The 230,009-nt window shown below is 70.5% G+C and carries 200 protein-coding genes and 1 pseudogene (1 of these 201 running past the window's edge); 88 read left to right on the top strand and 113 right to left on the bottom strand.

The features are described from left to right. Positions 1–213: the 3' portion of a copper chaperone PCu(A)C gene (locus tag AB0I43_RS24800; RefSeq protein WP_356974383.1), read on the top strand. 324 nt of this gene lie to the left of the window's left edge; only the last 213 of its 537 coding nucleotides appear in the window; its start codon lies beyond the left edge, outside the window; it ends in the stop codon at positions 211–213. Continuing rightward, a complete protein-coding gene (locus AB0I43_RS24795) occupies positions 206–1,411 on the top strand; it encodes a Dyp-type peroxidase (protein WP_356974384.1) in 1,206 nt (401 codons plus the stop codon). The genes AB0I43_RS24800 and AB0I43_RS24795 overlap by 8 nt, the downstream gene beginning before the upstream one ends. A 39-nt stretch (positions 1,412–1,450) precedes the next feature. On the opposite strand, the gene AB0I43_RS24790 is transcribed toward AB0I43_RS24795, so the two are convergent. From AB0I43_RS24790 to AB0I43_RS24780, 3 genes are all read right to left on the bottom strand, one after another. Next, entirely contained in the window at positions 1,451–1,801 is a 351-nt protein-coding gene (locus AB0I43_RS24790) for a hypothetical protein (protein ID WP_356974385.1), read from the bottom strand. A 32-nt stretch (positions 1,802–1,833) separates the two neighbouring features. Further along, entirely contained in the window at positions 1,834–2,547 is a 714-nt protein-coding gene (locus AB0I43_RS24785) for an HdeD family acid-resistance protein (protein WP_357432673.1), read from the bottom strand. A 76-nt stretch (positions 2,548–2,623) separates the two neighbouring features. Then, a complete protein-coding gene (locus AB0I43_RS24780; protein WP_356974387.1) occupies positions 2,624–3,037 on the bottom strand; it encodes a VOC family protein in 414 nt (137 codons plus the stop codon). Between the two features lie 181 nt (positions 3,038–3,218). On the opposite strand from AB0I43_RS24780, the gene AB0I43_RS24775 reads away from it, so the two are divergent. After that, positions 3,219–4,199 (top strand): glycosyltransferase family 9 protein, encoded by a 981-nt coding sequence (locus AB0I43_RS24775; RefSeq protein ID WP_356974388.1) that lies wholly within the window; start codon positions 3,219–3,221, stop codon positions 4,197–4,199. Here the strand turns inward: AB0I43_RS24775 and AB0I43_RS24770 are convergent. Then, a complete protein-coding gene (locus AB0I43_RS24770) occupies positions 4,196–4,513 on the bottom strand; it encodes a metalloregulator ArsR/SmtB family transcription factor (RefSeq protein ID WP_356974389.1) in 318 nt (105 codons plus the stop codon). The two genes, AB0I43_RS24775 and AB0I43_RS24770, sit on opposite strands and share 4 nt — an antisense overlap. Before the next feature lie 267 nt (positions 4,514–4,780). Between AB0I43_RS24770 and AB0I43_RS24765 the strand changes: the two genes are divergently transcribed. Continuing rightward, positions 4,781–5,401 (top strand): M23 family metallopeptidase, encoded by a 621-nt coding sequence (locus AB0I43_RS24765; RefSeq protein ID WP_356974390.1) that lies wholly within the window; start codon positions 4,781–4,783, stop codon positions 5,399–5,401. Positions 5,402–5,480: 79 nt separating this feature from the next. On the opposite strand, the gene AB0I43_RS24760 is transcribed toward AB0I43_RS24765, so the two are convergent. The 3 genes from AB0I43_RS24760 to AB0I43_RS24750 are packed head-to-tail and all read right to left on the bottom strand — an operon-like array spanning position 5,481 to position 21,807. After that, positions 5,481–6,845: a wax ester/triacylglycerol synthase domain-containing protein gene (locus tag AB0I43_RS24760; protein WP_356974391.1), complete on the bottom strand. Its 1,365-nt coding sequence runs from the start codon at positions 6,843–6,845 to the stop codon at positions 5,481–5,483. Further along, entirely contained in the window at positions 6,838–7,767 is a 930-nt protein-coding gene (locus AB0I43_RS24755; RefSeq protein WP_357432672.1) for an aldo/keto reductase, read from the bottom strand. The genes AB0I43_RS24760 and AB0I43_RS24755 overlap by 8 nt, the downstream gene beginning before the upstream one ends. A 54-nt stretch (positions 7,768–7,821) precedes the next feature. Beyond that, entirely contained in the window at positions 7,822–21,807 is a 13,986-nt protein-coding gene (locus AB0I43_RS24750; protein ID WP_356974393.1) for an amino acid adenylation domain-containing protein, read from the bottom strand. A gap of 578 nt (positions 21,808–22,385) precedes the next feature. On the opposite strand from AB0I43_RS24750, the gene AB0I43_RS24745 reads away from it, so the two are divergent. After that, positions 22,386–23,444 (top strand): hypothetical protein, encoded by a 1,059-nt coding sequence (locus tag AB0I43_RS24745; protein ID WP_356974394.1) that lies wholly within the window; start codon positions 22,386–22,388, stop codon positions 23,442–23,444. On the opposite strand, the gene AB0I43_RS24740 is transcribed toward AB0I43_RS24745, so the two are convergent. After that, entirely contained in the window at positions 23,416–23,742 is a 327-nt protein-coding gene (locus AB0I43_RS24740; RefSeq protein ID WP_356974395.1) for a hypothetical protein, read from the bottom strand. The two genes, AB0I43_RS24745 and AB0I43_RS24740, sit on opposite strands and share 29 nt — an antisense overlap. A gap of 169 nt (positions 23,743–23,911) precedes the next feature. Between AB0I43_RS24740 and AB0I43_RS24735 the strand changes: the two genes are divergently transcribed. Beyond that, complete coding sequence (locus AB0I43_RS24735) at positions 23,912–24,247, top strand: RNA polymerase-binding protein RbpA (RefSeq protein WP_209892151.1); 336 nt, start codon at positions 23,912–23,914, stop codon at positions 24,245–24,247. A 64-nt stretch (positions 24,248–24,311) separates the two neighbouring features. On the opposite strand, the gene AB0I43_RS24730 is transcribed toward AB0I43_RS24735, so the two are convergent. The 10 genes from AB0I43_RS24730 to AB0I43_RS24685 all read right to left on the bottom strand — a co-directional run bounded on the left by AB0I43_RS24730 (position 24,312) and on the right by AB0I43_RS24685 (position 47,244). After that, complete coding sequence (locus AB0I43_RS24730) at positions 24,312–25,115, bottom strand: ABC transporter permease (protein WP_356974569.1); 804 nt, start codon at positions 25,113–25,115, stop codon at positions 24,312–24,314. Positions 25,116–25,189: 74 nt separating this feature from the next. Beyond that, complete coding sequence (locus tag AB0I43_RS24725) at positions 25,190–26,185, bottom strand: ATP-binding cassette domain-containing protein (RefSeq protein WP_356974396.1); 996 nt, start codon at positions 26,183–26,185, stop codon at positions 25,190–25,192. Then, complete coding sequence (locus AB0I43_RS24720) at positions 26,182–26,397, bottom strand: hypothetical protein (RefSeq protein ID WP_357432671.1); 216 nt, start codon at positions 26,395–26,397, stop codon at positions 26,182–26,184. Before AB0I43_RS24720 ends, AB0I43_RS24725 begins: the two co-directional genes overlap by 4 nt. Next, positions 26,397–40,157, bottom strand: coding sequence for an amino acid adenylation domain-containing protein (locus AB0I43_RS24715; RefSeq protein WP_356974397.1), 13,761 nt, complete (start codon positions 40,155–40,157; stop codon positions 26,397–26,399). The genes AB0I43_RS24720 and AB0I43_RS24715 overlap by 1 nt, the downstream gene beginning before the upstream one ends. Positions 40,158–40,595: 438 nt before the next feature. Next, complete coding sequence (lnt, locus tag AB0I43_RS24710) at positions 40,596–42,266, bottom strand: apolipoprotein N-acyltransferase (RefSeq protein ID WP_356974398.1); 1,671 nt, start codon at positions 42,264–42,266, stop codon at positions 40,596–40,598. 219 nt (positions 42,267–42,485) lie between these two features. Further along, the gene (locus tag AB0I43_RS24705; protein ID WP_356974399.1) at positions 42,486–44,084 is read right to left on the bottom strand and encodes an amidohydrolase; all 1,599 of its coding nucleotides are present in this window, start codon (positions 44,082–44,084) and stop codon (positions 42,486–42,488) included. A 148-nt stretch (positions 44,085–44,232) separates the two neighbouring features. Continuing rightward, the gene (locus AB0I43_RS24700) at positions 44,233–44,727 is read right to left on the bottom strand and encodes a Uma2 family endonuclease (RefSeq protein WP_356974400.1); all 495 of its coding nucleotides are present in this window, start codon (positions 44,725–44,727) and stop codon (positions 44,233–44,235) included. Positions 44,728–44,796: 69 nt separating this feature from the next. Further along, positions 44,797–45,300 (bottom strand): FxsA family protein, encoded by a 504-nt coding sequence (locus AB0I43_RS24695; protein ID WP_356974401.1) that lies wholly within the window; start codon positions 45,298–45,300, stop codon positions 44,797–44,799. 91 nt (positions 45,301–45,391) lie between these two features. Further along, on the bottom strand, positions 45,392–46,048 hold the full coding sequence (locus AB0I43_RS24690; RefSeq protein WP_356974402.1) for a response regulator transcription factor: 657 nt from the start codon (positions 46,046–46,048) through the stop codon (positions 45,392–45,394). Positions 46,049–46,074: 26 nt separating this feature from the next. Next, entirely contained in the window at positions 46,075–47,244 is a 1,170-nt protein-coding gene (locus AB0I43_RS24685) for a histidine kinase (RefSeq protein ID WP_356974403.1), read from the bottom strand. A 122-nt stretch (positions 47,245–47,366) separates the two neighbouring features. Between AB0I43_RS24685 and AB0I43_RS24680 the strand changes: the two genes are divergently transcribed. Next, positions 47,367–48,134, top strand: a complete 768-nt coding sequence (locus AB0I43_RS24680) for a TSUP family transporter (RefSeq protein ID WP_356974404.1) — start codon at positions 47,367–47,369, stop codon at positions 48,132–48,134. 1 nt (position 48,135) lies between these two features. Here AB0I43_RS24680 and AB0I43_RS24675 read toward each other — a convergent pair whose 3' ends face one another. Further along, positions 48,136–48,813, bottom strand: a complete 678-nt coding sequence (locus tag AB0I43_RS24675; protein WP_356974405.1) for a helix-turn-helix domain-containing protein — start codon at positions 48,811–48,813, stop codon at positions 48,136–48,138. Positions 48,814–48,913: 100 nt separating this feature from the next. On the opposite strand from AB0I43_RS24675, the gene AB0I43_RS24670 reads away from it, so the two are divergent. Beyond that, positions 48,914–50,440 (top strand): TldD/PmbA family protein, encoded by a 1,527-nt coding sequence (locus AB0I43_RS24670; protein WP_356974406.1) that lies wholly within the window; start codon positions 48,914–48,916, stop codon positions 50,438–50,440. Positions 50,441–50,448: 8 nt separating this feature from the next. Next, the gene (locus tag AB0I43_RS24665) at positions 50,449–51,849 is read left to right on the top strand and encodes a TldD/PmbA family protein (protein ID WP_356974570.1); all 1,401 of its coding nucleotides are present in this window, start codon (positions 50,449–50,451) and stop codon (positions 51,847–51,849) included. 10 nt (positions 51,850–51,859) lie between these two features. Here the strand turns inward: AB0I43_RS24665 and AB0I43_RS24660 are convergent, their stop codons facing one another. The 3 genes from AB0I43_RS24660 to AB0I43_RS24650 all read right to left on the bottom strand — a co-directional run bounded on the left by AB0I43_RS24660 (position 51,860) and on the right by AB0I43_RS24650 (position 53,509). Continuing rightward, positions 51,860–52,384, bottom strand: a complete 525-nt coding sequence (locus AB0I43_RS24660) for a DUF4333 domain-containing protein (protein WP_357432670.1) — start codon at positions 52,382–52,384, stop codon at positions 51,860–51,862. A 158-nt stretch (positions 52,385–52,542) separates the two neighbouring features. Further along, positions 52,543–52,926 carry a PPOX class F420-dependent oxidoreductase gene (locus AB0I43_RS24655; protein WP_356974408.1) on the bottom strand — a complete coding sequence of 128 codons (384 nt, stop codon included), beginning with the start codon at positions 52,924–52,926 and terminating at the stop codon, positions 52,543–52,545. A 34-nt stretch (positions 52,927–52,960) separates the two neighbouring features. Continuing rightward, a complete protein-coding gene (locus tag AB0I43_RS24650) occupies positions 52,961–53,509 on the bottom strand; it encodes a PadR family transcriptional regulator (RefSeq protein ID WP_356974409.1) in 549 nt (182 codons plus the stop codon). Positions 53,510–53,615: 106 nt separating this feature from the next. Here AB0I43_RS24650 and AB0I43_RS24645 point away from each other — a divergent pair, with 106 nt between their 5' ends. Next, positions 53,616–54,332, top strand: a complete 717-nt coding sequence (locus AB0I43_RS24645) for a glyoxalase (protein WP_356974410.1) — start codon at positions 53,616–53,618, stop codon at positions 54,330–54,332. Between the two features lie 12 nt (positions 54,333–54,344). Here the strand turns inward: AB0I43_RS24645 and AB0I43_RS24640 are convergent, their stop codons facing one another. After that, entirely contained in the window at positions 54,345–54,563 is a 219-nt protein-coding gene (locus AB0I43_RS24640; protein ID WP_356974411.1) for a hypothetical protein, read from the bottom strand. 168 nt (positions 54,564–54,731) lie between these two features. Between AB0I43_RS24640 and AB0I43_RS24635 the strand changes: the two genes are divergently transcribed. Further along, complete coding sequence (locus AB0I43_RS24635; RefSeq protein ID WP_356974412.1) at positions 54,732–56,759, top strand: heavy metal translocating P-type ATPase; 2,028 nt, start codon at positions 54,732–54,734, stop codon at positions 56,757–56,759. Between the two features lies 1 nt (position 56,760). On the opposite strand, the gene AB0I43_RS24630 is transcribed toward AB0I43_RS24635, so the two are convergent. Continuing rightward, positions 56,761–57,303, bottom strand: a complete 543-nt coding sequence (locus AB0I43_RS24630; protein ID WP_356974413.1) for a dihydrofolate reductase family protein — start codon at positions 57,301–57,303, stop codon at positions 56,761–56,763. 313 nt (positions 57,304–57,616) lie between these two features. Here AB0I43_RS24630 and AB0I43_RS24625 point away from each other — a divergent pair, with 313 nt between their 5' ends. Then, positions 57,617–57,880, top strand: a complete 264-nt coding sequence (locus tag AB0I43_RS24625) for a helix-turn-helix transcriptional regulator (protein WP_356974414.1) — start codon at positions 57,617–57,619, stop codon at positions 57,878–57,880. An 88-nt stretch (positions 57,881–57,968) separates the two neighbouring features. Here the strand turns inward: AB0I43_RS24625 and AB0I43_RS24620 are convergent, their stop codons facing one another. The 5 genes from AB0I43_RS24620 to AB0I43_RS24600 all read right to left on the bottom strand — a co-directional run bounded on the left by AB0I43_RS24620 (position 57,969) and on the right by AB0I43_RS24600 (position 64,204). Next, positions 57,969–58,322 (bottom strand): hypothetical protein, encoded by a 354-nt coding sequence (locus AB0I43_RS24620; RefSeq protein WP_356974415.1) that lies wholly within the window; start codon positions 58,320–58,322, stop codon positions 57,969–57,971. Between the two features lie 231 nt (positions 58,323–58,553). Next, positions 58,554–59,189: a hypothetical protein gene (locus AB0I43_RS24615; protein ID WP_356974416.1), complete on the bottom strand. Its 636-nt coding sequence runs from the start codon at positions 59,187–59,189 to the stop codon at positions 58,554–58,556. Between the two features lie 88 nt (positions 59,190–59,277). Beyond that, positions 59,278–62,919, bottom strand: coding sequence for a cobaltochelatase subunit CobN (gene cobN / locus AB0I43_RS24610; protein WP_357432669.1), 3,642 nt, complete (start codon positions 62,917–62,919; stop codon positions 59,278–59,280). Between the two features lie 171 nt (positions 62,920–63,090). Continuing rightward, positions 63,091–63,588, bottom strand: coding sequence for a hypothetical protein (locus tag AB0I43_RS24605; RefSeq protein ID WP_357432668.1), 498 nt, complete (start codon positions 63,586–63,588; stop codon positions 63,091–63,093). A 7-nt stretch (positions 63,589–63,595) separates the two neighbouring features. After that, entirely contained in the window at positions 63,596–64,204 is a 609-nt protein-coding gene (locus tag AB0I43_RS24600) for a helix-turn-helix domain-containing protein (RefSeq protein ID WP_357432667.1), read from the bottom strand. 95 nt (positions 64,205–64,299) lie between these two features. Between AB0I43_RS24600 and AB0I43_RS24595 the strand changes: the two genes are divergently transcribed. From AB0I43_RS24595 to AB0I43_RS24585, 3 genes are all read left to right on the top strand, one after another. After that, positions 64,300–65,862 (top strand): MFS transporter, encoded by a 1,563-nt coding sequence (locus AB0I43_RS24595; protein WP_357432666.1) that lies wholly within the window; start codon positions 64,300–64,302, stop codon positions 65,860–65,862. Positions 65,863–66,119: 257 nt separating this feature from the next. Continuing rightward, positions 66,120–67,241 carry a precorrin-3B synthase gene (gene cobG / locus AB0I43_RS24590; protein ID WP_357432665.1) on the top strand — a complete coding sequence of 374 codons (1,122 nt, stop codon included), beginning with the start codon at positions 66,120–66,122 and terminating at the stop codon, positions 67,239–67,241. A gap of 213 nt (positions 67,242–67,454) precedes the next feature. Beyond that, positions 67,455–68,573: a transcription termination factor Rho, short form gene (locus tag AB0I43_RS24585; protein WP_357432664.1), complete on the top strand. Its 1,119-nt coding sequence runs from the start codon at positions 67,455–67,457 to the stop codon at positions 68,571–68,573. On the opposite strand, the gene ddaH is transcribed toward AB0I43_RS24585, so the two are convergent. Beyond that, on the bottom strand, positions 68,570–69,418 hold the full coding sequence (gene ddaH / locus AB0I43_RS24580; RefSeq protein ID WP_357432663.1) for a dimethylargininase: 849 nt from the start codon (positions 69,416–69,418) through the stop codon (positions 68,570–68,572). The two genes, AB0I43_RS24585 and ddaH, sit on opposite strands and share 4 nt — an antisense overlap. A 137-nt stretch (positions 69,419–69,555) precedes the next feature. Here ddaH and AB0I43_RS24575 point away from each other — a divergent pair, with 137 nt between their 5' ends. The 5 genes from AB0I43_RS24575 to AB0I43_RS24555 all read left to right on the top strand — a co-directional run bounded on the left by AB0I43_RS24575 (position 69,556) and on the right by AB0I43_RS24555 (position 74,106). Next, positions 69,556–69,993, top strand: coding sequence for an Lrp/AsnC family transcriptional regulator (locus tag AB0I43_RS24575; protein WP_356974424.1), 438 nt, complete (start codon positions 69,556–69,558; stop codon positions 69,991–69,993). Positions 69,994–70,024: 31 nt separating this feature from the next. Then, a complete protein-coding gene (locus AB0I43_RS24570; protein ID WP_356974425.1) occupies positions 70,025–70,660 on the top strand; it encodes a precorrin-8X methylmutase in 636 nt (211 codons plus the stop codon). An 8-nt stretch (positions 70,661–70,668) separates the two neighbouring features. Next, entirely contained in the window at positions 70,669–72,504 is a 1,836-nt protein-coding gene (locus AB0I43_RS24565) for a precorrin-2 C(20)-methyltransferase (RefSeq protein ID WP_357432662.1), read from the top strand. A gap of 87 nt (positions 72,505–72,591) precedes the next feature. Next, complete coding sequence (locus AB0I43_RS24560; RefSeq protein WP_357432661.1) at positions 72,592–73,539, top strand: tellurite resistance/C4-dicarboxylate transporter family protein; 948 nt, start codon at positions 72,592–72,594, stop codon at positions 73,537–73,539. A gap of 39 nt (positions 73,540–73,578) precedes the next feature. Next, complete coding sequence (locus tag AB0I43_RS24555) at positions 73,579–74,106, top strand: PadR family transcriptional regulator (protein WP_357432660.1); 528 nt, start codon at positions 73,579–73,581, stop codon at positions 74,104–74,106. On the opposite strand, the gene AB0I43_RS24550 is transcribed toward AB0I43_RS24555, so the two are convergent. From AB0I43_RS24550 to AB0I43_RS24535, 4 genes are all read right to left on the bottom strand, one after another. Next, complete coding sequence (locus AB0I43_RS24550; RefSeq protein ID WP_357432734.1) at positions 74,103–74,843, bottom strand: cobalt-precorrin-6A reductase; 741 nt, start codon at positions 74,841–74,843, stop codon at positions 74,103–74,105. The genes AB0I43_RS24555 and AB0I43_RS24550 overlap by 4 nt on opposite strands. Continuing rightward, a complete protein-coding gene (locus AB0I43_RS24545; protein ID WP_357432659.1) occupies positions 74,840–75,439 on the bottom strand; it encodes a hypothetical protein in 600 nt (199 codons plus the stop codon). Before AB0I43_RS24545 ends, AB0I43_RS24550 begins: the two co-directional genes overlap by 4 nt. Positions 75,440–75,538: 99 nt before the next feature. Further along, complete coding sequence (cbiE, locus tag AB0I43_RS24540) at positions 75,539–76,756, bottom strand: precorrin-6y C5,15-methyltransferase (decarboxylating) subunit CbiE (RefSeq protein WP_357432658.1); 1,218 nt, start codon at positions 76,754–76,756, stop codon at positions 75,539–75,541. Beyond that, the gene (locus tag AB0I43_RS24535; RefSeq protein WP_357432657.1) at positions 76,753–77,508 is read right to left on the bottom strand and encodes an SDR family NAD(P)-dependent oxidoreductase; all 756 of its coding nucleotides are present in this window, start codon (positions 77,506–77,508) and stop codon (positions 76,753–76,755) included. The genes cbiE and AB0I43_RS24535 overlap by 4 nt, the downstream gene beginning before the upstream one ends. Before the next feature lie 59 nt (positions 77,509–77,567). Here AB0I43_RS24535 and AB0I43_RS24530 point away from each other — a divergent pair, with 59 nt between their 5' ends. Then, positions 77,568–77,978 carry a PPOX class F420-dependent oxidoreductase gene (locus AB0I43_RS24530; RefSeq protein WP_357432656.1) on the top strand — a complete coding sequence of 137 codons (411 nt, stop codon included), beginning with the start codon at positions 77,568–77,570 and terminating at the stop codon, positions 77,976–77,978. A 4-nt stretch (positions 77,979–77,982) separates the two neighbouring features. On the opposite strand, the gene AB0I43_RS24525 is transcribed toward AB0I43_RS24530, so the two are convergent. From AB0I43_RS24525 to AB0I43_RS24515, 3 genes are all read right to left on the bottom strand, one after another. After that, positions 77,983–79,206: a VWA-like domain-containing protein gene (locus tag AB0I43_RS24525; RefSeq protein WP_356974433.1), complete on the bottom strand. Its 1,224-nt coding sequence runs from the start codon at positions 79,204–79,206 to the stop codon at positions 77,983–77,985. Further along, complete coding sequence (locus AB0I43_RS24520) at positions 79,203–80,414, bottom strand: MoxR family ATPase (protein ID WP_357432655.1); 1,212 nt, start codon at positions 80,412–80,414, stop codon at positions 79,203–79,205. The genes AB0I43_RS24525 and AB0I43_RS24520 overlap by 4 nt, the downstream gene beginning before the upstream one ends. Positions 80,415–80,574: 160 nt before the next feature. Then, a complete protein-coding gene (locus tag AB0I43_RS24515) occupies positions 80,575–81,789 on the bottom strand; it encodes a hypothetical protein (protein WP_357432654.1) in 1,215 nt (404 codons plus the stop codon). A 445-nt stretch (positions 81,790–82,234) separates the two neighbouring features. On the opposite strand from AB0I43_RS24515, the gene AB0I43_RS24510 reads away from it, so the two are divergent. The 5 genes from AB0I43_RS24510 (at position 82,235) to AB0I43_RS24490 (ending at position 86,379) form a co-directional block, all read left to right on the top strand. Beyond that, positions 82,235–82,840, top strand: coding sequence for a sigma-70 family RNA polymerase sigma factor (locus AB0I43_RS24510; protein WP_357432653.1), 606 nt, complete (start codon positions 82,235–82,237; stop codon positions 82,838–82,840). 103 nt (positions 82,841–82,943) lie between these two features. Then, positions 82,944–83,324: a hemophore-related protein gene (locus tag AB0I43_RS24505; RefSeq protein ID WP_357432652.1), complete on the top strand. Its 381-nt coding sequence runs from the start codon at positions 82,944–82,946 to the stop codon at positions 83,322–83,324. A 251-nt stretch (positions 83,325–83,575) separates the two neighbouring features. Beyond that, positions 83,576–84,583: a Gfo/Idh/MocA family oxidoreductase gene (locus AB0I43_RS24500; protein WP_357432651.1), complete on the top strand. Its 1,008-nt coding sequence runs from the start codon at positions 83,576–83,578 to the stop codon at positions 84,581–84,583. Between the two features lie 78 nt (positions 84,584–84,661). Further along, the gene (locus tag AB0I43_RS24495; protein ID WP_357432650.1) at positions 84,662–85,591 is read left to right on the top strand and encodes a TIGR03564 family F420-dependent LLM class oxidoreductase; all 930 of its coding nucleotides are present in this window, start codon (positions 84,662–84,664) and stop codon (positions 85,589–85,591) included. 56 nt (positions 85,592–85,647) lie between these two features. Next, on the top strand, positions 85,648–86,379 hold the full coding sequence (locus AB0I43_RS24490) for a ZIP family metal transporter (RefSeq protein ID WP_356974440.1): 732 nt from the start codon (positions 85,648–85,650) through the stop codon (positions 86,377–86,379). Positions 86,380–86,416: 37 nt separating this feature from the next. Here the strand turns inward: AB0I43_RS24490 and AB0I43_RS24485 are convergent, their stop codons facing one another. Together AB0I43_RS24485 and AB0I43_RS24480 are read right to left on the bottom strand one after the other, a co-directional pair. Next, positions 86,417–88,066 (bottom strand): methyltransferase, encoded by a 1,650-nt coding sequence (locus tag AB0I43_RS24485; RefSeq protein WP_357432649.1) that lies wholly within the window; start codon positions 88,064–88,066, stop codon positions 86,417–86,419. A 54-nt stretch (positions 88,067–88,120) separates the two neighbouring features. After that, positions 88,121–89,311, bottom strand: a complete 1,191-nt coding sequence (locus AB0I43_RS24480) for a 4-hydroxybenzoate 3-monooxygenase (RefSeq protein WP_357432648.1) — start codon at positions 89,309–89,311, stop codon at positions 88,121–88,123. Between the two features lie 213 nt (positions 89,312–89,524). Between AB0I43_RS24480 and AB0I43_RS24475 the strand changes: the two genes are divergently transcribed. The 3 genes from AB0I43_RS24475 (at position 89,525) to AB0I43_RS24465 (ending at position 91,304) form a co-directional block, all read left to right on the top strand. Then, complete coding sequence (locus AB0I43_RS24475; RefSeq protein ID WP_356974443.1) at positions 89,525–90,109, top strand: hypothetical protein; 585 nt, start codon at positions 89,525–89,527, stop codon at positions 90,107–90,109. Beyond that, on the top strand, positions 90,106–90,417 hold the full coding sequence (locus AB0I43_RS24470) for a transcriptional regulator (protein ID WP_356974444.1): 312 nt from the start codon (positions 90,106–90,108) through the stop codon (positions 90,415–90,417). The genes AB0I43_RS24475 and AB0I43_RS24470 overlap by 4 nt, the downstream gene beginning before the upstream one ends. Positions 90,418–90,806: 389 nt before the next feature. Next, positions 90,807–91,304, top strand: coding sequence for a DUF6764 family protein (locus AB0I43_RS24465; protein ID WP_357432647.1), 498 nt, complete (start codon positions 90,807–90,809; stop codon positions 91,302–91,304). Positions 91,305–91,418: 114 nt separating this feature from the next. Here the strand turns inward: AB0I43_RS24465 and AB0I43_RS24460 are convergent, their stop codons facing one another. Continuing rightward, positions 91,419–92,522, bottom strand: coding sequence for a helix-turn-helix transcriptional regulator (locus tag AB0I43_RS24460; protein ID WP_357432646.1), 1,104 nt, complete (start codon positions 92,520–92,522; stop codon positions 91,419–91,421). A 161-nt stretch (positions 92,523–92,683) separates the two neighbouring features. Between AB0I43_RS24460 and AB0I43_RS24455 the strand changes: the two genes are divergently transcribed. Beyond that, positions 92,684–94,135 (top strand): FAD/NAD(P)-binding protein, encoded by a 1,452-nt coding sequence (locus AB0I43_RS24455; RefSeq protein ID WP_356974447.1) that lies wholly within the window; start codon positions 92,684–92,686, stop codon positions 94,133–94,135. 262 nt (positions 94,136–94,397) lie between these two features. Here AB0I43_RS24455 and AB0I43_RS24450 read toward each other — a convergent pair whose 3' ends face one another. Further along, positions 94,398–95,126, bottom strand: coding sequence for a 3-keto-5-aminohexanoate cleavage protein (locus AB0I43_RS24450; protein ID WP_356974448.1), 729 nt, complete (start codon positions 95,124–95,126; stop codon positions 94,398–94,400). A gap of 236 nt (positions 95,127–95,362) precedes the next feature. Here AB0I43_RS24450 and AB0I43_RS24445 point away from each other — a divergent pair, with 236 nt between their 5' ends. The 5 genes from AB0I43_RS24445 (at position 95,363) to AB0I43_RS24425 (ending at position 100,813) form a co-directional block, all read left to right on the top strand. Then, positions 95,363–96,397 (top strand): alpha/beta hydrolase, encoded by a 1,035-nt coding sequence (locus AB0I43_RS24445; RefSeq protein WP_356974449.1) that lies wholly within the window; start codon positions 95,363–95,365, stop codon positions 96,395–96,397. A gap of 535 nt (positions 96,398–96,932) precedes the next feature. Beyond that, positions 96,933–98,372 carry a basic amino acid/polyamine antiporter gene (locus AB0I43_RS24440; protein ID WP_356974450.1) on the top strand — a complete coding sequence of 480 codons (1,440 nt, stop codon included), beginning with the start codon at positions 96,933–96,935 and terminating at the stop codon, positions 98,370–98,372. A gap of 17 nt (positions 98,373–98,389) precedes the next feature. Beyond that, positions 98,390–99,637, top strand: a complete 1,248-nt coding sequence (locus AB0I43_RS24435; protein ID WP_356974572.1) for an arginine deiminase — start codon at positions 98,390–98,392, stop codon at positions 99,635–99,637. A 249-nt stretch (positions 99,638–99,886) separates the two neighbouring features. Then, positions 99,887–100,141, top strand: coding sequence for a hypothetical protein (locus tag AB0I43_RS24430; protein WP_356974451.1), 255 nt, complete (start codon positions 99,887–99,889; stop codon positions 100,139–100,141). Between the two features lie 93 nt (positions 100,142–100,234). Further along, complete coding sequence (locus AB0I43_RS24425; protein WP_356974452.1) at positions 100,235–100,813, top strand: dienelactone hydrolase family protein; 579 nt, start codon at positions 100,235–100,237, stop codon at positions 100,811–100,813. Here the strand turns inward: AB0I43_RS24425 and AB0I43_RS24420 are convergent. Next, entirely contained in the window at positions 100,810–101,937 is a 1,128-nt protein-coding gene (locus AB0I43_RS24420) for a Xaa-Pro peptidase family protein (RefSeq protein ID WP_356974453.1), read from the bottom strand. The genes AB0I43_RS24425 and AB0I43_RS24420 overlap by 4 nt on opposite strands. Before the next feature lie 121 nt (positions 101,938–102,058). Here AB0I43_RS24420 and AB0I43_RS24415 point away from each other — a divergent pair, with 121 nt between their 5' ends. Continuing rightward, positions 102,059–102,310 carry a hypothetical protein gene (locus AB0I43_RS24415; protein ID WP_194813723.1) on the top strand — a complete coding sequence of 84 codons (252 nt, stop codon included), beginning with the start codon at positions 102,059–102,061 and terminating at the stop codon, positions 102,308–102,310. Between the two features lie 60 nt (positions 102,311–102,370). After that, the gene (locus tag AB0I43_RS24410; RefSeq protein ID WP_356974454.1) at positions 102,371–103,324 is read left to right on the top strand and encodes a 5'-3' exonuclease; all 954 of its coding nucleotides are present in this window, start codon (positions 102,371–102,373) and stop codon (positions 103,322–103,324) included. A gap of 122 nt (positions 103,325–103,446) precedes the next feature. Here AB0I43_RS24410 and AB0I43_RS24405 read toward each other — a convergent pair whose 3' ends face one another. From AB0I43_RS24405 to AB0I43_RS24375, 7 genes are all read right to left on the bottom strand, one after another. Next, positions 103,447–104,154, bottom strand: a complete 708-nt coding sequence (locus AB0I43_RS24405; RefSeq protein WP_356974455.1) for a DUF4333 domain-containing protein — start codon at positions 104,152–104,154, stop codon at positions 103,447–103,449. Positions 104,155–104,304: 150 nt separating this feature from the next. Next, complete coding sequence (locus AB0I43_RS24400; protein WP_356974456.1) at positions 104,305–107,010, bottom strand: RNA helicase; 2,706 nt, start codon at positions 107,008–107,010, stop codon at positions 104,305–104,307. 63 nt (positions 107,011–107,073) lie between these two features. Further along, positions 107,074–108,018 (bottom strand): twin-arginine translocase subunit TatC, encoded by a 945-nt coding sequence (gene tatC / locus AB0I43_RS24395; protein ID WP_356974457.1) that lies wholly within the window; start codon positions 108,016–108,018, stop codon positions 107,074–107,076. A gap of 75 nt (positions 108,019–108,093) precedes the next feature. Then, entirely contained in the window at positions 108,094–108,351 is a 258-nt protein-coding gene (gene tatA, locus AB0I43_RS24390; RefSeq protein WP_356974458.1) for a Sec-independent protein translocase subunit TatA, read from the bottom strand. A 107-nt stretch (positions 108,352–108,458) separates the two neighbouring features. Beyond that, a complete protein-coding gene (locus AB0I43_RS24385; protein ID WP_356974459.1) occupies positions 108,459–109,502 on the bottom strand; it encodes a 2-dehydropantoate 2-reductase in 1,044 nt (347 codons plus the stop codon). Then, the gene (locus AB0I43_RS24380) at positions 109,502–110,476 is read right to left on the bottom strand and encodes a YafY family protein (RefSeq protein ID WP_356974460.1); all 975 of its coding nucleotides are present in this window, start codon (positions 110,474–110,476) and stop codon (positions 109,502–109,504) included. Before AB0I43_RS24380 ends, AB0I43_RS24385 begins: the two co-directional genes overlap by 1 nt. Continuing rightward, on the bottom strand, positions 110,473–111,468 hold the full coding sequence (locus AB0I43_RS24375) for a YafY family protein (protein ID WP_356974461.1): 996 nt from the start codon (positions 111,466–111,468) through the stop codon (positions 110,473–110,475). The genes AB0I43_RS24380 and AB0I43_RS24375 overlap by 4 nt, the downstream gene beginning before the upstream one ends. Positions 111,469–111,535: 67 nt before the next feature. Between AB0I43_RS24375 and AB0I43_RS24370 the strand changes: the two genes are divergently transcribed. Then, positions 111,536–111,832, top strand: a complete 297-nt coding sequence (locus AB0I43_RS24370; protein WP_357432645.1) for an MTH1187 family thiamine-binding protein — start codon at positions 111,536–111,538, stop codon at positions 111,830–111,832. A 63-nt stretch (positions 111,833–111,895) separates the two neighbouring features. Continuing rightward, entirely contained in the window at positions 111,896–112,699 is an 804-nt protein-coding gene (locus tag AB0I43_RS24365; RefSeq protein WP_357432644.1) for a dihydrofolate reductase family protein, read from the top strand. A 35-nt stretch (positions 112,700–112,734) separates the two neighbouring features. Here AB0I43_RS24365 and AB0I43_RS24360 read toward each other — a convergent pair whose 3' ends face one another. The 7 genes from AB0I43_RS24360 to AB0I43_RS24330 all read right to left on the bottom strand — a co-directional run bounded on the left by AB0I43_RS24360 (position 112,735) and on the right by AB0I43_RS24330 (position 118,830). Beyond that, positions 112,735–113,109 (bottom strand): nuclear transport factor 2 family protein, encoded by a 375-nt coding sequence (locus AB0I43_RS24360; RefSeq protein ID WP_356974464.1) that lies wholly within the window; start codon positions 113,107–113,109, stop codon positions 112,735–112,737. A 46-nt stretch (positions 113,110–113,155) separates the two neighbouring features. Then, the gene (gene pafA, locus AB0I43_RS24355; RefSeq protein ID WP_356974465.1) at positions 113,156–114,514 is read right to left on the bottom strand and encodes a Pup--protein ligase; all 1,359 of its coding nucleotides are present in this window, start codon (positions 114,512–114,514) and stop codon (positions 113,156–113,158) included. Between the two features lie 160 nt (positions 114,515–114,674). After that, positions 114,675–115,421 carry a proteasome subunit alpha gene (gene prcA / locus AB0I43_RS24350; protein ID WP_356974466.1) on the bottom strand — a complete coding sequence of 249 codons (747 nt, stop codon included), beginning with the start codon at positions 115,419–115,421 and terminating at the stop codon, positions 114,675–114,677. Next, a complete protein-coding gene (gene prcB / locus AB0I43_RS24345; RefSeq protein WP_356974467.1) occupies positions 115,418–116,266 on the bottom strand; it encodes a proteasome subunit beta in 849 nt (282 codons plus the stop codon). The genes prcA and prcB overlap by 4 nt, the downstream gene beginning before the upstream one ends. A 14-nt stretch (positions 116,267–116,280) precedes the next feature. Continuing rightward, positions 116,281–116,475, bottom strand: a complete 195-nt coding sequence (locus AB0I43_RS24340; RefSeq protein WP_194813738.1) for a ubiquitin-like protein Pup — start codon at positions 116,473–116,475, stop codon at positions 116,281–116,283. A 153-nt stretch (positions 116,476–116,628) separates the two neighbouring features. After that, positions 116,629–118,128: a depupylase/deamidase Dop gene (gene dop, locus AB0I43_RS24335; protein ID WP_356974468.1), complete on the bottom strand. Its 1,500-nt coding sequence runs from the start codon at positions 118,126–118,128 to the stop codon at positions 116,629–116,631. 96 nt (positions 118,129–118,224) lie between these two features. Continuing rightward, positions 118,225–118,830, bottom strand: coding sequence for a hypothetical protein (locus AB0I43_RS24330; RefSeq protein ID WP_356974469.1), 606 nt, complete (start codon positions 118,828–118,830; stop codon positions 118,225–118,227). Between the two features lie 140 nt (positions 118,831–118,970). On the opposite strand from AB0I43_RS24330, the gene AB0I43_RS24325 reads away from it, so the two are divergent. The 3 genes from AB0I43_RS24325 (at position 118,971) to AB0I43_RS24315 (ending at position 121,530) form a co-directional block, all read left to right on the top strand. After that, positions 118,971–120,176 carry a DUF418 domain-containing protein gene (locus AB0I43_RS24325; protein ID WP_356974470.1) on the top strand — a complete coding sequence of 402 codons (1,206 nt, stop codon included), beginning with the start codon at positions 118,971–118,973 and terminating at the stop codon, positions 120,174–120,176. A gap of 135 nt (positions 120,177–120,311) precedes the next feature. Continuing rightward, positions 120,312–120,743, top strand: coding sequence for a hypothetical protein (locus AB0I43_RS24320; RefSeq protein WP_356974471.1), 432 nt, complete (start codon positions 120,312–120,314; stop codon positions 120,741–120,743). Between the two features lie 22 nt (positions 120,744–120,765). Next, positions 120,766–121,530: a phosphotransferase gene (locus AB0I43_RS24315; RefSeq protein ID WP_356974472.1), complete on the top strand. Its 765-nt coding sequence runs from the start codon at positions 120,766–120,768 to the stop codon at positions 121,528–121,530. Between the two features lie 99 nt (positions 121,531–121,629). Here the strand turns inward: AB0I43_RS24315 and glnA are convergent, their stop codons facing one another. Continuing rightward, positions 121,630–123,063, bottom strand: a complete 1,434-nt coding sequence (glnA, locus tag AB0I43_RS24310) for a type I glutamate--ammonia ligase (protein WP_356974573.1) — start codon at positions 123,061–123,063, stop codon at positions 121,630–121,632. 277 nt (positions 123,064–123,340) lie between these two features. On the opposite strand from glnA, the gene AB0I43_RS24305 reads away from it, so the two are divergent. The 5 genes from AB0I43_RS24305 to AB0I43_RS24285 all read left to right on the top strand — a co-directional run bounded on the left by AB0I43_RS24305 (position 123,341) and on the right by AB0I43_RS24285 (position 131,444). Beyond that, positions 123,341–124,903 carry a right-handed parallel beta-helix repeat-containing protein gene (locus tag AB0I43_RS24305; protein ID WP_356974473.1) on the top strand — a complete coding sequence of 521 codons (1,563 nt, stop codon included), beginning with the start codon at positions 123,341–123,343 and terminating at the stop codon, positions 124,901–124,903. A 320-nt stretch (positions 124,904–125,223) separates the two neighbouring features. Then, a complete protein-coding gene (locus tag AB0I43_RS24300) occupies positions 125,224–127,032 on the top strand; it encodes an AMP-dependent synthetase/ligase (protein ID WP_356974474.1) in 1,809 nt (602 codons plus the stop codon). 43 nt (positions 127,033–127,075) lie between these two features. Next, a complete protein-coding gene (locus tag AB0I43_RS24295) occupies positions 127,076–128,293 on the top strand; it encodes a helix-turn-helix domain-containing protein (protein WP_356974475.1) in 1,218 nt (405 codons plus the stop codon). 156 nt (positions 128,294–128,449) lie between these two features. Further along, on the top strand, positions 128,450–130,504 hold the full coding sequence (locus tag AB0I43_RS24290; protein ID WP_356974476.1) for a CocE/NonD family hydrolase: 2,055 nt from the start codon (positions 128,450–128,452) through the stop codon (positions 130,502–130,504). A gap of 166 nt (positions 130,505–130,670) precedes the next feature. Next, positions 130,671–131,444 carry a helix-turn-helix domain-containing protein gene (locus tag AB0I43_RS24285; protein ID WP_356974477.1) on the top strand — a complete coding sequence of 258 codons (774 nt, stop codon included), beginning with the start codon at positions 130,671–130,673 and terminating at the stop codon, positions 131,442–131,444. Here AB0I43_RS24285 and AB0I43_RS24280 read toward each other — a convergent pair. After that, positions 131,441–132,214: a DUF4873 domain-containing protein gene (locus AB0I43_RS24280; protein ID WP_356974478.1), complete on the bottom strand. Its 774-nt coding sequence runs from the start codon at positions 132,212–132,214 to the stop codon at positions 131,441–131,443. The genes AB0I43_RS24285 and AB0I43_RS24280 overlap by 4 nt on opposite strands. Then, the gene (locus tag AB0I43_RS24275) at positions 132,214–133,110 is read right to left on the bottom strand and encodes a diiron oxygenase (RefSeq protein WP_356974479.1); all 897 of its coding nucleotides are present in this window, start codon (positions 133,108–133,110) and stop codon (positions 132,214–132,216) included. The genes AB0I43_RS24280 and AB0I43_RS24275 overlap by 1 nt, the downstream gene beginning before the upstream one ends. Before the next feature lie 97 nt (positions 133,111–133,207). Here AB0I43_RS24275 and AB0I43_RS24270 point away from each other — a divergent pair, with 97 nt between their 5' ends. The 3 genes from AB0I43_RS24270 to yidC all read left to right on the top strand — a co-directional run bounded on the left by AB0I43_RS24270 (position 133,208) and on the right by yidC (position 135,177). After that, a complete protein-coding gene (locus AB0I43_RS24270) occupies positions 133,208–133,912 on the top strand; it encodes a TetR/AcrR family transcriptional regulator (RefSeq protein ID WP_356974480.1) in 705 nt (234 codons plus the stop codon). Positions 133,913–133,922: 10 nt separating this feature from the next. Further along, a complete protein-coding gene (locus AB0I43_RS24265) occupies positions 133,923–134,222 on the top strand; it encodes a DUF6412 domain-containing protein (RefSeq protein ID WP_356974481.1) in 300 nt (99 codons plus the stop codon). An 82-nt stretch (positions 134,223–134,304) separates the two neighbouring features. Further along, complete coding sequence (yidC, locus tag AB0I43_RS24260) at positions 134,305–135,177, top strand: membrane protein insertase YidC (protein ID WP_356974482.1); 873 nt, start codon at positions 134,305–134,307, stop codon at positions 135,175–135,177. A gap of 3 nt (positions 135,178–135,180) precedes the next feature. Here yidC and AB0I43_RS24255 read toward each other — a convergent pair whose 3' ends face one another. Further along, positions 135,181–135,561 carry a nitroreductase family deazaflavin-dependent oxidoreductase gene (locus tag AB0I43_RS24255; protein ID WP_356974483.1) on the bottom strand — a complete coding sequence of 127 codons (381 nt, stop codon included), beginning with the start codon at positions 135,559–135,561 and terminating at the stop codon, positions 135,181–135,183. 51 nt (positions 135,562–135,612) lie between these two features. Between AB0I43_RS24255 and AB0I43_RS24250 the strand changes: the two genes are divergently transcribed. Then, complete coding sequence (locus AB0I43_RS24250) at positions 135,613–136,149, top strand: NUDIX domain-containing protein (RefSeq protein WP_356974484.1); 537 nt, start codon at positions 135,613–135,615, stop codon at positions 136,147–136,149. A gap of 245 nt (positions 136,150–136,394) precedes the next feature. Here AB0I43_RS24250 and AB0I43_RS24245 read toward each other — a convergent pair whose 3' ends face one another. After that, on the bottom strand, positions 136,395–137,075 hold the full coding sequence (locus tag AB0I43_RS24245; protein WP_356974485.1) for a TIGR00266 family protein: 681 nt from the start codon (positions 137,073–137,075) through the stop codon (positions 136,395–136,397). A 21-nt stretch (positions 137,076–137,096) separates the two neighbouring features. Continuing rightward, the gene (locus AB0I43_RS24240; RefSeq protein ID WP_356974486.1) at positions 137,097–137,456 is read right to left on the bottom strand and encodes an arsenate reductase family protein; all 360 of its coding nucleotides are present in this window, start codon (positions 137,454–137,456) and stop codon (positions 137,097–137,099) included. A 68-nt stretch (positions 137,457–137,524) separates the two neighbouring features. On the opposite strand from AB0I43_RS24240, the gene AB0I43_RS24235 reads away from it, so the two are divergent. Continuing rightward, on the top strand, positions 137,525–138,019 hold the full coding sequence (locus tag AB0I43_RS24235) for a nitroreductase/quinone reductase family protein (RefSeq protein WP_356974487.1): 495 nt from the start codon (positions 137,525–137,527) through the stop codon (positions 138,017–138,019). Positions 138,020–138,021: 2 nt separating this feature from the next. On the opposite strand, the gene AB0I43_RS24230 is transcribed toward AB0I43_RS24235, so the two are convergent. The 8 genes from AB0I43_RS24230 to AB0I43_RS24195 are packed head-to-tail and all read right to left on the bottom strand — an operon-like array spanning position 138,022 to position 146,289. Continuing rightward, the gene (locus tag AB0I43_RS24230) at positions 138,022–139,335 is read right to left on the bottom strand and encodes an aspartate aminotransferase family protein (RefSeq protein WP_356974488.1); all 1,314 of its coding nucleotides are present in this window, start codon (positions 139,333–139,335) and stop codon (positions 138,022–138,024) included. After that, complete coding sequence (locus AB0I43_RS24225; RefSeq protein ID WP_356974489.1) at positions 139,332–140,474, bottom strand: ABC transporter substrate-binding protein; 1,143 nt, start codon at positions 140,472–140,474, stop codon at positions 139,332–139,334. Before AB0I43_RS24225 ends, AB0I43_RS24230 begins: the two co-directional genes overlap by 4 nt. Then, complete coding sequence (locus AB0I43_RS24220; protein WP_356974490.1) at positions 140,471–141,241, bottom strand: ABC transporter permease subunit; 771 nt, start codon at positions 141,239–141,241, stop codon at positions 140,471–140,473. The genes AB0I43_RS24225 and AB0I43_RS24220 overlap by 4 nt, the downstream gene beginning before the upstream one ends. Then, complete coding sequence (locus AB0I43_RS24215; protein WP_356974491.1) at positions 141,238–142,098, bottom strand: ABC transporter ATP-binding protein; 861 nt, start codon at positions 142,096–142,098, stop codon at positions 141,238–141,240. Before AB0I43_RS24215 ends, AB0I43_RS24220 begins: the two co-directional genes overlap by 4 nt. After that, positions 142,095–142,985: an ABC transporter permease subunit gene (locus AB0I43_RS24210; RefSeq protein ID WP_356974492.1), complete on the bottom strand. Its 891-nt coding sequence runs from the start codon at positions 142,983–142,985 to the stop codon at positions 142,095–142,097. The genes AB0I43_RS24215 and AB0I43_RS24210 overlap by 4 nt, the downstream gene beginning before the upstream one ends. Then, complete coding sequence (locus AB0I43_RS24205) at positions 142,982–144,019, bottom strand: TIGR03842 family LLM class F420-dependent oxidoreductase (protein ID WP_356974493.1); 1,038 nt, start codon at positions 144,017–144,019, stop codon at positions 142,982–142,984. Before AB0I43_RS24205 ends, AB0I43_RS24210 begins: the two co-directional genes overlap by 4 nt. A gap of 15 nt (positions 144,020–144,034) precedes the next feature. Then, entirely contained in the window at positions 144,035–145,456 is a 1,422-nt protein-coding gene (gene hydA / locus AB0I43_RS24200) for a dihydropyrimidinase (RefSeq protein ID WP_356974494.1), read from the bottom strand. Continuing rightward, on the bottom strand, positions 145,453–146,289 hold the full coding sequence (locus AB0I43_RS24195; protein ID WP_356974495.1) for a nitrilase-related carbon-nitrogen hydrolase: 837 nt from the start codon (positions 146,287–146,289) through the stop codon (positions 145,453–145,455). The genes hydA and AB0I43_RS24195 overlap by 4 nt, the downstream gene beginning before the upstream one ends. A 121-nt stretch (positions 146,290–146,410) precedes the next feature. Here AB0I43_RS24195 and AB0I43_RS24190 point away from each other — a divergent pair, with 121 nt between their 5' ends. Together AB0I43_RS24190 and AB0I43_RS24185 are read left to right on the top strand one after the other, a co-directional pair. Next, on the top strand, positions 146,411–147,856 hold the full coding sequence (locus tag AB0I43_RS24190) for an aminotransferase class I/II-fold pyridoxal phosphate-dependent enzyme (protein WP_356974496.1): 1,446 nt from the start codon (positions 146,411–146,413) through the stop codon (positions 147,854–147,856). Positions 147,857–147,946: 90 nt separating this feature from the next. Beyond that, a complete protein-coding gene (locus AB0I43_RS24185; protein ID WP_356974497.1) occupies positions 147,947–148,585 on the top strand; it encodes an LppP/LprE family lipoprotein in 639 nt (212 codons plus the stop codon). Here the strand turns inward: AB0I43_RS24185 and AB0I43_RS24180 are convergent, their stop codons facing one another. Continuing rightward, a complete protein-coding gene (locus AB0I43_RS24180) occupies positions 148,586–149,470 on the bottom strand; it encodes a bile acid:sodium symporter family protein (protein ID WP_357432643.1) in 885 nt (294 codons plus the stop codon). 141 nt (positions 149,471–149,611) lie between these two features. Between AB0I43_RS24180 and AB0I43_RS24175 the strand changes: the two genes are divergently transcribed. After that, a complete protein-coding gene (locus AB0I43_RS24175; RefSeq protein ID WP_356974499.1) occupies positions 149,612–150,247 on the top strand; it encodes a class I SAM-dependent methyltransferase in 636 nt (211 codons plus the stop codon). Here the strand turns inward: AB0I43_RS24175 and AB0I43_RS24170 are convergent. The 3 genes from AB0I43_RS24170 to AB0I43_RS24160 are packed head-to-tail and all read right to left on the bottom strand — an operon-like array spanning position 150,237 to position 153,244. Then, positions 150,237–151,040, bottom strand: coding sequence for a thioesterase family protein (locus tag AB0I43_RS24170; protein ID WP_356974500.1), 804 nt, complete (start codon positions 151,038–151,040; stop codon positions 150,237–150,239). The genes AB0I43_RS24175 and AB0I43_RS24170 overlap by 11 nt on opposite strands. 54 nt (positions 151,041–151,094) lie before the next feature. Continuing rightward, entirely contained in the window at positions 151,095–152,612 is a 1,518-nt protein-coding gene (locus AB0I43_RS24165) for a glycosyltransferase family 39 protein (RefSeq protein WP_356974501.1), read from the bottom strand. Then, positions 152,609–153,244: a helix-turn-helix domain-containing protein gene (locus AB0I43_RS24160; protein WP_357432642.1), complete on the bottom strand. Its 636-nt coding sequence runs from the start codon at positions 153,242–153,244 to the stop codon at positions 152,609–152,611. Before AB0I43_RS24160 ends, AB0I43_RS24165 begins: the two co-directional genes overlap by 4 nt. Positions 153,245–153,708: 464 nt before the next feature. Between AB0I43_RS24160 and AB0I43_RS24155 the strand changes: the two genes are divergently transcribed. Further along, positions 153,709–154,401: a peptidylprolyl isomerase gene (locus AB0I43_RS24155; protein WP_356974503.1), complete on the top strand. Its 693-nt coding sequence runs from the start codon at positions 153,709–153,711 to the stop codon at positions 154,399–154,401. Positions 154,402–154,453: 52 nt separating this feature from the next. Here the strand turns inward: AB0I43_RS24155 and AB0I43_RS24150 are convergent, their stop codons facing one another. Further along, the gene (locus AB0I43_RS24150; RefSeq protein WP_356974504.1) at positions 154,454–155,074 is read right to left on the bottom strand and encodes a hypothetical protein; all 621 of its coding nucleotides are present in this window, start codon (positions 155,072–155,074) and stop codon (positions 154,454–154,456) included. A 166-nt stretch (positions 155,075–155,240) separates the two neighbouring features. Next, positions 155,241–157,001 (bottom strand): proteasome ATPase, encoded by a 1,761-nt coding sequence (gene arc, locus AB0I43_RS24145; protein ID WP_356974505.1) that lies wholly within the window; start codon positions 156,999–157,001, stop codon positions 155,241–155,243. A 214-nt stretch (positions 157,002–157,215) separates the two neighbouring features. On the opposite strand from arc, the gene AB0I43_RS24140 reads away from it, so the two are divergent. Then, entirely contained in the window at positions 157,216–157,692 is a 477-nt protein-coding gene (locus AB0I43_RS24140) for a hypothetical protein (protein ID WP_356974506.1), read from the top strand. Positions 157,693–157,699: 7 nt separating this feature from the next. Here the strand turns inward: AB0I43_RS24140 and AB0I43_RS24135 are convergent, their stop codons facing one another. Then, positions 157,700–158,533: a tRNA (adenine-N1)-methyltransferase gene (locus AB0I43_RS24135; RefSeq protein ID WP_356974507.1), complete on the bottom strand. Its 834-nt coding sequence runs from the start codon at positions 158,531–158,533 to the stop codon at positions 157,700–157,702. A gap of 55 nt (positions 158,534–158,588) precedes the next feature. On the opposite strand from AB0I43_RS24135, the gene AB0I43_RS24130 reads away from it, so the two are divergent. After that, positions 158,589–159,494: a RecB family exonuclease gene (locus tag AB0I43_RS24130; RefSeq protein WP_356974508.1), complete on the top strand. Its 906-nt coding sequence runs from the start codon at positions 158,589–158,591 to the stop codon at positions 159,492–159,494. 10 nt (positions 159,495–159,504) lie between these two features. Here AB0I43_RS24130 and AB0I43_RS24125 read toward each other — a convergent pair whose 3' ends face one another. The 10 genes from AB0I43_RS24125 to metH form a co-directional block, all read right to left on the bottom strand. Further along, the gene (locus AB0I43_RS24125; RefSeq protein WP_356974509.1) at positions 159,505–160,662 is read right to left on the bottom strand and encodes a putative sulfate exporter family transporter; all 1,158 of its coding nucleotides are present in this window, start codon (positions 160,660–160,662) and stop codon (positions 159,505–159,507) included. After that, positions 160,647–160,799: a hypothetical protein gene (locus AB0I43_RS24120; RefSeq protein ID WP_356974510.1), complete on the bottom strand. Its 153-nt coding sequence runs from the start codon at positions 160,797–160,799 to the stop codon at positions 160,647–160,649. Before AB0I43_RS24120 ends, AB0I43_RS24125 begins: the two co-directional genes overlap by 16 nt. A 96-nt stretch (positions 160,800–160,895) precedes the next feature. Further along, complete coding sequence (hisG, locus tag AB0I43_RS24115; protein ID WP_356974511.1) at positions 160,896–161,747, bottom strand: ATP phosphoribosyltransferase; 852 nt, start codon at positions 161,745–161,747, stop codon at positions 160,896–160,898. 46 nt (positions 161,748–161,793) lie between these two features. After that, positions 161,794–162,057 carry a phosphoribosyl-ATP diphosphatase gene (locus AB0I43_RS24110; protein WP_194813789.1) on the bottom strand — a complete coding sequence of 88 codons (264 nt, stop codon included), beginning with the start codon at positions 162,055–162,057 and terminating at the stop codon, positions 161,794–161,796. Between the two features lie 69 nt (positions 162,058–162,126). Further along, complete coding sequence (locus AB0I43_RS24105; RefSeq protein ID WP_356974512.1) at positions 162,127–163,947, bottom strand: choline/carnitine O-acyltransferase; 1,821 nt, start codon at positions 163,945–163,947, stop codon at positions 162,127–162,129. Continuing rightward, positions 163,944–164,777, bottom strand: coding sequence for a class I SAM-dependent methyltransferase (locus AB0I43_RS24100; RefSeq protein WP_356974513.1), 834 nt, complete (start codon positions 164,775–164,777; stop codon positions 163,944–163,946). The genes AB0I43_RS24105 and AB0I43_RS24100 overlap by 4 nt, the downstream gene beginning before the upstream one ends. A 33-nt stretch (positions 164,778–164,810) precedes the next feature. Further along, positions 164,811–165,674 (bottom strand): arpA protein, encoded by an 864-nt coding sequence (locus tag AB0I43_RS24095; protein WP_356974514.1) that lies wholly within the window; start codon positions 165,672–165,674, stop codon positions 164,811–164,813. A 159-nt stretch (positions 165,675–165,833) separates the two neighbouring features. Then, positions 165,834–166,505: an HAD family phosphatase gene (locus AB0I43_RS24090; RefSeq protein WP_356974574.1), complete on the bottom strand. Its 672-nt coding sequence runs from the start codon at positions 166,503–166,505 to the stop codon at positions 165,834–165,836. 58 nt (positions 166,506–166,563) lie between these two features. Then, positions 166,564–168,159, bottom strand: coding sequence for a serine/threonine-protein kinase (locus AB0I43_RS24085; RefSeq protein WP_357432641.1), 1,596 nt, complete (start codon positions 168,157–168,159; stop codon positions 166,564–166,566). A gap of 262 nt (positions 168,160–168,421) precedes the next feature. Then, entirely contained in the window at positions 168,422–172,018 is a 3,597-nt protein-coding gene (metH, locus tag AB0I43_RS24080) for a methionine synthase (RefSeq protein WP_356974516.1), read from the bottom strand. 153 nt (positions 172,019–172,171) lie between these two features. Here metH and AB0I43_RS24075 point away from each other — a divergent pair, with 153 nt between their 5' ends. Then, positions 172,172–173,056, top strand: a complete 885-nt coding sequence (locus tag AB0I43_RS24075) for a PAC2 family protein (protein ID WP_356974517.1) — start codon at positions 172,172–172,174, stop codon at positions 173,054–173,056. 54 nt (positions 173,057–173,110) lie between these two features. Here the strand turns inward: AB0I43_RS24075 and AB0I43_RS24070 are convergent, their stop codons facing one another. Then, positions 173,111–173,464, bottom strand: a complete 354-nt coding sequence (locus AB0I43_RS24070) for a hypothetical protein (RefSeq protein ID WP_356974518.1) — start codon at positions 173,462–173,464, stop codon at positions 173,111–173,113. A 206-nt stretch (positions 173,465–173,670) separates the two neighbouring features. Between AB0I43_RS24070 and AB0I43_RS24065 the strand changes: the two genes are divergently transcribed. From AB0I43_RS24065 to AB0I43_RS24050, 4 genes are all read left to right on the top strand, one after another. Next, complete coding sequence (locus AB0I43_RS24065) at positions 173,671–174,903, top strand: XRE family transcriptional regulator (protein ID WP_356974519.1); 1,233 nt, start codon at positions 173,671–173,673, stop codon at positions 174,901–174,903. 190 nt (positions 174,904–175,093) lie between these two features. Then, positions 175,094–176,623, top strand: coding sequence for a TIGR02677 family protein (locus tag AB0I43_RS24060; protein WP_356974575.1), 1,530 nt, complete (start codon positions 175,094–175,096; stop codon positions 176,621–176,623). 46 nt (positions 176,624–176,669) lie between these two features. Next, positions 176,670–178,058 (top strand): TIGR02678 family protein, encoded by a 1,389-nt coding sequence (locus tag AB0I43_RS24055; protein ID WP_356974576.1) that lies wholly within the window; start codon positions 176,670–176,672, stop codon positions 178,056–178,058. 2 nt (positions 178,059–178,060) lie between these two features. Further along, positions 178,061–182,275, top strand: a complete 4,215-nt coding sequence (locus tag AB0I43_RS24050) for a TIGR02680 family protein (protein WP_356974520.1) — start codon at positions 178,061–178,063, stop codon at positions 182,273–182,275. 45 nt (positions 182,276–182,320) lie between these two features. Here the strand turns inward: AB0I43_RS24050 and AB0I43_RS24045 are convergent, their stop codons facing one another. From AB0I43_RS24045 to AB0I43_RS24030, 4 genes are all read right to left on the bottom strand, one after another. Beyond that, positions 182,321–182,893: a M15 family metallopeptidase gene (locus AB0I43_RS24045; RefSeq protein WP_356974521.1), complete on the bottom strand. Its 573-nt coding sequence runs from the start codon at positions 182,891–182,893 to the stop codon at positions 182,321–182,323. Positions 182,894–182,998: 105 nt separating this feature from the next. Then, entirely contained in the window at positions 182,999–183,175 is a 177-nt protein-coding gene (locus tag AB0I43_RS24040) for a hypothetical protein (RefSeq protein ID WP_356974522.1), read from the bottom strand. Positions 183,176–183,478: 303 nt separating this feature from the next. Beyond that, positions 183,479–183,865 (bottom strand): hypothetical protein, encoded by a 387-nt coding sequence (locus AB0I43_RS24035; RefSeq protein WP_356974523.1) that lies wholly within the window; start codon positions 183,863–183,865, stop codon positions 183,479–183,481. A 129-nt stretch (positions 183,866–183,994) separates the two neighbouring features. Further along, complete coding sequence (locus AB0I43_RS24030) at positions 183,995–185,671, bottom strand: fumarate hydratase (RefSeq protein ID WP_356974524.1); 1,677 nt, start codon at positions 185,669–185,671, stop codon at positions 183,995–183,997. Between the two features lie 229 nt (positions 185,672–185,900). Here AB0I43_RS24030 and AB0I43_RS24025 point away from each other — a divergent pair, with 229 nt between their 5' ends. Further along, the gene (locus AB0I43_RS24025) at positions 185,901–186,371 is read left to right on the top strand and encodes a MarR family transcriptional regulator (RefSeq protein ID WP_356974525.1); all 471 of its coding nucleotides are present in this window, start codon (positions 185,901–185,903) and stop codon (positions 186,369–186,371) included. Here AB0I43_RS24025 and mftD read toward each other — a convergent pair. Both mftD and mftE read right to left on the bottom strand, forming a co-directional pair. Further along, positions 186,368–187,576: a pre-mycofactocin synthase MftD gene (gene mftD, locus AB0I43_RS24020; RefSeq protein ID WP_356974526.1), complete on the bottom strand. Its 1,209-nt coding sequence runs from the start codon at positions 187,574–187,576 to the stop codon at positions 186,368–186,370. The two genes, AB0I43_RS24025 and mftD, sit on opposite strands and share 4 nt — an antisense overlap. Then, positions 187,573–188,274, bottom strand: a complete 702-nt coding sequence (mftE, locus tag AB0I43_RS24015) for a mycofactocin biosynthesis peptidyl-dipeptidase MftE (protein WP_356974527.1) — start codon at positions 188,272–188,274, stop codon at positions 187,573–187,575. The genes mftD and mftE overlap by 4 nt, the downstream gene beginning before the upstream one ends. 54 nt (positions 188,275–188,328) lie before the next feature. On the opposite strand from mftE, the gene mftR reads away from it, so the two are divergent. The 6 genes from mftR to AB0I43_RS23985 all read left to right on the top strand — a co-directional run bounded on the left by mftR (position 188,329) and on the right by AB0I43_RS23985 (position 193,710). After that, the gene (mftR, locus tag AB0I43_RS24010; protein ID WP_356974528.1) at positions 188,329–188,961 is read left to right on the top strand and encodes a mycofactocin system transcriptional regulator; all 633 of its coding nucleotides are present in this window, start codon (positions 188,329–188,331) and stop codon (positions 188,959–188,961) included. Positions 188,962–189,050: 89 nt separating this feature from the next. After that, positions 189,051–189,947, top strand: a complete 897-nt coding sequence (locus tag AB0I43_RS24005) for an STAS domain-containing protein (RefSeq protein WP_356974577.1) — start codon at positions 189,051–189,053, stop codon at positions 189,945–189,947. Positions 189,948–189,959: 12 nt separating this feature from the next. Continuing rightward, the gene (locus AB0I43_RS24000) at positions 189,960–190,349 is read left to right on the top strand and encodes an STAS domain-containing protein (RefSeq protein WP_109527096.1); all 390 of its coding nucleotides are present in this window, start codon (positions 189,960–189,962) and stop codon (positions 190,347–190,349) included. A 4-nt stretch (positions 190,350–190,353) separates the two neighbouring features. Beyond that, positions 190,354–190,752 carry an anti-sigma regulatory factor gene (locus AB0I43_RS23995; protein ID WP_356974578.1) on the top strand — a complete coding sequence of 133 codons (399 nt, stop codon included), beginning with the start codon at positions 190,354–190,356 and terminating at the stop codon, positions 190,750–190,752. Further along, on the top strand, positions 190,745–191,380 hold the full coding sequence (locus AB0I43_RS23990; RefSeq protein WP_356974529.1) for a SpoIIE family protein phosphatase: 636 nt from the start codon (positions 190,745–190,747) through the stop codon (positions 191,378–191,380). The genes AB0I43_RS23995 and AB0I43_RS23990 overlap by 8 nt, the downstream gene beginning before the upstream one ends. Then, positions 191,377–193,710 (top strand): SpoIIE family protein phosphatase, encoded by a 2,334-nt coding sequence (locus AB0I43_RS23985; protein ID WP_356974530.1) that lies wholly within the window; start codon positions 191,377–191,379, stop codon positions 193,708–193,710. The genes AB0I43_RS23990 and AB0I43_RS23985 overlap by 4 nt, the downstream gene beginning before the upstream one ends. A 5-nt stretch (positions 193,711–193,715) precedes the next feature. Here the strand turns inward: AB0I43_RS23985 and AB0I43_RS23980 are convergent, their stop codons facing one another. After that, complete coding sequence (locus tag AB0I43_RS23980; protein WP_356974531.1) at positions 193,716–194,180, bottom strand: SRPBCC family protein; 465 nt, start codon at positions 194,178–194,180, stop codon at positions 193,716–193,718. A gap of 219 nt (positions 194,181–194,399) precedes the next feature. On the opposite strand from AB0I43_RS23980, the gene AB0I43_RS23975 reads away from it, so the two are divergent. Then, positions 194,400–194,735 carry an STAS domain-containing protein gene (locus tag AB0I43_RS23975; protein ID WP_356974579.1) on the top strand — a complete coding sequence of 112 codons (336 nt, stop codon included), beginning with the start codon at positions 194,400–194,402 and terminating at the stop codon, positions 194,733–194,735. 61 nt (positions 194,736–194,796) lie between these two features. On the opposite strand, the gene AB0I43_RS23970 is transcribed toward AB0I43_RS23975, so the two are convergent. Continuing rightward, the gene (locus tag AB0I43_RS23970) at positions 194,797–195,834 is read right to left on the bottom strand and encodes an LLM class F420-dependent oxidoreductase (protein WP_356974532.1); all 1,038 of its coding nucleotides are present in this window, start codon (positions 195,832–195,834) and stop codon (positions 194,797–194,799) included. A 59-nt stretch (positions 195,835–195,893) separates the two neighbouring features. On the opposite strand from AB0I43_RS23970, the gene AB0I43_RS23965 reads away from it, so the two are divergent. Together AB0I43_RS23965 and AB0I43_RS23960 are read left to right on the top strand one after the other, a co-directional pair. Next, complete coding sequence (locus AB0I43_RS23965) at positions 195,894–196,544, top strand: cyclodeaminase/cyclohydrolase family protein (RefSeq protein WP_356974533.1); 651 nt, start codon at positions 195,894–195,896, stop codon at positions 196,542–196,544. A 310-nt stretch (positions 196,545–196,854) separates the two neighbouring features. After that, a pseudogene (locus tag AB0I43_RS23960) lies at positions 196,855–197,217 on the top strand (L,D-transpeptidase); the annotation flags it as partial. On the opposite strand, the gene AB0I43_RS23955 reads toward AB0I43_RS23960, so the two are convergent. Next, positions 197,218–198,975, bottom strand: a complete 1,758-nt coding sequence (locus tag AB0I43_RS23955; protein ID WP_356974534.1) for an ABC transporter ATP-binding protein — start codon at positions 198,973–198,975, stop codon at positions 197,218–197,220. A gap of 86 nt (positions 198,976–199,061) precedes the next feature. On the opposite strand from AB0I43_RS23955, the gene AB0I43_RS23950 reads away from it, so the two are divergent. Both AB0I43_RS23950 and AB0I43_RS23945 read left to right on the top strand, forming a co-directional pair. Next, the gene (locus tag AB0I43_RS23950; protein ID WP_356974535.1) at positions 199,062–199,535 is read left to right on the top strand and encodes a MarR family transcriptional regulator; all 474 of its coding nucleotides are present in this window, start codon (positions 199,062–199,064) and stop codon (positions 199,533–199,535) included. Positions 199,536–199,659: 124 nt separating this feature from the next. Next, a complete protein-coding gene (locus AB0I43_RS23945; RefSeq protein WP_356974536.1) occupies positions 199,660–200,361 on the top strand; it encodes a hypothetical protein in 702 nt (233 codons plus the stop codon). Here AB0I43_RS23945 and AB0I43_RS23940 read toward each other — a convergent pair. Further along, entirely contained in the window at positions 200,358–201,206 is an 849-nt protein-coding gene (locus tag AB0I43_RS23940; protein ID WP_356974537.1) for a bifunctional 5,10-methylenetetrahydrofolate dehydrogenase/5,10-methenyltetrahydrofolate cyclohydrolase, read from the bottom strand. The two genes, AB0I43_RS23945 and AB0I43_RS23940, sit on opposite strands and share 4 nt — an antisense overlap. A gap of 237 nt (positions 201,207–201,443) precedes the next feature. On the opposite strand from AB0I43_RS23940, the gene AB0I43_RS23935 reads away from it, so the two are divergent. Further along, positions 201,444–202,316 (top strand): YdcF family protein, encoded by an 873-nt coding sequence (locus AB0I43_RS23935; RefSeq protein ID WP_356974538.1) that lies wholly within the window; start codon positions 201,444–201,446, stop codon positions 202,314–202,316. A 243-nt stretch (positions 202,317–202,559) separates the two neighbouring features. Next, entirely contained in the window at positions 202,560–203,360 is an 801-nt protein-coding gene (locus AB0I43_RS23930; RefSeq protein ID WP_356974539.1) for a putative protein N(5)-glutamine methyltransferase, read from the top strand. Here AB0I43_RS23930 and AB0I43_RS23925 read toward each other — a convergent pair. The 4 genes from AB0I43_RS23925 to AB0I43_RS23910 all read right to left on the bottom strand — a co-directional run bounded on the left by AB0I43_RS23925 (position 203,344) and on the right by AB0I43_RS23910 (position 208,054). After that, the gene (locus tag AB0I43_RS23925) at positions 203,344–204,171 is read right to left on the bottom strand and encodes an SDR family NAD(P)-dependent oxidoreductase (protein ID WP_356974540.1); all 828 of its coding nucleotides are present in this window, start codon (positions 204,169–204,171) and stop codon (positions 203,344–203,346) included. The genes AB0I43_RS23930 and AB0I43_RS23925 overlap by 17 nt on opposite strands. 102 nt (positions 204,172–204,273) lie before the next feature. Further along, complete coding sequence (locus AB0I43_RS23920) at positions 204,274–205,767, bottom strand: NAD(P)/FAD-dependent oxidoreductase (RefSeq protein WP_356974541.1); 1,494 nt, start codon at positions 205,765–205,767, stop codon at positions 204,274–204,276. An 83-nt stretch (positions 205,768–205,850) separates the two neighbouring features. Next, positions 205,851–207,404, bottom strand: a complete 1,554-nt coding sequence (locus AB0I43_RS23915) for an FAD-dependent monooxygenase (protein WP_356974542.1) — start codon at positions 207,402–207,404, stop codon at positions 205,851–205,853. Next, positions 207,401–208,054, bottom strand: coding sequence for a TetR family transcriptional regulator (locus AB0I43_RS23910; RefSeq protein ID WP_356974543.1), 654 nt, complete (start codon positions 208,052–208,054; stop codon positions 207,401–207,403). Before AB0I43_RS23910 ends, AB0I43_RS23915 begins: the two co-directional genes overlap by 4 nt. Positions 208,055–208,558: 504 nt before the next feature. Here AB0I43_RS23910 and AB0I43_RS23905 point away from each other — a divergent pair. The 7 genes from AB0I43_RS23905 (at position 208,559) to AB0I43_RS23875 (ending at position 216,936) form a co-directional block, all read left to right on the top strand. Next, positions 208,559–209,608, top strand: coding sequence for a 3-oxoacyl-[acyl-carrier-protein] synthase III C-terminal domain-containing protein (locus AB0I43_RS23905; protein ID WP_356974544.1), 1,050 nt, complete (start codon positions 208,559–208,561; stop codon positions 209,606–209,608). An 8-nt stretch (positions 209,609–209,616) separates the two neighbouring features. Then, positions 209,617–210,507 carry a hypothetical protein gene (locus tag AB0I43_RS23900; protein ID WP_356974545.1) on the top strand — a complete coding sequence of 297 codons (891 nt, stop codon included), beginning with the start codon at positions 209,617–209,619 and terminating at the stop codon, positions 210,505–210,507. Then, complete coding sequence (locus AB0I43_RS23895) at positions 210,504–212,168, top strand: fatty acid CoA ligase family protein (protein WP_356974546.1); 1,665 nt, start codon at positions 210,504–210,506, stop codon at positions 212,166–212,168. The genes AB0I43_RS23900 and AB0I43_RS23895 overlap by 4 nt, the downstream gene beginning before the upstream one ends. Next, a complete protein-coding gene (locus AB0I43_RS23890; protein WP_356974547.1) occupies positions 212,165–212,452 on the top strand; it encodes a hypothetical protein in 288 nt (95 codons plus the stop codon). Before AB0I43_RS23895 ends, AB0I43_RS23890 begins: the two co-directional genes overlap by 4 nt. Beyond that, the gene (locus tag AB0I43_RS23885) at positions 212,449–213,492 is read left to right on the top strand and encodes an NAD-dependent epimerase/dehydratase family protein (protein ID WP_356974548.1); all 1,044 of its coding nucleotides are present in this window, start codon (positions 212,449–212,451) and stop codon (positions 213,490–213,492) included. The genes AB0I43_RS23890 and AB0I43_RS23885 overlap by 4 nt, the downstream gene beginning before the upstream one ends. Beyond that, positions 213,489–214,664 (top strand): peptide synthetase, encoded by a 1,176-nt coding sequence (locus AB0I43_RS23880; RefSeq protein WP_356974549.1) that lies wholly within the window; start codon positions 213,489–213,491, stop codon positions 214,662–214,664. Before AB0I43_RS23885 ends, AB0I43_RS23880 begins: the two co-directional genes overlap by 4 nt. 130 nt (positions 214,665–214,794) lie before the next feature. After that, positions 214,795–216,936 carry an MMPL family transporter gene (locus AB0I43_RS23875; RefSeq protein ID WP_356974550.1) on the top strand — a complete coding sequence of 714 codons (2,142 nt, stop codon included), beginning with the start codon at positions 214,795–214,797 and terminating at the stop codon, positions 216,934–216,936. Between the two features lie 4 nt (positions 216,937–216,940). Here AB0I43_RS23875 and AB0I43_RS23870 read toward each other — a convergent pair whose 3' ends face one another. Together AB0I43_RS23870 and AB0I43_RS23865 are read right to left on the bottom strand one after the other, a co-directional pair. After that, complete coding sequence (locus AB0I43_RS23870; protein WP_356974551.1) at positions 216,941–217,219, bottom strand: YggT family protein; 279 nt, start codon at positions 217,217–217,219, stop codon at positions 216,941–216,943. Between the two features lie 157 nt (positions 217,220–217,376). Continuing rightward, on the bottom strand, positions 217,377–218,306 hold the full coding sequence (locus AB0I43_RS23865; RefSeq protein WP_356974552.1) for a TIGR03621 family F420-dependent LLM class oxidoreductase: 930 nt from the start codon (positions 218,304–218,306) through the stop codon (positions 217,377–217,379). A 177-nt stretch (positions 218,307–218,483) separates the two neighbouring features. Between AB0I43_RS23865 and AB0I43_RS23860 the strand changes: the two genes are divergently transcribed. Further along, positions 218,484–219,326: an oxygenase MpaB family protein gene (locus AB0I43_RS23860; protein WP_356974553.1), complete on the top strand. Its 843-nt coding sequence runs from the start codon at positions 218,484–218,486 to the stop codon at positions 219,324–219,326. Here the strand turns inward: AB0I43_RS23860 and AB0I43_RS23855 are convergent. The 9 genes from AB0I43_RS23855 to AB0I43_RS23815 form a co-directional block, all read right to left on the bottom strand. Next, complete coding sequence (locus AB0I43_RS23855; protein WP_356974554.1) at positions 219,323–220,279, bottom strand: MlaD family protein; 957 nt, start codon at positions 220,277–220,279, stop codon at positions 219,323–219,325. The two genes, AB0I43_RS23860 and AB0I43_RS23855, sit on opposite strands and share 4 nt — an antisense overlap. Beyond that, positions 220,276–221,334, bottom strand: coding sequence for an MlaD family protein (locus AB0I43_RS23850; protein WP_356974555.1), 1,059 nt, complete (start codon positions 221,332–221,334; stop codon positions 220,276–220,278). The genes AB0I43_RS23855 and AB0I43_RS23850 overlap by 4 nt, the downstream gene beginning before the upstream one ends. Further along, on the bottom strand, positions 221,331–222,419 hold the full coding sequence (locus AB0I43_RS23845; protein ID WP_356974556.1) for an MlaD family protein: 1,089 nt from the start codon (positions 222,417–222,419) through the stop codon (positions 221,331–221,333). Before AB0I43_RS23845 ends, AB0I43_RS23850 begins: the two co-directional genes overlap by 4 nt. Position 222,420: 1 nt before the next feature. After that, positions 222,421–223,389 carry an MlaD family protein gene (locus AB0I43_RS23840; RefSeq protein WP_357432640.1) on the bottom strand — a complete coding sequence of 323 codons (969 nt, stop codon included), beginning with the start codon at positions 223,387–223,389 and terminating at the stop codon, positions 222,421–222,423. Then, positions 223,386–224,390 carry an MlaD family protein gene (locus tag AB0I43_RS23835; RefSeq protein WP_356974558.1) on the bottom strand — a complete coding sequence of 335 codons (1,005 nt, stop codon included), beginning with the start codon at positions 224,388–224,390 and terminating at the stop codon, positions 223,386–223,388. Before AB0I43_RS23835 ends, AB0I43_RS23840 begins: the two co-directional genes overlap by 4 nt. Next, positions 224,390–225,433, bottom strand: coding sequence for an MlaD family protein (locus AB0I43_RS23830; protein WP_357432639.1), 1,044 nt, complete (start codon positions 225,431–225,433; stop codon positions 224,390–224,392). The genes AB0I43_RS23835 and AB0I43_RS23830 overlap by 1 nt, the downstream gene beginning before the upstream one ends. Positions 225,434–225,437: 4 nt before the next feature. Continuing rightward, on the bottom strand, positions 225,438–226,301 hold the full coding sequence (locus AB0I43_RS23825) for an ABC transporter permease (protein ID WP_356974560.1): 864 nt from the start codon (positions 226,299–226,301) through the stop codon (positions 225,438–225,440). Beyond that, complete coding sequence (locus tag AB0I43_RS23820) at positions 226,301–227,149, bottom strand: ABC transporter permease (RefSeq protein ID WP_356974561.1); 849 nt, start codon at positions 227,147–227,149, stop codon at positions 226,301–226,303. The genes AB0I43_RS23825 and AB0I43_RS23820 overlap by 1 nt, the downstream gene beginning before the upstream one ends. Before the next feature lie 158 nt (positions 227,150–227,307). Continuing rightward, a complete protein-coding gene (locus AB0I43_RS23815) occupies positions 227,308–227,691 on the bottom strand; it encodes a PLD nuclease N-terminal domain-containing protein (protein WP_356974562.1) in 384 nt (127 codons plus the stop codon). 181 nt (positions 227,692–227,872) lie between these two features. Between AB0I43_RS23815 and AB0I43_RS23810 the strand changes: the two genes are divergently transcribed. The 3 genes from AB0I43_RS23810 to AB0I43_RS23800 form a co-directional block, all read left to right on the top strand. Then, positions 227,873–228,247 carry a VOC family protein gene (locus tag AB0I43_RS23810; RefSeq protein ID WP_356974563.1) on the top strand — a complete coding sequence of 125 codons (375 nt, stop codon included), beginning with the start codon at positions 227,873–227,875 and terminating at the stop codon, positions 228,245–228,247. A gap of 239 nt (positions 228,248–228,486) precedes the next feature. Further along, positions 228,487–228,720, top strand: coding sequence for a hypothetical protein (locus AB0I43_RS23805; RefSeq protein ID WP_356974564.1), 234 nt, complete (start codon positions 228,487–228,489; stop codon positions 228,718–228,720). Positions 228,721–228,859: 139 nt separating this feature from the next. Next, positions 228,860–230,009: (Fe-S)-binding protein (locus AB0I43_RS23800; RefSeq protein ID WP_356974565.1), on the top strand; the 1,150-nt coding region annotated here is incomplete at its 3' end.

The following is a 230,009-nucleotide window of genomic DNA, read 5'->3' as shown; positions in this document are numbered from 1 at the left end:
ACGCTCACCCTGAAGCCGGGCGCCGACCACATCATGTTCATCGGCCTGCACCAGGCGCTGCGCACCGGTTCGGACACCCCGATCACCCTGGTCTTCGGCGACGGCTCGGCCAAGTCGTTCACCGCCCAGGTGCGCGACTTTCCGGGCAACCAGGAGGAGTACGGCACCGAGGGCGAGCACGGCCCGCGGCCGACACCCGCGCCCGGTGCCTGAGCCGCGGACGCGGCCCGGCGGGTTCACCCGGCGACGTCTGCTCGGCGGCGGTGCCGCCGCGGCGGGCGTCGCCGGGCTCAGCGTCGGCGCGGTCGCCCTGAGCCGCACCGACCCGGCCCACGCCGGTCCCGGACCGGCCGCGACGGAACCGTTCTACGGCCGCCATCAGGCCGGGATCGCCACCGCGCCACAGGATCACGTCGCCTTCGTCGGACTCGACCTGCGGCCGGGCAGCACCCGCGCGGACATCACGGGCATCCTGCAGATCTGGTCCGGCGACGCGGCCCGCCTCACCCAGGGCGGCCCCGCGCTCGCCGACACCGAACCGCAGCTGACCCGGCGTCCGGCCCGCCTCACCGTCACCTTCGGCCTCGGGCCCGCGGTCTTCACGATCGCGGGCCTCGGGCACCGGCGGCCGGACTGGCTGCGCCCGCTGCCGCCGTTCCGGATCGACCGGCTCGAATCACGCTGGAGCGACGGCGATCTGGTGCTGCAGGTGTGCGCGGACGAGGCGACCACGGTGGCGCACGCGGTGCGGGTGCTGTGCCGCAGCGTCACCACGCTGACCACGGTGCGCTGGGTGCAGCGCGGTTTCCGCAATGCCGCGCCGGGGCAGACGCCGCGCAACCTGATGGGCCAGATCGACGGCACCGAGAACCTCGCCGCCGCCGATTTCGACCGCCTGGTCTGGGACGACGGGGCGACCCAGCCGTGGTTGGCGGGCGGCACCTCGCTGGTGCTGCGGCGGATCGCGATGAACCTGGAGACCTGGGACGAGATCGACCCGGACGGCCGCGAACTCAGCGTCGGCCGCAGGATCGACAGCGGTGCGCCGCTGACCGGGACGGTGGAGTCCGATCAGCCGGATTTCGCGGCGGTCGACCAGAACGGCATCCCGGTCATCCCGCAGTCGTCGCACATCGCGCGGGCCCGCCACACCCATGACGGGGAACGGTTCCTGCGCCGCGGCTACAACTACGACGACGCGCCCGAGCCGGGCCAGGTCTCCAACTCGGGGCTGCTGTTCGCGGCGTTCCAGCGTGACGTGGACGCGCAGTATCTGCCGGTGCAGCAGCGCCTGGCGGATTTCGACGCCCTCAATGTGTGGACCACGCCGGTGGGGTCGTCGGTGTTCGTGATCCCGCCGGGGATCACGGCACCCGGCGGGTATATCGGACAGTCGCTGTTCGAGTCCTGAGCGAGCGGGCCCCGGCGGTTGCCGGGGCCCGCTTCCGGCTCAGGTCCAGAGCGTCGCGACGAGCACGTTGGCGATCGCGAGACCGCCCGCGGCATGGGTCATCCACGGAATGTCCTTGCCCCGTTTGGCATCCGCGCGGCCCATCTCGGCGAAGGCCGCGACGAGCACGGAGACGACCAGCTTGACGCCGATCTTGGTCATGTTCGGGTCCTTGCCGAGCGAGTCGATCGACTCGGCCAGCCCCACCAGGATCACCCCGGTGATCAGCTGCGCCCGGGCGCCCCACACCATGACCTCATTGACCTTCGGCTGCCCGGCCAGGTAGCCGCCGACCACCGCGGCCATGCCGAGCAGGTGGGTGACGACCACCAGCTTGTAAACGAAATCCATGCGCTCACGCTAGTGGATCGCGCGCCTGTCTACTACATACTGTCGTGGGTTTCCGGCTGCCGATTTTCCAGCGCGTGCCGCCCGGCGGCCGCCGGCTGACCGGAGCGGTAGATGGTGGCGTCGTGGGAGGCGGGGACGCGGTACTGCTGCGGGCGGTAATCCACCGAGCCGACCTGCCAGCGCCGGGCGTCGGTGCGGACCCGGAACGCGGTGATGATCTCCATGATGCCGAGCGCCACCAGCCAGATGCCCGCCACCCAGGCCAGCGTGACCGCCGATTCGAACGGCCAGATGACCAGCACGATGCCGGCGATCGCGGTGAGCGCGCCGAACACGCCCATCCAGCCGCGCCCGGGTAGTCGCGGCTCGGACACCGCCGACATCAGCGAGGTGATGCCGCGGAACAGCCAGCCGATGCCGATCCACAGGCCCAGCAGCCAGACCGCGGCGAACTGGTCCCGGAAGCAGCAGAGCCCGATGATGATCGAGAGCACGCCGCTGATGAAGGCCAGCACCCGCAGCCCGGCGCGCGCCGGCGCGCCGAACGCGGCCAGTAGCTGCAGCACTCCGCTGACCAGGAGGTAGACGCCGAAGATGACGCCGGCGACCACCGCGGTCTGCCCCGGCCACGCCAGAATCAGCACGCCGAGCGCCGCGGACAGGACGCCCATCAGGAGAATGGTTTGCCAGGCCCCGCGGGCGAGCGTCTGCAGAGGCCCCTCAGTCGTACCGTTTCTCGTCGTCATGCCCGCGATGTTAGGCCCACCTCAGCTCGTTCGCTGAGAATTTGCCGGGCAACGCGCCGGGGTGTGGCGCAGACCGCTACGCCGTCGAGGACCCGATATTGACCATCCAGTCGACGCCGAACTTGTCCTTGCACATGCCGAACTCGTCGCCCCACATCTGCTTCTCCAGGGGTACCGAAACCTGCCCGCCCTCGGCGAGTTTGGCCCAGTAGCCGCGCAGCTCGTCGGCGTCGTCGCCGCTGAGGCTGACCGAAATGCTGCTTCCCGGTTGGTATTCCATGCCGGGCGGGGTGTCGGACACCATCAGGGTGAAGCCGGCGGGCGTTTCCAGCTGGCCGTGCATGACCAGCTCGGAGCCCGCGCCCTGCGGATCGCCGAACTCGCCGAAGGTGTTGATCCGGAGTTCGCCGCCGAACACCTCGCGGTAGAACTCGAGCGCGGCTCGGGCGGAATCGCCGAAGCTGATATACGGGTTGAGCTTGGACGCCATCGGAACGCTCCTCTCGCCGTAGGTGCTGTCAGCTGCGACATTACTGCGCCCAGCCGGGTGTGCGATGGATAACGCCTGCCGCCGCCCTGGTTTATCGCCGCGGCGCCCTGGGAAGTCATTTCAGAAGTGGCTCTGCCAAGGGTCGGGTTCGGTGCGTCTATCGGGTGGCTAGGAGAAGAGGGTGGCGGTAGTACTCGTGCTGCAGGCACGCGGACTGGGTGATCTGCTCACCACGGTCCCGGCGCTCCGTGCGCTGCGCCGAGCCAAGCCGCGCGATCACATCGTGCTGGCGGCCCCGCACCGGCTCAAGCCCATCATCGATCTCACCACCGCCGTGGACGCGATCGCGCCCACACCGGAACTCGGCGCGCTGCGCTGGGACGAGCCGCCGCCGCAGCTGGCGGTCAACCTGCACTGGCCCAGCACCGAGAGCATCGTCGAGCTGACCAAGACCGAGCCGGGCCGGATCCTGAGCTACCGCAACTCCGCCTTCCCCGATCTGGAAGGCCCCGTGTGGCAGACCGACATGCATCCGGTGGAGCGCTGGTGCCGATTGCTCGAGTCCGACGGCATGACCGCCGACCGCCGCAATCTCGGCCTGGTGCCGCCCGTCTCGACCACCAGCCATCGCGACTGCGTCGTCGTGCACGTGGGCGCGGGCAAGAAGGCGCGGCGCTGGCCCGCCGACCGGTTCGCGGCCGTGGTCCGGCATCTGCTGGTACTGGGCCGGGAAGTGGTGCTCACCGGCGACGAGTCCGAGCGCGACATCGCGCTGGGCGTGGCCGCGCGGGCCGGGCTGCCGACCAGCCGGGTGCTCGCGGGCGATCAGAGCCTGCTGGAATTCGCCGCGACCGTCGCCGAGGCCGCGCTGGTCGTGTGCGGCGACACCGGCGCCGCTCACCTGGCGACCGCGTTCGGCACCCGCACGGTGCAGCTGTTCGGCCCGACGCCGCCGCGCTGGGGCGGGCCGCCGCCGCATCTGCTGGGCCGGCACGTGGTGCTCTGGGCCGGGCAGGTCGGCGATCCGGATGCCGACACCCCCGACGCGGGGCTGTTGCGCATCGGGGTCACCGAGGTGATCGCCGCCGTGGACAAGCAGCTCAGCCAGCGGCACTGGCCGGGCACCGAACGCCGCCGTCCCCCGTATCGCCGGGTGGGTTAGCCCTGATCCTCGGCGGCGCTCAGCGCCGCGGCGTAGGCGGCCAGGGCGCTGGGCCAGAACTGTTCCAGGTAGTCGCGCGCGTCGGCGAGGCCTCGCGGATCCAGCGAGTAGAGCCGGCGGTTGCCATCGGGGCGCATCATCACCAGCCGGGCATCGCGCAGCACCTTGAGATGCTGCGACACCGCTGAGCTGCTGATTCCCATGGCGGCGGCAAGGTCGCCGACCGCGCGGGGCGCTGCGGGCAGCGCTTCGAAGATGGCCCGCCGGGTGGGGTCCGCGAGCGCCACCAGCGCCCGCACTCCTTTAGTCGGCACTTACGTAGTGTGATCGATTGGCATACTTTTGGCGAATTCGGGGAAAGAGTCTGTTTCCCCAGGTCGTTTCCAACTATCGATACTTTCGTTACCCGTCCGTGATCTTCGAACTGGGCTTTTAGGGTGCTGTGACGGTAGCCACAAGATTACGGAGCCCTGACCGGCCTCCCGTACGTTCAAGTCATGCCCGTAACCGATCCGTTATCTTCGCGGCGGACCGGCGGTACTACGTCTACCCGCCGCCGCACCGCCACGAAAGTGGCCACCGTGTCAGCGGTTGTCACTGCCTCCCTCGCCGTCTTCGCCGGCGCCGACCAGCACATGGCCGCCGAGACCGGCCGGCTCGAAGCCGGCAAGAGCATCGACCTGAACACCGAGCCGAAGCAGGCCGCCCAGGCCGTTGCCTACACCATCCCCGGCCTGCCGCAGCTGCCCCCGATCGAGCTGCCCTGGGAGAACAACAAGCCGGCCACCGAAACCCGGCCGCACACGGTACGACCGGTCGCGGGCGCACTGACCTCCAACTACGGTAGCCGCTGGGGCGCGATGCACAACGGCATCGACTTCGGTGACGCGCTCGGCGCCCCGATCGCCGCCGTCACCGACGGCGTCGTCATCGAGGCGGGCCCCGCCTCCGGCTTCGGCCTGTGGGTGCGGGTGCAGCAGGACGACGGCACGGTCGGCGTCTACGGGCACGTCAACGAGATCCTCGCGCAGGTCGGCCAGCAGGTCCACGCGGGCGACATCATCGCGACCGTCGGCAACCGCGGCCAGTCCACCGGCCCGCACCTGCATTACGAAGTGCACCACCCCGAGCTCGGCCCGATCGACCCGGCGCCGTGGCTGGGCGGGCGCGGCGTCTCCCTCGAGACGCTCGCCGGCGAGTAGACAACCGACACAGACCTCGGGCCGCCCGGGTCCGACAGCCGATGAGGGGCTGTCGCGACCCGGGCGGCCCGAGGCGTTGTCAGCTGGCAGTGAGCGCGTCGGCGACCTCGTGCACCGCGGCCCGCAGCAGATCCGCGTACTCGTCCACCTCGGCGACGAGCGCCGGGTCGGCCACCACGGACAGCGTGAAGGAATCGCCCGCGCCCACGAACGAGTGCGCCAGCCCGATCTCCGGGAACACCGGCGGCAGCATGCCCGCGAAGCGGAACGCGCCGCCGAGCAGCGACCACGCGCCCGCGGGCTCGCAGCGGATGCTGGTGAGAATGGTGTGCCCGAAGGCGGGCGCGGCCGGGTCGGCGGGCGGCAGCGTGCCGAAGCGGGCACGGAACACCCGGCTCGGCAGCAGCTCGATCAGGCCCAGCCGGTTCAGCTCCCGGCGGCTCGACGGCGCGTCCCGGTGCGCCCGCAGCGAGTCCTCCACCGCTCGTGCCCGCGCGGCCAGATCCGGTTCGGCGGGGAACAGATCGACTCCGGCGGCCCCGATGTGGTTGACGCCCAGCACCGGGCTCGGCGGCAGCGCGACGGTCACCAGCGCCGTCAGATCCGCGGGGCACTCCCCCGACCGTTTATCCAGGTAGCGCTCCAGCGCGCGCGAGATCGCGGTCAGGCCGACCGCGGTGACCGTGCTGCCCGGCCGGCGCACGGCCGCCAGCGGCAGCGGGATGGTGCGCACCGCGCGACCGGCGCCGATCCGCGCGTTGAGCACGGTCTTCGTGCGCGGGGTGATGTTGGCGTCGTCCGCGTCGCCGTCGCGGGCGAGGCGACGGTTCTCCGCGCGCACCCCCTGGGTGAAGCGCAGCATCCGGGCCGGCCAGCTCAGCGCTCCGGCCACGGCCGGGACGCCGGTGCGCGGCCGATCCGCGGCCGGGCCCTGGCCCTGGATCATCAGTGCCACCGGATCGGCGGCGAAGAGGGTGTCCGCCAGCGCGGTCATCGCCGGGCCCGCCAGCAGCGCGTGGCTGACCTGCACCAGCACCAGAACGCCGGTCCCCGGCAGGGATTCGATCCCGCTGACGGCGGTGAACACGTGCGCCTGCCAGGCGCGCACCCGCGCGTCCAGCGGCTCGGACAGGATCGCCCCGATCCGCTCCAGGCACCGCGCCCACTCCAGCGGCTCGGTCTCGATGCTCAGATGGCTCTCGATCGGGCTGTCGTCGACCGCCCAGTACGGATGGCCCAGGCCGGCGGGCACCTCGTGGATCCGGCGGCGCAGCGGGGCCAGCAGTTCGGCCCGTTCGGTGAAGTGCCGGGTGATCTCGGCCGCGGTCGGCGCGGCGCCGTCCGCGGCGTCGAACACCCACCACATCGGCCAGTCGGTATTGCGGCCCGAACGGGCGAGGTAGTAATAGGAGGCGTCGTTGGCCGCCAACTGCGTGTCAGCCATTGCGCCCCAGCCCCAGCCGGGACAGCAGGCCGCCGCGCGGGGCCGCGCCCGGGGCGCTCAGCGCCGACAGGGCCGCGAACTCCTCGTCGGTGAGCTCGATGGTGGCCGCAGCGGTGTTCTCCTCGAGATGGGCGACCTTGGAGGTGCCCGGGATCGGCAGCAGCACCGGCGAGCGGCGCAGCAGCCAGGCCAGCGCGAGCTGCGAGGGCGACGCGCCGTCGCGAGTCAGGGCGTCGAGCCGGCCGCCGGGACGGGCGAGCTCGCCGGTGGCCATCGGGAACCACGGGATGAAGGCGATGTCGTTGGCCGCGCAGTAGTCCAGGACGTCCTCGGCGCCGCGGTTGGCCAGGTTGTACTGGTTCTGCACCGAGACGATCTTCGCGATCTTGCTCGCCTGCTTGATCCCGGCGACCGAGACCTCGGAGAGCCCGATGTGGCGGATCTTGCCCTCCTGCTGCAACTTCACCAGTTCGCCGAGCTGGTCGGCGAGCGGCACCTTCGGGTCGATGCGGTGCAGCTGGTACAGGTCGATGCGTTCGAGCCCGAGGTGGCGCAGGCTCAATTCGACCTGCTGGCGCAGGTATTCGGGCCGGCCGACGGTCAGCCAGGCATCGGGGCCGGGCCGGGTCAGCCCGCCCTTGGTCGCGATCACCACGTCGTCGGCGTAGGGGTGCAGCGCCTTGCGGATCAGGGTCTCGCTGACGAACGGGCCGTAGGAGTCGGCGGTGTCGAAGAAGGTGATGCCGAGTTCCACGGCGCGCCGGAGCACCCGCACCGCCTCGTCCGGATCGGCGGGGTCGCCCCAGACGCCGGGGCCGGTGATCTGCATGGCGCCGTAGCCCAGACGGTGGACCGGCAGGTCACCGCCGAGGGCGAAGGTGCCCGAGGCGGCGGCGGGAGTGGAGACGGTGTCGGCGGTCATGGTGTCCTTTCGAAACGATGAGGGAAGCGTAAGCGGCACAACGATTTATCCGTATCAGGAGCGGCGCCGGGCGGCGACCTCCGGGTCCGGGAAGAACCCGGACTCGATGAACGCGCGCACGTAGGCGTCCAGGGCCGCGGCGTCGACCGGCGGGCAGGCCAGCCCGTACCAGGCGAGCTGGGCCTGGGTTCCGGTGTCGGAGACCTGGTAGGCCGTGCCGCCGTAGTTGCCGCTGACCAGCGCGGCGCGCACCAGCGAGTCGTCGCCGGACGCGTCGCGCGCCGCCGCCTCCTCGGCCAGGCGCGCCGCGATCTCCTCGATCGCGGCCACCCGTACCGGAATCCCGTTGCGGCGCAACGCCTCGAAGACCTCGGCGACCGGCACCGGCTCGGTGTTCACCAGGTGGTAGGCGGCCCCGATCGCGGGCTTGGCGGCCAGCGCCACCAGGGCGGCGACCACGTAGTTCACCGGCGCCAGCTGCTGGGCGAAATCGCCGGTGTCCGGGGCGAGCCCGAGGATGGCGGCCGCCCGGATCATGTTCCAGAACGAGTCCTCGGCGCTGTTCACGCCGATCTCCGGATCGCCGGAGATCAGCCCGGGCCGGTAGATGCTGACCGGCACGCCCCGCTCCCCGGCGCGGCGCACCAGATGCTCGGCCACCCACTTGCTGCTGACGTAGCCGTTCGGCGAGACCTCCGACGCGTCCAGCACCGTGTCCTCGCGGGCGACGAAATCCGGTCCGGGTGCGATCGGTACGACCGTGTTGACCGTGGACACGAAATGCACCGGCTTGACCCGGCCGGTGGTGGCCAGCCGCAGCACCTCCCGGGTGCCCGTCACGTTGGCGGCGCGCAGCCGCGCGTACGGCTCGATGTGGTTGACCCGCGCGCCGTTGTGGTAGATCGTGTCGATCCGCTCGGCCAGCCGGTCGTAGTCGGCGGCCGCGAGCCCGAGGCCGGGTGCGGCCAGATCACCGGCGACCGCGACGATCCGGCTCTCGTAGGCCGGGTGCCAGATCTCGTACTTCTGCAACGCCGCGCGAATCCGCCCGTGCGCCTGCTCGTTTCCGTCGGCGCGCACCAGGCACCAGACCGACGCCGGGGTGGTCGCCAGCAGTTCGGCCAGCAGGTGCGCCCCGAGGAAGCCGGTGGCGCCGGTGAGCAGGATGTGCCGGGCCGGGCCCGGGCTCGCGGGTGCGCGCCCGGCCACGTCGATGTCCGGCTCGAGCACCAGATCCGCGGCGATGGCGGCGGATTCGTCGAGCGGGGCCTGCGCCACCGCCGCCGGGTCGCTCAGGCGGGCCGCCAGCGCGCGCACGGTCGGCGCGGTGAACAGCGCCGCCATCGGCACGTCGGCCCCGAGGCGGGCGCTCAGCGCCCGCTGCAGGGTGAAGGCCAGCAGCGAGGTGCCGCCGAGTTCGAAGAAATCGTCCTCGGCGCCGGCCTGCTCCAGGCCGAGCACCTCGGCGAAGGCCGCCGCGACCGCCTGCTCGGCCGGGGTGACCGGTGCGACGAAGTCGCGGGCGCGCAGCACCGGTCGCGGCAGCGCGCCGCGATCGAGCTTGCCGCTGCTGTTCACCGGGAACGCGTCCAGCACCATGACGGCGGCCGGCACCATGTAGCCGGGCAGCAGCTGCGCCAGCGCTTCGCGCAGCTCGTCGGGCTCGGCGGCGCCGACGACGTAGGCCACCAGCTGATCGCCGGTCTCGGTGGCCGAGACCACGACCACCGCCTGGGCGACCGCGGGCTGGGCCAGCAGCGCGGTCTCGATCTCCCCCAGCTCGATCCGGTGACCCCGGATCTTGGCCTGGAAGTCGATGCGGCCCAGGTACTCCAGCACGCCGTCGGTCCGGCGGCGCACCAGGTCGCCGGTGCGGTACATCCGGGCCCCGGGCGGGCCGTACGGGTCGGCGACAAAGCGATCCGAGGTCAGATCGGTGCGCGCCAGGTAGCCGCGCGCCAATTGCGTTCCCGCCAGGTACAACTCGCCCACGACCCCGGCGGGCACCAAATGCAGCCGGGAATCCAGCACATAGGTGCGGGTGTTCCACTGCGCGACGCCGATCGGCACGGTCGCCCGGTCGTCCAGGGTGGCGGGCTGATAGGTGACCGACACCGCGGCCTCGGTCGGACCGTAGAGATTGTGCACCGCGGCGTCGCACAGCACGGCGAAGTCGGCGACGGTGCTCGGCGGCAGCGCCTCACCGATCGCGAAGACCGCACGCAGCGTGGACAACTGGGCGGGCAGCGCGGCGGCGACGAAGACCTGCAGCACCGAGGGCACGAAATCGGTGAGCGTCACCCGGTGGGTCGCGATCAGCTCGGCGATGTAGCCCGGATCGCGCTGACCGCCCGGTGCGGCCAGCACCAGGCGCGCCCCGACCGCCAGCGGCACGAAGAAGCCCCACAGCGAGACGTCGAAGGTGGTCGCCGTCTTCTGTAGGTAGACGTCGTCGCGGCCGATCGCGTACTGGTCGGCCATCCAGGCGATCTGGTTGGCGATCGCGCCGTGCGAGACCATGACGCCCTTCGGCCGTCCCGTCGACCCGGAGGTGAACAGGACGTAGGCGGGATGGTCCGGGTGCAGCGGGGCCCGCGGGTCCGCGGCCGTGAGGGGCGCGCCGGAGTACGGCGTCAGGTCCAGCGTGTCGAGGTCGACGACCCGCACACCGTCCACCGGAACGGTGCTGCCGCCGGTGGACAGCACGAGCACCGGCCGCGCGGTCTCGAGCACGTAGGCGAGCCGCCCGGCCGGGTGACTGCGGTCCAGCGGCAGGTACGCGCCGCCTGCGGCGAGCACCGCGTACATCGCCGCCACCAGCTCCGGCGAGCGCGGAATCCACAGGGCCACCACGGATTCCGGGCCGATGCCCTGGGCGATCAGGTAGCGGGCCAGCCGATTGACCCGGGCGTCGAACTCCGCGTAGGTCCAGCTGGTCCGCTCGTGCACCAGCGCCACGGCGTCCGGTGTCGCGGCCGCCGCCCGGCGGTAGCCGTCCAGCAGCAGGCGGTCCGGCACCGGGTGGGCGGTGTCGGCGGCCTCGGCCAGCAGTGCGCCGCGTTCGGCGGGATCGAGCAGGTCGATTTCGCCGAGCACCGCGGCGGGGTCGGCGGCGAGGGTGACCAGCAGCCGCTCGAAGCGCGCCACCAGCGCTTGGGCGGTGTCACGGTCGAAGATGTCGGTGGCGTAGGTGAGCACGCCGCCGATCCCGGCCGGCGCGCCGGACTCGTCGTAGGTGTCGCCGATCATCCAGTGCAGATCGAACTGGGAGATCTCCAGACCGAAATCCAGGCTCGCCACGGTCAATTCGGGCAGCCGCAGCTCGGCGCGCTCCAGGTTCTGGAACGACAGCGCCACCTGGAACAGCGGGTGGCGGCTGCTCGAGCGCACCGGGTTGAGCGCGTCCACGATCCGCTCGAACGGCACGTCGGCGTGCGCGAACGCCTGGATGTCGTACTCGCGCTGGCGGTCCAGCAGTTCGGTGAAACTCGCGCTCGCGTCGTAGCGGGTGCGGAACACCAGGGTGTTGATGAACTTGCCGATCAGGTCGTCGAGCGCGGCGTCCCCGCGACCGGCGACCGGTGCGCCCACGGCGATGTCGCCGGTGCCGGTGACCCGCGCCAGCAGCACGGCCAGCGCGGTGTGCACGACCATGAACAGGGTCGCGCCCCGGGCGCGCGCCAATTCGGCCAGCGCACGGTGGGTTTCGGCGTCGACGCGCACCTGGACCTGGCCGCCGGCGTGGTCGCGCAGCAGCGGCCGTGGCCGGTCGGCGGGCAGATCGAGCTGATCGGCCAGGCCGGTCAGGGCCGTGCGCCAGAAGGTGATCTGCTGTGCGGCCACCGATTCCGGATCGGATTCGGTGCCGAGCACGGCCCGCTGCCAGAGGCTGTAGTCGGCGTACTGCACCGGCAGCGGCGTCCACCCGGGCGCCGCACCGGCGTGGCGGGCGGCGTAGGCGATCATCAGGTCGCGGGTCAGCGGCGCGATCGAGGAGCCGTCGGCGGCGATGTGGTGCACCACCAGCGCGAGCACGTACTCGTTCGCGCCGAGGTCGAACACCGCGACCTCGATCGGCACCTGATCGGTCAGGTCGAACCGCGTGCGGGCCAGCGCCAGCACGGCCGGCGCCGCCGCGTCCGGTTCGACCGTCTCGACGCGCACCCGCACCCGGGCCCGCTCCGGCGGCAGCACCACCTGCACGGCGGTCTCCGCCCCGGCCTCGACGTAGGGGTACACGGTGCGCAGGATCTCGTGGCGTTCGATCAGGTCGTCCACGGCCGCCTGCAGCGCGGCCAGGTCGACCGCGCCGCTCAGACGCACCGCCATCGGCACGTTGTAGGCCACCGAACCGGCGTCGAGCCGGTTGAGCAGCCACATGCCCTGCTGCCCGAGCGAGAGCGGAATGTGCTCGGGCCGCTCGCCGGCGGTGATCGCGGGACGGCCGGTGCCCGCGGTCTGCTCGGCGAGGCGGGCCGCGAGCGCGGCGACGGTGGCGGCCTCGAACAGCACGCGCACCGGAATGCGCGCGTCGCTCGCGGCGCCGAGCCGGGCGACCAAGCGGGTGGCGATCAACGAGTTGCCGCCCAGTTCGAAGAAGTCGTCGTCGGCGCCGACCGGCGTCGCGGGCGCGAGCAGTTCGGTGAACGCCTCGGCGACCAGCTCCTCCCAGCGGCCCGTGGGCGAACGGAAAGTCTTGGTGCGCAAAACCGGTGCGGGCAGGGCCGCGCGATCGAGCTTGCCGACCGGCGTCAGCGGGATCCGGTCGAGCACCATGACCGTGGCGGGCACCATGTGCGCGGGCAGGGCGCGGGCCGCGTGCGCGAGCAACTCGTCCGGGTCGGCGACCGCGCCCGGGGCGGCGTGCGCGTAGGCGACCAGAATCGTGGCGTCGCCGCCGGTTTCGTGGCCGACGGTGACCGCGAAGTCGACCGTGTCGTGGGCGGCCAGCACCGCGTCGATCTCGCCGAGCTCGATCCGGAAGCCGCGGATCTTGACCTGGAAGTCGTTGCGGCCCAGGTATTCCAGCTCGCCGTCGGCGGTCCGGCGGACCAGGTCGCCGGTCCGGTAGAGCCGGGATCCGCTGGGGTCGAACGGATTCGGCACGAACCGGGCGGCGGTCAGCGCCGGACGCGCGTGATAGCCGCGCGCCAGCTGCGCGCCGCTGATGTAGAGCTCGCCCACCGCGCGGTCGGGCACCAGCGCCAGCCGCTCGTCCAGCACGTATTCGGTGACGGCGCGGATCGGCCCGCCGATGGTGACCGTCTCCCCCGGAACCAGCGGCGCGCTGATGTTGGTCATGATGGTGGTCTCGGTGGGGCCGTAGCCGTTGTAGAACTCCCGGGTGCGCCGGCCCGCGATCGGAATCGCCCAGCGCCGCACCAGTTCCGGCGGGCAGGCCTCGCCGCCTGCGACCACGACGCGCAGCCGGTCCAGCCCGGCGGGATCGACCGAGGCCAGCGCGGCCGGCGTGATGAACGCGTGCGTCACCCGTTCCCGGCGCAGCAGCGCCGCCAGCTCCTCGCCGCCGTACACCGACGGCGCGGCCACCACCATGGTGGCGCCGCCGCCGATCGCCAGCAGCAGTTCCAGCACCGAGGCGTCGAACGACGGCGAGGCGAAATGAAGGGTGCGCGAACTGCTCGCGACCCGGTAGCGCTCACGCTGCTCGGCGCAGAAGCTCGCCAGCCCGGCCTGGGTGACGACCACGCCCTTCGGGGTGCCGGTCGAGCCGGAGGTGTAGATGACGTAGGCCGGATGCGCGGCCCGCAGCGGCCGCACCCGGTCGGCGTCGGTCACCGGGTCGGCGGCGTAGCCGTCCAGGCGGTCGAGCAGGGCGGGCTCGTCGATGCTCAGCCAGGACACCGCCGCGGGCAGCTCGGCGTGCACCGCGGCCACCGTGAGTCCCAGCACCGCACCGGAATCGGTGACCAGGTGACGCACCCGCTCGACCGGATAGTTGGGATCGACCGGGACGAATCCGGCGCCGGTCTTGGCGACCGCCCAGACCGCGAGCACCGATTCCGGTGAGCGCGGAATGCCCACGGCCACCAGGTCTTCCGGGCCGACGCCCTGCTCGATCAGCAGCCGGGCCAGGCGGGTGGAGCGGTCGTCGAGGTCGAGGTAGTCCAGTTCGGCCAGCTGTTCGACGGCGTCGGCGAAGATCACCGCGATGCCGTCGGGGTTCTCGTCCACCGCGCGGGCCAGCAGCTCCGGCAGCAGCGTCGCCGCGGCGGGCGCGGCGGCCGGCGGTGCGGCCGGAGCCGTCAGGGCCCGGGCGCGCTCGGTGGGGTCGAGCAGGTCGATGTCGCCGACGATCGCGCGCGGCTCGGCCGCGACGGCGGTCAGGATCCGGGCCAGTCGCGCGGCCAGGCTCTCGACCGTGGACTGCTCGAACAGATCGGTCGCGTAGGTGAGACCCAGGCCCAGTTCGGCGGGCGCGCCCGCCGCGTCCACGCGCGGATCGATGACTACCTGCAGGTCGAACTTCGCCGCGGCCGGACCGGTGTCCACGGCGGAGACCGTCAGGCCGGGCAGTTCCAGCGTGGGCTGCTCGGTGTTCTGGAACGACAGCAGCACCTGGAACAGCGACGCGTCCGCGCCGGCCGGGGCCAGCTCGGCGACCCGCTCGAACGGCAGGTCGGCGTTGGCGAACGCGGCCAGGTCGGTGTCGCGCACCTGCGCGAGCAGCGCGATGAACTCCGCGCCGCGATCGATGCCGGTGCGCAGGGTTAGCGTGTTGACGAACATGCCGACCAGATCGTCGAGCACGGCCTCGCCGCGCCCGGCGATGGGCGTGCCCACCGCGATGTCCGAGCCGCCGGACAGCCGCGCCAGCAGGACGGCGACCGCCGCGTGCACGACCATGAACAGCGACGCGTTGTGCTCGCGCGCGAGCGCGGCCAGGCCCGCGTGCACCGGGGCGGGCACGTGCACGCCGACGGTGGCCCCGGCCATGGACGGGCGCGCCGGGCGCGGGTGGTCCAGCGTTAGTCGCGCGGCGTCGGCGACGCCGGCCAGCTGACGCCGCCAGTACTCGGCCTGCGCCGCGGCGACCGAGTCCCGATCGTCCTCGGTGCCGATGACGGCGCGCTGCCACACCGCGAAGTCGGCGTACTGCACCGGCAGCGGCGTCCAGCCCGGGGCCGTGCCCGCGGCGCGGGCCAGGTAGGCCGTCGCGAGGTCGCGGGCCAGCGGCGCGAGCGAGACGCCGTCGGCCGAGATGTGATGGGCGACCAGGACGAGCAGGTGCTCGCCGCCGGCGGGGTCGGTGAACAGCCGCACCCGCACCGGCGGGTGGGCGGTCACGTCGAACCCGGCCGACACCAGCTCGGCCACCCGGCCGTGGTCGCCGGGCCCGGCGGTCTCGATCTCGAGCCCGGCGGGCAGCACCTGCGCGACCGGCAGGATCTCCTGGCGCGCCGCACCGTCCGCGCCGTGCGCCGGGAACCGGGTGCGCAGGGCTTCGTGGCGCTCGAGCACGTCGGCCACGGCCCGGCCCAGCGCGGGGACGTCGAGCGCACCGGTCAGCCGGATCGCGAACGGCAGGTTGTAGGCGGCCGAGTCGACGTCGACCTGGTTCAGCACCCACATCCGGTGCTGGGCCAGCGACAGCGGAATCGGGTCCGGCCGGGTCACCGGCACCAGCGCCGGACGATCCCGGCCCGCACCGGAATTCGGCTCGATCCGGGCGGCCAGCTCGGCCACCACCGGCGCGTCGAACAGCGCGCGCACAGGCACCCGGGCGTCCAGGGCCGCGCTCAGCCGGGCCACCACCTGCGTGGCGACCAGCGAGTTCCCGCCGAGGGCGAAGAAGTCGTCGTCCGCGCTCACCCGGTCCCGGCCGAGCACCTCGGCGAACACACCGGCCACGATCTCCTCGATCGGTGTGGCCGGGGCCCGGAACTCCGCGCCCGCGAAGGTGGGTCGCGGCAGCGCGCGGCGATCCAGCTTTCCGGCGCTGTTCAGCGGCAGCTCACCCAGCACGACGAGGGTGGCGGGCACCATATAGGCGGGCAGGACCTGCGCGAGCGCGCCCAGCACCGCCGAAGTGTCGATCGTGGCCCCGGCGGCGGGCACCGCGTAGCCGACCAGGTTGTCGCCGACCTCGGCCGAGTCCACCAGGACGACGGCCTGCGCGATCGACGGCTGCGCCAGCAGGGCGGTCTCGATGTCGCCGAGTTCGATGCGCTGGCCGCGGAACTTCACCTGGAAGTCGGTGCGGCCGACGTATTCCAGCGCGCCGTCGGCCCGCCAGCGGACCAGGTCGCCGGTCCGGTACATCCGCTCGCCGCGGCCGAAGGGGTTGGGCACGAAGCGATCCGTGGTCAGGTCCGGACGCGCCAGGTAGCCGCGGGCCAGCTGGGTGCCGGCCAGGTACAGCTCGCCCTCGACCCCGGCCGGCACCGGGCGCAACCGCGAATCCAGCACGTAGACCTGGGTATTCCAGACCGGGCGGCCGATCGGCACGGTCTCGTCCTCGGTGTCGCCGGCCGGGTAGCGGGTGACGACGATCGCGGCCTCGGTCGGGCCGTACACGTTGTGCACGGCGGCCGCCGAGATCGCGCGCAGCGCGCGCACGGTGCGCGGCGGCAGCGCCTCGCCGCCGGCCAGCACCGTCCGCAGCGAGGGCACCGCGCCCGGCGCGGTGTGCGCGGCCAGCACCGACAGCATCGAGGGCACCAGGTCGGTGGCGGTGACCTGGTGCGCGGCAATGGTTTCGGCGAGGTACTCGGCGTCGCGATGGCCGTCGTGGGTGGCCAGCACCAGCTTGGCGCCCAGTCGCAGCGGCAGGTAGTAGCCGTAGAGCGACATGTCGAAGGTGGCGGGCGTGCGCTGCAGGTACACCTCGTCGGCGTCGAATCCGTACTCGGCAAGGGTCCACGACAGGTGGTTGTCGATCGCGCGGTGCGACACCGCGACACCCTTGGGTCGGCCGGTGGAGCCCGAGGTGAACAGCACGTAGGCGAGGTTGTCCGGGTGCACCGGCCGGACCAGTTCGGCCGGGTGCACGGGCGCGCCGTTCAACTGCGCGGAAGCCGCGGCGTCGAGGTTCAGCACCGGGAGCCCGTCCGGGACCGGCACCGCGTCGGCGGTGGTGGTGAGCACGCACGCCAGGTCCGCGGCGTCGAGCACGTGGCCGATGCGCTCGGCCGGATGATCGGGGTCCAGCGGGACGTAGGCCGCGCCGGCGGTGCCGACCGCGTACATCGCCACCACCAGCTCCGGCGACCGCCGGATCGCCAGGCCGACCCGCTGCTCGGCGCCGATGCCGCGCGAGATCAGCAGGCGCGCCAGCTGATTCACGCGCCGATCGAACTCGCGATAGGTCAGCTCGACGCCCTCCTGCGCCAGCGCGATCCGGTCCGGGTAGGCCCGGGCGGCGCGGCGATAGGCCGACAGCAGCAGCTCCGGCTCGATCGGATGCCGAGTGTCGTTCCAGTCCAGCAGGATTCGGTCTCGCTCCGGCTCGCCGAGCAGGATGCCGAGCCCGTCGACCGGGGCCTCGGGCGCGTCGAGCAGCGCGTCGATCACCCGGATCAGCCGCGCCGCCAGGGTTTCCACCTCGGTCGCGGTCAGACCGTCGCGGTACTTCCAGGTCAGCTCGATCGTCTCGGTCGCGGTCGCGAGCAGGGTCAGCGGGTAGTGCGTCTCGTCGCGCAGGCCGACTCCGGTCACCGACATGCCGTCCACCGAATCGGCGGCGGCGATCGCCTCCCGGTCGATCGGGTACGACTCGAAGACCAGCAGCGTGTCGAATTGCGCGGCGGCAGGGGCGATCCGGGCGATCTCCGGCAGCCCTACCTGATGGTGGTCGAGCAGTTCGGCCTGCTCGCCCTGGAGCGTGCGCAGCAACTGCTCGCCGGTCCGCCCGGCCGCGGCGCGCACCCGCACCGGCACCGTGTTGACGAACAGCCCGACCATCGATTCGACGCCGGCCAGCTCGGCCGGGCGGCCGGAGACGGTGGTGCCGAACACCACGTCCTCGCGCCCGGTGAGCCGGCCCAGCAGCACGCCCAGCGCCGCCTGCAGCACCGTGTTCACGGTGACGCCCAGCGCGGCGGCCCGTTCACCGATCCGGCGGGTGGTCGCGGCGTCGAGTTCGGTGACCAGGCTGCCGGATTCGCCGCCGCGCGCCCGGCGCGCGAGCACCGTCGGCTCCTCGAAGCCGTCCAGGGCCCGCGCCCACGCCCGGCGCGACTCGTCCTGATCGCGGGCGGCCAGCCAGCTCAGGAACGACCGGTAGGACGGGACCCGGCCCAGCACGGCCTGATCGCCGCGAGTCGCGTAGAGCACCAGCAGATCTCGCATCAGCAGCGGCATCGACCAGCCGTCGAGCAGGATGTGGTGGGTGGTGATCACCAGGTGCCACTGGTCGGTGCGGTACAGCGTGAACCGCAGCAGCGGCGCGGCCGCCATGTCGAAGCGGGTCGCGCGCTCGGCCTCGACCGCCGCGCGCAGCGCCGGCAGCCGCTCGGCCTCGGGCAGGTGCCGCAGATCGACCTCCCGCCACGGCGCTTCCACCCGGTCCAGGACCAGTTGCACGGCGTGGCCGCCGGCGTCGGTGACGAACGCGGTGCGCAGGTTCGGGTAGCGGTCGAGCAAGGCCTGCGCGGCGGTGCGCAGACGCTCGGGGTCCACCGTGCCGCCCAGGTCGACGGTGGCCTGGGTGGTGTAGACGTCGACCTCGGCCTCGGTCAGCAGGGCGTGGAAGAGCAGGCCGGATTGCAGCGGGGAGAGCGGCCACACGTCCGACACGGACGGGTACTCGCGTTCCCAGGCTTCCAGATCGGCTTGGCCGACCCGCACCAGCGGCAGGTCCGAGGGCGTCAGGCCGCCCGCGTCGGGCCCGGCCGCGTGCTCGGCGAGCGCGTGCAGGGCGGCGACCCACAGATCCGCGAACTCGCGCACCTGGTCCTCCGACAGCAGCCCGGACGGGAAGGCGAACGAGGCGCCCAGCTCCGGGCCCTGCGGGCCGTCGGTGACGATCGCGTTGATGTCGAGCACGCCGTTGGCGGGCATGTCCGGATCCGGGAGCGAGTCCAGGCGACCCAGGTCCGCGACCGGTGTCCAGCCCGCGTCGGCGAGCTCGGCGGGGATCTCCCCGGTGGACATCCGGCCCAGGTAGTTGAAGCCGATCTGCCCGGCCGCGCCGAGTTCGGCGCCGGTCTGCGGGTTCAGGTAGCGCAGCAGGCCGTAGCCGAGGCCCTTGTCCGGGATGGCGAGCAGCTGCTCCTTCACCGCTTTCACGGTGTCGCCCATGGCCTTTCCGGCCTGGAACGCGGACTCGGCATCGATGCCGGACAGGTCGAGCCGGACCGGGTAGGCGCTGGTGAACCAGCCGAGGGTGCGCGCGAGATCCGCGCCCGGCACCAGTTCCTCCTCGCGACCGTGGCCTTCCAGCTTGATCAGCACCGCGTCGCCGTGCTCGGCGCCGCGCCAGGCGCGCACGGCCAGCGCGAGCGCCGCCAGCAGGCCGTCGTTGACGCCGCCGCGGTAGCGCTGCGGCACCGCGGTCAGCACCGCCTCGGTGACCGCCGCCGGCAGCGTCACCTCGAACCGGCGCACGGTGGCGAGGGTGTCCACCGCCGGATCGAAGGCGCGCGCGCCCAGCAGCGGATCCGGGGTGGCGGTCACCTGCTGCCAGAACGGCAGTTGCGCGAGCCGCGCGGGTTCGCGGGCGGCGTCGGCGAGGGCGTGCGCCCAGCGCCGCATCGAGGTGCCGTTGCCGGGCAGGCGTACCGGCTGCCCGGCCGCCAGCTGCGACCAGGCGACGGCCAGGTCCGGGATGACGATCCGCCAGGACACCCCGTCCACGACGAAGTGGTGCGCGACCACGAGCAGCACGTCGCGGCGACCGGCGCCGGCCGGGAAGGCGAACCGGACGAATTGCAGCATCGCGGCGTTCGCGGGATCGAGCCGGTCCAGCGCGGCAGCGTACTCCGCGTTCGCCCGGCGGGTGAATTCCGCGTCGTCGATCTCGCCGGGCATCTCGACCCGGCGGAGTAACTCCGTGGCGCGGACCGCGCCGGGCGGCAGCGCCTCGAAGATCCAGGAGGCGCCGGAGGGGCGCAGCGTGGTGCGCAGCACGTCGTGGTGGTCGAGCACCGCGCCCAGGGTCGCCACCAGGGTCTCGTCCGCGAGCCCGGCGGGCAGCGCCAGCGCCATGGACTGCGAAAAGCGCTGGTAGGAACCGCCATTGGCGAGCGTCGCGGCCAGCAGCGGGGTCAGGCCGATCTCGCCCACGCCGCCGCCGGGCAGTTCGTCCAGGCGCTGCCGCTCGCCCGCCCCGGCCCGGGTGGCGATCTCGGCCAGTGCCGCGACGGTGCGCTGATCGAAGACGTCGCGGGCGGTGAAGACCACCCCGCGCGCCTTGGCGCGCGCGACCACCTGGATCGACAGGATGGAATCGCCGCCGAGCGCGAAGAACGAATCGTCCAGGCCGACCCGCTCGACGCCGAGCACCGAGGCGAACACCTCGGCGATGATCGACTCGACTTCGCCGACCGGCGCGCGGAATTCGGTCGCGGCCGGCACCGGGTCCGGCAGCGCGGCCCGGTCCAGCTTGCCGACCGGCGTCAGCGGCAGCTCGTCGAGCACCACGATCGCGGCGGGCACCATGTACTCGGGCAGGCGCTCGGTCAGGAAGGCCGTCAGCGCCGCCGTGTCCACCGCCGTGCCGGGGTGCGGCAGCACATAGGAGACCAAGGCTTTCGCGCCCGAGGACAGCGTCTTGCCGAGGGTCGCCGCGTAATCGATGGCGGGATGCGCGCCCAGCGCGTTGTCGATCTCGCCCAGCTCGATCCGGAAACCGCGGATCTTGACCTGGAAGTCGGTGCGGCCCAGGTATTCCAGGGTGCCGTCGGTCTCGATGCGGCGTACCAGGTCACCGGTGCGGTAGAGCCGGGCCGTGGTGTCGGTCTCGAACGGGTTCGCGATGAATCGTTCCGCGGTCAGGCCCGGTCGACCCGAATAGCCCTGGGCCAGCGCCTGTCCCGACAGATACAGCTCGCCCGTCACGCCGGCCGGCACCGGCCGCAGCCGCGCGTCCAGCACGTAGGCGCCCACGCCGGGCAGCGCCGCGCCGATCGTGATCGGGGCGTCCGGGCGCAACTCGCCCAGCGTCGCCCAGATCGTCACCTCGGTCGGGCCGTACACGTTGAGGAACAACCGCCCGTCGTGCGCCCAGCGCCCGACCAGTTCGGCGCCGACCGCCTCGCCGCCGACCGCGAGCACCTCGAGGTCGGTGAGCCCGGCGGGATCGACCGACTCCAGCGCGCCCGGCGTGATGATCACGTGGGTGACCCGCTCGCGGCGCAGCAGCTCGGTCAGCTCGGGGCCGCCGGACGCCTGCGGGGGCGCCACCACCAGGGTCGCGCCCGAGGAGAAGGTCAGCAGCAGTTCGAGCACCGAGGGATCGAAGTTCGGCGAGCACACGTGCAGCACGCGCGCGTGCTCGGAGACCCGGCAGACCTCGCGCGCGGTGGCGACGAGCCCGGCCAGGCCGGCGTGGGTGACCAGCACGCCCTTGGGCTTCCCGGTCGACCCCGAGGTGTAGATCACATAGGCGGGGTGGCGGGCGTCCACCTGACGGACGCGATCGGCGTAGGAGATCGGGTGCGCGGGCCGGGCGGCCACCCGGGCGATGTGACCTGGGTCATCGAGCTCGATCCAGCCGGGCTCGGCGCCGAACATCGGGCGGTGCTCGATCGTCGTCAAGCCGAGCACCGCGCCGGAATCGGCGAGAATGTGCGCGACGCGCTCGGCGGGAAAGCCCGGATCCACCGGAACATAGGCCGCACCGGTTTTCGCGATCGCCCACACGGCGAGAACGGATTCCAGGCTCCGGGTGATGCCGATCGCGACCACGTCGCCGGCGCCGATTCCGCGCTCGATCAACTCGCGCGCCCAGCGCGAGGACGACTCGTCCAGTTCCCGGTAGGTCAGGCGCCGGTCATCGGCGGGATCGCCGGTGGGGTTGAACCGGATGGCGTCGGTGTCGGCGGCCGACTCCACCGCGGTGGTGAGCAGGTTCCCCATGAGCTGACCGACTCGGCGACGACTGCCACTTGCGGACCGACGATTCCTGGCCATTTTCTGGAAAACACCCTCTCACCAATTCCGCACCGAGGCCGAAACCCGCGCGCGAAAAAAAGCATCCGATAATTACCGAAGGAATTGACAACGGGCGCACGCCCGATTATGCAGAACCGTAAACTTCGCGATCGAGACCCACGAATCATGGGCACCGGTTTTCCCGGCGCGGCACAAATCTTTACACGACGGAAACATTGACGAGCACGGCGTGGCGTGACGTGGCGCGCGCGGAACTGACGGCCGCAAGCCGGTTTCGATAGTTGTTCGCTATCGCGGAACCGGCATATGGACCCTTCCGCTCGAAAGCATCTCCAATATGCTCGTCATTAGCGACGACGACCGCACTCCCACCACCACCTCAGAAAACCAGCTCACCGACAGTTACGCAATTCGACTGTCCACTATGCCACGCCGCGCATTAGCGCTCTGCCACCGAGCGGATCCGCTAGCACCCGGGTATGACACGCGAATCGGGCCGCAGCGGGAGGCGCCCGGGCGCCGCCGATTCCTACCTTCGGTGCATGTCCACGATCGAGATCGCTTCGGCGGCACCGGATTCCCCGCTCCCCCGGCACCGCCGTGCCGCACCCGCATCGGCCCGGATCAGCGGCCCGCTGCACCGTCCCCTGCTGGCCATGGTGGTCGCGATGAGCGCACTGGTGGTGCTCTCGATCGGCGGCCTGATCTTCGACGAGCGCATGTTGCTCGGCGAATCCGTCTGGGTGAAACCGCTGAAGTTCGGGTTCGCCTTCGCGCTCTACGGCCTCACGCTGGCCTGGCTGCTCGCCCTGCCGCACAGGGGATCCCGGGCGACCTGGTGGCTGGGCACGGCGTTCGCCGTCACCGGGTTCGCCGATGTCGGGTTCATCGCCGTGCAGGCCGCGCGCGGCACCTACAGCCACTTCAACAACGGCGACCCGGACCCGGTCAACACGATCGGCCAGCAGGTGTTCATGTCGGGCGTTCCGGGCCTGTTCCTGGCCAATCTGGTTATCGTGCTGATCCTTTCGTGGCAGCGGCTGGTGGACCGCCCGACCGCCCGGGCGATCCACGCCGGGCTCGCGCTGGCGGTGCTCGGCATGGCGCAGGCCTACCTGATGGGCTACACCGGCAAGCAACGGGTGCTCGACGCCGACGGCAACCCCGTCGAGCTGATCGCCGGGCACACCGTGCTCGCGGACGGCGTGCGCACCGACGCCGCGCGCGACGGCGCGGGCATGCCGATCACCGGGTGGAGCACGATCGGCGGCGATCTGCGGATCCCGCACTTCGTCGGGCTGCACGGCATCCAGGTGCTGCTGCTGGCCGTGGTCGTGCTGGCCTGGCTCGCGCCGCGCTACCCCTGGCTGCGCGCCGAGCGCACCCGGGCCGCCGTGATCGGGGTGCTGGCGCTGGGCTACACCGGCGTGTTCGCGCTGACCTTCTTCCAGGCGATGCGGGCGCAGTCGCTGGTGCACCCCGACGGCCTCTTCCTGGCCTGCTACACGGCGCTGGCCGCGGGTACCGGGCTGCTGCTGGCCGGGATCTACCTGCGGGCCGCGCGCGGCGGGCTCAGCGCAGCCGCTCGGCGTCGCGGGTGAGATCGACCAGGGTCTTGCTCAGCGCGGCCAGTTCCTCCGGGCCCGCGCCCTCGGCGACCGCCGTGGCCACGTCCTCGGCGGCGCAGCGGGCGGCGAACCAGCGGTCGGCCAGATCCGCGGCCTCCTGGGCGCTGAGCACCACTGAGTCGTCGGGAATGCCGGTTCCCTTGAGACTGTTACGGGCCTCGTAGGCCCGCTGGCGACAGGACTGACGGCAGTACCGGCGACGACGCCCGGCCTCCGAATCGACGATCTCCCGCCCGCACCACAGGCAGGACGACAGCAAGCGGCGCGACATGAGGCAGAACAGTAACGCCTCGGGTGAGGCGTGGGAAAACCACGACACGCCAACGACTACAATGGCCAGGTTCACCGTCGCTGCCAGCCGTGCCGGGAACTATTCGGAACCGGCTGGCCGTTGTACTGATGGTCCAGCGAACACCCGAGCACACAGGGAGAGGCACACCATGGCAGATCGCGTACTCCGGGGCAGTCGGCTCGGAGCGGTGAGCTACGAGACCGATCGCGACCACGACCTGGCTCCGCGTCGGATCGCCCGGTATCGCACCGACAACGGTGAAGAGTTCGACGTGCCGTTCGCCGACGATGCCGAGATCCCGCCGACCTGGCTGTGCCGCAACGGCCAGGAGGGCACCCTCATGGAGGGCACCACCCAGGAGACCAAGAAGGTCAAGCCCCCGCGCACCCACTGGGACATGCTGCTCGAACGCCGCAGCAAGGAAGAGCTCGAGGAACTCCTCAAGGAACGCCTCGAACTCCTCAAGACCCGCCGCCGCGCGTAGGGCCCAGCACACGAAAAAGGCCGCCTCCCCTCGGGGAAGCGGCCTTTCGCGTATCCGGAGTGCCTCAGCGGCTGGCGACCTTGCGGTAGCGGAGCAGGGCCAAGGGGGCGGCGATGGCGAGGATGGCCAGGGAGCAGGCGATGGCGTAGCCGATGGCGTGGTCGGCGGCCCAGCCGGTGGCCGGGATGAAGGTCGGGGGCGCGCTGTTGCCGAAGAGCTCGCGGCAGGCCGCGGAGACGGCGGTGATCGGGTTCCAGGCGGCGATGGTGCGCAGCGGGCCGGGCAGGGTCTCGGCGGAGATGAACGCCGAGGAGATGAAGCTGAGCGGGAACAGCCAGATCAGGCCCGCGCTCTGGGCCACCTCCACGGTCGGCGAGAGCAGACCGGTGAGCGCGCCCACCCAGGACATCGCGAAGGCGAACAGCAGGATCACCGCGAAGGCCAGCGCCGCGTCGGCGATGCCGCCGTGGATCCGCCAGCCCACGATGTAGCCGCAGCCGACCATCACCGACAGGCTCAGCACGTTGACCACCAGGTCGGACAGGGTGCGGCCCATCAGCACCGCCATCCGCGACATGGGCAGCGTGCGCATCCGGTCGATGATGCCCTTGTGCAGATCGCCCGCCAGGCCGACCGTGGTGAACGCCGCGTTGAAAGCGACTGTCTGGGTGAAAATTCCGGCGAGCAGGAACTCCCGGTACTGATCCCCGCCGAGCGAGGCGCCGAAGATGTAGGCGAACAGGAACACGAACATCAGCGGCTGGATGGTCGCGGTGACCAGCAGCGTCGGCACCCGCAGAATCGTCAGCAGATTCCGGTAGGCGACGATCGCGCTGTCCCGGAAGACGCGCAGCGGCGGGTTGGTGATGTCGGGCTTCGCGGCGGGCTTGGGCGCCTCCGCGGCGGCCTCGTCCTTCTCGCGCAGCGCTGTACCGGCGGCGGTCACGACATGATCTCCTCTTCTACCTCATCGGTTTCGTTCGCCGTCTCGGCCTCGGGCTGAGGCATCGTGCCGGTCAGGGACAGGAACACGTCGTCCAGGCTGGGCCGGTGCACGCTCGCGTCGAGCACGCACACCCCGGCGTCGTCGAGCCGGCGCAGCGCCTCGACCATGGTCCGGGTGCCGTCCCCGACGACCACCGACGCCTCCTCGGTGCCGGGTTCGTGAATGGGTTCGCCGACGCCGACCTGGGCGAGCACGGTCAGCGCGGGCTTCATCTCCTGGCCGGGGGCCAGGGTGACGGTGAGCCGGTCACCGCCGATGGAGGTCTTCAGCTCGTCGGCCGAGCCGCGCGCGATGACCCGCCCGCGGTCGATGACGGTGATCCGATCCGCGAGCAGATCGGCCTCCTCCAGGTACTGGGTGGTGAGCAGCACGGTGGTGCCGTCGTCGACGAGATCGCCGATGACGCGCCACATGTCCAGGCGGCCGCGCGGGTCCAGGCCGGTGGTGGGCTCGTCGAGCACCACCACCGCGGGCCGGGCCACCAGCGCGCCCGCCAGGTCGAGCCGGCGCGCCATGCCGCCGGAGTAGGTGCCCGCGCGCCGGTGCGCGGCGTGCTCGAGCCCGAACGAGCTCAGCAGTTCGGTGGCCCGGGCGGCGGCGCCGCGCGGCGACATCCCGTAGAGCCGCGACACCATCCGCAGGTTCTCGTAGCCGGACAGGTTCGCATCGATCGCCGCGTACTGCCCGGACAACCCGATGCGGCGGCGCGCGCCCGCCGGGTCGCGCAGCACGTCGACCCCGGCCACCCGCACCGAGCCGGCGTCGGGCCGCAGCAGGGTGGTGACGATGCGGACGGTGGTGGTCTTGCCCGCCCCGTTGGGGCCGAGCAATCCCATCACCGTCCCCGCGGGGATCCGCAGGTCGATGTCGTCGAGCACCCGAACCTTGCCGTAGCTCTTGACCAGACCGGAGACTTCCACCGCCAGACTCATGACACCCCTCCCGGCAGGCGCGGTGAGCGCCGGCTCTGCAAGACCTTCTTCGCGACCAGCGTGCTGAGTTCGTTCAGCACGAAAAGTCTCGGCTCCGTGCTGTTCTCGCTGCCCGGCGGCGGCATCTGCCGCCCCGGGGCCCGGGTGCTCGTCCCCACGGGGGCGGCGGTCGGCGGAGCCGACGGGGTGGGTAAGAACACGCCCTCACTCACTAGACGGTCTCCTTCTGTTCGGTGCGACGTGACGTGATTTCCAGATGGCGGTGCAGAACCGGTCCGACCGAGGCGAGCGACTCCGGCGTCGTCATCGCCGAGTGCCGGCACGGCAACCGGTGGTCGTGGATCTCGCCGGTGACGAACGGCTCCCACGCCGCGGCGCAGCGCGCGGGATCGGCGCGGTTGATCTCGTCGGCGGCCGCGGTGAAGAACACCAGGTCGCCGTCGAAGAGCCGGGGGCGGAACCCGTGCGCGAGCACGGTGCCGTTGGCGTAGCCCGCGTAGAGCCGCTCCAGATGGTCGACGGTGAGCGCCGCGAACGGGCCCGGCCGCGCGCGCAGCAGTTCGGCCGCGTCGCGCAGGTTCATCGCCGGGTCGAGCGCGGCCGCCGTGTCGCCGAGGGCGTCGCCGCCGAATTCCTCGATGATCTCGGCGACGCTCGGGATCGCGTGTTCCAGCCACTCGTCGGAGAGCTGGTAGCTGTCCATCATCGACAGCAGCGCGACCCGCTCCCCCGCCTCCTGCAACTGGACCGCGATCTCGTGCGCGATCAGTCCGCCCAGCGACCAGCCGAGCAGATGGTACGGCCCACTGGGCTGCACCGACTTGATGTGGGCCACATAGTGTTCCGCGGCCCGCGCGATCGAGTCGAAGCCGTCCGCACCGGACACGTGCGGCGCCTGCAACCCGTACACCGGACGGTCCGGCGACAGGTGCGCGAGCAGCCCGGAGTAGCACCAGGACAGCCCGATCGCCGGGTGCACGCAGAACAGCGGGGCCGCACCGGTGGCCGCGGTGATCGGCCGGATCGGCAGCAGCGGAGCCAGGGCTGCCGCCATGGCCGCGCCCGCGCCGCCCGCCGTCGCCAGCTGGGCCGCGATGGCCGCCGGGGTGGCCGCGCCGAACATCAGCTGCACGGGCATGTCGATGCCCGCGTCGCGCAGCTGGGCCACCACCTTCGTGGCCAGCAGCGAGTTGCCGCCGAGTTCGAAGAACCCGTCGTCGGCGCCGACCGCGTCCGCGCCGAGCACCGCCGCGAAGGCCGCGCACACCGCCGCTTCGACCGGCGTGCCGGGCGCCCGGTAGCCGACGGTCGCGGTGAACACCGGTTCCGGCAGCGCCTTGCGGTCCAGCTTGCCCACGGGGCTCAGCGGCACCTCGTCGATCAGCATGATCGACTGCGGCACCATGTAGTTCGGCACCAGCGCCGACACGTGCCGCAGCAGTTCCGGCACGTCGGTCCCGGAACCGCGCCGCGGCTTGACGTACGAGACGAGCGCGGTCGCCCCCGCGGCGGTGCGGTGCCCGATCGTGGTGGCGAACTCCACGGCCGGGTGCCGGGTCAGCGCGGTGTCGATCTCGCCGAGCTCGATCCGGAAGCCGCGGATCTTGACCTGATGGTCGGTGCGGCCCACGTATTCGATCTCGCGCGGTGCGACCATTCTCGGGTCGGGCGACGCCGCCTGCTGACCGGCGAACCAGCGCACCAGATCGCCGGTGCGGTACATGCGTTCGCCGGGTTTGCCGTACGGGTTCGCGACGAACCGCTGCGCGGTGAGCCCGGGCCGGTTGAGGTAGCCGCGGGCCAGCGCGTGGCCGGCCAGGTGCAGTTCCCCGGTGACGCCGACCGGCGCGGGGTGCAGGCGGCCGTCCAGGATGGTCGCGCCGACGCCGCGGATCGGGCCGCCGATGGTGATCGGCCGGCCCGGCGCCATCGGCGCGGAGATGACCGTGACGATGGTGGTCTCGGTCGGCCCGTACACGTTGTAGAGGTTGCGGTTCGGCGCCCAGCGGGTGACCAGCTCCGGCGGCAGCGCCTCGCCGCCGACCAGCACGTGCGCCAGTTCGGTGACCCCGGCCGGGTCGACCGTGCCGAGCGCGGAGGTGGTGATGAAGGCGTGGGTGATGCCCTCCTCGATGAACACCTCGCGCAGGTCGGCGCCGCCCACCACGCCGGGCGGCGTGATCACCAGGGTCGCCGCGCCGCCGAGCGCGAGCAGCAGGTCGAGCATGGCGGCGTCGAAGCTCGGCGTCGCGAAGTGCAGCACCCGGCTGCCGGGCCGGACGTCGAAGCGCTGCGCGGTCTCGGCGGCGAAGTTGGACAGGCCGCCGTGGGTGACCACCACGCCCTTGGGTGTGCCGGTGGAGCCCGAGGTGTAGATGACGTAGGCCGGATTCTCCACGCGCAGCGCGACTTCGCGCTCGTCCGGGGTGATCGCCGCGTCCGAGGCGGCGAGCACCTCGGCCCGGAAGGCCGGATCGTCGAGGGTGTACCAGCGGGTGCCGGGCCCGGCCTCGCACAGCTGATCGACGTGCTCGCCGAGCGTGATGCCCAGGCGCGCACCGGAATCGGTGAGCATGTGCCCGATGCGCTGCGGTGGGTAGTTCGGGTCGACCGGCACGAACGCCGCACCGGCCTTGGCCACCGCGAGCATCGCGGCCACCGACTCCACCGAGCGCGGGATACCCAGGGCCAGCAGCGTTTCCGGGCCGACGCCGAGATCCATGAGCACGCGCGCCAGCCGGTTGGTCCAGCGGTCGAGCGCGTCGTAGGTGATCTGGGTGTCGGCCGAGCGCAGCGCGATCGCGGTGCGATCCACCGCCGCCGCGGCCGCGAACACCTCCGGGAAGGTCACCGGGCGCGCCGGTTCGGCGCCGCGCACCGGGGCCAGCCCGCTCCATTCGGCCTGGTCCAGGATCTCCAGGTCACCGACCGGGGCGGTCGGATTGGCGGCGACAGCGGCCAGCAGCCGGGCCAGGCGGGCGCCCAGGCGCTGCGCGGTCGAGGCGTCGAACAGATCGCTCGCGTAGTTCACCGACAGCGTGATGCCGTCGGGTTCCTTGGCCGCCGTGTGGGTTTCGGTGAGCGTGAACTGCAGATCGAACTTGGCGATCCCGGCGTCGATGTCCTCGCCCGTGATCACCAGCCCGGGCAGCTCCAGCACCCGCACCGGATGATTGCGCACCGAGAGCATCACCTGGAACAGCGGGTGATGCGCCTGCGAGCGCGCCGGATTGAGCACCTCCACCAGGCGCTCGAACGGCAGGTCACCGTGCGCGAACGCGTCCAGGTCGCCCTCGCGCACCCGCTGCAGCAGCTCGGTGAACCCGGCGCCCGGGTCGACCTCGGTGCGCAGCACCAGCGTGTTGACGAACATGCCGATCATCCGGTCCAGCGCGGGGTGCCCGCGCCCGGCGATCGGGGTGCCGACGGTGATGTCGGCGGTGCCGGTCATCCGGTGCAGCAGCACCGCCAGCGCGGTGTGCAGCACCATGAACATGGTCGCGTTGCCCGCGCCCGCGATGGCCTGCAATTCCCGGTGCGTGAACGCGTCGATCGGGCATTCCACCGAGCCGCCGCGGTAGGACGGCGCCGGCGGCCGCGGCCGGTCGGCGGGCACGCTGAGCAATTCGGGGCTGCCCTGCAGGCGCTCGCGCCAGTAGGCCAGCTGCCGCCCGGCGGCCGACTCCGGATCCTCCTCGGTCCCGAGCAGGTCGCGCAGCCACAGGGTGTAATCCGCGTACTGCACTTCCGGTTCCGGCCAGCCGAATTCCGCGCCCGTGCACGCCGCCTGGTAGGCCAGGGCGACGTCGGCGGCCAGCGGTTCCAGCGACCAGCCGTCCATCGCGATGTGATGCACGACCAGAACCAGCACGTTCTCGGTGGAACCGGCGGGCGGCACGCCGTCCAGGTCGGGCCGCTCGGCGACGGTGATCAGCGCCGCGCGCATCGGCACCTGATCGGCCAGGTCGAAGCCCGGGGCGGCGAAGCTGCGGACCGCGCCCTCGACCTCGTCCGGCGTCACGGTGGCGACGAACAGCGTGACGGCGGCGTCCTCGGCGTCGAGCACCAGCTGCTCGGGGCTGCCGTCGCGCTCGGGGAACACCGTGCGCAGCGTCTCGTGCCGGCGCTGCACCTCGTGCAGGGCGCGCACCAGCGCGTCCACGTCGAGGGTGCCGCTGAGCCGCAGCACCACCGGGATGTTGTACGCGCCGTCCGCGTCGGTTTCGTTGAACCGGTTGAGGAACCAGAGCCGGCGCTGGGCCGCCGAGAGCGGAATCCGCTCCGGTCGCTCCCGGCGCACCAGCGGCGGCGCCTGCGCCGCACCACCCGTGCCCGCGTCGAGCAGGGCGGCCAGCTCGGCCACCGTGGGCGCGGCGAAGACGCTGCGGACCGCGAGCCGGACGTCACTGGCGGCCGCCAGTCGCGCCACCAATTGTGTTGCCAGCAGCGAGTTTCCGCCGATGTCGAAGAAGCTGTCGGCGGCCGAGACGGACTCCGCGCCGAGCAGCTCGCCCATCACCCGGGCCACCAGCTGCTCGGATTCCGTTTCCGGCGCGCGCGCCGCCGGGCCCGCGGTGAATCGCGGTTCGGGCAGCGCGGCGGTGTCCAGCTTGCCGACGGGCGTGAGCGGCAGTTCGTCGAGCACCGTGATCGCCGCCGGAACCATGTGCGCCGGCAGCTGATTGGCCAGATGCGCGCGCACCGTCTCGGTGTCGACGCCGCGGGCGTCGGCGGGCTGGACATAGGAGACGATCCGGTCCATGCCCGCGATCCGGCGCACCTCGGTGTGCGCGTACCGCACGCTCGGATGCCCGGCCAGCGCGTTGGTGATCTCGCCGAGTTCGATGCGGAAGCCGCGCACCTTGACCTGGTGATCGCTGCGGCCCAGGTAGACCAGCTCGCCCGCGGTGTTCCAGCGCACCACGTCGCCGGTGCGGTACATGCGCGTCCCGTGCGGCCCGTGCGGGTCGGCGACGAAGCGCGTCGCGCTCAGCCCGGCGCGATCGAAATAGCCGCGCGCCACGCCGAATCCGCCGACGTACAGATCACCCGGGACGCCGGTCGGCACCGGGCGCATCCGCTCGTCGAGCACCAGCAGGCGGGCGCCGCGCACCGGGCCGCCGATGGTGATCGGCGCTTCCGGGTCGAGCGGACCGGCCACGGTGACGACCACGGTGGTCTCGGTCGGCCCGTAGCCGTTGAACATGCTGCGCCCCGGCGCCCAGCGCGCCACCAGGTTCGGGTCCAGCGCTTCGCCGCCGACGCACATCGCCCGCAGGTCCGGCAGCGCCCACCGGTCGCGATCGATGGTGGCCAGCGCGGCCGGGGTCATGAAGGTGTGGCTGACCCGCTCGCGTTCCATCAGCGCGGCCAGCTCGTCGCCGCCGTAGACCTCGGGCGGGCAGATGATCAGTCCCGCACCGGATCCCCACGCCGACAGCAAGTCGTACAGCGCCGCGTCGAAGCTCGGCGTGGAGAAGTGGAACACCCGCGAGTCCCGGTCGATGCGCATCCGGTCGCGCAGATCGTCGGCGAGATTGGACAGTCCGGAGTGCGTGACCGCCACGCCCTTGGGCTTGCCGGTCGACCCCGAGGTGTAGATCAGGTACGCGAGATCGGAGATCTGCAAACCGCGGGTGCGCTCCCAGTCCTCGATCAGGTCGTCGTCGTGCTCGGCCAGCTCCGCGACCAGGTTCTCGTCGTCGAGCAGCAGCCACTCGGTGCGGCGGCCGCCGTCGTGCGGACTGCCCACCGCGCGCAGCCGGGCGGCGTGCGGCGAGACGGTGATGCCGGTCCAGCAGCCCGAGTCGGCGAGCATGTGCCGGACCCGGTCGGCCGGGTACTTCGGATCGATCGGCACGAACGCCGCGCCCGCCTTGGTGACCGCGAGCATTGCGACCACCGATTCGATCGAGCGGGTCAGGCCGAGCGCGACCCGGTCGCCGGGGCCGACGCCCCGTTCGATGAGGGCGCGCGCCAACCGGCTGGAGACCCGGTCGGTCTCGGCGTAGGTCAGGGTGATCGGCTCGGCGTCCGGATCGGGCCGGGAGCTGAGCGCCAGCCGATCCGGGTGCATGTGGGCGGTGGCGGTGAAGCAGGCCGCGAGCGTGCACGGCGGGTTGGCCGCAGACCCGGTGGCCGGGGTGAGCAGCCGCCGTTCGGCGTCGGTGCGGGTGTCGATGTCGCGGATCAGCACCCGCGGATCGGCGGTCACCGCCGCGAGCACGCGCAGCAGCCGATCGGCCAGCGTCTCGACGGTGCCGGCGTCGAAAAGCTCGGCGGCGTAGACGAATTCGAAGGACTGACCGGCGGGGGCGTCCCACGCGGCGGCGCCGACGCGCAGCTCCAGATCGAACTTGGCCAGCGCGATGTCGAGTTCCTCGGCGCGCAGCGCCAGCCCCGGCAGTTCCAGGGCGGGCAGCGGCCCCTCCTGCACGGTCAGCGCCACCTGGAACAGCGGCGGCCGGCCGGTGGAGCGGGTGTCGCGGGTGAGTTCCTCGACGACGCGCTCGAACGGCAGGTCGGCATGCTCCATCGCGGCCAGCTCGGTGTCCCGGTCAACCCGCAGCAGTCCGGCGAAGGGCAGATCCGGGTCGACGTCGGAGCGCAGCACCAGGGTGTTGACGAACATGCCGACGAGCTCGTCGAGCTTGGCGTCGGTGCGACCCGCGATCGGGGTGCCGATCACGATGTCGCGCCCGCCGGTGACGCCGCGCAGCAGCACGGCCAGCGCGGTGCGCAGCACCATGAACAGGCTGACGCCCTGTTCGTGGGCCAGCTCGGCCAGCGCCCGGCGCATCGGCTCGGGCACGGTGAATTCCACCCGGCCCGCCCGATGGCTGGGCGTCGCGGGGCGGGGCCGGTCGTAGGGCAGCGGCAGTTCCTCCGGAATGCCCGCGAGCGTCTCGCGCCAGAACGCGAGCTGGCGCGCGCCCAGGCTCTCCGGGTCGGACTCCGCGCCCAGCACCGCGCGCTGCCAGAGCCCGAAGTCGGCGTACTGCACCGGCAGTGGCGGCCAGGCCGGCTCGGTGCCCTCGCGGCGGGCCACGTAGGCGGCGGCCAGATCCCGGGTCAGCGGGCCCAGCGACCAGCCGTCGGCGGCGATGTGGTGCAGCGCGATGCCGAGCTGGTGGTGCCCGGAGTCGACGCGCAGCACCGCGATGCGCAGCGGAACCTCGGTGGTGAGATCGAAGCCGCGGTGCGCCATCGCCCGCAGCGCCGCCTGCGCGCCCGCGGCGTCGGTCTCGACCGGGGTGAGATCCGGCAGCGCCCGCTCCGTCGGCAGCACGCACTGCTGCGCGCCTTCGAGATCCTCCGGGAAGACCGTGCGCAGCACCTCGTGCCGCTCCACCAGATCGGTGAGCGCGGACCGCAACGCCGCCACATCCAGATCGCCGTCGATTCGTATGACGAATGCGATGTTGTAGGCACTGGATTCGGGTGAGAATCGATTGAGGAACCACAGTCGCTGCTGCGGCAGCGACAATGGAATGCGTCCCGGACGCGGCGTGTGCACAGCCAGCGCCAGCCGCTGCGTCCGGGGCGCTTTCGTGAGCTGCTCGGCCACCCCGGCCACGGTGGGCGTCTCGAAAATCGACCGCACCGGCAGGTCCACGCCGAATTCCGCGTGCAGCGCGGCGGCCAGGCGGGTGGCCAGCAGCGAATTGCCGCCCACGTCGAAGAAGCTGTCCTCGGCCCCGGCGACGGGGTGCCCGAGCACCTGCCCGAACACCGCCGCGACCCGGAGTTCGGCGTCGCCGGCCGGGGCGCGGGAGGAGCCCACCGCCGCGAACACCGGTTCCGGCAGGGCTTTCCGGTCCAGCTTGCCGGACGGAGTGACCGGCAGCTCGTCCAGCACGACGACCGCGGCGGGCACCATGTAGCCGGGCAGCCGCTGCCGCGCGGTCTCGGCGACCTCGGCCCCGGTCACCTCGGCCTCGGCGGTCACGTAAGCGGCCAGGCGCGGCTGGCCGTGCTCGTCGGTGTGCACGACGGTCAGCGCGAACCGCACGCCCGGGTGCGCGCGCAGCACGTGATCGATCTCGCTGAGCTCGATGCGGAAACCGCGGATCTTGATCTGATCGTCGGCGCGGCCCAGGAAGCGCAGCAGCCCGGCCGGGTCCGCGACCACGAGATCGCCGGTCCGGTACATGCGTTCGCCGCGGCGGCCGTGCGGATTGGCCGGGAAGCGCTGGGCGGTCAGGCCCAGCCGGCCCAGGTAGCCGCGGGCCAGGCCGGGCCCCGACAGGTAGAGCTCACCCGGCGTGCCCGGCGGGACCGGGCGCAACCGGCCGTCCAGCACGAACAGCCGCATGCCGCGCACCGGAAGACCCAGGGGCACCGGCTGATTCGGCTGCATCGCGCCGGACGCGGTGGCCGCGACCGTGGCCTCGGAGGGGCCGTACATATTGTGGATGCGATGCCGCCGCGACCAGGTGTCGACCAGTTCGGCCGAGCACGCCTCACCGCCGACGATCACGGCCTCCAGCTCGCCGAGGTCCTCGTCCGGCACCGTGGCCAGCGCGGCCGGGGTGATGAACGCGTGCGTGATCCGTTCCGTGCGCAGCAGATCCGCGAGCTCGCGGCCGCCGTACAGCCCGGCCGGGGCGACCACGATGGTCGCGCCGGCGGCGAAGCCGAGCAGCAGTTCCAGCACCGAGGCATCGAAGCTGGGCGAGGAGAAGTGCAGGGTCCGTGCGGCATCGGTGACACCGAACAGGTGCATCTGCTCGTGCGCCAGCGAGGCCAGACCGGCGTGGGTGACCACGACGGCCTTGGGCTTGCCGGTGGACCCGGAGGTGTAGATCAGGTACGCCGGATGCGACACCCGCAGCGGGTAGTGCCGCTCGGCGTCGGTGACCGGCCCGGTGCCGTGCCGCGCGGATTCCGCGGCCAGCGCCTCGGATCCGAGCACCAGCCAGTCCACGGTCTGCTTGCGATGCTTACCGCGCGCGGTGGGCCACGCGGGCATGGCGGCCAGGCAGTCCGGCACGGTCAGCCCGAGCATGGCGCCCGAGTCGGCGATCATGTGCCCGATCCGCTCGGCCGGATAGCCCGGATCGATCGGCACGTAGGCGGCGCCGGTCTTCGCGACCGCCCAGACCGCGGCGATGGAATCCAGGCCGCGCGGCAGGGCGACGGCGACGACGACCTCGGGTCCGGCGCCGTGCTCGATCAGCACCCGCGCCAGGCGGTTCGACAGTTCGTCGAGCTCGCCGTAGGTGGTGTCGACACCCGCGTAGCGCACGGCGACCGCGTCGGGCAGCCGCTCGGCGATCTGGGTGAGCATGCGCGCCAGGGTGACCGACGGCTCGGCGGGCGAACCCGCGATCGGCACCAGCTTGGTGGTCTCGCGGCGGTCCAGCAGATCGATGTCGCCGACCGGGACGGCGGGCGCGGCGACCACCGCGTCCAGCACCGCGACGAACCGGCGGGCGAACGCCGCGACCGTGCGCTCGTCGAAAACATCGGTGGCGTAGCCGAATTCGGCGGTGAGCGGACCGTCGGCCGTGTCCTCACGAACCTCGAGCTGCAGGTCGAACTTGGCGATACCGGCGTCCAGCGGCAGGATCTCGGCCTGCACCGGAGCCCCGTCGACGCCGGGCAGCTCGACCCGCAGTTCGGGCGCGCGGTCGTAGGACAGCATGACCTGGAACAGCGGATGCCGCGCGGCCGAGCGGTCCGGGTTGACCACCTCGACGAGCCGCTCGAACGGCACGTCGGCGTTGGCGAACGCGTTCAGGTCGGTCTCGCGGACCAGGTCCAGCATCGCGTCGAAGCCCGCGGCGGAGTCGACCTCGGTGCGCAGCACCAGGGTGTTGACGAACATGCCGACCAGCTCGTCCAGCGCCGGATCGGATCGGCCGGCGATCGGCGTGCCGATCGCGATGTCGCTGCTGCCGCACAGGCGCGCCAGCAGCGTGGCCAGCGCGGCGTGCAGCACCATGAACATGCTGACGCCCCGGGTGGCGGCGAGTTCGTTTGCGGCCCGGCGGGTTTCGGCCGCGATGGTGAACTCCACCCGGCCGCCGCCGGTGCCGCGGCGCAGCGGGCGCGGGCGATCCAGCGGCAGGTCCAGCTGATCGGGCAGGCCGTCGAGCGTGTCGCGCCAGAAGGTGAGCTGCCGGCTCAGCGCGCTGGTCTCGTCGGACTCCTCGCCCAGCAGCTCGCGCTGCCACAGCGCGAAATCGGCGTATTGCACCGGCAGCGGCGACCATTCGGGCGCACTGCCACGGGCCCGCGCCGCCACGGCGGACATCAGGTCCCGCGCGAGCGGCGCCACCGACCAGCCGTCACCGCTGATGTGGTGCAGGACCAGCAGGAACACGTGCGACTGCGGTCCGGTCGACCCCGGGGCATGGCCGGCGGGGTGGGTACGCCACAGCGCCACCCGGATCGGGGCCTGGCTGCGCAGATCGAAGCCGTAGCCGGCGAATTCGGCGGCCAGCGCCGCGACGTCGGCCTCGGCGGCGTCGATCGGGTCCAGCGTCAGCGGGATCTCCGCGGCCGGATGCACCACCTGGCAGGGGCCGTCCTCGGTTTCGGGGAAGGTGCTGCGCAGGCTCTCGTGCCGTTCGATGACGTCGAGCAGTCCGGCGCGCAGCGCGGCCACGTCGAGCGGGCCCGTCACGCGCACCGCCAGCGACATGTTGTAGGCGGCGGCGTGCTCGGCGAAGCGGTTCAGGATCCACAGCCGCTGCTGGGCCAGCGACAGCGGAACGCGCTCGGGGCGTTGCGCGGCAACCAGTTTCGGCGTCGCGGCGGGCGTGTGCGCGGCGAACCGCACGGTGAGCTCCGCGATCGTCGCGGCCTCGAACAGATCGCGGATGGTCAGCCCGGCGTCGAGCGCGGCGTTGATCCGGGCCACGGCGCGCGCGGCGACCAGCGAGTTGCCGCCCAGGTCGAAAAAGTTGTCGGCGGTGCCGATCTCGGACCGGTCCAGGTCGAGCACCTCGGCGAAGATCGCGGCCAGAGTGCGTTCCACCTCGGTGAACGGCTCGGCGCCGACCGCCTGCGGGCGAGCCGCGGGCGCCGGCGCGGGCAGGGCCTTCCGGTCGATCTTGCCGTTGGAGTTGAGCGGTAGTTCGTCGAGCACCACGAGCACGGCCGGCACCATGTAGCCGGGCAGCGTGCCGCGCAGCCCGATCAGCAGGGCGGCGGTGTCGACGGTGTGGCCGGGCGCCGCCACGACATAGCCCACCAGTTCGTCGCCGGCGCGGCCGGGGCGGGCCACGCAGACGGCGCGCGCCACCGCAGGATCGGCCAGCAGCGCGGACTCGATCTCGCCGAGCTCGATCCGCAGGCCGCGGATCTTGACCTGGAAGTCGGTGCGGCCCAGGTAATCCAGCACGCCGACGGATTCGTCGGCGGGCGCCGCGCCGTGGTCCGGATCGACCTGCCAGCGGGCCAGGTCGCCGGTGCGGTACATCCGGGCGCCGGACCGGAACGGATTGGCGACGAAGCGATCGGCGGTCAGGCGCGGCTGACCGAGGTAGCCGCGGGCCAGCTGCACGCCCGCCAGGTACAGCTCCCCCACCACGCCGGGCGGGACCGGGCGCAGGTCGGCGTCCAGCACGTAGGTCTGGGTGTTCCACACCGGGCTGCCGATCGGCACGGTGGCCGGGTCGACCGGGCACGGCCAGTAGGTGACGTCGACCGCGGCCTCGGTGGGCCCGTACAGGTTGTGCAGCCGGGCCTGCGGCAGCGCCGCCCGGAACGCGTGGGCGGCGGCGGCCGGCAGCGCCTCGCCGCTGCAGAAGACCTGGCGCAGCGAGTGGCAGCCGCGCACATCGGTGTCGGTGACGAACACCGAGAGCATGGACGGCACGAAGTGCGCGGTGGTGATCTCCTTCTCGACGATGACCGCGGCCAGGTACACCGGATCGCGATGCCCGTCGGGCGCGGCGACCACCAGGCGCGCACCGATCTGCAAGGGCCAGAAGAACTCCCACACCGACACGTCGAAGGTGGCCGGCGTCTTCTGCAGCACCGCGTCGGTGGCGTCCAGCGGATAGGCGTGCTGCATCCAGCGCAGCCGGTTCACGATCGCGGCGTGCGTGACGCCGACGCCCTTGGGCTTGCCGGTCGACCCCGAGGTGAAGATGACGTAGGCCAGGTGGTCGGCGCGCAGCGGCCGGGGTCGATCCGCGTCGGTGACCGGCGCGCCGTCGTAGCCGGCGAGATCGACGGTGTCGATCGCCAGGGTCGGCACCGCGGCGGGCAGGGTGAGCCCGTCCCGGTCCGCGGTCAGCACGCACACGGGCGCGGCCTGCTTCGCGATCTCCTCGATCCGCTCGGCCGGATGGTCCGGGTCCAGCGGCAGGTATGCCGCGCCCGCCTTGACGATCGCGTACATGCCGACGACCAGTTCGAGGCCGCGGCGCTGGCACAACCCGACCAGGGTGTCCGGGCCCGCCCCGCGCGCGATCAGCAGCCGGGCCAGGCGGTTGGCCCGTTCGTCGAATTCGCCGTAGGTCAGTGTCTCGGCGCCGAATTCGAGCGCGACGCTGTCGGGGCACAGCCCGGCCTGGATCGCGAACAACCCGGCCAGGGTGCCCTGCTGGACCGGCGCCTCGGTGGCGTTCCAGTCGTAGAGCACCAGGTCGCGCTCGGCGGCGGTGATCGCGGGCAGGGTCTCGGTGCGCGTGACCGGGTCGGCCGCGAGGAAGCGGCCCAGGAAGTCCAGGAAGCGGGCGTGGTGGGCGCCGACCTCCGCGCCGGTGTAGAGGCGGGGATTGGCCTCGAAGTCGATGTGGATGCGGCCGCCGTCGCCGTTGTAGAGATTGACCGAGAGGTCCTCCACCGGGCCGGTGGACAGCACGTGCAGCGAGCCCGGCAGGCTACCGAAGCTCAGCTCGTTGTGGAACAGCATGATGTTGACCATCGGGCCGAAGAACCCGCGCGACTCGCGCGAATAGCCGCAGTCGCGGCGGATGTCGTCGTGCCGGTAGCGCTGGTGCCGCAGCGCGCCGGTGATCTGCAGTTCCGCGGCGCGCACCACGTCGGCGACGGTGGTCTCGGGGTCGAAGCGCAGGCGGATCGGCACCACGTTGGACACCACGCCCGCCGAGCGGCGCAGCGCGACGGTGGTGCGCGCGGACACCGGAAGGCTCAGCACCACATCGGGATTGCCGGTGACCGAGCGCACGTAGCAGGCCAGGGCGGCGACGAAGAGGGTGGAGCTGTGCGTGCCGAAGGCCGCGGTGGCGGCCTCCATCGCGGCGTCGGCGGCGGCGTCGAGTTCACCGGCGGCGGTGCGGCGGCCGGCCTCGGGGGCCGAGCCGTTGCCGTTGGCGGCCGACAGGGTGATCGCGCTGCCCGCGCCCGCGAGCTGCTCGGTCCAGTACTCGCGGTCGTTGCGGAAGCGGCTGGAATCGCGGTAGGTCTGCTCGTCGGCGTAGATGGTGGCCAGCGGGGTCGCGCGGGACACCGCCGGCTCGCTCCGATGCTCCAGGGCGGAGTAGATCTCGGCGGTGCGGGTGAGCGCGTTCATGGCGCCGTAGCCGTCGATCACGATGTGGTGGGCGCGCGCGTACCAGATGTAGTCGGCGTCACCGAGGCGCAGAATCACGTTGGTGGTCAACGGATCCCGGTCGAGATCGATGGGTGTGGCGGAGTGCGCGTCCATCCAGCGCAGCGCGGCGGCCTTCGGATCGGCTTCGGCGCGCAGGTCGACGCGGGCCCAGCCGGGACGGCAGGCCATATCGATCAGCTGATGCGGCACGCCGTCGATCTCCTGCAGGCGCACGTGGCCGACTTCGGTTTCGGCGCCGAAGCGTTCGATCGCGTAGAGCAGCCGGCCGACGTCGAGGTCGCCCTTGATCTCGACGTACTGAGCGATGGTGAGCGGCACTTCCGGGCTGATCCGCTGCGCGTAGTACAGGGCCGTCTGCGCGGGCGTGAGCGAAAAGGGTTGTGCCGAGAATTCGCTGGAAGAGCATTGGTCGACGCGTTCGCTGGCCAATGACCTCATCAAATCACTCCGTTCTGCCGGTTCAATACCGCATCGCCGTGGCTACCCCCGGAGGGGCGGTGGTCGGGCGACCGGTGGGCGCAGTTGACGCAACTCCCCGAGCACCACCACGACCCGCGCGCATGCGCCAGCCGTAGGACGTGATCCACGACCTATGATTCGGAGCATCAAGACCATCGGATGGTCGCCGATGTGGATTTGTTTCACATCGACGCGCATTGGTAGTGCGGCTGATCCGACAGCTATTTATTCGCTAATGCGACAGATTCGCTGCGATAACCACTGGAAACACCACCATCAGGCGTGTGGCAGAAGATGCGGTACGCGCCCCGGCAATGCCAGAGCGAACAGCGCGCGGGGGCCGGCGATTGTGCCTTTTCGTCACACCGACCCCGGAAAGTACCGGGTGTTCGGTTGATTCGAGCCCGCCGGCTCGCGTCAGCCGAGCGGCCGGGCGAGCGCGTCGTCCGCGGCGGCGCCGGTGCCGCGGGTCCGTCGCCGGGCCAGCAGCGCCGCCACCACAGCGGCTGCGGTGAGAATAACGGACAGCAGTTCGGGTACGGGGCCGAATCGGGTAGCGAGCGTGGTGCTGTGCCGCAACGGCAGGTCGGCGACGAGGGCCGCGGGCACGAACAGCGGCGTTTGCTGACGCACCGCGCCGTCGGCGGTGATGATCGCACTCACGCCCGAGGTGGCCGCCACGACCAGCGCGCGTCCGTGCTCCACGGCGCGCACCCGGGACATGGCCAGCTGCTGATAGGTCATCTCGCTGTCGCCGAAGGTGGCGTTGTTGGTGGGCACCGTCAGCAGTTGCGCGCCGGCGTCCAGGGAATCGCGGAAGGCGCGATCGAAGGCGACCTCATAGCAGGTGGCCACGCCGATATCGATGCCGTTCGCCCGCACCGCGCCGTCTCCGTTACCCGGCACGAAATAGCCCGCGCGGTCGGCGTATTCGGAGAAGAGCCGGAAGAACGAGCGCATCGGCAGATATTCGCCGAAGGGCTGGATGATCTTCTTGTCGTGCCGGTCCCCCGGGCCTTCGGCGCCGGTCCAGACGATCACCGAGTTGGTGGTGGTGCGATCGGAATTGATCAGCACCGCCCCGACCAGAATCGGAGCCTTGATCAGCGTGGCGGCCCGGGTGATCAGTTCCCGCGCGTCGGCATTACGCAAGGGATCGATATCGGAGGAATTCTCCGGCCAGATCACGACATCCGGCTGTTTCGCGGCCCCCTCCGCGACTGCCCGGGCCAATTCCTCGGTGCGCCGGACGTGGTTGTCCAGCACCGCGCGCCGTTGCTCGTTGAAATTCAAACCGAGCCGCGGCACGCTGCCCTGGATCGCGGCGACCGTGATCATCCGGTCGCCCACATCCGGGCCGGGCAGCGCGGGCCGGAGGATCACTCCGGTGATAGGCATGATAGCCAGAGTTGCTGCCGCAGTGATAATTCCGGCCCGGGCACCCATCCCGACCTGCGGCTTCGTTACGGCGGCGGTCGGTTCCGGCGCACTTGCCGGCGAGCTGTGGCGGCTGCCGCGTAGTCGCTCGACCAGTGCCGCCGCCCCGGTGCCGGTGAGCGCCACCCCGAACCCGATCAGCGGCGCGCCGCCCACCATCGCCAGCGGCAGGAACCAGCCGTCGGCCTGCCCGAAAGCCAGCCGCCCCCAGGGAAACCCGCCGAAGGGAAAACTCGACCGCACCCACTCGGTGGTGACCCACGCCAGCGCGATCCACAGCGGCCAGCCGCGCAGCTTCCCCAGCAGCCGCGCCAGCACCCCGAAAAGCCCCACGTACACCGCACACACGGCCGACAACGCCAGCCACGGCACCGGCCCCACATAGATCCCGGTCCACGGCAGCAACGGCAGAAAGAACCCGAGCCCGGCGAGCACGCCGTACCCGAACCCACCCCGCAACTTCCCCTCCCCCCGCACCACCAACGTCAGCAGCGCGATCCCGAGCGGCGCGAGAAACCAGAACGGGCGCGGCGGAAAACTCCCGAACAGCAGCGCCCCGGCCACCACCGCCCCGACCGACCGGCTCAGCACCGGATACTCGCCGACCACACTCGTCACCCGCCGCAACACCGGCTCGCGCCCCTCACTCATAGTCCCGCCCACTCCCCATCGATAATCGCCACAAACGGTGTCCGCACGGGGTGTGGCCCCTGCCGCGGTTCGAGGATCGTCGTCGCGCAGGCGGATGCGCGCTCGAGCGCACGCTTTCCCGCGGGCGAACTCCGCCGCGCCGAACCGAGGCGCTGGGCCTCGCGGCGGCGTGACCGTGCCTCGGTGACGCGGGAATCACCGGCGGCGGCCCCGGCTGGATCAGGCTTCATAGATGGTGACCCCGCGATGCACGGTGCGCAGGCAGCGGGGCAGGGTGGCGGCCGGGTCCAGTGGGGGCAGGCCCGGGACGCGGGAGCGGGGGTCGGTGGACCAGCGCTGGACGGTGTCGGCGGCCGCGGCGACGACCAGGTCGTCGGCCTCCCAGATCGCGTAGGAGGCGGGTGCGCCGGGGACCAGGGTGCCCGCGAGACCGTCGCGGACGCCGCCCGCGCGCCAGGCCCCGCGAGTGGCGGCGGCGAAGGCGGCGCGCGGGGAGATCCCGTTGCCCGGCGTGCGATGGTGCGCGGCGGCGCGCACGGCGGACCACGGGTCGAGCGGCGTGACCGGCGCGTCGGAGCCGAGGGCGAGGGAAATGCCCGCGGCGGCCATGGCCGCGAACGGGTTCAGGCGGGCGGCGCGCTCGGCGCCGAGGCGGGCGGCGTACATGCCGTCCGGTCCGCCCCAGGCGGCGTCGAAACCCGGTTGCACGCTGGCAATGACGCCCCAGGCGGCGAGCTTCTCGATCTGATCGGCGTCCAGCAGTTCGGCGTGCTCGACGCGATGGCCGCGTGACGCGACCGCCGGACCGCCCAGCGCGTCCACGACGCGCCCGAACCCGGCGACCACCGCGTCCATCGCAGCATCGCCGATGACGTGGAAACCGGCCTGGATTCCGGCCTCGGTGCAGGCCCGGACGTGCGCGGCGACCGCGTCCGCGTCCAGATAGGAACGACCGCTCGTCGGCTCGTCGGCGTAGGGCTCGCGCAGCCACGCGGTATGCGACCCGAGCGAACCGTCCACGAACAGATCACCGGCCAGCCCATGCACGCCGAGCTCCTGCACCAGCGCCTTCGCCTCCTCGGCGGTCCGCACCGGCGCACCCCAGTAGGCCCGTACCTCGACGCCGTGCTCGAACTCCAGCAGCTCCCGCAGATCCGCGCGCCCGGCGATATCGGGCCCACCGCACTCGTGCACCGCCACGATCCCCTGCGCCGCCGCCGCGTCCAGCGCCGCCTTGCGCGCCGAATCACGTTGCGCACGAGTCAATTCCGCGAGCGCCGCGCCGCGCACCAGGTGGTGGGCGTCGGCGCGCACCGGCGCACCGGCGGTGTACCCCACCGCCGAGTTCACCTCGGGCACCGCCTCCAGCAGCGGCGAGGACGCGACGGCCGAATGCCCGTCCACCCGCGCCAGATACACCTTCCGCCCCAGCCCCGCGGCCCCGTCGATCTCGGCCACCGTCGGCGCCCGTCCCTCGGCCCACCCGGTCTCGTCCCACCCGTCCCCGAGGATCACCCCGTCCGGATGCGAGCCCGCGTGCACCCGCAGCAACTCGAGACAGTGCGCGAGCGACTCCGCGCCCGACAGATCGAGCCCCGTCAACCGCAACCCCAGCGCCGTCACATGGACGTGCGGATCGACGAACCCCGGCGCCACGAACGCCCCGTCCAATTCGATGATCTCCGCATCCGGATGCAACGCCCGCCCCGGCTTGTCGGCCCCCAGCCACACCACCATCCCGTCGGTGACCGCCATCGCGGTCGCATCGGGCGCACTGGAACTGTAGATCCGACCACCGATCAGCAACTGGGTACTCACAGTCGACCAGTCTGCCGTATCCCCCGCGCGTCGGAGCGGCCCCTATGCTCCGGGCCGCGCCCGACTACTGCCAGCTATCCCAGATACCGCGGCAAAGGACCGCTGTTGCAGAGCGCGGGCTACCGGAATGGGGTCACCGTACGTAGACCTACAGTTCGATGGTGAAACCGGCAATCCGCACCCTGTCGCCGCGGGTGCCATCCTGGACTTTGGTGTAACCGTCATCGACGGGGTCGCTGAACAGAGACCAGGTTCCGCTCTCGGGGTCGACTACCAGATATTCGGGCACACCGGCGCTCGCATAGATTTTGCGCTTGGTGTCGAAATCCGCCTCTCGGCTCGATTCCGCGACGACCTCCGCGACGAACAGAGCGTTCGCCGCGGCCAGCGCGGCGCCCTCGGGATAGACAGCGAAGTCGGGCGCCGGGGGGTGCTTCCAGCCGGGCAGGGCCATGCGAACGTCCGACTGGCGCTGCACCGACTGATCCTGGGTGCGCACTTGGAAATCCAGATCGCTGATGACCCGCCAGTGAGCCGGGCGCTGCGGCGACATCACGATCTCGTCCCCCTTGACATCGATCCGGTACCCGTCGGGTGCCTGGAGGCCATAGGCCTGATCCAGAAATTCGAAATGCACCACCATGGCGAGCCCACCTCTTTCATAGGCTGTGCGCGATCAACGACCCAGTATGCCAGCTTTTTTCGCGGGTTTTCAGACCACCGGCCCGATGACGCGGTGCGCGCCGCCCTTCCCATCCTCGTAGAACTGCTGCACCACCACACCATCGATGACCTCACCACGATCCACGACGTCCGCACCGTCGATGACGATCCCGCGATAGGGCATCTGGGCACGAAGCTTGTCGACGCGGCGGTCGGCGATGCGCCCGACCAGCGGGCGAACCAGGAAGCGGGTGGGCGGGAGCAGGAAGAGCAGGCCGACGAGCCCGGTGACCAGGCCGGGGACGAACATGAGGAAGCCGCCGGCGGCGACGAGGGTGGCGTCGGCGACCGCGGTGCCGGGGGTGATCTCCCCGCGGCGGGCACGGCGGAACTGCTCGAAGACGCGACGCCCCTGGGACCCGATCAGCAGCATGCCGACGGCCGAGACCGCGATGAGCAGCAGGATCGCGGGCAACAGCCCGAAGAAATGCGCCACGGCGTAGAAGGCGGCGAGCTCGGTGACGGCGTACAGGACGAAGATCAGGGCGGGCATGGGCGATCCTTTCGGTCTACTCGTTCCAACGTCGCGGCGGCCCGGATCGCTCCCGTTCCCGCCTGGGAACCCCCTGAGATTTCCGGCACCCTCAGCCGCCGGGCCGGACCAGCCCGGTTTCGTAGGCCAGCACCACAGCCTGCACCCGGTCGCGCAGCCCCAGTTTCGTCAGCACCCGCCCCACGTGGGTCTTCACGGTCGCCTCGGACAGGAACAGCTGCTCGGCGATCTCGGCGTTGGACCGCCCCGCGGCGATCTGCTCGAGCACCTCGCGCTCCCGCGCGGTGAGCACGTCGAGCACCGCCGGATCGCGCATCCCGCCGGGCTCCTCGGCGATCAAGCGGTCCAGCAGGCGCTTGGTCACTTTGGGCGAGACCACGGCGTCCCCGGCGGCGACGCTGCGGATCGCGGAGATCAGATCCTCGGGCGGGGTGTCCTTGAGCAGGAACCCGCTGGCCCCGGCGCGCAGCGCGCCCAGCGCGTGTTCGTCGAGGTCGAAGGTGGTCATCACCAGCACCCGGCTGTGCCCGCCCTCCACGATCTGCCCGGTGGCGGTGACGCCGTCCACGACCGGCATCCGCACGTCCATCAGCACCACGTCGGGCCGCAGTTCCCGGGCTCGCGATACCGCGGCGGCGCCGTTCTCGGCTTCCCCGATCACCTCGAGGTCGGGCTGGGCGCCGAGCACCATCTTCAGGCCCATGCGCATCAATTCCTGGTCGTCGACGACGAGAACGGTGATCGGCACGTCTTCAATCTATCGGCAGAGCAGAGCTATTCGGTGGGTGCGGGGGTGAGCGGGATGGTGGCGTGCACCCGCCACTTGCCCTCGGGCGTGCGCCCGGTCGTCAAGGTGCCGCCGAGCACGGCGATCCGCTCGCGCATGCCGAGCAGCCCGAGCCCGCCGCCCTGGATCGGGTGCGCGAGCACGGGGGTGCCGCCGGAATCGGTGACGGTCACCGCCACGTCGTCCTCCCGCCGCAGCACCCGCACCCACGCCTTCGGGCTGGCGCCCGCGTGCCGCAGCGTATTGGTCAGCGACTCCTGGACGATCCGGTGCACCCCGAGGCTGACCTCGGGCGCGAGACCGTCCACGTCCCCGGTCAGCTCCAAGTCGACGGCGAGCCCGGTGCCGCGCATCATCTCCACCATGGCCGCCAGCCCGGCGGTGCCGTGCTGCGGAAGTTGATCGGGCGCGTGCTCGGTGCGCAGCAGCGCCACCGTCCGGCGCAGTTCGCGCAGCGCTTCACGGCCAGTACCCGAGATGACGGTCAGGGCCTGCTCGGCGGTGTCGGGGTCGCGGCGCAGCGCGTACTTCGCCCCGTCGGCCTGCACGATCATGACGCTGACCGCGTGCGCGACGACATCGTGCAGTTCGCGCGCGATGCGGGTGCGTTCCCGCGAGACCGCGTCGTGGGTGCGGCGTTCCCGGTCGTAGTCGGCGACCGCGAGTCGCGCCGCGACCTCGGTGTCGTAGGCGTGCCGGGCCCCGTTGAATTCGGCCAGGGTCCAGCACAGCGCGTAGTACATGGCGGCGAACACCAGGGTGGTGACGGCGGGCTGATCCACCAGCGTGATCGAGAGCGTGGTGTCGACCACGAGCGCGGCCGCCAGCAGCATGCCCTCGCGCCGCCCGACGTAGGCGACCAGGGTGTAGAGCATGATGCCCAGCGCCAGCAGGGCCGGGTGCACGGCCAGATCGTCGAGCAGGTAGCTCAGCAGCGAGGTGCCGATCGACAGCGTCACCATGGTCGCGGCCATCGCGCGCGGATAGATCCGGCGCAACGCCACCGGCAACGGCAGCAGCCCGCTGAGCACGAGGTAGACGATCGGGTTCTTGCTGTCCCCGACTCCGGCGACGATGTCGAGCAGCAGCAGTGCGAACGCCAGCATGGAGTCGGCGACGACGGGCTTTCCGCGAAGCCACAGGCTGAACCGGCGCATGGAGATCAGCGTATGCGTGCTTGCACGCAATGCAGCCCCGCAGTAACTGCCCGCCCCGTCCGCCGGCGCGGACTGCCGACCCCCTGACCGATGAATCATGGGATGTCTGGTTGTCTTGCGAGGTGGATCTCGGAGACTGGGCGGCCCTGCTGGTCGCCGCGACCGCAGCGGGCTGGGTGGACGCGGTGGTCGGCGGCGGCGGATTGATCATTCTGCCGACGCTGTTGCTGGTGGCGCCGAACATCGCGCCGCAGACCGCGCTCGGCACCAACAAGATGGCCGCGGTCGCGGGTACCGCGGCCTCGGTGGCGACCTTCGCCCGCAAGGTGCCGATGCAGTGGCGGATGATGGTGCCGGCGGCGGTACTCGCCGCGGTGACGGCCGCCGCCGGCGCGGCGGCGGTGTCGCTGATCGACCGGGAGCTGTTCATCCCGATCGTGCTGGTCGTGCTGGTCGGGGTCGCGCTGTTCGTCACCTTCCGGCCCAGCATCGGCGTCACGCTGGCCACCCATCGCCCGACCCGGCGCAAGGTGATCCTGGTGGTCGCGCTCGCCGCGGGCCTGATCGGCCTCTACGACGGCCTGATCGGTCCCGGCACCGGCACCTTCCTGATCATCACCTTCGCCACGCTGCTCGGCACGGAGTTCGTCCGCGCCGCGGCGATGGCGAAGGTGATCAACTGCGGGTCCAACGTGGGCGCGCTGATCTACTTCGGGCTCACCGGCCACATCCTGGTGGCGCTGGGCGCGGCGATGGCGATCGCCAATATCGCGGGCGCGGTGCTCGGCTCACACATGGCGCTGCGCAACGGCGCGAAGTTCGTGCGCGTCGTCCTGCTGGTGGTGGTCGTGGCGATGGTGGCGCGCCTGGGCTGGCAGCAGTTCGCCTGAGCTATCCGACCGGATGCGGTTCCTTGGCCGCGCGGCTGGAGGCGAGCCAGGGCCGCAGGATCTGCTCGGTGGTCTCGTGGATGCGCTCGTGCAGGCGCTCCCCGTCCTCCGGCCCCGAATTCGGTTGCTGGAACAGCACTGTCAGCGCGCCGGACACCGCACCCACCACCGCGCCGACCAGGGCGGCCGCGCCGACCTCGTCGAGCTCGTCGGGAAAGGCCGCGTGCAGCTGGCGGCCGATCTCGCGCTGGGCGACCATCTGCGCGTGCGCGGCCCGGCCACTCACGGCGGGCACGGTGCGCGAAACCTGGGCCCGGACAGCGGCGATGCGGGCGTTGAGATCGTCGACCAGGTGATCGCCGGGGTTGTCGCCCGCCGCGCGCAGCGCGCGCAGCAGCACCTCGACCGGCCGTTCGCCGGGGCGCCGGGAGCCGATGGCGGCCACCGCGGCCCGGACCCGTTCGTCGGGTTCGGGGAAGAGCAGCTCTTCCTTGGAGGCGAAGTAGTTGAAGAAGGTGCGGGTGCCCACCTCGGCGGCGGCAGCCACATCGGCCACGGTCGTGTCCTCGTAACCTCTATCCTCGAACAACTCGACAGCGGCTTCGAGCAGAGCGCGGCGGGTTCGTTCCCGTTTACGGTCGCGGAGGGCGGATGGTGGCACGCGGGCACAGTACGACATATGTTGCGCTCTATGGTGTAACCACGGGTTTTCCGCGCGCCGCGTGATCTTGAAAGACCGGTCCCGCAGTCGCTCAGCGCAATTCATCCGGGCGTGTAGCGTGGTCGGCGTGAGCCCAGAAGTAGACGCCGAATTTCTTGCGCTACCGCTGTCGACGCTGGCCGATGCGGCGCTGTCCACCGCACGGGTTTCGGGCGCCCAGCACGCCGATCTGCGGGTGCATCGCCTGGTGACACAGTCGATCCGGCTGCGCGACGGCCGCGTCGAGGCGATCACCAACGCCACCGATCTCGGCTTGGCGGTGCGCGTGATCGTCGACGGCACCTGGGGTTTCGCCTCGGCCGCCGCGCTCACCCCCGACAGCGCCGCCGAGGTGGCCCAGCGCGCGGTGACGGTCGCGAAGACGCTGCGCGCGCTCAATCGCGAACGCGTGGAGCTGGCCGCCGAACCGCGCTACGACGACGCGCGGTGGGTCTCGGCCTACGCGATCGATCCGTTCGCCGTCCCCACCGCCGACAAAGTCGCGGTGCTGCAGGACTATTCGGGCCGGCTCGCCGCCGCCGACGGCGTCGACCACGTGTCCGCCTCGGTGCTGCAGGTCAAGGAGCAGACCTTCTACGCCGACACCGCCGGGTCCGCGATCACCCAGCAGCGGGTGCGCCTGCACCCGTCGCTGGAGGCGATCACCGTCGATTCCGCCTCGGGCGTCTTCGAATCCATGCGCACCCTGGCCGCCCCGGCGGGGCGCGGCTGGGAGTACGTCACCGGCGCGGACGGAATCTGGGATTGGGACGGCGAACTCGCGCGGATGCCGGCCTGGCTGGCGGAGAAGGTGAAGGCGCCCAGCGTCACCGCGGGCCCGGCCGATCTGGTCATCGATCCGACCAACCTGTGGCTGACCATCCACGAGTCCATCGGGCACGCCACCGAGTACGACCGCGCCATCGGCTACGAATCCGCCTACGCCGGCACCTCGTTCGCCACGCCCGACCAGCTCGGGACGCTGCGCTACGGCACCCCGATCATGCACGTCACCGGTGACCGCACCGAAACGCACGGCCTGGCCACCGTCGGCTACGACGACGAGGGCGTGGCCGGGCAGCGCTGGGATCTGGTTCGCGACGGCATCCTGGTCGGCTACCAGCTGGACCGCGTGTTCGCCCCGCGCCTGGGCCTGGACCGCTCCAACGGCTGCTCCTACGCCGATTCGGCGCACCACGTGCCGATCCAGCGGATGGCCAACGTCTCGCTGCAACCGGATCCCGAGCGCGACACCAGCACCGCCGAGCTGATCTCCCGGGTCGAGGACGGCATCTACGTCGTCGGCGACAAGTCCTGGTCGATCGATATGCAGCGCTACAACTTCCAGTTCACCGGGCAGCGCTTCTTCCGCATCCGCGACGGCGAGCTGGCCGGGCAGCTGCGCGATGTGGCCTATCAGGCCACCACCACCGATTTCTGGGGGTCGATGGAGGCGGTGGGCGGCCCATCCACCTGGCAGCTGGGCGGCGCGTTCAACTGCGGCAAGGCCCAGCCCGGTCAGGTCGCGGCGGTGAGCCACGGCTGCCCGTCGGTCCTGGTGCGCGGGGTCAACATTCTCAACACGCGAAACGAGGCGGGACAGTGAACGCCACCATGGTATCGGCCGCGCCGGAGGTCGTCGAACAGGCGCTGCGCCTGTCGCGGGCGGACGAGGCGATCGTCGTCGTCACCGACGCGCACGAGGCTTCGCTGCGCTGGGCCGGCAATTCCATGACCACCAACGGATCCTCGGTCTCGCGCGCCTGGGCGGTGGTGTCGATCTTCCGCGACGGGCCGAACAGCGCGCGGGTCGGCAGCATCAGCTCCACCAGCGTGCACGCCGCCGAGGTCGAAGCCGTGGTCCGGGCCAGCGAGGAGGCGGCGCGCACCGCCGAACCCGCGAAAGACGCCATGCCCCTGCTGGATCCGGATGCGCTGAGCCCCGTCGGCCTGGATTGGGATCTGCCCTGGGACGGCGGCCCCGCCACCACCGACATCAGCGTCTTCGAGGGCGTGGCCCGCGATCTGGCCGCGGGCTTCGACGGCGGCGACAAGCTCTACGGGTTCGCCCACCATCAGGCGCACTCCACCTGGCTGGGCACCTCGACCGGGGTCCGCCGGCGCTGGGTCCAGCCGACCGGGTCGATCGAGATCAACGGAAAGCGCGGCGCGGGCGCGGATCTGGCGAGCGCCTGGGTCGGCGCGGGCACCCGCGATTTCACCGATGTCGACGTCCCCGGGCTGCTGAGCGAGTTGTCGCGCCGTCTGGGCTGGTCCGCGCGCCGCGTGGACCTGCCCGCCGGCCGCTACGAAACGCTGCTGCCGCCCTCGGCGGTCGCCGATCTGATGATCTACATGAACTGGAGCATGGAGGGCCGCGGCGCGCACGAGGGGCACACCGCCTTCTCCCGGCCGGGCGGCACCCGGATCGGCGAGCGGCTCACCGATATTCCACTCACGCTGTCCTCGGATCCGCAGGCCGCCGGGCTGGAGTACATTCCGTTCGTCGCGACGTCCGCCTCCTCGGAGGCGGTGTCGGTGTTCGACAACGGGCTCACCGCGGATCGGGTGGACTGGCTGCGCGACGGGGTGATCGAACGGCTGGTGTATCCCCGCGCGACGGCCGCCGAATTCGGCGCCGCCGTCACCGTTCCCGGCGAGAACCTGCTCATGACCGGCGGCGCGGACACCTCGCTCGCGGACATGATCGCCCGGACCGAGCGCGGCCTGCTGCTGACCTGCCTGTGGTACATCCGCGAAGTGGATCCGGCCACGCTGCTGCTGACCGGCCTCACCCGCGACGGGGTCTATCTGGTGGAGAACGGCGAGGTCACCGCCGCGGTGAACAACTTCCGCTTCAACGAGAGCCCGCTGGATCTGCTGCGCCGGGTCAGCGAGGCCGGCCGCACCGAGATCACGCTGCCGCGCGAGTGGAAAGACTGGTTCACCCGAGCGGCCATGCCGCCGTTGCGAATTCCCGACTTCCACATGTCCTCGGTCAGCCAGGCGACCTGACCGGCGGCGCCTAGCGCGGGCGCGACACCTCGTAGGTGCCGTCGGGGTCGGTCACGGTGACGGCGACGGCCTTCTTCACGCCGTCGATGCGCAGGCTGCACTCGTAGCTGCTGCCCACCACCACGGGCAGCTCGGCCGGGCACTTGACGTCCTTGATCGCGCCGAGCCCGTAGGACTCGGTGAGCACCTGGGTTACGCCCTGCTGCACGGCGACCGGGTCGAGGTTGTCCGGCACCACGGGGGTCGGCGTGGCGGCGACGGTGGTGGTCGGCAGCGCGCCGATCGGCGCGAGCTGGACCGGCGCGGAGGCCGCGGCGGGCGTGGGTTTCGCGGCGGGCGTGTCGCTTTCGCGAATATTCACCACGATGAGCCCGGCGATCACGCCGGCCACGGCGATCACGACGGCGGCGATCACGCCGGCGATGACGACGGGGACCCAGCCGTTGGGGTCGGACCCGTACTCGGGGTCGTTGTCGGGTTGGGCGACGGGGTACGGGCGCGAGGCATTCGGCGGCCGTCTGGTCGGTGCGGTCATACAATCCCTCCCTCTACAAGGGGCAGAGTCGAATCAAGTGTTCCGGCTGTGAACCACCCCCGTGCCCGAGGAAGGATAGCCGAGCGCGTGCGGGTACGCCGCGAGTCGAGCCGATTCTTAACACCCGACATGCCGGGTGCGCAACGATCGGCGAGTACTCAAGCGCCGAGGGTGATCTCGAGGCCGATCGTGCCCGACTTCCCGCGGCGCAGGTTGCTGCCGAGAATGACGAGCGGTCCGGTGATGAAGTACTTCTTCTTCAAAAGCTTGCGCACGTGTTCGGTGCCTTCCGCGTCGAGCACCCGGCCGGTGCCCTCGACGATGTCGCCGTGCGGTTTGCCGCTGACATTGCAGGGCTGGACGGTGACCGCCGGATTGCGGCGCAGGCGCTTGACCTTCCAGCTGTCGGTGACCGTCCACACGTAGAGCCGCCCCTCGGAGGCGACGGCCCAGACCGGAGTGCCGACCGGGGTGCCGTCCTTGCGAAAGGTGGTCAGCAATACGTAGTCGGCCTTGCCGACGGCCCCGAGGCTAGTGGTCATGGGGCCAGCGTACTGGTCCCCGGATCCCGTTGCGTCAGTCGGCCGTTCGATATTCCCCGGCCTCGAGGCGCTCGATCAGCCCGCCGGTCCAGCCGGTCAGGTTCGCGAACAGCCCGCTCCAGAGTTCCAGGAGATCGGGGGCGTGCGGCGCCTCGTACCGGCCGGGGAACTCGGGAATCATCGCGATCAGCCCGTCGCGCACCTCGGCGCTGTTGCGTTGCTGCTCACGCAGTTTCGCCAGGACGTGGGCGCGGGGCAGCGCGTCCATGAAGGCGATGGCGGCGCCGAGCTCCTCCATGTCGATGCTGACCAGCGCGAGATCCATCAGGCGGCGGAATTCGGCTTCGCCCGCGGCGGTGACTTCGTAGCGGGTGCGGCCGGGGCCTTCGGCGCTGCTCTCGGTGCCCGCCGTGGCGAGTTTGCCTTCGGCGTGCAGTTGCTTGAGCGCGTGATAGATCGAGCCCGGCTTCACATTGGTCCAGGTCTCGGCGCGCCACGACAGCAGTTCCCGGCGCACGGCGTACCCGTGGGTGGGCTGGTGCCGCCGGACGACGCCGAGCACCAGCAGACGCACCGCGGACATGATCGCCTCCTTCGCTCGCCGCCATACTACTCAAATTTGACTTCCGATTTTCCGGCGGGCTAGCCTCGGTAGTCAAACTTGATTAGTACTGATCAGAGGAGAGAGCATGCCCGACACTCCCGTCCCGGTGCTGTGGAGCGCGCAGGCTGAGGAAACTCTCGATTTCTACAAGACCCTCGGATACACCGTCGTCTCGGCGCAGACCCGGCCCTACGTCTACCTCGCCCTGGAGGCGCACGACTGCCCCCTGCACTTCAGCTCGTGGCCGCCCGGATTGACCAGCCCGTTCGAGGCGGTCGGCTGCCTGGTCATGGTCGACGACGTGGCCGAGCGGCACCGCGATTTCACCGCGCGGCTGCGCGCGCACTACGGCCGGATTCCCGCCAAGGGCTGTCCGCGGATCACCCGCTTCCGGCCGGGCCAGAGCCGGTTCAGCCTCGTCGATCCGCACGGCAACACGCTGCTGTTCATCCAGCGCGACGAGCCGGAGCACGCCGTGGAATACGGCGGCTCGGCCGACTTGCAGAACCTGGCGAAAGTGCTCGACAACGCGCGCGTGCTGCGCGATTTCAAAACCGACGACCAGGCCGCGGCCCGGGTGCTCGAAGTCGGGCTGCGCCGCTTCGCGGTCGAGTCCGAACCGGTCGAGCGCGGTCGCGCCCTGGCCATGCTCGCGGAATTGGCTGTCGCCGCGGCGGATCCGGACCGCGCCGCGCGGTACCGGGCCGAGATCCGCGTACTCGATCTCGGCCCCGCGGATCGCGCGGCGGTCGCCGCGGAACTCCAGGCCGGTGCAGACCTGGAGCGATGGTTGTCCGAGTGATCCCGCCGCGATTCAGGCCAGCGGTGTCCGCAGCCGGTGTCGCCCACCCTCCTCCGGCTGCCCGAAATCCGCGGTGATGTGCGGGATCTCCTCGGTGTTGTCGTTGCTGTCGTCGACCAGTTCGTGCAGGCGCGCGCAGAAGGCATCAATGCTGCCGTAGCGGGCAAGGATTTCGGCTACCAGTTGCTGCATGCCCGACATCGCCGGCCGATTGGGCTCCGCGCCGTCCATTTCGCCTCCCTGACAGATCCACCACCATTGGGTCGAGACGCCGTAGCCACACCTCACGGGATGCCCACCCGGCCAGTATGCCCATCAGCTAACCCGCAGAAACCTCCGACAAGCCGGTAAATTTTCAGTGAGATGGAGAAGGCACACCGACCGGGAGGCTTTCAGCACATGTCCAGCGATCATGCGCACGGCACCGGGACCGTCCAGCACCACGAACACGCCGGCCACGGCGACCATGTCGCGATGTTCCGGCGGCTGTTCTGGGTGATGCTGCTCCTGGCGATACCGGTGGTGCTCGCGGACCCGATGTTCGCCGACCTGGTCGGTTACACCGTGCCGCGCGGGCTGCGCTGGGTGTCACCCGCCCTGGGCACGGTGATGTTCGGCTGGGGCGGCCGCCCGTTCCTCACCGGCGCGGCCTCCGAGATCCGCAGCCGCCGCCCCGGCATGATGCTGCTGATCGCACTGGCGATCACCGTCGCCTTCGCCGCGTCCTGGGGCGCCACGCTGGGGCTGCTCTCCCACGAGCTGGACTACTGGTGGGAGCTGGCGCTGCTCATCGTGATCATGCTGCTGGGCCACTGGATCGAGATGCGCTCGCTCGGCCAGGCCGCGAGCGCGCTGGAATCGCTGGCGGCGCTGCTGCCCGACGACGCCGAACGGCTCGAACCCGACGGCAGCACCGCGACGGTGCACCTGGCCGAGTTGCGCACCGGGGACCTGGTGATGGTGCGCCCCGGCGCGCGCGTCCCCGCCGACGGCACCGTGGAATCCGGCAGCGCCGAGGTCGACGAATCGATGATCACCGGCGAATCGCGCCCGGTGCGCCGGGCCGCCGGGGACCGCGTGGTCGCGGGCACGGTCAGCACGGATTCCGCGCTGCGGGTGCGGATCACCGCGGTCGGTGACGACACCGCGCTGGCCGGTATCCAGCGCCTGGTCGCCGAGGCGCAGAACTCCACCTCCCGTGCCCAGGTGCTGGCCGACCGGGCCGCCGGCTGGCTGTTCTGGTTCGCCGGCGGCGCCGCGGTGCTCACCGCGATCACCTATCTCGTTCTCGGACAGCCCGAATCGGCGGTCACCCGCACCATCACCGTGCTGGTGATCGCGTGCCCGCACGCGCTCGGTCTGGCGATCCCGCTGGTGGTCTCCATCGCGACCGAGCGGGCGGCCGCCGCCGGTGTGCTGATCACCGATCGGCGCGCCCTCGAGACGATGCGCACCGTCGACGCCATCCTGTTCGACAAGACCGGCACGCTCACCCGCGGCGAGCCCGCCGTCGTCGCCACCGCCGCCGTCGCGCCCGGGACGAGCGAGGACGAGGTCCTCGCCCTGGCCGCCGCCGCGGAAGCCGACAGCGAGCACCCGCTCGGCCGGGCCATCGTCGGCACCGCCACCGAGCGTGGCCTGCGCATCCCGGCCGCCACCGATTTCGCCGCGCACAACGGCGTCGGGGTCACCGCCACCGTCGAGGACGCCACCGTGGCGGTCGGCGGGCCCGCGCTGCTCGCTCAGCACGGTCTCGATCCGGCCCCGGCGGCGGCGCGATGGTCGGCTCAGGGTTCGACGGTGCTACACGTGCTGCGCGGTGGCGAACTGGTCGGCGCGCTCGCCCTGGCCGACGAGATCCGCCCCGAATCGGCGCAAGCCATCGCCGCCCTGCACGAGCGCGGCGTGCACGTCGCCATGATCACCGGAGACGCCGAACCCGTGGCTCGGGCGGTGGCCGGCGAGCTCGGCATCGACGAGGTCTTCGCCGGAGTCCTGCCGCCGGACAAGGGCGCGAAAGTCCAAGCCCTACAGGATGATCGGCACACGGTGGCGATGGTCGGCGACGGCGTCAACGACGCGCCCGCCCTGGCCCGCGCCGACGTCGGCATCGCGATCGGCGCGGGCACCGACGTCGCCATCGCCTCCGCCGGAGTCGTCCTCGCCGGCGACGACCCCCGCGCCGTCCTGTCCGTCATCGAACTCTCCCGCGCCACCTACCGCAAAATGATCCAGAACCTGATCTGGGCCGCCGGCTACAACATCGTCGCCGTCCCCCTCGCCGCCGGCGTCCTCTCCCCCTGGGGCATCACCCTCCCCATGGAAGTCGGCGCCCTGCTGATGTCCGCCTCCACCGTCGTCGTCGCCGTCAACGCCCAACTCCTTCGCCGCCTCGACCTCGACCCGGCCCGCATGGTCCGAAGCTGAGTTACTTCACCTGGTAGGTGAGCATGACGAACTGGCCGAATCGGCTGACGTCGTGGAGGTGCAGGCGGGCGGCGGGAATGCGGCGTGGGAGCAGGGGGGAGCCGCTGCCCAGGGTCACCGGGGCGACGGTGGCGGTGATCTCGTCGAGCAGGCCCGCGTCGTAGAACTGGCCGACCAGTTCGCCGCCGCCGAGGATCCAGATGTTCTGCGTCCCAGCGGCTTCGGACATTTCCCGGTGGACCGGTGCGACGTCGCCGGAGACGAAGCGCAGGTTCGCGCCGGGGATGCGCGGGAGGTCGCGGTGGGTGAAGACCCAGCACGGGGTGTCGCCGTACCACTTGGCCCAGGATCCGGGTTCGTCGTTGGCCAGCACCCATTCGTAGGTCGTCGCGCCCATGCACATCGCGCCGACTTGCGCGCCGAACGCCTCGGTGACGCTTTCGGTCTGCCCGTCGTCGTCGACCTCGAACAGCCAGCTCAGCGAGTTGTCCGAGTCGGCGAGGAAGCCATCCAGGCTGGTCGCGGTGTAGTACTGCGTTGTCATGATCTCGATCCTGCCGCAGTATCTTGACACCCCTTGTCAGGTTTTCACGGCGTTTTTCACAGCGGATTCCCAGCGCCGCACGAGGCCACGTCAAGGTTCGCCCGCGAGAGTTCAGGTGTGCGAACTCCCGCGTCGACGAACGACAGCGCCGGCGCGGGTCAGCGATCACGCCAGGTGTGAACCCCTCATCCGCACCCCGGCGAATCGCGGCTACCGGGCGGCCGGACGAGACCTTCTCGTCCGGCGGCTTCGCCGCTTCCGGGGCCTTGGGAGGCCAGTATTTTAATACCGACCGATGCGGTAGCCTGGCCGCATGGTCCGACTCCCGCTCACCCCTGCCCAGATCGAGGCCGGCCGCCGCCTCGGCGGTCTGCTGCGCACGGCCCGCGGCGAGCGCGATCTCACCGAAGTCGCCCGGACCGCAGGCATTTCGCCGGAAACTCTGCGCAAGATCGAAACCGGCCGCCTGCCCTCCCCCGCGTTCGGCACCGTGGTCGCCCTGAGCCTGGCGCTGGAACTGCCGCTCCAGGACCTCGCGGACACCTGGCGCTCAACCGGACTCGCCGAATCCGCCTAGCCCGGCCGGATCGCGGTCGAAGCGGTGCCGCGCCCGGACGCGCCGGGCGTCTTCCGCTGGCGGGCGTCGTTCCAGCGGAACTGAAACCTCAGCTCGCCGTACCGCCGCCGATCGCGAGATAGACGGTCATCAGCACGAACAGGAACCAGCCCGCGCCCTGCCACAGCACCCAGGGTCGGCCGCGCCGCCAGGCGAGGTAGGTGAGGATGAAGGCGCCGAGGCCGCCCAGTAGCAGGATCGCGCCGGGCCCGAAGACGACCGCGACCTTCGCGGGAGTGTCGCAGAGCACGACCTCGGCGTCCGCGCAGCGGTCTCGGGCGGCCGCCCACCAGTAGGTCAGGGCCGCGACCAAAGCGGCCAGGCCGATCACCGCCAGCGCGTAGGTGGCGGCTCGGCGGTAGGCGCCGTCGCCGGACCGGCGCTTGTCGATGTCGTCGACCATGTTCGATCCTCCTCACCGAAGATCGGAGACTGTGCACCTCCATCATGCTCCCGGCCGGCATGCACCCCGCTCGGAGCGGCCGAAAGAACTGCGCGAGGCACCGTCGAACAAAGCAGGGAATTAGATCGACAGCAGCGATCCCCGGTCGGGCAGCCATTCTTTTCGGGAAACAGGGGTGCGGGCCGCCGCGCCGGGGATAACCATTATGGATTTGTCACTGCCGGGCCGGCGTCATTGATTGGCGCCGGCGATACCACCGATGATGCCGCCGATGATGCAACCCGGAATCGCCCCCGCGACGAAGAACAGGAAGCCGATCAGGAAGCCGATGGCGCAACCGATCAGGACACCCGCGACCGTGGTGCCCGCGTCACCGATGTTCTGCAATTGCGGCTGCGCCGGCGCGCCGACCGGGGTCAGCGTCAGCGTGCTCGCGGCGGCATCGACTTCCGGAACCACCTGAACCCGCTGGCCAGCGGCGGTGTGTAGCGTCGTCGGAACCGAGGCCAGCACCGCGCCGTCCGGCGCGATCACACTGAAGCCGTCGGGCCTGAGCTCGAACTTGCCCGAGGCCAGCGTGAGCGTGGCCGCCGAATTATCCGGTGCGACCGCCGCCACGTAGGCGACCCCGCGATCGAAACCGTCGAAGCTCTGTGCCGTGGGCGCGCCGTTGGCCGTGGCCGCGGTGATGCCGGTGGCGGCAGCGGTCAGCGCTGCGGCCGCCACGAATTTTCTGATCTTCATGAGATATCCAATCATCCAGCCGAATCGATTGCTGTTCCCCGAGATACGGACATGGGACTCAATAATCATGCGCCTGTTCGGCATTGGCTGTATGCGGAATGAAGCATCGAAATGCGAATTCAAGATCGAACAATGACCCCAGAATTGGGGTATTGATTTCGCACCGAATGCATTTCAGAAGTTCGCCGGGGCGACGGCGAATGCTTACAGATTACTCGAGTTCCCCTTCGGTCTCCAGGTAAACCTGACGCAAACGATCCAGGGTCTCCTGCTCCGGCGCCGACCACATGCCGCGCTCGGCGGCCTCCAGCAGCCGCTCGGTGATCCCGTGCAGCGCCCACGGGTTCGACTGCTCCATGAACTTGCGGTTGACGTCGTCGAAAACGTAGCTCTCGGTGAGCTTCTCGTACATCCAGTCGGCGACCACGTCGGTGGTCGCGTCGTAGCCGAACAGGTAGTCCACGGTCGCGGCCATCTCGAAGGCGCCCTTGTAGCCGTGCCGGCGCATGGCCTCCAGCCAGCGCGGGTTGACCACCCGCGCCCGGAACACCCGCGAGGTCTCCTCCGAGAGCGTGCGGGTACGCACGGCGTCGGGCCGGGTGCTGTCGCCGATGTAGGCCTCGGGGTTCTTGCCCGTCAGCGCGCGCACGGTCGCGACCATGCCGCCGTGGTACTGGAAGTAGTCGTCGGAGTCGGCGATGTCGTGCTCGCGGGTGTCGGTGTTCTTGGCCGCCACCGCGATCCGCTTGTAGGCGGTGCGCATGTCCTCGGCGGCCGGGGCGCCGTCGAGGTCGCGGCCGTAGGCGAAACCGCCCCACGCCGTGTACACCTGCGCCAGATCGTCGTCGGTGCGCCAGCTCTTGGAGTCGATGAGCTGCAGCAAGCCCGCGCCGTAGGTGCCGGGCTTGGACCCGAAGATCCGGGTGGTGGCGCGGCGCGGATCACCGTGCTCGGCCAGATCCGACTGCGCGTGCGCGCGCACGTAATTCGACTCGGCGGGCTCGTCCAGCTCGGCCACCAGGCGCACGGCGTCGTCCAGCAGGGCCAGCACGTGCGGGAACGCGTCGCGGAAGAATCCGCTGATGCGCACCGTCACGTCCACGCGCGGACGGTCCAGCTCCGCGAGCGGGATCACCTCCAGGGTGGTGACGCGGCGGCTCGCCTCGTCCCACACCGGCCGCACGCCCAGCAGCGCCAGTACCTCGGCGATATCGTCGCCGGAGGTGCGCATCGCGGAGGTGCCCCACACCGAGAGTCCCACCGAGCGCGGGTATTCGCCGTGATCGGCCAGGTAGCGCGCGAGCAGCGAGTCGGCCATCGCCTGGCCGGTCTCCCAGGCCAGCCGCGAGGGCACCGCCTTGGGATCCACCGAGTAGAAGTTGCGACCCGTCGGCAGGACGTTGATCAGGCCGCGCAGCGGCGAACCGCTCGGGCCCGCCGGCACGAAGCCGCCGTCGAGCGCGTGCAGCACGCGCTCGATCTCCACCCCGGTCTCGCGCAGCCGCGGCACCACCTCGGTGGCGGCGAACCGCAGCACCGCGGCCACGGCCGCCAACCGCGCCGAATCCGCTTCGGCCGCAGGCTGCTCGGCGCGGCGGCCGTCCAGGATCGCGGTCTCGAAATCGGCGATCAGCTCATCCACCGCGTCCGCCGACCAGTTCCGCGCCTGCAGCGCGCCCAGCAGTTCGCGGGCCCGCTCCTCGACCACGTCCACCCGGCCGCGCGCCTCGTCACCGGCCTCGCTGAGCCCCAGCGCCTCGCGCAGGCCGGGCACGTTCTGCTCACCGCCCCAGAGCTGGCGCGCGCGCAGCATGGCCAGCACCAGATCCAGTTCGGTCTCCCCCAGTGGCGCCTGGCCGAGGACGTGCAGGCCGTCGCGGATCTGCACGTCCTTGATCTCGCACAGCCAGCCGTCGACGTGCAGCAGCATGTCGTCGAAGACGTCCTCGTCGGGGCGGTCGGTGAGGCCCAGATCGTGGTCCATCTTGGCCGCGCGCATGAGCGTCCAGATCTGCTGGCGGATGGCAGGCAGCTTGGCCGGATCCAGGGTGGAGATGTTGGAGTGCTCGTCGAGCAACTGTTCCAGCCGCGAGATGTCGCCGTAGCTCTCGGCCCGCGCCATCGGCGGGATCAGGTGATCGACCAGGGTGGCGTGCGCGCGGCGCTTGGCCTGGGTGCCCTCGCCGGGATCGTTGACCAGGAACGGATAGATCAGCGGCAGGTCGCCGAGCGCGGCGTCGGTGCCGCAGGAGGCGGACATGCCGAGCGTCTTGCCGGGCAGCCACTCCAGATTGCCGTGCTTGCCCAGGTGCACCATGGCGTCCGCGCCGAAGCCCTCGGGAGCCGAGAGCCAGCGGTAGGCGGCCAGGTAGTGGTGGCTGGGCGGCAGATCGGGGTCGTGGTAGATGGCGACCGGGTTCTCACCGAAGCCGCGGGGCGGCTGCACCATGAGCACCACATTGCCGAAACGCAGTGCGGCGATGACGATCTCGCCCTTCGGATCCCGCGACCGGTCGACATACAGCTCGCCCGGCGGCGGCCCCCACGCCTCGACCACGCCGTCGCGCAGGTCGGCCGGCAGGGTTTCGAACCAGCGCGCGTAGACCTCGGCGCCGATGCGGATCGGGTTGCCCTCCAGCTGTTCCGCGGTCAGCCAATCCGGGTCCTGGCCGCCCGCCGCGATGAGCGCGTGGATCAGCGCGTCGCCGTCCTGCTCCTCGAGCCCGGGGATCTCGCCGGGCGCGCCGAGATCGTAACCGGCCGAACGCATGTCGGTGAGCATCCGGATGGCGCTGGCCGGGGTGTCCAGACCGACGGCGTTGCCGATGCGGGCGTGCTTGGTCGGGTAGGCCGACAGCATCAGCACGACGCGCTTGTCCGCGTTCGGGATGTGCCGCAGCCGGGCGTGGCGGACCGCGATGCCCGCCACCCGCGCGGCGCGCTCGGGATCGGGCATATAGGTGGACAGGCCGTCGGCGTCGAACTCCTTGAAGGAGAACGGGACCGTGATGATGCGGCCGTCGAATTCCGGGACCGCCACCTGGGTGGCGACATCCAGCGGCGAGAGGCCGTCGTCGTTGGCCTCCCACTGGGCGCGGCCGCTGGTCAGGCACAGGCCCTGCAGGATCGGCACGTCCAGTTCGGCGAGCGCGGCCACATCCCATGCCTCGTCGTCACCGCCAGCGGACGCGGTGGCCGGCTTGGTGCCACCCGCGGCGAGCACGGTGACGATCAGGGCGTCGGCGGTGCGGAGGGTGTCCAGGAGTTCGGGTTCGGCGGTGCGCAGCGAGGCGCAGTAGAGCGGAAGCGGTGTCGCGCCGGCGTTCTCGATCGCGCCGCACAGGGCATCGATGTAGCCGGTGTTGCCCGCCAGATGCTGGGCGCGGTAGTACACCACCGCGACCGTCGGGCCCTGGGCCGGCGCGGCCGCGCGTTCCAGCACGCCCCAGCTGGGCAGCTGCACCGGCGGCGCGAAACCGTGCCCGGTGAGCAGCACCGTGTCGGAGAGGAAGTTGTGCAGCTGGCGCAGGTTCTCCGCGCCGCCGGCCGCCAGATAGTTGTGCGCGTCCGCCGCGACGCCGCCGGGCACCGTCGAGCACTCCATCAGTTCCGCGTCGGGCGCGATCTCGCCGCCCAGCGCCACCAGCGGAACCCCGCTGGCGCGTACCGCTTCCAGGCCCTCCTCCCAGGCGCGCTTGCCGCCGAGAATGCGCACGATCACCAGATCGGCGTCGGCGAGCAGCGCGGGCAGGTCGTCGACGAGCAACCGGGCCGGGTTGCCCCACCGGTAGTCGGCGCCGCAGGCGCGGGCACTGAGCAGGTCGGTGTCGGACGTGGACAGCAGCAGAATCACAGGAGACGGCCTTCCTCGGGTTACGCGCCCATCGGTGGGTGGTGCTCGCCGGAGAGGGTCTGGCTGTTTCAGTGGCGCGACCGCACCGGGATTACACCGGTTTCCTCGTCGCCCGCCGAGCACCCAGATGCTACCCAGCGCCCGGCGACCCGCTGCTGCCGGTGCGCCCGCTCAGCGTTCGCCGTCGCGGTGATAAGGCGAGACCATCGCCTCGGCGAACAGGCCGTGCGCACCGGCGACCTGCTCGATCGGGGTCGCGCTGCCGAGATAGAGGTAGTAGTCCCAGCCGAAGTGGGCGAAGAATCGGTCCTCGTCCTCGAGCCGGCACCACAGTTGTTCGCGCAGGACGCCTCTGGCGACCTCCAGCACCGCGGGCATCGGCAGGCGGGCGCCCTCCACGCCCGCTCGCAGGACCGGGTCACGCAGGTCACGGGCTTCGCGATCGGTCACCGTGAGTGCCGCACACCCCGCGGCGGCGGCACAGGCCGCGAGTGTGCTCAGATAGTCGCGCTCCACCCGCAGGTACTCCTCGATGGTGAGCACCCCGGATTCGAAGCGGCGGCCGATATCGGAGGCCGACGTCCACTCGTCGCGGCGGTAGTGCCCGTGGTCGTCGCGGTGGCGCGGATCGTATTTGGTGACCCGGTATTCGAACGGCAGGATCCGCATCCGGCCATCATGCCGGGCGGGCGCCGGTGCGGGCGAACAGGAAATCGTCGACGATGCGGGTGGTGTCGGCGAGGGTGACCCGGCCGATGCCGATCAGTTCGGTGAACACCAGCGGGCCCAGCAACTGCGACATCGCGGCGATCACGTCGAGATCGCCGAGCACCGCGCGGGCCTCGGGCGTCTCGATGACCTGATCGAACGGCGTGCGGTAGCGGTCGATCAGGCGCAGGCGCAGCGCGGTGAGCGCGGGCGCGTCGGCGGGGTCGGTGCGTTCGGCCCCGGTCGCGAGCCAGGCCAGCACGGCGACCTGCAGCGAGGCCTCACGAATGGCGGCGGCCTGCCGTTCCAGCAGTTCGATCAGGCGGTCCCGCAGCGGGCCCGGGGCCGGGGCCTCGATGAGCGGCGGCAGCAGGCGCTCCACGGTCGCCGCGCGCAGTTGCACGATGTTGTCGAAGTGACGGTACAGCGTGGTCTTGGCGACCTTGGACTGCTTGGTCACGGCTTCGACGGTGATCGCTTCCAGCCCACCGGATTTCAGCAGCGCGGTGGCGGCATCGAGCAGCCGGGCACGGGAGCGCAGCCGCCGCGGATCGACATCGCTGTCCTCTGGCCTCATATCCGGAAAGCATTCCTCTCGTCGAGGGCTACCGCCACTCACGACACTTGTGCTACCAATAGTAGCGTAACGATACGGATAGTAGCGGAGTTCTGATGAAAACCACCCGAACCGGGTTGTCGGCCGGGCAGCGCTGGCTGCTCGCTCTGTCGTGCCTGGCGGTCACCCTGGTCATCGCCTCGATGGCGGCTCTGTACACCGCGCTGCCCGGGATCGCGGCCGCCACGGGCGCCAGCCAGCGCCAGCTGACCTGGATCGTCGACGGCTACACCCTCACCCTGGCCTGCCTGGTGCTCCCGGCCGGGGCGCTCGGTGACCGCTTCGGCCGGCGAAAGATGCTGATCGCCGGGCTGATCGTGTTCTCGGTGGCCTCGGCGGTGCCGCTGCTCGTCGACGCGCCGGTCTGGCTGATCGCCGCGCGGGCGGCGGCCGGTGTGGGCGCGGCGCTGGTGATGCCCTCGACGCTGTCGCTGCTCACCGCCGGGTTCCCGGCCGAGCGGCGCGGCGCGGCGGTCGGACTGTGGGCCGGAATCGCCGGTGCGGGAGCGGTTCTCGGCATCATCGGCTCCGGATTGCTGCTCTCCCAATGGTCCTGGGTCTCGATCTTCGTGGCGATGACCGTGTCCGGGCTCGTGCTCAGCGTCGCGGCGTTCACGGTGCCGGAATCGGTGGATCAGGCGCGGCCCGCGCTGGATCCGCTCGGCGCGCTGACCGCCGCGTTCGCGGTGGGCGCGGTGGTGATCGCGACGATCGAAGCGCCCGAACGCGGCTGGCTCGACCCGCTGGTGCTCGGCCTGTTCGCGGCCGGCGCGGTCGCGGCCGTGGCTTTCACGCTGATCGAACTGCGGCTCCCGCAGCCGATGCTGGACGTGCGGCTGTTCGCCGATCGCGGATTCGGCAGCGGCACTGCCTCGATCACCATCCAGTTCCTGATCTCCTTCGGCACCTTTATGGTGCTGGTGCAGTTCCTGCAGTTGATTCTGGGCTACCAGCCGCTGATCTCGGCGCTGGCGATCGCGCCCATGGTGGTGCCGATGGTCGCGCTGTCGATGGTGGCGCCCTGGCTGGCCGACCGGATCGGTTTGCGCTGGACCACTTTGGCCGGGTTGGTCATCCTGGGCGCGGCCATGCTGGTGATGTCGCGGCTCGGCGTCGACGCGAGCTATCTCGACGCGCTGGGCCCGCTGCTGATCATGAGCGCCGGGCTCGGGCTGTGCACCGCGCCCGCGACCACCGCCATCCTTGCGGGCACACCGCCGGAGAAGCACGGCGTCGCCGCCGCGGTCAACGACGCGGCCCGGGAGATCGGCGCGGCCGTCGGCATCGCGATCATGGGCAGCCTGCTCGCGGCCGGCTACAGCGACCGCATCGCCCCCGCCCTGCCCCGCCTCCCCGAGGCCGCCCGTGAGCCCGTCGGCGATTCGCTCGCCGCCGCGCTCCAGGTCGCCGAACGCGCCGGGCCCCAGGCCCAGCCCCTCGCGGATTTCGCCAAGGACGCGTTCATGCACGGCGTCCAGCAGGCCGCGCTGGTCGTCGGCTGCCTGACCCTCGCCGCCGCCGTCCTGGTCGCCGTCTGGGCTCCCGGCCGCCGCAAAACCCAGCTGTCCGCGCCCGCCACGGTCGAGCCGGAACCGGTCGCCGAAACCAGCACGCGCTGACCCGACCCGGAATCCGCCTCGCACTCGGCCTGGCGGGTCGTGACGCTCGAACCGGTCCCGATACCGCGACGATCGAATCGGTTCCGACATCGCCACGCTCACGCCAGCGGTCCCGGGCCATGCTCGCGCCGGCGGGTCCCGGCACCACGATGCGCGGGCCCGGTGACCACGGCACGCGGGCGTGGATCGCGGGCGGTCCGCCTCGGCATGCTCAGGTTGCATGTCACGGCCCTGCGCCGGGCTCGTAGGCTCGTGGGGTGACGCGCGAGGTTCCGGATTCCTGCCCCGGTGTGCTGCGGCTGCATCAGGCGGCCGACGGGCCGCTGGCGCGGATACGGGTGCCCGGCGGGCGGGTGGAGCCCGTGCAGTGGCAGGCGCTCGCCGAAGCCGCTACGGAACTCGGTGACGGCAATATCGAGCTGACCTCGCGCGGGAATCTGCAACTGCGGCAGGTGCGGGACGCCGGGGAACTGACCCGGCGGCTGGAGGCGGCGGGTCTGCTGCCGAGCCACTCGCACGAGCGGGTCCGCAATATCGTGGCCTCGCCGCTGGCCGGCCGGGTCGGCGGCCTACTCGACGTCCATCCACTGGTTCCCTTGCTGGACAACGGATTACAGGGCGTCGCACGGCTGGCCGAGTTGCCCGGGCGGGTGCTGTTCACCCTCGACGACGGGCGTGGCGACATCAGCGGCCTCGGCGGGGACATCGGCGTGCACGCCGTCGGCGCGGACGAGTTCGCGCTGGTCCTGGCCGGCGGCGACAGCGGCATCCGGATCTCGGCCGCCGACGCCGTCGACATCATGCTGGCCGCCGCCCACGGCTTCCTCGACCTGAGCGCGGGTGCGTGGCGGTTGCGCGAGGTGGCGAACGGCGTCGCGGGCGTCATCGATCATCTCGGCCTGTCCCCCAGCGCCGAACCACTGGCATTCGCCGCCGCCCAGGCGCCTCCGATCGGCTGGCTGGCTCAGGACGACGGCCTGGTCAGCCTGGGCGCCGGCGTCCGGCTCGGCTCGCTGCCCGCCCGGCTCGCGGAATTTCTCGCCGCCATCGAGCGTTCCTTGTTCGTGACGCCCTGGCGCAGCCTGGTCATTCCCGATCTGGCCGAGGGCGTCGCCGAACAGGTGGTCCGGGTACTGGCCCCGATGGGCCTGATCTTCGACGCGAATTCCCCGTGGTTGCTGGTCAGCGCATGCGCCGGGCAGCCGGGTTGCGCGAAATCGCTGACCGACGTGCGCGCCGACGTGGCGGCCGCCGTCGAATCCGGCCGCGTCACCGAGCGCGAGCACTGGTCGGGCTGCGCACGGCACTGCGGCCGCCCCCGCGGCCAGGTCACCGACGTCACCGCCACCACGGACGGGTACCGCGTCGACCGGCTCTGACCGGCGCGCTTGCGCGCCACGCCCGCTGCCGCTACCGTAGGGGCAGCTTCATTTGTGGATGCAGGTGTCGAATCCCTCCCACAAGAATCCCTTATCGCCACGGCGATCTCGCGTATCCACCTCGACTAGACGCGGACAGCGAGCGCCATTCCCCAGGCGGAAATTTTTGGCGAGCCGCCGCCCTCAGAAACTCACCCCCGAAGGGGAAACATCATGCAGGACAACACTATCCGGAATATCTCCGGCATCTTCGAAAGCAGAGACAACCACGCGACGGTGCGCGTCGAGGGCTACCTGCCCGGCCCGCACGACGTCCACGTCCCGCCCCGCCTGGTCCGCGAATACGGACTGCGCCGCGGCGACACACTCACCGGCACCGCCGGAAACCCAAGGGAGAGTGCGAAACTCGCGCCCCTGCTCACCGTGGACAGCATCAACGGACTACCGCCCGGCAACGCGAGATCCCGACCGCATTTCGCCGACCAGGTACCCATCTATCCACAGGACCGGCTCCGCCTGGAGACCGAGCCACACGAATTGACCACCCGCGCAACCGATCTGGTGATGCCGATCGGCAAGGGGCAGCGCGCCCTGATCGTCGCGCCGCCCAAGGCTGGCAAAACCTCGGTGCTGCAATCGATCGCGCACGGCATCGCCAAGAACCACCCCGAGTGCGAGCTCATGCTCGTCCTGGTCGGCGAACGCCCCGAGGAGGTGACCGACCTGTCGCGGGCCGTGCCCGCCGAGATCGCCGCCGCGACCTTCGATCAACCCGCCCACGAGCACATCGCGATCGCCGAACTGGCCATCGAACACGCCAAACGGCGCGTGGAGATGGGCCGCGACGTGGTCGTGCTGCTCGACTCGCTGACCCGCCTGGCCCGGGCCTACAACTTGGCCGCCTCCGGCTCCGGCCGCATTCTCTCCGGCGGGGTCGACGCGGCCGCCCTGGCGCCGCCGAAGAAATTCCTCGGCGCCGCACGCAATCTGGAGAACGGCGGCTCGCTCACCATCATCGCCACCACCCTGGTCGAAACCGGTTCGCTCGCCGACACCGTGATCTTCGAGGAGTACAAGGGTACCGGCAACGCCGAGCTGAAACTCGACCGGCAGAGCGCGGCCCGCCGCCTGTTCCCCGCGATCGACATCGACCGGTCCAGCACCCGCAACGAAGAGTTGCTGCTCACCGCCGACGAGCTCACCGCCACCCATTCGCTGCGCAAGACCCTGGCCGGCCGCGAGCCGCAGCAGGCACTCGAACTGCTGCTGACCGGCCTGCGGCAGACCGACACCAATTCCGAATTCCTGGCCGGCATCCGCCGTGCGGGCTAGTCGTGCAACTCCAGCGTGCAGCACTTGACCCCGCCGCCGGCCCGCAGCAGCTCGGACAGATCCAGGCCCACCGGGTTGTATCCGCCGGCGCGCAACATGTTCTGCAGATCGAGCGCGCGATCGCTGACGAAGACGTTGTAGCCGTCGGATACCCCGTTCAGTCCCAGGACGACCGCGTCCGCGTCGGTGGCGACGATCGCCTCGGGGTACAGCGCGCTCAGGATGGCGCGGCTGTCGGCGCTGAAGGCGGCCGGGAAGTAGGCGATATTGTCCTCGTCCAGCGCCATCAGCGCGGTGTCCAGGTGGTAGAAGCGCGGATCCACCAGTTCCAGGGAGACCACCGGCCGCCCGAAGTAGTGCTCGACCTCGCGGTGCGCGGCGACCGAACTGCGGAAGCCGGTGGCGGCCAGGATCCGCCCGCCGACCCGGATGAAATCGCCCTCGCCCTCATTGGTTTCCGCGGCCGCGGCCACTTCGGCGAAACCCCGCTGGGCGAACCACTGATGGAAGGCCGGCCCCTCGGCCGCGCGCTCGGGATGGGTGAACCGCGCCGAGAGCACCCGCCCGCCGTAGGCCAGCCCGCTGTTGGCGGCGAAGACCATGTCCGGCAGGCCCGGTTCGCCGGGCACCAGATCGACCTGGTGCCCGTACTGCTCGTACACCGCGCGCAAGGTCTCCCACTGGGCGATCGCCAGCGCCCGATCGACGGGTTCGGCCGGGTTCATCCACGGATTGATGGCGTAGAAGACGGCGAAATGGTCCGGGCGGCACATGACGAAACGGCGGGTGGTCGGCCGCCGCGCCGGGGTCGAATCGGAGGTGGGCAGGATCGCTACAGAAGTCATCGTGGCTCCCGGAGTCGCGCGGAGTATTCAGGTTGTCACGAAGGTAAATGACCTACCATTGCGCCAGGAACATCAATCCATTGCGCAGATGATCGTGAAAACAGCGATTCGTTGCGCCTGAAGCGCAAGGGTGTGACGTGGACGACCTCGACCGCCGGATCCTCGGGCATCTGCTGAAATCCGCGCGCGCCTCGTTCCAGGAGATCGGCTCCGTGATCGGCCTGTCCGCCCCCGCGGTCAAACGCCGCGTGGACCGGATGGTCGCCAGCGGCCAGATCACCGGATTCACCGCCCTGGTCAACCCGGCCGCCCTGGGCTGGACCACCGAGGCCTACGTCGAGGTCTACTACCGCGACAACATCTCCCCCGCCGAGCTGCGCCGCAGCCTGGAACCGATCCCCCAGGTGGTCGGCGTGTGGACGATCGCGGGCGAGGCCGACGCGCTGGTGCACGTGATGGCCAGGGACATGGCCGAGATCGAATCCACCGTGGAGCACATCCGGGAGAACACCCGGGTCGGGCGCACCCGCAGCGCCATCGTCATGTCGCGCATCCTGGAACGCCCCCGCACCTGACCCGCGCGCGGGCTCCTCATAGGGTGTTCGCATGTCCGACGTGCGTGCCAGCTATCTCACCGACGGGGCCGAGATCTATCGGCGCTCGTTCGCGACGATCCGCGCGGAGGCGCAGCTGAGCCGGTTCCCCGCCGACGTGTCGCAGGTGGTGGTGCGCATGATCCACGGCTGCGGGCAGGTCGATCTCGCCGAGGACATCGCGTTCTCCCCCGGCGTCGTGACCGCCGCGCGGACCGCGCTGCGCGCCGGCGCGCCCATCCTGTGCGACGCGCACATGGTCGCCTCCGGCGTCACCCGCAAGCGGCTACCCGCCGACAACCCGGTGCTGTGCACCCTGACCGACCCGCGGGTGCCGGAACTCGCCGCCGCGCTGGGCAATACCCGCTCGGCGGCCGCGCTGGAACTGTGGCGCGAGCACCTCGACGGCGCGGTCGTGGCGATCGGCAACGCACCGACCGCGCTGTTCCATCTGCTCGATCTGCTGGACGCGGGCGCGCCCCGCCCCGCCGCCATCCTCGGCATCCCGGTGGGTTTCATCGGCGCGGCCGAGTCCAAGGACGCGCTGATCGAGTACGGCGGAGTCGAGTTCCTGACCGTGCGCGGCCGGCGCGGCGGCAGCGCGATCACCGCGTCCGCCCTGAATGCGATTGCGAGCGAACAGGAATGAGCCAGAACATGCCCGGTAAACTCTGGGGCGTCGGTCTCGGCCCCGGCGATCCGGAACTGGTCACGGTCAAGGCGGCCAAGGTGATCGCGGCGGCCGATGTCATCGCGTTCCACAGCGCCCGGCACGGCCGCAGCATCTCGCGCGCCATCGCCGCGCCCTACATGCGCGACGGTCAGCTCGAGGAGCATCTGGTCTATCCGGTGACCACCGAGACCACCGATCATCCCGGCGGCTATCAGGGCGCGATCGACGAGTTCTACGAGGCGGCGGCCGAGCGGCTCGCCGCGCATCTGCGGGCCGGGCGGACCGTGGCTCTGCTCGCGGCCGGTGATCCGCTGTTCTACAGCTCCTACATGCACATGCACCGCCGGCTCGCGGACCGCTTCGACGCCGAGATCATTCCCGGCATCACCTCGGTCAGCGCGGCCTCGGCGGCGCTGGGCACGCCGCTGGTGGAGGGCGAGCAGGTGCTCACCGTGCTGCCCGGCACCATGCCCACCGACGAGCTGACCCGCCGCCTGCGCGACACCGACGCGGCCGCCATCATGAAGCTCGGCCGCACCTATCCCGGTGTGCGCCAGGCGCTCTCGGATTCCGGTCGGCTGGACGACGCGTACTACGTCGAGCGCGCCAGCTCCACCCGGCAGCGCGTGCTCGCCGCGGCCGACGTGAACGACGCGGACGTGCCCTACTTCTCGATCACCCTGGTCCCCGGACCCACCCCGACCACCCCGCTGCCGCGCACCGGATCCCGTGCCGCACGCCACGATTCCACGAGCCCCGCCACTGCGACCGAAGGCGACGACGGCATCGCCTCCACTGCCCCGCAGCCCGATACGAGCGCGGCCCCCCTCGGCGCGGGCCGAGACTTCACCGCAAATTCTGGCGAAGTGACCGATTCTGCTGCCGCACAGCTGGATACGAGCGCGGCCACTCTCGGCACCGGCAGCCGGGGCTTCACCGCAGTGCCCCGCGGAGCGGCCGATCCCAGTGCCGCACAGCCCGATACGAGCGCGGCCACCCTCGGCACCGGCAGCCGAGAACTCGCCGCGACATCCGACGATTCCGCTGCCGCACGGCCCGATTCGACGGCGACAGCCCCGGGCGAGGTGGTCGTGATCGGCCTGGGCCCCGGCTCTCCCGACTGGACCACCCCCGAGGTACGCCAGGCTCTGGCCGAGGCCACCGACCTGGTCGGCTACACCACCTACATCAACCGGGTCCCGGCCCGGCCCGGCCAGCGCCGGCACGCCAGCGACAATCGCGTCGAATCCGAACGGGCCGCCATTGCCCTGGATCTGGCCAAGGGTGGGGCCCGGGTCGCGGTCGTGTCCTCCGGCGATCCGGGCGTGTTCGCCATGGCCGCCGCGGTGCTGGAGGAATCCGCCGATCCGCAGTGGCGCGACGTGCCGGTCCGGGTGCTGCCCGGAATGACCGCCGCCAACGCGGTCGCGAGCCGTATCGGCGCGCCGCTGGGGCACGACTACGCGATGATCTCGCTCTCCGACCGGCTCAAGCCCTGGGAGGTCGTGGCCCAGCGCCTGGCCGCCGTGGCGGCCGCCGACATGGCCATCGCCGTCTACAACCCCGCCTCCTCCCAGCGCACCTGGCAGGTCGCCGCGATGCGCGATCTGCTGCTCGAGCACCGCAAGCCCGACACCCCCGTGGTGCTGGGCCGCGATGTCGGCGGCCCGGCGGAATCGGTCCGGGTGATCACCCTGGCCGAACTCGACCCCGCCGACGTCGACATGCGCACCCTGCTCATCATCGGCGCCTCCACCACCGCCGTCTTCGAGACCGCCGACGGCCCAAGGGTTTACACCTCCCGCCGCTACCAGAGCTGACCGACCGGCAGCGGCACCCGACGACGCGAGCACTTGTTTGCGACGCGGTTGCTTGACCACGGGCCGCGCAGCGGCTGAGATGGCGGGATGACACAGCAGTGGTGGCGCGAGCTACCGCCGGCGGCCGGGTCGTTCGTCATGGCGACCGGGATTCTCTCGGTCGGGCTGCATCTCACCGGCTTCGCGCTCGCCTCCCGGGCCGCGCTGGTGCTCGCGGGCGTGGCCTGGATCGTGCTGGCCGCCGATTTCACCAGGCGATTGCTGTGGCAACGCGCGCGGTGGGAGACCGAGGCGGCGACCGCGCCCGCCCTGACCGGCGTGGCGGCCAGCACGGTGCTCGGCACCCGGTGTGCGCTGGCGGGCTGGCACGGGGTCGCGGTGGCGCTGCTGGTGCTCGCGGTCGCGGCCTGGCCGGTCCTGCTTGCGGACGTGCTGCGGCACTGGCACCGCCGGATGCCCGGGGTGGCGTTCCTGGTGTGCGTGTCCACCGAGGGCATCGCCGTGCTCACCGCCACGCTGGCGCAGGAGGGCGTGGGCGAGTGGCTGATCGTGGCGGCGCTCGGATTCTTCCTACTCGGCATTCCGCTCTACGTCGCGGCGTTCGCGCGTTTCGACCTGACCCAGGTGTGGCGCGGCGCGGGTGATCAGTGGGTAGCCTCGGGTGCGCTCGCGATCTCCGCGCTCGCCGCCTCGAAGCTCGCGGGCTGGCACCACTGGACCGGCGCCGGCCACGACCTCCTGCGCGTGCTGACGCTGGCCTTGCTCGGCCTCTGCCTGATCGACTACGTCATCCTGCTGGCCGCGGAGCTCGTGCGGTTCCGTCCCGGATACGACATCCGGCGCTGGGCCACGGTGTTCCCGCTCGGCATGTCCGCGGTCGCGACGCTGTCGACCGCCGCCGCGCTCTCGATCCGCCCGCTGCACGCCCTCGGTGTGGTGCTGCTCACCGTGGCGGCGGCCATCTGGTTGCTCGTGTGCGCCGAATTGCTCTATACGGGGTGGACCGGGCGCCGGGCGGGCACCGCCATCAAGTAATATTCCACTATGGAACATCCGGGTGAAGGGAGCGCATCGTTGACCGAGACCACGACTCGGCGCAAATCGCTGAATTCCACGGCGGCGTCACTGCTCGGGTTCCTGCACGAGGGCCCGATGTCCGGCTGGGATCTGACCACCCTGGCCCAGGACCGGATCGGTGATTTCTGGACGATAACCCAGAGCCAGGTCTATCGCGAACTCGCCGCCATGGACACCGCCGGGCTGGTCGAGAAGGGCACGGTCGGCGCCCGGGACCGCACGCCCTATCGGATCACCGACGCCGGACGAGAAGTGTTCCAGGAGTGGATCTCCCGCGATCCGGGCGCGGAAACCATCCGCGTGCCCCTGCTGCTCACGCTGTCCTTCGGCGACCATCTCGACGCCGCCCACCGCGACCGGATCATCGCCGCCAACCGGGACATTCACCAGCAGCGCCTCGACGGCTACCTCGCCCAGGAGGGCGAGGAGATGCCCGCGCACCTGCGCGCCACCCTCGCCTTCGGCATCACCTACGAACGCGGCGTCCTGGACTGGTTCGACCGCCTGCCGGGCCTGCTGGATTAGCCGAGTTCGCGCAGCCAATCATGGGCCGCGCGAGCGGAATCCACGACCGGAGCGCCGGCGGGCAGGGCCGGGCGGTCGACGACCACCACCGGGAGCGCGGCGCGGCGCGCGGCCTCCAGTTTGGCTTCGGTGAGCGTGCCGCCGCTGTCCTTGGTGACCAGGACCTCGATCCGCCGCTCGGCGAGCAGCGCGACTTCCTGTTCCAACGCGAAAGGCCCACGGGCCAGCAGCAATTCGTGCCGGGCCGGGACGGCGTCGACGGGCGGGTCGATCGCCCGGATCAGGAACCAGTGGGCGTCCAGGCCGGCGAAGGCGGACACGCCCTGGCGGCCGATGGTCAGGAAGACGCGCTCGCCGAGCCCGGTGAGCGCCGCCGCGGCGGCGGGCAGGTCCGGAACCCGGATCCAGCGGTCGCCGGGCACTTCGGTCCAGCCGGGACGCCGCACGTGCAGCAGCGGCAGGCCGCGCGCATCCGCGGCCAGGGCGGCGTGCTCGCTGATCCGGCCCGCGAACGGATGCGTGGCGTCGACGACGACGTCGATCGCGTTGTCCGCCAGCCAGTCCCGCAGGCCGTCGGCGCCGCCGAACCCGCCGACGCGCACCTCGCCCTCGGGCAGCCGCGGATCGCTGACGCGTCCGGCGAGCGAGGAGACGAGGTCGAATCCGCGCTCGCCGGACGCGAGCCGGGCCAGGTCCCGGGCTTCCCGGGTGCCGCCCAGAATCAGGATCTTGGTCAGGGCTGCCCGCTGAAGTAGGCGATGCCCGCGTTGATCAGGCTCGGGCCGCCGGCGATCAGCAGGCCGATGAGCGCGCCCGGGAATATGCCGATGCCGAAGAAGAGGAACCCGATGATGCCGCCGATGAGCGCGCCCAGGGAGGCCCGCTGCAATTCGGCGAAGAACCACTCCTGCGAGGAGATGGCTTCGGCCTGCAACTTCGGGGCGTCCGCGCTGAGCGCGGCGTTCTTCAGGTCCGGGGTGAGGGTCAGCTTCTGACCGGCCTCGTCGATGGTCGCGGCGATCGGGATCAGCTGCTCGCCGACCTGGGCGGCCAGCGGGATCTGGGTGACGACCGCGCCCTCGGCGTTCTTCACCGTGACGTACTTCTGGTCGGCGTCCAGGCTGAACGCGCCGCCGGTGAGGGTGGACACGATCGACTTGTCGGCGATCTGCACCGCGTAGTTCACGCCCTGGTCCTGGCCCTGCACGGCGGGCGCGCCCTGGTTCTGCACGGCGGGCGCCGGAGCGGTGGGGGCCGCGCCGGCGGTTCCGGCGGCGATGCCGGTGGCAGCGGCGGCGACGATCGCGGTGGCGGCGAATTTCTTGTATCTCATCTATCTCCCCATCAGGAATAAGGACCCGAAGATCGAACTCGGATCTCGCGGCCGACCCTACCGGGGCATTGCGGGGGAATCACCCGCAGAATGGGGATTTCACAACGAAGCAGGCTTGACAACCGACCACTGCGCCACCGGCAGCTGCGGCCGCCAGGCGGTGAATCCGCCGAGCGGCTCGGCCCGGTAAATCTGAAACTTCCGCAGTTCACCGCCGTGCTCGGTGGCCCAATTCAGCAGCAGCGCTTCCGATTCCGCCGTCACCGCATTCGCGACCAGTCGGCCGCCCTGGCGTAGATGTGACCAGCATGTCGCGAGTAAGCCATCCTGGGTCAGGCCGCCGCCGAGAAAGATCGCGTCCGGCGCCGGGGCGTCCGCCAGCTCGGCCGGGGCCTCGCCCCGCACCTGCACCTGCGGTACGCCCAGCGCCACGGCATTGCCGGTGATCTGCGCGCGCCGGGCCGCCAGCCGCTCGAAGGTGACCGCCCGGCAGTCCGGGTGCGTGCGACACCATTCGATCGCGATCGTCCCGGAACCGCCGCCGACGTCCCACAGCGTCTCGCCGGGCGCGGGCGCGAGCGCGGCCAGGGTGAGGGCGCGCACCTCGTGCTTGGTGAGCTGACCGTCGCCGGCGTAGGCACTGTCGGCCAGACCGGGCAGCCGGGTCCGGCGCGGGTGCGCGGGATCGGCGACGGCGTCGATCGCGACGACGTTCAGCGGATCGCCCGGTTCGTGCCGCCACTCCCGCGCGTTTCCGGAGTACACCCGCTCGCCGGGACCGCCGAGTTGCTCCAGCACGGTCAGGCGAGAGGGTCCGAAACCGTTGCGCCCCAGCAGCTCCGCCAACCGCGCCGGGCTGTGCTCGTCGGCGCTGAGCACCAGCAGCCGCCGGCCGTCGCCGAGCTCGGGCAGCACCGTCTCGAGCGGGCGGCCCACGACGCTGACCACCGGTACCCGCGCCAGCGGCCAACCCAGCCGCGCGCAGGCCAGCGACGCCGAGGACGGTTGCGGCAGCACCCGCAGCGCGTCCGGCCCGAACAGGCGCGCCAGCGTCACCCCGATGCCGTAGAACATCGGGTCACCGCTGGCCAGCACCGCGAGCGTGCGCCCGGCGTGCCGTTCGAACAGGTCCGGGAGCGCGGGAACCAGTGGCGACGGCCACAACACCCGCTCCCCCGCCACCTCCGCGGGCAGCAGCGCCAGCTGCCGCGCGGAACCGAAGAGCACCTCGGCGGCACCCAGCGCCGCGCGCGCGGAGGACCCGAGGCCGTCCCAGCCGTCGGCGCCGATCCCGATCACCGTGATCGGCACGGTCATCGCGGCATCCGCCGCCAGATCGACCGCGGCACGAAACGCGTCGCCAGGAACACCAGATTCAGCACGCGCGGCACCGCGACCCGGGCCGATCGCCTGCGCAGCCCGTCGACCACCGCCTCGGCGACCTGCCCCGGAGAACTGGAGAACGGCGCGGGCGTCATCCCCTCGGTCATCCGGCCGATCACGAAGCCGGGGCGCACCAGGAGCAGGTGCACGCCGCTGCCGTGCAGCGCGTCGGCGAGCCCGCTGGCGAACCCGTACAGGCCGGCCTTGGCCGAGCCGTAGACATAGTTGGCCCGCCGCACCCGCACCCCGGCGATCGAACCGAACACCACGATCTGGCCCGATCCCTGCGCCCGCAGCAGCGTCGCGAGCGTGGTCAGCACGCTGACCTGCGCGACGAAATCGGTGTGCACGACCGCCACCGCGTGCGCCGGATCCTGTTCGGCCCGGGCCTGATCGCCGAGAATTCCGAAGGCCAGCACCGCGACCCCGATCCCGCCGTGCTCGGCCGCGACCTTCTCCAGCAGGGCCGCGTGCGCGGCGGTGTCGTCCGCGTCGAACTCGACGCCGTGCACGGCGCTCGCCCCCGCCGCCCGCACGGCCGCGATCTCGTCGGTCAGCTCGGCGCTGCGCCGCGCCGCGAGAATCACCACCCGCCCGGGCGCCAGCCGGCGCGCCACCTCGAGCCCGATCTCACTTCGCCCACCGAGCACCAGCACCGGCCCGTCGGCAACCCCGCGCAATCCCATCCGCCCAGTCTGTCATCCCACCTCTCCGGCCTGAGCGGCGGGAACGCTACGGTTTCGGGATGCCGATCACCGCCGCCGAACTCTCGCCCGCCGCCCTGGAATTCCTCACCGAACGGCACCTCGCCACCCTGACCACGCTGCGCGCCAACGGCACTCCGCACGTGGTGGCCGTGGGCTTCACCTGGGATCCGGACGCCGGGATCGCCCGCGTCATCACCGACACCGCGACCATGAAGGCCCGCAACGTCCGTCGCTCCGGCTACGCGGCGGTGAGCCAGGTGGACGGCCCCCGCTACCTGACCCTGGAGGGTCCGGCCACCGTGCTCGAGGACGCGGGCAGCGTGCGCGAAGCCGAGGAGCGCTATGCCGGCCGCTACCGAATCCCGCGCGAGAACCCGACCCGGGTCGTGATCGCGATCCAGGTCGCGCGGGTGCTGTGCAGCCGCAGCCTGCGCGACACCCCGGCCTGACCCGCTAGCCGATCTCGACCACCCGGGCCCACTCCGGTGGGCCCCCGACGTACTCCGGATCGTGCTCGCGCCAACGGCGTGGCCGGCCGAACAGTCCGACCACGGTGCGGCACGGCGGCTTCCGCGCCGGCCACGGCGTCTGGCCGTCGGTGAGCACCACGAGCACATCCGGGCGCGGATGCGCGCGCACCGCCTTGGCGAAACCCGAGCGCAGGTCGGTGCCGCCGCCACCGATCAGCGGGATGCCCTCGGCCGCGCACAGCGGATGCGCGATCCGGGCGGCGGCGTCGCAGGACAGCACGGTGACCAGATCGCGCCGGCCGCCGACCGCACGGGAGATGGCGGCGACTTCGAGCAGCGCGCTGCCCAATTCGGTGTCGCTGACCGACCCGGAGGTGTCGATGACGACCGTAACGCGGGGCGGGGTGCGGCGCAGGCTGGGCAGCACGACGCCCGGCACCCCGGCCGAGCGGCGCGACGGGCGCCCGTAGGTGTAATCCTCGCCGGCGCCCGGCGCGGACGCGGCCGCGCGCAGGGCTCCGCCCAGCAGGTCGCGCCAGGGCTGCGGCGGATGGAACGCCTCCTCGGCCCAGCGCCGCCAGCCCTTCGGGGCGTTGCCCGGTGCGCCGATGATGCCCTCGGCCACCCGGAACCGGACCGCGTCGCGCTGCTGTTCGGTGAGGCCGTCGGCGCCGTCCGGTCCCAGTTCCCACTCCCGGTCCAGGCCGTCGGCGCCGCTGCCGCAGTCGAGCCAGGCCATGGCGGGAGTGTAGGCGGCGGAACGGAATTCGCGCAGATACTCCTCCATGAGCAGACCTTCGGGCAGGCCGATGTCGCCGGCCAGGATCGCGCTCTCGGGACGCGGGAGATCGTCGTCGAAGATGTCGTCGTTGATCTCGAAGTCGGCGGCGACGTTCATGCGCAGTCGCTCGCCCGGATCGGTCAGATCGTGTTCGCGGGCGAAACGTTCCCCGCGGCCGTGATGGTCGCGCAGCAGGTGCGACACCTCGTGCACCAGCACGCCCGCCAATTCCTCGACCGGCATGCCGTCCACGAACGCGGGCGAGACGTAGCAGCGCCAGTACCGGTCCACGCTCATCGTCGGAACCTGGCGCGATTCGACGAGGTGCAGGGCGAACAGCGCGGTGGCCAGATAGGGCCGGACCCGGACGGCGTACAGGCGCGCGGCATACAGCTTGTCCAGGTCGAGTGGCTGCGGCGCGGTCATCGGCCGGCCCGGACCAGGTCGGCGGCGCGGTCCGCGCGCCGGGACACCGTCACCACACCCGCCAGGCGTTCGATCGCCGCGGGGACCGGCCAGTCGTCCCGGCGCAGCGTGGCCAGCGTGGTCGCCGGGACGACCACCAGATCGGGCGCGCCGGTCTCGATCGCGCGCACCAGCACCGCCCACGCCGCGTCCCAGCGCGACCGGTCCGGGCGGGCGCGGACCGCCGCCACCACACCGTCGAGCACGGCTTGGCGCAGGTCGCCGCGCTCGGGCAGCACCGTCCCCGCCGGGTCGGCGAGCAGTGCCTCGGGGTCCGGCAGCTCCATCCGGCCCAGGCTGGTCAGCAACTCGAAGCCCGGACCGTCGCCCACGGTGCCGCGGATCAGCAGCGACAGCACATCCCGCGAGGAACCGGCGGCGGTCGCGAACGCGATCAACCGCACCGTCATATCCCAGCTGCGCGGCGAGGCCCAGGCGCCGCCGCGCCGGGCTTCGCTGGTCGGCATCTGGTGCACCAGCTTGGGCCGCGCCGCCAGCAGCACGCACACCGCGCGCCGGGCGTAATCCACGGCCGCCGTGAGCTTTCCGGGATCGAGCCGTGGCAGCGTGGCGCGCGGCCAGACCCCGCCGAGCCCGCGCACCACCACCTCGTGATCGTGCACCCAGTGCAGATGCACGAACCGGTTGGCCAGCGGCGGGCTCAACTCCCACCCGTCGGCCGCCGACGAGCGCGGGTTCGCGGCCGCCACGATCCGCACCCCCGGCGGCAGCGTCAGCGACCCGATCCGCCGCTCCAGCACCAGCCGCAGCAGCGCGGCCTGCACCGCGGGCGGCGCGGTGGACAGCTCGTCCAGGAACAGCAGCCCGCGCCCCGCCCGTACCAACCGCACCGCCCACTCCGGCGGCGCCATCGGCACCCCTTGTTCGGCGGGATCGTCGCCGACGATCGGCAGCCCCGAAAAGTCGGACGGCTCATGGACACTCGCGATCACCGTCGTCAACGGGAGATCCAGGGTCGCGGCCAGCTGGGTCAGCGCGGCGGTCTTACCGATCCCCGGCTCACCCCACAGCAGCACCGGCAGGTCCGCGGCGACGGCCAGCATCAGCGCCTCCAGCTGATCGTCGGGGCGGAGCTCGGTGGTGGTCGCGCCGAGCAGGGCCAGCAGATCGGCGGCGATGGCGAGCTGGGGCGTGGAGACAGAAGTCATGGGAATCACCTTGGGGTTCAGAGAGTCTGACGCTGGACAAGCCGCCTGGAGATGGTCTCGGCGCTGTGCCTGGCCGACGTGCAGTGCGGCGGAGGGAGATCTGGGACTACGGGTCGGGATCCGGGCGGGTAGAGCCGACGGGCCGGGGGTCGGACGCGGATCAGGAGGGACTCGCGTTGCGCCGATCCCGCCCGCGGTGCGTGCGGCGGGCGCGGGCGCGGCGGGCTTCGGCGGTGCGCGGAGGCGGGACGAGGGCGGGTTCGTGCGGGCCGGATCGGAAGCGGCCGTAGATGTTTCGCTGTTCGGCCGCGGCTTCGAGTTCGTCGCGGAGGGTGCCGTCGCGGAGGGCGGCGGCCGGGCCGAGCAGGTTGTCGATGATGGCCAGCGCGCCGGCGGTGTCACCGTGGGCGAGTCGCTCACGGACGCCGGTCAGGCAGTCCGGGTGGCGATGCGCCTGATCGATGACCTGCAGGCACGGGACGGGTGTTCCGGTCAGGGCGGCGAGGAGTTCTTCGCGGTGGATTTCGGCGGGGTCGTGGTCCAGGGCGGACAGCACGCCGTCGACGAGACCGAGGCGATGGAGTTCGCCGCGGCAGTCCACCAGCTCCGGACGGCCGACTCCGGTGTTCTTCCAGTCGGATTCGTCTCGCACCGCGTCCGGGGCCAGCGCGGCGGCGACCAGCGGATGGAGTTGCCCGGCCGACAGGACGCCGGTGCGCAGCAGCTCCAGATCGGGCAGCGTCCAGGTCGCGGCATCGGGCAGCATCGGCAGCGCCGAGAGCGCACCGACCGGGTAGCCGGTGACGAGCCGCAGCTCCGAATCGGCCAGTTCCGCGATGACCCGCTGCCGGCCACCGAGGCGCACCAGGAACGTATTATCCTGCCGCCCTTCGTATTCCAGCAGTATGCGCGCTTCGTCGGACCATCGATCGATGGCGCAGCCCGCGGCGGGAACCGCGTCGAGGAAGTCCGGCGCGAACGCGGCCGGGTCGGCCGGATCGGCTCCGGCCCGCGTCCGCAGTTCACCGGTTCTGCGCGCGTCCCAGAGATGGCGGTGCAGGTCCAGCCGGAAGCGACGGTCCGGCCGGGGATGCGGGTGCAATCCGGGGGCGGTGCGCGCCCCGCCCCACAGCGCGAGGCTGACCCGCTGTCCGGAATCCGCCCACGCGGGCGCTGTCCGCACCACCAGATCGATGGAACCGGCCGCGCCCCAGCTTCTTTCAGCCCGGTACCGGGCCAGGGCGATGGTCAGTCCCGGCCGCAACAAGCCGTCGGGGCCGACCCTGGGCAGGTGCCATCGGAGCAGATCCGGAGCCAGATGCAGCAGATCGTCCCGAACCCGGGAGGCGAGTTCCGATCCGTACGCCTGCGCCACGGATCGGAGGTTGATGTCGACGTCGAAACCCGCGGCCGCACAGGCACCTGCCCAATCCCCGGCTCTACGCCGAGTGGTAGCGGTTTCGATCATGGCTGGCGGCACGGCGAATTCGCGAACGCGCGGCCAGAAGGACTGTCGGGATTCGTTCCCCTTCGTCTGCACAGTGAGCATCAGCACTCACCTGAGACGAACGGGACCCCCAATCTACGATCAGAAGTAATCATCGATCCGATCATAGGGTCGAGCACCGGCGAACGGCAACCGCGAACCGCGCCACCTCATCCGAATCCGGGCCGGAACCGGCGCTTCAGTCGCATTCGCGGTGCTTCGGCGCGAGCCCGCGACGACATCGGGCGACATCAGGACCAAACCACGCCGGTACCCCAGCCGAAGCTTCTGAGAGCACGGTTCACAAGCGAAACGACGTCTGGAGTCACCCGCCATGACGGACTTGAAGCACCACACCGTCAGCAGCGACCGAACCACCGGTCAGAGTTCCACCCCACTCGGCGCGCAGCAGCTCGCCGAATTGCTGACCGCGATCGCGGCGGATGATCGCGACGCCTTCACCCGGTTCTATCGCGCCACGCATCCGAGGGTCTTCGGTCTGTCGTTGCGCATCGTGCGGCAGCGAGCGGCCGCGGAGGAGGTCACCCAGGAGGTCTATCTGCAGGTGTGGAAGTCGGCGGGGCAGTACGACGCGCGCCTGGCCAGTCCGCTCGGCTGGCTGCTGATGCTGACCCACCGCCGATCGGTCGATCATGTGCGCGTCGAAGCGCGCGCGAGCACGCGCGATATCGCCTACGGGGTGCGCGATCTGAGCCGCGATCACGATGTGGTCGCCGAGGCGGTCGGGCAGCGCTGCGAGGAGCAAGCGCTCGTCGAGGGCCTGCGGACGCTGACCACCCGGCAGCGGGAAACCCTCGCGCTGGCCTTCTACGGCGGACGCTCCTATGCCGAGGTGGCCGACTATCTCGGACTGCCGCTGCCCACGGTCAAGGACCGGATCCGCAAAGGATTGCAGCGACTGCGGAGTTGTCTGGTCTGAATCCGGGCCAATCCACCGACCGGTCGGCTCCGACATACCTAGTGGCCGGCCCAACGGAGGGCCGGGGGTCACCAGGTGATCCAGCTACTACGGAAGGTCTCGCATGAAGTTGCTCAATACGAGGTACGCGGTCGTCATCGCGAGCACGATCACCAGTTTCGTCGCGGCCGCGGGCCTGCTCGGCGCGGGCGTCGCCACGGCCGACGCGATGGGCGATCTCGAGCCGCTGCTCATCTCGGATTGCTCGTTCACCCAGATCGATGCCGCGCTGCACCAGGTCGCGCCCGAGACGGCGGCCCAGCTCGATTCGGCCCCGGCGCAGAAGGCCGCCCTGCAGTCGGCCTACGACCAGCCGGTCGAGCAGCGTCGGGCCGCGTTCCAGACGCTGATCGAGCAGCAGCAGAAGATGGGCGTCACCGCCACCGCGAACCCGGAGATGGCGCCCAAGATGACCCAGGTCGTCGAAACCTGCCACCAGTACTGACCTCTGGTCCCCTGCCCGCGCAGCCGGGCAGGCGTCACGAACACAGGCAGTTCCTGAACGCACGACCCGGTTCCCGGCGTCGACCGGCCCGGGTGGACCGCAGACTTCCGCGGGCCGTCTGACCCAACGGGCGTGCGCACTGCCCGAACCGCCATCAGGCGCATTCGAGAAACCCCGCCCCGTCGCGCGTAGCCGACCGGGCGGGGTTTCGACTACCGCGAGCGGGTTCGATTGCTGCTAGCTTCGTCGGCATGACCGGCAACACCCCCGTCCGCATCGGCATTCTCGGCGCGGCGAAGATCGCGCCGAACGCGCTCGTCACTCCGGCGCGCGAGAATCCGGATGTCGTCGTCGCGGCGGTGGCGGCCCGCGACAGCGCGCGGGCGCGGGCGTTCGCCGGCAAGCACGGGATCGCCACCGTGCACGAGAGTTACGCGGCATTGCTGGCCGATCCCGAGATCGACGCGGTCTACAACCCGCTGCCCAACGGCTTGCACGGGGAGTGGACCAGGGCGGCGCTCGCGGCGGGCAAGCACGTGCTGTGCGAGAAGCCGTTCACCGCGAACGCCGCCGAAGCGCGCGAAATCGAAGCGCTGGCAGCGGATTCGGATCGGGTGGTGATGGAGGCGTTCCACTACCGCTACCACCCGCTGACCCGGCGGATCGAACAGATCGTGGGCGGGGGCGAGCTGGGCCGATTGCAGCGGGTGGACGTGTCGTTCTGTTTCCCGCTGCCGAAGTTCTCCGATATCCGCTACGACTGGGCGCTGGCCGGCGGGGCCACCATGGACGCCGGCTGCTACGCGGTGCACATGGCGCGCACCTTCACCGGCGAGGAGCCGGAAGTCGTTGCCGCGCAGGCGAAATTGCGGGGCGACCGGATCGATCGCGCGATGCGCGCGCAGCTGCGGTTCCCGGGCGGCGCGACCGGCACCCTGCGATCGTCGATGTGGTCCAGCGACATCCTGCGGATCTCGGCGCACCTCGTCGGCGACCGGGGCTCGATCCGGGTGCTCAATCCGCTGATGCCGCAGTACTTTCACCGGTTCACCGTGCGCGATGCCGAAGGCAGGCACACCGAGCGTTTCCTGCGCCGTTCCACCTACGCCTTCCAGCTCGACGCCTTCGCCGCCGCGGTGCTGCACGGCGAACCGGTGGAGACCGGCCCGGCCGACTCGGTGGCGACCATGACGGTGATCGACGCGATCTACGCCGCCGCCGGTCTGCCCGCGCGCGTCCCCGCCGCCGCGGTGGCATAGCGGGCCCGGCGGCGCCACCTCCAGAATCACCGTGAGCGGAGTGGAACAGCGCCGCCCGGGCGGCTGTTCCCCAAGGGCATGACCCTCGGAGTAGCGCTCGCCCAGACGAATTCCGCCAACTACGTCGACGACTCGGTGCGCCAGGCACGCGCCGCCGCCGGATTCGGTGTGCGATCGGTGTGGTTCGGCCAGCGCATGGACTACGACTCGCCCGCACTGGCGGCCCTCGTCGGCCGGGCGGTGCCCGAACTGGCACAGGTCGGCACCTCGGCGATCCCGGTGCTGGGGCGGCATCCGCTGCTGATCTCCGCGCTCGCCCAAACCGCGCAGGCCGCCACCCACGGCCGCTACCAGCTGGGCTTGGCGCTCGGATCGACGCTGGCCGCAACCGCTTTCGGAGTTCCGTTCGACCGGCCGATCGCCCGGTTGCGCGAATTCCTCACCGCGCTGCGGGAAATCCTGGATACCGGCGGCGCCGATTTCCACGGCGAGTTCTTCACCGCGACCCCACCCCTGCCGACCGCCGTGCCCGGCGCACAGCCGCGGATCCCGCTGCTGGTGGCCGCCATGGGCCCGCAGGCGCTGCGGGTGACCGGTGAACTCGCCGACGGCACCCTGCCCTACCTGGCGGGCCCGAAAACGCTGGAAGAGCAGATCGTTCCGGCGATCACCCGCGCGGCGACCGCCGCCCCGCGGGTGGTGGCCTTCGTCCCGGGCGTGGTGACCTCGGACGTCGAGGCCGCCCGCGCCCGCGCGATCGAACAGCTGGCGTTCTACGAGCAGGTGCCCTCCTATCGCCGGGTCATCGAACTCGAGGGCGCGCGGCGGGCCGGAGAGCTCGCCGTCGTCGGCGACGAGGAGACCGTCGCCGCCGCGATCCGGCGCTACTACGACGCCGGGGCCACCGAGGTCGTGCTCACCTCGACCGACCTCACCGGTCCCGCGGATCAGCAGCGCACCTGGCAACTGCTCGGCGACCTCACCTCCGGGCGTACGCCGGTCCGCTAGCCGCCGCCTTCGGTGTGGCGAACCGGAGCTGACGAAACCGGTGGCATGCTGGGCCGATGGCGATTCTGCTGGCGGTGTTGTCCATGGGTATGACGCTGGTCGGCGGTCTGGTGGCCGTGCGGATCGGCGAACGCAAGCGCCTGGTGCTGGGGCTCGCGGCCGGGGTGATGCTCGGCGTCGTCGCCTTCGATCTGCTGCCCGAGGCGCTCGAGCAGGAACAGCACGAAGTACTCGGGGTGCCGGTGCCGCTGCTGGCCGCGGTAGTCGGCTTCCTGACGGTGCACATCATGGAGCGCGCGGTCGCCATCCACACCGGTTACGAAGACGAATTCGGTTCGCACCACCACGGATTCGAGTCGGTCGGGCTGCTGGCGGCCTCCGGCCTGGTGTTCCACAGCATGCTCGACGGCCTCAGCATCGGGTTCGGCTTCCAGGCGGGCGCGGGGGTCGGTGTGGCGGTGGCCATCGCCGTGATCGCCCACGATTTCGCCGACGGGTTCAACACCTTCACCATCGCCACGCTGTACGGCAATCAGCGTCGGCGCGGCTACCTGCTGCTCGGCCTGGACGCCGTCGCACCGGTCGTGGGCGCGATCATCGGCACGCTGATCCATGTCCCCGCCGAACTCGTGGGCCTCTACCTCGGCTACTTCGCGGGGTTCCTGCTCTATCTCGCGACCGCCGACATCCTGCCCGAGGCACACGCCGGCAAACCGTCCACGGCACCGCTGTTCTGCACGCTGGCGGGTGTCGGCTTCATGTTCGCGATCGCGGCCCTGAGCCACTGAGTTCCGGCGCCGCGCGACGGCGGCGCCGGGCGAGCACTCAGTGTCCGGCGGGAACGACCTGCATCAACGTGAAATCCATCGGCAGCGCGAAGGTTTCCCGCAGCGCGAGACCGCCGGCCGCGAACAGCTCGCCGTAGTGCGCGCGGGTGCGTTCCCGGCCGCCCACATTGCAGAGCATGTGCACGTCCCAGGCGGGAGCCAGCGACGGGGTGTTGCCGTCGGGCAGCAGGCGTTCGACCACGTAGAGCCGGGCGTGGGCGGGCATCGCCGCGGCGCAGGTGGCCAGGATCTGCCGGCAGCGGTCGTCGTCCCAGTCGTGCAGCACCCGGGACAGCAGATAGAGGTCGCCGCCGCCGGGGACCTCGCGCGTGAAGTCGCCGGGGATCAGCTCGCAGCGCTCGAGGCAGTCCGCTCGCTCCAGCGCGGCCCGGGCGGTCACCAGGGTCGAGGCCCGCTCGAACAGGACACCGCGCAGCCGCGGTTCCGCGGTCAGCACGCACGACAGCAAGGCGCCGTTGCCGCCGGCCACGTCCACCACGGTGCGCACGCCGGTGAGATCGATCAGGTCCGCCACCTGGCCGAAGACGCTGGCGCTGGCCGCCATCGCGGCGTCGAAGAGTTCCGCGCTCTCCGGCACGGCGGTGAAGTAGTCGAAATGGTGGCTGCCGAAGTGGTGGTCGAAGCCGGGGCGCCCGGTGCGCACGGCATGCTCGAGATGGGCGAAGGACTGGTAGAACGCGCCACCGTAGAGCAGGGCCAGCGGATGCAGCGACTGCTCGGTCGTCGCGGCCAGCAGCGCACCGCCCTCGGTGAGCGCGAAGCCCTCCCCGCTGGGGCGCACGACGTCCAGATCGGTGAGGTAGCGCAGCAGCCGGTGCAGGCTGTCGCCGTCGGCGCCGGTCGCGGCCGCCAGCTCCGCCACCGGGCAACCCGGCGCGGCCGCCAGCCGGTCCGCGACGCCGAGCGCGGCGGTGACCGCCAGCGCCTGGGTGGCCCACGCGCCGGTGAGCAACCGCAGCAGCCCGGTGCGCGGATCGTGGACGGCGGCCCGGTGCGCGGCCAGCACCTGCGGATGCTCGCCCGCGATGTGCAATTCCAGGCGGCGATAGGGCCGGCCAGGCTCGTCGGTGCGGAAGTACAGCACCGTCAGGTTCTCGTGTCCGTTGTAACCGCCGCCGTCGCTGCGCATTCCGGCCCGCTGGGTGAGCAGCGTGCACAACCCGGCGATCTCGACCTCGTCGTCGGTGCGCACCGCCAGGCCCAGGTGCTGCTCGTGATCGGCCGGCCGCTCGGCCTCGGCGATCGCGGCGAGATCGGAATCCGAGGTCGGCAGGACCACGAACAGTTCGATGTCGCAGTGTTTTCCGTCCGCGCTGGGCACCGCGGCGCGCACGATCCGCACATCCAGCCGGTGCGCGGGGCGGCGATGCCGCAGCGCGAGGCGGCGCCGCACCACCACGCTCGGTGTGGCCGGGCCCGCGACCAGACCGCGTTCCCGCAGCGCTTCGGATAGCTCGGCGAGGTCCGCCGGGAACACCAGGGCCGCCGTGTGGGAGAACTGACAACGCTCGGCGACCGCGTCCCGCTCACCGGCGGTGAGGGTGGGGAGGACGGCGGCCAGCACGCCGGAGGTGTCGTGCGCGCGCACGAACTCCACCGCCGCGTCGATGCGGGCGAGATCGGTCACAGCCAACCGATCCGGAACCGCCATTGAGCGAATCACGCTTGTTCCCTTCTGGATTCAGATGCCGACGTAGTTTTCCGCGAAGTGGTGCCGATGGTGGGCCGAGGTGGTCAGGCTGTGCAGCCGCGCCCGGCGCAGGACACGCTGGTAGGCGGCCTCCGGATCGTCCGGCGCCGGCGGGTGCAGCAGCTCGATCATCCAGTGCGAGAACTCCTGAGCCTGCCGGATCAGGGGCAGGCACTGCTCGGAGTAGGACGCGAGCGCGCTGTCGTCGCCGGTGCGCACGGCCGCGCCGAGCGCCTGGGCCAGAATGCCCGCCTCGGCGATCGCCAGGTTCGCGCCCTTGGCCGCGGACGGGCTGATCGAGGTGGCGGCGTCCCCCGCCAGGAACAGCCGGCCGTACTGGATCGGGTCCAGGATCTCCGAGCGCAGCCGCACCAGGCTGCGCTCGAAGATCGGCCCGCGGGTGGGCGGGCCGTACCGATCGGCGTCCAGCCTGCGGTCGAGCTCGTCCCAGATCCGTTGCGCGTCCCACTCGTCCACGTCGGTGCGCGGATCGCACTGCAGGTAGTAGCGGGTGACGTCCGGGGTGCGCGGCATCTGCCCGGCGAACCCGGCGGCGTGCACGCCGTAGACGACGCTGTCGGTGTTCGACGGCGCGCGGGCCAGCAGGGCGAGCCAGGTGATGCCGTGATCGCGGATCGCGGGCCGGACCGGCAGTGCACCGCGGGCGATGCCGCGCGCGCCGTCGCATCCGGCGACATACCTTGCCGTGCACCGCTGTTCGCGCCCGTTCGCGGCCCGGACGCGCACCCAGGGGCGGGGACCATCCAGGTCGCCGATCGCCGATACCTCGGTGTCGAAACGGATCTGCCCGCCGCGGCGCTCCAGTTCGGCGATCAGGTCGGTGACCAGCAGTTGCTGGGGGTAGACGGTGTGCACGTCGCCGGTGCCGAGTTCGCTGTAGCACAGCTCCAATCGGCCTGCCGCGCTGCGGAATTCGCAGCGGTCGTGGGTCTTGCCCTGTCGCGCCAGGCCGTGGTCCAGCCCGTGCGCCCGCAGCAGTGCGACGCTGCGCGGACTCAGGAACCCGGCCCGTGCCCGCTGCTGCACGTGCGCGCGACTGCGGCGTTCCAGCACCACGCACTCCACGCCCGCGGCGCACAGCAGATTGGCCAGGACCAGGCCCGCGGGACCGGCCCCGAGCACGAGAACCGCACTGTCGGAAATGTTTGCTGGCTCAGGCACCGGCTCAACCTAGAGCACCCGGGACCTACTCGAACGCAACACAAATCGGCGTGTTTTGCTCGCGGTGCGCATTGTCTGGTTTGACCAATTTTCAGTTAGCTGAGAATTGTCTACAGCACTATTCGGACGCTTCGGCGACCGCACCGCGCGCGAATGAGTCAAGGCGGATGGACTTTGCTTGCCGCACCGCACTTTGCGAGGCAAAGTGGAGGTATGAACTCTGCATCACAAAGCTACCCGGATTCCGCGAACGCGCGGAAGCTGCTCGGCGACATGGAAACCTTGGCCCGGCACGGCTGGAAGTTGGCCGCCCCCATGTGGTTACCGCTGTTGTGCGTGGCGGTGACGGTGCTCGCGTCGGTGCCCGCCGCGCTGCTGCTCGACGCGCACAACGGCGCGGGCTGGTACTGGGTCGTCGCCGCGCCGCTGAGCGCGGTGCTGTGCGGGTGGTACTTCGCCCGGCGGCCGGCGCAAGTTCCGGCCGGGCGCGGCGTCGCCGCCCTGCTGACCGGGGTGGCCATGGTGGCCGCCACGACGGTGGCCGGAGGGCTGTACCGGGGCGAATGGGCGATGGTCGCGCCGTGGCTGGCGGTCGCCGCCGGGCTGGGCGCGCTGGCCGTGGCATTGCGCTCGTGGGCGACCGCCGCGGTCGCGCTCAGCACCGTCGCGGTGTCGGTGGCCGTCGCCCTCGCCGAACCCGCCGACGGCTACGCCTGGCTCGCGCTGGTCGTCGGCCTCACGGCCGCGCTGGCCGCGGCGGTGGAACTGGTGCGGGCCGAATCCGGCGTCGCTCGATGACCGAGCCGCACCCGGCCGTGAACCTGGACGACACTGTGCACCAGCGCATCCGGCTCGGCATCCTGGCGCTGCTCAGCTCCGGTGTCGCCCTGGAGTTCGGCAGTCTGCGCGAGCAACTGCACCTCACCGACGGCAACCTCAACCGCCACCTCAAAGTCCTCGAGGACGCCGCCCTCGTCGCCGCCCGGCGCACCACCGGCCGGGGCCGCCCCAAGACCTGGATCACGATCACCGACCCCGGCCGCGTCGCCTTCGGCGCCGAACTGACCGCCCTGCGCGCCATCATCGCCACCGCCGAACACCCCTGAGCCGCCACGCGCCGGAGATATCCCGACCAAACCCTCCCGGCCGCGGAACCGAAACGTTAATGGTGCCGGTCGAGCCAGCGGGCCCGCGCCGGTCCCGGAGCGTCGAGGGCTCGGGGACGCGGGTCCGCCCTGTGTGCCCAGGGCGGACCCGTCCGCGAGCCGGGCGGAGATTCGACCAAACCTGCGCGGTGATCGTCCCGAACGCCTTGTGGCGCTCCTCGCAGCGCTGGAAAAGGGCAACGTCGCCCCTCGGTGCGGTCGCGGCCCGGATTCCGGTCCGGGCAAGTGGCCGCACCAGCCCAAGCTTCGAGTCCGACGGCAGTTCCCGGATCGCCCGGCGTACGCGCGATCCGACGCGGACACGTGGCGATCACTCGTAGGAGAAGATCATGCACACAGTTCCTGTCATTCGCCGGAGTGCGGCCGCGGTGTTCGCGGCCGCCCCGATCACCGCCGCACTGTGGCTGGGCACGCCGCAGGCCGCGGCCGCCGACACCGCCTGCCCGGCGCCCGGCGCCACCACCAGCTCGGTCTCGGCCGCCGGCGCGCAGTGCTCGGCCACCAGTTCGGGCGGCGCGGCCGCGGCGGCCTACGGGCTCGGCGGCGCCGCGAGCGCCAACGCCGGACCGACCAGCCTCTCGCTGGCCATCGCGCAGAACGGCGGCAGCGCCACCTCGAATTCGGCCGCGCTGTCGGCTCCGGCGGCCATCGCGGTCGGTCCGGGCGCCACCGTGAACGTCGCGGGCGTTCGCCCCGGACTGGCCATCGGCATCGCGGGCCCCGGCGCGCAGGTCACGGTGACCGGCACCGGCGTGCCGACCTGTAGCGGCGGTGCCGGCTTCGCCGGTGACCTGCAGACGCTGCAGGGCTGCGTGTCGCTGCGCTGAGCGCTATCGGCGATGGTGGCTGTCCACGGCCACCATCGCCGATTCGCCCGGACTGCTCGACGACCGGCGCGGCGTAGTGCCGCGCGCCCGGAGTTCCGTCTCCGTGAACGACTGCTAGCGCACGACTCGCACGGTGTCGCGAGCGGTGACCGGCTGCTGAAATTCGGTGAACAGGCAGGCCACCAGTTCGCCGCGGCTGGTGACGCCGACTTTGTCGAAGACCGCCTTCACATGGTCGCGGACCGTGTGTGCGGACAGGTGCAGCGTGGCGGCGATCTCGGCGGTCGGCAGCCCGCGAGCGATGAGGTCGACGACCTCGATCTCGCGCGGCGTCAGCTCGTAGGCGGCGGTGAGCAAACCGGCGATCTCCGAGGGTTTGGCGGGTTCGATGATCAGGGCGGTCGAGCTCGCGCCGCCCTCGGCGGCCCGCAGGCACGAGGCGTGGCAGATCAGCCAGCGGCCCGTCCCGGTGCGAATCCGGATCCGGGCGCTGCCGCCGGTGAGCCGAGCGCGCCCCGCGGTGCTGAGAATCCAGACCGGCAGGGGCAGCGCGAGGCCGAGCGCCGTGGTGGTGGACGGGCCGGGCGGCATCTGCGCGAGCAGGGACCGCGCTTCGTCGTTGAGTGACACCAGGTTTCCCGCGTCGTCGAAGAGCAGCATGCCCGGCGCCGCGGTGGTGTCCCGCGGCATGGGCGCGCTCGACGGCCGGGCGAAAGACCGCAGGCGGTGCGCCAGCGGCGCGGACAATGCCGTGACGTGCGCGATGTCGGCGGCGTCGAAGTCCGCGCGCCCGCGCTCCCGGAACAGGCTGAGCTGCCCCCAGGACTGGCCGTCGACGCGGAAGACGGCGCGGAGTTCATCCGCGAAACCGCGGGGCCGCATGAAGGTTCGGTAGAGCGGGCTGCACGCGGGGTCGCCGCCGGTCACGGCGCGCAGCCCCACGACCGGAACCGGGGCCTGCGCGAGATCGCGGAACCGGTTGACGGACTCGCCGAACAGCTCCGCTTCCCAATAGGTCCCGCAGCCGCCCTCGTGCAGGTTCTCCACCCGCACCGGTGCGGTGGTCAGTCCGTTGATCGGGTCGGTAGCGGCCCACACCGCGGCGTCGAAGCTCGAAAGACCGCGCAGGCGCGCGGAAGTCGCCGCGAACAGGGTGTGCGCGTCCGGTGCGCCGGCGATGTCGGTCAGCAGCGCGTCGAGCCTGTGGTGCGTGGTCATGGCGGTGATCCTGCTGGAAATCGCGCACCTCGGCCATCCCTCATCTGAGGGAGAACCTGTGCGGCCACCACCGAATTCCCCGCATTCGAGGGATGGAGCCCGAAGCCCACGCGGATGACGCTGGTGACCGCACCGGACGGGTGCTCGAAAGGAGCTGTGGGATGCGGATCGGAATCATCGGGGCCGGAGCGGCCGGAGTCGGACTGCTCGACGCGCTGGCCGGGTCCGGCGGAAAACCCGGCGCCATCACGATTTTCGACGGCTCGCCCGCCCTCTGGCGCGGCCGCCCCTATCAGCCGGACGGCGAAGCGGTCCGGGTGAACGCGCCGCCGATGATCATGTCGATCCGCGCCGGAGACCTGACCCATTACCAGCGGTGGTTGACGGCACGGCCCGACCTCGCGCGGTACCGGGACGAGGCGCTCGGCCAGATACTGGTGCCGCGTGCCCGATACGGTGAGTACCTCGAGGACACCGCCCGCGCCGCGATCGATGAATTGCGCAGGGCCGGTTGGCAGGTCGATGTCGTCCCGGACCGCGTCACCGGATTCTCGCGGGACGCCCGCGACGCGGTGCTGCACACCGGTGACGGCCGCCGGCTGCCGGTGGATCGGGCGATTCTGGCAGTCGGAAACGGCCGTCCCCGGGACTATTACGGCCTGACCGGCGCACCCGGATACATCAACGAGCCCTATCCCCTGGCCCGAACCCTCGCCGATATCCCGCCGGAAGCCCATGTCGCGGTGATCGGCAGCGGCCTGACAGCCGTCGACATCGCGGTGAGCTCGGCGGCGCGGGGACACACGGGTCCGATCAGCTTCCTCTCCCGCACCGGCGCACTGCCTTTCGTGCAGCAGCGCCCGGTCCAGCTCGCCTTGCGCCACCTCACCGTCGAGACGATCGGCGCCGACGGCGATCTGTCCTTCGCGCGACTGGCCGACCTGATGCGGGCCGAACTCGCCGACCTCGGCGAGGATTTCGACGCGTTCGCCGCCGGGATCACGGCCCCCGAGCCACCGATCGACCGGCTACGCCGCCAGCTCACCGAGGTCGACTCCCCGCTGCGCGGCGCTCGACTGCTCACCATGGCGATCCGGGTGGCCGGTCCGGCCGCCTGGCCGCTGCTCCGGCAAGCCGATCGAACCATGCTGCGCGCGAAGCACTTTCGCACGATCAACGGCCTCAGCTCCCCGATGGTCCCGCACAACGCGACGATCCTGCTGCGCCTGCTGGATTCGGGCCGGCTGCGGCTGCGACCGGGAGTCACCAAGATCGAGGCGCGCGGTGCGGGTGGCTTCACCGTCACCGATGGGACCGACTGGACGGCCGACTTCGTCGTCAACGCCGTCAACCCGCCCGCCTACGCCGTACCGGCCGAAACCGAACCACTGATCAGCGCACTGCTGGCCACCGGCAGCGCCGAAATCCAGCCCGGTGGCGGCCTCTCGACCGACCGCGTCACCCGCGCCCTCCTGGTACGCGGCCGCCCGGATCCGACCTGGCGGGTGCTGGGCAACCTGGCCGCCGACTCGATGTTCATCGCCACCAATCCGCCCGGCCTCGCCGCCGAGGCACAGCGCCTGGCGCACAGCCTGATCTCGACCAGGGCGTGAACGGCGACCGAGCGAATCGCCGCCGCGGGCACCGGTGTGCTCGGCGGCGTCCGCTCACGAGGCCGACTCCCCGGCCGGGACGACGACGATGTCGCGGCCGAGCACCTGCGGTGAGCCCGAACAAGGTCCGGAACGCATCGCTGAAATGACCGGCCGAAGCGAAGCCCGCGGCGACGGCGGCGCGGGTGAGGTCGGCGCCCTCGCCCGGTCGCTCCGCGGAGATCGTCACACTCGGTGCTGCTCGTGCGCTTCCGAAAACCTGTTACGGCTCGCGGTGCCGGTCGAGGATGTCGCGCGCGGCGCGGATCAAGCTTGCGTTGTCCGCGGCGGGCGACCGGTCGGGCAGGTGGAGCACATCCTCGAGACCGATCCGGGTGTCCAGACCCCGCGCGGCGGCCATACCGAGGACTACCCAAGCCGCGTACTCCTCACCGTGCAGGAGAATAGGCAGCCCGCTTCCCACCTCGAGGGTGTCCAGCAGTGCCTTCGCGGTCCGCCCGGCCGTGTGCGGATCGGTGTCGGTGACTTCGGCCAAGACGCGCAGAACCTCGTCGGCCCGCGGCCAGGCGAAGAAGCGCTGGGCGGCGCCGGTGCCGGAGTAGATTCCGGCCTCGATCCCGATTCCCCTGTCCAGCAAGGCTTCCGCGACGGCCGCGGCACCATCCTCGTGCCAGTTCACCGAAGCGTGATCAGGCAGCACGGTCCACGAACGCACGGAGGCGACCCGCTGCTCGACGTCCACGGCGCTCCAGGCGCCGGTGGTCACACCGACGGGGACCTCCGGCACCGCCGCACGCACGGCCGTGACCGCCGCCGCGACGTAACCGGGCTCCATGGTGTCCCGCCCCGCGGCATCCCTGGGGTGCAGATGGATGTCTTCGGCCCCGGCGCGCACCGCCGCCCGGGCAGCCGCCGCCAACTCGGCCGGAGTCACCGGGGCAGCGCGGGATTCGGCGCGAGTCCGAGCACCGTTCAGGCAGACCTGGAGCATGCATCCGAGTCTCACACAGGGTGACGGTGCCGCTGGGCGTGCGCGTCGGACGCCGTTTCGGTGGGATAACGATCGTTCGCACCACCGGGCCCGCGAATGGCGGGTCTAGCGGCGGCTACGCGGCTCATAGCCACGGCTGTCGGCACAGCACCTCGGTGGCGCGGTGGCGAATGCTCAGCAATCATGGCCGAGGACGCATCCACCACCGGTCGATCCTTCCGAAGGGAGCACTACTCGTGACCCAGCTACCCCCTCCCCCGAAGCCCTTTCTCGAGCCCGCCGCCCAGGAACTCGCGGACGCGACCGCCCCGCACCCCAGGATCTACGAGGTCCCCCCGGAACAGGGCCGCGACATCCTGGCCGGGCTGCAGACCGGTGCGGGTGTGGACAAGCCCGAGATCGACGAAGAATGGGTCACCGTCGAAGGCGGGCCGACCGGCTCCACCCGGGCGCGCATAATCCGCCCTGCGGGCCTGACCGGTGCACTGCCGGTCATCTTCTTCATCCACGGCGCGGGCTGGGTCTTCGGTGACGAGAACACCCACGACCGGCTGGTGCGCGAACTCGCGGTCGGCGCCCAGGCCGCGGTCGTCTTCCCCGTCTACGACCGTGCGCCGGAGTCGAAATACCCCAACGCCATCGAACAGAACTGGACGGTGGGCAAGTGGGTCGCCGACCGCGGGGCCGAGCACGACCTCGACGCCTCGCGCATGGCGGTCTGCGGCGACTCGGTCGGCGGCAACATGTCGGCGGTTTTCGCGCTGATGGCCAAGGACCGCGGCGGGATCAACCTCTCGGCGCAGGTACTGCTCTATCCGGTCACCGACGCCGACTTCGACACCCCCTCCTACCTCCAGTTCGCCGACGGCTACTACCTGACCCGCGAAGGCATGCAGTGGTTCTGGGATCAATACACCACCGACGCGAGTCAGCGCACGGAAATCTATGCCGCGCCACTGCGGGCGAGCGTGGAGGAACTGCGCGGCCTGCCGACCACCTTGGTGATCACCGACGAAGCCGACGTGCTGCGCGACGAGGGTGAGGCCTACGCGGCCAAGCTGCGCGAGGCCGGTGTCGAGGTGACCGCGGTCCGGGTGCTGGGCATGGTCCACGACTTCCTGATGCTCGACAGCCTGCGTGACTGCCACGCGACCAAGGTGGCCCGCAATCTGGCGATAGAGGCGCTGGCGGAGGCCCTGCACGGGTCCAACGCCCGCGCCACCATCCCGCACTGGTTCCACACGAACCCGGAACTGCCCGCGAAGGTCTGAGTCGTAAGCCGAACGATCTCCCCGCCTACGACGATCGTATCCCGCCGTCGATGGGCCGGTTTCGGCGCGGGCCGGCCCATCGAGCCGATGCCGGCACCTGGATCGCAATCCGCTCACCCAGCAGCGCGAACACGCTGTTCGCGCGCATCTGCTACAGCAAAACCGGTGACCGCGCCACCGCGACCTGGCTCTTCCGCCGAGCAGCCGACCTCATCGGCAACACGGTCGAACAACGGTATCTACGCGCGAAAGCCGATCACCCCGAATGACTTCTGAACACTGAGGCAATACACGGACTCCGAGCGCAAGTAAGTGGGCTACCACTGTGGATTGCTGCCGGGTCGCCGTATTTCTATGGCTACGGTACGAACGCGCCAGGGCGACCAGCCAACCTCTGATCCTTTAACGATTCATCACCGAATGCGTAATATCTCACCAGTAGCTATCGGATTGCTGAATGATGGGTGAGGCGCCGGCCCGAGTCCGCTCGGGCGCGACCTCGCCGCAGTCGATGCCACCGTAACGGGAGCAACCGATGACGACCACCGAGAGCAAGCCGGTCCGCACGATGCCGCTGCTGACGCTTTCCGCGATGGTCGTCGGTTCCATGGTCGGCGCCGGGGTGTTTTCGCTGCCGCGTAATTTCGGCCAGGCCACCGGCAGTCTCGGAGCGCTGATCGCCTGGGCGATCGCCGGTACCGGCATGCTCATGCTGGCCTTCGTCTTCCAGAACCTGGCGATTCGCAAACCCGATCTCGACGCCGGTGTCTACGCCTACGCCAAGGCCGGATTCGGCGAGTACCCGGGCTTCTTTTCGGCCTTCGGCTACTGGGCCAGCGCGTGCGTGGGCAACGTGTCGTACTGGGTGCTGATCAAATCCACGCTCGGGCAGGTGTTCCCGATTTTCGGCGAGGGCAACAGCGTTCCGGCGGTCCTGCTCTCGACGGTGTTCATCTGGGTCTTCCACTTCCTGGTGCTGCACGGGGTGCAGGAGGCGGCCGCGATCAACCGAATCGTGACGATCGCGAAGATTGTGCCGATCCTGTTCTTCCTGGTGGTGCTGCTGTTCTACTTCGACCCGAGGGTGTTCGCGGACAACTTCTGGGGTGGCGAACAAGGCGCGGATCCGCTGTTCGAGCAGATCCGCGCCACCATGCTGATCACCGTGTTCGTCTTTCTCGGCATCGAGGGCGCCAGCGTCTACTCGCGCTACGCGCGCCGCCGCGAAGACGTCGGCCGCGCGACGGTGCTGGGGTTTCTGTGCGTGCTCGCCGTGTTCGCCTCGGTGACCATGGTCTCCTACGGAATCCTGCCGCGCCGGGAACTGGCCGTGCTGCAACAACCGTCGATGTCGCCGGTGTTCGAGTCCGCGGTGGGCCCATGGGGCGCGTGGTTCATCAGCATCGGGCTGATCGTCTCGGTCCTGGGCGCGTACCTGGCCTGGACGCTGATGGCCGCGGAGGTGCTCTTCGTCGCCGCCCAAGACGACGATATGCCGTCATTCCTCGCCCGGATAAACGCCCGCAAGGTCCCCGTGGTTGCGGTGACGTTGACGACGGCGCTGATTCAGTTGGTCCTGCTGACCACCCTGTTCTCCGACGACGCGTTCACCTTCACGCTGAAACTGTGCAGCGCGCTCTCCCTGGTGCCCTACCTGCTCGCTGCCGGGTACGCGCTGAAACTGGCAGTCACCCGGGAGACCTACACCGAACTGCGCCCGCGCGACCGCAACCGGGAACTGCTGGTGGCCGCGGTCGCGACCGCGTACACCGCCTTCATGCTCGTGGCCGCCGGACTCGAGTTCGTGCTGCTGTCCTTTGTCGTCTACGCCCCGGGCACCGTGCTGTTCCTGATCTCGCGCCGGGAGCGGGGCCGGCGCTATTTTTCCCGCCGGGAGGCGGTGCTCTTCGCCGTTTCCGTTTTCGGCGCCGTCGCCGGAGTCGTGGGCTTGGCCACCGGGTCGATCACTATCTGAGGAAGGCGATCATGACTGTGAACGCACCGTCGGCGTCCTACGGGGTGCACTCCGAGGTGGGCACGTTACGCAAGGTACTGGTCTGCTCGCCGGGCCTGGCGCACGAGCGGCTCACGCCGAGCAATTGCGACGATCTGCTCTTCGACGACGTGCTGTGGGTCCAGAACGCGATCCGCGACCATTTCGACTTCGTCGCCAAGTTGCGTGAACGCGGCGTGGAGGTGGTCGAACTGCACAATCTGCTGAGCGAGACATTCGCGGTGCCGGGTGCGCGCGAATGGCTGCTAGATCGCACCATCGTCGCCGATCAGGTTGGTCTCGGGCTCATCGGCGAAACCCGTTCCTACCTGGACTCGCTCGACCATCGTGCGCTGGCGGTCCAGTACATCGGCGGCCTGGCGACCGTGGACCTGCCGGGTGATCTGAGGACGGGATACCGGGCGCTGGCCCACGGCCAGGCGGGGGTGCGCGAATACCTGCTGCCCCCGCTGCCCAACACCCTCTACACCCGCGACACCACTTGCTGGATCTACGGCGGGGTCACCCTCAACCCGCTGTACTGGCCCGCGCGCCATGACGAAACCTTGCTGATGAAGGCGATCTACACTTTCCACCCTGACTTCACCGGCGCGCGGATCTGGTGGGGCGAACCCGAAAGGGATTGGGGCATGGCGACATTAGAGGGCGGCGACGTGATGCCGATCGGCAACGGCGCGGTCCTGATCGGGATGAGTGAACGTACTTCGCGCCAAGCTATCGACCAGGTGGCGCGGGAGCTGTTCGAAGCCGGGGCCGCCGAGCGCGTCGTGGTGGCGGGTATGCCGAAACTGCGCTCGGCCATGCATCTGGACACCGTCTTCACCTTCGCCGACCACGATCTGGTCACCATCTTCCCCGATATCGTCGATGGCATCCGCCCGTTCTCCCTGCGCCCGGCCGACGGCGATCCCGGCCTCGAGGTCACCGCCGAGTCCAAGCCGTTCCTCGACGTAGTCGCCGACGCCCTCGGGCTCGACACGCTGCGTGTGGTGGAAACCGGAGGCGGGTACTACGCCAACGAACGCCAGCAGTGGGACTCCGGCAACAACCTCGTCGCGGCCGCGCCCGGCGTCGTGTTCGCCTACGACCGCAACACCCACACCAACACCGAATTGCGCCGTCAAGGCGTCGAAGTCGTCACCATTGTCGGTGCCGAACTCGGCCGAGGGCGCGGCGGCGGCCACTGCATGACCTGCCCCCTGCGCCGCGACCCCGTGGACTATTAGCTGCCCGGCTCACCCGTTGCCTCGGACTCCGGCACATCGGCCCCGGCGGGCGGCGACCTCACCATCGCGACCCGGCTCTTCCGCCGAGCAGCCGACCTCACCGGCAGCACGGTCGAACAACGGTATCTACGCGCGAAAGCCGACGACCCCGAGTGACGCTCGGTAAGTCGGTCGCACGAATCTGAAACATAGGCAGTTCAAAAACTGTACAGTGCCAGCAGTCACTTTCACTGCAAGGAGCACCACTTGATGAAATCTCGCCTCGGACACCGAGTTCCGCGAGCCACCCTGGCCGCTGTCGCGATCACCGCGGCCGCGCTGTCCGCAGCGGGGACCGCGAGTGCGGCGCCCGCCTCCGTCGCCCCCATCGCGGGTTCCGGTTCGAGTTCCGGCTCGGACAACGTGGGTGGCACCGGCTCCAGCGCCAGCCAGCTGATCAACGCCGCCTTCTGCACCCTCACCGGCGGCAAATGGATTCCGGTGCTGGATATCTGCGTCAAGTAGCGGGCTCCACGGCCCCCGATCGCCGCACGGCCGGGGGCGGTGGCGTCCCTCGGATGACGAGGCGTACCCCGCGTGCTGGCACGATGGACCACCATGAACATCATGTTGTTCCACTCCGCGTGCGGGCTGCGGCCCGCGGTGCGGGATGCCGCGCAGCGGTTGCGGGCCGCGGGGCACGAGGTGCATGTGCCGGATCTGTACGACGGGCGTGTGGCCGAGAGCGTCGAGGACGGGATGGCGATCCGGGACGAGATCGGGCAGGACGAGTTGCTGCGGCGGGCGGTGGTGGCGGCCGCGCCGTACTCCGAGCAAGGGCTGGTCTACGCCGGGTTCTCGCTGGGCGCGTTCTTCGCGGGCAGCCTCGGGCTGGCGGACGTGAAGGCGCGGGGGCTGCTGCTGGTGCACGGGACTTCCGATGTGCCCGAGGATGTTTCGGTCGACGGGCTGCCCACGCAACTGCACGTGGCCGACCCGGACATGTACGAACCCGACGACTGGCTCAACAGCTGGTACCTAGATATGCAGCGCGCCGGAGCCGACGTCGAGGTGTATCGCTACCGCGGGGCCGGGCATCTCTACACCGACCCCGGGCTGGCGGACTGGGACGCCGAGGCCGCCGAGCGCACCTGGCAGCTGGCGCTCGGCTTCCTCGACGACCTGGAACGGAGTTAGAGGACCGTGAGCCCGTGCGGGCGGTTGTTCATCGACTCGCAACCGTCCGCGGTGACCACCACGATGTCCTCGATGCGAGCGCCCCACTCCCCGCGGAAGTAGATGCCGGGCTCGACGCTGAAGGCCATCCCCTCCTGCAACGGCAACCGGTTGCCCGCCACGATGTAGGGCTCCTCGTGCACCGACAGCCCGATGCCGTGGCCCGTGCGGTGCACGAAAGCCGCACCGAAACCCGCCTCCACCAGCACATCACGCGCCGCCGCGTCCACCGCCTCGGCCGTCACGCCCGGCCGCACCGCCGCCACCGCGGCCGCCTGGGCGCGCTCCAGGGCGGCGAACTTCGCCGCGATCTCCGGGCTCGGATCGCCGAGGCTGTAGGTGCGGGTGGAATCGGAGTAGTAACCGGGCTCGACCGGGCCACCGATATCGATAACCACGATGTCCCCGGGCTCGATCCGCCGGTCGGAGACGTGATGATGCGGATCCGCCCCGTGCGGGCCGCTGCCCACGATGACGAACGCCGCCTCGGTGTGCCCCTCCTCGACGATCGCCGCCGTGATGTCGGCGCCCACCTCGGCCTCGGTGCGACCGGCGACGAGGAACTCCCCCATCCGGGCGTGCACCCGATCGATGGCGGCGCCCGCGCGGCGCAGCGCGTCGATCTCGGCCTCGCCCTTGACCATTCGCAGATCGCGCAGCACCGGCGTCGCCGACACCGGCAGGCCGCTGGTGGAGCGCGCGAGCGGGATCAGATGCAGCGCCGGCATCGCGTCGGCGACCGCGATGCGCGAGCCGGCGTGCAGCGTCGACTGCACCAGTTCGTAGGGGTCGACGCCGTCGACCCAATCCAGCACCCGCAAACCGAGCTCGCCCGCGGCCGATCCGGCCAGCGAGGCCAGCTCCAGCTTCGGGATGACCACGGCCGGGGTGGCCTTGTCGGAGGTGATGATCAGGCAGGTCAGCCGCTCGAAGGACTCCGCGTCCGACCCGATCAGGTACTGGAGATCCGGGCCGGGGGTGATCAGCAGGGCGTCCAGCGACGCCGCCCGCATCAACTCGACCGCCCGTTCCAACCGGTCCCGGTAAACATCCGCCGCGAACCTGGACTTCGTCTGCGAACTCATAGCCTTCGACCGTACTCGCCGCCGCGGGCGGCCACCAGCAAGACGGTCTTCACTGCACCGAAGCGCAGTCGCTACCTCCCAGCGCTCGTCCCGGCGGGGCCCGGAATGTTTCCATGGGTGCATGGAAAGACACTCTGGGGCGAGCGGGCCGCGGGTTCCGATCCACGATGTCCTGCGGGGTCTCGAAATCCATCCGCTGGAGCCGGGCGACACCGCCATCGAGGCGTTCGTGCTGGTCAAGCTCATCGACGCGCAGGGCAACGCCAGCTGGGCGTTCCGCACCACCAATCGGCTCAACCGGGAGGAACTGCTGGGCGCGCTCACCGTGCAGGTGGACATCCTGCGCAAGGAATTGCGGGATCTCTGGGGCTGAACCCGGCGGGCACGCCCGCAAACCGCGAGGCTGTCGGAGCGGGCGGGTAACCTCAGCGCCGTGACTTCTACCGGTGGCCCCCTGTTGCTGCTCGACGGCGCCAGTCTGTGGTTCCGTGCCTTCTACGCGATCCCGGACAAGATCACCGCCCCGGACGGCCGCTCGGTGAACGCCCTGCGCGGATTCACCGACATGGTGGCCTCGCTGGTCACCAAGCACTCCCCCAGCCGGCTGGTGGTCTGCCTCGATCTGAACTGGCGGCCGCAGTTCCGCGTCGATCTGGTGCCCTCCTACAAAGCGCACCGCCTCGACACCGCGCTGGACGCCGAAGTCGGCGCCGAAGAGGTCCCCGACCTGCTGACACCCCAGGTCGAGATGATCCTCGAGGTGCTCGAGGCCGCGGGCATCGCCACCGGCGGGGCCGACGGCCTGGAAGCCGACGACGTGCTCGGCACCCTCGCCACCCGGGAGACCACCGACGAGGTCGTCGTCGTCAGCGGTGACCGCGATCTGCTGCAACTCGTGCGCGACGAAGCCCCGCCGATCCGCGTCCTCTACGCGGGCCGCGGCCTGGCCAAGGCCGAATTGTTCGGTCCCGCCGAGGTTTCCGCGAAATACGGGGTGCCGCTGCGCAACGCGGGCCCCGCCTACGCCGACATGGCCACCCTGCGCGGCGATGCCTCCGACGGCCTGCCGGGCGTCACCGGCATCGGCGACAAATCCGCCGCCACCCTGATCTCCCGCTTCGGCACCCTCGAGGCCCTGGTCGCCGCCGTCGACGATCCGTCCGCCGATCTCGCCGCCGGCATCCGCGCCAAACTCCGTGCCGCCGAAGCCTATTTGAAGGCGGCCGCGCCGGTCGTGCGGGTCGTGCGCGACGCCAAGGTCCACCTGTCGCGGCCCGACGTCCTGCCCGCCGGCCCGGCCGATCCGGACCGCCTGCTGGAGCTGGCCGTCGCCTACAACGCCGAAAGCCCGGTCAAGCGCCTGATCGCCGCGCTCACGCCCCGCTGAAGCGTAGTCGCCGAGCAGATTTCGCCATACAAGCCCAGCGGCCACCGCGCGAAGTCCCCGCGCGAAGTCCCCCAACGCGCCGGTAGCCCGCGCCGGAACGCGGGCTACCCGGTCACGCGCGATCAGCTGGGGCGGCCGACCTCGTAGGTGCCGTCATCCTTGGTGATCTTGACGTTGACCTTCTTGGCCTCACCGCTGACCTTGAGGTTGCATTCGAAGGTCGCGTCGACCTTCACTTCTTGACCGGAGGGGCAGGCGACCTCGGTGACATCGGAGATGCCATAGGAATCGGTGAGGACCTTCTTGACGCCGTCCTGCACGGCGGTCTGGTCCAGTTTGTCCTTGGCGGTGAGTAGCAGTACACCGGTGACGATCACGGCTAGCAACACCACGCCACCGAGCGCCAGGCCGATGATCAGGCCCTTGCCCTTCTTCTTCGGCGCCTGCTGCTGCGGCATCGGCTGACCGGGCTGGCCCCACTGGCCCTGCTGCTGCCCCCACTGCTGCTGGCCCTGCTGGCCCCAATCCTGCTGCGGCTGCTGGCCCCACTGCTGCTGTTGCTGACCGCCGGTGTGCGGCTGCCACTGCTGCTGACCGCCGGTCTGGCCCCACTGCGGCTGCGCCTGGCCCGGGGTCTGGCCCCACTGCTGCTGTTGCGGAGGCGGCGTCTGATCACCCCAGTGCTGGGTGGGCTGCGCCTGACCGGGCTGCTGCTGACCACCCCAGTGCTGGGTCGGGCCGGCTTGGCCGGGATTCTGATCGGCTCCCCAGTGCTGGGTGGGATCGTTGCGCCCCTCCCCGGGATCGTTCGGTCCAAACGGGCCGCTCATCTTGCCTCCACTCGCATCGTTATACCTACGGTAGCCCCCCGCGCGAGGTTCGTCGCCAAGCGACTACTCCACGGTCGGTACGCGAAAGAAATCAAATCACAATCGAATCCACCGTGTCCGACGCCGCGCGCGTTACCAGTTTCGCACCCGTCACGCGGCGTCCACCGCGACCACTCCGCGCCGGATGGCCCGCACCGCCTTGGCCGCGGTGCCCGCCACCTCGACATCGTCGGCGGTGTTGTGGATCTGATCGAGCAGGTCGATCACCTGCCGGCACCAGCGCACGAAATCGCCCGCCGACAGCGCGCTGCCCTGATCGCCGCTGGCCAGCAGCGACTCCGCCAGCCCGTCGCCGCGCGCCCACTTGTAGACGCCGTTGACGAAACCCAGATCGGGTTCCCGGGTGGGCGCGAGCTTGTGCCGCGCCTCGTCGCCGCGCAGCTTGCTCCACTCGGTGACCGTCGCGCCCACCGCGCGCCGGATCGGTTCGGTCGGGCCGGTGGCGCCGAGGAATCCGCCCTCGGCACGCGATTCGTACACCAGCGTCGACACCACCGCGGCCAGCTCGGCCGGGCCGAGGCCGCGCCAGAGCCCCTGCCGCAGGCATTCGGCCACCAGCAGATCGGTTTCGGCGTAGATCCGGGCGAGGCGGCGGCCGTCGGCGGTGACCTCACCCTCCTGCACGAAACCGCGCTCCTGCAGCAGCCCGACGATCCGGTCGAAGGTGCGCGCCAGCGAATTCGTTGTGGCCGCGACCTTTTGCCGCATGGTCTCGGTCTCCCGGGCCACCCGGTTGTAGCGTTCGCCGATCCGGCTCATCTGCTCCCGGTCGGCCCGGGCGTGCGCCGGATGCGCACGCAGGCTGCGGCGCAGCGTGTCCAGTTCGCGGTCGTCGGCGGCGCTGCCGCCACGCTTGTCGCGCCGCCGCCGCGGCGCCTCGATTCCGGTGCTGCGCAACGCCGAAGCCAGATCGCGGCGGGTGCTGGCCGTGCGGTGATCCACCCGGCGCGGCAGGCGCATATGGCCCAGCGCCTCGGCGGGTTGCGGGAAATCGGCGACCGAGACCCGGCCCGCCCATTTGTCCTCGGTGAGCACCAGCGGACGCGGATCACCCGGCGTCGCATCGGGTTCCAGGATCACCGCCAGACCCTGACGACGACCGGACGGGATCGCCACCACGTCACCGCGGCGCAACCGGACCAGCGCGTTCACCGCCGCGCCCCGGCGATCGGAACGCTTCTGCTGCTCCAGCGACCGCTCCCGCTGCTTGATCCGCTCGCGCAGCGAGATGTATTCCAGGAAGCCGCCTTCCTCGCCGCCGAGCTGGCCGCGCAGCTTGCTCAGCTGCCCCTCGTTGCGCTCGATCCCGCGCACCAGCCCGACCACCGAGCGGTCGGCCTGGAACTGCGCGAACGACCGCTCCAGCAGCGCGCGGGCCTCGTCGGCGCCCATGCGATCGATCAGGTTGATCGACATGTTGTAGCCGGGCTTGAACGAGCTGCGCAGCGGATAGGTGCGGGTGGAAGCCAGGCCGGCGACCGTGCTGGTGTCGACCTCGGGCTGCCACAGCACCACCGCGTGACCCTCGATATCGATGCCGCGGCGACCGGCGCGACCGGTGAGCTGGGTGTACTCGCCGGGGGTGAGTTCGGCGTGCGATTCGCCGTTGTACTTGACCAGGCGCTCCAGCACCACGGTGCGGGCGGGCATGTTGATGCCCAGAGCCAGTGTCTCCGTGGCGAAGACGGCCCGGACCAGGCCGCGCACGAACAGCTCCTCGACGGTGTGCCGGAACGCGGGCAGCATCCCGGCGTGGTGCGCGGCCAGGCCCCGGTGCAGCGCCGTGCGCCACTCCCAGTAGCCGAGCACCTCGAGATCGCCCTTGGGCAGATCGCCGGTGTGCTTCTCGATGATCGCGTCGACCTCGTCGATGTCCTCGGGCCGGGACAGATCCAGCCGCGAGCGCAGGCACTGCGCCAGCGCGCCATCGCACCCGGCGCGGCTGAAGATGAAGGTGATCGCGGGCAGCAGGCCCTCTTCGTCGAGCTTGGCCAGCACCTCCGGGCGCGGCAGCGGCCGGAAATCGCGGCGCGGACCGCCACCCCGGTGCCGCGGCGTCCAGCCGTTCATCCGGTCGGCGGACTCGCGCTGGCGGATGTAGCGCACCAGATCCTCGTCCACCAGGACCTTCTGGTCGCTGGAGCTGGAATCGAACAGATCGAACATGCGCCGCCCGACCATCACGTGCTGCCACAGCGGCACCGGGCGGGTCTCGTCCACCACGACGGAGGTGTTGCCGCGCACCGTCTCCATCCACGCGCCGAACTCCTCGGCGTTGCTGACCGTCGCCGACAGGCTGACCAGCCGCACGTCGGCGGGCAGGTGCAGGATCACTTCCTCCCAGACCGCGCCGCGGAACCGGTCGGCCAGGTAGTGCACCTCGTCCATCACCACATACGACAGGCCGCGCAGCGCGTCGGAGGACGCGTAGAGCATGTTGCGCAGCACCTCGGTGGTCATCACGACCACCGGCGCGTCCGGATTGATCGACTGGTCACCGGTGAGCAACCCCACACTGTCGCGGCCGTAGCGCTCGGTGAGATCAGCGAACTTCTGGTTCGACAGCGCCTTGATCGGCGTTGTGTAGAAGCACTTTCCGCCCGAGGCGAGTGCGAGATGCACCGCGAACTCGCCGACGACCGTCTTGCCCGCGCCCGTCGGCGCGCAGACGAGCACGCCGTGCCCCTCCTCCAGGGCGGCGCAGGCCTGACGCTGGAACGGGTCCAGGGCGAAGCTGAGTTCGGCGGAGAACTTGGCCAGCTCGCCCCCCGGCCCGTGCTCGGAAGTGCGGAGCACCGCAGGATCGGGGGTGCGGGGGTGTTCCCCGGAAAACTCCGCTGACCGGTGATCTGTCACATTTCAGAGCGTATCGGAGTAGTCCGACACTGGTCGCGTGGATTTTCCGGCGGGTTCGGAGATCGACTCCGGATTCGCGATCGGCGCGGGCTCATCGATTCCCGCGGTCTGGTCGTCGGCCACGGCCTCGGCGGCCTTGCGGGCGCGGCGGCGATCGTTGATCCGGGCGAACTGCACCGCGAACTCGAACAGCACCGTCAGCGCGAGCGCGAGCGCGAGCATCGAGAACGGGTCCTGCGGCGTCACGATCGCCGCGAAGACGAACAGGCCGAAGATGATCCCGCGCCGCCACGCCTTGAGGCGCGCGTAGGTGAGCACGCCGATCAGGTTGAGTCCGATGATGACCAGCGGCGTCTCGAAGCTGACTCCGAAAATGATCAGCAACTGGATGATGAAGCCGAAATACTGCGAACCGCTCAGCGCGGTGATCTGGACGTTGTCACCGATGGTGAGCAGGAAGTCCAGGGCATGGGCCACAACGACATACGCGAGCACCGCGCCGGTCGCGAACAGCACGCTGCCGGAGGTGACGAAGCCGACCGCGTACCTGCGCTCGTGCGAGTGCAGGCCCGGCGTGATGAACGCCCACAGCTGGTAGAGCCAGATCGGCGCGGCCAGCACGACGCCGGCGGTGAAGCCGACCTTCAACCGGAGCATGAACTGCTCGAACGGGCCGGTCGCGAGCAGGCGGCAGGCGCCGTCGGGCGTCAGCGCGGCGCGGGCCGAATCCGGCAGCGAACAGTAGGGGCCGCGCAGCAGCTCACCGAGGCTCTCCACGCCGAAGAACGAATGCGAGTACCACAGGAATCCGAGGATCGTGGTGAGCATCACGGCCGCGAGCGAGAGCAGCAGCCGGGTCCGCAATTCCTGCAGGTGTTCGACCAACGACATGGTGCCGTCGGGATTTGTCCGGCGCTTGCTGTAGCGGGGATCGAACGGGATGCGCATAGGTGAGGTAGGCCCCTGTGTCTGAACAGCACGGAACCGGGTGAGCGGAACTCACCCGGGGTGAAGCATCCGGCTCTACAGCGACTTCGACTCGGGCTGCGCCTGCGGCTGCGCGGCCGGGGTGGCCGGCTGCGCGGGCGGCAGCTGCTGCGGGGCGGGCTGCTGCGCGGGCGCCGAGGAGTTGCCCTCGTTCTGCATCTGGCTGACTTCACTCTTGAAGATGCGCAGCGAACGGCCCAGACCACGCGCGGCGTCGGGCAACCGCTTCGCGCCGAACAACAGCACTACGACAACGAGAATGATCACCCAGTGGGACACACTGAGACCACCCATGATTTACCTCCGAAGACTGTGGTGCCTCTGATGCTACCGGACCAGGGGCCGCCGATTCGTCCGCCCCACCGGGCGAACACCCCGGTAAATCGGCGTTTGCCAGACGTTCACCGAGGCCCGGAGGCCGCCGCCGCGCTCAGCTGCTCGAGCAGTTCCGCGCCGGTCCAGGTGCGCCGGTCGCCCTGCTCGGCGGCCACGATCAGCTCGATGAGCCGCTGGTTCACCGGCGTCGGCAGGCCGACCATCGCGCCCAGGCCGACGATCTCGCCGCACAGCCAGGAGATCTCGGTCTTGCGGCCGAGCGCCAGATCATCGGCCATCGAGGAGCGCGCCACCGGATCGATGGCCAGCACCTTCGCCGCGACCCGGCCGAACAGACCGTCGGGCACGGTCAGCAGCCGGGTCATCAGCGCCGGCGGCAGCGGGGTGAGCCGGGCGGGCTGGATCCGGGCCCGGCGCATCGCGGCCAGCGCCTCGCGCTGGGCCAGCGCCAGGCAGCGGCGGTAGTCGCGCTCGGCGAGCTCCTCGCGCAGCGGCCGCCCGGACAGCGCGTTGATCGGATTGTTCAGGTTGAGCAGCAGCTTCGCCCACTGCACCGGCAGCAGTTCGGCGTAGCGCCGCCAGCCCAATCCGGAGCGGGCGAACAGCTCGCGGAAATCCGCGAGCGCCGGATCGTCCTGGATCGCGATGTCACCCTCGGTGCCGCGATGGAACCGGCCCGGCGGGTGCCGCACCACGTTGAACATGACCATCCCCGCCAGCACCACGCAGGTCGGCAGGATCTCGCGGATGACGGCGTCGTTGCCGATGCCGTTCTGCAGGCTCAGCACCACCGTGCCCGGCCGGATCTTGCCGGCCAGCCCGCGCACCGCCTCGGCGGTCGCCGCGGATTTCACCGCGACCAGCACCAGATCCGCGGACCCGGCCTCGTCCGGTTCGGTGGCCACCTCGAACCGGTCGCTGCCCACGGTGACCTCGCCGCCGTCCAGGTCGGTGAGCCGCAATCCGTGGGCGGCGATGTCGTCGAGCACCCGCGGCCGGCCCACGAAGGTGACCTCGGCGCCCGCCGCGGCCAGCTTGCCGCCGACGAACCCGCCGATGCTGCCCGCGCCCAGGACCAGCACGCGGTGCGGTAATCGGTCGTGCCCCATCAGGACCCCGCCTCGTCGAAGCCGGCGGCGGCGTAGGCGGCCAGCGCGGCGTTGGATCGTTCCCGCACGGCCGCGACGAGTTCCGGAGGCCCGAGCACGCTCACGCCGGCGCCGAAACCGAGCAGCAGCCGGGCCATCCAGTCCAGGGTGGCGAAGCGCATCGTCGCCTCCAAGCTCCCGTCCGGATGCACCGCCATCCGGTGCATCGGGTACTGGTCGAGTACCCAGCCGTAGTCGGACCGAACGAGCAGGCGCGCCAGCGGAACCGCGGGATCGTCCTGGAAGAGGTCGAGCGCCGCCGCCTCGGCGGTCGCGTGGCTGGGCGGGCGGGCGGGTTCGTCGAGTTCGGTGGCCGCCTCGATCCGATCGAAGCGGAACAGCCGCACGCCCTCGGCCTGCCGGCACCAGCCCTGCAGGTAGCTGTTGTTGTCGACGAGCACGATCCGGATCGGGTCGACGACGCGTTCGGCGACCTCGTCGCGACTGGCCGAGTAGTAGACGATCCGCACGGCGCGCTTGTCGGCCAGGGCCGTGCGCACGGTCGCGACGGCGGGGGCCTCCGCGCGCAGCGCGGGGGCGGGCACGATGCGGCCGCCGGTGATCGCCGCCTCGATCTTGGCGATCGCGGCGTGCGCGGCGGTCGGATCGACCATGCCGGGCATGTCCACGATCGAGCGCAGCGCCACCAGCAGCGCCGTCGCCTCGGTCGAGGTCAGCCGCAGCGGGCGATCGATGCCCGCCGAGAAGGTGACCTCGATGCTCTCCTCGGAGAACGACAGGTCGATCAGATCGCCCGGGCCGTAGCCGGGCAGACCGCACATCCACAGCTGATTCAGATCGCTCATCAGCTGCTTGGTCGTGACGCCGAGATCGGCGGCGGCGTCGGCCGCGCTGATGCCGGGATTGGCGATGAAGTACGGGATCATGTTCAGCAGCCGTGAAAGCCGCACGGACAGACGGGAATTCGTACTCACGAGAGCGCGACCTCCGTGCGGTCGAACACCGAGCGCAGCCGGGCAACCACATCCGCGCGCAGATCCTCGGGCGCGAGCACCAGCGCGTCCGGGCCCAGGCCGGTGATCAGGCGGGCCAGCCAGTCGCGCGACCGGATCGGCACCTGAACCACCATGCCGGCGCGCTCGCCGATGACGCGCTCCTCCAGCACCTGGCCCAGCCGCCGGATCTCCTGACCGCGGCCGTCGGCCACCCACACCGTCGCCGAGCCGCTGACCGGCGCGTTGCCGGTGACGCGGTCGACGATGTCGCGCAGATCCACCTCGTCCGGCTTGCGGACGGTGTTGGGCGGGCCGTACGGCGTCACCTCGTCGCCGATGCGGGACAGCCGGAAGCTGCGGACGTCGTCGCGGTCCCGGTCGTGGCCGACCAGATACCAGCGGCCGTGCCGGGTGACCACGCCCCACGGCTCCACGTCGCGCATCAGGTACGGCGCGTTCACCGCGCCGCGATGCTCGAACCGCACCGCCTGCCCGGCATCGATGGCCGCGAGCAGCTTGCCCAGCACCGGTTCCGAGCCGCGGGTGCGCGCGGGCACGGCGGGCGCGGTCACCGCGACGTCGGCCTCGACGTGGATACCGGCCGCGCGCAGCTTCAGCAGCGCGCCCTCGGCGGCTGCTGCCAGCTCCGGGGACTCCCACATCTGCACCGCGACCGCGACCGCCGCCGCTTCCTCGTCGCTGAGGTCGATATCGGGCAGCTCGTAGGCGTCCCGGTTGATCCGGTACCCCTCGAGGCTCGAATACCGGCCAACCGGTCCGACTTCCAGCGGAATGCCCAGGTCACGCAGTTCGTTCTTGTCGCGCTCGAACATTCGGCTGAACGCCTCGTCGCTCGCGGACTCCTCGTACCCCGCGACGCTGTCCCGGATCCGCTCCGCGGTCAAGAACTGCCGGGTCGACAACAGCGCGATGACCAGATTCATCAGCCGCTCGACCTTGGATATCGCCACCCGGTAGAGCGTAATAGCCCCGGGGCGCGGCACGCGCGGCGGCGCACTGATCCCGCATGATGGAGCCATGATCGTCGCCTTCTCCGTCACCCCGCTCGGCACCGGTGTCGATGTCGGGCACGCCGTCGCCGAAGCCGTCCGGGTCGTCCGCGCCAGCGGGCTGCCGAATCACACCGACGCCATGTTCACCACGCTCGAGGGCGAGTGGGAGGCGGTGATGGCCGTGGTCAAGCAGGCCAGCGAGGCGGTGCTCGCCGTCGCGCCGCGGTGCAGCCTGGTGCTCAAAGCCGATATCCGGCCGGGGGTCACCGACGCGATGACCGCCAAGGTCGCGACGGTCGAGCGCTACCTCGCCGACGGGTAATCGCCCCCGGGCCTGGCGGTTTGCCCCTCCGACGCCGGGTATCCGGTAAGTGGATGGGAGGCGATGATGCAACGGCCTCGAGTGATTACCCACAATGTCGTCTCGGTGGACGGAAGACTGGCGGTCTCGCCGCGCACCCTGCTCATGCTCGACGATCGCTGGCCCGCGAACGGGGACGGCTACCTTGACATCCTGCGCCGGCATCAGCCGCAGGTGCTGCTGGAAGGCAGCGGCTCCCTGGTCACCGACGATCAGCCGCCCGCGCCGCTGCCCGCCACCGAACTGCCCAGCCAGGTCCTGGGCCGCGATTTCCTGCCCGCCGAGGTGCGCGCCAGAGCGAGCGCGGGCTGGTTCGTGGTGCCCGACAGCCGCGGGCGCGTGCGCTGGACCCACAAGGAGTTCCCGGGCCCGGAAATGGCGGGCTGGCATCTGCTGGTGCTGGTGGCCGTGGCCACCCCGCTGCGCTATCTGGCCTATCTGCGGCGCGAGCAGATTCCCTACCTGGTGGTCGGCCGCCGTCACGTCGACCTGACGGCGGCTCTGAAGGTGCTGCGCGCCCGGTTCGCCGTGGACACAGTGGTCGCGACCGGCGGCGCCCGGCTCGGTGGCGCGCTGCTGCGCGCCGGACTGATCGACGAGATCGAAACCGAGGTCGTCCCGATCGCCGTCGGGGGCACCCGCACCCCGATGATGTTCACCGCCCCCGACCTGGAACGCAGCACCCGCCCGACCCGAATGCGCTGCCTCGGAGTCGAATCCAGACCGCACGGCCGCGTCCTGCTGCGTTACGCCGTGGACAACGAACCCGCGCCCACGCCGAAACGCTCCGGCCACCAGTTGGCGGCGGGCGATCATCCTCGGACCTGATCCAGGGCTCGCGGGAATTCGTCGCCGCCGGTAGATCACCCAGGAATTCGGGTCTGCTGGTAGCAGGCCAGGCGCCAGCTCGCGCCGGTCGGTACGTAGGTGCTGGACATGACGCCGCGGAAGGCCGGTTCGTCGCCCTCGCGATAGGCGAGGCCGGTGTAGACCAGGACCTTGCCGGCGCCCAGGTCGACGATCCGGGGGTCCTCGATCTCGAACGCGCGCCACGGCGGTGCGTCGCGCAGCGAGTCGACCACGGCGGCGCGGTCCAGTATCATGCCGTTGGCCAGCACCATCACGGCGTCGTCGGTCATCAGGCCGCCATAGAAATCCGCGCCGGTGCTGTCACACAGCGCGGCCCAGCCGCGGCGCTCGATCTCGAGCAGTTCGTGCAGGATCTCGTTATCGCCCATGTGCTCCACGGTAGGCGCGCCCGCGGGCCCGCCTACCGGGATCGCACTACATGGAGGCGATCAGGCGGTCGACGCGCTCGTCGACCGAGCGGAACGGATCCTTGCACAGCACGGTGCGCTGCGCCTGGTCGTTCAGCTTCAGGTGCACCCAGTCGACGGTGAAGTCGCGGCCGGCCTCCTGCGCGGCGGTGATGAAATCGCCGCGGAGCTTGGCGCGGGTGGTCTGCGGCGGGGTGTCCACCGCGGCGTCCACCGCCTCGTCCTCGGTGATCCGCTTGGCCAGGCCCTTGCGCTGCAGCAGGTCGAAGACGCCGCGGCCGCGCTTGATGTCGTGGTAGGCCAGATCCAGCTGGGCGATCTTCGGGTCGGACAGCTCCATGTTGTAGCGATCCTGGTAGCGCTGGAACAGCTTGCGCTTGATCACCCAGTCGATCTCGGTGTCGACCTTGGCGAAATCCTGGGCCTCGACGGCGTCCAGGGTGCGGCCCCACAGGTCCACGACCTGGTCGATCTGCGGATCCCGGTCCCGGTTGCGCAGGTGCTCGACGGCGCGGGCGTAGTACTCGCGCTGAATGTCGAGGGCACTGGCCTGCCGGCCGCCGGCCAGGCGCACCGGGCGCCGCCCGGTCATGTCGTGGCTGACCTCGCGGATCGCCCGGATCGGGTTGTCGAGCGCGAAATCGCGGAACGAGACACCCGCCTCGATCATCTCCAGCACCAGCGCGGCCGTGCCGACCTTGAGCATGGTGGTGGTTTCGGCCATGTTCGAGTCGCCCACGATGACGTGCAGCCGGCGGTATTTCTCCGCGTCGGCGTGCGGTTCGTCGCGGGTGTTGATGATCGGGCGCGAGCGGGTGGTCGCCGAGGAGACGCCCTCCCAGATGTGCTCCGCGCGCTGGGAGAGGCAGAACGTGGCCGCCTTCGGGGTCTGCAGCACTTTGCCCGCACCGCAGATCAATTGGCGCGTCACCAGGAACGGCAGCAGCACGTCGGAGATGCGGGAGAACTCACCGGCGCGCACGACGAGGAAGTTCTCGTGGCAGCCGTAGGAGTTGCCCGCGGAGTCGGTGTTGTTCTTGAACAGGTAGATGTCGCCGCCGATGCCCTCCTCGGCCAGCCGCTGTTCGGCGTCGATCAGCAGTTCCTCGAGGACGCGCTCACCGGCCCGGTCATGGGTGACCAGCTGATGCAGGCTGTCGCACTCTGCCGTGGCGTACTCCGGATGCGAACCCACATCGAGGTACAACCGAGCCCCGTTGCGCAGGAACACATTCGAGCTCCTGCCCCAGGACACCACCCGGCGGAAAAGGTACCGGGCAACCTCGTCGGGGGACAGCCGACGGTGACCGTGGAAGGTGCATGTCACACCGAACTCGGTCTCGATCCCCATGATTCGTCGCTGCACATACTCGACATTACAGCCATGTCATGTACTTCCGTGGGGCTGCGGACAACACCGGCCATACGGGTTCACAACGATTTGACCGGCGGTACCGGCCGGAAAAGGGCCCGGGCCCGCCCCGACCGCGGCGGTCGGAGCGGGCCCGGGCCCTGGCTTGTCCGGGCTATTCGGCCTCGGGGTCGGCGGCGGCCGCCGGGGCGGTCGTGGCCGGGTTGAGCAGTTTTTCCAGCGCCGATTTCGGGACCCGCCGGAAGGCCCGGCGGGGGCGGGCCTGCTCCAGCGTGGCCACCTCGAGCTGGGCGACACCGATGGTCCGCTTGTCCGGGCCCTCGGGCACCCCGGCCTGCAAGGCCTTGACCGCCACACCGACGGCGGCGGACAGGTCCAGACCGGCCTTGTAGGAGCTCTTCAGCGCGCTGACGATGGGCTCGGTCGTGCCGCCCATCACCACGTACTCGCGCTCGTCGACGATGGAGCCGTCGAAGTTGATCCGGTACAGCACCGACTGGGTCGGCTGCTCCGGATAACCCACCTCCGCGACGCAGATCTCCACCTCGTAAGGCTTGAGCTGGTCGGTGAAGATGGCGCCCAGGGTCTGGGCGTAGGCGTTGGCCAGCGCCCGGCCGGTGACATCGCGCCGGTCGAACTGGTAACCGCGCAGATCGGCCTGCAGGATGCCACTGCGGCGCAAGTTCTCGAACTCGTTGTACTTGCCCACCGCCGCGAAACCCACGCGGTCGTAGAGCTCACTCACCTTGTGCAGCGTCGCCGAGGGGTTCTCCGCGACGAACAGCACACCCTTGTCGTAGACCAGCACGATGACGCTGCGGCCGCGCGCGATGCCCTTGCGCGCGAGCTCGGTCTTGTCGCGCATGATCTGTTCGGCCGAGGCGTAGTAAGGCAGTGTCATGCCGGGGTGCCCCCTTCTTCCGCGGCCTCACGGTCGGCGACGATCGCCCGCGTGATCGCGGCCAATCGCTCCTCCGTCACCTCGTCGGAACCGTTCTCGTCGATCACCACGGCGGACGGGAAGATTCCGCGCACGAGATCCGGTCCGCCGGTGGCGGTGTCGTCGTCGGCCGCGTCGAACAGCGACTCGACGGCGATGCGCAACGCGCGCTCCTCGTCGATCCCCTTGGCGTACAGCTTCTTCAGCGACGACTTGGCGAACATCGAGCCGGAGCCGACCGCCGCGTACCCGAAGCGTTCCTCACTGCGCCCGCCGACCGCGTCATAGGTGACGATCCGGCCCTTGCGGTCCGGGTCGACCGTGTGCTCGTCGTAGCCGACCAGCACCGGCACCACCGCGAGGCCCTGCATGGCGGCGGGGAGATTGTCGCGCACCATCTTCGACAGCTTGTTGGCCTTGCCGTCGAAGGTGAGCGAAACGCCCTCGATCTTCTCGTAGTGCTCCAGCTCGATCGCGAACAATCGCACCATTTCGATGGCCAGGCCCGCGGTACCCGCGATGCCCGCGGCCGAGAAGGAGTCGGTGATGTGCACCTTCTCCATATCGCGGCTGGCCAGCAGGTTTCCCATGGTGGCGCGCCGGTCGCCGGCGATGAGCACGCCGCCGCGGTAGCTGACCGCGACGATGGTGGTGCCGTGCGGGGCGATGTCCGACACGGAGGTGCCACCGGTCATTCCGGTGGCACCTTCGATCGCGGCGAACTTGTTGCCCGGCAACAGTTCCGGTGCGTGCGAACGCAGTTGTTCGATGAACGAGGACAGCGCGGGCCCCGGCTGGAGACGCATCGGGTCACTCGCTGTCACTGGCCGCCCTTCTGCACGTACGCACGGACGAAGTCTTCGGCGTTCTCCTCGAGGACGTCATCGATCTCGTCGAGCAGGTCGTCGGTCTCCTCCGCCAGTTTCTCGCGACGCTCCTGACCCGCGGCGTCTACACCCTCGGGACCCTCGTCCTCGTCGCCGCCCCCGGTGCGCTTGGTCTGCTCTTGTGCCATGGCAGCCGACCTCCTCTGTCCTCAACATGACCGGACCTGAATTATGAGCACGGTCGCGATCATGAGCAATGTGCGTGCTCGTCCTTCAACCCTACCCAGCAACACCGACCAGGTGGCGCATCTGTGTTCAATTCGCTGTCCGGTTGTGTTCGCTTACGTGGTCAACTGTTCCACCAGATCGGCCGCCGAGTTCACCCCGTCCAGCAGTTTGCCTACATGCGCCTTGGTGCCCCGGCGCGGTTCCAGGGTGGGAATCCGCACCAGCGAATCCCCGCCCAGATCAAAGATCACCGAATCCCAACTGGCAGCCGCGATGTCGGCGCCGAAGCGGCGCAGGCACTCGCCGCGGAAGTAGGCGCGAGTGTCGGTCGGCGGGTTGGTCATCGCGTCGAGCACCTGCTGCTCGCTGATCAGCCGCTTCATCGAGCCGCGCGCCACCAGGCGGTTGTAGAGCCCCTTGTCCAGGCGCACGTCGGAGTACTGAAGGTCGATCATGTGCAGCTTGGGCGCCGCCCAGCCCAGGCCCTCCCGCTGGCGGTAGCCCTCGAGCAGGCGCAGCTTGGCGGTCCAGTCCAGCAGGTTCGCCGTCTCCATCGGGTCGCGTTCCAGCAGGTCCAGCACCATGGCCCAGTTTTCCAGGATGTCGCGGGCGCGCGGGTCGTCGACGCCCTCGCGGTCCATGAACTTGGCCACCCGCTCGTGGTAGAGCCGCTGCAGGGCCAGGCCGGTGAGCTCGCGGCCGTCGACCAGGGCCACGGTGGCGCGCAGGGTGGGGTCGTGGCTGATCTGGTGCACGGCGGTGACCGGGCGGGCCAGCTGCAGATCGGAGAGATCCTCGCCGGCCTCGATCAGATCCAGCACCAGGGCGGTGGTGCCGACCTTGAGGTAGGTCGACATCTCGGCCAGGTTGGCGTCGCCGATGATGACGTGCAGGCGGCGGTATTTGTCCGCGTCGGCGTGCGGTTCGTCGCGGGTGTTGATGATGCCGCGCTTGAGCGTGGTCTCCAGGCCGACCTCGACCTCGATGTAGTCGGCGCGCTGGGACAGCTGGAAACCGGCGTGGTCGCCGGACTGGCCGATGCCGACCCGGCCGGAGCCGCAGATCACCTGCCGGGACACGAAGAACGGGGTGAGCCCGACGATGATCTGGTTGAACGGGGTGTCGCGGCTCATCAGGTAGTTCTCGTGGGTGCCGTAGGAGGCGCCCTTGCCGTCGACGTTGTTCTTGTAGAGCTGCAGGCGCGGGGCGCCGGGCACGCTGGAGGCGTGCCGCGCGGCGGCCTCCATGACCCGTTCGCCCGCTTTGTCCCAGATCACCGCGTCCAGCGCGTCGGTGACCTCGGGCGCGGAGTACTCCGGGTGCGCGTGGTCGACATACAGCCGCGCCCCGTTGGTGAGGATCATGTTGGCCGCGCCGACCTCGTCGGCGTCGATCACCGGGGCCGGGCCGTTCATCCGGGACAGGTCGAAACCGCGCGCGTCCCGCAGCGGGGACTCCACCTCGTAATCCCAGCGGGTTCGCTTCGCGCGCGGCACTCCCTCAGCGGCGGCGTAGGCGAGGACCGCTTGCGTGGAGGTGAGAATCGGGTTCGCCGACGGCTCGGTGGGAGTGGAGATGCCGTATTCGACCTCGATACCGATAATGCGCTGCATACCTCGAGCCTAGGCGACGCGCCCCCGCGACCCCGCCGCACCCGGGGTCCGGCGAGCCGGATGTCATTCCGGCGAGCGGTGTTCCGGCCGCCGGTGTCAGTTGTCGAACCAGACGACCAAGCGCACCTTGTCGGCGCCGTGCACCGCGGCCAGCGCGGCCATCACATCCCAGGTCGGCTGCCAGCTGCCGCCTTGGGCGATCACATCACCCCTGGTCAGGCGGACGACACGAAACATGGTGTCGCCGTCGACCCACTCGGTGCCCTCCGGCCAGCTCTCCCCGTAGCCGAACTCGGGCCGATCCGACTTGCCGGCCAGCTCGGCGAACCGGGCGCTCCAGACCGCCTTGCCGGCCTCGGCCCACCGACCGTCGGGCCCACGGCGGAATTCGTGGATGCGGGCATCCGGTTCCTCGGCGGGCACGCTCCAATCGATACGGGCGATTTCCTCCCAGCCGATCCACGTGCCGCTGTGAAAGCCGTCCTCGGCGTAGGCGTCCCGGACCGTCTGCGAAGCGTCCTTGGGCAGACCGCGATGCGCCGCGATCGGGCGAAAGCCCGCGTGGTTGCGGACGCCGAACAGCAGGCCGAAGGCGTCGTAGTCGCGACCGCCCTCGATCAGATCGAAATCCATCGCGGCCTGCCAACTGTCTCGACGCCACCAGACCCGGCATTCGATGTAGCCGTGGATATCGCACCCCATACCCGGCGATTCTCCCCGGCGGGGCGCGCTGCGGGCAAAGGCTTTTCGGCTGTCTCCTCCGGGTGACGGACCGGGATGTCATCCCCGGAGTCGTACTTCCGGAGGACCCTGGGCGGGGCCGTGCGCCCGATAGTCGAAACATGACCGAATCGATTGTCGATCCTCGCCCGGAAGCAGGGCGGCACCGTACCCCGGAGGCGCCCGCGCGGCCCACCCGACTGGTCGCGCTGGATGTGCTGCGCGGCATCGCGATCCTCGGCACGCTCGGCACGAACATCTGGATTCTCACCAACCCGCAGGGGCTCGTCGGCTATATCGGCGACCTCGGGTCGGCGGCGGACAGCGGGTGGATGTGGGCCGAGCGGGCGCTGCAGCAGATCGCCCAGGGCAAGTTCCTGGGGCTGCTCACCATCATGTTCGGCATCGGCCTGGCGATCCAGCAGCGCTCGGCGGCTCGAGGCGGGCGGCGCTGGCCGGGGAAGTATCCGCTGCGGGCCGGGCTGCTGTTCCTGGACGGTGTGCTGAATTTCGTGCTCGTCGCCGAATTCGACGTGCTGATGGGCTACGCCGTCACCGGCCTGGTGGTGGCCTACGTGCTCGCGACGAGTGAACGGGCGCAACGCCGTTGGCTGATCATCGCGGCCGGTGTGCACGTGGCGATGCTGACCCTGATCGCGCTCGCGCTCACCTTCGGGCCGCGCGGGGAATCCGCGCCGCGCCAGGACCTGGACCCGAATCCCTATGCGGACGGCTCGTTCTGGGATCTGGTGCTGTTCCGGCTCGATCACGCCCTGCAGTTCCGGATCGAGGCGGTCTTCGTGTTCGCCATGTCGGTGGCGCTGTTCCTGGCGGGCGCTCGCCTGTTCCGGGCGGGCGTGTTCACGCCGGAGGGCGCGCGGCTGCGCAAGCGGCTGATGCTCGCCGGCGCGATCGCCGCGCCGATCGATCTGGCCGCCGGGATCGCGGTGGGCGGCGACATCGTCGTGTTCACCCGGTACGGGACCGCGCCGTTCGTCGCCTTCGGCGTGCTGGCGCTGGTCGCGGAGTTCTACGTGCGCCGCGACCGGGTCGGCTTCGTGGGCCGGCGGCTCACCGATGTCGGGCGGACCGCGCTCAGCTGCTACATCCTGCAGAACCTGGTGGCCTCGGTGTTCTGCTACGGCTGGGGTTTCGGGCTGGCGGCCCGGGTCTCCCCCGAGGCGTACGTGCCGTTCACGATCGGGATGTACCTGCTGGTGTCGCTGATCATGATCACCGCCGCGCATCTGTGGCTGCGCCGCTTCGACCGCGGGCCGGTGGAATGGTTGTGGCACAGCAGCTATCGCCTGCTGACCCGGGAGCGTTGAGACCGCGCGAGAATCGATCTCGGCGAAAGAACACGAGTAGTCCACTACTCGTGTTCTTTTCGTCCGGCCGGGTGAAGCTGGTGGCGTTCGAAGTATCGAATTACCCGGCGCTGCCCGGATTTACGGAGTCCCTTGATGAAAGCCTCGGTCCGCGAGGTCTGGTTGCCGTTCAACGCGTCGCTGCACGGCCGCTACCCCGGCCCCGGCGACGACATCGATGTCTTCCGCAGGCTCGAGCAGTTGGAGACGTTGCTGCGCGGGCGCATGGTCCGGCACGGCAGCGGCGCACTCGTCATGCCGTTCGCGGCCTTCAACTCCTGGCCCGCCGACGCCCAGCTCGGCCTGCTCAGCATGGGCTGGCACATGGGCGCCGAGTTCCACTTCCCGCGCTTTCAGGACGCCACCTTCGACCGCGATTGGCTGCGCTGCGCGGCCGAGTGCCGCATCAATCCCGAGAGCGGTCCCACCGCCCGGCGCAACGACCGCGATCAGCAGCTGTTCCGCAACGCCCATCGCGTCGAGAGCGAGGGCCTGGATCCCGAAGTGCTGCTCTTCGAGGTCCCCTGAGCGACCGGCTACGGTGGGCCGAATGGAGTTCGCACAGGGCTGGGACAGCATCACCACGCTGGTCGAGGACCGCTGGGTGGAGCGGCGGCCGCGCCGGCCGGAGATCGCGGCGCAACTCCGGCGCGAAACCCGCCTGCTGCCGTGGCTGGCGCCCCGGCTCCCGCTGCCGATTCCGGTGCCCTGGGTGGCCGGTGCGGCGCCGCTGATCGTGCGCCACGCACTCGTGCCCGGCGCGGCGACCGAAGCTCCCACCGGCGAGCACGGTGCGATCGTCGGCGCGTTCCTGCGCGCACTGCACGACAGCCCCGCCGAGGAGGCCGTGCGGCACGGTTTGCCGCCCGCCGAAACGACCCGGCGCGAACGCGCGGAGACGACCGCCCGGTTCCGGGCCGAGGTGCTCCCCCTGCTCCCGCCCGCGCACCGCGACCAGGCCGGCGCCCTCCTCGACACCTGGCAGGACTTTCCAGCCGACACACTCGTGCACGGCGACCTCGGTCCCGAACACCTGCTCACCGCCGACGGCCAGGTCACCGGCGTAATCGATTTCGGCGACGCCCACCTGGGCGACCCGGCCATCGATCTGGCCTGGGTATTGTTCGGCGCCCCAACGGCTTTCGCCGACGCCGCCGCGACGGCCTACGGCGTCGGCACCGAACTCCGCCGCCGCGCCTGGCACTGGCACCAGCTCGGGCCCTGGTACGAGGTCACCTACGGCATCGACATCGCCGACCCGGCCGTCCAGCGCGACGGCCTCGCCGGCGTCGTCGCCCGCCTGGTCCTCGGCTGACCAGCGCCGCGACCACCCCACAGCACCCGCCCCGAAAAACGCTACCGCTGCGCATTGCGAACAGCGCGGCGAGCCCGCGGGTCGGGCCACCGCATCGACTCAGACGTCGAAGTACAGGTCGAACTCGTACGGGTGGGGGCGCACGTTGATCTCGGCGATCTCGGTCTCGCGCTTGAGGCGGATCCACGTTTCGATGAGATCGTCGGTGAAGACGTTGCCCTCGGTGAGGTAGTCGTGGTCGGCTTCGAGCCGGTCGATGACGATGTCGAGGCTGGCGGGGGTGCGGTTGACCTCGGCGGACTCCTCGGGGGTGAGTTCGTAGAGGTCTTTGTCGATGGGGGTGGCGGGCTCGATCTTGTTCTTGATCCCGTCCAGGCCCGCCATCATCATCGCGGCGAACGCGAGGTAGGGATTGCCGGAGGAATCGGGACAGCGGAATTCCAGGCGCTTGGCGAAACGGCTGGTGCCGGTGACCGGAATGCGCACTGCGGCAGACCGATTGCGCTGGCTGTACACCAGATTCACCGGGGCCTCGTAGCCGGGCACCAGGCGCTTGTAGGAATTCACGGTCGGATTGGTGAACGCCAGCAGCGAGGCCGCGTGCCGCAGCAGGCCGCCGATGTAGTGCCGGGCCAGATCCGAGAGCCCGGCATACCCGGCCTCGTCGTAGAACAGCGGTTCGCCGTCCTTCCACAGCGATTGGTGCACGTGCATTCCGGAACCGTTGTCGCCGAACAGCGGCTTCGGCATGAACGTCACCGTCTTGCCGCTGTTCCACGCGGTGTTCTTGATGATGTATTTGTAGAGCTGCAGATCGTCGGCGGCGGCCAGCAGCGTGTTGTACTTGTAATTGATCTCGGCCTGCCCGGCGGTGCCGACCTCGTGGTGCCCCTTCTCCAATTCCAGCCCGGCCGCCTGCAATTTGGTGCACATCTCGTCGCGCAGGTCGACTTCGTGGTCGTAGGGCGCGACCGGGAAATAGCCGCCTTTTGGCCGCACCTTGTAGCCGCGATTCAGCGAGCCGTCCGGGTTGTACTTCTCGCCGGTGTTCCAGGACGCCGACGCCGAATCCACCTCGTAGTAGGCGCGATTCATGCCGGTGCTGTAGCGGACGGCGTCGAAGATATAGAACTCCGCCTCCGGCCCGAAGTAGGCGGTGTCGGCGATAGCGGTGCTGCGCAGGTAGTCCTCGGCTTTGCGGGCGACATTGCGCGGGTCGCGGCTGTAGGCCTCGTGGGTGTGCGGATCGTGCACGAAACAGTTCAGGTTCAGCGTTTTCGCGCTGCGGAACGGGTCCAGGCGCGCGGTGCGCAGATCGGGCAGCAGCAGCATGTCGGACTCGTGGATGGACTGGAACCCGCGCACCGACGAACCGTCGAAGGCCAGGCCGTTGTCCACCAGATCGTCGCCGAACATGACGGCGGGCACCGAGAAATGCTGTTGCACGCCGGGAACATCACAGAAACGGATATCGATGTATTCGACTTCCTCCGCGCGGATGAAGTCCTGAATTCCTTCGGTGGTGTGGGCAATCGACACGGTTCTACTCCTCGCTCGCGCGGATCGTGCACGTCCGCGGATCGGCGAGGCGACCGTCCCAGATTCGACCGGACCGCTGCGTTGCGGATCACGGCAGGTGCTGCTCGCCGATCTCACCATACGACTCCCACCGCACCGCCGGAGCGAGAATCAGCGCCCCGCACAAAGACCGGCGGGCGGGTTCGGCATTCTGCCGATAGCGCGGGCGCGAACGGTGCGGTGAGCTGAACCACACGGCCGCGGTGGCCGTGGCGGATCCGAGAGGCTCGAGATGATTTCGTCTGCGCTGCGTGTCGCGGCGGGCGTGCTGTGCTGCGCGGTCACAGCGGGCGTGCTGCCCGGCGCCGCGGCGGCGGACCCGGTGCACACCTGGTTCGTCGGCGCGGACGCCCCGGCGAACGGAAATGGTTCGGAGGCAGCGCCTTTCGCCAGTCTGGCCGCGGTCTCGGCGGCCGCCGGCCCGGGTGACACCATCATCGTGCTGGCCGCGTCCACACCCCTGGACGGCGGCATCGCCCTGCGGCCGGGACAGAAGCTGCTCGGGCGCGGCGGAACCCTGACGAACTCCACCGCCGCCCACGACGGCGACGCGGTGCGCTTGGCCCCCGGCACCGAGGTCCGCGACCTCGTCGTCGCGGGCGCGCAGCGCGCGGGCATCTACGGCCGCAACGTCGAGTCCGTGGTGCTCAGCGGCAATACCGTGACCGACACCAACCGGGCCTGCCACACAGGCTTCGTGGTGCAGCCGTTCCCGCCGATGCTGGGCGTCCCGTTCGGCATGTCGCTGCCCGCGGCGCCGAACCTGATCGCGCTCACCAACGGCTGGGCGGGCATCATGATCGACTCCGACGCCGGCGCGAGCACCCTCGTGATCGAGCGGAACACGGTGCGCGACACCGCCTGTGGCGATGGCATCGACGTCCGCACCAGCGGCACGGCCCAGGTCACCGCGACGCTGACCGGCAATCTCACCGAGGACATCAACGAGGGCCTGTCCAAGTTCTCGGTGCTGGCGCTGGGCCTGCAGAGCACCGGCGACTCCGCGCTCACGGCCACCCTGCACGGCAACACCCAGCGCCGGATCGCGTTGCCCGCCAACGATCCCAAGAACGCGGTCGCCGACAGCGAGGGCGTGTTCGTCAACGCCGCCGAGCGCGCCCGCATGCGCATCGCCATCGACCGCAACCGCTACGAACAGGGCGGCGGTCATTTCTCCGCCAACGGCATCGAATTCGTCACCAGCAACGGCACACCGGACAGCGAGGTGACGCTGACCGACAGCGAATTCCGGGACGTGCCTGGCGATATCGTGCAGAACCTGAACCTGAGCAACGAGGGCGCGCGCCACATCATGACGATCGACGGGCTGGTCGCCACCGGCTCCAGCTTCCCGGGCGCTGTGCTGAACCCGATCGTGCCCGGCAACCTCGGAACCTGTTTGTTCTCGGCCAGTTTCGGCCGCGCCAACCATACGGCGCTGACCCTGCGCAATGCCCGGCTGAGCGGGTGCAGCGCCGACGGCCTCGGCGTCTACGCCTACTCCCCCGCCGGACCGGATCCCGCGCGGCACCTGATGACCTTCGCCGTCTCCGACACCACGATCGCCGACGCGCAGGTCGCCGATCTGCACATCCGCACCGTCGGCGACCTCACTCTGACCGGGACGATCGAGCGCACCCGGATCGCGGGCGAGATCGCGCTGGGCCGGACCGGCGGCACGCTCGGCCCGGGCTCGATGCTCGACTTCACCAGCGGTAACTGCCTCACCCCGGCCGCCATACGGGCGCTCGAGTCCGCCCCGCTGCCGGTGCGCGTCAGCCCCAACTGCGAGTAGTGCTGGATTTGCGGATACACCCCGATCCGCCCAGCTGCCGGGACGCCTCGGCCCGACTGCGCATAGTGAGGTTTCCGCATGTCCCGGCGCGCGGCGACAGGTCAGCCCAGTATCCGGCGCGACCGGCAGGCACCCCGGCCCGGTCGTGGACGGCGCGGGCCAGCAGCTTGGTCACATGCACAAACCCACGCCGGACAGTCTTCGCGTTTGCCGCTAGCCGAAGCCGGGGTCGGTGCGTTGTCCTTGAAGGACGCTGAGGTCAAGCCGTTGCACGGGGCGATGGTGTGGCCTCTACCACGATGAGTAGACAGGTTCGGGTTTTGGTTTCATCGACAGTCCCGGCGGACAAGGTTCGTCCGGACACGTTGTGCGCCGCCTTCCAGGCGAACGTGGCGCGCTATGGCGACGCGGTCGCCCTGCGCACCATGGGTGGCGCGCAGTCGCTGACCTGGCGGGAGTACGGCGAGCGGGTCCGCGCGATCGCGGCGGGCCTAGCGGGGCTGGGGGTCGGGCCGGGCGACACGGTGGCGCTGATGCTCACCAACCGCCCCGAGTTCCACCTGTGCGACACCGGCGTACTGCACACCGGCGCGACGCCGTTCTCGGTGTACAACACCAACCCGGTGGACCTGCTGGCATACCAGTTCGGCAATGCCGGCAACAAGGTGGTGATCTGCGAAAAGCAGTTCGCGCCACAGATTCTCGCGGCGGTGGCCAAGGCGGCCGAGCAGGGCAACCAGGTGGAGCACGTCGTCTGCGTCGACGAAGCCGTGGACGGCACGCTGTCGCTGGCCGAGGTCACGGCGAACCCGAAGGCGGGCTTCGACTTCGAGGCCACCTGGCGCGCGGTGGACCCCGAGGACCTGCTCACCATCGTCTACACCTCCGGCACCACCGGCCCGCCCAAGGGCGTGGAGCTCACCCACACCAACTTCATCGAGAACGCCCGCGTCATCGAGCAATTCGGCGGCGGCGGCATCGACGACCGGGTGATCTCCTATCTGCCCGACGCGCACGCCGCCAACCGCTGGTTCGCGCACTACCTGACCATGCTCGAGGGCGGCCAGATCACCACCGTGCCCGACTTCAAGCAGGTCGCGGCCGCGCTGAGCGAGGTGCATCCCTCGGTGTTCCTGGGCGTGCCGCGGGTCTGGGTGAAGGTGAAGGGCGCGCTGGAGGAGCGCTTCGCCGCGGAGCAGCCGCTCAAACGCCGCCTGGTGCACTGGGCGATCGGCGTGGGTCGGGCGCGGGCGCGCGCCGCCTCGGCGGCCCGGCCGCTGAGCGCGGCGCAGCGGGCGCAGTACCGGATCGCGGAAAAGCTGGTGCTGCTACCGATTCGGGAGAAGCTCGGCCTGGACAAGGTGCGCGTCGCGGTCACCGGCTCGGTGGCCATTCCGCCCGAGGTGCACGAATTCTTCCTCGGTCTCGGTCTGCCGTTGTGCGAGGGGTACGGCATGACCGAGTGCACGGCGGGCGCCACGCTCAACGGCCCGGACCGGGTCAAGATCGGCACGGTCGGCACGCCGCTGCCCGGCGCGGAGATCAAGCTCGCCGACGACGGCGAGGTCCTGGTGCGCGGCAAGATGGTGATGCGCGGCTACCGCAACGATCCCGTGAAGACCGCCGAGACGGTCGACGCCGAGGGCTGGCTGCACACCGGCGACATCGGCACGATCGATGCCGACGGCTACCTCTCGATCGTGGATCGCAAGAAGGAGCTGATCATCAACGCGGCGGGCAAGAACATGTCGCCGTCCAACATCGAGAACACCATCGCCGCGTCCACGCCGCTGGCCGGCACGGTCGTGGTGATCGGTGAGCAGCGACCGTTCAACACCGCGATGATCTGCCTGGATCCCGATCTGGCGGCCGCCTTCGCGCAGCGCCACGGCATCAGCGCCGGGCCGACGGCGGAGCTGGCGAAGAATCCGCAGGTCCTGGCCGCGATCGAGCAGGGCGTCGCCGAGGCCAACGGCAAGCTCTCCCGGGTCGAGCAGGTGAAGAAATACATCGTGCTGCCCGATGTCTGGGAGAACGGCGGCGACTGCCTGACGGCGACCGGAAAACTCAAGCGAAACCCGATCGCGGCTCGTTATACCGCTACGATCGAGGATCTTTACTCGAAGTAAGTCAGGGGATAGCAATGTCGCTACCGCGCACCCGGAGGCTCGCATGAGCAGTACTGGCGAAGCCCCACGCCTCGATGCCGACCGGGTGCGCGTGGCCCGCACGACGCAGTTGTACGACGATCTGCACCGGCGGGCGGCCTCGATGGTCGACGGCTTCTACTCCGCGCTGCCGCCCTACAACCAGATGCCGCAATCGCTGGTGGAAGCCGAGTTCGCGCGCGGCACCAAGCTCAATGTGGATCTGTTCTTCGAGTGTCTGCGCCGCGACGCCGAACCCACCGAGGACGACACCCGCGAACTGATCGAACTCGCCATGGGCCGGGTGCGCGACGGCACGCCGCTGCCGGAGGTGCTCGAGCGCTACCGGCTGGGCGCGACCTTCCTGTGGGAGCGGCTGCGCGAATCCGCCGGGACCGGCGAGCAGGAGGCCCTGCTCGATGTGTCGCTGGCGCTGCTGAAGTACGTCACCCTGGTCACCACGCGGATCGCCACCGCCGCCACCCAGCGCTCGCACGATCCGCGCTGGGAGTTGCTGGAACGCCGCCGCGGCATCGCCGACGCGCTGCTCACCGGCCAGGATCCGGTCGAGTGGGCCAACGATCCGGTGATCCCGGTGGCGGAGGCGTTCCTGGTCGCGGTGTTCCGGCTGTGCGGCACCAACGGCGGGCCCGCCTCGGCGCTGCGGCATCGGGTGGAGGCGATTCCGGGTGTCTTCCTGCGACTGGACGCCGGCGGCTGGACCGCGCTGATTCCGTTGCAGCCCGGGGACGACGGCGCGCAGACCCTGGCCGGTCTCACCGCGCGGCTGCCCTCCCAGCAGACCGGGCAGGCGCCGCCGTACTGGGTCGGGGTGGGCGCCGCGCGCACCCGGGCCGAGATTCCCGCGATGTTCGCCGAGGCGCGCGTGCTGGCCGAACTGGGCCGCTGCCTGACCCGGCGCGAAATCCTCTGCCGCCGCACCGATCTGCAGTTCGAGTACACCGTGGCGGTCAGCGACGCGGCCCGGCCGGGTCTGGCGTCGGTGCTGGCGCCGCTGGACGCGCAGCCGATGCTGGCCGAGACGCTGGAGGTGTTCGTCGACAGCGGCTTCAATCAGCTGGCCACCGCGCGCCAGCTCAACGTGCACCGCAACACCGTGACCTACCGGTTGTCGCGCGTGCACGAACTGACCGGCTTGGACCCGCACCGCCCCGCCGACGCCATGACACTGTCCGCGGCCCGGCTGGCACGCCGGCTCGAGTCGGCGGCCTTCGCGCCGTAACCGCGCTTTGGTCGAGCGCACAAAACCCGCGCCGCCGGTCTGACGAACTGGCGGTGTCCGGACCCCCGCACTGTGCGGTGTGCTGTAGCTCGACGAGGAGGTCGCCCCGCGCCCAGGCGCGTGCCGGGCCTCGACCATCCAGCTGAGGACCAGGTGTTGAGACTGACGACCCGTGCGCGTGCCCGCTCCGGCCGCGCCCTGACGCTCGCCGCGGCCGCGATCACCGCCCTGGGACTGGTCCTCCAGTCCGTGCCGGCCGGCGCGGTCCCGACCGCGGGCCCGGTGCCGGACGCGCCCGCGAACTTCGGCCTGCCCGCGGACTATCGGCCGAGCCCCGAGAAGTACGGCATCGGCTACGAACTGGGCCATGTCGTCCCGCTCGCCGACGGCACCCAGTTGCAGACCGAGGTGCGCTTTCCGACCGATCCGGCGACCGGGCAGCGCGCGGCCGGGGAGTTCCCGGTGGTCGTCAACTTCACCACCTACGGCGCGGTGTCCAGTGCGCTGGCCGCGGCCGTCACCAGCGTGGTCGACACGCTGGGCATCACCCTGCCCGACCACCTGAAGGACGCGCGCCGGATCATCAACCAGGCCACCAGCGCCCAGGACATGCTGGTGCGCCGCGGCTACATCGAGGTGATCGCCGATGTGCGCGGCACCGGCGGCTCCACCGGCGCCTGGAACCCGGCCTCGCGGCAGGACGGCATCGACGGCGCGCAACTGGTGGACTGGGCGGCGCGCCTGCCCGGGTCCAACGGCAAGGTCGGCATGTACGGGTACTCGTTCCCGGCGCTGTCGGCGCTGCGGACGGCCGAAACCGTCGGTCCCGGTTCGCCGTTGAAGGCGATCGTGCCGATGGCCATGCCCAGCAACATCTTCAACGAGGTGCTCGGCCACGACGGCCTGATGAGCCCGCTGCTGCTCACCGTCATCTCGGTGCTGGTGCCCTATCTGAGCCTGATCGGGCCGTTCCTGACCGCGGCGGTGTCGCCGCAGACCTTCCTGCGGGCGCTGGGCGATCACCTGACCGCGCTGGTGTCCTCCGACAGCACGATCAAGCTGCTGCTGGAGGCGTACGCGGGCGGGCCGCTGGCCTATGACGGATCCTGGTGGCAGGAACGGCGTTTCGAGACCGACCTGCCGAAACTGGTCGAGAACGGCATCGCCATGTATCAGGTGGGCGGCCTGTGGGACCTATACCAGGAGGGCCCGTTCCGCAACTACGCGCAGTTGCAGAACATCGCGGCGGGCCGGGACCAGTTCGCGCCGATGGCGCCGGGCGCGCCGACCGACGGCCGTTTCCAGCTCATGATGGGTCCCTGGTATCACGTGGGCCTGGGCTTCGGGCCCGGCTCCCGGCTGGACACCAACCTGATCACCGTGGCCTGGTTCGACCGGTGGCTCAAGGACATTCCGAACGGCGTCGACGAACTGTCGAACACGCTGCACGTGATCGACCCGAACAATGTGGCGGTCTCCACGGCCCGCTATCCGTTCGAGCAGGCCACGATCCAGCGGCGCTGGTTCGACGGTGACCGGCTGGTCGCCCAGCCGCCGAGCGTGCCCGAGGCCGCGGATCGCCTGGAGTACACCGGCATCGACAACATCTGCAATCGGCAGACGCTGGGCCAGTACGCCGGGGGCCTGTTCGATTTCCTGTTCCGGTTGTTCACCGCCTACAACCCGTGCACCGAGCAGGTGCGCGACCCGGTGGCGGGCCTGCGGTACACGATGGATCCGGTCACCGAGCCGACCATGCTGGCCGGGCCGGGCAGCGTCTCCCTGTTCACCTCCTCGACCAGCACCGACGCCGCGTTCCAGGTGTGGCTCGACGATGTCGCGCCGGACGGGACGGCGGTGAACATCACCGGCGGTTCGCAATTGGCGAGCCAGCGCACGCTCGAGGAGAGCAAGACCTGGCGCGCGCCGGACGGCACCGTCTACGCGCCCGAGCACGTGGTACGCAAGGACGCCGAACGCCTGCTGACACCCGGGGAGGTGGTCGAGTTGCAGATCAAACTCCGGCCCACCTTCTACCGGCTGGCGCCGGGGCACGCGCTGCGGTTGCGGATCACCAGCGGGACGTTCCCGTCCACGATTCCGATCCCGGCGGATCTGCCGCGCTTGATCGGCTCGTCCCAGCAGGTCCATCGGGACGCGGCTGGCCCGTCCAGTCTGGTTCTGCCGCTGGGACCCGCCTCCGCGTTCTGAATGCTCGCGTGATCGCACAGTCCCCGGCGGATTTCCGCCGGGGACTGCTCGTTTACCCGGCGAATTCCCCCTCAGGTCACCGAAACCCGCACCGCGCGCGCATCGTCCCGATAGTCTCAGCCAAGGATCCGAACCTGGATCCCGCGTCACCTGCCGGGAGCGTCCGATGGAGAAGGCTCTGGTCACCAACGGGGTGCCCGCACGGATTGCCACGGCTTTCCTGCGCCCCGGAATTCTCGCCTTCGGCGGCTCGATCGCGCCCTCCGATCTGCACGCCCATCACGCCGTGCAGGTCCTCACGGCGTCCACCCCGCTCACCGTGATGGACGCCAGCGGGACCAGGCACCGCGGCACCCAGGTCATCGTCCCCGCCGACGCCCCCCATCGCATCGACGCCGGCGCCGACCACGGCGCCGCCCTCTACCTCGATCCGGAGACCGTGGCCGGGGCCACCGCGGATCGCCGCGCGCACGACAACGGCTGGGCCACCAGTTCGCCGTCACCGCAGGCCCGGCCGGTCCTGGCCGATCAGGTCGCGGCCGTGCTCGACGGGTTGCGCTGCGATCCCGCCACCGCCGGCGGGGCCCGCCACACCGCGGTCACCGAGGCCTTACGGGTGCTGCCCGGCCTGGTCACCGACCGTTCCATCCGTGGCGCCGATGTCGCGCGCCGGGTGGGCCTGTCCCCCGCCCGGCTCTCCCATCTCTTCGCCGCCCAGGTGGGAATCCCGTTGCGCCCCTACATCCTCTGGCTGCGGCTGCGCGTGGCGATCGTCCGGGTGGACTCCGGCGACGATCTGGCCGCCGCGGCGACCGCCGCCGGATTCGACGACGCGGCCCACCTGACCCGCACCTGCCGGCGCACCTTCGGCCTGTTCCCGGCCGCGCTGAGCCGGGCGACCGGCTGGGATCTCGGCGACGGCGCCTGGCAGCCGAGTTAGAACGGCGGCGGGCCCGTACCCGCGATGCGCAGGTTGCCCCACGGATCGCGTTCCTGGAGCCGGCCGGTGGCCGGTCGGCCGCCGGGCAGCGTCAGCGCGACGGCGGCCCGGCCGGGATCGGGCAACTCGGTGCCGGCGATCCGGCCGTACCAGTGGTAGCGGCCGTCGATCGGATCGGCGTGACCGTTCAGTGTGACGTGGACCGGCAACAGCGCGCCCGGGGCGTCGAGCATGGCCGGGCCCGAATACTCGTGCGCCGGTTCGCGATCGGCGGCGACGGTGAGTTCGTAGTGGCGCGGCTCGGGGCGGCGCAGGGCGCGGCGGCGCCACGCGACCGAGCCCGATTGCGCGGCGCGGCGCAGATATTCGTGCTGGGTGGCCGCGCGCACCTCCATGCGCGTGCTCGAGCTGCGATACAGCAGTCGCACGCAGGCGCCGATATAGCGGGCGCGGTGCCGGGCCGCGCGGCCGGAACCGCTGTGCAGGAACAGATTCGGGAAGCCGTGCGCGGCGACGCCCAGGTAGCTGGCCTGATCTCCCGGTAGCGCGCGGCCGTTCGCGGGTACCGCCGCTCGCGCGCCCTGCCCCAGCACGACCACGCGGGGCCGGTAGCGCCGGCCACCGGGGCCGAGCACCTCCCATCGGTCCTCGGCGGCATCGAAGTCGAGCCGTTCGGCGGTGCGCAGCAGCACGACTTCGGCCGGGCTCGCGGCGCACAGCTCCTCGCCCGCCACGGCGGCGTCGAGGACGACGATCTCGGGGCCGGCCATCAGAGCAGGCCCCGGCGCTGCCAGATCCACTTCCCGACCGGCCCGATCAAACCCTGCTTGTCCAGGAAGGCACCGAGATTGGCGGCGCCGGCGGCCAGCGCCCGATGGGCGTGCGGATTCCCGGTCGCCATCCGGCGGGCCGACCGGCCGTCCAGCCCGGCCCGCTCGTACATGTGCCGATTGGTCAGCAGGTAGACGAACAGCGGCGCGGCGACCGCGACACACACTCTGGTGTAGGCGATCTCGGCCGCCGACAGCTCCGGCACGCGGCGGGCCAGGGCGTCGCGGGCGAAGCCGATGTGGCGCGCCTCCTCGGTGACGTGGATTCGCATGGCCCGCGACACCAGCGGTTGCAGCTGCGGATCGTCGAGCGTGCGGCGTTGCAGCGCGTCGAAGATCTCCTCGCCGACCAGGGCGCCCACCCAGGTCATGGAGCCGCGCAGGAACAGCTGCAGGGAGCTGATCGCCAGTCGCCCAGCCAGATTCGGCCAGTAGGGCCGGGCCTCGATGCGATCGATGAGCTTGCCGAACATCATCATGTGGCGGCACTCGTCACCCATCTCGACCAGGGTGTAGTGCGCGTGCCCACTGGTGGGATCGCCGGCCATGAGTTCGCGCAGCAGCAGGCGATTGAGCAGGTTCTCGAACCAGATGCCCACCGAGAGCACGTTGGCCAGCTCCTGCCGGGACAGTTCGCGCCGCTGCTCCGGCGTCATGGCCTCCCACAGCGCGGTGCCGTAGAGCGACACCAATTCTGGCGGGAGGAAGAGTTTTTCGGGATCCAGGGGCGCGTCCCAGTCCAGGTCCACCACGGGATCGTAGGACTTCTTCACCGACCCGGTGAGCAGGCGTTGCGCGAAGGAATCGGCGGGGACGGTTACGGCGTCGTTGCCCATATCGGCTCCAACCCTCAGGTATGCGAGACAATGTGTCACACTCAGATTAGGTGAGACAGACTGTCTCAGTCAATGCCGGAGCGGGTACCGTAAAACTGTGACCACCAACGGAAAACGGGTCGCCGCCGACGGCCGCAGCACCCGCTGGGACGGGCACAAGGCACGCCGCCGCGCCGAAGTTCTCGACGCCGCGATCGCCGTCATCGACGAGGACGGTGTCGAGGTCTCGGTGGGCCGGATCGCCGAGCGCCTGCAACTGCCCCGCCCGGTCGTCTACCGTCACTTCGACGGCCGCGCCGACCTCGACGAGCAGATCCGCCACCGCATCCTGCGCTCCCTGCTGACCCGGCTGATGCCGACGCTGGACCCGAACGGCACCATCGAGGCCGCCGTCGCCCGCGCCGTCGGGGCCTACGTCGGCTGGGTGGCCGAGCACCCGAATCTGCATCGCTTTCTGAGTCAGGCCGCGCCCCAGAGCGATTCGGCGGTCGCGAACGCGCGCAACCGGATCGGCGGCCGCCTGGCCGAGTTGCTGGCCGCCGGCCTGACCGGGTTCGGACTCGACCCCGCGCCCGCCCGCCCGATGGCCTTCGGCCTCGTCTCACTCGCCGACGGCGTGGTGAGCAGCTGGCGCTCGGAATCCGGCGGGCTGAGCTCCGAGCAGGTCGAGGCCATGCTCACCGAATCCGTTCTCGCGCTGTTCGAGGGCAACGCCCGCCGGCTCGGCCTGCCGGTGGCCCGCGACACCATCGTCGGCGATCTGCTGACCCGTACCGGTACCGCGGCGGCGCGCGCCCGGTAGGCTCGGGCGCATGCTCACGCGGTTGCAGCTCAGGGTGCTGGCGGTCCTCGCCTGCCTGCTGCCCGCGCTCGCGCTGCTCGCGACCCCCGCCCACGATTCCGCCGCCTTCGCGCTGCTCGGCGTCGTCGCCGCCTCCGCGCTGCTCGCGCTGGTGTCGCTGCGCTCCACCCGCCTGCTGCCGCTGCGGCTCGCCCGTTCCGGGCCGCCGTCTTCCGCCCAGCGCCGCCGGCGCGGTTCCTACCTGCGCCAGAGCAATCCGGACACCGCCGGCCGCCCGCGTCCTCGAGCACCCGGTCTGGTCCCCGCCTGACGATCCTCCACGGGGTCGTCGGCCGTGCTGACCATTCCCGTTCTCGTGCGGTTCCCGCACGCCTCGAGTCAGGTGCTCGTTCATGTTCGATTTCGTCTATTACCCCGTTTCGGCTGTGCTCCGGGTGTGGCACAGCGTCTTCGCCGCCGTGCTCGGGCCGGGCAGCGGCCTGGCCTGGGTGCTCGCGGTGGTGTTCCTCGTGGCCTCGCTGCGCGCGCTGCTGGTGCCGGTCTTCCTGAAACAGGCGCGCACGCAGGCGGCGCTGCGGCGGTTGCAGCCGCGGCTGGCGGCGATCCAGAAGAAGTACCCCGACGACAAAGTCCGCCAGTACGAGGAAATGCGGCAGTTGCGCAAGGACAACGGCGTCAACCAGCTGGCGGGCTGCCTGCCGATGCTGGGCCAGGGGCTGGTGTTCTTCGCCCTGTTCCATGTGCTGCGGTCCTTCGATCGCACCGCCCCGGCCGGGCACGTGCCGTTCGGATCGACGCCCGCGCCGATGACCGCGGAGCAGAACGCGAACACCGCCAACTACTTCTTCGACGCCGCCGAGGTGCGATCGTTCCTGGACGCCGAGCTGTTCGGGGCGCCGCTGTCGGACACCCTGGCCGGGCATCCCAGCGTGGCGATGATCGCGGTCGCCGTCACCCTGATGCTGATCGCCGCCGTCGCAACGCATTTCACCGCGCGCGCCTCGATCGCCCGGCAGGACCCGGCCGCGGCGCAGCTGCCGCTGATGAACACGCTGATGCTGTGGGTGTTCCCGGCGGGCGTGCTGCTCGGCGGCGCGCTGCTGCCGGTGGCGATCCTGCTGTACTGGGTGTCGAACAACGCCTGGACGCTCGCGCAGCAGCATCTGGTCTACCGTCGCCTCGACGCCGAATCGGCTACGGCGGCAGCGCAAGTGGTGCGCACGGCGACCGCGCCGAAGCCCGGGGCGAAGCCGCGGCGGCGGTAGGCCCTAGCCCGCCCGGCGGGCGCGCAGGTAGTACTCGGCGTTCAGGCCGAGCAGCGCCTGGCGCACGCCGATCGGCGCCCAGCTCGCGGACGGGTCGTGCACGACGGTCGAATCGGTCAGCTCCAGCGTGCGGCCCTTCCATTCGAGCTGGAAAGCCGGTGCGGCGGTGAGGTTCTTGACCCAGTCGGCGCCGGTGCCGTAGGTCAGGGCGATCCGGTACTCCCCGTCGGCCTCGAACACCCAGACCGGTGTCCGGTACGCGCGACCGGATTTTCGGCCCCTGTGCACGACGGTCCCGAACGGCCCGAAACGGCCGGCCAGGACGCTCGCCGCCGGGTTGGTGACGTGCCGGTTGAATTTCGCGAGTGCGCGGGGAAACACCATCGGCGGTCCTCTCGAGAAGGTGGCCTGCTGACCTCACGCTACTCTCGACCGGTGTCAGCGCAGCCGAACTCGCCCGCCGAAACGATCGCCGTCTACGACCGGCTCGGGCGGGTGACCGGCGCCGCGGACCGGGCCACGGTCTATCGCGAGGGCCTCTGGCACGCCTCGGCCGGGGTCCTGCTGCGTTCCCGCGACGGCGACCGCGTCTACGTGCACCGGCGCACCGACACCAAACTGGTCTTCGCGGGGATGCACGACTGCCTGGCGGGCGGTGTGGTCGGCCCGGGCGAGACCCCCGAGCAGACCGCGGTCCGCGAACTCGCCGAGGAACTCGGCGTCGTCCTGCCCGCGGGCACCGGCCCGCTGCCCATGGCCGCCGCGGCGTGGGACGGGGAGTGGGACGGCGCGCCCATGCGCTGCCATCTGTTCGCCTACGAACTCCGCTACGACGGCCCGCTGCGCCACCAGCCCGAGGAGATCGCCGACGGCTGGTGGTGGACCGATGCCGAACTTCGCGCGCACCTGGGCGACCCGTCCTGGCCGTTCGTCCCCGATACCCGCGTGCTGGTCGACGACCTGCTCGCATGACAACGGCCCGCCGGGAATCCCGGCGGGCCGTCCACGTCGGCTGCGTTGTGTCAGCTCGCGCTTCCGGAGCCCAGCGAGAGCACGGTCTGCAGAATATTGGCGACGACGGCGAGCAACTCCATGAAGACAATCCTTTATCGAGGGGTGGGGCTTGAAGGACACAGCATCCAGGGACTCGGCATCCGCCCGGTGAACTGCGGGTGTCATCTTCGCAATGAAATCCTCACCCCGCAACCGCTGGCAGATCAGCTGGTGGAGGCGATCGAGCCGGCCCAGGCCGCGAAGGCGCCCGGGTTGCGGGTCTGCAGCAGGACGCGCCCGGGGCCGACGAAATCGAAGACGAACCCCTCGCCGGATTTCAGGGACTGGATGGAGCGGCCGGACACCGCGCGCCGGATGGTGAAGTTCATGGCCAGGTCGTAGGCGACGACGTGGCCGGTGTCGATGGTGATCGGCTCGCCGGGCTGCAGGTCGATCACATCGATCGCGCCGAACACACCGACCACGACCTCGCCGTCGCCGTGCGCGCGCAACCCGAACCCGCCCTCACCGCCGAACAGGTTCGCGAAACCGCCCCACTTGCTCTCCACCTGCACGCCATGGGAATTGGCGATCCAGCCACCGCGGCTGATGAAATACGGCCGGTCCCCGGTGATCTGGAGATTCAGCATGTCGCCCGGCAGGGCGGGTGCCACGTCCACCCAGCCGCCCTGCGGCGGCGCGGTGAAGGTGGAGACGAAGAACGACTCCCCGGACAGCACCGAGCGCTTGAGCCCGGCCAGGATGCCGCCCTCGGCTTTGGCCTGCAGCGTGACGCCGGCCGAATGAGCCACCATGGCACCACTTTCCACGCGCATCGGCTCGCCGCCCTCGAGGAAGCACCGCGCGATGGTGGAGGCGGGATTGTGGCGCAGTTGTACCTTCATATCCGCCGACCCTACAGCGATTCAGCCCAGCGTATGGAGTGCTTCGTCGGTCCGCGCCACGACCGCGCCGCCGTCGTCGGTGAGCACGATCGGGCGCTGGATCAGCTTCGGGTGCGCGGCGAGGGCGTCGAGCCAGCGCTCCCGGTCGGCGGGGGTACGGCCCCAGCTCGCCAAGCCCAGCTCCTTGGCGATGTCCTCGCCGGTGCGGGTGATCTCCCACGGCTCGGCGCCGAGCCGGCGCAGCACCTCGCGCAGTTCCGCGACCGTCGGCGGATCGTCGAGGTAGCGGCGCTCGGTGTAGGCGATTCCGGCCGCGGTCAGGTGCGCGGCCGCGTTGCGGCTCTTGGTGCAGCGCGGGTTGTGCCAGATCTCGGTCGTCATGCCCGCCAGCCTAGAGGCGGCACGGCGGCGGACCGGCGGGCCCCGCGCAACCGGAGAATACTGGTGTCATGAGCCTGCGCGAAAACCCCTACGGCACACCGACCACCAGCGGGCCGGAGCCGTTGATGAAGCGGCAGCGGCTGGTCAACACGGTCGTCCGCACCCTGCTGCGCGTACCCGGATTGTCCCGCGTGGTCGGCAAGCGGCTGCTGGTGCTGCACGTGGTCGGCCGCAAGACCGGCCGATCCTTCGACGTGCCCGTCGCCTACACCCGCCACGACGGCACCCTCCTGATCGGCACCGCCCTGCGCCCGTGGGTGCGGAACCTGCGCCCGGGCACGCCGGTGTCCGCCTCGCTGGGCGGCAAGCCGCGCGAGTTCGATCCCCGCGTGCACACCGGCGAGCTGGACGTCATGCGGCTCTACCAGATCATCGCCGCGGACAATCCGACCAACGCCAAGTTCAACGGCATCGGCTTCGCCGCCGACGGCACACCGGCGAAGGCCGACATCTATCAGACCTGGCAGCTGGGCGGCATGGTCATCGAGCTGACGCCGCGCTGAGCTCAGCGCACGTACTCGTCGGCCACCGCCAGCACCCGGTCGACCAGTTCCAGACCGGTGCGCAGGTCCTCGGCCGAGGTGGTCAGCGGCGGCGCGATCTGGAAACGGTTGCCCGCGTTGAACGGCCACAGGCCGAGCTCCTTGGCGGCGGCGGTCACCCGCAGCATCGGCTCGGCGTCCGGGCCGCTCGCGGCGAACGGGATCAGCGGCTCCCGGGTGCCCTGGTCCCGGACCAGCTCCAGCGCCCAGAAGAAGCCGAGCCCGCGCACCTCGCCGACGCTGGGATGCCGGGACGCCAGCTCCTGCAAGCCTTTTCCGAGCACATCCGCGCCGACCGAGCGGACGTGGTCGAGAATGCCGTCGCGTTCGTAGATGCCGATCGAGGCCACCCCCGCCGCGCAGGCCAGGGGATGACCGGCGTAGGTGAGGCCGCCCGGATAGAGCGTGTCGTCGTAGCGCTGGGCGATCCGCTCGGCGATGAGCACGCCGCCCAGCGGCACATAGCCGGAGTTGACGCCCTTGGCGAAGGTGATCAGATCGGGTTCGACCTCCCATGCCTGCACCGCGAACCACTCCCCGACCCGGCCGAAACCGACCATCACCTCGTCGGCGATGTAGACGATCCCGAACTCGTCACACAGTGCGCGGACACCGGTCAGGTAGCCCGGCGGCGGCACCAGGACGCCGTTGGTGCCGACCACGGTCTCCAGGACCAGGCCCGCGATATGACCGGGCCCCTCCAACTCGATCACCTGCCGCAGATGGTGCAGCGCCGCGGCCGTCTCCTCCTCGGGACTGCTTGTGCCCCAGGGTGATCGGTAGGGATAGGGCGCGAAAAACCTGGTCACGTCGACATTGGTCGGTTCCGCGCCCCAGCGGCGCGGCTCGCCGGTCAGGCCGATCGCGGTGCCGGTGCCGCCGTGATAGGAGCGATAGGCGGCCAGCATCTTGGTGCGGCCGGTGAAGCTGCGTGCCAGCCGCACCGCGTGCTCGACCGCCTCCGCGCCGCCGGTGGTGAACAGGATCCGATTCAGTTGTCCCGGTGCGCGTTCGGTGATGAGCCGGGCCAGCTCGCTGCGCGCCTGGTTGCCCACGGTGGGCGAGATGGTGGCCAGCAGCCGCGCCTGCTCGACGATCGCCTCGATCAGGTCCGGATGCTGGTGCCCGATATTGACATTGACCAACTGCGAGGAGAAATCCAGGTATTTCTTCCCGTGCTCGTCCCAGAACCAGGACCCGGACGCGCCGGTGATCAGCGGCGGATTCGGCCCGCCCTGCACGCTCCAGGGATAGAAGACATGGTCGTCAGCGCTCATTTCCCACCTTCGGTCAGGGTCACCTGGACGGGCTGGAAACCCGTTCCGGTGACATCGATTCCGCCGTCCTTCAGTATTCGCAGAGCCTTGGTGACGTAGTCGTTGGTGTAGGCGGTGGCGTCGGGGTCCTCGCGCAGCACCGTCGCGCCTTCGGCGTTGCGGGTCTCCTTGGCGATCCGGACCGTGCGGTCCCAGGCAGCCTGGTCGATCGTGCCGATCCCGGCCGGCGACGGCCAGATCAGCTTGTTCACCTCGTTGATCTGCCACTGCTGATGGCTCGCGCCCAGCGTGCTGCCCGCGGCAACGGTGATGTCGCGGCACTTGTCGACATTGTCGCGGCAGAACGCCCAGCCCTCGAGCGAGGCGGCCAGGAAGCGCACGGTCTGGTCCTGGTACTTCGGGTCGGCGAGCTTGTCGGTGTTGGCCCAGATCGCGTCCTGCAGCATGGCCACGCCCTGGTCGTTCCAGTCGATGGTGGTGAAATCCTCGGCGGTGTAGAGCTTTCCGGTCGCCGGGTTCTTCGTCTCCAGCAGCTGGGCGTACTCGTTGTAGGACATGGCCTGTGCCGCGGCGATGTCCTTGGCGAGGAAGGCGTTCATGTCGAACTGCTGCTGCACGAGTTTCACGTCCCGGGCCGGGTCCAGGCCCGCCTTGGTCATGCCCGCGAAGAGCTCGAACTCGTTGCCGTAACCCCAGTTTCCGACGGTCTTGCCGCGCAGCGCGGCCGGATCGGCGATGTTGTCGGACTTGAACGCCACCTGCTTGGTGCCCGAGCGCTGGAAGATCTGGGCCACCTCGGTGATGCCCGCGCCCGCTTCCCGGGAGGCCAGCGCCTTGGGCACCCAGGCCACCGCGTAGTCGGCCTGCCCCTGCGCCAAGACCGTCTGCGGCACGATATCGGTGCCGCCGTCCAGGATTTCGACCGACAGCCCCTGCTTCTTGTAGAAGCCCTGATCGACCGCGGCCAGGTAGCCCGCGAACTGCCCCTGCTTGAACCATTGCAGCTGCAAGCGGACCTTGGTGAGGCCGTCCGCGGTGGTGCCCGGTTCGCTCTCGGTGGTGCTGCAGCCGGTCAGCGCCGCCGCGGCCAGCACTGCCAGCGCCAGACAGGCGCGCAATCTCCGTGTGGGTCTGGTCATGTCGATCTCCTGAGAACTAACCGGGGTGTGCGGGTGAGCGATTCGAGCAGGACGACGGCCGCCAGGAACAGCAGGCCGACGAGCATCGCGCCGGCCACGTAGGCCCAGGCGCGCGGATAGGCGGTGTTGGCGGCGGCCGAGAGGATGCGCGACCCGAGCCCGTTCTGCAGGCCGCCGAAGTACTCCGCGATGATCGCGGCGATCACCGCGCCGGGCGCGGCGATCCGCAGACCGGTAAACAGGTATGGCAGCGCGGCGGGCACCCGGACCGTGCGGGTGATCTGCCAGCCGCTGGCCGCGTAGGCGGCCATCAGGTCCTGCTGCACCCGCGGCACCTGGCGCAGCCCCTTGGCCGTGCTGACGAACATCGGGAAGAACACCACGATGGTGACGACCAGCCGGCGCGGGGTGTCGGTGGTGGTCGAGTACATCGAATTCAGCAGCGGCGCCAGCGCGACGATCGGCACCGCGGCCGCGGCGGCGGCCATCGGGCTCAGCAGGCCGTCGACCAGGTGGAAGCGCACCGCCGCCAGCGCGGCGACGATGCCCAGCACCGCCCCGGCCAGCAGGCCGATCAGGGCATTGGCGCCGGTGGCGGCCGCGGCGTCGAGGATGCGGCCGAAGTTCTCGGTGAACTGGCCGGCGATGGCGGTGGGCGCGGGCAGCAGGAACGACGGGACGCCCGCCGCGACCGTGAGCAGTTGCCACAGCGCCACCCCGGCGATTCCGAACAGCACCGGCGGCAGCACCGTTTTCCACGAGCTCATCGCCGCTCCCCGGTGTGCCCGCCGTGCAGGGCCGCGCGCACCGCGGCGACCGCCTCGAAGAACGGTGTGCTGGAACGGATATCGTCGGCGGCGCCCTCGGACGCGCGGCCCCAGCCGCCGGTCGCGACGATGTCGGTGATGCGGCCCGGACGCGGCGACATCACCACCACCCGGTCGGAGAGGAACACCGCCTCGGGGATGGAGTGCGTCACGAACACCACCGCCGCGCCGGTCTCGCCCGTGATGCGCAGCAGTTCGCCCTGCATGCGCTCGCGGGTCATCTCGTCCAGCGCGCCGAACGGCTCGTCCATCAGCAGCAGCGCCGGTGCGGGAGCCAGCGCCCGCGCGATCGCGACCCGCTGCTGCATGCCGCCGGACAGTTCCGGCGGGTACCGGGTCGCGAACTCGGTCAGGCCCGCCATCTCCAGCAGTTCGGCACTGCGGCGGCGTCTTTCGGCCTTGGCTACCCGGTGCAGTTCCAGGGGCAGTTCCACGTTCGCCTGCACCGTGCGCCAGTCCAGCAGCCCGGCCTGCTGGAACGCGATGCCGTACTCCTGGTCGAGCCGCGCCTGCCGCGCGGTCTTCCCGTGCACGGTGACGGTGCCGGTGCTGGGCCGCTCCAGATCCGCGATGATGCGCAGCAGCGTGGATTTACCGCAGCCGGAAGGGCCGATCAGGGAGACGAATTCGCCAGCGCCGACGGTCAGGGAAACCTCCGACAGGGCGGTGACCGCACCGGCGGCGAAGATCTTGCCGACGCCCGACAGCTCCACTGCCCGCGGTTCGCGCACGCTGTCGACGGTTTCTATTGCGGTAGTTGCTTCTTCGATATCGATCGAGGGCTGCTCGGCGATCAACGAGTACCTCCTGACGAGCCGGCGGTCCCGGCGGGACGGCTGTAGCGGCGGAGCGCGAACTCCACGAGCGCGACCATGCCGGTGACCGCGAGACCCAGCAGGGCGGCGGCGAGCACCGCCGCGAACAGCCGGGACGCGTCGCCGGTGGCCTGCTGGGAGAAGACGATGATCTGGCGGCCGATGCCGCCCGCCGTGCCGGTGGAGATCTCGGCGACGACCGCGCCGATCACCGCGGCCGCCGCGGCCAGGCGCAGCGCGGGCAGGAAATGCGGGACCGCAGCGGGAAAACGCAGGTGCACCAGGGTGTCCCACCACCCGGCCGAATAACTGTGCAGCAGTTCCACTGCCGCCTTCGACGGCGCCTGCAACCCGCGCAGCATCCCGACCGCCACCGGGAAGAACGCCAGATAGGACGCGATCACCGCGATGCTCATCCAGGGCCGCCACGGCTCCCCCGCGATCACGATCTTGCCGCCCCACCCGGCCACCAGCGGCGCCAGCGCGATCAGCGGAACCGTCTGCGAGACGACGACATAGGGCAGCAGGCCGCGCTCGACGAAGGTGAACCGCTGCATCAGCACCGCCAGCCCGACCCCGACCAGCGTCCCGATCAGCAGCGCGAGCAAGGCCAGGAGAAACGTGAATCCCGCTGTCCGAAGCAAGGTCTCGCCCACGGTCCCCTTGCCGTCCGCCTCGCCCAGCACCCGGAACACCGACCACACATGCGGCATGGCCGCGTCCGTGGTCCGCGGCAGCACGCGCACCCCGCCCAGGCTCACACCCTGCGCCGGAACCAGCGCCTTGACCAGTTCCCAGACCGCGATGACCAGCACCAGCGCGCCGGCCGGATAGCCGGCGCGCACGAGTCTGGCGCGCGCGCCGCTCATCCGGCGGCCTCCGTCGCCGTCACCGGATGCGCCAGGCGCGGCAGCACCGACTCCCCGTAGGCCTCCAGCGTCGCGGTCTTGGCGTCGTGCTGGAGATACACCGCGAACTGGTCCACGCCGAGCTTCTCCAGCTCCCGCAACCGGGCCAGCTGTTCGTCGGGCGTGCCGAGCAGGCAGAAGCGATCCACGATGGCGTCGGGCACGAACTCGGCGTGGGTGTTCCCGGCCCGGCCGTGCTGGTTGTAGTCGTAGCCTTGGCGGTCCGCGATGTAGTCGGTGAGCGCGGCCGGGATCGCCCCGCCGGTGCCGTACCTGGCGACGATGTCGGCGACGTGATTGCCCACCATGCCGCCGAACCAGCGGCACTGCTCCCGGGCATGGGCCAGCCCGGTCTCGGAGCCGTCGGTGACATAGGCGGGCGCGGCGACGCAGATCCGCACCGCCGCCGGATCCCGGCCCGCCCGCTCGGCCGCCGCCCGGACCCGGGCGATGGTCCACGCGGCGATGTCCGGATCCGCCAGCTGCAAGATGAAGCCGTCGGCGACCTTCCCGGTCAGGTCGAGCGCGCGCGGTCCGTAGCCCGCCACCCACACCTCGAGCCGGGACTCCGCCGCCCACGGCAGCCGCACCACGGTGTCCCCGATCCGGGCGCTGCGGCCGTTGCCGAGCTCCCGGATCACCTCGATGGACTCCCGCATCCGTTCCAGCGTGGTCGGCTTGCCGCCGAGCGTCCGCACCGCCGAATCGCCGCGCCCGATCCCGCAGATGGTGCGGTTGCCGAACATCTCGTTCAGCGTCGCGAAGGTGGACGCCGTCACCGTCCAGTCCCGGGTGGCCGGATTGGTCACCATCGGCCCGACCACGACCTTGCGGGTGGCGCTAAGAATCTGGCTGTAGATGACGTAGGGCTCCTGCCACAGCAGGTGCGAATCGAAGGTCCACACGTGCGAGAACCCGTGCGTCTCGGCCAGTCTGGCCAGCTCGACCACCCGCGCGGCCGGGGGCGTGCACTGCAGCACCACACCGATGTCCATCGGCCTGTCTCCGATCTAGATGAGATTCTGCGAGAGATCGCGCTTGACGAAACGGCCGTGCCCCGCGCTGCCCAGGTACTGCCCGCCGTCGACGATCACCCGGCCGCGCGAGAGCACGGTGTCGACGTGGCCGTCGATCTCGAAGCCCTCCCAGGCCGAGTGGTCCATGTTCATGTGGTGGGTCTTGCCGTAGCCGATGCTGGTGTGGCCCGCGGGGTCGTAGATCACGATGTCGGCGTCCGCGCCCGGCGAGATGACGCCCTTGCGCGGGTACATGCCGAACATGCGGGCCGGGGTGGTGCAGCAGACCTCCACCCAGCGCTCCAGCGAGATCCACCCGTTGCGCACCGCCTGGAACATCAGGTCCATGCGGTGCTCGACGCCGCCGATGCCGTTGGGGATCTTGCTGAAATCCCCGCGCCCGAGCTCCTTCTGATCCTTCATGCAGAACGGGCAGTGATCCGTGCCGACCGTACTGACATCGCCGGTCCGGATGTAGCGCCACAGCTCGTCCTGGTGCCCCTCGGCCCGGGACCGCAGCGGGGTGGAGCAGACCCATTTCGCGCCCTCGAAACCCGGTGCGCCCAGCTGCTCTTCGAGCGAGAGATACAGATACTGCGGGCAGGTCTCGCCGAAGACGTTCTGCCCGTTGCCCCGGGCGACGGCGATCTGCTCGAGCGCCTGCTTCGCCGAGACGTGCACCACGTACAGCGGCGCTTTCGTCAACTGCGCCAGCATGATCGCTCGATGGGTGGCCTCCTCCTCCATCTGCCAGGGACGGGAGGTCCCGTGGAAGTAGGGACCGGTCTCCCCGCGCGCCAGCGCCTGCTCCACCAGCACGTCGATGGCGATGCCGTTCTCCGCGTGCATCATCAGCAGCGCGCCCAGCTCACCGGTGGTCTGCATGGCCCGCAGGATCTGGCCGTCGTCGGAATAGAAGACGCCCGGATAGGCCATGAACAGCTTGAAGCTGGTGACCCCCTCGGACACCAATTCGCTCATACCCTTGAGGGATTCGTCGTCGACCGAGCCGATGATCTGATGGAAGCCGTAGTCCACGGCGCAGTTGCCCGCGGCCTTCTGGTGCCAGAGCCCGAGCGTGTCTTGTACGCGCTCACCGGGTTTCTGCACCGCGAAGTCGACGATGGTGGTGGTGCCGCCCCAGGCCGCGGCCCGGGTGCCGGTCTCGAAGGTGTCCGAGGCCTCGGTGCCACCGAAGGGCAGCTGCATGTGCGTGTGCCCGTCCACTCCGCCGGGGATCACGTATTTGCCGGTGGCGTCGATGACCGTCTCCGCGCTGTCGCGCAGGTCGGCGGCCAGCGCGGTCGAACCGGGTTGCAGGACAGCGACAATGGTCTCGCCGTCGATCAGTACGTCGAGCGGTTGGGAACCGGTGGCGGAGACGACCGTCCCGCCGTGCACGAAGGTGGTCATCACGGCTCCAGCAGTGGTCCGTAGGCGTCCGGCCGGCGATCCCGATAGAACGCCCACCGGTCGCGCACCACCTTCAGCAGATCCATGTCCAGATCACGCAGCACCAGCTCCGGATCGCGGTCGGAGGCCACCTCGCCGACGAACTTGCCCTCGGGGTCGACGAAATAGCTGGTGCCGTAGAAGTCGTTGTCGCCGTACTCTTCCACGCCCACGCGGTTGATCGCCCCGATGAAGTATTCGTTGGCCACCGCCGAGGCGGGCTGCTCCAGCTTCCACAGATAGGCCGACAGGCCGCGCGAGGTCGCCGAGGGATTGAACACGATCTCCGCGCCCGCCAGCCCCAGGGCCCGCCAGCCCTCCGGGAAGTGCCGGTCGTAACAGATGTAGACGCCCACCTTGCCGACCGCGGTGTCGAACACCGGCCAGCCCAGATTGCCGGGCCGGAAGTAGAACTTCTCCCAGAAGCCCCGCACCTGCGGGATGTGGTGCTTGCGGTACTTGCCCAGATAGTTGCCGTCGGCGTCGAGCACCGCGGCGGTGTTGTAGAGCACCCCCGGCTGCTCCTGCTCGTAGACCGGCAGCACGATCACCAAGCCCAATTCCGCTGCCAGCGCGGCGAATCGCTCGGTGGTCGGCCCCGGCACCGACTCCGCGTACTCGTAGAACCGCGCATCCTGCTGCTGCGGGAAGTACGGGCCGTAGAACAGCTCCTGGAAGCAGATCACCTTCGCTCCCCGCGCGGCCGCCTGCCGCGCGTAATCCTCGTGCACTTTGATCATCGACTCTTTGTCGCCGGTCCAGTTCGTCTGGACGAGCGCGGCTCGAACGGTTGGCATGATTGTTATCGTGCACCCTGAAGCAGGTCCAATGTGTTACATCTGCGCGGAAACAATGTCGGCGCGGTAAATCTTGGGGCCGGTGCCGGTTGCCGGTCCATGGCTGTCGCAGAATTGAGCCGTGACGATCGAGCGCGCGAGCACCGGCGGCGCACTCCCCGGCGGAGTGCCGCCGGCCTCGGTCATGTCGCCGTCCGAGCTCACCGCCGATCTCGACGACCGCACGCCGGCCGGTATCGCCGCCGGCATCGGCCGCCGAATCCGTTCCGGCGCTTTACCACCCGGCTCCCGGCTACCGACGGTGCGCGAGGTGGCCAGACAGCTGCGGGTCTCCCCCGCCACCGTCAACCAGGCTTGGCGCGCCCTGGCCGCCACCGGCGCGATCATCGCGCGCGGGCGGGCGGGCACCTTCGTCGGCGAACCCGGCGCAACCCTAGGCGCGCGCCCGGCCGGACGCTATCAGCGCCTGCATCCGCCCTCGGACAGCGCCTTTCGCGTCGACCTCTCGCGCGGCACCCCCGATCCGGCGCTGCTGCCCGACCTCGCCGCCGCATTGCGCGAGATCACCGCACACGAGGCCGGGGATCTGGCCGCGGAGTACCTGGGCGAGGCGGTACTGCCCGCGCTGGCGGCGAAGGTGCGCGGCGACTGGCCGTTCCGGGCCGAGCGGCTCGCGGTGTTCGACGGAGCCCTGGACGCCATCGATCGGCTGCTGTCCACCCATGTGCGCTTCGGTGACACCGTCGCCGTCGAGGCTCCCTGCTTCCCGCCGTTTCTCGATCTGCTGGCCCGGCTCGGCGCTCGTCCGGTCCCGGTCGCGCTGGACGAATCCGGGCCGCTGCCGCGCGAACTCGGGCGGGCGGTCACCGAGTACGGCGCCACCGTCTTCCTCCTGCAACCCCGAGCCCAGAACCCGACCGGCGTCTCGCTGTCGGCCGCGCGCGTGCGCGAACTGACCGAAATCCTCGGCGACACCGAGGTTCTCGTCATCGAGGACGATCACAGCGCGGGCATCGCGGCCGCGGCGCTGCGCTCGCTGGGCGCGCGCCTGCCGCAGCGCACCGTGCACGTGCGCTCCTACTCCAAATCCCACGGCGCCGACCTGCGCCTGGCCGTGGCCGGCGGCCCCGCCGACCTGCTCGACCCGGTGATCGAACGCCGCATGCTCGGCGCGGGCTGGACCAGCCGCCTGCTCCAGCGGGTGCTGCTGACCATGCTCGAGGATCCGGCCGCCGCCCGCGCGGTCACCGAGGCCCGCGGCGAATACCGCAGGCGCGCGGGCGAACTCCGCCGCGCGCTGGCCAAGCAGGGCGTCGCCGTGGCACGGCCCGACGGCATCAACCTGTGGCTCCCGGTCGCCGACGAGAACGCCGCCATGATCTCGCTGGCGGCGGCGGGCATCAAGGTCGCGCCGGGCGGGCCGTTCGAGGTCGGCGAGCAACCGGACTCGGATCATCTGCGACTCACCGTCTCCACCTTGACCGAGGTCGACCTGAGGTGGCTGGCCACCGAATTGGCGGCGGCCGCGGCCGCGGCGCCCACCTATCGGCGGGTCCGCAGATCGTGAACCACGAGACCCTGAGGTAACGCCGGTCCCGGCGGCTCCGATTTCCTGAGCAGGGGGTTGCAGGAACCACTTCGGCCGATCGAGGGGCATATGCGCATCACATCGGTTCTCGCCGTTCTCGCCGCGAGTGCGGCGCTGGCCGTGACGGGCTGCGGCAGCGATTCCTCCGAGCCCGACGCCACCCCGACGACGCCGCGGCCACCCGTCACCGCCTCGCGCTCGGACGCCGAGACCCCGCCGCTGCTCACCGCGCCGCCGTCGCCCGCCACCGCGCCCCCGACGCAAGCGCCCGCCACCAGCCCGGCCGATCCCCCGGGCGGCGGCCACGGTTTGTGCTTCGACCTGAACTCCGAACTCGCGCACGCCGGATTCGCGAAGGTGGCCGCCGCCGAACCCAGCACGACCTGGACCATTCCCGGCGCCAGCGAGGATGCCGCCGAGGCCGGCTGCGCGGGGGTGCTGTCCTGGATGACCATGGAGGGCATCGGGATTCACCCCGTCACCCACGTGCTGTTCTTCGCCGACGGCAAGTACCTCGGCACCGCCTCCGCCGAGCCCTACGCCTACACCCAGGTGATCGGCAAGACCCGCAGCACCGTCTCGGTGCAGTACAAGTGGCCGCTGCCCGAGGACGCGCTGTGCTGCCCGACCGGCGGGCCCAGCGTGGTCACCTTCACCCTCGTCGGCGCGACGCTCCAGGCCACGGGACAGTTCCCGCCCGCCGGCTGATCAGACCGCCCGGGCCGGCTCCGCCGCGCGCCGCCGGGCCCGGCGGGCCATTAGGTAGGCGGCCGCGGCCGCCGGAATGTTCATCAGCACCCCGTACACCGCGCCCGGCACCGCCATCGTGTCGTTGACCAGCACCGTCGCCGCGACGGCGATCGCGATGGCGCCGTTGTGGATACCGATCTCCATGGCCGAGGCGACCGCCTGATCCTCGGCCACGTCCAGCGCCTTCGGCACGAAGTACCCGACCCCGAGGCTGAGCACCGCGAACACCAGGCAGACCGCGGCCAGCGGCCCGATGTTCTCGGTCAGCGTCGCGAAATTCTTCGCCACCGCCGCCGTGACCACCAGGGCCAGCACCCCGATGGAGAGCACCTTCACCTTGCCGCGCATCCGCTCGGCGAACGCGGTGCGGCGATGGTGCACGACCATGCCGATCGCCACCGGCACCAGCACGATGGCGAAGACCTGCGCGAACTTGTCCGGCCGCAGGCCGATCGACTCCGCGTCGGGCAGGAACAGGCGGAACGACAAGGCCAGCACCAGCGGCAGGGTGAACACCGCCAGTACCGAGTTCACCGCCGTGAGCGTGATGTTCAACGCCACATTGCCACCGGCGAGGTGGCTGAACAGGTTCGCCGACGGACCGCCCGGCGACGCCGCCAGCAGCATCATCCCCGCGGCCAGCGCGCCCGTCAGCCCGAACAGGAAGATCAGCCCGAGGCACACCGCGGGCAGCACCACCATCTGGCACACCAGCGCCACCACCGCCGCCCTGGGGTAGCGCAGCACGCGCCGGAAATCCTCGGTCGTCAGCGTCAAGCCGAGTCCGAACATGATCAGAGCCAGCGCGATCGGCAGCAGCACCGCGAAAAGCGTTGAACCCATAGCGATCTCCTCTCACCGGACAACCGCTCGAACATAGCGGACCGATCCCCGGCCCCGCCATGGCCCGGCCCGAACCCGAACCGGCGCTTAGCAAGACGGGGCCGACTGCGCTCGTCCGGCGCGCCGTGCAAGATGGTCGGGGTGGGTACGCGGGACAGCTATGACGAGATCGCCGAGGACTACGCCGCACGATTCGGAGCGGAGTTGCGGGACAAACCGTTGGACCGGGCCCTGCTGCGCGTGTTCTCCGACGATGTCGGCGACGAGGCGCTGGTCGCCGACATCGGCTGCGGGCCCGGACATGTCGCCTGGTACCTGCAGCATCTAGGCTGCCGGGTGACCGGCGTGGACCTGGCGCCGCGGATGATCGAGGTGGCCGCCGCCGCGCACGAGGACATCGAGTTCCGGACCGGTGACATGCGCGCGCTCGAGGTCGAGGACGGCGCGTGGGGCGGAATCGTGGCGCTCTACTCCATCATTCATCTCCCGGCCGCGGAACTACCCGCCGCCTTCGGCGAATTCCACCGCACGCTGCGCCCCGGCGGACTGCTGCTGGTGTCCTTCCACGTCGGCGACGAGGTCCTGCACCTGGACGACATGCTCGGGCACCCGGTCGATCTGGACTTCCACTTCTTCGAGCGGCCCCGGATCGAAACCTTGCTCACCGCCGCGGGATTCCTGATCGACGCCGCCGTCGAACGCCGCGCCTATCCGTCCGAGGTCGAGACCACCCGCGCGTATCTGCTCGCGCGCAAACCGGACGGCCTCAGGGCATGAGGCTGCACAGCAGCTGACCGGAGCCGGAGGCCAGCAGCTGCCCGCCGCGGTTCCACACCCGGCTGCGGAACCCGGCCAGACCGGATTCCACGATGTCGCAGGAGGCTTCGGCGAGCAGCCACTCGTCGACGGGTCCGGCGCGATGGAACTGCACCGACAGATCCAGGTTCGGGGCCAGCAGCTGTTCCCGGTGCGCGGCCAGCAACGCCTGGTACGGGATCAGATCGAGCAGGATGAGCTGGCGCGCCGCGTCAGCCGCCGGATCCTGGGAGCCGGGCCGGAACCGGAACCAGCCCCGCCACTCCGGCGGCCCGAGCGGGCGCTCACGCCAATGCTCGTGCCAGACAACCGGCCTGCCCTCGACGCTCTTCCACACCGAGGGCATGGGCACGGTCAGGTCGTCCCAGGAGCGCAACTGCTCCGGTGGCGGCGCGGGCGCCATCGCGGCGGCGTCGTGCCGCACCCCGGCGTCCAGCCCCGCGGCGGCCAGCCACACCAGCGCGGCCAGAATCGGCTTGCCGCCCTGGGTCATCCGCACCTGGATCGCCTCCGCGCGCCGCCCGGATCGCAGGGTTTCGGCGGTCAGGAGCACCGGCCCGAACTCGGCGACGGACAGGAACTGGCAGGTGGCCGACGCCACCCACGGCAGCGTGCCGTGCACCCGGGCGGTCCGCACCGCGAGCGCCGCCAGATAGCCGCCGACCGGGCCCCACGCCTCCCAATCCGGCGAGAGCGTCGCGGTGTAGCGGCCGTCGGCGCCGTCGACGGCGGTGTCGAGTCCGAGATCTCCCACCCGGTCAGGGTAGGTCAGCGGGCCGGACCGCCGCGATTCCCGGCGGGGAATCGCTCAGTTCAGGCGCAGCATGCCCGACCAGGTCTGCGACCACGGCCGCAGCGGCTGCTCGCAACGCCAGATCGTCACGTCGCGGGTGACGCCGGGCAGACCGAGCCGCGCGTCCACCCGGCCCACCGCCGTCACCGTCCCGAACAGCGCGCGCAGCTCCGGCTCCTCGCCGCCGATCCACACCACCGAGGTGGCCGTATCCGGCGGGGTGCCGAAGTAGCCGAACCCGCGGTTGGGGCTGTACACCGCCGGCAGACCGTACCGTTCCCGCTCGACGTCGAGAGCCGAAGCCTGCCAATAGGAATCGGCGATGAGCACCGCGCGGGCACGCTCGGCGGGAGGCAATTGCCGATAGGCGGCGGCCGTCGCGTCCCGCAATTCGGGCCAGCCGAACTTGCCGTAGACGCCGATCGCCAGCCCGGCCTCGGCCTGGCTGTCGACCGGATCGATGCTGTCCTCGGACTGCCAGGGCAGACTCCACAGCACCATCGCTGCCGACAGTGCCACCAGCGGGACGGCGACGATCCGCCGCCAGCGCACGCCGTCGCGCGTCCACCAGACCGCGCCCGCGGCGATCAGCGCCGCATAGCAGCCCGCGGCGTAGTAGGAGCGGCCGTTGGTCGCGACGAAGATCAGCGTCAGCACCAGCGGCACCACACCCAGAAAACGGTAGGGCCGCAACGACTCCGAGCGCAGCAGCGTGCAGATTCCGGCGATCAGCAGCACGCCGCCGAGCAGGCCCGCCGCGGCCACGGCCAGCGGAATCCAGGTGTAGCGGCCGCCGACGGTCTCCTGTTCCTGGGCAACCTGCGCACCCATCCCCAGCTGCGGCCAGTCATGTGCGGCCTGCCACAGCAGCATCGGCACCGAGAGCGCCAGCACGGCCGCGCCGCCGAGCCACAGGGCCTTGCGCCGGAGCAACTCGCGCGGTCCGAAGCAGAGCACGCCGATCGCGACGGCGATCCAGAAGAACGGGATCAGCCATTTCACCTGCATATCCAGCGCCGTCACCAGCGCGGCCCAGAACAGCAGCGCGTCCCGGCGGGTGCGGACCCAGCGGATCAGCAGCCAGCTGATCAGTACCCACAGCGCGGTGTCGATCGTGTTGGTGGCCAGCTGGGTGCCCTGCACCAGCAGGAACGGCGAGGTCGCGTAGGCCGCCGCCGTCAGCACCTGCGCGCCCCGCGAACCGCCGAACTCGCGCGCGATCTGGGCGCTGAGCACGATCGCCGCCAGCGTCACCAGCACCGCCGGAATGCGCTGCGCGACCATCGATCCGGGCGCCAGCAGATCCATCAGGCGCGCGATCGCGGGCACCAGCGGACCCTGATCGGCGTATCCCCATGCCAGCCGCCGCCCGGCCGCGACGAAGTAGAGCTCGTCGCCGAAGAATCCGTAGCGCCCGATCGAGGCGAACAGGGCGACGGCGGCCGCGGCGACGATCGCGCCGACGCCGGCCTTCGCAAACGGGGGCGGCTCGTTCTCGGCCTGCGGCGCACGGGTTTCCAGTACTTCGGTCATGACTGTCCAGCCTTCTGCGTAGCGATGTCGAACACCCGGCAGATGTGCGCCGAGTACGCGGTCGTATCGAAATCCGCCGACCGCGCCGCGCGGGCCGCCGCGCCGTCGATGGCGTCCCGGATCGACTCCGCCATGCGGACCGGGTCGAAATCGGTGCCGAACTCGGCCGCCGCTTGCCCCTGCGCCAGCAGGTCGATCAGCGGTTGGATGATCGCCTGTTCCCCGTCGGAGGTGGCGAAACGTAGATTCCCCGCGCTGTCGCGCAGATTCAGCACGACCTGGTGCAGCGCGGCGATGTAGGTCCGGTTGGCGTCGATGAATTCGAGGTTGGTCGCGATGTAGGTCCGCAATTGCTCGCGCAGGCCGCGCACCGCGCCGATCTTCGGGGCCATGTACTCCCCACCCGAGATGTAGAGCTGGACGACCAGCTGCTCCATCAACTCGTCCTTGCCCGCGAAGTGGTAGGAGATGACGCCCTTGGAGATGCCGGCGTGCTCGGCGATGCGCGCCAGCGAGGCGGCGGCGTACCCGGATTCGGAGATCACCTGCACGGCCGAGGCAATGATCTGGCGGCGGCGGGCCTCCTCGATGAACGACTTGCGCTGTCCATCCGGACTATTTTCTGGCCGCATGGCCAAATTTTAGCACCGCTGGTCAATACCGGCCGGCCCGGAAAACGACAAAGGCCGCGTTCCCGGGCGGGAACGCGGCCTCCGGACGAGCGACGGACTAGCCGGCACTACCGGTGATCAGCTGGGTGATCGTCTTGACCAGCACCTCGACAATGAAATCCGCTGCGGATCCGGACATGATGACTCCTCATCTTCGGTCGGCGCGCCCATGCTCGCCGCGCAATGTGAAGCATGAACGATTCACAACCCGGAATACTGTGAAATCGCGGAAAAAGTCCACTCAGCGAGATGCCGCCGACGATCGGGCGCGCGACCGATTCGAGCGAACCCGTGCGCGATCAGCGCGACGATACCCCCGCCCAGCACGCTTGTCCCGGCAACCGCCGACGCGTTCCACTCAGAGGTGGCATGATGCCGCAGAGCATCGCCCGATGCGTGAACCGAATGAAGGAGACTGGAGAACCTTGAGCAGCGAACAGCAGCACTTCGGCCACCGCACGCACGGGGGGATCCTAGGAGGTGCACGGCTTTTCGCCGCGGGCGCCGCGCTCGCGACACTCGGCCTCGGCGGCGTGGTCACCATGCCGCAGGCCGCCGCGGCGGTGCCGAACTGCACCCCGGACAACGGGCAGCCCGGCAACCAGCAGTGGCCCGCCGAGCCCGGGATGGCCATCGACCCGGGCGCGAGCTACACCGCCACCCTCAACACCAGCTGCGGCGCGCTGACCATCGCCCTCGACGCCGCGAAGGCGCCGCGCACGGTGAACTCGTTCGTGTTCCTGTCCAACGAGAAGTACTTCGACCACACCCGTTGTCACCGCCTGACCACCCAGGGCATCTTCGTGCTGCAGTGCGGCGATCCGACCGGGACGGGCACCGGCGGCCCCGGCTACAAGATCCCCGACGAGAACCTGGCCGGCGCGACCTACCCGGCCGGCACCGTCGCCATGGCCAATGCCGGGCCGAACACCAACGGCAGCCAGTTCTTCCTGGTCACCCAGGACTCCCAGCTGCCGCCGAACTACACCCCGTTCGGCAAGATCACCGGCGGCATGGACAAGCTCACCGCCATCGCCCAGGGCGGCACCAAGGACGGCGCGAGCGACGGCGCGCCGGCCGCGGACATCGTGATCGATTCGGTCGCCGTGCAGAGCTGACCCCGCACACGACAAAGGCCGCGTCCCGTTGGGGGCGCGGCCTTTTCGATTGCTACGCGCCCGCGGGCGGCGGCGCGTAGCCCGGCGGCGGACCGTACCCCGGCGGCGGCGCGGGCTTGAAGTACGGCGCGGACTGCTTCAGCCACAGCAGCACGATCGCGGCCAGCCCGACCAGCCACAGGATCACGCTGAAGATCAGGCCGACGGCGTTCTCGCTCGCGCCGAACACCCCCGAGCCGACCAGACCGAGCAAGGTGAACAGGGTGTTCACGCCGAACAGCACCGACGCGGTGATCCGGGCCCAGTTCTTGCCCGCCCGGGTGGCGAAGGCCATCCAGATCCACAGACCCGCCGAGATCACGTTCACGACGACCGTGACGGCGATCGAGAACACGACCAGGCCGTCGATCTGCGAATCGGTCAGCGCGGCGTCCTGCTCCTGCACGGCATCGCGCACGGCGTCCAGCTGCGTGAAGACCAGCAGGGTGCTCAGCACGGTGAGGACCGCGCCCGCGATCATGGCGTAGAAGGCGTTCTGCACCGTCGAGGGCACCGGCGGTTTCGTACCGCCCCCGGGCCCGTACGGCTGATACGACGCCGGGTACGGCTCCGGCGACCCGGGATAGGGCTGCTGCTGCGAGCCCGGATAGGGCTCCTGCGGCGGGTAAGTCATGTGATCTCCTCCTCGATCTGCACCGGAAACGCTACCCGGAATGTCCGGTTCCAGTGCACGGCCACTCGAATATCGCCCCCACCCGGCCCAGCGCAACCGAATCACCCGCGACAGCGGAAAGGCCGCGCTCCCGAGGGAACGCGGCCTTCCACGACATGCGCCTTGCCTACAGGTACTGACCCGTATTCGACTCGGTATCGATGGCGCGGCTGGCGCTGGCGTTCTTGCCCGTCACCAGCGTGCGGATGTAGACGATCCGCTCACCCTTCTTGCCCGAGATGCGGGCCCAGTCATCGGGATTCGTGGTGTTGGGCAAGTCCTCGTTCTCTGCGAACTCGTCCACGATCGAATCGAACAGATGCTGGATCCGCAGACCCGGGTTGCCGCTGTCCAGGACCGCCTTGATCGCGTACTTCTTGGCCCGGTCCACGATGTTCTGGATCATGGCGCCGGAGTTGAAGTCCTTGAAGTAGAGGACCTCCTTGTCACCGTTGGCGTAGGTGACCTCCAGGAAGCGGTTGTCCTCGCTCTCGGCGTACATCCGTTCCACGACCCGGTCGATCATCGCGTGCAGGCAGGCCGCCTTGTCCCCGCCGAATTCGGCGAGATCGTCGGCGTGCAGCGGCAGGTTGTCGATCAGGTACTTGGAGAAGATGTCCTGCGCGGATTCCGCGTCCGGGCGCTCGATCTTGATCTTCACGTCGAGCCGGCCGGGGCGCAGGATCGCGGGGTCGATCATGTCCTCGCGGTTGGAGGCGCCGATGACGATGACGTTCTCCAGGCCCTCGACGCCGTCGATCTCCGAAAGCAGCTGCGGCACAACGGTCGTCTCCACATCGGAGGAGACACCGGAACCACGGGTGCGGAAGATCGAATCCATCTCGTCGAAGAACACGATCACCGGGGTGCCCTCGGAGGCCTTCTCGCGCGCCCGCTGGAAGATGATCCGGATGTGGCGCTCGGTCTCACCGACGAACTTGTTGAGCAGCTCCGGGCCCTTGATGTTGAGGAAGAAGGACTTGGCCTCCTTGGCATCCTCACCGCGCGCCTCGGCGATCTTCTTGGCCAGCGAATTGGCGACGGCCTTGGCGATCAGCGTCTTACCGCAACCGGGCGGGCCGTAGAGCAGCACGCCCTTGGGCGGGCGCAGCGCGTACTCGCGGAACAGGTCCTTGTGCAGGAACGGCAATTCCACCGCGTCGCGGATCTGCTCGATCTGCCGGCCCAGGCCGCCGATGTCGCCGTAATCGACGTCGGGCACCTCCTCGAGCACGAGATCCTCGACCTCGGCCTTGGGAATGCGCTCGAAGGCGAACCCGGCCTTGGTGTCCACCAGCAGCGAATCGCCCGGGCGCAGTTTGCGAATCGGGCGGTCCGGATCTTCCAGATCGTCGTCCTCGGCCAGCTTGGCCAGCGGGCCCGCCAGCCACACGACGCGCTCCTCGTCGGCGTGGCCGACGACCAGCGCCCGGCGGCCGTCATCGAGAATCTCTCGCAGACTGCCGATTTCGCCGACCGCGTCGTAGACGCCGGCCTCCACGACGGTGAGCGCCTCGTTGAGGCGGACCGTCTGGCCGTACTCCAGCGTGGCGGTGTCGATGTTCGGCGAACAGGTCAACCGCATCTTGCGCCCGGAAGTGAACACGTCGACCGTCTGATCGTCGTACACGCCGATCAGAACGCCGTATCCGCTCGGCGGCTGACCCAGCCGATCGACTTCCTCGCGCAGCGCGACGAGTTGCTGCCGCGCTTCCTTGAGGGTGTCCATCAGCTTCGTGTTGCGAATGGTCAGCGAATCGATGCGGGCTTCCAATTCCCGTGCGCGATCGGGTGAATCGGCGAGTTGCCTCCGGAGTGCAGCTGCTTCGGCGCGTACCGCCTCGAGCTCTCTCCAGGCCGCCGAATCCGAATTCTCGATGGGGCTCATGTGCTGCTCCTCCCAGTCCCGGTCTATCAACGCTACCGGGCGTGAACGGTTCTCGCCTTCCAACACGGTTTCGTCGTGATCACATCTGGGCTGCGATCGACCGCCTTCACTCCATGTTAGCCTGCCCTAACCCGACCCTGGCGAGCGCGCTCGCCGATCGAGCCGAAAGGTTGCTGAGTCAATGCTCCTTCCCGCAAGGAAAATCCGCCTGTGTATGGCTAGCGCCGCAGTAGCCCTTGCCGTTACGGCCGGTGCGACCGCCTGTGGTTCCGACGATAAGTCCGACTCGGCCACCGGCACCAGTACCGCCGCGACAACAAGTGCCGCGGGTCACGGCGATCACTCCGCCGTCGCCTCCCCTTCGGCCGCTGACCTGCAGGCGACGCTGCTCCTGCTGGCCGATCCGGCCAAGCCGACCGCGGACAAGACCGCGGTCGTGGTGGACGGCGCCAAGCGGCAGGCCAACATCGAGACGATGAACCAGGCGCTGGGCGGCTACGGCGCGCTCACCTTCGCGGTCAGCGAGGTGAAGGTCGAGGGCACCAAGGCGACCGCCCAGGTGGTCACCACCTCCCCGCACGGCTCCGCGCCCGCCATGCCCATGACCTGGGAACATGTCGACGGCAAGTGGAAGCTGTCGGATGCCAGCGCCTGCACCCTGCTGGCGTTCGTCGCGCCCTGCGCCCCCTAGACGGGCCTCAGCCCTTCGAGGGGCGCCGCTGCGGCTTCGGGGTCACCGTGCCCTCGGCGAGGCGGCGCGCGCTCACCAGGAACGCGGTGTGGCCCTGCATACGGTGCTCGGGCCGCACCGCGAGGCCGACCACGTGCCAGCCGCGCACCATCGACTCCCAGGACCGCGGCTCGGTCCAGCACTCCTGCTCGCGCAGCGCCTCGACCACCTTGGACAGCTGTGTGACAGTCGCCACATAGACGATCAGCACACCGCCGGGGACCAGCGCCTTGGACACCGCCGGCAGCGCGTCCCAGGGGGCGAGCATGTCCAGCACGACGCGGTCGACGGGCGCGCCGTCGTAGTTCGCGACGTCGGCGACCGTGAGCGACCAGTTAGCCGGACGTTCGCCGAAGAACGTCTCCACGTTCCGGACGGCGTGCTCGGCGTGGTCGTCGCGGATCTCGTAGGAGATCACCTCGCCCTGCGGGCCGACCGCCCGCAACAGCGAACACGTCAGCGCGCCGGAGCCCGCGCCGGCCTCCAGCACCCGCGCGCCGGGGAACATGTCGCCCTCGTGCACGATCTGGGCGGCGTCCTTGGGGTAGATGACGGCCGCGCCGCGCGGCATCGACAGCACGTAATCGACCAGCAGCGGGCGCAGCGCCAGATACGGCGTGCCGTTGGTGGAGGTGACCACGCTGCCCTCGTCGGCGCCGATCAGCTTGTCGTGCTTGATGCCGCCGCGATGGGTGTGGAACTCCTTGCCCTCCTCCAGGACGACCGTGTAGAGCCGACCCTTGGCGTCGGTCAGCTGTACCCGGTCGCCGATGGTGAAAGGCCCGGTCCGTCTGGCCGTCATGTATCTCCGTTCGCCTGCTGTCTTTATGTCGGTGCCGCCGGATAGCCTGCCAGGTATGTCTGCGTCCGCGTGCAAGCCCCCCGCCGATCTCACCCCTGAGGCCGGGCCGGAGCGCGGTGCGGCGCGGCGCCGGCCCGCGCTGTCGCCTTCGCGGGCAATCGATTTCAAACAGTGCCCGCTGAAGTACCGGCTGCGCGCGATCGACCGGATTCCGGAGGCGCCCTCGCGCGGGGCGGTGCGCGGGACGGTGGTGCACGCGGTTCTGGAGGATCTCTACGGTCTGCCCGCCGCCGAGCGCGGGCCGGAGCGGGCGGCCGAGTTGGTCGAGCCCGCTTGGAGCCGGATCCAGCAGGGCCGCCCCGAGGTCGCCGAGCTGGTGTCCGAGTCCGGCCTGGAGCCGTTTCTCGCCGAGGTCCGCGCCCTGATCGATACCTACTATCGCCTCGAGGATCCGCGGCGGTTCGAGCCCGAATCCCGCGAGGCCCTGGTCGAGGTGGAGCTGGGCGACGGCGCGGTGCTGCGCGGCTTCGTCGACCGCATCGATGTCGCCCCGACCGGTGAGCTGCGCGTGGTCGATTACAAGACCGGCCGCGCCCCCGGCCTGGCCCAGGAAACCAAGGCCCTGTTCCAGCTGAAGTTCTACGCGCTCATGGTGTTACGCACCCGCGGCATCCTCCCCGCCCAGCTCCGCCTGATCTACCTGGCCGACGAGCAACTGCTCACCTACGCCCCCGACGCGGAAGAGCTCGCCCGCTTCGAACGCACCGTCTCCGCCCTCTGGGAAGCCATCCTGGAGGCCGGCCGCACCGGCGATTTCCCCCCGACCACCAGCTGGCTCTGCGGCTACTGCGACTACAAACCCCTCTGCCCCGCCTTCGGCGGCACACCCCCGCCCTACCCCGGCTGGCCCACCGGCCAGGAATCCCCGGCGGAAACCCTGGCCGACGCCGTCACCGACTGAACCCGCGCGGTCAGAGGGTGAAGTTGCGGAACAGCAGGAGCGAAAGGCCCAGGCCGGCAAGGAGGTTGACGAGGACGGCGGAGCCGAAGACGGCGATCGGGCGCCAGCCGGCTTCGCGCAGGCCGCGGAAGGAGAACTCCAGGCCGATGGAGACGAAGGCCAGGATCAGGAAGGACGTGCGCAGGTCGTTGACGATGGCGATGTGCGCGGCGCCGGTCTTCTTGTCCACCGATTGCAGGTAGAGGGTGCCGATGATCGAGGCGGCGACGAAACCGAGCACGAATTTCGGGAAGCGCTCGAAGAACTGGCGGGCCGAGGGGCGGGCGGCGCCGGGGCGGCGTTCCACGCGCAGCGTGAAGTAGGCGGTCAGGGCGATCGCCACGATGCCGATCAGCGCGTTCTGCGTGGTCTTGACGATGGTCGCGATCTTGAGCGCATCCTCCCCGGCCAGCGCGCCGGAGGCGGCGACGGCCGCGGTGGTGTCGATATTGCCGCCGATCCACGCGCCCGCGACCGCGTCGGACAGGCCGAGCACCTCGGCCAGCCACGGCAGGACGAAGATCGAGGGCAGCGCGAAGATGATCACCAGCGAGGCCGCGTAGGCGATCTGCTCCCGCTTGGCCTGCACCGCGCCGGCGGCGGCGATCGCGGCGGACACACCGCAGATCGACACCGCCGAGGACAGCAGCGCCCGCAACTTGTCGTCCAGCCCGAGCAGCCCGCCGAACCACCAGGTGAACCCGAACACCACGGTGATCAGCAGCAGCGCCTGCAGGATCGAGGGCCCCGCGGCGGTCACCAGGATCTTCAGGTTGATCGAGGCGCCGAGCAGCACCACACCGGTCTTGATGAAGAACTCGGTGCGGAACCCCGCCGAAAGCCGTTCGCGCAGATTCAGTTTCGTCAGGACGACATTGCCGAGCAGCCCGAGCGCGATCGCGTACACGGGGAACTCGACCGACTTGGCGATCCGCTGGAACGGCGTCCCCTTGGCCCATTCGGGCCCGTGCGCGTCGAGATAGCGGGTCACCAGCCCCAGTACCAGCACCACGGCGAGCCCCGCCGCGATCTCCCCTTTGCCGGGCCGGGGAATCGCCTGCAGCGCAGCCGTTTCGGACCGCACCGGCGTTTCCGGCGCCACCTGCTCGGCCATCACTTCACCAGCCATTCCGGCGAAACCAGTCCGGCCGGGATCGCCCCGGCCAGGACCAGCACGAGGAGAACCAGGCCGACGAGCGCCGCCAGCCAGTCCTCGCTCCAAGTGAAGATACGGCCCGAGTTCTCCTCGGGTGGTGGCTGTGACACGGTGCTGCTCCTTGCGTTCCTCATCGAGAGGACGGAGCCTATGCCGCGGAAAAACCGCGCACACCGGTTGCGCTCACCGTGAATTCATCGGTGGCTCTAGAACGCGCGGCACGACCTGATGTCGAAGGCCAGGATGGCCTTGGCGCCCAGATCGGCGAGCTGGTCCATGACCTCGTTGCCCTGCTTGCGCGGCACCATCGCCCGGATCGCGACCCAGTTCTCGTCGGCCAGCGGGGACACGGTGGGCGATTCCAGGCCGGGCGTGATCTCGACGGCCCGATCCAGCAGCTCCTTGGGGCAGTCGTAATCCAGCATGATGTACTGCTGGCCGAAGACCACGCCTTGGACGCGGGCAATCAGCTGGTTGCGGGCCCGCTCGTTCTGGTCGGAGCCGACCTGCTCGATCAGCACACCCTCGGAATCACACAGCGAGGGGCCGAACGGCACCAGGTTGTGCTGGCGCAGGGTGCGGCCCGAGCCGACCACGTCGGCGATGGCGTCGGCGACACCGAGCTGGATGGAGATCTCCACCGCGCCGTCCAGGCGGATCACCTCGGCCTCGATGCCGTTGGCCTGCAGATCCTTCAGCACCAGGTTCGGGTAGGAGGTCGCGATCCGCTTGTCCTGCAGGTTGGCGACCTGCCAGTCGCGCCCGGCGGGCGCGGCGTAGCGGAAGGTGGACCGGCCGAAGCCGAGCGAGAGCCGTTCCTGCACCGGCGCACCGGAATCCAGCGCCAGATCGCGCCCGGTGATGCCGAGGTCGAGCTCGCCGGAGCCCACGTAGATGGCGATGTCCTTGGGCCGCAGGAAGAAGAACTCCACCTGGTTGGCCGGATCGAGAACGGTCAGATCGCGGGAATCGGTGCGCTTGCGGTACCCGGCCTCGGCCAGGATCGAAGTCGCGGATTCGGAGAGAGCGCCTTTGTTGGGGACTGCGACGCGCAGCATGGGAGGGGTTCCTTTCGGGGAGGGTCAGCGGGAAGAGGTGCGGACATCACAGATGTCGGTACACGTCTTCGAGCTTCAGCCCCCGGCCCACCATCAGCACCTGCACCCAGTAGAGCAGCTGCGAGATCTCCTCGGCGAGCGACTCGTCGCTCTCGTGCTCGGCGGCCAGCCAGACCTCACCGGCCTCCTCGAGCACCTTCTTACCCTGGGCATGCACGCCGGCGTCCAATGCGGCCACGGTGCCGGAGCCCGCGGGGCGGGTGGCGGCACGATCCTGCAGCTCGGCGAACAGGGATTCGAAGTTCTTCACGGCGACGATTCTTTCAGACCCGGATGCGGCCGGGTTGCTCACCCCGGCCGCGTCCGCCGCTGTGCCTTCTCAGGCCGCGTCTGCCGCGCTGAGCAGCGCCGTCAGATCCGCGACCGCCGTGCGCAGGTGCCCGGCGAAGGCGTGCATCTGATCGGCCACCGGTTCCGGTGTCGCGAGGTAGAGGTTCCAGCGGTCCGGCAGCAGCACGTAGGCGATGCCGATGCAGGTCGGGCTGGTGGAACCGAAACCGAAGTACTGGATGTTGACCGAGGGCGCCGAACTGGTGCTCAGGTAGTCGTTGCGCATGATCACCCAGCCGGGGCTGTCGTAGAGCGGGATCGGCTCGGTGACGCCCAGGTCCGCGCCACGGCGGCGCTGGATCCACTGCAGTTCCCACAGGTGCTGTTCGGGCGCGTCGCCCGCCTGGCACTGTTTGGCCCGCTCGACGTGCGCGCGGGCCGCGTGCGCGGCCGCTTGCCGGCGCTGGTCCTGGTCAGCGGCGGGGTTCTGCATCGCGTCGACGAAGGCCACCATCTCCGGGGTCACCACCCGCATCGCCTCGGTGCGGCCGTCGCGCCACTGCCGGGTGGCGATGGATTCGTAGGTGGCGCCGGTGAACCCCTTGCTGCGCCGGTGCGCGAGCTGGTAGCTCAGCTGCGCGAACGCGTCCGGGGAGATGCCCAGCTGCTTGGCGCGGGTAGTGCCGAAGTCTTCGAACGAGACCGTGGTGGTGGCGTTGGCCGCGGCGTACTCGGCGAAGTCGGCGCCGGCGGCCGTGACGGCGGCGCGCAGGGCGTCGTCCAGCACGAATTCGATCGGCTCGGGCGTCGGCGCGCCCTGTTCGCGGGCACCGGAGCGGGCGGTGTGCTCGGTGACCGGGGTCTCGAGCAGGTGATCCACGAAGGACAGGATGGTGGTGCCGTCCAGGCCGCAGTGCTCGACATTGATGCCCGCGCGGCCGTCGGCGAACACGATGAACGACACCGCCTTGTCGAACCAGCGGCTACCGCTGTCGCCGTGCAGGAGCTGATCGCAGGCCGGCAAGGCGTCTTCCGGCGCGAGATCGTCCAGGCACAGGCAGAACAGGGCGGTTTCGATGGTCTCCAGGGCCGCGACATTGGCCGGTTCGGCGCGCAAGGCCGTTCTGTCGGCGGCCCATTCGGCCCGGGCCTTGGTGGTCAGGTGCCCGACGGCGGTGCCCTCGGGTGCGGGGGTCGCGGTGTCCAGCACGGCCCGCAGCGCGTCCGCGAGGTCGGCGGGCGCGTAGGGTTCGCCGCCCGGGCCGACCACGTCCAGGCGGAACGCGTTGCCGCGGCAGAACACGACGATGTGCCGCGCGTCGGACGGTCCCGGCCAGGCGTCGCTGTAGGGCACCCGCACGCTGTCCTGCTCCGCGCCGGGAATCCGGGTCTCGGAGAACAGGTACTTGTGCTGCCACATCGAGAGCTGCTGACCGCGCTGGGTGGCCGGCTCGATCGCCTCCTCGTCCAGCGCGAGCTTGTAGGCGACGGCGGCCGAGACGATCGCGGCCGCCCGGTTCACCTGGGCCGCGTCGGTGGAGGCGGCCAGCGCGGTGTCGTCGCGGAAGAGGAAGAAGAAGTTGGCGTTCAACGCGATCCGGTCGCGGCGGCCGAGGTAACGCGAGGGCCAGAACAGGTCGAGCCAGCTGCCCACGCCGGGGGTGCGATCGTATTCCTCGAGGGCCGCGTGCAGGGTCCGGCCGGGGCCGCCGGGCCGGAGCAGGTCGGCGACCGCGGCTTCGGTGGCGGCGAGTTCCTCGGCGTTCAGCAGCGGCGCGCACCACCGGAGGAATCGATCGCAGCTGTCCTCCAGGGTCGGCAACGGCACCCGGGGCAGTTGGTCGTCGGCGGCGAAGGTTCGATCACTCACTCGGGATTCCTCGTATTCGATGCGGTTTCGGGACGCGACACGTACAGGGTGGCGTAGAGCCGGCCCTGGTCTTCGTAACCGGTGGTGTCGATGCCCTGTGTCGTCAGGGTCTCGAGCACCTGGGTCCGTTCTTCGGGAAAAGCGAAGCGGCGCTGCTCGAACATGCCCGGCAGGCGCACGGTGCGATATCCCAGTGTCGACAGGGTCGCGGCGATCGGGGTGAAATCGAACATGCGGAGCACGAAATGTGCCATCCACGGTCGCCGGTGCGGGCGGGCGGAGGCGATCCGGGCCAGCGTCCTGCCGGTCACGTAGCCGACGCATCCGGTCGAGATCACCAGGTCGGCGGTGGCCAGGGCGCGCTGTTGCCCGGCGGTCGGGTCGGCGGCCTCGAGATCGGCGTGCACCGTCTCGTGCAGCAGGCCCGCCTCGTGGGCGTAGGCCAGCGCGGGCGCGGAGATGTCCATGCCGAGGAAGCGGACGCCGGGTAGTCGATCGTCGACGGTCAGCCGGGCGCGGTCCCGGGCGATCAGCTCCGCGCGCGGGAATTCGGCTGCCTCGCCGTAATATTCGGCCAGGGCGGCCATGTCGCTGCCCAGGCGCAGCACCGCCGCGTTCACGCCGTAGGAGCAGCCGATGTCCAGGACGGTGAGCTCGGTGCCGCCGAGCGCGGCCCGGCATTCCTCGATCTGCCGTTCGAAGTGCGGTCGCGCCAATTCCGGGATGCGATAGTCCAGATCGGCCAGCCGGGTGTAGTACTCGCGCGGATCGGTGCGGTCGTAGATGTGGTCGAAGGAGGCTTTTCCGGTGGTATGCAACGGCACTGGCACTGTCGTTGATTCCTCTCGAGCGGACGCGATCGCTCAGTCGAGCAGTTGGTCACCGCGGACCATGCGCCGCGGATCGGCCAGGTGGTCCGGTAGGACCCGGCCGAACAGTTGGCGGGTGCGCTCCACGGTGCCGATCACGCCGGGGCGGTCGGTATAGGCGAAGATCGCCGAATGCCGTTGTGCGGCACCGGATACCGGTGAGACTCGATGTAGCGAGAACCGGCCTTGGAACAGTTGCAGGTCGCCGGGCCGGAGCTCCAGGCGGCGGATGTGGCGGTCTCCGGAACCGGTGAGCACGTCCCGGACGTCGTCGAGGTTCTCCGCGTGCGGGGAGCGGATCTTCGGGCAGTACTCGAAGACGCCGCCGGCCGCCGCGGGCTGGGTGAGCATGCTGACCGTGAACTCGTTGGTGTCGAAGTGCCAGGGGTGAGACATGCCGGGCGCCACCACGTTCAGGCACAGACCGGCCAGCGGGTCGGCGAATTCGTGCAGTTCGGTCAGGCCGAAGCAGTCGGCGACGAAGCGCTGGAACACCGTGCTGGTGTAGAGCTGATGGATCAGGGCGTCGGCGGGGATCAGGTCGCGGGCCACGAACGCGTTGCCGCGCTCGAGCACGATCCGCCCCGGATGATCGTGCGGCAGTTCGGCGTCCAGCGGAATGTTGTAGGCGTTGACCTGCTCCACCGCGTAGTGCGCCTGCGGCGCGAGCGCCGCGCCCTGGGCCCGCAGCGTCTCGATCAGCTCGGGCCGGATGAATCCGCGCAGCACCGTGCACCCCTGCTCGGCCAGCTCCGCGCGCGCCCGCTGCACCACCGCCGCCCGATCCGAACCCGCCGGATCGGCGAGCGGATAGCGCGCGGTGTCGACGAGTTCTACCAGGCCCCTCGTCACCGTCATGGCGCAATCTTGGCCGACCGGCGGCCGATACGCTCCGGATTAGCCATCCCGTGAGCACCATCACAGTTACCGTAGGAACCGGTTGTCTTGCCGGACAACAACTCTCGAGCGTCGACTGTGTGCTGCGACAAATCCGCCGAACGCGGCGCAGCTCGACGGTCAGGGGACCTGGGCGCGGATGGCGTGGAGGTCGGCGGGGGTGAGGCCGACGAGGGTGTCGCGGAAGACGCGGGACGGGGCCGGGGGGACGGCGATTTCGCAGGGGATGACCAGGACGGCGCAGCCGGCGGCTTCGGCGGCGCGGGCGCCGGTGGGGGAATCCTCGATGGCGACACAGTGTTTCGGGTCGACGCCGAGGAGTTCGGCGGCGCGGCGGTAGATGGCGGGGTCGGGCTTGCCGGCCAGGACCTCGTCACCGCAGACGGAGATGTCGAAGAACTCGCGGCCCAGGGTGTCGAGGCCGTATTCGGCCAGCGAACGCTGGGTGTTGGTGACCAGCGCCGAGGACAGGCCCGCGGCGCGGACCATGGCCAGGGCATCCTTCGCGCCCGGCCGCCACGGGATCGGGCCCGTCATCAGTTCGGCCACGCGCCGCTCCAGCCAGACCCGCGCCTCCTCGACCTCGGCCACCGTCGGCTCCAGCCCGAGACCGGTGAAGATGATGCGCATCGCGTCCGGACCGGCCGAGCCGATCAGCGCGTGCCGGATCTCGTCGGTCATCTCGTGCCCGAGTTCGCGCGCCAGCTCGCGCACCCCGATGTCCCAGAGCTTCTCCGAGTCGAGCAGCGTGCCATCCATATCCCAGAGCACGGCGGCCAGCGCTGTCACGATCGGTGTCTCTCCTGCGGTCCACGCCCGGCGGGCGCCGGATCGTTGTCCAGGGTAACGGTCAGGCGCTGGAGGCCGTGATCAGGAGCCGGCCGCCTTCCGAGGACACCCGGAACCAGCGATTCTCGGTGCTGGTCTGCCCGTTGGTCTTGACGTAGGAGATCGACGCGGTCGCGCCGTCACCGCTCGGGTTCACGCTGTTGACCCGCACCGAGCGGATCGAGCGCCAGAAGGAGGTGTAGGCCCCGAGCCCGCCGGTCTGCGCCTGGTAGGACGGGGACAGCTGGCTCCACGCGCCGTCGATGTTGCCCGGCAGCATCCCGTAGTAGCCCTGGATGAACTGGGCGATCTGCTCGGGGGTGGGCGGGCCGGCCGTCGTGGTGGGCGGTGGCGTGGTGGTGCTCGGCGGCGGGGTGGTCGTCGAGGAACTCGGGGGTGCGGTGGTGGTCGTGGAAGCGGGCGGTTGCACGGGTGCCACGCCCTGCGCCGAGGCCGAGGGCGCGGCCGGTTCGCCGGTGGTGCTCTGCTGGGCGGTCGGCGGCGTGTCCTCGCCGCCGTTGCGCGTCCACAGCAGCACCGCAGCCAGCAGCACGGCGACCGCCGCCACGGCCACCAAGGCCAGCATCTGCTTGCTGGGCCCGCTCTCCCCCGGCCCGCCGCGCAGCGTGTCGTCGCGCCGGGCCGGTGGCGGGGGCGGCGGCGCGGCGACCGGCGTGGCCGGAATGAACTCGGTGGGCCCGGATTCCGGCTTCCCGGGCGCGGCCAGCACGGTCGTCGCGTCCCCGCCGGGCGCGGGCATCACCTTGGTGCTCACCGGCGCCGCGGCCAGGGCCGGAACCCGGCCCGCCGCAACGGCTTCCAGCGCCTCGCGGGCCTCCCGCATGGTCGGGCGCGCATCGATGACGGGCGCGAGCAGGCGCATCAGCACCGGAGCCAGCTCACCGGCCTGCTTCGGCGCCGGGATCTCCCCGCGCGCCACCGAGTGCAGCACGGCCAGCGGATTGTCGCCCTCACCGAACGGCGGGCTGCCCTCGACGGCCGCGTACAGCGTCGAACCGAGGGCGAAGACATCGGAGGAGGGCTCCGGGTTCTCCCCGCGCGCCACCTCGGGGGCCAGGTAGGCGGGGGTGCCCGCGAGGAAACCGGTCGCGGTGACGGTGACGTCGCCGACCGCGCGGGAGATGCCGAAGTCGGTGATCTTCACCGTGCCGTCGTCGGCGACCAGCAGGTTGGCGGGCTTGACGTCGCGGTGCATGATGCCCGCCTCGTGCGCGGCGGACAGCGCGGCCGCCGCCTGCGCGCCGATGCGCGCCACTTCGCCGGGCGGGAGAGTCTGATGCCCGGACAGTTTCGCCGCCAGGCTGGGCGCGTTCATGTATTCCATGACCAGCCACGGCTGGCCGTCTTCCTCGGCCACGTCGAACACCGTGATGGCGTTGGGATGGTGCAGGCGGGCCGCGATCCGGCCCTCCCGCATGGCTCTGAGCTTGGCCTCGAGCGCGGCCGAGCGCGACAGCCCGGGGCCCAGGATCAGCTGTTTGACCGCGACCGTCCGGCGTAGTCGGACATCGGTGGCACGCCACACCACACCCATGGCGCCGGTGCCGATCGGATCCGTGAGCCGATACCGTCCAGCAATCAACCGGTCCGCCGTCATTGGGTTGTGCCCCTCCTGCTTTCAGCCGAGCTCAGGGCAGTGGCGTTCGCATCCGCCGACTGCCCCGGATGCAGTTGCAACAGCATCGACAATGGCATACCCACCCGACAGACATCCACCAACTCGCCGGATAATTCCTGCCGGTGGGCCCGAACTCGTACCTGCCGGTACCGGATAACCGTTCCGCGACATGCGATTACGCGGACGGCGACCGGGCGGGAACCGGTGAGAACCGTCACAACGTCCCCACCGGTCGGATTACTCAAGCGTTGAAGTACTTCGCCTCCGGGTGCAGCAGCACGAACGCGTCGGTGGACTGTTCGGGGTGCAGCTGCAGCTCTTCGGAGAGCACGACACCGATCCGGTTGGCCTCCAGCAGGTCCACCATTTTGGCGCGATCCTCCAGGTCCGGGCAGGCGCCGTAGCCGAAGGAGTACCGCGCGCCGCGGTAACCGAGCTTGAAGTACTCCTGCACGTCGGCGGGATCGGACTCCGCGACCGCGTGCCCTTCCACCGTCAGTTCCTCGCGCACGCGCCGGTGCCAGTACTCCGCGAGCGCCTCGGTGAGCTGCACGCCGATGCCGTGCACCTCGAGGTAATCGCGGTAGTTGTCGCCGGCGAAGAGTTCGTTGGCGAAATCGGCGATCGGCTGGCCCATGGTGACCAGCTGGAACGGCAGCACATCGACCTGCCCGGTCTCGCGGGCCTTCGCGCGCGAGCGGATGAAGTCGGCGATGCACAGGAACCGGTCGCGCTGCTGGCGCGGGAACCGGAACCGGTAGCGTTCCGGCGCGTCGGGGCTGGGCTCGGTGAGCACGATGACCTCGTCGCCTTCGGACACCGCCGGGAAATACCCGTAGACCACCGCGGCGTGCTGGAGCACGTTCTCGGTGGCGAGCCGGTCCAGCCAGTAACGCAGCCGGGGGCGGCCCTCGGTCTCGACCAGTTCTTCGTAGCTGGGGCCCTCCCCGCCGCGCTGGCCACGCAGACCCCACTGCCCCAGGAACAGCGCCCGCTCGTCGAGCAGCCCCGAGTATTCCTGCAGCGCAAGCCCCTTCACGACGCGGGTGCCCCAGAACGGCGGCATCGGCACGGGCAGGTCGGCGGCCACGTCCGAGCGCTCGGGCACCACGATCGGCACCTCTTTGGCCTTGCGCTCCTCGGCGATCCGCTTGGACCGCTCGTGGCGGGCCTTGCGCTCGGCGATCTTCTCCCGGGCCGCGACGGCTTCGGGGCTGTCCGGATCGAGCCCGCCACCCCGCTTGACGGTCATGATCTCGTCCATCAGCCGCAGGCCCTCGAACGCGTCGCGGGCGTAGTGCACATCGCCCTGGTAGACCTCGGTCAAATCGTGTTCGACGTAAGCCCTGGTCAGCGCCGCGCCGCCGAGCAGCACCGGGTACTGCTCGGCCACGCCCTTGGCGTTGAGCTCCTGCAGGTTCTCCTTCATGATCACCGTGGACTTCACCAGCAGCCCGGACATGCCGATGACGTCGGCTTTCTTGTCCACCGCGGCGTCGAGGATCGTCGCGATCGGCTGCTTGATGCCCAGGTTCACGACCTCGTAGCCGTTGTTGGACAAGATGATGTCGACCAGGTTCTTGCCGATGTCGTGCACGTCGCCCTTGACCGTGGCCAGCACGATGCGGCCCTTGCCGCTGTCGTCGGTGGCCTCCATGTGCGGTTCCAGGTAGGCCACCGCGGTTTTCATCACCTCGGCGGACTGCAGCACGAACGGCAGCTGCATCTGACCCGAACCGAACAGCTCACCGACGGTCTTCATGCCCGAGAGCAGGGTTTCGTTGATGATCCGCAGCGGCGGCACCTCGGCCATGGCCGCGTCCAGGTCGGCTTCCATACCGGCCTTCTCACCATCGACGATGCGGCGTTCCAGGCGTTCGAACAGCGGCAGCGCCGCCAGTTCCTCCGCGCGTGAGGCCTTGGACGAGGACGCCGAGACGCCTTCGAACAGCGCCATGAGTTTCTGCAGCGGGTCGTAGTCCTCGCCGCGGCGGTCATAGACCAGATCCAGCGCGGTCTGGCGCTGTTCCTCGGGGATCCGCGCCATCGGCAGGATCTTGGAGGCGTGCACGATCGCCGAATCCAGCCCGGCTTCCACGCACTCGTTCATGAACACCGAGTTCAGCACCTGGCGTGCGGCCGGATTCAAGCCGAAGGAGATGTTCGACAGCCCCAGGGTGGTCTGGACTTCCGGATGCCTCTGCTTGAGCAACCGGATGGCCTCGATGGTTTCGATGCCGTCTTTGCGGGACTCCTCCTGCCCGGTACCCAGGGTGAAGGTGAGCGTGTCGATGATGATGTCGGATTCGAGCAGGCCCCAGTTGCCGGTGATGTCGGCGATCAGCCGTTCGGCGATCTCGACCTTCTTCTCGGCGGTGCGGGCCTGGCCTTCCTCGTCGATGGTCAGCGCGACGACCGCGGCGCCGTGTTCGGCGACCAGGGCCATGGTCTGCTGGAAGCGGGATTCGGGGCCGTCGCCGTCCTCGTAGTTCACCGAGTTCACCGCGCAGCGTCCGCCCAGGTGCTCCAAACCGGCTTGCAGGACCGGGGTTTCGGTGGAGTCGAGCATGATCGGCAGGGTGGAGGCGGTGGCCAGGCGCGCGGCCAGGGCTTCCATATCCTTGACCCCGTCGCGCCCGACGTAGTCGACGCACAGGTCGAGCATGTGGGCGCCGTCGCGGGTCTGGTCCTTGGCGATATCGAGGCACTTCTGCCAGTCCTCGGCCAGCATGGCCTCGCGGAAGGCTTTGGAGCCGTTGGCGTTGGTGCGTTCGCCGATCATCAGGATCGAGGCGTCCTGCTCGAACGGGACCGCGGTGTACATCGAGGACACGCTCGGCTCGTGCTCGGGCCGGCGGCGCTCGCCGATCACCGGCAGCGACTGCTCCACCTCGCGCACCGCCGCGGTGACCTGGCGGATGTGCTCGGGGGTGGTGCCGCAGCAGCCGCCGACCAGGGCCAGCCCGTACTCGGAGACGAACCCGCGCAGCGCGATCGCCAATTCCTCGGGCGTCAAGGGGTATTCGGCGCCATTGGCGCCCAGCACCGGCAGGCCCGCGTTCGGCATCACCGACACCGGCAGCTGCGCGTGCTTGGACAGATGGCGCAGGTGCTCGCTCATCTCGTCGGGGCCGGTGGCGCAGTTCAGGCCGATCATGTCGATGCCCAGCGGCTCGAGCGCGGCCAGCGCCGCGCCGATCTCGGAACCGACCAGCATGGTGCCGGTGGTCTCCACGGTGACGTGGGTGATGATCGGGATGCGGCGCCCAGCCTGGGCCATGGCGCGGTGGCTGCCGGTGATCGCGGCCTTGACCTGGAGCAGGTCCTGGCAGGTCTCCACCAGGATCGCGTCGGCGCCGCCGTCGAGCATGCCGAGCGCGGCCTCGACGTAGGCGTCGCGCAGCACGGTGTAGGGGGCGTGGCCCAGGGTCGGCAGCTTGGTGCCCGGCCCCATCGAGCCCAGCACGTAGCGGGGGGTGCCGTCGGCGGAGGGGCCCATCTCGTCGGCGACCTCGCGGGCCAGGCGGGTGCCGCGTTCGGACAGATCGCGGATGCGGTCGGCGATGTCGTAATCGGCCAGGTTGGGCAGGTTGCAGCCGAAGGTGTTGGTCTCGACCGCGTCCGCGCCCGCCTCGTAGTAGGCGCGGTGGATGTGGCGCAGCACGTCGGGGCGGGTCTCGTTGAGGATTTCGTTGCAGCCCTCGAGGCCGCGGAAATCGTCGAGGCTCAGATCCGCGGCCTGCAGCATGGTGCCCATCGCACCGTCGCCGATGACGACACGGCGGGACAGCGTGTCGAGAAGCGTGGTATCGAACGCGGCGGATCGGGGCGCAGACATGCGTACAAGCCTAAAGGTCGGGGCCGACAGGCCGACGAGCCGCACCGGTGCAGGTGAGGGGTACGTGGGCCAGACCACACGGCGGCCCGGGACCCGGCCGTGTCCTTCCGCTATGAGACAGCGCCTGTCGTGCCCACACCGTAGGGTGAACGGGTGAACCCCAGTGAAACTCCCGAGTCGGAACTGCCGACGCTGCGGGATCCCGTGCTGGTCGCCGCCTTCGAGGGCTGGAACGACGCGGGTGACGCGGCCAGTGGCGCGGTCGAGCATTTGGAACTGATCTGGGACGCCGAACCGCTAGCCGAACTCGATTCCGAGGACTACTACGACTACCAGGTGAACCGCCCGACGGTGCGCCAGGTCGACGGCGTGACCAGGGAAATCCAGTGGCCGTCCACCAGCCTGTCGGTGTGCTCGCCGCCGGGCAGCGAGCGTGATGTGGTGCTGCTGCGCGGGATCGAGCCCAACATGCGCTGGCGCAGCTTTTGCGGCGAACTGCTCGCGATGATCGAGCAGCTGGGTGTGCAGACGGTGGTCATCCTCGGCGCGTTACTCGCCGACACCCCGCATACCCGGCCGGTTCCGGTCACCGGGTCCGCCTACAGCAAGGAAGCCGCCGAGCGCTTCAACCTGGAGCAGACCCGTTACGAAGGACCGACCGGTATCACCGGGGTCCTGCAGGATCAGTGCGTGCGCGCCGGCGTGCCCGCCGTGTCGTTCTGGGCGGCGGTGCCGCACTACGTGTCGCAGCCGCCGAATCCGAAAGCCACCATCGCCCTGCTGCATCGCGTCGAGGATGTGCTCGACATCGAGGTCCCGCTCGGCGAACTGCCCACGCAGGCCGAAGACTGGGAGACGGCCGTCAACGAGATGACCGTCGGCGACGAGGAGATCAGCGAGTACGTGCGCTCGCTGGAAGAGCGCGGCGACGCGGCGGTCGACATGAACGAGGCCATCTCCAAGATCGATGGTGACGCCATCGCCGCCGAATTCGAGAAGTACCTGCGCCGCCGGGGCCCCGGGAGTTTCGGGCTCTGACCACGCTGTCACCACGCGGGCGCGACCTCCGGTCGCGCCCGTTTCGTCTGCCGCTCAGTCGGTTTCGCCCGATTCGCCCGGCGTCGCCGGCGCCTCGAGCTGCAACTCCTCGACGGTCCACACCCGGGCCGCCGCGTCCTGGGCCAGTTTCGCGATCAAGATATCGCGCGGGATCGTCTGGCCGGCAAAGTGATCGAGCGACGGAACCACCACGTGATGCGCGTCCGCGCGCTTGAGTTCCTGCGTGAGCTCGGCGAACGCCGTGCCGTCACCCGAGGTCGATTCATGGAAGGTCGCGGCGAAACAGAGGCCCTCGGCCTGCGCGAGCATGCTCATCGCATCCTCGAGCTCGGCGCCATGGCCGTCGGCGAGATCGTCACGCAAGTATCCATAGATCAACGCTTCCACCCGAACCTCCGTTGGATTGGGTCGCTACTGCATTGGTTTCGGATCTCCCCCGAGGGGTACTGCGGGGTGGGGCAGTGGGTCGGCAAACCCTAACCGCTCCGCCTTCCAGGATCTAAGACGCCATGTTGCAAATGCAGGTGTCAACCCGATGACATCTCTATGCCCTATTCGGTCCGCTGAGCGTTAACTGGTGCGATACTTGGACGGTGGCCGCTGGAGACGATCGACCCGTCTGGGCTGTCCGGATGCGCTCCGAGCGCGACGCCAGGGGGTGGTCCCAGGCCGATGCCGTCCGAGTGATGCGCGCCAAGTCCTCGCACAACCTGCCGACAGACAGTACGTTGCTGCGCAATTGGCGGCGCTGGGAGTCCGGCGAGTCACGCCCCGACGATTTCTACGCCCCCATCATCGCCGCCGCCTTCGACACCGTGACCGCGGCGTTCTTCCCCAAATCCCGCCCCAACCGGGACGACGAACTGCTCTCGGCGACGGGCATGGACACGCTGGAATTCATTGGCCGCCTGCGCATGTCCGACGTGTCGGCGGCCACCCTGGACGCGATCCGGATCACCGCCGAGCGGCTGTGCTGCGAATACCCCTACGCCGACCCGCATTCCCTGCACAGCGAGGGAACCGCCTGGTTGCGCCGCATCACCTCGCTGCTCGACGGGCGCCTCACCCTGGCCCAGCACCGCGAGATCCTGGTGCTGGCCGGTTGGGTCGCGCTGCTGGTGGGGTGCGTCGACTACGACCTCGGGCGGCGCACCTCGGCCGAAGCGACCCGCCGCGCGGCCTGCTCGCTGGGCCACGAGTCCGACCACGCCGAAATCATCGGCTGGGGCGCGGAAATGGCCGCCTGGTTCGCCCTGACCCAAGGTAACTACCGGGGTGCCATCGAGGCTGCCGACGGTGCGCTGGAGGCGTCCAGGTCCCTGGGCGTCGGTGTCCAGCTGGCCGCGCAGCGCGCCAAGGCGTGGGCCCGGATCGGGGACCGCGCGGAGGTCGAGCGCGCCCTCGACACCGGGCGAGCGATTCTCGAGCGACTCGAACCGCCCATCAATCTGGACAATCATTTCGTCGTCGATCCGCAGAAGTTCGATTTCTACGCGATGGACTGCTGCCGCGTCGCCGGGGAGGACAGGCTCGCGGAAGCCTATGCGCACGAGGTCATCCGGAACTCCACCCGCGCCGACGGCACCATCCGCAACCCGATGCGCGTCTCCGAGGCCCACCTCACCCTCGCCGTCGTCGCCGTGCGTGCCCGGGATCTCGAACTCGCCGTCGACGAGGGCATGCGCGCCTTCTCCGGCAAACGCCGCTCGCTGCCCTCCCTGATGTGGATCGCCGGCGAAGCCGCCCGCGAGATCATCGAACACTTCCCCGGCGACCCGCGCACCCGCATCTACCTCGACCAACTGCGCGCCCTGTCCACGGAGTAGCCCGGCGCGGAATCGCCACGCCCGGAACCCGAACCGGGTCGTGCGGAACTATGACTTCGCTCACCGTGCCGGTCGAGGCGACCTCGCGGTCCGGTCCGGCGAACACGCCGCAAACCGGACACGCGGGGTTGTTCGGGCAGGGGGCGACCCGCCCGCTACTACCCTGTTCCCGGTGACCGACTCCGCTGCCGTGCCTGCGCCGACCGAAACGCAGAGTGCCGACTTCGAGCTGAACGAAGAGCGGCTGCGCCTGTTCTCGTTCGCGACCGCGGAGAAACGCGCCGACTATCTGTGGGTGCTGCGCGCCTTCGACAGCGCGCGGGCCGCGTACGTGGTGCTGCTGCACGCCGATGACGTGGCGGACTGGATCCGGCGCCACAGCGCCGGGGCCGCGGAATTGAGCGGGGCCGAGATCGGGCCGCTGCTGGATCAGCTGCATCAGTGGGGCGTGCTGGAGCGGTCCTACGACGGGACGCGAGCGGCGACGCTGGCCGAGTACCGCAACCGGCACTACGTGTATCAGTTCTCGCAGGCCGGTTTTCAGGCCTACCGCGCGGTCGCCGGGGTGCTGGCGGCGCGGCTGGACGAGGCGGCGCTCTCGCGCCTGGTGCTGCCGGAACTGCTCGCGGACCTGAACGCGCTGGCCGAGGCGAATCGCGCGGCGAACGCGGAGGTGGTCTATCGCACGCTGCGCCGCCTGGACGCGGCCCTCACCGATATGGCCGCGCGCGCCGCGCATTTCTATCTCTCGCTCGGCGACATGGTGCGCACCACCGAGATCACGCCCGAGGCGTTCCTGGTGCACAAGGACGCCCTGCTGGCCCACATGCGCGATTTCAGCATGGATTTGGCGCGCTTCGCGCCGCGACTGGCGAACGCGATCGCCGACATCGAGGAGACCGGCGTCGACGAACTGATCGAGCGGGCCGCCGGCTGTGACGAACGGGTGCTGCTGAGTCCGCAGGAGCGGGAAGCGGATTGGCGGGCGCGCTGGCAGGGGCTGCGCACCTGGTTCGTGCCCGCGGAAGCGGGCGATTCGACCGAGGCGGACCGGTTGCGCGAGGCGACCATGAGCGCCATCGCCGCCGTGCTGTCGCTGCTGCGCCGCGTCACCGAGACCCGGCGCGGCGGTGTCAGCCGCGAATCCGCGCTGCGCCACCTGGCGGGCTGGTTCACCGCCGCGCCCAGCACCGACAGCGCGCACGCGCTGTTCGACACCGTCTTCGGGCTGGGCCGGCCCCGGCACCTGTCGATGGAGCATCCCGACGCCGACCTGATCCCGCCGGGGCGATCCTGGTGGGAGGCACCGCCGTTGGAGATCTCGCGCACGCTGGCCGAGACCGGCCGGCCGCCGCAGGCCGGCGCGCCCGCGCGCATCCAGCGCAACGACGCGAGCATCCGCCGCCTGCGCGAAGCGCAGCTGGACGCGCAGCGGGCCCGCGCCGAAGCCGCGAAATCCCTGGCGTCGGCCGATATCTACGAGCGCGAACTGGACGAGGGTGAAACCGAGGTGCTGCTGCGGCTGCTCGACGCCGCCTCCACCGCCTGGGTGCCCGTCAGCGGCCGCGTCGACGGCACCACCGGGTCGAACGACGGTGTCACGCTGACGGTGTCCACCCATCCGGGTTCCACGGTCATCCGCACCGCGCGCGGCCTGCTGCATCTCAACGGCCGCAAGCTCGACGTGCGCGCCACCCGGGTCAAGGGGGGTCGCGGATGACGCGGCAGCACACCCGCCCGAGCCGACTCCGTGGAGGCAGCGCATGATTCACGCCCGCCGCATCGATTCCCTCGCCCTGGACAACTACCAGCGCGCGGCCCGCGTCATGCTCGCCAACCACCTGGTAACGCGCACCTACCCGGATCGCATCGCGCTGCCGCTGATCCGCCGCTGGGCGACCGAACTGCGCGAGGATCTGGCCGAATTGTTCGGGTACCGCCTGGAGGTCACCGAGACCACCGCCCGGCTGTTCCCCGTCCTCGATCAGCTGGACGCGGGCAAGCCCGCCCGCACGGTGAACGACCGGCTCTTCGATCGCCGCCGCTACGCGTACCTGTCGCTGGCGCTGGCCGCGCTGGGCCGCGCGGGCGATCAGATCACGCTCTCGGAGCTGGCCGATCAGGTCGCCGCCTACACGGGGCGCATCGAGGGCCTGGATCTCGCGCCCGACCGCGCCGCGGACCGCGACGCGTTCGTCGACGCCGTCGGCTGGCTGGCCCACCGCGGCGCGCTGACGCTCGCGGACGGCGACGCGGGCGGCTGGGCCTCGGATCCCTCGGTGGGCGAAGCGCTCTACGACATCGACCGGCCGGTGGTGTTCGCCCTCTTCCGGCCGCCGCGCGCGCTGCAACACCTGCAGAGCGTGCGCGGCCTGCTCGGCGAGGAAGCGCAGCCGACCGGTCAGTCGGCGGCGGCGGAGGCGGCGCGGCGGGTCCGGCGCGGCCTGGTCGAGCGTCCTGTCGTCTACGCCGAGGATCTCGCGCCCGACGACCGCGCGGTGCTGGCCCAGGAGCGCATCGTCGCCGAGGTGGAGCTGTTCACCGGTCTGCGGGCCGAGCGCCGCGCGGAAGGCGTGGCGCTGATCGATGTCTCGGGCCGGCTCTCCGATCTGCGCTTCCCCGGCACCGGCACGCTGGCGCAGGTGGCGCTGCTGCTGGTCGGTGAGATCGCCGACCTGGTGCTCGACATCGACAACCCGCTCCCCCGCCGCACCGCGCTCGATGACCCGATGCTGAGCCTGATCGCCCAGCTCGACGACGCGATCCCGGAATCCACGGTGTTCGCGGCGCTGGCCGACCCGTTCGCCGAGGTCTTCGCCGACGACGCCGAACCGGACCAGCCCGAGCAGGCCCCGGAGCCCGCGACCTACCCGTTCCTCGACTACGGCTGGGTGGCCGAGACCGTCCAGCAGCTCACCGACCGCTACGGCGTCACCTTCGCCGCCCAGTGGCAGGCCGACGTGCCCGGCCTCACCGCCGAGGTGGTGGCCCTGCTGGAACGGCTGCGCCTGGTCCAGGTCGCGCCCGGTCCCGAAGGGCTGCTGATCCTGCCCGCGCTGGCCCGCTATCGCGGCGCGGTCGTCACCGTGCGCACCAAGCGCACTGGGGAATTGTTTGTCACCGCCGCGGAAACCGGCGCAACGGAAGGGGTTTGACCATGTCGGTAATTCATGGCGGAGTGCGCTTCATCCCGACCCGCGCCGGGATCGTCAACCTGTGGGACTACCGGGACCAGGAGTTCTGCTTCGCCGACGGCCGGCTGGTGCTGCGCGGCCCCAACGGCTCCGGCAAGACCAAGGCGCTCGAGGTGCTGTTCCCGTTCGTGCTCGACGGGCGGATCGAACCGCGCCGGCTCAATCCGTTCGCCGGTGAAGAGCGCACGATGAAGTCGAATCTGCTGTACCGCAAACAGGAATCCGCCTACTCCTACATCTGGATGGAGTTCGCGCGCGGCAGCTGGGACGACCCCGAGGTGGTCACCATCGGCATCGGCATGCGCGCCACCCGGTCCACCGACAAGGTGACGCGCTGGTACTTCGTCGCCGACGGCCGGGTGGGTGTGGACTTCTCGCTGATCGGGCCGGACGACCGCCCGTTCACCCGCAAACAGCTGGCCGAGCAGATCGGCACCGACTGCATCGTGGACCGCCCGGTGGAGTACCGCACCGCGATCGACGCGCGCATGTTCGGCCTCGGCACCCAGCGCTACGACCAGCTGATCAACCTGATCCTGACGCTGCGCCGGCCGCAGCTGGCCAAGAACCTGGATCCGCGCGGACTTTCCCAGGCCCTCACCGACGGCCTGCGCCCGCTCGACGAGCAGCTGATCCTGGACGCGGCCCGCTCCTTCAGCGATATGGAGGAGGTCGGGCGCAACCTCGAGGGCCTGGTGCACGCCGACACCGCCACCCGCGCGTTCGTCGGGGTCTATCGCAAATACCTTGCGGTGCAGGCGAAGACGGATGTCGACCAGGTGCGCACCCGGCTGGACGCGGTGACCCACGCCAGCACGGCACTGTTCGCCGCCACCGCGCTGCGCGAGCGCCGCGACACCGAGCGCACCGCCGCCGAGGCCCGCGCCGAGGACGCCGATCGCGCCTACGAGCAGGCCCTCACCGACCGCGAGACGCTGCAGCGCTCCAGCGCCTACGAGGGCAAGCAGCAACTCGACGACCTCGCCGACGCGGTGCGGCGGCTGGAGACCTCCTCGAGCGTGCACCGGGACAAGGCGCTCAAGTCCCGCCAGACCCTCGACCAGCGGGTGCAGGAAGCCGAGCGCGCCAGTGCCGGCGTCCGCAACGCCGCGGCGGCGCTGTCCCGCGGCGAGGACGAATTACGTGCCGCCGCCGAGGAAGCGGGCATCGACTGGGTCGCACCCGCCGAGGACGCGCGCGGGGACAATCTCACCGCCGTCGTCCGGGCTCGCGCCGAAGCCCGTGACGCCGACGTGCGCGCGGTGCGCCGGGCGCTGGGCCTGATGGACGCCGCGGCCGCGGAGCGGACGCGCGCGCAACGCCAGTCCGAGCGCGCCGTGTCGGCGCGGGAATCGGCGGCCGCCGAGATCGCCGCCGCCGAGGCGGCGGTCGCGCTCGCGCGCACCGAAGCCGCCGCGGCGCTGCGCGCCTGGTGGGACCGGCACCGAGAGGTCTACTCCCCCATCGAGAAAGGGCTGTTCGACGCGCTGGACACCGCGCTGTCCGGCGCCGGATCCGACGAGGCCGCGGGGCTGGCGGAGGTGCTCGCCGAACGCGCCGAACCGCTGCTCGACGAGATTCGCAACCGCAGGCAGGAGGCCAAGGCCCGGGCCGCCGCCGCGGCGCAGCGCGCCGCCGAGCTGAGCGCGGAGCGCGATCGCGTCGCCGCCCAGCGCGACGACGCCCCGGCCCCGTCCGCGACCCGCACCGACCCGCGCGACGGGCTTCCGGGCGGCCCGCTGTGGCAGCTGGTCCGCTTCGCCGACGACGTCACGCCCGAGACGGCGGGCGGCATCGAAGCGGCTTTGCACGCCACCGGTCTGCTCGACGCGTGGGTCTGCCCGGAAGCCGACCGGCCCACCGGCTACGCCTCCGACCAGTTCCTGCTGCCGCTGCCCGCCGCCGACCGGCCCACCGGCCGCACCCTCGCCGAAGTGCTCGTGGTGGAGGAGGATTCCGAGCAGCTGACGGTGCCGCGCGAGACGGTCGCGGCCGTGCTTGCCTCGATCGCCCTGCACGAGGGCGCGGACGCGGGGGCCGGCCCGGTCGCGGTCAGCACTCGCGGCGGGTTCCGCCAGGGTGTGCAGATCGGGCGCCATCGCAAGGCCGACGCCGAGTTCATCGGGTCCACCGCGCGTGCCCGCCGCCGCGAGCTGCGGCTCGCCGAACTCGCGGCCGCACTGGAGCACACGGCCGCCGAACAGGAGCGGGCGCGAGCCGAGGAGGCCGAGGCCGCCGCGGAGCTGGCCCGGATCGCCGCGGCCGCCAAGGCGCTGCCGCGTCCGGCCGCCGTCACGGCGGCGCTGCGCACGGTCGCCGAGGCCGGCGGCCTGATGCGGTCCCGCTCCGAGGCCGCCACCCTGGCCGAGGGCGATCTCGACAAGGCCGTCGCCGAGGTCGCCGCCGTGGATAAGAAATTGCGCGCCATCGCCGCCGAGCACGGCACCCCGCGCGACCCGCGCGACATCGACGCCCTGGCCGCGGCCATCCGGCATTTCGAGAACACCGGCACCGGTCTGCTGCGCCTGCGCACCGACCACGAGCGGGAACGCGAACGCGAACGCGAGGGCGCGGACCGCCTCGCCGAGGCCCAGGACCTGGCCGAGGCGTTCGCCGAGGAGGCCGAGGCCGCCCAGGCCGGATACGAGGAGCAGCTGCGCAAGCTGGAGACCCTGCGCGAAGCGCTGGGGGCGGGCGCGGCCGACATCGATCGTGATCTGGAAAAGGCCCGGGAGCGGATCGAGGCCGCCCGGGCCGAGCAGAAGGCCGCCCGCAAGGCGGCCAACGCCGCGATCGAGGCGATCGGCGACGCCGAGGCCGCCTACCGCACCGCGCACGAATCTCTCGGCACCGCGCTGACCGAGGTGCTGGCCGACGTCAAAGCGCTGGCCCCGTACGCACAGCCGGATCTGCTGCGCCTGCTGGGCGCGCCGGTGGAGAGCCGCTGGCCCAGCAGCGACGCCGCCTGGTCCACGCCCGAGCAGCTGCTCTACCGGATCACACAGGCGGGTCCGGAGACCGAGCCGCAGGTGCTGCCGGACGAGGTCGCCGAGCTGTTCGAGAACCTCACCGCCGCAACCGGTTCGGTGCGGGCCGGGGAGGCCGCGCGCAAGTCCACCCGCAGTGCGGTGACCGCGGCGCTGCAGGAGTTCGACGCCGCGCTGGCCGGGTCCGGGCGCGACTACCGCCTGCAGTGGGACGCCGCCGACGGGCTCACCGTGGTGCAGGTCGCCGACGAGCACGGCATGTCCGCGCTCGCCGACTTCGCCGGGCGCATCGATCAGGCCCGGCACGATCAGGAACTGCTGCTGACCGACGCCGAACGCCGCATCCTGGAGGACGCGCTGCTGACCGGCCTGGCCCAGCAGATCCACGAACGCACCTCCGACGCCCGGGATCTCATCGCCCGCATGGGCTCGGAGATGAAGCAGCGGCGCATGTCCTCCGGCAACACCATCGGCGTGCACTGGGTGCTGGCCGACGCGCTCTCCGACGCCGCGCGGGCGATGTGCAAGCTGCTCGACCGCGACGCCTCGGCACTCTCCCCCGAGGATCTCGCCGCCATCCGCTCGCATTTCGCGTCCGAGATCCGCGCCGCGCGGGCCGCGCACCCGGAACGCTCCTACCCGGAGATCCTGGCCGCCACCCTGGACTACCGCACCTGGCGGGTGTTCTCGTTCACGCTGATCTCCGGCGACGGCACCGAGGACAAGCTCACCGTGGCCCGGCACAGCGCGCTCTCCGGCGGCGAGCAGTCGGTCTCGCTGCACCTGCCGCTGTTCGCCGCCGCGCACGTCATGCTGGACTCGGCCGACCCGCAGGCGCCCCGCCTGCTCGCCCTGGACGAGGCGTTCGCCGGCGTCGACGACAACGGGCGCAGCGAATTGCTCGGCCTGAGCGTGCAATTCGACCTGGACCTGTTCATGACCGGCTACGACCTCTGGATCACCTACCCGCACGTGCCCGGTTGCGCCCACTACGACCTGGCGCACTCCACCGCGGAGAACACCGTCAGCGCGACCCTGCTGGTCTGGGACAGCGGTGACCTGCTCGCCGAACACGACGGCACCGATCTCACCGCCGCGCTCGGCTCCCCCGGCCGCCGCCGCGTCCCGAATTCCATCGAGGGCGGGCTGACTTTGGACGATATGCCCGGCGCACCGGCTGGCGTCAGCTGACTTCTGCCGCGTGCCCGGAGGACAGCGCGCCTGCGGGCGTCCGGGCTACCTGCCCGGACCGAACTGCCACACCCGCACCGGACTGGCGCTGCCGGTCCACGGCGGTGTGAGCACCTGCGGCGGCACCGGGGCGTGCCGCTGCTCGCTGGCGTCGGCGCGCAGCGCGGGGCACGCGCCGCCGGGGGCGGTGGCCAGCTCGAAATGCCACCATTCGTTGGCGAATATCCGGCAGAGCCCCCAGCGGTTGCCGTTGTTCTCCAGCCACTGCGCGCCCGGCTGCGGGCCGACATCGATGGCCTGGCCGGAGACGTGAGTCGACTCCTCGGGCGGCAGCACCCAGCGGCGCGCTTCCTCCGGGCTGCCGTAGGTGGCGATCCCGTCCTCCCACATCGCCTGCTGCTCGCCGTAGGAGCGGTGGCCGGAGTTGATGTAGAGCGTCACCCCCTCGGCCCGCGCGGCCTCCTCGGCCTGGGTGTAGGCGGCGGCCAGGGCGGGCGTCAGCCCTTCGGTCCCGGCGGCGGCCGCGGCCGCGGTGCGCTGCTCGGCCTGGGCGGCGGGTGCGGCGAGCACGACCAGCGCGGGTAGCGCCACCACGGACAACGCTAGCTTTGCGATCATGACGGCGATCCTATCCGCCGCGCCCCGCTCTCCCCGGCAACCCGGCAGACACGACAAAACGCCCGGACCCGCACAGGCGGGTCCGGGCGTTCGACGGGTCCGGCGCTACGAGGTGATCGGACGGGTGAACGTCCAGCACCCGTACGCGGTGGCCAATCCGAAGATCACCATGATCGTCGGCGGCACCTGCACGAGCAGCGCCAACAGTAGACAGATTCCGGCAAGACCCGTCACCAGCACTTCCAGCATCCGGACAATCCGGGCCGCTTGTTCGATGGGCATGATCCTCCTTCGTCCGCGGACGTGAACGTCCCGCATTCCTGGCGATGCCCAATCTCCCTGCGCCGAAACAGAACACGCGGTCTCCAACGCGGGAGCGGCACTCTATGCAGAGGAAAGATCGTTGTCCACATGTTGTTCCAGTGTTGTGGATCACTTTCATCCACAGCCCGCTATGTCTGGATTGCGGACAGGGCGCCGCCCCCGGGGCCGGGTCGGGCGGGAAAACACATGCGCCCCAAGTGGTTCAAAGGTGAGGAATGGGGCAGCACGGACCGGGTGGTCGGCTCCGGGGGCGGCGCGGATTCACAGGTGGCGGGCCAGGTGGGTGGCGTGGCGGTGGCGGCCGATGCGGGCGCTGATCTCGCTGCCGTGATCGCGCGTGTAGGCCACGGCCGTGCGGATCCGGTGGACCGGCAGCGCGGACTGCACCGCGAGCGCCTGGATGCGCTGCTCGATCGGGCCGTCGAGTTCGAGCAGGCGGGCGACCACCTCCCAGACGTCGGGGCCACCCGCCAGGACGGCGCGGCGGTCGTCCGCCGGGCCGCGGAAGACTATGCCGGGGTGTTCCATCTGGTCGACCCCCTCGCGGATCAACCGGTCGAGCAGTGCGGTCGAACTCGTGCCTTCGCGCACGGCACGCGAAACCAGCCGCCGGCTGGCTGAATCCGAGATTCTGAACGACGTACTCATTGCCCTCCTCGACATCCGGGGATACCGCGATCTACGCCTCAAGCCTGCGCGCAGATCCGGCAAACGCACCCCGGTGATCGAAGGACACTTCCGTGTCCGGTCGAGCAGGGAATTAGGTCAAAAGTCTTTTCAGACACGCTCTTTCGACCGAGTACGCACGCGCAGCGCGATAGGCTTCTGCGTTTCGGCGAAGAAATCGTTGCCCTTGTCGTCCACGACGATGAACGCCGGGAAATCCTCGACCTCGATCTTCCAGACCGCTTCCATGCCGAGCTCGGGATATTCGAGCACCTCGACGGATTTGATGCAGTCCAACGCCAGGCGCGCGGCGGGGCCGCCGATGGAACCGAGATAGAAACCGCCGTGCTCGTGGCACGCCTTGGTGACCTGCGCCGAACGATTGCCCTTGGCCAGCATTACGTGCGAACCGCCGGCGGCCTGGAACTGGTCGACGTAGGAGTCCATGCGCCCGGCGGTGGTCGGCCCGAACGACCCGGAGGCGTATCCCTCGGGCGTCTTGGCGGGGCCCGCGTAGTAGACCGCCATGTCGCGCAGGTACTGCGGCATCGGCTCGCCCGCGTCGAGCCGCTCCTTGATCTTGGCGTGCGCGATATCGCGCGCCACCACCAGCGGACCGGTGAGCGAAAGCCGGGTCTTGACCGGGTATTTCGAGAGTTCGGCGCGGATCTCGTCCATCGGCCGGTTCAGGTCGATCCGCACGACGTCACCGCCCAGGATGGCGTCGGTCTGCTCGGGCAGGTACTGCGCGGGCTCGCGCTCGAGCTGCTCCAGGAACACGCCCTCGGCGGTGATCTTGGCCAGCGCCTGCCGGTCGGCCGAGCAGGACACCGCGATCGCGACCGGGCAACTGGCGCCGTGCCGGGGCAGGCGCACCACGCGCACGTCGTGGCAGAAGTACTTGCCACCGAACTGCGCGCCGATGCCGAATTCCTGGGTGAGCTTGAAGACTTCCGCTTCCAGCTCCACATCGCGGAACGCGTGCGCGGCCATCGACCCCTCGGTGGGCAGATTGTCCAAATAGTGCGCGGACGCGTATTTCGCCGTCTTCAAGGCGAATTCGGCGGACGTGCCGCCGATCACCACGGCCAGGTGATAGGGCGGGCAGGCCGCCGTGCCGAGCGAGCGGATCTTCTCGTCCAGGAATTCCAGCATGCGCTGCGGATTCAGCACCGCCTTGGTTTCCTGATACAGAAACGACTTGTTGGCCGAACCGCCGCCCTTGGCCATGAACAGGAATTTGTAGGACGGCGCCGCGGTATCGCCCGGCGTGGAATACAACTCGATCTGCGCCGGCAGATTGGTGCCGGTGTTCTTCTCGTCCCACATGGTGATCGGAGCCAGCTGGGAGTAGCGCAGATTCAGCTTGGTGTAGGCGTCGAACACGCCGCGGCTGATCCATTCCGCGTCGTCGGCGCCGGTGAGCACGCCCTCGGACTTCTTGCCCATCACGATCGCGGTGCCGGTGTCCTGGCACATCGGCAGGATGCCGCCCGCGGAGATGTTGACGTTCTTGAGCAGGTCCAGCGCGACGAACCGATCGTTGCCGGAGGACTCCGGGTCGTCGATGATCTTGCGCAGCTGGGCCAGGTGCGCGGGCCGCAGGTAGTGGCTGATGTCGTGCATCGCGGCCTCGGTGAGCAGGCGCAGCGCCTCGGGCTCCACCTTCAGGAACGTGCGACCGTCGACCTCGACCGTGCTGACCCCCTCGGTGGTGATGAGCCGGTAGGGGGTGTCGTCGGCGCCGATGGGCAGCAGATCTGAATAGCGGAATTCCGGCGCGGTCACGGATCGCTCTCCTTCGCATGGGGCTGGGTGCTGGCCCACTGGTCACAAGCACAGCGAGCCTAGCCACCGAACGGGGACGCACCGGGGTTAGGCAAACCTAAGAGCCTGGTGGCGGGCACAAAAGGTTGCACGTTCAACCCAGTGGTGCTACCTCTCATTTCTGACGTTGTCGCAGGCGAAGGCCACCGCGCGGTCCTTCGATCGGCATGTCGGAAGCTGGGAGGCTGCCATGACGGAACCGGTGTGGCTCGACGAGGTCGAGATGCGGGCCTGGGTCGGGTTCGTCCGTACCCGCGACCTCATCGCCGCCGCCGTCGGGCGCGACTCCGCCCGCGAGTCGAACCTCACCTACGTCGAGTACTCGGTCCTGGCCAGTCTGTCGAAATCGCCGGATCACCGGCTCACCTTCGCCGACCTGGCCGAACGGCTGGAGTGGTCGCAGAGCCGGCTCTCGCATCAGATCACCCGGATGGAGAAGCGCGGGCTGGTGCTGCGCGAACCGATCCCCGACGACGCGCGCCGCACCGCCGCCCGGCTCACCCCGCACGGCGCCGACCTGCTCGGCAGCGCCGCGCCCGCGCACGCGCGCAGCGTGCGCCGCCACATGATCAGCGCCTTGGATCGCGATCAGCTGACGGCGCTCGCCGACATCTACGACACCCTGCTCGCCCACCACCGGCGGACGCCGGAGGACAACTAGCCCGCGGCCACCTGCTCCGGCACGATCGCCGGGCGCGCGACGCCGAGCGCCCGCTCGAAGCCCGCGGGCACCACCAGATCGCTCCGATCCAGTTCCGCCACACTCGTTTTGCGCAGGCCGAGCAGCGCCGAATCGACGCCGCCGCGCAGGATGTCGAGCACGTTCTCCACGCCCGCCTGCCCGTTGGCGGCCAGGCCCCACAGGTAGGCGCGCCCGATCATCACCGCGCGGGCGCCCAGCGCGACCGCCTTCACCACGTCCGAACCGCGGCGGATGCCGCCGTCCATCACCACGTCGATCTGACCGCCGACCGCGTCGGCGATGACGGGCAGCGCCCGCACCGCGGCGGGGGTGCCGTCGAGGTTGTTGCCGCCGTGATTGGACACCGAGATCGCGGCCACGCCCGCGTCCACGGCGCGGTGTGCGTCGTCGACCCGCATGATGCCCTTGAGCATGACCGGGCCGTCCCACTGCTCGACGATCCAGCGCACGTCGTCCCAGTCCGGCGCGGGAGTGCCCATCCACTCGCCGTAGGCGCCGAAGAAGCCGGGGGCCGGCTTGCCGCCCACCGCCATGTTCGGGGCGGTCAGGTCGGGGATGTGGCCCGAGCGCAGATAGGTGGCCAGCCAGCGCGGCTTGGCCAGGGTCTGCGGCGCGAACTGCAGCATCGCGCGCAGATCGAGCTTCTCGGGAATGACCGGGCTGCCCCAGTCGCGCCCGTGCGAGAAGGACCAGTCCAGGGTGAGGATCAGCCCGACCGCGCCGGCGGCCTCGGCCCGGCCCATCCGCTCGAGCATCTCGTCCTTGCTGCCGCACCAGTACAGCTGGAAGAAGGTGGCGGGATTGGCCGCGATCACCTCGTCGACCGGCTTGCTGGCGAACGAGCTCAGCCCCATCGCGATGCCCCGGGCGGCGGCGGCGCGGGCGACCGCGACCTCACCGTCGGGGTGCACGGCCTGCACGCCGGTCGGCGAGATCAGCACCGGCATGGACAGCTGCTGCCCCATCACGCTGGTGGACTGATCGCGCTCCCCGATCGGGCCCGCGCAGTGCGGCGCGAACCCCAATTCGGTGAAGGCCTGCTGGTTTTCGTCGATGGTCTGACCGCGTTCGGAGCCGGCGATGAGCGCGCCGTAGACCGATTTCGGCAGCCGCTTCTTCGCGCGGCGCTGCGCCTCGGCGACGGTTTCGAACCAGGGATTCATTGTCCGGACCTCTCCACCGGCCACCAGGACCGGCTGTACTTTTCCAGGTGCCTTGCGAGTTCGTCGAGGAGGCGACGGCCGTCGGCGGCGGTGGCCGGTCCCGGGTCGCCGAGGACGCCGTTAGGGCTGACCGCCCGCACCCCGCCGGCGGCCAGCAGCGGGTAGAGCTGCGAGATCGGGCGCTGGTCACCGGGTTCCGCGCGCTCGGCGCGCACCCGCGCCGGGTGCAGCGCGAGTTGCATGCCGGTTTCGGAGCAGCCCGCGTGCAGGTCGCCGTGGTAGCGCGGCGACCACAGCCGCACGTCCCGGGATTCGGCGCGCAGCAGCCGCACCGCCCGTTGCAGCGGTTCGGCGTTGCCGCCGTGCCCGTTGACCAGCAGGATGCGCGCGAAGGTGTCGGTGGCCGAACGGCACAGCTCCACGATCAGCAGTTCCAGGGCGGCCTGCCCGATGGACAGCGTGCCGGGGAACCCCGCGTGCTCACCGCTGGAGCCGTACGCAACGACCGGCGCGGCGATCACATCGGGCCGGCGCTCGGCCAGGCGGCGGCACATCTCCACCGCGATGTCGGTGTCGGTGGACAGCGGCAGGTGCGGGCCGTGCTGCTCGGTGGAGCCCACGGGAATCAGCAGAATCACGCCGTCAGCCGCTCTGACGCCCGCCTCGGGCCAGGTCAGATCTGAAACGTGTTCCACCACGGTGCGAGATTAACGTCACACGCTGACAAAATCAATATGTCAGGAACTGCCATAATGACTTTCGTGACAGTGCAGGGCAGTCGGGGCCGACCTCGCGGCACGACCAAACGCGAACTCGAACTGATCGCCATGCGACTGTTCAGCGCCCACGGCTTCGACAACACCACCGTCGAGGACATCGCCGCCGCCGCGGGCATCAGCGGGCGCACCTTCTTCCGGTACTTCCCCACCAAGGCCGAGGTGCTGTGGGCCCAGTTCGACGACGAGATCACCGCGCTGGAAGCCGCTTTCGCGACCATCGGCGACGAAGTGCCGATGATGACGGCGGTGCGGCGCGTGGTCGTCGACGCCAACACCTACCGCGCCGAGGACATCCCCGAGCTGCGCACCCGCATGCACCTGATCGCCGCCGTGCCCGCCCTGGCCGCCACCGCCGGCGCGCACTACGACGCCTGGGAGCGCGCGGTCAGCGGGTTCGCCGCCCGCCGCCTCGGCGCCGCCGAGGACGATCTGATCCCGCTCGCGGTCGGCCGGACCACCCTGGCCGCGGCCCGCGCCGCCTTCGACGCCTGGCTGGCGAAAGCGGACGCCGACCTCACGGTTTACCTCGATCGGGCGCTTTTCGCGCTGGAGCACGGCTTCTCCCGGCTACCCTCAGGTTTCGGCGACGGCACGGCTGGGGTATGACTAGGCTCGGTATCGGCTCGCAGGCCGACCGTAGGATCGAACCGACTCACACGTCGAAAGGGGCTGGAATTTCCATGTCCGAGGTGTCCATGAGCCTTTCGGCGGACTCGTTGCCCGCGGGGCAGGTCGAAGACAACCTGCTGCCCGAACTGGTCGAGCATCTGCGCCAGAACCGCACCGCGCTGCGTGAGGAATGGGCCCGGCGCATCACCGACACACAGCTGCTGACCGCGATGACCCCGGAGGAGATCTTCTCCGAGGCCACCTCGATGTACGACAACTACGTCGAGGTGCTCGTCACCGGTAGCGTCGACGCCCTGCAGGCCTACGCCCGCGACCTGTCGGAGCGCATCATTCCCCGAGGCGTCGAGACGGACGAGGTCATCGGCATCGTGCTGCTGCTGCGCGACGTGCTGGCCCGCTCGCTGTTCGAGAAATACCAGACCAACTTCGAGCTGCTGAACCAGGTGCTCGACGCCTACGAGCCGGCCGCCAACCGCATCGCGAGCACCGTGGCCATCTCGTTCGTGCAGGAGCGCGAGCGCGTCATCCGCCAGCAGCAGGAAGCCATCCGCGAGCTGTCCACCCCGGTGCTCCAGGTGCGCGAACAGCTGCTGATCCTGCCGATCATCGGCGTGCTGGACAGCCAGCGCGCCCGCCAGCTCACCGAGCAGCTGCTGCGCGCGATCCGCTCCAACCGCGCCAAGGTGGTCGTCATCGACATCACCGGTGTGCCGCAGATCGACTCTACGGTGGCCAACCACCTGGTGCAGACCGTCGACGCGTCGGGCCTGATGGGCGCCAACGTCATCATCACCGGCCTGTCCTCGGAGATCGCGCTCACCCTGGTGACCATCGGCCTGGATCTGTCGAAGATGAACGCCGTCGGCGACCTCCAGGGTGGCATCGAGGAGGCCGAGCGCCTGCTGGGCTACGAGGTCACCCGCGTCACCGATCGACTCCTGACCGAACGCGACGGACGGTAATCGGGCCCGCTGATGCCGGTACCCATCCTCAAGCAGGGCACGTATCTGATCGCGTCGGTCCAGTCAGCCTTGACCGACGCCGATACCGAGCGCCTGCAGGACGACCTGATGAAGCAGGTCTCGAAGTATCGCGCGCACGGCATCATCGTCGATGTCACCGCGATCGATGTGATGGATTCGTTCGCGGCCAGATCGCTGCGTACCATCGCGCACATGACGCAGTTACGCGGCGCCGAAACGGTGATCGTCGGGCTGCAACCGGAAGTCGCGTTCGCCATGGTGCAATTGGGCCTCACCTTCGAGGACATGCACACCGCCCTGGACCTCGAAGAAGGGCTTGCGTGGCTGGACCGCAAGGCCTCCGGACGGCGCCAGCGAGACGGTCGTGACAGTGGCCGCTGAGAATATGGTGATCGCGATAAAGGTGTCCGGTGACATCGTGATCGCGCGTCAGGCCGGTCGGGAGCTCGCCGAAAGGCTCGGCTTCTCCCTCACCGACCGCACCATGATCTCCACTGCCATCTCCGAAATCGCCCGCAACATCACCAGTTACGCGGGCAGCGGCGAGATCCGACTGATGGTGGACGAGCGCGACGGCAAACAGGCCCTGGTCGTTCAGGCCGAAGATCAGGGCCCGGGCATCCGCGATATCGCGCGGGCGCTCGACGACGGCTACTCCACCGGACGTGGCCTGGGCCTGGGGCTTCCGGGCGCGCGCCGCCTGATGGACCGCCTGGTCATCGACTCCGCCCCCGGCCGGGGCACCCTGATCGAAATGTGGAAGTGGGTGCCGGCCAGTGCATGAGGACGGCTTCGTCGGTCGGATCGAATGGGCGGTGGCCGGTCGTGCGCTGCCGGGCCAGCGAATCTCCGGTGACCGCTGCGTCGTCCTCGAAACCGGCGGCGGCTCCGTGCTTTTCGGCGTCCTCGACGGGCTGGGGCACGGCGCGTCCGCCGCCGACGCCGCCGACCGCGCCGCGCAGGTGCTCTCGGAGAACCGCGCCGAACCGCTGGACGTGCTGATGCTGCTGTGCCATCGCGCGATGGCCGACACCCGCGGCGCGGCGGTCTCGCTCGCGTCGTTCAACTGCGACGAGACCATCGACTGGCTGGGTGTCGGCAATGTGGAGTCCCGGGTGCTCACGGTCGGGCCCGCCGGGCTCACGGTGCGCGCGACCATCGTGATGACCGGCGGCATCGTCGGCTATCGCCTGCCGCAGCACCTGCAACCGCAGATCGTGCAGGTGCGCGCCGGCGATCTGCTGCTGATGTCCACCGACGGCATCGTCGCCGAATCCTTCGACGGCATAGATCTTTCCAAGTCCACCGCCGAGATCACCGCGGAAATCCTCGGCCGGCACGCCAAGGACACCGATGACGCCCTGGTGCTGGCTGCCCGCCATCGTGGCGGGACGTCGAACGGATCACAATGAGTGACGTGCTGGCAGCGTTTCTGGACGCCTACGCGAGCGCCCTACGGCGCCACCTGGATTCGCCCACGCATGCCAGCCTCGCCGAGGGCTACGAACTCGGCCGCCGCGCGCTGGTCGAGGACATCAGCCTGCTCGATCTGACCGAATATCACTTCCGTTTCGTCGCCACCAGCGAGAGCGCGGGCGAGCCGATCGCCGAGCCCGCGCTGGAGTTCCTGCTGCAGACTCTCGCCGCGCTGGACATCGCCACCCGCGGCTATCTCGGCGGCCTGCGCCGCTACGAGCAGCAGCGTTCGCGCGCCGACGATCTCGCCGGTCGCGACGCCTTCCGCACCGCCCTGGTGGAGTCGCTGCAGGACGGCTTCTTCGTCGCCGATTCCCGGGGCACGATCATCGAGGTGAACACCGCGTTCGGCGCGCTCACCGGGTACGGGGCGGCCGGGCTGCCCTATCCGCTGCCGCATCCCTGGTCGCTGCCGACCGGGCCCCGGTACCCCGATCTGGGCACGGTGGCACAGCGTTTCGTCATTCCGGTGCGGCATCGCGACGGGCGCGACGTGTGGCTGGCGGTGAGCACGTCCTCGCTGATCAAGCCGGAGAACAACGAGCAGATCTTCGTCGGCACCATCCGCGACGTCACCGCCGAGCACGACGCGCAGGCCCGCGATCAGGCCGCCTCCCGCCTGGCCACCGCCGTCGGCGCGGCCACCAGCGTGGTGGAGGTGCTCGCGGTCGGGCTGGACGAGCTGCGCCGCACCGTCGGCGCGGAGTCGGCGGTGGTCTCGGTGTGGCCGAACCGCAACGCGCGCCCCGAGGTCTACGTTTCCGGTGCGGTGCACCGTGATTCGCCGGGCGGCGAGCCGGCCGAGGCCACCCGTCCCGGTTCGGCCGCCTATCAGCCGCCGCAACTGGACGAGCGGGCCGCCGCGCTGCTGGACCGCGCTCGTCGCCGTCCGGCGCGAAGCCTGTTCGCGATACCGGAGGGTACGGGGGGTGGGCCCGCAGGGCAGGGGGGCGGGAAGGACACCGAGAGTTCGGAGGGCATCGTCGCGCCGCTGGGCGAGGTCGGCGACGCGGCGCTGTGGCTGCGCTTCGCCGCGCCGCGCGCCATCACCGCCGCCGACTGGACGCTGTTCTCGCTGCTGATCGGCCACCTCAGCCTGGCCGTGCAGCGGGCGCGCAACTTCGATCAGGCCCGCTCCACCTCGCTCACGCTGCAACGGGCCATGCTCGGCCCGATCGAACTGCCGCCGCGTTTCTCGGTGCACTACGAGCCCGCGCTGCCGCCGCTGGAGATCGGCGGCGACTGGTACGACGTGGTGCCGCTCAACGACGGCACGATCGGCGTCGTGGTCGGCGACTGCGTCGGCCGTGGTCTGTCCGCGGCCGTGGTGATGGGCCAATTACGCACGGCCGCACGGGCTCTGCTGCTGCGCGGGGCGGGCCCGGCCCAGTTGCTCACCGAGCTCGACGCCGTCGCGGCGCGCATCCCCGGCGCCATGTGCACCACGGTCTGCGCGGCCGTGCTGGATCCGGAGCGCGGCCTGGTGCGCTATTCCAGCGCCGGGCACATGCCGCTCATCCTCGCCGACGTGGACGAGCCCGGCCGGCTGCTGGAGGGCGGCCGATCGGTGCCGCTGGCCACCTTTGAGACGCCGCGGCGCCCGGAGGCCACCACCGCGCTGACGCCCGGCTCCACCCTGGTGCTGTTCACCGACGGCCTGGTCGAGCATCGCGGCGTCGACATCGACGAGAGCTTCGCCAAGATCTCCGCCGTGCTCGCCGACACCCCGGGCAAGCTGCCGCGCGAGGTGGCCGACGCGGTGCTCTCGCGGCTGCGCCCGGCCGCGGGCTACGACGACGACGTCGCCATGGTGGTCTACCGGCAGCCGCCGGCCTCGCTGCACCTGGACGTCCCCGCGCACCCGGACCAGCTGGCGGCGCTGCGGCGGCGGCTCAAGGCCTGGCTGGCCGCGGCGGCGGTGCCGCACGATCTGGCCTCGGATCTGGTCGCGGCCGCCAACGAGGCGTGCAGCAACAGCATCGAGCACGCCTACCTGGGCAACGGCGCGGCCGCCAACCAGGTCACCCTGATCGCCGAGTGCGATACCGAGCGCGTGACGATCCTGGTCAGCGACACCGGCCACTGGAAGCCGCGCTCGGCCGATCCCGGGAACCGCGGCCGCGGCATCGATATGATGCGCGCGCTGACCGAGGATCTCGAGATCGACCACGCCGAGCCGGGCACCCGGGTGCGCATGTCGGTCACGCTGCCCGCCATCAAATCACCGGTGGCGAACCCGCTGCGCGGCACCAACCGCCAGATCTGAAGGGGCTAGCGGGCATCCGGCCGCGGGATGTCCCCGCGCCAGGCGCCCGTCTCGTGATGCTGCTCCTCGATGAACTTCTTGAACCGCTGCATGTCGGCGTGCACGCGGTGCTTCAGCACACCGAGCTTGTCGGCGGCGTTCTCCACGAAACCCTCGGGGTCGACGTCCATTTGGGCGGTCACCCGGGTGTGTGTGTCGTCGAGGCGGTGAAAGGTGATGACACCGGCGTGATTCGGGCCGCTGTCGGAGCGCCAGGCGACTCGCTCGTCCGGATGCTGCTCGGTGATGGTCGCGTCGAACTCGCGCGTCGCCGGGCCGACGTGGATCTTCCAGTGCGTGTGCCGGTCGTCGAGTTGGCGCACCTGCTCCACGCCCTCCATGAACTGCGGGAAGGTCTCGAACTGGGTCCACTGGTTGTAGGCGGTGCGTACCGGAACCTCGACGTCGACGGTGGCTGCCAAAGTGCTCATCATTCAACCTCTTTCGTCGGTCTCGCCGGGCCGGGTGCCCGACGGGATCGATCACCGCTCGCGGGGAGCGGCGCCGGTCAACGGCCGCATACCCGGGTGTCCCGGCGGCAAACAGCGGCCGGTCACGAATACGGGAGCGGCAACACGGCCCGAGGCCAGCCGGTAGGGTAGGTAGCCGTGACCAACACTTCCGGAGACGCGCATCCACTTTCGGACACGATGACCACCTCCGTCGCAGTGCACGACGGCGCGACCGTGCTGACGGTGGCCGGCGAGGTCGATCTGGCGACGGCGCCCGCGCTGGAGACGGCGATCGAGGGCATCCTCGCGGACAAGCCACGTGCGGTGATCATCGATCTGACCGGGGTCAGCTTCCTGGCTTCCGCGGGCATGGCGGCGCTGGTCGCCGCGCATCAGCGGGCGGGCGAGAGCACCACCATCGCGGTCGTGGCCGACGGGCCCGCCACCAGCCGGCAGCTGAAGATGACGAGCCTGGATCAGGTCTTCGCGCTCTACGCCACGCTCGACGCGGCCCTGGACGCCCTGAAGTCCTGACAGACGCCGCACACGCCGATGGCCGGGATCGTCGAGGGATCCCGGCCATCGCTGTGTTCGGCTAGACGAGTTCGCGCAGCTGCTCGATCAGCTTGACGCGCTCGGCCGGCGTCGCCGCCATCGGCACCACGTTGAGCACCGTGACGCCCGCTTCCTTGAACGCCGCGACGCGTTCCTTCACGAATCCGGCCGGGCCGACCAGCGAGATGTCGCGCACCAGGTCGTCCGGAACGGTCTTGGCGGCCTCTTCCTTCTTGCCCGCCAGGTACAGCTCCTGGATCTTGTCGGCCTCGGCGCCGTAGCCGTAGCTGGTGGCCAGGGTGTGGTAGAAGTTCTTGCCCTTGGCGCCCATGCCGCCGATGTAGAGCGCGAGGTGCGGCTTGACGAATTCCAGCAGCGGCGTGACGTTTTCGCCGATCGCCAGCGCCGGGCCCGCGTACACCTCGAGCGCGCCCAGGCTCGGATCACGTTTGGCCAGACCGGCGTCGAGCGCCTCGCCCCAGACCTGCTTGGCCTTCTCCGGCAGGAAGAAGATCGGCTGCCAGCCCTCGGCGATCTCCGCGGCCAGCTGCACGTTCTTCGGGCCGAGCGCGGCCAGCAGGATCGGAATGCGCTCGCGCACCGGATGATTGATCAGCTTGAGCGACTTGCCCAGGCCAGTGCCGCGCTCGGCGGGCAGCGGGATCTGGTAGTACTTGCCCTGGTAATCCAGCTTCTCGCGGCGCCACACCTTGCGGCAGATCTCCACCAGTTCCCGGGTGCGCCCGATGGGGGCGTCGTAGGGCACACCGTGGAAGCCCTCGATCACCTGCGGGCCGGACGCGCCGAGCCCCAAAGTGAACCGGCCTTCGGAGACGAAGTCCAGGCCGGCGGCCGTCATCGCGGTCAGGCTCGGGGTGCGGGTATAGATCTGCAGGATGCCCGAGGCCAGCTCCAGCCGCTCGGTCTTGGCGGCCAGGTAGCCCAGGGCGCTGACCGCGTCGAACGAGTAGGCCTCCGGCACGAAGACGATGTCGAGTCCGGCCTTCTCCAGGTCGGCCACTTCGGCGGCCGCTTCTTTGAAGCCGCCCGAATAGTTGATGCCCAATCCGATCCGCATGGGTTTCAACCTAACCGCCGCTCGCGGGATGCCGCGCACCGGGCGGTAGCGTAACGGCCATGTCGCAGTCGAGCACCGCATCCACCGGCACCGTGTCGTCCTTCGGCGGGACCACCCTCGCGGGGTACCTGGGCGAACTGGCCGCCAAGGTCCCGGCTCCCGGGGGCGGCGCGGTCGCGGCGCTGCACGCCGCGCAGGGCGCCGCGCTGGTCGCGATGGTCGCCCGCTACACCACTCGCGCCAAGGACGCCGAGCACAAGCCCGTCATCGACCGCCTGATCGAGGCCGCCGACGCCTGCCGGGAGCGGGCGCTGGCCCTGGCCGACGCCGACGCCGACGCCTTCACCGCGGTGGGTGCCGCCTACAAGCTGCCCAAGGAGTCCGAGGGCCGGGCTGCGGCGATCACCGAGGCGCTGGTGGGCGCCGCGCGGGTGCCCGCCGCGGTGGTGGACGAGGCCGACGAGATCCTGTCGCTGGCCGCCGAGCTGCTGCCGATCGGCAACCCGAACGTGGTCACCGACATCGGCGCCGCCGCCGACGCCGCCCGCGCGGCCGCGACGAGTTCGCGGCTCAATATCGAGATCAACGTGGCCTCGCTGGACGCCGTGCACGGTGACGAGTTCGCGCCCACGCTGCTGCGGATCGAGGCGCTCACCGCGCGCGCGGACGCCCTGCACGCCGACGTGCTGCACGTGGTGCGCAGCAGCTGAGCTCGGCCGCCCGGCCGGTGTGTACACCGGCGAGCAGCGGGTACCCGAAAGACATATCGATCAAAATTGAATCGTCAGCCCTTCTGACTGAGGGTTGAGTCAATTCGGCCGACCGTGCTCGTCGCGGCGGCCTAGACTGGTCTTTCGCACACCACACCATCTCGAAGGGGTGGAAGCCATGAGGAGCGCACTCAGATTCTTGTTCCTCGCTCTATCGGCCCTGGCGCTGGTTGTCCTCGGAGCGCCGAGCGTGGTGCACGCGGCACCCGCGGATTTCCGGGCCAGCGCGGGCACCTGGGCCGACGGCGACATGTCGGCGCACACGTTCACCGTCACCGTCGGCGGCGTCCCCCGCACCATGAACGCCTCGTACGGCAAACCGGGCTGGGAGACGCCCGTCGGAACATTCCCCGTGATGTCCAAACATCGCACGATCATCTTCGACTCGAGCACCATCGGCATTCCGCTGAACTCCTCCGAGGGGTACTACCTCACCGGTGAATGGGCCGAACGGCTCACCTCGGGCGGCGTTTTCATCCACTCGGCGCCGTGGTCGGTGGATTCACAGGGCTATGCCAATGTCAGCCACGGCTGCATCAACCTCTCCCCCGAAGACGCCCAGTGGGTATACAGCGTCCTCGACGTAGGTGACCCGGTCACCCTGCACTGGTAGTCACGCCGCTACCCGCACCGGTTCGTCCCGGGCCAGCAGTGCCGCGTAGTGCCCGCCGAGCTCCACGAGCTCGGCGTGGGTGCCGCGTTCGGCGACGCGGCCCTGATCCAGCACCAGAATCTGATCCGCGTCCCGGATGGTGGACAGGCGGTGCGCGATGGTGATCACGGTGCGTCCCTCGGCCAGCGCGTCGATCGCCGCCTGCACCTCCCGCTCGGTGCGGGTGTCCAGGGCGCTGGTCGCCTCGTCCAGGACGAGGATCGGCGGATTGCGCAGGATCGCGCGGGCCACCGCCAGCCGCTGCTTCTCGCCACCCGAGAACCGGTAGCCACGCTCGCCGACCTTGGTGTCGTAGCCCTCGGGCAGCGCCGCGATGTGGTCGTGGATCTGCGCGGCCCGCGCGGCCGCGCGCAGTTCGGCGTCCGTCGCGTCCGGCTTGGCGAAGCGCAGGTTGTCGGCGACCGAGGCGTGGAAGAGATAAGTCTCCTGCGAGACCACGCCGACCGCCGCGGCGAGATCCGCGAACGACAGCTCGCGCACGTCGACGCCGTCCACGGTGACGCGGCCGCTGGTGGCATCGTAGAGCCGGGCCGCCAGGTAGCCGAGAGTCGTTTTCCCGGAACCCGTTTCACCGACGATGGCCAGGCTGGTCCCGGCGGGGACGGTCACGTCGATGTCGTCGAGCACGGTGCCCGAACCCGCGCCGTAGCTGAACCCGACATGGTCGAAGCGCACCTCGCCGCGCACCTTGCGCAGCGAGACCGGGGCGGCCGGCTCGGTGAGATCGGGCTCGAGATCGAGGTATTCGAAGATGCGCTGGAACAGCGCCATCGAGCTCTGCACCTCGACGCCGGTCTGCAAGAGCATCACCGTCGGGCGCAGCAGCGTGGTCTGCAAGGTGGTGAACGCGACCAGGGTGCCGATCGAGACCAGCGGCGTGCCGCCCGCCGCGGCCAGACCGGCCGCGAAGTAGATGACCGCGGGCATCGCCGACATGACGATCTGGATGATCGACTGCCGCCAGCGGCCCGCCATGCTGGCGCGGATCTCCAGGTCCACCAGGCCGCGCGACTCCCGCGCGAAGTCCGCGACGAGCGTCGGCGAGCGGCCCATGGTGCGGCCGAGCAGGATGCCGCTCACCGAGAGCGACTCCTCCACGATCGCCGACATGCCCGCGAGCTTGTGCTGGCGCTGACCGGTGATCTTGCGGCGTTCGTTGCCCACCCTGCGGCTGATCCAGACGAAGAACGGCAGCATCGCCAGCGAGACCAGGGTGAGCCGCCAGTCCAGGGCGATCATGGCGACGACGGCGGCCAGCACCGTGGTGAAGTTGGAGACCAGCGAGGTGGCGGTGGAGGTGACCGTCGACTGCATGCCGCCGATGTCGTTGGCGATGCGGGATTGCACCTCGCCCGTGCGGGTACTGGTGAAGAACGCGAGCGGCATCCGTTGCAGATGCGCGTAGACCGCCGCACGCAGATCGTGCATGACCTGCTGGCCGACGGTGGTGGAGATATAGGTTTGCAGGACGCTGAAACTGCTGGTCAGCGCGGCCACGACGACCATGCCGCCGGCCAGCGCCCCGAGCAGGCCGGTGCGGCCCTGCGGGAGCGCGACGTCGAGGATCTCGCGCAGCAGGAACGGCGAGGCCAGGCCGACCAGCGAGGAGAGCCCGACGAGCGCGGCGACCACGCCGAGTTTGCGGCGATAGGGCTGGAAGAGCCGGAGGATCCGGCGGATCTGAGTGGGGGGCTGCATAGGCGCCTCCTTCCGAAACAAGCTAGCGCACGACACTGAGTATGACTCATAATTGACCGAAAGAACAATGAGTTATGATCAGCGTCATGGACCGCGGCAGGGTGAACGACGAGCACGACCTACCCGACCTGTTCCTGCGCACCGCGCGCCGGATCCGCCGCAACATGCACGCCCGCCTCGCTCCCCTCGGCCTGACGCCGGGCCAGGCCCGCGCCCTGCGCATCCTCGGCCGCTCCGCCGAGCCGCTGCGCATGGCGGCGCTGGCCGAACGGCTCGATATCGTGCCGCGCTCGGCCACCACGGTGGTCGACGGCCTGGAGGCCGCGGGCCTGGCCGAGCGCGCCGCCGATCCGGCCAACCGCCGCTCCACGCTGGTGCGCCCCACCGCGGCCGGGCGCGCGGTGCTCGCGCGCATGGCCGAGGATCGCCGCCGCGCCGCCGCCGACCTGTTCGCCACGCTGTCGGCGAGCCAGCGCGAGGATCTGGCGGAGTTGCTCGCCCTGCTCGATACCGAGGCCGCCGACCCGTGCGACCCGAACGAGCCGCGACGCGCGGAGTAGGCGCACTTAGGCCATCCGCGAGTCGGGACTGCTTCTTGCGCTGTCACTTCCACTAGGCTCGGGTGACGCGTCGGGGCGAACAGCCTCGGTGGGGAGCGCGGCAGGACCGATGAAGGTGGGGTTGATGGATCGACCGGAGGCACGGACCAAGCCGGGTAGCACCCAGGACTACCAGGGCGAATGGTCCGACTGGATCCGCCGGGGGTCCGCGACGTCCGCCGACCGGCGCGAACCGGAATACCTGGAGGGCGACCGGTTTTCACAACTGGTCGACAGGTCCAGGGCCAAGTCGCCGCTGCCGCGCTGGCTGGTGCCGCTGGCCGGGTCCCTGTTCGCGGCCGTCGTGATCGGCGCCGCGTTCTTCGTCTTCCGCGGCGGGCCCGCGCCGCAGTCGGTCGTGTCCAACACCTCGACCGAGGTCGACATCGCGCCCGCCTCGGTCACACCCGCCCCGGCGGTGTGCCCGAACGAGCGGGTGGGCAACCGGATTCAGGGCAACGGCGCCGGCAGCGCGGATTCCGGGCCGGGCGCGATCTTCGCCTTCCAGTACGCCTTCTACGTGGAGCGGTCCGCCGAGAAGGCGCGCGCGCTGGTCGCGCCGGACGCCGCGGTGTCCTCGATCGCCGCGCTGCAACAGGGCATCGACAGCGTGCCCGCGGGCACCACGCACTGCGTCGCCGTCACCGAGAGCGCCTTCGTCGGCCAGTACATCGTCGTGGTCACCGAGCATCGGCCCGACGGCAACGCGTTCACCTACAACGCGCAGCTCGTCGTGACCGAACGCAACGGCGGCAAGACGCTGATCACCGCGATCAAACCGGCTTAACGGGCCCGCTCGGCCGCGTCCACCACGTGCCGCATCAGCAGTGCGGTGGTGACCGGGCCGACACCGCCCGGCACCGGGCTCAGCCCGGCGGCCTTGCCGCGCACCGACTCCGCGTCGACGTCGCCCACGATGCCGCCGTCGGCGGCCTCGTTGGTGCCGACATCGATGACCACCGCGCCCTCGGCGACGTGCTTGCCGGTGACCAGCCCGGCACGGCCCGCGGCCGCGACGACGATCTCGGCGGTGGCGGTGATCGCCGCCAGATCGGCGGTGCGGGAGTGGCACACGGTGACCGTGGCGTCCTCGGCCAGCAGCAGCTGGGCCAGCGGCTTGCCGACGATGTTGGAGCGGCCGACGACGGCCACGTGGCGGCCGCGCAGCGGGATCCGGTGCTGCTTCAGCAACTCGACCACCGCCTCGGAGGTGGCGGGCACGAAGCCGTCGAGGCCGGAGGCGAGCAGGCCCAGCGACAGCGGGCTGACGCCGTCGACGTCCTTGCCCGCCGCGATCGCGGAGCTGACGTCGTCCAGGGCGACGCCCTCGGGCAGCGGGGTCTGCAGCATGATGGCGTCCACGCTCGCGTCGGCGCTGCGCGCGGTGAGCTCCGCGCGGATCTGCTCGGCGCTCGCGTCGGCACCGAGATCGATACGGTCGCAAGCGATTCCGAGACGTTCGGCGGCCTTGCGCAGCGAGTTGACGTACCAGGCGCTGGCCGGATCGTCGTTGGCCACCACCAGGGCCAGGCGCGGCGCGGCGCCCTCGGCGGTGTGCGCGGCGGCGCGCTGCTTGGTGTCGGCATTGAGGGCGGCGGCGAGTTCCTTGCCGGTCAACGAGGCAGTATCCACGTTCGCACAGCTTAATGGGCGCGCCCGGCCGCGTTCCGCGCGCCCGGCGGTCGGTTACGACCGGTTTGCCGGGCTAGCGGCAACAAACCTCGGAAATCCCGTCGGCAATTACACCGCAATGACAGCGACCAGCCGTATCGTGGGAGTGCTTGCTACCGGCTAACTGCCAGCTGACGTGCCAGAACCCAGTTGCCGAGCGCCCGACCGCTCGGTATCAGCGGAAAGGTGTCACCTGTAGTGAAGATTTCGAGGCACTGGAAAACCTTCGTCGTCACTTTGTTCGCGAGCACCACCCTGGCCGGCCTGACCGGCGCACCCGCCCAGGCGGCCCCCGATATCGACGCGCTCTACAACTCGGCCCAGCGCGCCTTCACCGACGGCGACGACGTCGCGGGCCGGGCCCAGCTGCGGGCGGTGATCGACGCGAATCCCGGTGACGCCGAAGCGCTGTCGCTGCACGCCATCTGGTCGCACTACGCGGGCGATCTGCTCGCGCTCAACGACTCGCTGGGCCGGCTGCAAGCCCTGGATCCGGGCTGGGCGGCGGGGACGCAGGGCGTCATCAACGCCGTCGTCGCGGCCGCGGGCACGCTGCCCAATCCGCTGCCGGCGCTGATCGGGCCGAACACCGGCATCGTGGTGCTGGGCTACGGCCTGCTGCCCGACGGCGGACTGCGCCCCGAGCTGGTCAACCGGCTCACCGCCGCCTGGATCCAGTCCATCGCCGCACCGCTGTCCCCGATCGTGGTCACCGGCGGCGCACCGCAGAACGGCATCACCGAGGCCGAGGCCATGCGCCATTGGCTGCTCGGCCGCGCCGTGCCGCCCGGCCGCATCCACGTCGAGTCCCGCGCCGGCTCGACCGTGCAGAACGCCCTGTTCAGCACCCGCATGCTGCGCGACGTCGGCGCCGACAGCGCCGTCGTGGTCACCTCCCCCAACCACATCCGCCGCGCGGTCGCCGACTTCATCGTGGCCGGCACCCGCGTCGTCGGCGCCACCACCTCGATGGAGCAGCTCGTCTCCCAGCTGCCGCCCCCGAGCCGCCCGGCTCAGCGCGGCATCTACCTCGACGCCACCCGCACCTTCCAACTCGCCGTCTCCCGCTGACACCACTCCGAGGCCGCCGCGCACGGCGTTCCACCACCGACGGTGGCGACGTCACGCGGCGGCCTCGCTCGTTCGGCGGCGATACCGCGCCCGGGCCGCGTTTCCGGGCGGCGCTTCGCGTTCGCGCGTGGCCGGGGCGCGTTTCCAGGCGGCGCTTCGCGTTCGCGCGTGGCCGGGGCGCGGCCGGGCGCCGGGGCGATATCCGCTGGCAGCGGGCTCGGGGCGCAAGGCAGGATGGGCCGGGTGACGGCGACGGACAGTGATGCGGTGGTGGCGCGGCTGCGGGCGGCGGGATGCGTGTTCGCCGAGGACGAGGCGCGACTGCTGCTCGAGGCGGCCGAAGCCGGGGCCGAGTTGGCGACATTGGTGGCGCGCCGGGTGGCGGGCGAGCCGCTGGAGTACCTGGTCGGATGGGCGGAGTTCCACGGGGTGCGCGTGGGGGTGACGCCGGGCGTGTTCGTGCCACGGCGGCGCACCGAGTTCCTCGTCGACGAAGCCGTCGCGCTGGCCCGGCCGAGCGCCGAGGTGATCGCGGTCGATTTATGTTGCGGCTCAGGCGCTTTGGGCCTGGCCCTCGCGACTGCCCGGGCGGCGGAGGGTAGCTCGACGCACCTGGCCGCCGCCGACATCGACCCGGCCGCCGTGGCGTGCGCGCGGCGCAATCTCGCCACCCTGAATGCCCCCGTCTATCAGGGCGATCTGTTCGACGCGCTCCCCGGCGACCTACGCGGCCGCGTCGACATCCTGCTCGCGAACACCCCGTACGTCCCCTCCGGCATGATCGCCCGGATGCCGCCGGAGGCGCGCGATCACGAACCCCGCACCGCCCTCGACGGCGGCCCGGACGGGCTCGACATCTTCCGCCGGGTCGCCGCCGGGGCCCGGGAGTGGCTCGCCCCGGGCGGTCGCCTGCTGGTGGAATCCGGTGCGGCCCAAGCGCCCACCGCCCTGGCCATCCTGGCCGAACACGGCCTGACCGGCCGGGTCGCCGACTCCGAGGAGTACTACGCCACGGTCGTCATCGGCACTACTTGCGGCCGGTGAACTTCTCCATCGAGTTGTAGACGCCGACGGTGCTCAGGAAGACATCGCGCAGCTTGATCGGCAGGATGCCCGAGAGCGCCTTGTTGAGCCGCGAGGTCCACGGCAGGATGACCAGCGGATTGCCCTGCTTCATCTCCCGCCAGGAGGTGTCGACGACCTCGTCCTGATCCAGGATCGGAGTGAACCAGAAACCCTTGGCCCCGTCGAACATGCCGGTATTGATGTAGGTCGGGCACACGGTGGTGACCTTGACGTGGTCGTGCCCGGCCTGCTCGAGTTCCAGGCGCACCGAGTCCGACCAGCCCAGCGCCGCCCACTTGGAGGCCGCGTAGACGCTCATGCGCGGATTCGCGACCAGGCCGGCCGAGGAGGCGATGGTCAGCACGCGGGCGGTGCCCGTCCCCCGGACCATCGCGGGCAGGAACTCCAGCGTGACGTACATCGGCGCCAGCGCGTTGATCGCCATCGTCTTGTCGATGTCGGCGCGGTTCTCGGTCTCCCAGAAGTAGCTGTTGCCGCGCACGATGCCGGCGTTGTTGACCAGGATGTCGATGTCGCCGGCTTCCGCGCGCACGACGGCCGCGGCGGCGGCGACGGCGGCCTGGTCGGCGACGTCGACCACGTGCTGGTGCACGGCGGTGCCCCGGCCGGAGAGTTCGGCGGCGGCGGCTTTCAGCGCGATCTCGTTGACGTCCCACAGCACCACCGCGGCCGCCCCCTCCCGCACCGCGCGCTCGGCGAAGAGCTTGCCCAGCCCCATCGCGGCGCCGGTGACGAGAACCTTCTTGCCCGCGACCGATTCCAGCTTCATGCGTCCCCATCCTCTGCGACCTCGCGCCCGGCCCTTCCGAACGCGGAGTACCAGATTACTGGGAGTTACAGATACTTGGTGAGCGTGGCCCGGAGGCGCTCGTCACCCCCGCGCGGGCACCGAATCGCGCTCGCGTGCCCGGTCGAAGCGCATGGCGCGATCGGTGATCGAGCCGTGCCGCAGGGTGACCAGGTCGCGCACGTAGTTCATGCGCAGCTTCCACGGCGCCCGATCGCCTTGCATCGGGAACAGGTTCGCCGCGCGCAGCACGTACCCGGGCATGAAGTTCGCGAACAGCGGCGTCTTGCCGACCGACGGGTCGTGCACCGGGACACAGCTGGCGTAGCCGTGCCGGTCCATGTGCCGCAGCAGGCGCATCACGTATTCGGAGACCAGGTCGGCCTTGAGCGTCCAGGAGGCGTTGGTGTACCCGACGACGAACGCGAGGTTCGGAACGCCGGAGAGCATCATCGCCTTGTAGGCCAGGCGGTCGGCCATGTCGACGGGCACGCCGTCGACGACGAGTTCCGCGCCGCCGAAGGCCTGCAGGTTCAAGCCGGTGGCGGTGATGACGAGGTCGGCGTCCAGGGTGCGGCCGGAGTTCAGGCGCAGCCCGGTCTCGGTGAAGGTTTCGACGGTGTCGGTGACGACCTCGAGGTCGCCCTTGCGGATGGCCCGGAAGAAATCGCCGTTCGGCGACAGGCACAGGCGCTGGTCCCACGGGTTGTAGCTGGGCGTGAAGTGGGTGTCGATGTCGTAGCCGGGCGGCAGCCAACGCTGCTGCCAGGACCGGATCTGCCCCCGCATCCGCTCCGGATAACGCTGGCTGAGCTGGAACATCGCGGTGGACAGCGCCACGTTCTTGGCGCGGGCCACCGCGTAGGCGGCCTTGGGCGGCAGCAGCTTTCGCGCGCGCAGCGCGATGTCGTCCTTGGCGGGCATGGAGATGACGTAGCTCGGCGAGCGCTGCAGCATGGTGACGTGCGCGCCCTGCCGGGTGAGCGCGGGCCCCAGTGTGACGGCGGTGGCTCCGCTGCCGATCAGCACGACGCGCTTGCCGTCGACGTCGAGATCCTCGGGCCAGTGCTGCGGGTGCACCAGCCGGCCGCCGAAGCGCTCGGTGCCCGCGAAATCCGGGGTATAGCCCTCGTCGTACCGGTAGTAACCCGCGCAGCAGAACAGGAAATTCGCGGTGAGCGTGACGGTTTCGCCGGTGTCGCCGCGTTCGGCGCGCACGCTCCAGCGGCTCTCGGCCGAGGACCACTCGGCCCGCACCACCCGGTGCCGGTAGCGGATGCGCTCGTCGATGCCGTTCTCGGTGGCGGTGTCGCGCAGGTAGTCGAGAATGGTGTGCCCGTCGGCGATGGCCTGCTCCCCCAGCCAGGGCCGGAACCGGTAGCCGAGGGTGTACATGTCGGAATCGGAGCGAATGCCCGGGTAGCGAAACAGATCCCAGGTGCCGCCGAGGCGCTCCCGGCTCTCCAGGATGGTGTAGCTCTTGTCCGGGAAGGCTTGCCGCAGGTGGTAGGCAGCGCCGATGCCGGACAGTCCGGCGCCGACGATGAGCACATCGACGTGCTCGTCAGCGGTGGTCATAGCTCGTCATTCCTCCGGTCGGCGCGGCGCACCCGCCGCGGGCACGGCGGGCCGTCGGCGGCGCCGCCCTCGATGTCTCCAGACTATCGAGCCAGGTGCGCGCGCTGGGCGGGTATCCCGAACCAGCTGGTCAGCGCGGAGCGCAAGCTCTCCTGCGCAGCCGAATCATCCGCTGCCCAGGCGACATAGGAGTCCGGGCGCAGCAGCAGGGCGGCCACCGGAGCGGCACCGCGGGCGCGCGCCCGGACATAGTCGACGCGATCGGCCCACCCGGAGATCGACTCCGCGTACGCACCGTCCAGATCGAGCAGCAGCGGACGACCGGTTCGCGCGAGTTCGCCCAGGCGCGTCACGCCCGGTTCGGCGGTATCGGACAAGCGGACTACCTCCAGCTCCGGCGCACAGTAGCCGACCAGTGGATGGGATCCCTCGCCCGGATCGTAGCGAATGTCCGTGCCCGCCAGCAGATCTGCCAGGCGGCGGACCACCGGCTCCTCGGTCAGCAGTTCGCCGGCCACCTCGCGCAGCGCCGTGACATCCCCGCCGGGCGCGATCAGGGCGGCCTGCGCGCGGGCCGACAGCAGCGTGCGCGCGGCCGCGTGCCGCCGTTCGGTGTCGTAGCTGTCCAGCAGTCCGGGCGGCGCGTGCCCCGCCAGTTCCGCCGCCAGCTTCCAGCCCAGGTTCAGCGCATCCTGCAGGCCGACGTTGAGACCCGGTCCGCCGCCGGTGGCGAACACGTGCGCCGCGTCTCCGACCAGGAGGATTCGACCGTCCCGGAACCGTTCGGCCACCCGGGAATTGCCGCCGACCAGGCGGCGCAGCGCGTGCGGCCCGGCTCCGGCGGGCGGGCCCAACGGCATCGGAACGCCGAGCACTCGTTCGGCGCTCGCGCGCAGTTCGCCCAGCGTCATCGGATCCGTGGTGGCGGGCTGGTCCCACTCGGTCGTGCTGACCAGCGGTGGATGACCGGGGAACGGCGCGAAGGACAGCCCGCCGCGGTCGTTGCGGTGCGGCAGGAACGGCGCGATGGCGCCGTAGCCGGGCACCACGAGCGCGCCGGTCGTCGGATCGATCCACTCCGCGGGCACCGTCGCGTGCGCGGTCCTGGTGGTCGTCCGGTCGTAACTGACGCCGGGGAAACCGATTCCGGCGAGCTTGCGGGTGACGCTGTGGCCGCCGTCCGCGCCCACCAGGAACCGGCCGCGCAGCGTTGCCCCGCCGCCGAGGCGCACCGTCACCCCGTCGTCGTCCGGCGCGAGCCCGACCACCTCCACGCCGCGCCGGATCTCGACGCCGAGTTCGCGCGCCCGCTCTTCGAACACCGCCACGATGCGCCGCTGCGGCACCGGCAGGGTGTAGACCGGACTTCGTTCCAGCAGGCCCAGATTCAGCGGCAACGCGCCGAACATGAAGTAGGAGCCGTTGGGCTGCGGCGGTTCCGCACTGCCGCTGAGGTTTTCGTGCAGGCCCCGGCGGTCCAGCAGCGGAACCACCTGACCCACCAGCCCGTTCGCCTTCGGTTCGGCGTCCGGCCGGGCCAGCCGCTCCAGCACCACCGGCCGGGCTCCGGCCAGGGCGAGCTCGCAGGCGAGCAGCAGCCCGCACGGCCCCGCACCGACGATGACGACATCGATCATGATTTTCTCCTGGTCCGCGGGTCCGGCAGGCCCGCCGCGAGCTGGTCCAGCGCCGCGGTGAGCAGCGGCAGCAACGGCAGCGGTGGATCCGCCGCCTGACTGTGCTCGGTGGCCACCGCGGTGGCCGTGCCGATGGCGGCGGCCACGAGCTTGGGATAGAGATCGCGCTCGGCGTCGGTGCCGGTGCGTTCGGCCACGGCCGCGGCCAGCTCGGATTGCGCCCGCGCGTGCACCGCCAGCACCGCGGCCTGCACGGCCGGCTCGGCGAGCATCCGGCGCACGCCCGCCACCCAGTGCCGTTCCGCCTGCGCCGAGCCCTGGCCGCCGTGCGCGGTCAGGTCGTGTCCGAGCGGGAAGCGCTCACGCACCGCGGCCGAGATCGCCGACCACAGCGGCTCTTTCGCGGGCCGCGCCCGCAGTTCCTCGGCGACCTGCCGCATGCGTTCCAGCTGCCGGAAGGCGACGGCTTCGCCCTTGCCGGCGAAGTAGTTGCGGAAGGTCCGCACCGAGACGCCGGCGGCGGCCGCGATGTCCTCGATGGTGACATTCGACCAGCCGCGTTCCACGCTGAGCCGAATGGTGGCCGCGCTCAGCGCGAGCCGGGTCGCCCGCTTCTTGCGTTCGCGTAATCCGGGGCCGTCCGAGTCCATGCGTCCACCATACAGAAACTTGCCTAATCGGCAATTTTGCCGAACAGGCAAGAACTTACCGTCTCTCGGCACACTCGCGGAATCCCTTCCGCGCGTGGACAGTTCGACGCTCCCACGGCGTCGCGCACCCCTCCCGAAGGCGTGAGGTCACTCACACCAACGGGATGAAGTGGCTCACGATTTCGAGTTCGACACCCCGGGAGCTATGAATTGCCCGCCGGTAGCCCGCTTCCCGCACCCGCTTCGGCCGCCCTGTCGCAGTCACCCCGAAACTCGTTGGCACCTGCCCACTTCGAGCACGTCGTCCACCGTGAAATCCCATAGCCCTGCGATCACCAGTTTGCGAAACTTCACGACACAGATACTTCCTCGGAGCTGGTGTCCCAGACGGTCATCCGCACTCTTACATTTGCCCGCACATTGTTACTCTCGGGTAATGTTCCGCCCGCCGATGATCACCGACGATCCGCCGGTCATATCCGTCAGCGAATTCCAGGAGCTAACGTGTCGCATTCTCGATTCGAATCGATCGGCGCCTATCTGCCTTCGAATATTGTCTCGACAGACGACCTGATCTCGCGCCTCAAAGAGGCGCCCGCGTTCGATCTGGAAAAGATCACCGGAATCAAAGAGCGCCGCGTGCACGACACCCGGCCGGAGACCTACGAAGACTCCCTGACCCTCGCGCTCAAGGCGGCCGAGGACTGTTTGTCCAGGTCCCGCTACAACGCAGCCGATCTCGACGTGATCATCTCGACCTCGATCACGCGCAGCAAGGACGCGACCCGGATGTACATGGAGCCGTCCTTCGCCTCCTTCATCGGAAAGCGCCTCGGCGCGGCGAAAGCAATTACCTTCGATGTGTCCAATGCCTGCGCGGGAATGCTCACCGGCACCTACATTCTGGATCGCATGATCCGCAGCGGCGTGGTCCGCAACGGCCTCGTGGTCAGCGGCGAGGCCATTACCCCGATCGCCGAAACCGCGGTCGAGGAGATTTCGGAGAAATACGATCTGCAATTCGCGTCGCTCTCGGTCGGCGACTCGGGCTGCGCGGTCGTACTGGATCAGGCAGTCGACGACGCGGACAAGATTCACTACATCGAGCTGCTGACCGCCGCCGAGCACTCGCACCTGTGCCTGGGCATGCCCAGCGACAAGACCCCCGGCGTGGCGCTCTACACCGACAACCGCAAGATGCACAACGAGGCGCGGTTCATGCTGTGGCCGGACGCGCAGCGCGCGTTCCTGGAGCAGCGCGAATCCAGCTTCGCCGACGAGGCTTTCGACTACATCATTCATCACCAGTTCGGCGCCGCGGCCGTGCCCTACGCCAACGCGATCGCCGCGCGCGAGTTCGGCGCCCCGATGCCGCCGGACCTCAACGTCATCCACAAGTACGGAAATACCTCCACCACTTCGCATTTCGTCGTGCTGCACGATCAGCTCAGCGACCAGAACATCGAAGCGGGCGCGAAGGTGCTGATGGTCCCCGCGGCCTCCGGCGTGGTCGCCGGCTTCCTGTCCACCACCATCTCGTCGCTGAAGGTCTGAGGTCTGACATGGGCATCCGTATCAAAGCCACCGGCGTCAGCCGGGGCGAGCACACCCACAGCATCGTCGAGCACAGCGGCGCGGCCGCGCGAAACAGCCTGGAGCGCGCCGGAATCCGGCCCGAGCAGGTCGGCGTGCTGATCAACGCGGGCGTCTTCCGCGACTCCAACACGGTGGAACCGGCCGTGTCGGCGCTCATCCAGAAGGCCGCCGGGATCGGCCTGGACTACTTCTCCAAGGACGACCCGAGGACCTTCTCCTTCGACCTGATGAACGGCGCGGTCGGCGTCCTGAACGCGGTGCAGGTCGCGAGTTCGGTGCTCGAGACCGGCGGCGTCGAGCACGTGCTCATCGTCTCGGGCGACACCCATCCCTCGCTCACCCGTTCCGCCGCGGACGCCGAATTCCCCTACGCCACCGCGGGTGCCGCGCTGTTGCTGGAGCGCACCGGCGACGCCGAGGGCTTCGGTCCGGTGCACACCGCGACCGCGCCGGGCGAGCCGGGCGTGCAGTCCTACGTCGACACCGCCACCATGGGCACCGTCGGCCGGTCGCTGATGACCGTGGAACGCGACGACGATTTCGCCGAACGACTGCTCGAGGTCGCCGCGCAGGCGGCCCGCGCGGCACTGGCCGGACAGGATCGCGCCGGCCTCGCCCTGATCGCCTCGACCCCGGTCGCGGAGTTCCCGAAGCTGCTCGCCGACGAACTCGGCATCGATCAGGACGCGGTGCGCCTGCCGGACCTGTCCGACGGCGATCCGCACACCGCGGCGCTGCCGCTGGCCTACGACCGGGCCGTGGCCGAGGACTCGCTGCGCGGGTACAGCCGGATCCTGTTCGTCGCCGCGGGCGCGGGACCGTCGGCCGCGGCCGTGCTGTACCAGCTGCCCGCATGACCGCGACCTACTGGCAAGCCATCGATCGGTTCCGCGCCTTCGCCGCCGCGGAACCCGATCGGTCGGCGGTCATCTACCCGGACGGGACCGGGCCCGACGGGCTGCCCGAGTACCGGACGCTCACCTACCGCGAGCTGGACTCGTGGTCCGATGCCATCGCCGAACGCCTCACGGTGTCCGGCGTCGACAGCGGCACCCGCACCATCGTGCTGGTGCTGCCCAGCCCCGAGCTGTACGCGATCCTGTTCGCGCTGTTGAAGATCGGCGCGGTGCCGGTGGTCATCGATCCGGGCATGGGCGTGCGCCGGATGGTGCACTGCCTGCGCGCGGTCGAGGCGGAGGCGTTCATCGGAATTCCGCCCGCGCACGCGCTGCGGGTGCTGTTCCGGCGCAGTTTCCGGCGGGTCCGCACCGTGGTCACCGTCGGCAAGCGCTGGTTCTGGGGCGGCCCGACGCTGGCGAGCTGGGGCCGCACCCCGGCGGGCGTGCTGCTGGAACGGGTCCCCGCCGATCCGTCCGACGTGCTCGTCATCGGATTCACCACGGGCAGTACGGGTCCGGCGAAGGCCGTGGAGCTGACCCACGGCAATCTCGCGGCCATGGTCGAGCAGGTGCACACCGCGCGCGGCGAGATCGCGCCGGACACCTCGCTGATCACTCTGCCGCTGGTCGGCATCCTGGATCTACTGCTCGGATCCCGCTGTGTCCTACCGCCGTTGATCCCGAGCAAGGTCGGCTCCACCGATCCCGCCCACGTGGTGGACGCGATCCAGCGGTTCGGCGTGCGCACCATGTTCGCCTCCCCCGCGGTCCTGATTCCGCTGCTGCGCCACCTGCGCGAGCGGCCCACGGAACTGGGCACGCTCGCCAGCATCTTCTCCGGCGGTGCGCCGGTGCCGGACTGGTGTATCGCCGGGCTGCGCGAGGTGCTGCGGGCGGACGCGCAGGTGTTCGCCGGGTACGGCTCCACCGAGGCGCTGCCCATGTCCACCATCGAATCCCGGGAACTGCTCGACGGTCTCGTCGACCGCGCGCACCGCGGCGACGGCACCTGCATCGGACGGCCCTCGGACCGGATCCGGGCCCGGCTGGTCGCGATCACCGACGACCCGCTGCCCACCTGGGCGGCGGTGGAGTCGCGCGCCGGCGAACTGGAGGGCTCCCGCGGCATCGGCGAACTGGTGGTGGCGGGGCCGAACGTCAGCACCCACTACTACTGGCCCGAGCAGGCCAACCGCGCGGGCAAGATCGCCGACGGCGACACCGTCTGGCACCGCACCGGCGATCTGGCCTGGATCGACGACGCGGGCCGGATCTGGTTCTGCGGGCGCAAGAGCCAGCGCGTGCGCACCGCCGACGGCCCGATGTTCACGGTGCAGGTCGAGCAGATCTTCAACACACTGCCCGGGGTCGCCCGCACCGCGCTGGTCGGGGTGGGCGAGCCGGGCGCGCAGCGTCCGGTGCTGTGCGCGGAACTCGCCGAGGGCGCCGAGGCCGCTGCGGTCGTCGCCGAATTGCGCGGCCGGGCGGCGGAGTTCGAGCTGGCCAAGCCGATCGCGGACTTCCTCGTGCATCCGGGTTTCCCGGTCGACATCCGGCACAACGCGAAGATCGGCCGCGAGCAGCTCGCGGTCTGGGCGGCGAAGCAGGTGCGATCGTGAGAACGAGTGCGCTGCAGGCTGTTCCGATTCTGGGCTGGCTGTACCTGATCGCCGGTCTGATCGCCGCCGCACGCGGCCGCGCGCCGCGGAGCCGTGCGCTGCGGGCGATCTGGTGGATCGACGCGTTCCTGAGCATCGTCGTGCACGCCGCCCAGATCCCCGCCGCACTGCGCGCCGCTCCGGATCGGGATCCGGTCCGGACCGCGGTGCTGACCCAGGTCTTCGGCCTGACCTATTGGCGGACACAGGAATCCGGCCGCACACAGAACGGAGGACCGCGATGAAGGTCCTGGTCACCGGCGCGTCCGGTTTTCTGGGCGGCGCCCTGGTGCGCCGGCTGGTCGCCGACGGCGAGCACGAGGTGTCGATCCTGGTGCGCCGCACCAGCAATCTGGCCGACCTCGGCCCGGCACGCGAGCAGGTCCGGCTGGTGTACGGCGATCTGTCCGACCCGGATTCGCTGCTCGCGGCGACCAGCGGCGTCGACGTGGTGTTCCACAGCGCCGCCCGGGTCGACGAGCGCGGCACCCGCGCCCAGTTCTGGGCCGAGAACGTCACCGCGACCGAGCGGCTGCTGGATTCGGCCCGCCGCAACGGCGCCACCCGCTTCGTGTTCATCTCCAGCCCCAGCGCGATGATGGACTACGACGGCGGCGACCAGCTCGACATCGACGAGTCGGTGCCCTACCCCCGCCGCTACCTGAACCTCTACTCCGAGACCAAGGCCGCCGCCGAGCGGGCCGTCCTGGCCGCGAACACCACCGGATTCAGCGCCTGTGCCCTGCGGCCGCGGGCCATCTGGGGTGCGGGCGACCGCTCCGGCCCGATCGTGCGCCTGCTCAGCCGCACCGCCGCGGGCTCCCTGCCGGACCTGTCCTACGGCCGCGACGTCTACGCGTCGCTGTGCCACGTCGACAACGTGGTCGAAGCCTGTGTGCGGGCGGCGAGTTCGGACGCGGTGGGCGGCAAGGCCTATTTCGTCGCCGACGCCGAACGCACCGACGTCTGGAAGTTCCTGGGCCAGGTGGCGACCGGACTGGGCTATCAGCCGCCGACCCGGCAGCCGAACCCGCGGGTGCTGGCCGCCCTGGTCGCCGCGATCGAAACCGTCTGGCGCATACCGTTCGTCGCCACCCGGTGGTCGCCCCCGCTCTCGCGCTACGCCGTCGCCCTGATGACCCGCAGCGCCACCTATGACACCGCCGCCGCCACCCGCGATTTCGGCTACCGGCCGATCGTGGACCGGGAGACCGGGCTGGCGAGTTTCCTCGCCTGGCTCGAAACCCAGGGCGGCGTAGTCGAACTCACCAAGGATGTGCGATGACCTTCCGCCGGCCGATCTCCCCCACCGAGCGCATGTACTTCCCGATGCGGGACATGGCGCCGCCGTTTCTCATGCAGCTGGTCGTCGAGGGCGCGGGCGGCATCGATCCCGAGCGGCTGCGGCACGCGGTCCAGGAGGCGGCGCGGGCCTGCCCCGGCGCGCGGCTGGTCCGGCGCGGTAAATACTGGGTCGACAGCGGGATCGCGCCGACCGTGCGCGTCGTCGCGGGCCACACCCTGGACCGCCCGGATCTGGAAGCCGACCCGGTGCTGACCAGCCCGATCGGACCGGCCCCGGACTCGACGGTCGAGGTGCTGCTGCTCACCGGCGCGCCGACGACGCTGGTGTTCCGCGTCTTCCACGGCGTGATGGACGGCATGGGCATGGTCCTGTGGGTCGGCAACGTCCTGCGCGTGCTGCGCGGCGAGGAGCCGGACACCCTGGCCGACCCGGTCGCCGACGCCGAACTGGTGCGCCGGATCGGCGCGCCCGGCCGCCCGGCCGCCATGGTTCCGGCCTACCGCACCGCCGTCGGCCACGGCCATCAGGAACCGCACGCCGCGCGGCATCTGATGCGGCGCCGCACGATCGCGGCCACCGGCGGCGGCGCGGTGGCCCGGGTCGCCGCGCTGCTGGCCGAACAGACCGCGGGCACCTCGCGCATCATGATGCCCGTCGACCTGCGCCGCCACGACCCGGCCCTGCGCTCGACGGCGAACCTGGCGCTGCCGCTGTTCCTCGACATCGAGCCCGGCGCGCCCTGGACCGCGGTCAAGGCCCAGATCAAGGCCGGTCTCACCGAGCGGCGCGAGCTGAATCAGATGGCGGCCACCCGGCTGACCCTGGTCCCCGACGCCGCCAACCGGGCGCTGCTGCGCACCCTCAACCGCGTCGGCGCCGAGCACGGCCGAAACCTGGCCTCGGCCACGGTGTCCCACATGGGCCGGTTCACCCGCGAGGAGCTGACCGTCCCGGGTTTCGAGCCCAGCGCGATCTACATCCTGCCGCAGCATTCCATCGCGATGCCGTTGCTGTTCGGATTGATGGAATTCGACGGCCGCACCGAACTCACCGTGTCGGCGCGCAACGGAGTCAGCATCGAGGGCCGATTGGACGCGCTGCTGGACCGGATCACGCACCGGCTCGAGCAGGATCTCCCGGCACACGCCTGACCCGGTGCCGGGCCGCCGCGGTGGCCCGGACAGAATCGACCCACATCAGCATGGACCGACGGCAGCAGAGGGCACAGTTGAGCAGCTTCATCGCGACCCACGTCCGAGACACCCGCGCCGGCGGCCGCCGATGACCGCCTGGGCCCGGGTGCTGCTGGCGCGCCCGAAACTCGTACTGGCCGTGATCATCGCGGGCATGGCGGTGTTCGGCCTGTTCGGGGCGAGCGCGAGCAAGAATCTCAGTGCGGGCGGATTCACCGATCCGGCAAGCGAATCCGCGCTGGTCGACCAGTTGGTCACCAAACATTTCGGGCCGCAGAACCCCGATGTGATCGCGCTCTACACCGCACCGCCGGGCAAGACCGTCGACGACATCGGCCCGCAGGTGCGCGAGCGACTGGATCGGATCGATCCGGCGCTGCTGGCCAAGCCGATCGAGAGCTACTGGAGCAGTTTCGGTCCGCGCAAGAATCTGCTGCGCTCGGCCGACGGCAGACAGGCCGTTGCGGTGGTGTTCAGCGCCGGCGACGAGAGCGCCCGCCTGGCCGCCTACCCGGATATCGAAGCGGCGCTGCGGGTTCCGGGCGTCGACTCGCGCATGTCGGGATTCAGCGCGGTGTCCACCGAGATCACCGGCCAGTCCCAGCGCGATCTCATCGTCGCGGAGTCGATCTCGCTGCCGATCACGCTGCTGATCCTGGTGGTCGTCTTCGGCGGCGTCGTCGCGGCTTCGCTGCCGGTGGCCGTCGGGCTGCTCGCGGTGGCGGGATCGATGGGCGCGATCCGGGTGCTCACCGAGTTCACCGAGGTGAGCACGTTCGCGGTGAACATCGCCTCGCTGCTCGGACTCGGCATGGCCATCGACTACGGGCTGTTCCTGGTCAACCGGTTCCGCGAGGAGATCGCCGAGGGCCGCGACGTGCCGGCCGCGATCCAGCGCACCTGCGCCACCGCGGGCCGCACCATCGCCTTCTCCGCGCTGCTGCTGATCTGCGCGTTCGCGGGCATGTTCGTCTTCCCGCAGGCGGTGCTGCGCTCACTGGGCTTCGGCGCGATGATCGCGGTGGCGCTGGCCGCCGCGCTGTCGCTGACCGTGCTGCCCGCCCTGCTCGCGCTGTTCGGGCACCGGATCGGGCGGCCCAAGCCTGCCAAGGTCGCGCGTCAGCAGCGCACCGAACGCTTCTGGGGCCGGGTCGTGGACGCGGTCCTGCGCCGGCCGGGCGCGATCGCCCTGGCGGTCGGCGCCCTGCTGCTGGTGCTGGCCGCGCCCGTGACCGGTATCCGGCTCGGCGAGATCGATCACCGGGCGCTGCCCGCGGACAACGCGATGCGCCAGACCGTGGACGAGCTCGCCGCGAACTTCCCGGGCGCCAGCAGCGGCGCGACCGCGGTGCTGCAGGGCGTGCGGGGCGCGGTGCCGCAGTCGGCGCAGGTCGAGTCCGCGATCCGGGCGCTGGACGCGGTGCCCGGGGTGCGCTCGGTGGCCCAGGTCGGCCGGGCCGGGGACTTCGTGGTGCTGCACGCCTTCCTGGAGGCCGGCGATCGCAGCCCCGCCGCCCAGGACACCGTGCGGGCCATGCGGGACGCGCCCGCGCCCGGCGGCACCGAGATCCGGGTCGGCGGCGACACCGGCGCGGCCCTGGACGGCGTCACCGCCATCAAGTCCCGGCTGCCGCTGATGCTCGCGGCCATGGTGGTGGCCACGGTGCTGCTCCTGCTGGTGGCCTTCCGCTCGATCGTGTTGCCGCTCAAGGCGGTTGCGATGGCCGCACTCAGTCTCGCCGCCACCTTCGGCGTGCTGACCTGGATCTTCAACGACGGTCATCTGGCCGGTGCGCTCGGCGTGCACGTCGGGCCGATCGATACCGGCATGCTGGTGCTGATCATCGCGGTGGTCTTCGGGTTGTCCACCGACTACGAGGTGTTCCTACTGTCGCGGATGTCGGAGGCGCATCAGGCGGGTGCGAACACCGCCGAATCGGTGCGCATCGGCACGGTCAAGACCGCCCGGGTGATCACCGCGGCCGCGGTGCTGCTGGTGTTCGTGACAGGCGCCTTCACGTTGTCCCCGCTCACCCCCATGCGGTTCCTCGGGATCGGCATGATCATCGCGCTGATCGTGGACGCGACGCTGGTGCGGATGCTGCTGGTCCCGGCACTCGTGCAGCTGATGGGCCCGGCGAACTGGTGGCTGCCGGGCCGCAGGGGCCGGCGCGCGGTGACGGTGGTGGAATCGGCCGACGATCCCGACCGCGCGCCCGCGGGCGTCTGAGCGCTCAGCCCCAGCTGAAGAAGAACGCGCGCAGGATCAGCGCGACGATGAACACCACGGTGAACGCCAAGTCGATGCCGGTACCGCCGAAGCGGATCGGCGGGATGATCTTGCGGACCGGCGCCAGCACCGGTTCGGTCAGCGTGGTGACCAGCTGACGGGGCTTTTCCGCCCACTGCGGCCGGTCCGCCAGGATCATGACCCAGTCCAGCACCATCCGGGCGAGCAGCAGGACGATGAAGACGGTGGTCACGAAGCCGAGCAGGGTACCCAGGAAGGCCATTGGTGACTCCTTAGTGATCGCCGCGATGGCGTCTTACCGGCTACAACGCGGATGACCAGTCCGAAGTTCCGGCCGTCCGCGCTCGCGCTGGGTTGCGCACTGCACGATCACCATAAGCAAGGACCTGCGCCGATCCCGGTATTGGAACGACGCTATTTCAGCCGGGCAGGGCGGCCAGCAGGCGCGCCGCTTCGGCCCGGTGCGCACCCCGGATGACGAAACTGGCGAATCCCCAGCGCTTCCGATGCGCCAGCACCTCGGCCCGGAGCTCGTCCAGGGTGCCGATCAGGACATAGGGCGCGTCCAGCAGATCCCGCGCGGTCGCGCCGGTGACCTCGGCGGCCATCCGGGCGGCCACCGCCTCGGCGTCGTCGGTGATCTCCAGGTACTGGACCAGCGCCTCGAACACCGGGCGCCGACCGGCCGCGTCCACCGCGGTGCGGACCCGCTCCACCTGCTCGTCGATGTGCGCCGCGCGCCAGCGGGTTTCGTGGTCCCGGCCGTCGGCCAGGGTGCGGCCGAGGCCGGTGAAGTCGATGATGTCGGCGTGCGCGGCGGCATAGCGCAGCAGGCGGGTGTTGTTGCCGCCCACCCGCAGCGGGACCCGCGGCTGCACCGGGCGCGGGCTGGTGAGGACCGCGTCGCGCAACGTGAAGTGCCCGCCCGCGGCCGACACCGTCTCCCCCGCCAGCAGCGCGCGGGTGTGCGCGGTCAACTCGATCATCCGCTCGACGCGCGCGCCGGGCGCGGGACGTTCGGCGCCCCGCATACTCCATTCGAAGGGATTGTGGCCCGCGCCGACCCCGAGATCGAACCGGCCCGCCGACAACAGATCCAGCGTCGCGGTGGCCACGGCCAGCGGCAGCGGTTCCCACAACCCGCCGTTGATCACGTTGGTGCCCAGCCGAATTCGCTCGGTGACCGCCGCGGCGGCCGCCAGCGTGGCGAACGGCTCCGCGCACGCGCCCGGATGGTCCGGGACCAGCAGCGCCTCGAAACCGTCCTGCTCGCAGGCGCGGGCGAACTCCGGCCAGGACTCGGGCCGGGCCATGTTCTCCTGGATCGAAAAGCGCACTGTGCCCACCATGAGCAGCTCCCTTCCCTTGCGGCACACGGTAGTTCGCCGGGCCGCACCGCGGCCGGAGTTCTGCTCTCGGCGAAGACGCGCTAACGAGTCGCCAACAAGTCCGAGACAGTCGTTGCCGCACTGTCTCAGTCGCCTTACCGTGAAGGGGAACACCGTGGTTCGCGAAAGGCTTCGGCGATGTCCACCGATTCCCTGCTCCGGCGCTATGCCGCCGACGTGCGCTCCCTCCTGCCGGGCACGGCCGCGGGGGTCATGCAGTTGATGTATCCCGCCCTCGGCGCCGGCGTCGAGGAGCACTCCGATTTCTTCGCCGAACCCTTCGAACGGATCACCCGCTCGGTGCCGCAGATCTGGGCGACGATCCTCGCGCCCGACGCCGCCGCCCGGGCCCGCGACATCCGCGATCTGCACCGCGGTATCGGCGGCATCGACGCCCGCGGCCGCCGTTACCACGCGCTGCACCCGGCCACCTTCTGGTGGGCACACGCCACGTTCACCTGGGAGATCTTCCGCTCGATCCAGTTCTTCCACCCCGAGACCCTGACCCGCGACGAGCAGGAGCGGCTCTACGCCGAGACCGTCGACTGGTACGGGCGCTACGGCCTCAGCACCCGCCCCGTCCCCGCGGATTACCCCGCCTTTCAAGCCGAGTTCCGCCGGGTCTGCGCCGAGGAACTCGAGCTGACACCCTCCGCCGCCCGGGCCCTGCACATCGCCCAGCACGGCGGCGGCACCGTCAATGTCGTGCCCATGGCCCCGGATCGCCTAGGCCGCGCCGCCGGGTACTTCCTCTCACCGCCGTTGCGCGTGCTCACCTTCGGCTGCCTGCCCGAGGTCGTCCGCGACCGCTTCGCCATCCCCTGGACCCACGCCGACGCCGCGACCTTCACCGCCATGGCCACCACCCTCACCCACGCGCCCCGCCTGGTCCCCGATCGCCTCAATCACTGGACGCTGCGCACCGCGCTGCGCGTCGTCGGCGCCGGTACCCGCGCGGACCGCTACCGGCCGGCCGCCTAGCGCACGCCCACCCGCAGGCGCAGCGTGCCGTCCTCGCTCGTGCCGCGCAGGGCCTGCTCGATCAAGGCGCTGATGTCCAAGGCGGGTGTGCGGCGCACCGCGTCCCGCACGATCGGTTCCAGCATCGGACCCAGCGGCGCGATCTCGGGGCCGATCTTCTCGAGCAGCGCGGTCAGGTGCTGTAGGAAGGGCACCAGCCCGTCGCCGGTGAAATAGCCCGGCACCGGGCGGCTCTCCGACAGCGCCGCACCGGATTCCACGATCCGGTTCAGGGTCACGCCGAAGGCGCCGAATTTCGGGCCGGCGTCGGTGAGCGCCGGGCCGAACCAGTCCAGGTCGCCGCCCAGGGCCTGCACGTCACCGAACAGCTGGCGCATCGAGGCGGTGCGGCTGAGCAGCGCGGCGGCCAGCAGATCGGTCGAGCGCTGCAAGGTCTGCATCGCCGTATCCGTTCCGGACAGCGCATGATTGAAGGTTGTGACCAGGCGCGCGATGGTCTCGGGCCGCAGTTGCCGCAGCAGGTCGACCACGCGGGCCGACAGCGTGGTGATGGTGGTGGGCGTCCGGACGCGCTCGGCCGCGATCCGCTGTCCGTCCGCCAGGAACGGACCGGTCCCGCTGCGCGGCGCGAACGCGATATAGGGCTCGCCGAGCGCGGAGAGCTGCTCGATGCGGACATCGCTGGACAGCGGTATCCGATAGCGGTCATCGATGCGCAGGCGCACCAGGACCCCGTCGGGCCGCTTGTCCACCGATTCGGTGCGCCCGACCTGGACACCGGACAGCAGCACCGGCGAATTCCGGGCCAGGCCACCGGAATTCGGTAGCCGGAGCTCGGCGGTGAGAAAGGCGCGGCGCGGGTCCAGGTGCAGCACCCCGATCGCCATGTAGGCGACACCGAGAACCAGCACCGCCGCGATCGCCACGAGCGAGGTGGTCGCGCGCAGCCTCATCGCACCGCGCCGATCATCCGCAGCGTGTCGATGATGCGCGCGGTCTGGTCCCCGGCGGACATCGACCCGGCGGTGACCTCGACCAGGTTCACCTTGGGGCCGTGGTCGACGAACGGGATGATCCGGCGCTGGATGAGGTCGACCAGGTGCTTCAGGTTCGACGGCGCCGCGGTGTCGAGCGGATGGCGCCCGAGCAGCATCGGCACCACCGCCCGGGTGGTCGCGTCGAGCGATTCCAGCAGTGGGCCCAGCCATTTCGCGGCGGGCCCCACCGGCCCCAGCGCGGTCAGCACGAAGATCACGCCGATCTGCGCGTCGGTCGCTTCGGTGGTGTGCTGGACGCCGTAGGGCGTGAGCAGATCGTCGAGCACGGGCAGGTTCTGCCGGACGCCGTCGTCCACGGTGGCCCGCAACCCGTCGAGCAGCGCGTCGACCGAGCCCAGATCACCGCCCAGGTCGACCAGATCCGTGCCCAGCACCTGCGCGATCCGCGCGGTGTCGGCCGGATCCGCGGGCAGCACCGAGTTCATCGTGCGCACGATGCTCTGGAAATCGGCGACCGCGCCGCTGCCGACGAAGGCGGCCAGCCCCGCCAGGATGTCCTCGATCGAGGGTGAGCGCGCCGAATCCGCCAGCGCGATGGTCGCCCCCGATTCCAGCTGTCCCGCAGCGGGTTCCGCCGGTTCGGTGAGGGCGATGTGCACGTCGCCCAGGGGGGTGTCCTGCCGCAGTTCCGCGGTGGTGCCCCGGGACAGGCGCACCGACTCGCGGATCTCGACATCGGCGACCGCGTACCCGGGGCGCGCGGCCCGGCCGGGCGCGGCCACGACCGGGTCCACGAGCGTGACCCGGGTCAGCTGCCCCACCCGCACTCCGGCCGCGATGACCTTCGCGCCCTGCGGCAGATTCAGCACGTCGGCGAATTCGATCCGCAGCGGGTAGGTCGGCCCGTCGACCCCGGATCCCGGAACCGGCACGTCGGCGGGCTGGAATCCGCAACTCATCGTGGCGAAAACGACTGCGAGACAGGTGATCACGGCTCCGAGGCGGTTCATCGCGCACTCACCGCCCCGAGCAGCACCGGCAGCGCCGGGATCGTGACCGCACCGCCTGCGGACCGGGCGCAGCCGGGCGCACCGACCGCCGCCAGCGCCGCGCAGACCCGCTCGGCGTCCGGCTGTTCCAGCGCGAGCCGGGGCGGCGCGTAGCCGATCGACGGCCGGCCCGAGACCGGATCCATGCTCGCCGCGAAGCCGCTCGCCACGGCCGGAGCCAGCCGGAGCACCTCCGCCAGCGAGCCGATCCCGCCGGCGATCAGCCGGGCCAGCCCCGGCGTCGCGTCCAGCGCCCGGACCGCCGGCGTGCCGAACATCATGATCGCGTCGTTGACCTGCGGCAGCACCTCCGACAGGGCGGCCACCAGGTCGATGATGGGCGGAAAGGCGATGGTGACGATGTCACCGAAGGTCTGCGGCAGTCCGGTCACGGTGGTCCGCACCTGCGGCCATCCGGCACGGGCCCGATGCGCGAGTTCGGTGAGCGCGTCGAGCAGTTCGCCGAGGTGCCCGATCGCGGCGTCGGGCGCGGCGAGGGCGTGGGACAGGCGCTGGATGAGCGTGTTGATCTGCTCGCCGGAGCCCGCGGTCGCGGCGTCGAGCGCGGTCAACCCGTCGCCCAGGCCGGGGCTCGCCTCTCCGTCGAGTTCTTCGACGAGCCCGGAGAGCGCCTCGAAGGTCTCCGAAAGGCTCTTCGGCGTCAGTGTTTTCGTGATGCAGCGAGCGGGATCCCAACCGGGACCGTCCGGTTCGGCTCCGATCAGCGCCAATTTCCGGTCGGCGACCAGGGTGTCGCTCACCGTCACGGCCCCGACCTCCGGCGCCAGCTTGCGGTCGGCCCGCACCGTGAAGCGCACCCGGGCGACCGCGCCGTCGGGCCGCACCTCGGTGACCTTGCCGACCGGGACGCCCAGCACCGTGACCGCGCTGCCCTCGTAGAGCCCGATCCCGTCGGGCATGTCCGCGCAGTAGGCGGTCACCGGCGGGTTCGGTCTGCTCAATGTCAGGCCGAACCCACCGGCCAGCACGAGCGTGAGCACCACGGCGGCCGACATCAGCCCCCGCGATCCGAGCAGTTTCCGCACGTCAGCACCCTCCCCCGGGAACGGGCACGCACACCGCGACGGTGGCGGCGGAGTGATCGAGGCTCAGCCCGCCTCCGGCGGGCATGAGCGGCAGCAGGCGCTGCTGCAGACCGCGCAGCGCATCGAGCAGACCGCCCAGGCGGGCGCCGAGTTCGGTGAGCTTCGGGATCGCGTCCGCGAGCGGCTGCGCGCGCTCCTTCAGCGATCGGTCCCAGGCGCGCCCCAGCGGCGTCAGGTCGCGCAGCACGACCGCGAGATCGTCGAGCGCCTGGGCGACCTGGGCCTTGTTGGTCTGGACGATGTTCTCCAGCGTCCCCAGGGTGATCAGCAGCCGCGCCAGCACATCGGAGTTCTCGTTCAGGGCCGTCAGGTATTCGTCCGCGAGCGCGAGCGTGCGCGAGATGTCGGAGTTCTGCTGGTCCAGGACGCCGACCAGGCTTTCGGCGGCGCGGATCGCGGCGCGCACCGAATCCGGACTGTCCGACAGCGACCGCGCCACCGCCGCCAGGTCCTGGCGCAGCGTCTGCCCTTCGATGCGCCGCACCGGCTCGATCGCGTCCTGGAAAGTCTGGGTGAGGTTGTACGGGAGGCGAACTCGCTGCTGCGGGATGACCGCGTCGCCCAGCGGTTCCGTTCCGGCGGGCTCGACCGCGACGTAGTACCCGCCGACGACGGTCAGCATGCGGATGTCCAGCGTCGTCCGATCGCCGAGGGCGACCTCCTCGGCGACGGTGAACCGCATCCGCACCCGGTCGGCCAGCAGTGTCAGCGATTCCACCTTGCCGACGGGAATCCCGGCGATCCGGACGTCGTCACCGGGCCGCACCGCGCCGGCCTGCGCCAGATCCGCGGCATAGGTGCGCTCGGGCGAGGTCCCGGTCACATACACCGCGCCGATGGCGATGACCAGGAGTAGGGCGGCACCCAATCCGGCCATCCCCCAGCGCAGGTCGCTTCGTCGCGAACTCATCGATGACACAGCACGATCCTTTGTCCGGCGATCAGGACCCGCAGGGGTTCCGGTGCGGGGGCCGCCCCGTGCGCGCAGGTGCGGTCGAGGTCCGGGTCCGCGGGCGGGAGGGCCGCGGTCAGCGCCTGGATCAGGCCCGGCAGCCGCTGGAAGACCTGCACGGCCGCACCCGGATCGGGGAACGCCTGTTTCAGCGCCGCGTCCAGATCGCGATCGTGCGCGCCGGTGACGCCGAACACGGTCAGCATGCTCCGAAGTGGTTGCAGCACCGGCGGAATCTCGTTCGCGAAGTCGACCAGGCCGGGCAGCTTCTCGCTGATGGTGACGAACAGGCCGGTCAGGTTGGTCAGCAGTTTCATCGCGTTGCCGGATTTGCCGCCGAGGTGCTCGGCGATCTCGGCGAGGTTGCGCACCAGCGTCGAGACCAGGGCCTGCCGATCGGTGGTGTGCCGGCTCAGCTTCTCGATCGCGCCCAGCGCGGGCCCCAACCCGGTGCCCTCACCCTGGATGAAGGCCAGCAGACTCGTCGCGAACTGGTTCAGGTCTTCGGGTTCCAGCTGTGCGAGCACCGGTTGCAGGCCCTTGAACAGCGTCGTGATGTCGAACGCGGGTACGGTCTCGGAGATCTCGAAACGCGCGGCCGGATCACGCACGGCGCCCGGCTGTTCGGGCTGCTGGATGTCGAGATACCGGAAACCGGTGAGGTTCTGGAACCGGATCGCGATCTTGCTGTCGGCGAACAGCGGATGATCACGCACGACGGTGAAGCGCACGTGGGCCTGGGCGCCCGCCAGGCGCACCGCGCCCACCTTGCCGACCTGGACCCCGTACAGGCGCACGTCGTCGCCGGTGCGCAAGCCGTTCGCGTCGGTGAACAACGCTGTGTACGTGACGGTTTCGCCGTCGACCGGTCGCTCCAGCACCCGGAAGACACCGGTCAGCACCACACTCATCAGCGCCGTCGCCAGCACGACGCGCAGCAGCAGAGCACGGGTGGACATCAGCGGCCCTCCGTAGCGAGCAGCGTCGTCAGCGGAACCACCAGTCCCGGAACGATATCCAGGTCGATCGCGACATCCAGGACCGGCCCGTCCGGGCTGTCGTGGAACGCGGCGCCGATCCGGCGCAGCAGCTCGCTCAGCTCGGCCGCCGAGCGCTCCGGTGCGCTGATCGAGCCCGACACCTGATCCAGAATGAGGGTGGCCAGGGGCAGGAGTCCGGCGAAGTGCTGCTGCGAGGTGCCGAGCAGGGTCGTGACCACGGGCAGCAGTTCCGTCCGGACGCGGGTGAACATCTCGGAGAAGCGCGCGAGCCGCTCGGGCGAGGCCAGATAGCTGTTGGTGTAGGTCGCCTCCAGCACGGCCAGACCACCCGTCAGCATGGGCGGCAGTCCGGCCAGGGCCGACCCGAATCGGTGCAGCAGCACCGAGGGCGGCAACTGCTGGGTCTCGGCGAAGGCGCGCAGCGTCGCGCCGAGGGCCTGGAGCAGCGGCGTGAAACCGTCGAGGTACCGGGCCGACTTGCTCAGCAGCGCCACGAGATCCGGCGTCAGCACGTCGCCGGTGAGCGCGCCCGTCGACTTCAGCAGGGCCGCGAGCGTGGCGTCGCGGACCCGGTCGCCGCCCTCGGTCAGATCCACCGTCGACCCCTCGGTGAGCTCCGCACCGCCACGGCCGGAACGTAATTCGAGCGTGCTGATGCCGAACAGGTTGCCGGGCGCGTAGTCCAGCGACAGCGCGTCGGTCAGGCCGTAGAGCTGGGATCGGTTCAGTGTCAGCTCGAGGCGCTGCCGTCCCGGGGCCGCGGCGCGGATCGCGCGGACCTCGCCGATCCGCACACCGTCCAGGCGGACGTCGGTACCCGCTTCGACGCCCGCGCCCACCTGACCCACCAGCAAGGCCAACCGGATCTCGCCCGGCGGCTCGGTGTCCGGTGACATCCGCCAGGCCAGTGTGAGCAGCGCCGTCAGCACCAGCGCGCAGGCGCCCAGGCCGCGGGCGCGGCGGGGCCCGACTTCGGTGCCCGGCAGGTCGTAAGCAGGCATGCGATCACCCGGTGAAAGAGATGGGAGATTGGAATCCCCACAGCACGATGGTGGCGACCATGTCCAGGGCGATGATCGAGACCAGACTGGCCCGGATGGCCCGGCCCGATCCGATGCCGACCCCTTCGGGACCGCCGGTGGCGAAATAGCCCTGATAGCAGTGGATCAGCACCACCGCCACCGCGAACAGCATGACCTTCACGGTCGCGGCGATCACGTCCCAGAGCACGATGAACTGATCGAAATAGTGGTCGTAGGTGCCGGTGGGCGTGCCGTGGATCGTCGTCACGATCACCTCGCAGGAGAAGTAGCTCAGGATCAGCGCGACCACGAACGCCGGTGCGACAGCGATGATTCCGGCGATCACGCGGGTGGTCACCACGAACGGCACCGACCGGATGCCCAGCGATTCGAGCGCGTCGATCTCCTCGGAGATCCGCATGGACCCGATCTCGGCGGTCATCCGGCACCCGGCCTGCGCGGCGAACCCGACGCCGGCCGCGATCGGGGCCAGCTCGCGCGTCACCCCGAACGCCGAGATGAGCCCGCTGAGCTGCCCCAGCGACAGCAGGTTCAGCGCACTGTAGGCCTCGATACCGATGGACGCGCCCATCGCCGCGCCGAGCAGCAGCATGAGCGGGACCACCCCGCCGCCCACGATCACCGAGCCGCGCCCCCACGTCATGTCGGTGACCACCTCGACCGTCTGCCGCCGGTAGTGCACCAGCGTGTACGGCAGCGAGGACAGCACCTGCCAGACGAATCCCAGAACGAAGCCGAGGGATTCGACCGCGCGCTGCGGCCCGAGGCGCCGCCACACCCGGCGCGCGCGGCGCAGGCCGGGCGGAAGGTAGGAGGTCGCCGTCATCACGCCATCCGCACCGGAATGAACATGGTCACGACCTGGGTGATGGCGGTGTTCAGCACGGCCACGGCCGCGACCGACAGCACCACCGCGGCATTCACCCCGTCCGCCACACCGCGCGGGCCGCCCTTGGCCTCCAGGCCGCGCTGGCAGGCGATGATCACGACCAGGAAGCCGAAGATCAGCGATTTGAGCAGCGACACCCAGATGTCGAGCGGTGTGGTGAAGGAACCGAAGGACTGCCAGTAGCTGCCGGGCGTGACATCCAGCGCGGTGACGGCCACGGCGAAGCCGGAGGCGATGCCGACGAAGATGATCAGGATATTGAGCAGCGGGGCCACCAGCATCATCGCCGCGATCCGCGGGACGACCAGCCGCTGGATCGGGTCGACGCCCATCACCCGCATGGCGTCGACCTCTTCACGAATGGTCCGGGCGCCGAGGTCGGCGGCGATGGCGGCCGCGCCGGCGCCGCCGAGCAGCATCGCCGTCGCCATCGGAGCGCCCTGCTTGATGACGCCGAGCCCGCCCGCCGCGCCGATCATCGACTCGGCGCCCAGCTGGGACACGATGTTTCCGACCTGCGCGGACACGATGACGCCGAACGGAATCGCCATCAGCACCGCAGGAATCGCGGTGACCTTGATGAGAAACCAAGCCTGCGCGAGGGTTTCGTGCACCTGGAAGCGCAGCCGGACCGCCGCGACCGCCCCGGCGCAACTCGCCGCGACACCCATGCGCAAGGCCCGGCCCAGCGTGGCCAGGCTCAGCAGCACCGTCTCGGTGAAGTTCCGGCGCAGGATCCGGACCGCGGATTCGCCGTCCGTGTCGGTAAGACCGGTTCCCCGCATCCGACCTCCATGTCCGCACTACACGGCCGCTCCACCCGTGCCGTCCGAGCGACCGTAGCATGACCTGGACCACATTCTGGACACTTATCCAGAAACTTGGCCAGTTTTGCGGAACCCGGTTCCCCGGCCCCTATTTCGGCCCGCGCCGAGGCCGATACCTACACCTGCTCGCCCTGCTCCCGCCGCCGATCCAGCTCCCGCTGCCGCTCCTGCTCCTGCCGCCGCGCCTCGGCCCGCTGCTGCTCGGCCCGCTCCCGCAACCCGCGCAGAAACTCCTCATCGGCCACCGGATCCTGCGCGACATACCGCCCCGGCCGGTCGTACTCCGCATACCGCCCCGCCGACCCCGACCTCCGCGACTCGTCCACCGGCCGCCCCATGAACAACCAGAGCAGCGCCCCGATCGTCGGAACCAGAATCACGATCACCAGCCACCCACCCTTCGGCAGATGACGAATCCCCGCCTCCGGCGCGGTAATAATGTCGATCAGGCAGTACACCCACAGGGCCAGCGTGATCAAACCGACAGCCGCGTACGGCATCGCGTTACTCCTAGATTCCGGGCCGAACCTCGGCCGATGCTCCCCCGGGCCGAACCAGCCCGATCAGGGACTATACCCACCACAGGCCCGATCGCGGAGCCCGGTGAAAGCGGTTTTCGCGCTGAGGAATTGGGCGGGGGTCGGTAGGCTGACCGGCGGGACCACAGGGTGGGAGTAGTTCATGGGCGCAATCGCCAGAATCGGCGCCGTCTCGCTGGTCGGCCGGGATCCGATCGAGTTGGGGCGTTTCTATCGGGAGTTGCTGGACAGCGCGGTGCTCTTCGAATCGCCGGAGTTGATGGTGCTGCGTGGGGACGGGGTCACGCTGACCATCGGGCGCGTGAAGGATCATCGTCCGCCGGAGTGGGCTGCGACGGACGAGCCGCAGCTCGCCCATCTGGAGCTTCATGTCGCGGATCTGGACGAGGCGGAGGGCCGGGCCGTGGAGCTCGGGGCCGTCCGCGCCGAGCGGCAGCCCGAACCGGAGCACCGGCGGGTGCTACTGGATCCGGCTGGGCATCCGTTCGCGCTGACCGTGCCCGCGTTGCGCATGTGACCGAGGCCACAGAAGACTGTGGTAGCGACATTCCGCCGCCGTCACACGGCCTTATCGCGCCAGCTGAGGCGGCAACGCCCGCGATTCGGACTGTGCATCCACACAACGTTCGCCGCTGCACTGTTGTCAATGGTCAAAGAGCTGTAAAGATGCGCGGCCGTTCCCCCTCCCCTCCGCTAGCGTTGATCTGACCCCGACAGGCCGGACCGGGGTCGCAATCCATGCAAGGGAGCATGCGCATGACTGCCGTCTCTTACGCACTCGGCGCACACCACGTCGACCTCACCCGCCGCGTCGTCGTCGCCTTCCCCACCCTCGGCTCCGCACCGGGCCTGGTCCTCGAATTCGCCGCGACCCCCGGCGAAGCCGACGAATTCGCCTGCGCCGCAAGCCGCATCGGCCTCACCGTCACCGTAGACCACGCCGTCCGCACCGGCCTGCGCCCCCTCCCCTGCCGCAGCCTCTGGCACTGAGCCCGCTCCCCACCCACCCGCCGATCCGATCTGGACGGCGGCCCCGACGGGATGTAATGATGGCGAGAACAGACTAAGTTACCGGTCGGTAACAAGTGCGATGGCCGGGCTCGGCATCGCGAATCGGGGGTTGGGCGTAGTGAATTCGGTGACGATCACACTGGGGATCATCGGCGGCATCATCACCGCGGCGTGCTGGGGGCTGCTGTTCGCCGGGGTGGGGCGGATGGTGCGGGTGCTGCGGGCGGGGCAACCGGACGGGTCACGCTGGCGGCCGGTGCTCCCGCGACTCCGGACGGTCGTCGTGGAGGTCGTCGCACACTCGCGGATGAACCGGTTCCGCACGGTGGGCTGGGCGCACTGGCTGGTGATGGCCGGGTTCCTGCTCGGCATGGTCTTCTACTTCGAGTCCTACGGACAGACCTTCGACCCGGCGTTCCACTGGCCGATCCTCGGCGAGCTGTTCGCCTATCACCTGCTCGAAGAGATCCTCGGCTTCGCCACCATCATCGGGATCGTGACGCTGATCGTCATCCGGCAGCGGAACCATCCGCGCCGGCCGGACCGGGTATCCCGGTTCTCGGGGTCGAACTTCCGGGCCGCCTATCTCATCGAACTCATCGTGCTCATCCACGGCGTCGGCGACGTACTGGTCAAGGCGGGCAAGATCGCCACCTACGGCGGCGGGCACGTCGCGAGCGATCCCCTCACCTCACAGGTGGCGCGGGTGCTGCCGGCCAGCCCACTGATGATCTCGATCTTCGCGTTCGTGAAGATGGTCGCGGGCGCGGCCTTCCTGTATGTCATCGGCCGCAAGCTCACCTGGGGCATTGCGTGGCACCGGATTTCGGCGTTCTTCAACATCTACTTCAAGCGTGAGGGCGACGGCGGCGTCGCGCTGGGCGCGGCCAAACCCATGTGGTCCGGCGGCAAGATCCTCGATATGGAGACTGCCGACCCGGATACCGACGCGTTCGGTGTCGGGAAGGTGGAGGACTTCACCTGGAAGGGGTTGCTGGACTTCACCACCTGTACCGAGTGCGGCCGCTGCCAGTCCCAGTGCCCGGCCTGGAACACCGGAAAACCCTTGTCCCCCAAGCTGCTCATCATGTCGCTGCGCGACCACACCTATGCCAAGGCGCCGTATCTGCTGGCCCGGGGCGATGCGCCGCAGCACCTTTCGGAGGCGGAGCGGGCCGAGGCGGAGCGTCCGCTGGTCGGTGGCGAGGACGTCAACGGCATCATCGACCCCGAAGTCCTGTGGTCGTGCACCACCTGCGGCGCCTGCG

Source organism: Nocardia sp. NPDC050435, assembly GCF_040655395.1.
In the GTDB taxonomy this organism is placed as follows: Bacteria; Actinomycetota; Actinomycetes; order Mycobacteriales; family Mycobacteriaceae; genus Nocardia.
This window is presented reverse-complemented; position numbering and strand designations above follow the sequence as displayed.

Excerpts from the sequence above, each read along its gene's own strand:
- AB0I43_RS24510 (WP_357432653.1), top strand. The coding sequence starts at position 82,235 with ATGACGGACTTGAAGCACCACACCGTCAGCAGCGACCGAACCACCGGT.
- AB0I43_RS24465 (WP_357432647.1), top strand. The coding sequence starts at position 90,807 with ATGCACACAGTTCCTGTCATTCGCCGGAGTGCGGCCGCGGTGTTCGCG.
- AB0I43_RS23885 (WP_356974548.1), top strand. The coding sequence starts at position 212,449 with ATGAAGGTCCTGGTCACCGGCGCGTCCGGTTTTCTGGGCGGCGCCCTG.
- AB0I43_RS24230 (WP_356974488.1), bottom strand. The coding sequence starts at position 139,335 with ATGAGCGCTGACGACCATGTCTTCTATCCCTGGAGCGTGCAGGGCGGG.
- tatC (WP_356974457.1), bottom strand. The coding sequence starts at position 108,018 with ATGCGCATCCCGTTCGATCCCCGCTACAGCAAGCGCCGGACAAATCCC.
- AB0I43_RS24755 (WP_357432672.1), bottom strand. The coding sequence starts at position 7,767 with ATGACCGCCGACACCGTCTCCACTCCCGCCGCCGCCTCGGGCACCTTC.
- AB0I43_RS24370 (WP_357432645.1), top strand. The coding sequence starts at position 111,536 with ATGATCGTCGCCTTCTCCGTCACCCCGCTCGGCACCGGTGTCGATGTC.
- AB0I43_RS23840 (WP_357432640.1), bottom strand. The coding sequence starts at position 223,389 with ATGAGTTCGCGACGAAGCGACCTGCGCTGGGGGATGGCCGGATTGGGT.
- AB0I43_RS24545 (WP_357432659.1), bottom strand. The coding sequence starts at position 75,439 with ATGAGATACAAGAAATTCGCCGCCACCGCGATCGTCGCCGCCGCTGCC.
- AB0I43_RS23895 (WP_356974546.1), top strand. The coding sequence starts at position 210,504 with ATGACCGCGACCTACTGGCAAGCCATCGATCGGTTCCGCGCCTTCGCC.
- AB0I43_RS24295 (WP_356974475.1), top strand. The coding sequence starts at position 127,076 with ATGAGCAGTACTGGCGAAGCCCCACGCCTCGATGCCGACCGGGTGCGC.
- AB0I43_RS24025 (WP_356974525.1), top strand. The coding sequence starts at position 185,901 with ATGACGGAACCGGTGTGGCTCGACGAGGTCGAGATGCGGGCCTGGGTC.
- AB0I43_RS24150 (WP_356974504.1), bottom strand. The coding sequence starts at position 155,074 with ATGACTTACCCGCCGCAGGAGCCCTATCCGGGCTCGCAGCAGCAGCCC.
- AB0I43_RS23855 (WP_356974554.1), bottom strand. The coding sequence starts at position 220,279 with ATGAGGCTGCGCGCGACCACCTCGCTCGTGGCGATCGCGGCGGTGCTG.
- AB0I43_RS24045 (WP_356974521.1), bottom strand. The coding sequence starts at position 182,893 with ATGATCGCAAAGCTAGCGTTGTCCGTGGTGGCGCTACCCGCGCTGGTC.
- metH (WP_356974516.1), bottom strand. The coding sequence starts at position 172,018 with ATGTCTGCGCCCCGATCCGCCGCGTTCGATACCACGCTTCTCGACACG.
- tatA (WP_356974458.1), bottom strand. The coding sequence starts at position 108,351 with ATGGGTGGTCTCAGTGTGTCCCACTGGGTGATCATTCTCGTTGTCGTA.
- AB0I43_RS24425 (WP_356974452.1), top strand. The coding sequence starts at position 100,235 with ATGAACATCATGTTGTTCCACTCCGCGTGCGGGCTGCGGCCCGCGGTG.
- mftR (WP_356974528.1), top strand. The coding sequence starts at position 188,329 with ATGACTTTCGTGACAGTGCAGGGCAGTCGGGGCCGACCTCGCGGCACG.
- AB0I43_RS24095 (WP_356974514.1), bottom strand. The coding sequence starts at position 165,674 with ATGACGGTGACGAGGGGCCTGGTAGAACTCGTCGACACCGCGCGCTAT.
- AB0I43_RS24530 (WP_357432656.1), top strand. The coding sequence starts at position 77,568 with ATGCCGATCACCGCCGCCGAACTCTCGCCCGCCGCCCTGGAATTCCTC.
- AB0I43_RS24505 (WP_357432652.1), top strand. The coding sequence starts at position 82,944 with ATGAAGTTGCTCAATACGAGGTACGCGGTCGTCATCGCGAGCACGATC.
- AB0I43_RS24745 (WP_356974394.1), top strand. The coding sequence starts at position 22,386 with ATGTCCACGATCGAGATCGCTTCGGCGGCACCGGATTCCCCGCTCCCC.
- AB0I43_RS24700 (WP_356974400.1), bottom strand. The coding sequence starts at position 44,727 with ATGGTGGTGCATTTCGAATTTCTGGATCAGGCCTATGGCCTCCAGGCA.
- AB0I43_RS24665 (WP_356974570.1), top strand. The coding sequence starts at position 50,449 with ATGGTATCGGCCGCGCCGGAGGTCGTCGAACAGGCGCTGCGCCTGTCG.
- AB0I43_RS24285 (WP_356974477.1), top strand. The coding sequence starts at position 130,671 with ATGGAGAAGGCTCTGGTCACCAACGGGGTGCCCGCACGGATTGCCACG.
- AB0I43_RS23965 (WP_356974533.1), top strand. The coding sequence starts at position 195,894 with ATGTCGCAGTCGAGCACCGCATCCACCGGCACCGTGTCGTCCTTCGGC.
- AB0I43_RS23955 (WP_356974534.1), bottom strand. The coding sequence starts at position 198,975 with ATGCAGCCCCCCACTCAGATCCGCCGGATCCTCCGGCTCTTCCAGCCC.
- AB0I43_RS23805 (WP_356974564.1), top strand. The coding sequence starts at position 228,487 with ATGACTGCCGTCTCTTACGCACTCGGCGCACACCACGTCGACCTCACC.
- AB0I43_RS23950 (WP_356974535.1), top strand. The coding sequence starts at position 199,062 with ATGGACCGCGGCAGGGTGAACGACGAGCACGACCTACCCGACCTGTTC.
- AB0I43_RS24520 (WP_357432655.1), bottom strand. The coding sequence starts at position 80,414 with ATGACTTCTGTCTCCACGCCCCAGCTCGCCATCGCCGCCGATCTGCTG.
- prcB (WP_356974467.1), bottom strand. The coding sequence starts at position 116,266 with ATGCGTCTCCAGCCGGGGCCCGCGCTGTCCTCGTTCATCGAACAACTG.
- AB0I43_RS24735 (WP_209892151.1), top strand. The coding sequence starts at position 23,912 with ATGGCAGATCGCGTACTCCGGGGCAGTCGGCTCGGAGCGGTGAGCTAC.
- AB0I43_RS24635 (WP_356974412.1), top strand. The coding sequence starts at position 54,732 with ATGTCCAGCGATCATGCGCACGGCACCGGGACCGTCCAGCACCACGAA.
- lnt (WP_356974398.1), bottom strand. The coding sequence starts at position 42,266 with ATGAGTGAGGGGCGCGAGCCGGTGTTGCGGCGGGTGACGAGTGTGGTC.
- AB0I43_RS24405 (WP_356974455.1), bottom strand. The coding sequence starts at position 104,154 with ATGAGCGGCCCGTTTGGACCGAACGATCCCGGGGAGGGGCGCAACGAT.
- AB0I43_RS23850 (WP_356974555.1), bottom strand. The coding sequence starts at position 221,334 with ATGAACCGCCTCGGAGCCGTGATCACCTGTCTCGCAGTCGTTTTCGCC.
- AB0I43_RS24585 (WP_357432664.1), top strand. The coding sequence starts at position 67,455 with ATGCAGGACAACACTATCCGGAATATCTCCGGCATCTTCGAAAGCAGA.
- AB0I43_RS23825 (WP_356974560.1), bottom strand. The coding sequence starts at position 226,301 with ATGACGGCGACCTCCTACCTTCCGCCCGGCCTGCGCCGCGCGCGCCGG.
- AB0I43_RS24235 (WP_356974487.1), top strand. The coding sequence starts at position 137,525 with ATGAGCCTGCGCGAAAACCCCTACGGCACACCGACCACCAGCGGGCCG.
- hisG (WP_356974511.1), bottom strand. The coding sequence starts at position 161,747 with ATGCTGCGCGTCGCAGTCCCCAACAAAGGCGCTCTCTCCGAATCCGCG.
- AB0I43_RS24205 (WP_356974493.1), bottom strand. The coding sequence starts at position 144,019 with ATGGACATCGGTGTGGTGCTGCAGTGCACGCCCCCGGCCGCGCGGGTG.
- AB0I43_RS24440 (WP_356974450.1), top strand. The coding sequence starts at position 96,933 with ATGACGACCACCGAGAGCAAGCCGGTCCGCACGATGCCGCTGCTGACG.
- ddaH (WP_357432663.1), bottom strand. The coding sequence starts at position 69,418 with ATGACTTCTGTAGCGATCCTGCCCACCTCCGATTCGACCCCGGCGCGG.
- arc (WP_356974505.1), bottom strand. The coding sequence starts at position 157,001 with ATGAGCCCCATCGAGAATTCGGATTCGGCGGCCTGGAGAGAGCTCGAG.
- AB0I43_RS24695 (WP_356974401.1), bottom strand. The coding sequence starts at position 45,300 with ATGCCCGCCCTGATCTTCGTCCTGTACGCCGTCACCGAGCTCGCCGCC.
- AB0I43_RS24365 (WP_357432644.1), top strand. The coding sequence starts at position 111,896 with ATGATGCAACGGCCTCGAGTGATTACCCACAATGTCGTCTCGGTGGAC.
- AB0I43_RS24650 (WP_356974409.1), bottom strand. The coding sequence starts at position 53,509 with ATGTCCGCGGTGCGTCTGCTGGTGCTCGGCGTCGTCCGGCGGCACCAG.
- AB0I43_RS24570 (WP_356974425.1), top strand. The coding sequence starts at position 70,025 with ATGTCCGACGTGCGTGCCAGCTATCTCACCGACGGGGCCGAGATCTAT.
- AB0I43_RS23925 (WP_356974540.1), bottom strand. The coding sequence starts at position 204,171 with ATGAAGCTGGAATCGGTCGCGGGCAAGAAGGTTCTCGTCACCGGCGCC.
- AB0I43_RS24040 (WP_356974522.1), bottom strand. The coding sequence starts at position 183,175 with ATGCCCATCGAACAAGCGGCCCGGATTGTCCGGATGCTGGAAGTGCTG.
- AB0I43_RS24130 (WP_356974508.1), top strand. The coding sequence starts at position 158,589 with ATGTCTGCGTCCGCGTGCAAGCCCCCCGCCGATCTCACCCCTGAGGCC.
- AB0I43_RS24525 (WP_356974433.1), bottom strand. The coding sequence starts at position 79,206 with ATGACCGCGCCGCAGCCACTCGACCTGGACAAGCTGTATGCCGCGCGC.
- AB0I43_RS24275 (WP_356974479.1), bottom strand. The coding sequence starts at position 133,110 with ATGGGCAACGACGCCGTAACCGTCCCCGCCGATTCCTTCGCGCAACGC.
- AB0I43_RS24340 (WP_194813738.1), bottom strand. The coding sequence starts at position 116,475 with ATGGCACAAGAGCAGACCAAGCGCACCGGGGGCGGCGACGAGGACGAG.
- AB0I43_RS23985 (WP_356974530.1), top strand. The coding sequence starts at position 191,377 with ATGAGTGACGTGCTGGCAGCGTTTCTGGACGCCTACGCGAGCGCCCTA.
- AB0I43_RS24760 (WP_356974391.1), bottom strand. The coding sequence starts at position 6,845 with ATGGCTGACACGCAGTTGGCGGCCAACGACGCCTCCTATTACTACCTC.
- cbiE (WP_357432658.1), bottom strand. The coding sequence starts at position 76,756 with ATGACCGTGCCGATCACGGTGATCGGGATCGGCGCCGACGGCTGGGAC.
- AB0I43_RS23830 (WP_357432639.1), bottom strand. The coding sequence starts at position 225,433 with ATGCCTGCTTACGACCTGCCGGGCACCGAAGTCGGGCCCCGCCGCGCC.
- AB0I43_RS24600 (WP_357432667.1), bottom strand. The coding sequence starts at position 64,204 with ATGAGGCCAGAGGACAGCGATGTCGATCCGCGGCGGCTGCGCTCCCGT.
- AB0I43_RS24135 (WP_356974507.1), bottom strand. The coding sequence starts at position 158,533 with ATGACGGCCAGACGGACCGGGCCTTTCACCATCGGCGACCGGGTACAG.
- AB0I43_RS24180 (WP_357432643.1), bottom strand. The coding sequence starts at position 149,470 with ATGGGTTCAACGCTTTTCGCGGTGCTGCTGCCGATCGCGCTGGCTCTG.
- AB0I43_RS24280 (WP_356974478.1), bottom strand. The coding sequence starts at position 132,214 with ATGGCCGGCCCCGAGATCGTCGTCCTCGACGCCGCCGTGGCGGGCGAG.
- AB0I43_RS24460 (WP_357432646.1), bottom strand. The coding sequence starts at position 92,522 with ATGACCACGCACCACAGGCTCGACGCGCTGCTGACCGACATCGCCGGC.
- AB0I43_RS24315 (WP_356974472.1), top strand. The coding sequence starts at position 120,766 with ATGGAGTTCGCACAGGGCTGGGACAGCATCACCACGCTGGTCGAGGAC.
- AB0I43_RS23920 (WP_356974541.1), bottom strand. The coding sequence starts at position 205,767 with ATGACCACCGCTGACGAGCACGTCGATGTGCTCATCGTCGGCGCCGGA.
- AB0I43_RS24605 (WP_357432668.1), bottom strand. The coding sequence starts at position 63,588 with ATGCGGATCCTGCCGTTCGAATACCGGGTCACCAAATACGATCCGCGC.
- AB0I43_RS23980 (WP_356974531.1), bottom strand. The coding sequence starts at position 194,180 with ATGAGCACTTTGGCAGCCACCGTCGACGTCGAGGTTCCGGTACGCACC.
- AB0I43_RS24685 (WP_356974403.1), bottom strand. The coding sequence starts at position 47,244 with ATGCGCCGGTTCAGCCTGTGGCTTCGCGGAAAGCCCGTCGTCGCCGAC.
- AB0I43_RS23880 (WP_356974549.1), top strand. The coding sequence starts at position 213,489 with ATGACCTTCCGCCGGCCGATCTCCCCCACCGAGCGCATGTACTTCCCG.
- AB0I43_RS23995 (WP_356974578.1), top strand. The coding sequence starts at position 190,354 with ATGGTGATCGCGATAAAGGTGTCCGGTGACATCGTGATCGCGCGTCAG.
- AB0I43_RS23910 (WP_356974543.1), bottom strand. The coding sequence starts at position 208,054 with ATGGACTCGGACGGCCCCGGATTACGCGAACGCAAGAAGCGGGCGACC.
- AB0I43_RS24360 (WP_356974464.1), bottom strand. The coding sequence starts at position 113,109 with ATGGGCGATAACGAGATCCTGCACGAACTGCTCGAGATCGAGCGCCGC.
- AB0I43_RS24455 (WP_356974447.1), top strand. The coding sequence starts at position 92,684 with ATGCGGATCGGAATCATCGGGGCCGGAGCGGCCGGAGTCGGACTGCTC.
- AB0I43_RS23835 (WP_356974558.1), bottom strand. The coding sequence starts at position 224,390 with ATGTCCACCCGTGCTCTGCTGCTGCGCGTCGTGCTGGCGACGGCGCTG.
- AB0I43_RS24470 (WP_356974444.1), top strand. The coding sequence starts at position 90,106 with ATGACCGAGCCGCACCCGGCCGTGAACCTGGACGACACTGTGCACCAG.
- AB0I43_RS24125 (WP_356974509.1), bottom strand. The coding sequence starts at position 160,662 with ATGGCTGGTGAAGTGATGGCCGAGCAGGTGGCGCCGGAAACGCCGGTG.
- AB0I43_RS24790 (WP_356974385.1), bottom strand. The coding sequence starts at position 1,801 with ATGGATTTCGTTTACAAGCTGGTGGTCGTCACCCACCTGCTCGGCATG.
- AB0I43_RS24475 (WP_356974443.1), top strand. The coding sequence starts at position 89,525 with ATGAACTCTGCATCACAAAGCTACCCGGATTCCGCGAACGCGCGGAAG.
- AB0I43_RS24220 (WP_356974490.1), bottom strand. The coding sequence starts at position 141,241 with ATGAGCTCGTGGAAAACGGTGCTGCCGCCGGTGCTGTTCGGAATCGCC.
- AB0I43_RS24450 (WP_356974448.1), bottom strand. The coding sequence starts at position 95,126 with ATGCTCCAGGTCTGCCTGAACGGTGCTCGGACTCGCGCCGAATCCCGC.
- AB0I43_RS24195 (WP_356974495.1), bottom strand. The coding sequence starts at position 146,289 with ATGCCAACCGTTCGAGCCGCGCTCGTCCAGACGAACTGGACCGGCGAC.
- AB0I43_RS24595 (WP_357432666.1), top strand. The coding sequence starts at position 64,300 with ATGAAAACCACCCGAACCGGGTTGTCGGCCGGGCAGCGCTGGCTGCTC.
- AB0I43_RS23900 (WP_356974545.1), top strand. The coding sequence starts at position 209,617 with ATGGGCATCCGTATCAAAGCCACCGGCGTCAGCCGGGGCGAGCACACC.
- AB0I43_RS24675 (WP_356974405.1), bottom strand. The coding sequence starts at position 48,813 with ATGTCGTACTGTGCCCGCGTGCCACCATCCGCCCTCCGCGACCGTAAA.
- AB0I43_RS23915 (WP_356974542.1), bottom strand. The coding sequence starts at position 207,404 with ATGATCGATGTCGTCATCGTCGGTGCGGGGCCGTGCGGGCTGCTGCTC.
- AB0I43_RS24655 (WP_356974408.1), bottom strand. The coding sequence starts at position 52,926 with ATGACCACTAGCCTCGGGGCCGTCGGCAAGGCCGACTACGTATTGCTG.
- AB0I43_RS24000 (WP_109527096.1), top strand. The coding sequence starts at position 189,960 with ATGCCGGTACCCATCCTCAAGCAGGGCACGTATCTGATCGCGTCGGTC.
- AB0I43_RS24645 (WP_356974410.1), top strand. The coding sequence starts at position 53,616 with ATGCCCGACACTCCCGTCCCGGTGCTGTGGAGCGCGCAGGCTGAGGAA.
- AB0I43_RS23820 (WP_356974561.1), bottom strand. The coding sequence starts at position 227,149 with ATGCGGGGAACCGGTCTTACCGACACGGACGGCGAATCCGCGGTCCGG.
- AB0I43_RS23860 (WP_356974553.1), top strand. The coding sequence starts at position 218,484 with ATGTCCACCGATTCCCTGCTCCGGCGCTATGCCGCCGACGTGCGCTCC.
- AB0I43_RS24005 (WP_356974577.1), top strand. The coding sequence starts at position 189,051 with ATGAGCCTTTCGGCGGACTCGTTGCCCGCGGGGCAGGTCGAAGACAAC.
- AB0I43_RS24490 (WP_356974440.1), top strand. The coding sequence starts at position 85,648 with ATGGCGATTCTGCTGGCGGTGTTGTCCATGGGTATGACGCTGGTCGGC.
- AB0I43_RS24240 (WP_356974486.1), bottom strand. The coding sequence starts at position 137,456 with ATGACGACCGAGATCTGGCACAACCCGCGCTGCACCAAGAGCCGCAAC.
- AB0I43_RS24495 (WP_357432650.1), top strand. The coding sequence starts at position 84,662 with ATGACCCTCGGAGTAGCGCTCGCCCAGACGAATTCCGCCAACTACGTC.
- AB0I43_RS24320 (WP_356974471.1), top strand. The coding sequence starts at position 120,312 with ATGAAAGCCTCGGTCCGCGAGGTCTGGTTGCCGTTCAACGCGTCGCTG.
- AB0I43_RS23815 (WP_356974562.1), bottom strand. The coding sequence starts at position 227,691 with ATGCCGTACGCGGCTGTCGGTTTGATCACGCTGGCCCTGTGGGTGTAC.
- AB0I43_RS24620 (WP_356974415.1), bottom strand. The coding sequence starts at position 58,322 with ATGGTCGACGACATCGACAAGCGCCGGTCCGGCGACGGCGCCTACCGC.
- AB0I43_RS24085 (WP_357432641.1), bottom strand. The coding sequence starts at position 168,159 with ATGACGGCGGACCGGTTGATTGCTGGACGGTATCGGCTCACGGATCCG.
- AB0I43_RS24740 (WP_356974395.1), bottom strand. The coding sequence starts at position 23,742 with ATGTCGCGCCGCTTGCTGTCGTCCTGCCTGTGGTGCGGGCGGGAGATC.
- AB0I43_RS24210 (WP_356974492.1), bottom strand. The coding sequence starts at position 142,985 with ATGAGCGGCGCGCGCGCCAGACTCGTGCGCGCCGGCTATCCGGCCGGC.
- AB0I43_RS24785 (WP_357432673.1), bottom strand. The coding sequence starts at position 2,547 with ATGACGACGAGAAACGGTACGACTGAGGGGCCTCTGCAGACGCTCGCC.
- AB0I43_RS23945 (WP_356974536.1), top strand. The coding sequence starts at position 199,660 with ATGGATCGACCGGAGGCACGGACCAAGCCGGGTAGCACCCAGGACTAC.
- dop (WP_356974468.1), bottom strand. The coding sequence starts at position 118,128 with ATGCAGCGCATTATCGGTATCGAGGTCGAATACGGCATCTCCACTCCC.
- AB0I43_RS24305 (WP_356974473.1), top strand. The coding sequence starts at position 123,341 with ATGATTTCGTCTGCGCTGCGTGTCGCGGCGGGCGTGCTGTGCTGCGCG.
- AB0I43_RS24640 (WP_356974411.1), bottom strand. The coding sequence starts at position 54,563 with ATGGACGGCGCGGAGCCCAATCGGCCGGCGATGTCGGGCATGCAGCAA.
- AB0I43_RS24625 (WP_356974414.1), top strand. The coding sequence starts at position 57,617 with ATGGTCCGACTCCCGCTCACCCCTGCCCAGATCGAGGCCGGCCGCCGC.
- AB0I43_RS24225 (WP_356974489.1), bottom strand. The coding sequence starts at position 140,474 with ATGACCAGACCCACACGGAGATTGCGCGCCTGTCTGGCGCTGGCAGTG.
- AB0I43_RS24660 (WP_357432670.1), bottom strand. The coding sequence starts at position 52,384 with ATGACCGCACCGACCAGACGGCCGCCGAATGCCTCGCGCCCGTACCCC.
- AB0I43_RS24255 (WP_356974483.1), bottom strand. The coding sequence starts at position 135,561 with ATGGTGTTTCCCCGCGCACTCGCGAAATTCAACCGGCACGTCACCAAC.
- AB0I43_RS24715 (WP_356974397.1), bottom strand. The coding sequence starts at position 40,157 with ATGAGGTCATTGGCCAGCGAACGCGTCGACCAATGCTCTTCCAGCGAA.
- AB0I43_RS24185 (WP_356974497.1), top strand. The coding sequence starts at position 147,947 with ATGCGCATCACATCGGTTCTCGCCGTTCTCGCCGCGAGTGCGGCGCTG.
- AB0I43_RS23865 (WP_356974552.1), bottom strand. The coding sequence starts at position 218,306 with ATGGTGGGCACAGTGCGCTTTTCGATCCAGGAGAACATGGCCCGGCCC.
- AB0I43_RS24385 (WP_356974459.1), bottom strand. The coding sequence starts at position 109,502 with ATGGGGCACGACCGATTACCGCACCGCGTGCTGGTCCTGGGCGCGGGC.
- AB0I43_RS24160 (WP_357432642.1), bottom strand. The coding sequence starts at position 153,244 with ATGCGGCCAGAAAATAGTCCGGATGGACAGCGCAAGTCGTTCATCGAG.
- AB0I43_RS24565 (WP_357432662.1), top strand. The coding sequence starts at position 70,669 with ATGCCCGGTAAACTCTGGGGCGTCGGTCTCGGCCCCGGCGATCCGGAA.
- AB0I43_RS24420 (WP_356974453.1), bottom strand. The coding sequence starts at position 101,937 with ATGAGTTCGCAGACGAAGTCCAGGTTCGCGGCGGATGTTTACCGGGAC.
- AB0I43_RS23810 (WP_356974563.1), top strand. The coding sequence starts at position 227,873 with ATGGGCGCAATCGCCAGAATCGGCGCCGTCTCGCTGGTCGGCCGGGAT.
- AB0I43_RS24630 (WP_356974413.1), bottom strand. The coding sequence starts at position 57,303 with ATGACAACGCAGTACTACACCGCGACCAGCCTGGATGGCTTCCTCGCC.
- AB0I43_RS24415 (WP_194813723.1), top strand. The coding sequence starts at position 102,059 with ATGGAAAGACACTCTGGGGCGAGCGGGCCGCGGGTTCCGATCCACGAT.
- prcA (WP_356974466.1), bottom strand. The coding sequence starts at position 115,421 with ATGACACTGCCTTACTACGCCTCGGCCGAACAGATCATGCGCGACAAG.
- AB0I43_RS24165 (WP_356974501.1), bottom strand. The coding sequence starts at position 152,612 with ATGACCGAAGTACTGGAAACCCGTGCGCCGCAGGCCGAGAACGAGCCG.
- AB0I43_RS24325 (WP_356974470.1), top strand. The coding sequence starts at position 118,971 with ATGACCGAATCGATTGTCGATCCTCGCCCGGAAGCAGGGCGGCACCGT.
- AB0I43_RS24750 (WP_356974393.1), bottom strand. The coding sequence starts at position 21,807 with ATGGGGAACCTGCTCACCACCGCGGTGGAGTCGGCCGCCGACACCGAC.
- AB0I43_RS23970 (WP_356974532.1), bottom strand. The coding sequence starts at position 195,834 with ATGCGGATCGGATTGGGCATCAACTATTCGGGCGGCTTCAAAGAAGCG.
- AB0I43_RS24265 (WP_356974481.1), top strand. The coding sequence starts at position 133,923 with ATGCTCACGCGGTTGCAGCTCAGGGTGCTGGCGGTCCTCGCCTGCCTG.
- AB0I43_RS24140 (WP_356974506.1), top strand. The coding sequence starts at position 157,216 with ATGGCTAGCGCCGCAGTAGCCCTTGCCGTTACGGCCGGTGCGACCGCC.
- AB0I43_RS24725 (WP_356974396.1), bottom strand. The coding sequence starts at position 26,185 with ATGAGTCTGGCGGTGGAAGTCTCCGGTCTGGTCAAGAGCTACGGCAAG.
- AB0I43_RS24330 (WP_356974469.1), bottom strand. The coding sequence starts at position 118,830 with ATGGGGTGCGATATCCACGGCTACATCGAATGCCGGGTCTGGTGGCGT.
- AB0I43_RS23875 (WP_356974550.1), top strand. The coding sequence starts at position 214,795 with ATGACCGCCTGGGCCCGGGTGCTGCTGGCGCGCCCGAAACTCGTACTG.
- AB0I43_RS24050 (WP_356974520.1), top strand. The coding sequence starts at position 178,061 with ATGTCGGTAATTCATGGCGGAGTGCGCTTCATCCCGACCCGCGCCGGG.
- AB0I43_RS24430 (WP_356974451.1), top strand. The coding sequence starts at position 99,887 with ATGAAATCTCGCCTCGGACACCGAGTTCCGCGAGCCACCCTGGCCGCT.
- AB0I43_RS24560 (WP_357432661.1), top strand. The coding sequence starts at position 72,592 with ATGACACAGCAGTGGTGGCGCGAGCTACCGCCGGCGGCCGGGTCGTTC.
- AB0I43_RS23870 (WP_356974551.1), bottom strand. The coding sequence starts at position 217,219 with ATGGCCTTCCTGGGTACCCTGCTCGGCTTCGTGACCACCGTCTTCATC.
- AB0I43_RS24780 (WP_356974387.1), bottom strand. The coding sequence starts at position 3,037 with ATGGCGTCCAAGCTCAACCCGTATATCAGCTTCGGCGATTCCGCCCGA.
- yidC (WP_356974482.1), top strand. The coding sequence starts at position 134,305 with ATGTTCGATTTCGTCTATTACCCCGTTTCGGCTGTGCTCCGGGTGTGG.
- mftD (WP_356974526.1), bottom strand. The coding sequence starts at position 187,576 with ATGAATCCCTGGTTCGAAACCGTCGCCGAGGCGCAGCGCCGCGCGAAG.
- AB0I43_RS24245 (WP_356974485.1), bottom strand. The coding sequence starts at position 137,075 with ATGAAGGTACAACTGCGCCACAATCCCGCCTCCACCATCGCGCGGTGC.
- AB0I43_RS23975 (WP_356974579.1), top strand. The coding sequence starts at position 194,400 with ATGACCACCTCCGTCGCAGTGCACGACGGCGCGACCGTGCTGACGGTG.
- AB0I43_RS24500 (WP_357432651.1), top strand. The coding sequence starts at position 83,576 with ATGACCGGCAACACCCCCGTCCGCATCGGCATTCTCGGCGCGGCGAAG.
- AB0I43_RS24035 (WP_356974523.1), bottom strand. The coding sequence starts at position 183,865 with ATGAGTACGTCGTTCAGAATCTCGGATTCAGCCAGCCGGCGGCTGGTT.
- AB0I43_RS24535 (WP_357432657.1), bottom strand. The coding sequence starts at position 77,508 with ATGGGATTGCGCGGGGTTGCCGACGGGCCGGTGCTGGTGCTCGGTGGG.